This is a genomic window from Variovorax dokdonensis (assembly GCF_030316895.1).
Lineage (GTDB): Bacteria > Pseudomonadota > Gammaproteobacteria > Burkholderiales > Burkholderiaceae_C > Variovorax > Variovorax dokdonensis.
Genome location: NZ_JASZYV010000002.1, coordinates 1 through 228,316, shown reverse-complemented (window position 1 = coordinate 228,316; position 228,316 = coordinate 1). Strand labels below are relative to the sequence as shown.

The following is a 228,316-nucleotide window of genomic DNA, read 5'->3' as shown; positions in this document are numbered from 1 at the left end:
TCGCAATGCACCAAGGCCACATGCGTGATGCTGGGATCGGCGGCCAGCGCGCGATCCACATCGGAGGGCGAGACTTGCTGATCCTCGGTGTAGTCGATGGTCGTGACCTTGCGGCCCAGCGTGCGGCAGATGCGCGCCAGGCGTTGGCAGTAGGCGCCGTTGCTGGGCACCAGCACATGACCATCGCGCGGCACCACGGTGCCCACGGCGGCCTCCACCGAGAAGGTGCCGCTGCCTTGCATCGGCACGCATTCGTGCGTCTCGGCGGCGTTGGCGATGTCCAGCAGGCGCTGGCGCAGGCGGGTGGTGATCTCGTTGAAGTCGCCATCCCACGAACCCCAGTCGCGCAGCATGGCCTGGCGGGTGCGGCTGGATGTGGTGAGGGGGCCGGGGGTCAGCAGGATGGGCGGGTTGGGGGCTTGGCTCATGGCATCTCCGGGATCGAGGAATGATGGATGGCGAGAAAGGGTTCAGGTGCGGGCCAGCGTGCGCCAGGCCTGGGTGCGCGCCAGCAGCACGCGGGTGAGCAACGCATAGGCCATGCACACCGCGATGGAGGTCAGCACGATCAGCGTGGCCAGGGCGGCTGCCGGCCCGATGTCGCCGGCGTCGTCCAACTGCATGATCGCGACCGACGCCAGGATGGTGTCTGGCGTGTAGAGAAAGATGGCGCACGACAGGCTGGCCATCGACACGACGAAGAAGTAGCGGCCGATGTCCAGGATGGCGGGCAGGCACACCGGCACCGTCACTCTCAGGAAGGTCTTGAACTGCGGGACCTTCAGCGATGCCGAGACCGCCTCGAACTCGTTGTCGATCTGCTTGAGCGCGGTGATGGCTGTGAGATGGCTGGAGGTGTAGTAGTGCACCACCATGGAGATGATCAGGATCGCCATGGTCTGGTACATGAAGTTCAGCGGATTGGCCGGATGGTTGAAGAACATCACGTAGCCCAGGCCCAGCACCAGGCCGGGAACGGCCATGGACAACATCGCCATCAGGTGCAGCGTGCGCCCGAGCATGCCGATGCTTCGCGTCTTCTCGATGAGGTAGGCGCCGACGAACACGATCAGCGATCCGGCCACGGCGGTGGCAAAGGCCACGATCAGGCTATTGGTGTACGCCGCCGCCATGTCGCTTTCGACCAGCACGAAGTGGTAGTGCTTGAGCGTGAAGCTCAGGTCGTACGGCCAGAGCGAAATCACCGAAGTGAAGATGGCCATGCCGACCGTGGCCAGCAGCAGCACACAGACGACCACGCAGAACAAGGTGAGAAGGCCGTCGGTCAGCTTGCGCCGCGGCGCCACGTAGGGCACCGAGCGCGCGCTCAGCTGCGCCTTGATCTTGCGGCGCACCACGTAGTCGATGCAGAAAGAGACGACGGAGGGCACGAGCAGCAGCAGCCCAACGACGGCGCCGATGGAGAAGTTGTACTGCCCCACCACCTGCTTGAAGACGTCGACCGACAGCACGTTGAAATTGCCGCCGATGACCTTTGGTGCGCCGAAGTCGCTCACGACATAGGTGAACACCACGGTGGCGGCACTGATGAGGCCGTATTTGCACGAAGGCAGCGTGATGGTCATGAACTGGCGGCCCGGCGATGTGCGCAGCGCCAGCGCTGCCTCGTACAGCCTTCCGTCGGCAAGCGCCAGCGAGGTGGTGAGGATCATCAACGCATGCGGGAAGGTGTTGTAGACCTCCGCCATGATGATGCCGATGGGGCCGTAGATCGACGCCCCGCCCAGCATGAACTTGAGCACGCCCTGATTGCCGAACCACTGCACGAACGAAATGGCCGACAGCAGCGAGGGCGCGAGCAGGGGAATCAGCGCGATCAGGCGAAAGACGGCCTTCAGCGGCGCAGGAATGCGGCTGCGCGTGAGCGCGTAGGCGAAGACGAAGGCCAGCGGCAATGAAATGGCCACCACGGCGGTGGCCACCCACACCGAGTTCCACACCGAGCGCAGCAGGCTGGGCGTGCTGAAGTAGGCGATGAAGTGGCTCAGGCCGACGAAGCGGCCCTGCTTGTCCTGCACCGCATGCACGAGGATGGTGAACAGGGGCGCGGCCAGGAAGATCGCCAGCATGGCCACGACGGCCAGCAGCATGAGCCTGGCGATCAGCTCGTCGCGGCTCCAGCGCATGCGCAAGGGCGTGGCGGCGACGTGCATCGCTGGCATGGGGCGGGTCAGTGTGTTCATGCTTGCGGGGCGCGTGCCGGAAATGCGCGGATGCGATTAGCCCGCAAAGCGATGTCGATGGTGTTGCCCTCGCGGATGTCCAGGTCGTGCAACTGGTTGAGCGAGAAGTGCAGGCCCAGCGTCTGGCCGCGCAGCGCATCGGCGGTGACTTCGGCGATGCAAAGCCCGCCCAGGAACTCCACCCGAGTCACCAGCGCCTTGAGGCGGTTGGCGGTGTTCTCGTCCAGGTGCTCCACCGCACGGTCTTCGGGGCGCAGATACAGGTTGACCGCGTCGCCGGGCTCGAACGCGGCGCTGCAGGCATCGCACTGCAGTTCCATGTCGCCCACGCGAAAGCGCTGGTCGCCCATGGCCACCGACTGCAGCACATTGACCTTGCCGACGAAGTCCGCCACGAAGGGCGTGGCCGGGCGTTCGTAGATGTCCATGGGCGAGCCCACCTGCTCGATCACGCCGTGGTTCATCACGACGATGCGGTCGGCCATGGACAGGGCTTCTTCCTGGTCATGCGTGACCATGATGGTGGTGATGCCCACCTGCTTTTGCAGGCGCCGGATCTCGCCGCGCAGGCGGATCCGCTCCAGCGCATCCAGCGCGGAAAGCGGCTCGTCCAACAGGAGCAGGCCCGGCCGCGTGGCGAGCGCGCGCGCCAGTGCCACGCGCTGCTGCTGTCCGCCGGACAACTGGCTCGGGTACTTGGCGCCCGAACTGGGCAGTCCGACCAGGCGCAGCAGCTCGTCGACCCGGCCCTTGATGTCGGCACGCCTCGCACGGCTGTTGACCAGGCCGTAGCCCACGTTCTCGGCGATGGTCAGGTTGGGGAAAAGCGCGTACGACTGGAACACGATGCCGTAGTCGCGCTGATTGGGAGGCAGCCGCGAGACGTCCTTGCCGTTCTGGATGATCTGTCCCGAGGTCTGCGTCTCCAGTCCGGCAATGATGCGCAGCAGCGTCGTCTTGCCGCAGCCCGAGGGCCCCAGGAAGCAGAGCATCTCCCCGGCATTGACGCGCAGATGCACGTCCCGCAGCGCGCTGAAGGACTCGAAGTCCTTGCGGACGCCGACGATCTCCAGCGCGGCCGGAACCCTGGCTGGCGCGGCTCCGGCAGACGGAGAAGATGGCTTGGCAACGGTCGTTTCCATGATGGGCTCTCTTCGATGACGGGCGAAGTGGCCTGCGGCCACTCACGAGGCGCGGGAGATGAGCGCGCGCCGGTCGCACGCGCACGGGCAGCTCAGGGCTTGGGCTCGGCCTTGCCGTCGTAGCGCTTGCCCCACTCGGCCAGGATGCGCTCGCGGTTCTTGGCAGCCCACTCCAGATCGTTCTTGGCGAGCAGCTTCTCGTAGTTGTCCGGAATGCCTTCGAGCTTGGAGGCGACGCCGGGGTAGGCCACCACCGCCCACCAGTTGGCGGTGATGACGTTGGCCTCCTTGCTGGCCATCCAGTCGGCGAAGCGCTTGGCCTGCGCCGGCTTGGTGGTGGTCTTCATGACGCTGGTGGCCTCGATGTCCCAGCCCAGGCCTTCCTTGGGAAACACGATGTCGACCGGGGCGCCGGATTTCTTGACCTGATGGGCGCGGAACTCGAACGAGATCCCGATCGGGAACTCGCCGGTGGCCGCTTGCTTGCAGGGCTTGGAGCCGGAGTGCACGTACTGGGCAATGTTCTGGTGCAGCGCGTCCATGTATTTCCAGCCCTCGTCCTCGCCCCACATCTGCAGCCAGGACGACACGTCCAGGAAGCCCGTTCCGCTGGAGGCCGGATGCGGCATCGAGATGGCGCCCTTGTAGACGGGCTTGGCAAGGTCCTTCCAGCTCTCCGGCTTCGGGATCCCGCGCTTTTCGGCCTCCACCCGGTTGAAGCAGATCGCGGCCGCCCAGACGTCCATGCCCACCCATGAAGGAGGCTCGGCGCTGTCCGAATAGGCCCGGTTGAGTTGCTTGAAGCCCTTGGGCTCGTACGGCATGAGCATGCCTTCCTGCTTCAAGAGCGCCAGGCTGCTGGCGGCCAGGCCGGCCACCACGTCCGCTTGCGGGTTGGCCTTTTCGGCCAGCAACTTGGCCGTGACGATCCCGGTGGAGTCACGCACCCAGCGCACCTCGATGTCGGGATTGGCCTTTTCGAACCCGTCCTTGTAGAGCTTCATGGCGTCGGTTTCGAGCGCCGTGTAGACCTGGAGAGGTGTCTTTTGCGCGAAAGCGCTCGTGGCCGCAAGGCCGAGCACAGCAAGACAGAGGGAAAGCCCGAATCGGGCGGCGCGGGAGGAAGTCTTCATGCGAATAGCTCCTGGTGCAGGCTGTCACGTGGGGTGGGCCGAAGCGCTGGTCAAAGTGCTTCTGGACAAAAATGTAGATCGTCGTATGTCGAATGTCAACTGTTGACAGTTTGCAATTGCGCTGAAAGAATCGCCCCCATGCCCAACACCACTCCCACCTCGGCCCTGGCCTTCCTGCAATCCAGCTCGCTGCCGATGGTCATGCAGGAAGAGATCGAGCGGCTCATCATGACCGGCGAGTTGCCGGTGGGAAGCCGGGTCAACGAAAGCGAGCTGGCGGCGCGCTTCAACACCAGCCGGGGCCCCATCCGCGAGGCGCTTCGCGCACTCGAAGAAGCGGGCCTCGTGCGCAACGAAAAGAACCGCGGCGTGTTCGTTCGCGAGATTTCGTTCGAGGAAGCCGACGAGATCTACGAACTGCGCGAGGCGCTGGAAGAAGTCATCGGCCGGCGCGTGGCCGTGGCCATGACCCCGGACGCGATCGAGCGCCTTCGCGCCATGGTCGAGGCGATGCGCAGCGCCGGCAAGGTCAAGGACCTGGAGCAATACGCGCAGCTCAACCTGCAGTTCCACGACACGCTTCTGGATACGGCCGGAAGCCGCAAGCTCACCGAGACCTACAAGCGGCTGGTGAAGGAGCTGCACCTGTTTCGCATGCGGGCGCTCGACAGCGGCGGCGGCCTGGAAGTGTCGGCGGGCGAGCACAGCGCCATCGTCGATGCGATTGCCAGCGGCGATCCCGAAAAGGCCGGGCTGGCGCTGCGGCGCCACGTCGCCGGAAGCCGCGAACGCATGCACAAAGCCTTTGGCCGGCCCGATGCCGGCACCGCCAATCAAACCGTGGACTCCACGACCGAAGGAAAGACCCGATGACGACTGAAAAGCTGGAAGTCAATGCTCGCAGCTATCGCTGGATGGCTGCGCCCGTGGTGGTGGTGTGCGTCGACGGCTGCGAGCCGGCCTACCTGGATGCCGCCGTGGCCGCCGGCGTGGCGCCCTACCTGAAGCGCATGCGCGAGCAAGGTGCCGATCTGCTGGCCGATTGCGTGGTGCCCTCGTTCACCAACCCCAACAACCTGTCCATCGTCACCGGCGCGCCGCCGGCGGTGCACGGCATCTGCGGCAACTACTTCTTCGATCGCGAGCGCGGCGAGGAAGTGATGATGAACGACCCCCGGTACCTGCGTGCCGGTACCGTGCTGGCCGCCTTCTCCGACGCGGGCGCCAAGGTGGCCGTGGTCACCGCCAAGGACAAGCTGCGCAAGCTGCTGGGCCACAAGATGAAAGGCATCTGCTTTTCGTCCGAGAAGTCCGATCAGGTCACGCAGGAAGAAAACGGCATCGAGGACGTGCTCGGATTGGTCGGCATGCCGGTGCCCGACGTCTACAGCGCCGAACTGTCCGAATTCGTCTTTGCCGCGGGCGTGAAGCTGATGCAGACGCGGCGGCCCGACCTGATGTACCTGTCCACCACCGACTACGTGCAGCACAAGGCGGCACCGGGCAGCGCCCAGGCCAATGCCTTCTACGCCATGATGGACGGGTACCTGGCGCAGCTCGACGAGATGGGCGCCACGATCGTGCTGACGGCCGACCACGGCATGAACGACAAGCACGACGCGCAGGGCGCACCCCAGGTGATCTACCTGCAGGACCTGCTGGACGGCTGGTACGGCCCAGGCACGGCCCGCGTCATCCTGCCGATCACCGACCCGTACGTGGTGCACCACGGCGCGCTCGGCTCCTTTGCCACCATCTACGCGCCCGACGAAGCCAGCGTGCCCGGTTGGATCGATCGGCTCAAGGGCGTTGCCGGCATGGAGTCGGTCCTCTCGCGGGCCGAAGCGGCCCAGCGCTTCGAGCTGCCGCCCGACCGCATCGGCGACATCGTGGTGGTGAGCGAGAAGAACACGGTGGTGGGCACCTCCGCCAGCCGCCACGACCTGTCGGGGCTGGACGCACCGCTGCGCTCCCACGGCGGCGTGTCCGAGCAGCGCGTGCCTCTGATCTGCAACCGGCCCGTGGCAGGCATCGCCGCCGGACGCCGGCTGCGCAACTTCGACGCACTGGACATCGCCCTCAATCACGCCAAGGTGGCCGTTGCCGCCTGAACCCCCAGGGAGACCGCTCGCATGAACGAAATCAGCCTGAGCCCCGGCAAGATCCATCGCGAAGCGCTGCGCATTGCCGGCGAGCGCGTGCACAGCGACCGCGTGATCGAGGTGACCTACCCCTACACGGGCGAAGTCATCGCCACCGTGCCCAAGGCCTCGCTCGACGACGTCCGCCGGGCCTATCGCGTGGCGCGCGCCCACAAGTCCAAGCTCACGCGCTACGAGCGCTACAAGATCCTGATGCGTGCCGGCGAGATCATCGCGTCGCGGCTGGACGAGATCTCGCGCGTCATCACCTTCGAAGCCGGCCTGTCGCGCAAGGACTCGCTGTACGAGGTGGGCCGCGCGTCGGACGTGCTGCTGTTCGCCGCCAACCAGGCGCTGGTGGACGACGGCCAGATCTTTTCGTGCGACCTGACCCACCACGGCAAGAGCCGCAAGGTCTACACCTTGCGAGAGCCGCTGCAAGGCGTCATCACCGCGATCACGCCGTTCAATCATCCGCTCAACCAGGTCATCCACAAGGTGGCCCCGGCGGTGGCCACGAACAACCGCATGGTGCTCAAGCCGAGCGAGAAGACGCCGCTGTCGGCCTTCCTGCTGGCCGACATCCTGTACGAGGCCGGGCTGCCGCCCCCGATGCTGTCGGTGATCACGGGCGATCCCCGGGAGATTGCCGACGAGATGCTGACCAGCCCGGACGTGGACCTGGTCACCTTCACCGGCGGCGTGGCCATCGGCAAATACATTGCCGCCAAGGCGGTCTACAAGCGACAGGTGCTCGAGCTCGGGGGCAACGATCCGATCATCGTGATGGAAGACGCCGACATCGAAGAAGCCGCGACGCTCGCGGCCAGCGGCTCGTACAAGAACTCCGGCCAGCGCTGCACCGCCATCAAGCGGATGCTGGTGCACGAGAGCGTGGCGGATCGCTTCGTCGACCTGCTGGTGCAGAAGACGCTGAGCATCAAGCACGGCGACCCGATGGACCCGGCCACCGACGTGGGAACGGTCATCGACGAAGAAGCCGCGCGCCATTTCGAAAGCGTCGTGAACGATGCGATTGCCGGCGGCGCAAGGCTCTTGCACGGCAACGTGCGCAAGGGCGCCCTGTATTCGCCCACCGTGCTCGACCGCGTCGATCCCGAGATGACGGTCGTCAAGGAAGAAACCTTCGGCCCCGTGTCGCCGGTGATCCGCTTCCGCGACATCGACGAAGCCATCCGCATCTCGAATGGCACGGCCTTCGGCCTGTCGTCCTCGGTGTGCACCAACCGGCTGGACTACATCACGCGCCTGGTCAGCGAGCTGAACGTGGGCAGCGTCAATGTTCGCGAGGTGCCCGGCTACCGCCTGGAGCTCACGCCCTTCGGCGGCATCAAGGACTCCGGCCTCGGCTACAAGGAAGGCGTCATGGAAGCCATGAAGAGCTTCACCAACACGAAGACCTACTCACTGCCCTGGTAAGCCCCATGAGCCTCACCCTTCCAGACATTGTTGAACTCCTCGAAACCAGGGGCCACGAGCAGTACGACGGCGAACCCGTGACCCAGCTCGAGCACGCCCTGCAATCGGCACACCTGGCCGAACAGGAAGGCGCCAGCAGTGCGCTCATCAGCGCGGCGCTGCTTCACGACATCGGCCACCTGTTGCACGACTTCGGCGACACGCCTTCCATGAAGGGCCTGGACGACGTGCACCAGTACCGATGCCTGCCCTTCCTGCGTGGCCTGTTCGGTGCGGCCACGTTGGAGCCGATCCGGCTGCACGTCGACGCCAAGCGATTCCTCTGTGCCCGCGAGCCGGCCTATCACGATGCGCTCTCCGTGGATTCGAAGCGCAGCCTGCAGTTGCAAGGCGGCGTGTTCGATGCGGCCCAGGCCAGCGACTTCGAAGCCAAGCCCTTCGCACTGGACGCGGTGCGGCTGCGTCGCTGGGACGACACGGCGAAGATGGCCGGCATGGCGGTACCCGGCCTTGCGCATTTCGCGCGGCACCTTGGCCTGGCCGCCCGCGAGCACCATCTGGCGCGCCAAGCCGGCTGAGCGGTCATGCGTCCATTCTGGATCGAGCAGGCGTTGTTTGACGGCGGCGAGCTTGCGCCCGCACTGCAAGGCGACACGCAGGCCGACGTGTGCATCATCGGCGGCGGCTTCACGGGCTTGTGGACGGCCATTCAGGCCAAGCAGCAGTCGCCCGAGCTGGACATCGTCATCCTCGAAAGCGACCTTTGCGGTGCCGGCGCCAGCGGGCGCAACGGTGGCTGCCTGCTGACCTGGTCGGCCAAGTACTTCACCTTGGAGCGCCTGTTCGGCGAGGCGGAGGCCGTGCGCATGGTCAAGGCCTCGGAAGACGCCGTGGGCCACATCGCCGCCTTCTGCAAGGCCCATGGCATCGATGCCGAACTGCGCATGGACGGCACGCTCTACACCGCGACGTCGCAAGCGCAGATCGGCACCATGGCGCCCGTGATGCGGGCGCTGGAAGCGCGCGGCATCCACTCGTACCGCGATTTGCCGGCCGACGAAGTCGCTCGCCGCTCCGGCTCCGCCCGCAACCTGGCTGGCGTGTACTCGCCGCATGCGGCCACGGTGCATCCGGGCAAGCTGGTGCGCGGCCTGAGGCGGGTTGCCCTGGAGATGGGCATTCGCATCCACGAGCGAACGCCGATGGTCGACTTTGTCCCGGGGCCGCCCGCGCAGGTGCGCACGCCAGCGGGCAGCGTGCGTGCGCGCAAGCTCGTGCTCGCCATGAACGCTTGGATGGCCAGCGCCTTTCCGCAGTTCGAGCGCAGCATCGCCATCGTCTCCAGCGACATGGTCATCACCGAACGCTGCCCCGACCTGCTGCGCCAAAGCGGCCTGGTCGACGGCGTCTCGGTGCTCGACTCGCGCACCTTCGTCTACTACTACCGCAGCACCGCCGATGGCCGCCTCATGCTGGGCAAGGGGGGAAACACCTTCGCCTGGCGCGGACGCGTGGCACCGATCTTCGACCAGCGCTCGCCCTACGAAGAGCAGTTGACGCATGCGCTGCGCGATTTCTTCCCGGCGCTGGCGAACACGCCCATCACCGCCAGCTGGAACGGCCCGTCAGACCGATCGGTGACCGGCTTTCCGTTCTTCGGCCGCTACGAAGGGCAGCCCCACATCTACTACGGCTTCGGGTACTCCGGCAATGGCGTCGGGCCGAGCTACATGGGCGGCCAGATTCTCTCGTCCCTGCTGCTCGATCTCGACAACGCCTGGACGCGCAGTCCCATTGTCCGGGGGCCGCTGGGCCAGTTCCCGCCCGAGCCCATGCGCTACGTCGGCTCGATCGTGGTTCGCAACGCGATCCGGCGAAAGGAGCAGGCGGAGGACGATGGCCGCAGACCGTGGATGGTCGACCGCATGCTGAGCAAGCTTGCGAACGCGGCCGGCAAGTCCGACAAGGGCTGAGGCCGCACCGAGGCGCGGCGCCTCAGTCCAGGCTGATGTTGCCGCGCTTGACCAACTCGCCGTAGACCTTCGACTTGGCCTGCGCCTGGGCGCGGATCTCTTGCGGCGACCAGGCCAGCGGCTCGAAGGCGAAGGTGTCGAAGCGCGAGCGGATCTCGGGGTCGGCAATGACCTTGGCCACGTCCGCGTTGATCTTTGCAGCCAGCGCCGGCGGCAGGCCCTTGGGCGCGAGCAGCGAGACGAAGGAGTTCACTTCCAGGTCCGCCGGCCCGCCCGCCTCCGCCATGGTGGGCACGTCGGGCATCTGCGGCACGCGCTGTCTGGTGGCCACCGCGATGTACTTGAGCTTGCCTGCCTTGTAGATGCCCTGGCTCGACGGAATGCTGGCGAAGGCCCAGTCCACCTCACCGGTGCCGACGTTCGCGTAGAGCTGCGACACCTCGCGGAAGGGCACGTGGTTCATCTGCACGCCGGCCAACGCGTCGAGCTGTTGTCCACCCAGGTGGCCGGGACTGCCCACGCCCCACGAGCCGTAGTTGACCTGCCCCGGCTTGGCCTTGGCCGCAGCGATCAGGTCGCTCATGCTGTTCCACTTGGACTGGCTACTCACCGCCACGAAAAAGGGCGTGCGGAACAACGGCGCCACCGGATCGAAATGGTCCAGCGTGTTGAAGTTCTTCGACTTGTACAGGTGCGGCAGCGCGGCGATGTGCTCGCTGTCCAGCTGGAGCAGGGTGTAGCCGTCAGGCGTGGCGCGGCGCGCCTGCTCGATGGCAATGAAGCCGCCGCCGCCGGGCTTGTTGTCGATGGTCACGGGCTGCCCCCAGAGGCGGCCGAGCTTCTCGCCCACCATCCGAAGCACGGCATCCGGCCCGCTGCCGGCCGCAAAGGGCGTGACGACGTTGACGGCGCGCGTCGGATAGGCCGGCGCCGCCTGCTGGGCGAAGGCGGCAAGCGGCAGTGCGAGGCCGAGGGCGGCCAGCAGGGTCGAGCGACGAATCAAGGTATGTCTCCGGTCGTTGGTTGGAATGGATGCCGTGCTCAGTCGGGATCGACCTGCACGCGATGCTGGTGCAGCGCCTCGAAGATGGGCGCGTCGCAAAAGCGGAACAGGTCCAGGCTCTGCGTGCCGGCCGCCGCCTGCAAGCGCAACGGCTGCCACGACGGCACCACGAACAGATCGCCGCGCGACACGGCCCACTGCCGCTCGCCCACCTGCACGCTGCCTTCGCCATCGAACACCTGCCACACGGACGAGCCCACTTCGCGCGTGCTGCGCGTGCGGGCACCGGCGCGCACCCTGTGCATCTCGGCGCGGATGGTGGGCAGCACGTCGCGCCCGGTGGCGGGGTTGGTGTAGCGCACCGCCGCATGGCCGGGGCTGAGCGTGGCGCCCTGCCCGGCGGCATGGCCTTCTTCTTCCAATGCGAGCTGATCGCCAAGCGCACGATCGGTGTCGGCCCAGCGATAGGCCAATAGCGGCGTGGCCTGCGGCGCGTCGGGCTGCGACAGGGGCCGAAGCCCCGGATGCCCCCAGAGCCGCTCGGAGACCGAGCGCTCGGGCGTGCCGCGCTCGGCCTGATCAATGGCGTTGCGCCCGTGCTCGAAGAACTGCGACTCGGTGTAGTAGGCGAAGGGAATGTCCAGCCCGTCGATCCAGGCCATCGGCTCGGTGGCTGCGTTGTGATGGGCATGCATGTTCCAGCCGGCCTGCGGAAGGAAGTCACCGCGCGACATGCGCACCGCGTCGCCGTTGACCACGGTCCACACGCCCTCGCCTTCCACCACGAAGCGGAAGGCATGCTGCGAATGCCGATGCTCGGGCGCGTCTTCGCCCGGCATCAGGTACTGGATCGCGGCCCAGAGGGTGGGCGTGGCGTAGGGCCGCCCGCCCAGCGCGGGATTGGCCAGCGCGATGGCCCGGCGTTCGCCTCCGCGGCCCACCGGCACGATGCGGCCGGCCTCGGCCGCCAGATCCTTCAGACGCGACCATCGCCACAGGTGTGCAGCCGCCTGGCTGCGCGGATGCGACGGCATCAGGCCGCCGATCTCGGTCCACAGCGGCACCAGCATCTCGCTTTCGAAGGCGCGATAGAGTTGCTCCAGCGCGGGCGTGGGCTCGGGCTGCCCCGGACCGGCCACGGCCTTCAGGCGAACGGGCGACGGCACGGCATCGACAACGGCAGTGGTGGCATTCATGGCGGTGTCCTTGGGCTTGTCTCTGTGGTTCACGTGCCGCTTGTGCGCGCGGCTTTCACATCATTGCGCGGGGCCGATGGCCAGCGAAATCTCGCCCACGCCCTGCACATGGCCATCGATGCGGTCGCCCGCCTTGACCGCACCGACACCTTCGGGCGTGCCGGTGAAGATCAGGTCGCCCGGCTGCAGGTGATAGAACTTCGACAGGTCTTCGATCAGCTCGGCGATATTCCAGATCAGGCGCGACAAGTCGGACTTCTGCCGGGTCTCACCATTCACCGACAGCGCCAATTCGCCCTCGGTCAGCAGCTTGCCGGGCATCGGCACGATCTCCGACACCACGGACGACTGCTCCACGTCCTTGCCCAGGTCCCAGGGTCGGCCCTTGTCGCGCGCGGCCAGTTGCAGATCGCGACGCGTCGTGTCCAGGCCGCAGGCATAGCCGAACACCAGGCGATGCGCATCGGCCCGGCGGACCTCGAAGCCGGGCTCGCCGATGGCCAGCACCAGCTCCATCTCGAACTGGAAGTCCTGCGTGGCCGGCGGATAGGCGACGGTGGCGCCGGACTCGACCAGCGTGGTGATGCTCTTGGTGAAATAGAACGGCGACTCGGCGGCCTTGTCCACCGGGCGCCCCATTTCCACCGCATGCGCGTGGTAGTTGCGGCCGACGAAGAAAAGGCGGTTGACGGGCAGGCGTTCGGTCTTGCCACGAACGGGCAGCGAAGCCACGGCGGGCGGGGTCCAGAGATAGGCAGGCATGCCGGGAGTGTCTTTGGCCGCCACTATTGGATCAAGCGCCGTAGCTGCATACTTCGTATCGTGTTTTTCGATAGTTGGTGCGCTCATGGCCAAGCTGGATCTGGAGTGGTTGAAGGTGTTCGATGCGGTGTATGCCACCGCCAGCGTCAGCAAGGCGGCCGATCAGCTCGGCATGGCGCAGGCCGCGGCCAGCACGGCCCTGAACAAGCTGCGCACGCACTTCGGCGACCGCCTGTTCGAGCGCACTGCCATCGGCATGCAGCCTACGCCCTACGCGCAGAAGATCCAGCCGCGCCTGCGCGAGGCGCTCGGTCATCTCGAGCTGGCATTGGCCGGGCGCGAAGCCTTCGAGCCGGCGCGCGCGACGCGGCGGTTCCGCATCTGTCTGACCGACATCAGCGAAGTGGTACTGCTGCCGCGGCTGCTTGCGCATCTGCAGCTGAACGCACCGGGCGTGCAGATCGAGACCGAGATCGTCTCGGCCTCCAGTGCGCGGCGGCTCGAAGACGGCGAGGTCGATCTGGCGGTAGGCTTCATGCCGCAGCTTGATGCGGGCTTCTATGGGCAGACGCTGTTCCGCCAGAACTTCGTCTGCCTGGTGGCCAAGGACCATCCGCGCATCGGCCTCAAGCTCAGCAAGAAGGGTTTCGCCGCCGAGTCGCATGCAACGGTGGCCTCATCGGGCACCGGCCACGCCATCGTCGACAAGACCATCGCGAAGGCCGGCGTGACGCGCAAGGTGGCGGTGCGGCTGTCCAGCTTCCTGGGCGTGGCGCGGATCGTGGCGCAGACCGAACTGGTGGTGATCGTGCCGCGCATCCTGGGCGAGGTGCTGGCCACTCAGGAGCCGGTGAAGCTGGTGGAGCCACCCTTCGCGCTGCCGCACTATGCCGTCAAGCAGCACTGGCATGCGCGCTTTCATGCGGACGACGGGAACATCTGGCTGCGCAGGACGATGGCGCAGCTGTTCGGCGGGCGGTCGCCGGCAGCCTGAACAGGCTGCGCCGCGCCGCCCTCTCGATGCAAGTTCTGCGAAGCGGGGCTATCCGCCCGCGTCCACGCACTTGAAGCTGGCCGCCTTCTCGATGTCGCCGCTGCCCGAATAGCGCGCCACCTGCGGATAGGGGCACAGCGGGCGCGTGCGGTCGGCGGCCCAGGCCGCGGGCAGGTCGGCGTTGACGCCGCCGGCGTTGCCCGTGCCCCGTGCGCTGGCAGTGACTGAAGCCGGCGCCTTGCCCTGCTCCACCCACGCCACCAGCGGCTCGAGCATGTCGAACTGGTCGGTGGCCGGGCCGCCGGAGCAGTGGTTCATGCCGGGCACCGCGAAGTAGCGGGCGAAGTTGGACGCGTCATCGTCGTTGGCCGCGCGCAGTTCGTCGTACCAGCGCTGCGTGTCGTCGCTCGAGAAGATCGGGTCGCTGGTGCCGTGGTAGACCACCATCTTGGCGCCGCGCATCTTCAGGGTCGACAGGTTGGCGGCATCCGGCGGCGTCATGAAGGACATGGCGCTCTCGGTGTACGTGGCATCGGTGGCATTGACCTTGGCCAGCATGGTGTCCACGTTGCCGGTCAAGGTGAAGTTGGGTCCGTTGAACGTGGCCGGATCTTCCGGCGGCACCTGCCAGATCAGCCCCACCGCGCCCGAATCCAGGTTGAGCGAATTGTTGAACTTCCAGCCCGCCCAGCCGCTGGTGGCCAGGCCCGCGTCGAACGGAAAGCTCGAATAGATGCGCTTGCCGGTGCTGGTCGTCGCGCCGTCGAAGAGTTGCTGGATGGACGTCTTCTGCGCGGGGCTCAGGCAGGTGCCGTCGCGCGCGCCGGTGCACGTGGGCACGTCGCGGTCGAGCTTGAACGCCACGCGGCAGGCCTGCGTGTCGTTGACCATGCCGTCGGCCACACCGTCGAGCGCGTCGCACTTGGCGAGCACGGCGTCCGAGACGAGCTTGCGCTCCGGCTGCGTGAAGCCGTCGGCCGGCACGTTGGGCGTGGGCGACAGCGCCACGTAGGTCTGGGCGCCCTTAATGTTCGCGATGGCCGCCAGCGGCAGACGGAAGCCCGGATCGCCCACCAGGAAGCCGTCGTACTGGTCGGCGTACCGCGCGGCGGCGACCATGGTGTGGCGTCCGCCGTTGGAGCAGCCGCCGATGTAGGAGCGGTCCGGACCCTTGCCGTAGGCCACCTGGATCGCCTTCTTGGCCATGGGCGTGAGCTTGCCCACCGCCTGGTAGCCGTAGTCCAGCCGTGCCTGCGGATCGATGCCGAAGAAGGGCCCCATGCTGCCGGCGTGCCCGGCGTCGGAGCTGATGACCGCAAAGCCTTTCAGCAGCGCGTTCGAAAGAGGACCGCCACCGCCGACACCACCGGTGGCCGTGACCACGCTGCCGTCGATGCCGCCATTGGCCTGATAGAAGAAACGCCCGTTCCATTGAATCGGCAGCCGCATCTCGAAGCCGATGGCGTAGCTCTTGCCATCGATCGGGCCGGTGCGCGGCAGCATGCGGCCGGTGACCTTGCAGTGCGCTGGCACCGACGTGCCTGCAACGGTCAGGACGCCCGCATCCACCTGCTCGCTGGCGGTGATGGTGGTGTCCGGAACCACGATGCTGGAGGCCAACGCGGCGCAGGTGCCGATCAGCGGTGCGGGCTGGGCTGCTGCCAGCTGGGGCAAAGGCTCGGGGCCGCCGGCATCGCCGCCATCAGCGCTCCCCGAGCCCGGGGGAGGCGTGCTGCCGCCATTGTTGCCACCGGCGGGAGGCACGGTCGAATTGCTTCCGCCGCAGGCCGTCGCCAGCGCCACCACCAGTGCGCTCAGGGCGACCAAACCGGTGCCTTGTGGGAATTTCATGTTCAGTCTCCTAGTCATCCTCTTTCGGGAATGATTAAGTTACTGAACTATTTTCCTGATTGATCTTGGAATAAACCCTTGTAGGACTGGGATGCAACAAAGTGCATCGTGTGAATTAACTCGGGCGGGGAACGGGCTTGGGCACAATCGCGCGATGGTCCATCGAAGAAGCAGCTCCGACTTTGAAAAGACGCCCGCCGGGAGGCTGGACGAGGCGCGCCTGAAGCGGGTGCTCGGCTACCAGCTGGCGCAGGCGACGATCGTGACGGACAGCATTTTTCGGCGCGTGGTGGAGCAGCCGCTGGCGCTGCGCCCCGTCGAGTACACGGTGCTCACGCTGGTCGCCGAGAACCCGGGCAGCTCGCTGGCGCGCATTGCGCGGGCCTTGTCGGTCACGCCGCCGCACATCACGGCCGTGGTCGACCGGCTCGAAGCACGCGCCCTGCTGGCACGCACCACGAGCGACAGCGACCGCCGATCGCAGGTGCTTTCGGTGACGCCGGAAGGCTCGGTGCTGGTCCGCCAGGCCACCGACCAGATCCTTGCGACGGAAAACGCCGCGCTCGCGCTCAGCCCTGGCGAGCAGGCGATCCTGGCCGAGCTGCTGCACAAGGTGGCGTGCGCACGCGCCAACGCCTCCGACGCTGCCAGCGCCAAGGGCACGCTCGCATAATCGGCACCCCACTTTCATCGCGGCGCGCCGACGCGCATCCCTGCCCATGACCTCCGCCATCACCCTGCGCTTCCTGGCCGAACCCAGCACCGTCAACTTCGGAGGCAAGGTGCACGGCGGTACCGTCATGAAGTGGATCGACGAAGCGGGCTATGCCTGCGCGACGGCCTGGGCCAAGCGCTACTGCGTCACCGTCTTCATCGGCAGCATCCGCTTCCATCATCCGATCATGATCGGCGACCTGGTGGAGGTGGAAGCCCGTCTTCTCTACACCGGCAGCTCCAGCATGAACATCGCCGTGGAAGTGCGCAGCGGCGACATCAAGGGCGGCGAACTGACCAAGACGGCCGAATGCCTGATCGTGTTCGTCTCGGTCGATTCGCATGGGCGTCCGATGCAGGTCACGCCGTTCGCGCCGACAACGGCAGAGGGCAAGGCCGAAGCCGAGCGCGCGCGTTCGCGGCTGGACGCCGCGAAGGCCAAGGATCGCTGAGCGACCCTCGCGCACGCCTCTTTAACAAAGGGGCAACCATTCGCCGATCCCCGCGCTTCGGGACGTGACAATCACGGACCAGATCAAGAAGCACAGGGAGAAAAACAGATGCGCCACTGGTTGATCGGCGAGGCCCAAGCCTCGTCGGTTTCGGCACGCCGCCACATCGTCAACCGCCGCCATTCGGCATCGCACGTTCGCGCATTCGGAGGCGAATCGTGAAGAAGCGCCGACCCATCATGCCGCTTTCGGCCGAACTCGTCTTCGTGCTGGTCTGCACGTCGATCACGTTCCTGCTCGTGACCGACGATCGCCCATGGCAACGACACAAGCAGGAAGAGAAGCCGCCGATTTCTTTGGAGCAGGCCAACGCCACAGACAACACTCAGCTCGATTGCCGGCGCTAGCGGCATCTGGCGCTTTCCTTCGCCGCTGCGCGAACACGACCTACATCCGAAACGGTGCACCCTGGCCCATGCTCGAAGAGCCGCCGGGGAGCGCCCTTCATGACACCCAAGACAGCCTTCGAGCTTTGCCGCAAATCGGTCAACGCATGGATCGATGACTTCGCGCCCAGCATGGGCGCGGCCATCGCCTACTACACGATGTTTTCGCTGGCGCCCTTGCTGGTGATCGTGATCGCCGTCGCGGGCGCAGTGTTCGGCCGCGAGGCCGTGCAGGGCGAAATTGCCGAGCAGTTGACGGGGCTGATCGGAAGGGATGGCGCGCTGGCCGTGCAGGGGCTGGTGCGCTCGGCCAGCGAACCGGACCGCGGCCTGATTGCGGGAATCATCAGCGGCGTGGTTCTGCTCGTCGGTGCGACCACCGTGTTCGCGGAGTTGCAGTCGGCGCTCGACCGCATCTGGCATGTGCCGGAGCGCGACAAGCCTTCTGGCGTGTGGGCCGTGCTGCGCGCCCGCGTGCTGTCCTTCGGCCTGATCCTCGCCCTGGCCTTCCTGCTGATGGTGTCGCTGGTCGTGAGCGCGGTGGTCGCCGCATTCGGCACCTGGGCGGGCGCCTTGATGCCGGGCGCGACCGTGTTGCTGCAGGCGCTGAACCTGGCGATCTCCGTCGGCATGACCACGGTGCTCTTCGCCATGATCTACAAGTTCATGCCCACCACGCCCATCGGATGGCGCGACGTGTGGGTGGGCGCAGGTGTGACCGCCGTTCTGTTCGAAGTCGGCAAGACGCTCATCAGCCTTTACCTGGGCATGAGCAGCGTCACCGAGTCCTATGCCGCGGCCGGCTCGCTGGTGGTGGTGCTGGCGTGGGTCTACTACGCGGCGCAGGTGTTCCTGCTGGGCGCGGAGTTCACCAAGGTGCATGCGGATGCCAACGGCAGCCGGTCCGGCAAGAAGGCCATGGTGGCCACCGACGTGCAGGCCGCCGAGGCTAAGGAAGGGACGGATCGCGTCGATGGCCCCGGCGTGTTGCCGGTGGCCGTGGCGCGATCGGCCGCCTCTTCAGCCATCACGCACGACGTCGACGCGCCGGCGACGGACGATGCCAAGCTGGCCGACAAGGCGCAGCGCGATGTCGATCGGCGGGTCGCGCGCGAGGTCAACCGCCTGACGCATCAGGTGGTGATGCTGGCCGCGCTGGCGGTCGCCAACTTTGCCCTGCAGCGTTGGACACGCAACGCGAGCCGGACCCGAAGCGAGCGCCGCAAAGCCTTGAAGAACCTGCACGCCGCGAACGCGGCCGACGGCCGCGGGCGCTGAGGGCGCCTAGCCGCAGGGCAGGTCGGGCGGGAACGAGACCGTGAAGGTGGTTCCCTCGTCGGCCGTGGACGACACGGTCACTTCCCCGCCGTGAGCGCGTGCAATCTCACGCACGATGTACAGGCCAAGACCCACACTGCGCAACTCCCCGACACCCTGCTCGCCGCGCGTCATCGGCTCGAACAAGGACATGATCTTTTCCTCCGGGATGGCGTCTCCATGGTTGTGGACGGACACCTGGATCAGCCCATCGACACAGTTCGACTCCACGGTCACCTCGCCGTCGGCATCGCCGTAAGCCAGCGCGTTGGCCACGAGGTTCCCGACCAGTTGCGCCAGCCGGTCCGCATCTGCCTTGCAATGGCCTTCGATCCTCTTGCGATGGACGATGCGACGCGCGGGAAATGCGAGCGAGAGCTCGTCGACGACGCTCGCCACGACCTTGTGAACATCGATGGACTCGCGCGAAACGCTCAGGCCGGGGCCCACGCGCGCCATGGTGAAGTCGAGCAGTTCCTCGATCAGCCTTTGCGCGCGCTCGGCCGAATCCGACACATGGCCCAGCACGCGGATCTTGCCCGGCTCCAGTTCGCTGCGCGCCAGGAGCTTGGTGCCCATCAGGATGGCCGAGAGCGGGTTGCGCAGGTCGTGGCTCACGATGCCCACCATCTGCTCTGCGAATAACGCCCGGTCTTCGGCCGAGGAGCGCTGCCGCGTGACCTCGGTGATGTCGCGCAAGACACCGACGAAGGCCGCGAGCACACCCCCTTCACTGAAGAAGCTGTGGCCGGACGCGAACACGACGCGCTGAACCCCGTCGACGCCATTGATCCGGATGGTCCAGCTGACGACTTCACCGGGTGGCGTCAGCGCGCGGGCCAGCGCCTCTTCCTCGATGGCCCGGTCGGGGGGTGCGGTGGCCGCCACGAACATCGCCTCGGTGATCTTCTGGGGTGTCTTGAAGCCCAGCAGCCTGGCCACGTGCTCTTCGTAGCGACGCTCGTTGGTGGAGGGATCGACGTCCCACAGATACAGCGCGCCGACTTCGATGGCCTGGCGCAGGCGAGCTTGCGCGACCTCCAACGCCGTCTGGGCGTTCTTCTCCTTCAGGGCCAGTTCATCCGCTCGCTTGCGTGCGCCCAGAAGCTCCCGTTCGTACTTGTTGCGCTCTTCCGCCACCACCATCGACACCTGGTCGTAGGCACCCCCATCGCCAACGTGGCGAATGGCGTTCAGCAACATGGGGATGGTGTGCCCGCCCTTGTGGCGCACGTCGAACTTCACCTCTGCGAGCGAGCCCTGCATCTGCAGCGTCGGCAGCCAGTGCGTCTGGTGAAAGATCCGCCCGCCCATGGTGAACAGGTCTTGAAGGCGCTTGCGACCGACGAGGTCTTCGGGCTGCATGCCGACCCATGCGCAGAAGGTCCGGTTGACCTTGAGGAAGAGCCCGGTCGTGTCGGTCAGCGCCAGGCCACAGGGGGCCTGGTCATACAGTTGATCTACGCCGGGCAGCGCAGGGTCGAGGCCGGACATGCCTTCAATGCCCGATGGACCGCAGGAACTCGTCCATGGCGTCGGCACTGGCGCTGGGCGCGCTCAGGTGCGGGCAATGGCCCACGTTTTCCACCACGCGAAGCATGCTGCTGGGCCAGGTCCGGTGAAGGTATTCGCCGACCGTGCGCGGCGCGATCAGGTCGTCGCTCGACTGGACGATGAGCGCCGGCGCATGCATGGCGGGCAGGTCCGCCCGGTTGTCCGACAGGAACGTGACGCGCGCGAAGTGCTTGGCGATGTCGGGGTCGGTGCGGCAGAAGGTGCTCGTCAGCTCCGCCGCAAGCTCCGGCTGCGAGGGCGCCCCCATGATCGCGGGCGCCATGCTACTCGCCCAGCCCAGGTAGTTGGACTCGAGCGTATCGAGCAGGGAATCGATGTCTTCCCGGGTGAACCCGCCGATGTAGTCGCCATCGTTGATGTAGCAGGGCGAGGGGCCGACCATGATGTGGCCGGCGAACATGTCGGGCGCGCGGATGCCGGCGAGCGTGCCGATCATCGCGCTGACGGAATGGCCGACGTGGATGACGGGGCCCGTGGCGAACTCGTCGACGATTTCCAGGAGGTCGGCCGCGTAGCCGTGCAGCGAGTCGTACTTCTTCCAGTCGTAGGCGGCGAGGTCGGAGGCGCCGCTGCCCACGAGATCCAGGGTGACGCACCTGAAGCGTTCGCCGTACTTGGGCGCCAGGAAGCGCCACATGTTCTGGTCGCAGCCGAAGCCGTGCGAGAACACCAGGGTTGCCGGACCGTCGCCCACGACGTTGACTCGGTTGCGTTGCGCGACGCTCATGCCAGCTTGCTCCGTGGCGGTCGCTCGGCGAGCGTCCTCAGGGCATTATTCCATCTCGCGCCATCCTGAGTGCTCGCGACTTGCGAATGCCCTGCCCGGGCGGACCCGGGGCGCTGTCAGGCCAGCACCGTCGCGCTCGCCTCGCCGAAGCCGATGCGCACCGCGCCGTCGCGCTGGCACCAGCCGCGCAGCGCGAGCGTGTCGCCGTCTTCCAGGAAGGTGCGCTTCTCGCCGTTCGGCAGCTCGATCGCCTGCTTGCCGCCCAAGGTCAGCTCCATGAGCGAACCGGCCGCATCGAGCGTGGGGCCGGACAAGGTGCCCGAGCCCAGCAAGTCGCCCGGCTGCAGGTTGCAGCCATTGACGGTGTGATGCGCGAGCAGTTGGGCCGCCGTCCAGTAGGCCGCCTCAGCCACGCGGCCGTGCGTGAGGCGATGGGGCGCCTGACCTGCCGCGCGCATCTTCGCGGTCTGCAGGTACACCTCGAGCGTGATGTCGAGCTGGCCCTGCTCGCGATTCGCGGCGCCGTCCAGGTACGGCAGCGGCTGCGGGTCGCCCTCGGGGCGCGTGAACGGAGCGCGGAACGGCGCCAGAGCTTCCATCGTCACGATCCAGGGCGAGACGGTGGAGGCGAAGTTCTTGGCCAGGAAGGGCCCCAGCGGCTGGTATTCCCAGGCCTGCAGGTCGCGTGCGGACCAGTCGTTGAACAGGCCGACGCCGAACAGGTGCGCCTCGGCATCGTCGATGCCGACCGGCTCGCCCAGCTCATTGGCCTGGCCGACGTAGAAGCCCAGCTCGAGTTCGTAGTCGAGCCGCTTGCTGGGGCCGAAGCTGGGCTCGGCCGCGTCCGGCGCCTTGGTCTGACCCTTGGGTCGCTTGAAGTCCTGGCCGCTCACGATGATGGAGCTGGCACGGCCGTGGTAGCCGATGGGCACCCACTTGTAGTTGGGCATGAGCGGCTGATCGGGCCGGAACAGCTTGCCGATGGTGGTCGCATGGTGGATGCCGGTGTAGAAGTCGGTGTAGTCGCCCACGCGGCAGGGCACGGTGAACTCGCATTGCGCCTGCGGCACCAGCGCCTTCGACCAGGCGGCCTGCTGCGCGCTGCCTTCGGCCAGTCCGTTGGAAATGGTGGCGCGCAGAGCGCTGCGCTGCGAAGGCGGCGCGGCCATCAGCACGTTCATGTCGTCGGTGCTTGCGACGCCGGCTGCGCGCAGGTCGAGCACCTGGTCGCCAATGGCCACGCCGATGCGCCAGGCATCGGCGCTGCCTGCGCGTCGGAAGCGCCCGAAGGGCAGGTTCTGGATCGGAAAGTCATGGCCTGCCGCGTTGGCAGATTCGACCCAGCTCTTGCGCTTGGGGTCGTGGGTGGCGTCGATGTCGTACATGGTCGGATGTGGTGTGCGTGGTTCAGGGCTTGGTGCCGAACTGGTCCTTCAGGCCGGCCCAGCAGTCGGCGTAGTCGGCATCCAGCGGCGCGGTGTTCATCGCGTACTCGGTGGGGATGAATCGATAGCGGCTCTCGAACATGAAAGCCAGCGTGTTGTCGAGCTTCTGCGGCTTGAGGTCGGCATGGCTCGCCTTGTCGAATGCCTCTTCGTCCGGCCCGTGCGGGACCATCGCGTTGTGCAGGCTTGCGCCGCCGGGCTTGAAGCCGCCCGGCTTGGCGTCGTACTCGCCATAGACCAGCCCCATGAACTCGCTCATGATGTTGCGGTGGTACCAGGGCGGACGGAAAGTGTTTTCCATCACCAGCCACCGCGGCGGAAAGATGACGAAGTCGCAGTTGGCGGTGCCCGGTGTGTCGCTGGGCGAGGTGAGCACGGTGAAGATGGACGGGTCCGGATGGTCGAAGCTGATGGAGCCGATGGTCATGAAGTTGACCGTGTCGTATTTCACCGGCGACAGGTTGCCGTGCCATGCGACGACGTTGAAGGGCGAGTGGCTGGTCGGCGCCGACCAGAATCGGCCGCCGAATTTCTTGACGAGCTCGTAGGCCGCGTTGCCGCCCTGGTCGTCGTGTTCGTAGGCCGCGACGGGCGCCTGGAAGTCGCGCGCGTTGGCCAATCCGTTCGAGCCGATGGGGCCCAGTTCCGGCAGTCGGAAATGCGCGCCGTAGTTCTCGCACAGGTAGCCGCGCGAAGCGCCGTCCGGCAGCGCCACCTTGAACACCACGCCGCGGGGTACCAGTGCGATCTCTCCGGGCTTGACTTCGAGCACGCCCATTTCGCTGGTGATGACCACGCGCCCCTGCTGCGGCACGAAGAGCATCTCGCCATCGGCATTGACGAACGCACGCCGCTCCATCGAGCGGCCCGCCAGGTACACATGCGCCGCCACCCCGGCCTGCGCGTCCGCATCGCCGTTGGCGGCCAGCGTGTGGATGCCGTCGATGAAGTCGATGTCGGCCACGTCGGCGGGCAACGCCATGGGATGCCAGCGCAGCGGCTCGGGCGAGACGGCCATGGCGCGGTCGCCGCCGGTCTGCCAATGGCCGCCAGCGCGATAGGGCTGGTAGCGGCCCGCCACGACCGAGGGGCGGCGGCGGTACAACCAGCTGCGGCGGTTCTCGTGGCGCGGCGCGGTGAAGGCGGTGCCAGAGATCAACTCCGGATACAGGTCGAAGGGCGCGCGCTGCGGGCTGTTGCGGCCGCGCGGCAATGCGCCGGCCACGGCCTCGGTGGCGTACTCGTTGCCGAAACCGCTCTGATATTGGCGCTCGTCGGTATGGGAAGAACTCATGGCTTGGCTCCGGATTCGGAAGAGGAGGAAGGCTTGGCTGCAGGCATGGCCTCGCGCGCGGCGATCAACGCTTCGCGCAGCACGGGCATGCTGCCGATGTGATTGGCCAGCAGCAGAACGAGTCGCGCATTGAGCGCGTGGCTTTGATCGGAGCTCAGGCCTTGGTGGGTCTCGATCAGCGCCTCGTAGAAGTCGTCCGGCGCACCCAGGTTGAGCTGGGTGATGAGCTGAGGCGCGGCGGTGGTTGAAGTGGCTGTCATGGGCGTGGGCGTTGGCGTTTCTGTCATGCCGCGACGGTGGCGGCTTGTGCGGATGGCGCATGCGCCAGCGCACGGGCGAACGCGGCCTGCAGCGCGGCCGGGGCGGGAAGCCGGCGCCAGCGCGCGCTGACGTGCTGGTCGGGCCGCAGCAGGTACGTGGTGCCGCCCGTCGCGTCGTAGCGCGCTGCGGCCACGGCATGCGCCGCATCGAACGGCAGGCGCACGACGTTGATCTTCTGCGAAAGCGCCGGCGGCAGCGAGACGGGCGCATCGCCGAAGACAAGCAGGTTGAAGCGATGCGGGTCCAGCGCGCCAAGGAGCCAGCGATCCTGCGGCAGCGGCGCATCCGGCGCCACGGCGCCGGGGACCGCCGATCCACGGAAGGGCTCCTCGTCCGGCGTGGACAGCGGCGAGTCCGCCAGCACCGTCGCGGTCGACAGTCGCCCGCTGTTGACCAGCGAACGCGCGAAAGGATGGTGCGGCGACAGCGCGAGCACGGCATCGCGGAACAACCGGCTCACCTCGCTCTTGGGCGTGATGAAGTCGGTGGCGCGGGTCGAATGGCGGATGTTCTCGTCGGCGGCGTATTCGCGTTCGCTGGCGTAGGTGTCGAGCAGCGCCTCCGGCGCTTCGCTTTGCAGCACGGCGGCCAACTTCCAGGCGAGGTTCTCGGCGTCCTGTACGCCCGAGTTGGCGCCGCGCGCGCCGAAGGGCGACACGCCGTGCGCGCTGTCGCCGGCGAAGAGCACGCGGCCATGCCGGAAGCTGTGCATGCGCTGGCAGGCGAAGGTGTAGACGCTGGCCCAGCCGATCTGGAAATCCAGCCCCGCCTTGCCGATGCTGTCGAGCATGGCGCGCACGCGCGGAATGATGCGCTCGTGCTGGCGCTCCAGTTGCGGATCGGCGTCCCAACCCAGCTGGAAGTCGACGCGCCACATGCCGGCCGCCTGCTTGTGCAGCAGAACGCTCTGGCCGGGATGGAAGGGCGGATCGAACCAGAAGCGACGCTCGGGCGGCATGGCGCCTGCGCCGCCGTCGGTGCCGTCCGCGTCCATCGTGATGTCGGCGATGAGAAAGCGATCTCGAAAGACGCGGCCTTCAGCCTGCAGGCCCATCAGGCCGCGCAGCGTGGAGCGCGAGCCGTCGCAGGCGCACAGGTAATCGGCGCGCAATGCGTGCGTGCCCGAAGGCGTCTCGACCGACAGCGTCACGCCGTCCGCATCCGGCGCCACGCCCACCACCTTGTGCTGCCAGCGGATCTCCAGGCCGGGCAAGCGTGCCGCCTGTTCGGCCAGCATGCCTTCGACGTAGTACTGCTGCAGGTTGATGAAGGCAGGACGGTGATGGCCGCTTTCGGGAAGCAGGTCGAATCGATAGACCTCGTCCGCGCCGAAGTACACGCGCCCCACATTCCACGACACGCCCATGTCCACCATCGGCTGTGCACAGCCGATGCGGTCGAGCACTTCGAGCGTGCGCTTGGCGAAGCAGATGGCGCGCGAGCCGGCCGACAGTTGCTGTCCTGCCTCCAGCACCACCACCGGCACCTTCTTGCGCGCCAGATCGATCGCCAGCGCCAGGCCGACGGGGCCCGCTCCCACGACGATCACCGGATGCCGGGCCGCCTGCGCCGCATCCTCGTCCGCATGCCTTTCGTAGTCGAAACGCAGCGCCTGATAGTCCAGATCCGGCTCGGCACGCACCAAGTCCGGCAAATCACGAAGCTTCATGGAACACGTCTCCATCGTTTTTCCACGGCCCGGCACGAAGGGCTCGGGCCTCTCGCAGCCCCACCCGCGCAGCAGGAGGGGCGGGCGAAGCACGCAGTGCGCAGCCTGGGGCGATCAGCCCTCCAGGCTCTTCCACATCTCGACGTCCCGCTCGGCCGTCCAGACGCGCGGATCGGGATGACGCGTGGCCTCGTCGTAGGCGCGGCTCACGTCGAAGGGCATGCAGTGATCGAAGATCACCCAGTGGCCGTACTTGGGCTTGAGCTTTTCATACGCCTCCTTGTAGACCGTGCCCAGGTCCTTGCCCGCCCTGGCGCTGTCGGCCACGGCGGCATGCAGGTCGACGATGAAGTCGCGCGTGCCCTTCAAGCCCTGGGCCACTTCGGCGGGCGTGTTCAGCGCCGCGCCACGGCCGGGCACCAGCGCCACGGGCTCCATGGCGGCGATGTTGTCCAGCGTCTTGGGCCACTCCTGGAAGTACGCGTCGCCGGCATAGGGCGTGGCGTCGAACTCCACCAGGTCGCCGGAGAAAAGGATCTTCTGCTGCGGCAGCCAGGCCACCGTGTCGCCCTTGGTGTGCCCGCGGCCCAGCTGGATCAGTTGCACTTCGAGCTTGCCCAACCAGATGGACATCTTTCCCTGGAAGGTCATGGTCGGCCAGGTCAGGCCCGGCGGCACGGACTCGACCGACTGGAACAGGCGCGGGAAGCGGCCGATTTCGCTGGCCTTGTCCTGCTCGCCGCGCTCGACGATCAGGTCGTAGGTGTCGCGGCTGGCAATGATGTGCTCGGGCTTGTAGCCGGATGCGCCCAGGACGCGCACCGCGTGGTAGTGGCTCAGCACCACGAACTTGATGGGCTTGTCGGTCACCTCGCGGATGCGCCGGATCACGTCCTGCGCCATGACCGGCGTGGCCTGGGTGTCGATCACCATCACCGCGTCGTCGCCGATGATGACGCCGGTGTTCGGGTCGCCTTCGGCCGTGTAGGCATAGGCGTTGTCCGAAAGCTTGGTGAAGCTCACCTTCTTGGCTTCGAGGTCGGCTTGGCTGGCAAAGGCTTTCTTGGCGGGCTGGCTCACGCTTGTCTCCTTGTTGGGTCGTGGTGGCGGGTTGGCGTTTGACTAAACAGAATGCATTTGTCGAAAGCGAACGGGACGCAGTTTAGGCCCGAAATCAGTTAATGTCTAATCCCTTTGGTATTGGCGAACATCACAACGTGGGCTTGGCACTTGGCAATGGGCAACACAACGAAAAGCGGCAAGGCGGCCGACCCCGGCACCCCTACTGACCAGGAACTCGCGACCGATGCACGCGGGGCCGCCCAGCGTGGCATCCAGAGCATCGAGGTCGGCGGGCAACTGCTGCGCGCGCTGGTGCACCATGGGCGCTCGCTCGCCCTCAAGGACCTGGCGCGCGAGGCCGACATGACGGCAGCCAAGGCGCACCCGTATCTGGTCAGTTTCGGTCGTCTCGGCCTGATCGAGCAAGACCCCGGCAATGGCCATTACCAGCTTGGGCCCTTGGCCTTGCAACTGGGACTGATCAGCCTGCAGCAGGCGAACCCGGTGCAGGTGGCAGGGTCGTTGGCGGCGCAACTGGCGCAGACCATCGGCCAGACGGTGGCCATCGTGGTGTGGGGTGCGCGGGGCGCGACCATTGTTCAGATTGCCGAATCGCCGACGCCGGTGCACGTGAACATGCGGCACGGCACGGTGTTCTCGCTGACGGAGACGGCATCGGGCAAGCTGTTCGGCGCGTTTCGCGATCCTGCCGAGGTGCAGCACCTGCTGGAAGACGAGCGCATGCGTGCGCAGCGGCGCCGGCAGGACGCGGCGAGCAGCCAAGGCGACGGCGCCACCGGCGCCATGCCCAACCCGCTGGGCATGCCTGCCGTACGCCCGCTGCCAAGCTGGGAGGCCTTCTCGGCGCAACTGGAAGAAGTGCGCCAGCGTGGCCTGTCGCGCTCGCAGGGCGAGGTCATTCCCGGCGTCAACGCGATGGCCGCGCCGGTGTTCAATCACGCGGGCGAGATGGTGCTGGCTCTCACGGCCATCGGCCCGGCGGGCGTGTTCGACATCGATTGGGACGGCCCGGTGGCGCAAGCCATGCGCGATTGCGCGCGGGCGATTTCCCAGCGGCTTGGCGCGCGGTGAAACGCGGCCAATACCGCCGACGCGCATGGGGTGCAACCCCGTAGGCATTGACGATACGCTTGCCTAGACTGACCGTTTTTGAAGCCTTTCCTTCAGGAGACAAGAATGTTCAGCCGCCGCCCCCTGTTCTCCCTTTCCCTCCTGGCCGCCGCGGCAGCGGCCCTGGCCCCGATCGCTGTCCACGCCCAGGCCGCTGCCTGGCCGACCAAGACGATCCGCGTCCTGGTGGGCTCGCCGCCGGGCGGGCCCTCGGACATCACTTCGCGCCTGTTTGCCGAGCAGCTACAAAAGCGCACCGGGCAGGCGGTGGTCGTCGAGAACAAGCCCGGCGCCGGCAACAACCTGGCGGCAGGCGTGGTCGCTCAATCCGAGCCGGACGGCTACACGCTGGTCGTCAGCCCCGACACGGTGGTCACCACCAACCCGCTCGTATATCGCAACATGCCCTTCGATGCCAAGAAGGACCTGTTGAATGTCTCGATCCTCGCCAGCTTCACGCAGCTGCTGGTGTGCAACCCCAAGGTCAAGGCCGATACGGTGCCCGAACTCGTGGCGCTGACCAAGACGCAGCCGATGACCTACGCCTCGGGCGGACCGGCAGTACCCGGCCACTTGGCCGCAGAGATGTTCCTTCAGAAGACCGGCGCGCGCATGCAGCACATTCCGTACAAGGGCCCTGCCCCAGCCACCACGGCCGTGCTGGCTGGCGAGGTGGATTGCGGCTTCCTGGCCACGCCCACGGTCATGCCGCAGGTGCAGGCCGGTCGCCTGAAGGCGCTGGCGGTGTCGTCGGCCGAGCCGTCGGAGCTGGCCCCGCAGGTGCCGCCGCTGGCCAAGGCGCTCAACCAGAAGGACTTGGACATCAGCTTCAAGCTCGTGCTGCAAGCTCGTCGCGGCACGCCGGCGCCGGTGGTGGCCGCGCTCGAGCAGCATGCCGCGGCCATCATGGCCATGCCCGAGATCCAGGCGCGCCTGCGCAATGTCGACCTGAAGGCCGTCGGCAGCACCAGCGCCCAGGCCGAGCGCACCATGCAGCAGGAAATCGCACGCTGGGCACCGGTGGTGAGCCAGCTGGGCCTGAAGATGGATTGAACCGGCTCAGGCCGGTTTCATGAAGCCGACATCGCGCGCGTAGCTGTGCGACACACCGCCGATGTCGATGCCGCCAGCGCCGAAGTTGCTGAGGTTGGGCAGGATCTCCAGCAGTTGCGCGTCGTTCAGCCCGAACCACTTGCCCATGGTCGCGCCGTACTGGTCCACCGACGTGGTGGGGATGAGGCGGCCCTGGCCCACATGGCCGTCGTAGCCTTCCAGGCCGCTCTTGTTTTCAACGCTGACGGGCGGCGGCGCGCCGTAGATGGCCCCGCCCTTGACCGCGCCACCCGCGATGAAGTGATGGCCGCCCCAGCCGTGGTCGGTGCCGTCGCCGTTGGAGCTGAGCGTGCGCCCGAAGTCCGACGCGGTGAAGGTGGTCACCTTGCCGGCCACGTCCGCCGGCAGCATCTTCGTGTGGAAGTCCGAGATGGCCTGCGACAGCTGCTGCAAGAGCGGCCCCTGGCGCGCGATGAGGTTGTCGTGCAGGTCGAAGCCGCCCAGCGAGACGAAGAACACCTGCCGCCTGGCACCGAGGCTGGTGCGGCCTCGAATGAGCCGCGCGACCATGCCCAGCTGTCGATGCAGGCCGGTGTCCGGATAGTCGCCGCTGGCACCGAAGGTGAAGGACGTCCCGATGGCGCCGTTGACTTGCCCTTCTGCGTTGACCGCACGCTGCATCACCTTGACGTATTCATCTTCCAGCGTGTGTGCGCTGCGCTTCTGCGTGAGCTGCGCCATCGCCTGCCTCACTGTCTCGGAGCCGAACACGCTGCCCGTCCCGCTGGCGCTTTCGACCTTCACGGCGCCCGCCGTTGCCACCTGGTATTGCAGCGCGCTGGTGCCCGACAGAAAGACGGCATTGCCCGCCACCGAAATGCAGGTGAACAATGAACCGGCGTTGTTGTTCAACATGACGTCGGCGATCTTGCCCCCCCAGCCGACGATGGCCCCCTCGGGCGATGAACTCTGCCACGTCGACTGCTGGTCGTTGTGCGAAAAAAGATTGGACGGCACCGGGTACAGCGTCTTGTTGCTGTGCTCGTACAGCGAACGGTTGAGCGGCACGATGAGCGGCCCCACGTTGAGTTGCACGGCCAGTGTGCCGGCGTCGAACATCGCCTTCATCGCCGTCATCGACGGATGCAGCGCGTATTGCCGCCCGGCCGGCAGCGCCTCTGCGGGGTCGAGCTGCGTCGCTGCCAGCGCCCTGCGGGCAATGGCGATGCCGCCAGTCCCTCGCCGACTTCGGATGGCGGCGTATCGCGCATGGCTGGCTTGGTCGTAGGTGACCACGGTGTTGGCGTAGTCACAGCCGCCACCAAGAAAGACGCACACGAGCGCCTTGTAGTCGCTGGCGTTCTGCGCGGCCGCTTCGCCCATCACGGACAAGATCGACGCGAAAGGCATGGCCGAACCGGCCATCGCGAGCGCGCCGCTTCGGCGCAGGAAGGCGCGGCGGGTATGGCCCTGGGGGTCGATCACGTGCATCGCGTGCTTCCTCTTATTTCTGAACCAGGTATTCGGGGCAACCCATGACCAACAGAATGCCGGCGAAGATGCGGTTGTCGCGATTGCTTTCTCCACTGGCCGCCTCCGGCGTGCCCAGCGCGGTCTTGATGACGTTGACCGTGGCGGTGGAAAGTTGCCCCGCGCACAGCAGCAGGTTCAGACGATCGACCAGTGCCGAGGCGTCCAGCGCCAGCCTGCGCTCCGCGCCATAGTCGGGCATGAGATCGCCGGCGGCCAGGCCGTCCGAGATGACCGCCTGCATCCGGTTGACGTAGGTGCAGACGCTGGCTTCGCTCACCAGCTGGAACTCGGGCGCCACCATGCGGTTGACGGCGATGGCGGTGGAAGGCGGGACGAAGCCCGGCCGGAAGAAGTTGAAGACTGAGGGCGAGCGCAGCGGGCTTTGCCCGAGGTTGGTGATCGCGGAGGTGTCGCCCACCTTCCAGGTGTCGGTGGCAGAGCCGACCTTGAAGGTGCGCGCCCATTGCACCAGGCGCAGCATCGGTTCGCGCAGGCGCCCGAAGTTGGGGTCTGACAGGCCAGCCGGCGCGCGCGCCTCGTTGTCCAACAGCACGGCGGCAAACACGCTGCGCATGTCGCCACGCACGCCAGCGCCGTTGTCGGCGAACACGGTCGCCACGCGGCCCACGTAGCCCGGGCTGGGATTGCTGGTCACCAGCCGTTGGATCAACTGGCGGCCGATGAAGGGGCCGACGTTCGGATGGTTGAACAAGGTGTCGAGCGCGATCCTGAGCGCCGTCTTGCCGTCGGTGCCCGCCGGCACCGACGCGCCCAGGAAGTTGGCCGCCAGCGTGGAATGGCGCGTCGGCATCAGCCTCATGGGGCGCGTTGTCCAGCCGTTGCTCACGCCGCGCCTGCCGGAGGCCGGCGCCGCGAAGGCGTTCATCTCCGACGGATCGATGTCCAGCTCGTAACCGGTGAAGACGCGCGCAAGCTGACTCACATCGTCCTGCGAATAAGTCGGCAGTGGGCGCCCATCGGCGCTGCGTCGTGGTTGGCCGTTCGGCTCCAGTTGCACCAGGCCGATGGTCATCAGCTGCATGACCTCGCGCGCGTAGTTCTCGTCGGGTTGACGGCCGTCGTCGTCCTCCTTCTGGTTGCCCCGGGTATTGAGGTACATGCCCATCGCCGGGTTGAGCGTGATGGCTTCGAGCAGGTCACGGAAGTTGCCGCTCGCGCCATCCACCAGCGTGTCCCAGTACTGGGCCATGGCGAACTCTGGCCATGAAGCATTGATGTCGTTGGCCGAGACCACGAAGATCTCCGACAGCGCCAATGCCAGTCGCTTGCGCAGGCTGTCGGGCGACGCCATGAGCTGTTGCCAGACCATGTTGTCGACCCCGATTTCAGGCGTCTTCAGGCCTTTGCTCGCCAGCCATGCCCAGCCGCCTTGCGTGGGCGCGGCATCGAACTGCGACGCCAGCCACGGCAGGTAGCCCTGGTTGCGCACGGCGGCGATCTGCGCGTCGTCGGCCCATCCCTGCGCGTGGATCAGAAAGCGCGCGGCCTCGACGTCGCTCTTGGCCGCGGCGTAGGCGTAACCGCGTCCGGTCGGCGAGTTCGCCAAGGGCGCGAGTGAGCCTGCCGAGTTTGTCGTCCGGGCGGTCGTTGCTTGCGGGGATGCGGCGGCATCACCACCGCCACCGCACGCAGGGAGAAGGCCTGCCGACATCGCCAAAGCGATCGATGTCGAGGGACGGTGAGGACCGGACGAGCTCGGCACAGGCGCCGAGTCCAGGATGACGACCTTCGCACCCGTCGGGCGGACGAATCCGCCCATGGGCGCTGCTGGCGCGTTGTGTCCCGCGCCCTGTTCGACCCGCTTCATTGCACTCCCTTTTTTTTCTTGGACGCAGAGCGTCAAGACATGGGGGAGGAGCAAGCGGCGTGCCCAAACGTCATACGCGTTCCGGCACCTGCAAGTGTTGACTATGGTTCTCGCTGGCGATGTGCGTTGTGACTTTTTTGTCTTCTCTTCGGACGCGCCGTGTCAGGCCGGCTTCATGAATCCGACATCGCGCGGGTAGCTGTGCGACACACCGCCGATGTCGATGCTGCCCGCGCCGAAGTTGCTCAGGTTGGGCAGGATCTCCAGCAGTTGCGCGTCGTTCAGCCCGAACCACTTGCCCATGGTCGCGCCGTACTGGTCCACCGACGTGGTGGGAATGAGGCGGCCCTGGCCCACATGGCCGTCGTAGCCTTCCAGGCCGCTCTTGTTCTCCACGCTCACCGGCGGCGGCGCGCCGTAGATGGCCCCGCCCTTGACCGCGCCACCCGCGATGAAGTGGTGGCTGCCCCAGCCGTGGTCGGTGCCGTCGCCGTTGGAGCTGAGCGTGCGCCCGAAGTCCGAAGCGGTGAAGGTGGTCACCTTGCCAGCCACGTCCGCCGGCAGCATCTTCGTGTGGAAGTCCGAGATGGACTGCGACAGCTGCTGCAAGAGCGGCCCCTGGCGCGCGATGAGGTTGTCGTGCAGGTCGAAGCCGCCCAGCGAGACGAAGAACACCTGCCGCCTGGCACCGAGGCTGGTGCGGCCTCGAATGAGCCGCGCAACCATGCCCAGCTGTCGATGCAGGCCAGTGTCCGGATAGTCGCCGCTGGCACCGAAGGTGAAGGGCGTCCCGATGGCGCCGTTGACTTGCCCTTCCGCGTTCACTGCCCGCGTGGTGACGACGCCGTATTCGTTCTCCAGCGTATGCGCGCGCGTCTTCTGCGTGAGCAGAGACATGGCCTCGCGGACCTTGGTGGAACCGAACACGCTGCCGGTGCCACTCATGCTGTTGATCTTCACCGCGCCGCCGGTGCCCACCTGGTACTGCAGCGCGTGGTCGCCCGAAAGAAACACCGCATTGCCCGCTACCGAGATGCAGGTGAACAGCGAATTGGTGTTGCCGCCCAGGACAATGTCGCCGATGTTGCCGCCCCAGCCGACGGTCGAGCCTTCGGGGCGGGAGCTTTGCCACGTCGATTGCTGATCGTTGTGCGAGAACAGCTTGGGCGGCACCGGGTAGAGCTTCTTGTTGCCGTTGTTGTAGAGCGCGCGGTTGAGTGGAATGACCAGCGGCCCGACGTTGAGCTGCACGGCGGCGGTTCCGGCGTCGAACATCGCCTTCATCGCCGTCATCGACGGATGCAGCGCATATTGCCGGCCGTCGGGCAGCGCGGTGGACGGCGTGAGCGCGGTGGCGGCCAGCGCGTCCTTGGCGATGGCGATGCCGCCCGACGCCTGTGCAACCCGGATCGCGGTGTATTTGGCGTGGCTCGCATCGTCGTAGGTGATCACGGTGTTGCCGTAGTCGCAGCCACCGAACAGGAAGACGCACACCAGCGCCTTGTAGTCGTCGCCGGGCGCGCTCTGGGCCGCGGCTTCGCCCATCGCGGCCAGTGTCATGGCGAAGGGCATGGCGGAGCCGGCCATGGCGAGTGCGCCGCTGCGGCGCAGGAAGGCGCGGCGGGTATGGCCCTGGGGGTCGATCACGTGCATCGCGTGCTTCCTCTTATTTCTGAACCAGGTACTCGGGGCATCCCATCACCAGCAGGATGGCGGCGTAGATGCGGTTGTTTCGGCTGCTCTCGCTGCTACTGGCCGTGAGCGCGGGTGTGCCCAGGGCGTTCTTGATGACGCCCAGCGAATCCGCCGACAACTGCCCGGCGCACAACAACAGGTTGAGCCGGTCCACGAGCGCCGATGCGTCCAGCACCAGTGCCTTCTCGGCGCTGTAGTCGGCCAGCACGTCCTTGCTCGCGAAACCGTTGGGGATCACGTTCTGCATGAAGTTGAGGTAGCTGCCCACGCTGGTCTCGTTCACCAGCTGGAACTCGGGCGCCACCATCCCGTTGCCGGCGATGGCGGTCGACGGCGGCACGTAGCCGGGCCGGAAGAAGTTGAAGACCGAAGGCGATCGCAAGGGGCTCTGGCCCAGGCTGCTCGTGTTGCTGGAGGTGTCGCCCACCTTCCAGGTGTCGGTGGCGGAACCGACCTTGAAGGTGCGCGCCCATTGCACCAGGCGCAGCATCGGTTCGCGCAGGCGCCCGAAGTTGGGGTCTGACAGGCCAGCCGGCGCGCGCGCCTCGTTGTCCAGCAGCACGGCGGCAAACACGCTGCGCATGTCGCCACGCACGCCGGCGCCGTTGTCGGCGAACACGGTCGCCACCCGGCCCACGTAGCCCGGGCTGGGGTTGCTGGTCACCAGCCGTTGGATCAACTGGCGGCCGATGAAGGGGCCGACGTTCGGATGGTTGAACAAGGTGTCGAGCGCGATCCTGAGCGCCGTCTTGCCGTCGGTGCCCGCCGGCACCGAAGCGCCCAAAAAGTTGGCCGCCAGCGTGGAATGGCGCGCCGCGAACAGCGCCATCGGCCGGGTGGTCCAGCCGTTGCCATCCACGGCCGTGGTGGAACCGGACGGCATGAACGCCCCCTTGTCCCCGGCCTGGATGTCCAGGTCGTAGCCCGTGAAGACACGGGCGAGGTTGGTCACGTCGTCCTGGGTGTAGCTTTCGAGTGGCGTGCCGTCGGCAGCGCGTCGAGGCTGGCCGTTGGCCTCGAGTTGCACCAGGCCGATCGTCATCAGCTGCATGACCTCGCGCGCGTAGTTCTCGTCCGGCTGGCGGCCCTTGTTGTCCTCCTTCTGGTTGCCCTTGGTGTTGAGGTACATGCCCATCGCCGGGTTGAGGCTGATGGCTTCGAGCAGGTCGCGGAAGTTGCTGCTCGCGCCGGCCACCAGCGTGTCCCAGTACTGAGCCATGGCGAACTCCGGCCAGTACGAGCCCACGTCGTTGGCCGAGACCACGAAGATCTCCGACAACGCCAGGGCCAGCCGCTTGCGCAGGCTGTCTGGCGAGGCCATGAGCTGCTGCCAGATCATGTTGTTGACGCCGGTGTCGGCCGCCTTCAGGCCCTTGCCTGCCAGCCACGACCAGCCGCCCTGCGTCGGCGCGGCATCGAACTGCGACGCCAGCCACGGCAGGTAGCCCTGGTTGCGCACGACGGCGATCTGCGCCTCGTCGGCCCAACCCTGCGCCTGGATCAGGAAGCGGGCGGCCTCGACGTCGCTTTTGGCGGCGGTGTACGCATAGCCGCTGCCGGTGGGCGAATTCCCCAAGGCGGCGAGGGAGCCGGCCGAGTCCGTCGTGCCGGTGCTCGCGCCGGGGGATGCGCCGCCATCACCACCGCCTCCGCCTCCGCAGGCGGCCAGTAGCGCGCTGACCGCCAGGGCAGCGGCAGGCGCGCGCAACGTCGCATCGGGCGCGGTCTCCACCGCGTCCTGGGTCTCCTGGTCCATGTGCGTCCTTCTCCTCGGCGCCGTGCGCCGGTCGGGACGTCAGGAGGCAAGCGGCGTGCCCACGCGCAGCCGCAACGCTCTGATTAACCAAGTGATGACCAAGGTACTCAAGGACAACAAAGTTTGTGACTTTTTTTGTCCTTCATCCCTTCATCGGAGCAAAGACGTGACAGCCTGTGTCGCTCTGCCGGCCGCCAGGTGGGCGGCGCAAGGACATGGCGTGTCAGCTCGGGAGGCCGATCAGGCGGTCTTGGCCGCTTCCAGCAGGTCGCGGGTGCGGATGGCTTCGCGGCGCGCGGCGGCTTCGTAGTCGCTGCCGTCGGATGCGTAGAGGATGGCGCGCGACGAACTCACGACGATGGGCGCGTCGGGCCGCCAGCCGGCCTTGACGGTTGCAACCGCGTCGCCGCCCTGTGCACCGACGCCGGGGATCAGCAGTGGCGCCGTCGGCGCGAGTTGGCGGACCCGCTCGATCTCGGCCGGGTAGGTCGCCCCCACCACCAGCCCCAGCTGGCCGTTGAGGTTCCAGGGCCCCTGAACCAGCTTCGCGACGTGCTCGTACAGCAGGGGCTGCCCGTCCACGCTCGCCAGGCGCTGGGCCTGCAGGTCGTCACCGCCGGGGTTGCTGGTGCGGCACAGCAGGAACGCGCCCTTGCCTTCGTACTTGAGGTAGGGCGCGACCGAGTCGTAGCCCATGAAGGGCGACAGCGTGACGGCGTCGGCACCGTAGCGCTCGAAGGCTTCGACCGCGTACTGCTGGGCCGTGGAGCCGATGTCGCCACGCTTGGCATCCAGGATGACCGGCACGTGCGGCGCGTTGCGATGCATGTGCTGGATCAGGTGCTCCAGCTGCGTCTCGGCCCGGTGCGCCGCGAAGTAGGCGATCTGCGGCTTGAAGGCGATGGCCAGGTCGGCGGTGGCGTCGACGATGCGTGCGCAGAAGTCGTAGATGCGGCTGGCATCGCCCTTGAGGCCGGCCGGAAAACGCGAAGGCTCGGGGTCGAGGCCAACACACAACAGCGAACGGTTTTGCTGGGCCGCGCCGTGCAGCTGGTCAAGAAAATTCATGGGGCCCGATTGTAGGTGGCGCTCAGTGGCAACCCTGATGGGCCGGGAATGGCGGCAGCGCTCAGCCCGGCGCGCTCAGCCTGGGAAACGAGCGGCCGCCAGGCACAGGTCGGCCCAGGCCTTCGCCTTGGCGGACGCGTTCTTCAGCAGGAAGGCTGGGTGGTAGCTCGCCACGACTTGCGCGGTGCCCGAATCGTCCAGCGGCTGCGCCTGTCCGCGCAGCTTGCCGATCGGCCCTTCGCGTTGCAGCAGGGCCTGGGCCGCGAGCGGACCGAGGGCCAGCACCATGCGCGGCGCCAGCGGGCGCACCTCGGCGCCGTAGACCTCGTTCCAGTCGCGGGGCATGCCGTCACCCGACTGGGCGGCGCCGCGATGCAGGCGCACCAGGTGGACCGGCACCGTGCCAGCGTGCAGTTGAAGGGCACGCAGCATGGCTTCGAGCAGGCGGCCCTCGTCGCCGGACAAGGCGTCGTCGGCATGCCGGCCCAGGGCATCCGGCGCCATGTCGGCCACCACCAGCCATCCGCCGGTGCCTTGCGCGCTGCCCAGCAGATGGCGGGGCGAATCGGCCAGCAAGGCCTGGGCGCCGGGCATGAGCACGGTCGCCGGGCGCGGCGTGGCCGCTGTCGGTTGTGTGTGCGCCGGTTTGGCCGGCTGGGGCGCAGGCGCCCTTTCGGCCAACGGGGCGGCGACGTCCGCGCGCTCTGCAAGGGCCGCTTCCACAAGCGCGGCCAGAGGCATGTCGGGCGCCGGCGCCGAAGAAACGGTGGGCTGCGCCGTCGAGTCCGCATCGGCCGGCTCCGTCTGCCGCGCCGTGCGGGCCGCGATGCGCTGCAGGTCGGCCATCCAGTCCAGGCGCACGCCCATGGCGTCCAGCATGGCCAACTGCCGCGCATCGAGCGCGAACAGGCGCGGCTTTGCGGCGCCGTCGATCACATCCTGCTCCTGCGTCACTTCAGGCCACCCCAGGCGCTCTCGCGCTCGTCGAGCCGCAGGCTCATGACGATGGCGTCTTCGCGGTTCTGTCCGAAGGCAGGGTAGTAGCCCTTTCGGAGCCCGACCTGGCGAAAGCCCTGGCGTTTGTAGATGTCCAGAGCGCGCTGGTTGCTCTGGCGCACTTCGAGCCAGAGCCACATGGCCCCCTGCCCGCGCGACCATCCGCGAAGCGCGGCGAGCATCAGCGGCGCCCAGCCCTGTCGCTGGTATTCCGGCGCGACGGTGATGTTGAGCAGGTGCACCTCGTCCACGCCCTTCATGGCGATGAAATAGCCCAGAACCTCCGGGCCGGCGACCAGGGTCTGACAGTGATAGCCGACCGCCAGCGAGTCGGTGAAGTTGCCGCGCGACCAAGGGTGCGAATAGGCGCGCTGCTCGATGGCACAGACGGCGTCGAGCCGATCGAGCGTCATGGGCTCCAGGCGGGCTTCAAATGAATCGAGGACGGCACTCATGATGTGGATGGTGGCAGCGCCGCGGTCTTCGCGGCTTCCCGTTCGGCGGTAGTCAACGCCACTTTATCGCGGACATAGAGCGGCCAGGCCTGCGCCGGGGCCACATCCAGTCCCTGCGCCAGCAAGCCGGGCGCCAGTCGAAGGAGGGCTGATGCCGTCGGCAGCGCCTCGACCCGCGCGAGGCCGCCGGGCAATTGCGCGTCATAGGCACCGAAGGCGTTGCCGGCCAGCGTCCAGCCTTCGGCGGCCTGCACCTGCTCGGGCGAAAGCAACTGCGGATCGGCCGGCAGCGGCGCGTCGCCCTCGGGCACGCCGGTGAAGTCATAGTGCGCCGCATAGACCTGCGACATGCGCGCGTCCAATAGCGCGACCACGCGCTGCGCGCCATGGCGATGCCGGGCTTCCTCCGCCACGGCCAACAGCGTGTCGACCGGCAGCACGCGAACGCCCGCGCCGAACCCCAGGCCCTGCGCCACCGAACACGCGGTGCGCAGGCCGGTGAAGGATCCGGGGCCGCGTCCGAAGGCGATCGCGTCCAGCGATGCCAGTTCGAGCCCGGCCTCGGCCAGCAGCGACTGGATGAGCGGCAGCAGCGTCGATGACGACTGCGCGCCACCCGCGCCTTCGCGCACGATCGTCCGATCGCCGTGTTGCACGGCCACCGACAGCGTCTCGGTGCTGGTGTCGAAGGCCAGCAGGCGATGCATGGATTTGCTCATGGCCTCAGGCTCCGCCGGGCGCCGGCATGGGACGCAGTGCCGCGCGCTGAACGCCGAACAGGATGCCGGCCGTGACCAGCACCAAGCCCGCAAGAAGGTTCCAGTACAGCGGCTCGCCCAGGAAGATCACGGCACCGGCGGCCGAAAGGCCCGGCACGAGCGAGGTGATCATGGTGGACCGTACCGGGCCGAAGTACTGGATCATGCGTGTGAAGCTGATGCCCGAGATGACCACCGACCCCACGCCTTGCATCAGCATCTGAAAGACGAATTCGCCCCACGGCGCGTGGCCGAGGTTGGAACGCACGGCACCCAGCGCTGCCAGCACGCCGTAAACCGGCAGGAAGGTCAGCACCGCGAACACCGTCAGCGCGATGGTGGCGCGCACCGCGTCCAGCCCGAAGCGGCGCGCGATCACGCTGTAGCAGGCCCAGCTGAAGGCGGCGCTCATGAAGAGCAAGTCGCCTTTCCAGACGTCGCCGCCGTCGCCGAAGGCATGCAGCAGGCTGCGCCCGCCGACGATCAGGTCGCCGGCCACGATCAGCGCAAGGCCCATGGCGCGCGTGGGCGTGATGCGGTCGTGCAGGAAAACGGCTGCCAGCAGGGCGGTCCACAGCGGCAGGCTGCCGGGCATCAGCACCGACGCATGGCCGGCGGGAGCGAAGAAGAACCCCGAATACGCCAGCACCGCATAGATCACGCCGGCCAAGGCGCCGATCAGCGCCGTGATGCGCAGTGGCAAGGGCGACAGGCCGAAGAGCGAGCCGGCCGTCTGGCCCTGCGCGCGCAGGCGGCGCACGAGCCACCAGCCCCACGGCACCAGCACCACGCCGGCCCCGCAGATTCGCGCGAAGGTGAGGTCGAGCGGGGTGAGCGAACCCGAGGCGGAGGCCCGGGCGATCACGATGAAGGCCGTCCAGACCGCGACGGTGACGACGGCGGATCCGATGCCGATGGCGCGTGGGGACAGACGGGGGGCGGGCGCGGAGGGCTCGGCAAGGGGCATCGGGCGATTATCCCGGCCCGGATAATGGGCCGCATGCCCACGGCCATTTCCGCTAGCTCCCGCTTCGCAGCAAGCCGCTGCGCCTTTTCCTTCCCATCGTCGCTCCGCCCCGCCTCGGCGGCCATTGGCCAGGTGGCCGTTGGTCTGGCGCTTGTGCTGTGCGCCAGCCTGGCCTGCGCGCAGGACTCGGATGCCCATGCGCGGCAACCCATCGCCGCTTCCGCGGGCACGGGCCAGATGGTGGCGCTGCCGCCCGAAGTCGAAGCCGCGCTGGTCCAGGCCAAGGTGCCGGTCGACGCCGTGTCCTTCTTCGTGGCAGACGCCGAGGGACAGCAGGCGCCACGCCTGGCCTGGCGCAGCCAGGCGCCGATGAACCCGGCGTCGGTGATGAAGCTCATCACCACCTTCGCGGGCCTGGACATCCTGGGCCCGGCCTTCGTCTGGAAGACGCCCGTCTACATCGACGGCCAGGTGCGCAACGGCACGCTGGAGGGCAACCTCTACATCCGCGGCAGCGGCGACCCCAAGCTGGTGATCGAGCGCCTGTGGCTGCTGCTTCGCCGCGTGCAGGCCATGGGCATCACGCGCATCCGCGGCGACATCGTCCTCGACCGCAGCGCCTTCGACACCGGCGAGCCCGATCCAGGCGCCTTCGACGGGCGTCCGCTCAAGTCGTACAACGCCGGCGCCGACGCGCTCCTGGTCAACTACAAGACGGTGGTGCTGCGTTTTGCGCCCGACCCTGCCGGGCGTGTGGCCCGACTCAGCGCCGAGCCGCCGCTTTCGGGCGTGGACATTCCGGCCAGCGTGCCCTTGTCCAACAGCAAGGGCTGCGGCAACTGGCGGGCGGCGTTGCGCGCGGACTTCCAGAGCGCCCGCTTTTCCTTTGGCGGCGGCCTGCCCGCCGAATGCGGCGACGTCGCATGGCCGCTGGCCTATCCGGAGCCGGCGAGTTTTGCCGCGCGCGCGGTGGCCGGCCTGTGGAGCGAGATGGGTGGCAGCGTGGGCGGCGCGGTGCGCGACGGGCGAATTCCCCAAGGCCTTGCGCCTGCCTTCGAAACCGAATCGCCGCCACTCGCCGAGGTGGTGCGCGACATCAACAAGTACAGCAACAACGTGATGGCCGACCAGCTCTTCCTCACGCTGGGCTTGCAGCAGCGCCGTCGCGGGACCTTCGGCGCTTCGCGCGGCGTCATGCGCCAGTGGTGGAACGACCGCATGGGGACCGGCGACGGCGGGCCGCTGGTCGACAACGGTTCGGGCCTGTCGATGGAAGGCCGCGTGACGGCCGGCGGCCTCGCGCACATGCTGCAGGTGGCCTGGCGTTCACCCGTCATGTCGGAGCTGATGGCCTCGCTGCCAGTCGTCGGCGTCGACGGCACCTTGCGCCGGCGCAACCTGCGATCGGGTGCCACGGCGCACCTCAAGTCGGGCACGATGCCCGAGTACGGCGTCTCCGGCCTGGCCGGCTACGTCGATGGCAACAGCGGCCGCCGCTACGTCCTGGTCGCGCTGGCCAACCATGCCAATGCGGCGGCGGCGCGCTCCGCCTTCGATGCGCTGGTGGATTGGACAGCCACGGACAACTGAGGGACATCCGCGGTTTGCGCCGCCCGGGTGGGGGCGACAGAATGTCTCGGCGTCCATGAAGGCCGCAACAAGTCCAACAAGATGGAGACAAAATGAAGCTTCGATCCCTGGCCAGCCTGGCCCCCTTGCTGTTCCTGGCCGCGTGCGGCGGAGGCAGCGACCACGCAAGCACGGCACCCGGCACGCTCAAGGAGCCCCCGACCACGCTCGCCACGCTGACCCAGGCGCAGATCGACGCCTCGACCAAGAGCAGCGGGCTTCAGGCGTTGAGCGGTCCGGCGCAGTGCGAGGTCAAGGTCGTGGCCCTCAACTACCGCACCCTCGGGCCGAAGAACGAAGAGACCAACGCCTCGGGTGCATTGCTGCTTCCCAGCGGCCCGACCGGCAGCAACTGCAACAACCCCGCGCCGCTGATCGCCTACGCCAAGGGCACCGATGTGCAAAAGCCCCGCACGCTGGCCAATCCGCAGGATTCCGAGACCTTCCTGCTCGCGGCCATGTATGCCGCCCAAGGCTACGCGGTGGTGGCGACCGACTACCTGGGCTACGCGAAGTCGGAGTTCCCGTACCACCCTTACCTGCATGCCGACTCGGAGGCGCGATCGGTGCTCGATTCCATTCGCGCTGCACGGCTCGCGGCGCCACAGTTCGGCGCGCTGCTTTCGGGCAAGGTGATGTTCACCGGCTACTCCCAGGGCGGGCACTCGTCGATGGCTGCGCACCGCGCCGCCGAGCGCGACGCACCGGGCGAATTCAACGTCGTGGCCGGCGCGCACCTGGCAGGGCCCTACAACCTGTCGGGCTCCTTCAAGCTGACGCAGGCCATTGCCGGCTACCAGTTCTTCGTGCCCTTCCTGATCACGTCGTGGCAGAAGGTCTACGGCGACATCTACAAGGACGTCAACACCGTCTTCAAGGCGCCCTATGCCGCCGGCATCGAGAACCTGCTGCCCAGCCCCACCTTGAACTACACGACCCTGGTGACCAGCGGCGCACTGCCCGGCGGCACGCCCAACCAGGCACGCGATGCCCTGTTCCAGAGCGCGTTCCTCACGGACGTGCAGACCAATGCATCGAACCCACTGATCCTCGACGCCAAGAAGAACGATCTGTTCGGCTGGAGCCCGCGCGCAGCCACCTTGCTGTGTGGCGGCGCCGGTGATCCGACCGTGCCGCCGGCGGTCCACATGCTGCCCATGAAGGCCGACTTCGATGCGCGTGGTGTGACGACGGTCAGCGTCGTGGACGTCGATGCTCAGGTCCAGGCGCTCTACGGCCCCGGCGGCGCGGCGCCGACGGACCCCACGAGCGCGGCATTCGCCACCTACTACGGCAGCTACCACGGCAGCTACGAGCCGCCGCTGTGCCACGCACAGGCGCGCGCGCTGTTCAACAAGGTGCGATGAAGTCCGAGGGGCCGGGCTCGCTCACGGCCCCGGCCCGAATTGGTCCGGCTACGCCGCCGCGCGCTGAAGCCGATCGCGCACGCCCTCCCAGGCGTGATCGTCCGGCGGCGTCTCGACCCAGATCAGCTTGACGCCCTGGGCATCGAAATCGCGCAACACGGCGAAGAGCATCTGCGCGGCTGCCGCCGCGTCGTCCGGCATGCGCCGGCGCAGGATGTGACCGGACTGGCTCTTGAGTTCGGCGCGCGACCAGACGGCGATGTGCCGAGCATCGGCACCCAGCACATCGAGCGCGGTCTGCAGCGCCTTGGCGTCCATCAGCCGGACCTTGGCCGAAGGCGCGTAATGGGATTCGAGCGTTCCCGAGGCGCGCGGATCGGGCGAGCCCACCTCCTGCCGGGCTCGTAAGCGTTCGCCGCAGGCGGCCTCGACCTGGGCCCGGGTGATCTGGCCGGGCCGCAGGAGCACCGGAACCCCACGGCTGCAATCGACGATGGTCGATTCGATGCCCACCTGGCACGGCCCGCCGTCCAGGATCAGGAGGTCGTCGCCGAATTCGCCCTGCACGTGCGAAGCCGTGGTGGGACTGACCCGCCCGAAGCGGTTGGCACTCGGCCCCGCCAGGCCTGGCACGCCATGGGCGGCGCAGCTTTCGAGCAGCGCCTGCGCCACCGGATGCGCGGGGCATCTCAGCCCGATCGTGTCCTGCCCGCCGGCGGCTGCCGTGGCCACGCCATGCTGGCGCGTGACGATGAGTGTCAGCGGGCCGGGCCAGAAGGCCACGACCAGCTTTTGGGCAAAGTCCGGCAGCGGCTGGGCGAAGCGCTCGACCGCCTGGGCCAGTCCGGCGCCGGCCGGAAGGTGGACGATCAGCGGATGGTCGCTGGGTCGGCCCTTGGCCGCGAAGATGCCGGCCACCGCGTCGTCGTCGGCGGCGTTGGCACCCAGTCCGTACACGGTCTCCGTCGGAAAGGCCACCAGATGGCCCGCGCGCAAGGTGCGCGCCGCTTCTTCGATGGCTTGGCCCGATTGGCCGTCCAGGATCATGCGGAAGTGACCGGCGAGGGCAGGCCGAGCAATGCCGCCGCGCGCACCGCCGTGGCACGCACCTCCGCGACGCTGGCGCCGGTGATGTTCAAGTGCCCCATCTTGCGGCCGCGCCGCGCCTCCTGCTTGCCGTACAGGTGCAGATGCGTACCCGGCAGCGCCAGCACCTGGGCCCATGGCGGCTCGGTCGCTTGAGGGCCCTTGGCCAGCCACAAGTCGCCCAGCAGGTTGAGCATGATGGCCGGGCTGTGCTGGCGCGGCTCGACCAGCGGCAGGCCGGCCAGGGTGCGCACCTGCAGGTCGAACTGCGACAGCTCGCAGGCGTCGATGGTGTAGTGGCCGCTGTTGTGCGGTCGCGGGGCCATCTCGTTGACGACCAGTTCGCCATCGGCCAGCACGAAGAACTCGACGCACAGCACTCCGACGTAGTTCAGGCCGTTGGCGATGGACAAGGCCGCCTCGGCCGCGCGCTTCGCGATCTCGGGAGGCACGCATTCCTCGTGCGCCTCGGTGACGGCCAGGATGCCGTCGCGGTGGAGGTTGCGCTGCGCCCGGTAGTTCACGGCCTGGCCATCGTGGCCACGCGCGACGATGACCGAGCATTCGAAATCGAGCGTGAGCCGCTTTTCGAGCACGCACGGCACCTGGCCCGCATCCATCCAGGCAGCGCCCAGTTGGCCGCGCGATGCCACACGCTGCTGGCCTTTGCCGTCATAACCCAGCGTGGCCGTCTTGAGAATGCCGGGCAGCAGGTCGTCGGTCACCGCGGACAGTTGCTCGGCCGTCTCGATCACCGCGTAGGGCGCGCAGGCCACGCCGCACTTGACGAAGTGAGCCTTCTCGCGGATGCGGTCCTGCGCGATGGCCACTGCATCGGCCGAAGGCGCGACGGGCACGTCGCCGGCCAGAGAGGCAAGGGCGCGCGAGGGCACGTTCTCGAATTCGGTGGTGACCGCATCGGCCAGGCGGGACAGGCGCGCGAGCCCGTCGCCGTCGAGATAGTCGGTGTGCACGTGGTGATGGCTCACGCGGCCGGCCGGACTGTCGGCATCCGGGTCGAGCACCGCCGTGAAATAGCCGGACTGCTGCGCGGCATGGACGAACATGCGGCCGAGTTGGCCGCCGCCCAGGACACCCAGCGTGGCGCCTGGCAGCAGAGGAAAGTTGGCCGGAATCAAAGTGCACCTCCGCCCTGCGGCGTGAAGGGAGAAACCGCCGTCTCATCGGGCGGCGGCAACGTCATGGCGCGAGCGGCTTCGGTCTGGCGCGAGCGGAACTCGTCGAGCTGGGCACGCAGCGCCGGATTGCCCACGGCGAGCATGGCCACCGCGAACAGCGCAGCATTGGCGGCGCCCGCCGTACCGATGGCAAACGTGGCCACCGGCACGCCCTTGGGCATCTGCACGATGCTGTGCAGCGAATCCACGCCTTGAAGATGGCGGCTGGCCACCGGCACGCCGAGCACCGGCACCGTGGTCTTGGCCGCCAACATCCCGGGCAGGTGGGCGGCGCCGCCCGCACCGGCGATGATCGCGGCCAGCCCGCGACCGGCGGCAGCCTCGGCATAGTCGAACATGTCGTCCGGCATGCGGTGTGCCGACACCACCCGCGCTTCGTGGGCGATGCCGAATTGCCGCAGAATCTCGACCGCGTGACGCATCGTCTCCCAATCGGAGTTCGAACCCATCACGACGCCAACCTGAATCGCTTGCTTCATGGTCGGAATTCTACGTTTCGCCCCTGTCGGGAAAATGTGGCTTTCCACTTATTCCTGACTCCCCCAAGGGCGGCGCGCCGGAAGGCCACCCTGGGCACCTTTGGATTGAACCGATGATTGACATCACCCTCGACAATTTCCAGACCGACCTGATCGAAGGCTCGATGGACCGGCCCGTGCTGCTGGATATCTGGGCCGAATGGTGCGGCCCCTGCAAGCAGCTGGGTCCGGTGCTGGAAAAGCTGGAAGTCGAATACGCCGGCCGCTTCACGCTGGCCAAGCTCGATGCCGACAAGGTGCCGCAGATCTCCCAGCAGCTGTCGCAGATGTTCGGCGTGCGCAGCATCCCGTTTTGCGTGATGTTCGTGGGCGGCCAGCCGGTGGACGGCTTTGTGGGCGCCATCCCGGCCGAGCAGATCCGGCAGTTCCTCGACAAGCACGTGCCCGGTGCCGACGAGCTCGAGGCACAGCAGCAGGAAGAAGAGGCCAACGCCGCCCTGGCCGATGGCGATACCGAGGGCGCGCTCGAGAAGCTCCAGCACGCGGTGGCCACCGATCCGTCCAACGACGACGCCCGCTTCGACTACGTCAAGCTGCTGCTGCGCGAAGGCCGCACGGACGACGCCAAGGTGGCGTTCGCGCCGGTCATCGACCGTACGTCCCTGGTGCGCCGGTTCGATGCCTTGCAGCGCTGGATGGATGCGGTCGACTTCGCCGCCCCGCCCACGGGCGCGGCACCATCGCTGGCCGACCTGGACGCGCGCATCGCCACCAACAAGCGTGACTTCCAGGCCCGCTTCGACCGTGCCCGTCTGCTGATGGCCCAGCAGCAGTGGACGGACGCCATGGACGAGCTGCTCGAGATCCTCATGCGCGACAAGGCCTGGAGCGAAGAGCTGGCCCGCAAGACCTACATCGCGGTGCTGGAGATCATCGAGCCGCCCAAGCCGAAGGTGGCCGAAGGCCAGATCCCGCCGGACGATCCGACCGTCGCCAGCTATCGACGCCGCCTCAGCAGCGTCGTGCTCAGTTGAGCGCCGCAACGGGCAGCCGCTACCATGCCCGGATCGAACACCGACATGGAGGATCTGTCATGCGTCTGCTGCCCGAGCGCCTTGCTTCCTGCCGCGCTGCCCTGTTGCTGGCGGCCGCGGCCGTCCTTGCGGGATGTGCCACCGTGAGCCTGGACGAGCCGATCGAGTCGCACCCTTGGCGGCTCGCCAGCATCGACGGACAGGCGGTTCCGCCCGCCAGCGATGCGCGGCAGCAAGCGCAACTGGAGTTCGACGGCAACGGCCGTGTGGCCGGATCCGGGGGCTGCAACCGCCTGACGGGCAGCTATCAGCGCAACGGCACGCAGCTCAAGATCGGCCCGCTGGCCTCTACACGCATGGCCTGCGTCGACCCGACGCGCGGACAACTCGAATCGCGCTTTCTTGCCGCGCTCGAGGCGACGACCCAGTACAGCGTCGTCGGCGGCGAACTGGTGCTGATCGGCTCGCGCGGCCAGACCCTGGCCAAGCTCAGCAGCGCTTCGCGCTGAGGCTCGCGCCCGCGGCCCCGCCGGCGGCGGCGGGATTGCCGAGTCACCAGCGCGCGGGCAAATCCTGCATCAGAACGAGTTGACGCTGGACGACCTGAAGGTAGCCTCCAGACTCCAGGTCCTTGAGCAGACGGCTGACCATCTCGCGCGAACAACCGATTTCGCTGGCGATCTGCAGGTGCGTGAGTCGTTCGGCCACCACGCGGGTGCCGTCGCCTACGGGCACGGCACGGCGCTCGAGCAACGCGCGCAGGCGGCTGTAGACATCCAGCAGCGCCATGCTGCGGGCGCTTTCGGTGGCCAACCGCGCGCGCCGGATCAGGCGCTCGATGAGTCCCAGCGCAAATTCGGGGTCGGCGGCAATGTGTTGCAGGACGGTCTCGCGCGTGACGACCGAGCACACGGTCGTCTCGATGGCCTGCACGCTGGCGGAGCGCCGGCCGCCGTCGAGCGACATCTCGCCCACGTATTCGCCGGGGCCATGCAGGGCCATCGTCACCTCGCGCCCGCGCGAGTCCGAGACATAGGCACGCAGCTTGCCCGACAGCACGATGTAGATGGAATCACCGACATCGCCTTCCTCGATCAGCACCGCGTTCTTGCGGTAGCGCCGCTGGACGCCCAGTGCGGACAGACGATCGACTGGAGGGGTCAACAAGGTCAGAGGCGCCGGCGCGACCGGCGCCGGTCGGCGAGAAAGAATCGGCGGCATGCAGCGAATATAAGCGGCTAGCGCACCTCGGGCGGCAGGGCGATCTCCCAGGCACTGACCTGGGGGCCTTGCTCCCTGCCGTTCCGCGGCCGAACTGCGGCGTCTGGGCCGCCTGTCGCGTCAGTCGTTCGTCGCGATCGCCATGCCCCGGCCGGCGACGACCTGCGGCATGCGCGAGAGCCGGTGCACGATTTCCCGGACGCTGTTGCTGCCCGTCTTTTCGCGCACACTCTTGATGTGAGTGCGCACTGTAGAGACGCGCACGCCTTGCAGGCCGGCGATCTCCTCGGCCCGATGGCCGTCGCACAACTGACGCAGGACTTGCTGCTCGGCCCGCGTCAGGCGGTTGGCACGCGCAAACATCTGCATCGTGAGGGAGGCGCAGTTCTGGCGCTTGCTGCACATGATCAGAACGGCATCGATGCGGCCGCTGACCGACGGCATCGGCACGAATGCAAGGGACATCGGCTGGCCTTCACCCTCGATGTCGACGATGGCGCGCACGTCGTCGCCCGCATCGCGCAAGGCCTGGCGGATCTTGCGCTGGGCGGCGTCGTCGCTGCCGTGCAACATGCCCTCGCGATCGCAAAGGGTGCGCGCCGCCGACAGTTCTGCCTGGGCCGGCTGGTTGACGTGCAGGATTCGCCCCGTCAGGTCGACCACGATCAAGCCATGATCGATCTCATCGAGCACCCGCGCCAGCAGCATCGCCTGCCCTTCGACGGGAGCGACCATTCTTTCGATTGTTATTTCCATCACATTCTCCTCATCCATCTGTATGAGGAAGTATGGAAATTTGTTTCTAAAAAGAGTGGTGAACTATTGCCGCGAAATTTGTGACGCATTTACATCCCCCAGATGAGGGACGTGCGCCCGATCAGCCCGTCAGGCGCTCGAAGGCTTCGCGGTACTTGGCCGCGGTCTTCTCGATCACCTCGGCGGGCAGGCGCGGCGCGGGCGGTGTCTTGTCCCAGGGCTTGCCGTGCGGCCGCGCCGATTCGAGCCAATCGCGCACGAACTGCTTGTCGAAGCTCGGCGGGTTCTCGCCAGCGGCCAAGGCCTTTTCATAGCCCTCCACCGGCCAATAGCGCGAACTGTCGGGCGTCAGCACCTCGTCCATCAGCACGAGGCGGCCGGCGGCGTCCAGGCCGAACTCGAACTTGGTGTCGGCAATGATCATGCCCTTGCCTAGCGCGATGGTCGCAGCCGCTTCATACAGCGCGATGCTGATGTCGCGAATCTGGCTGGCCATGGTCGGGCCGACGATCTCGACCACCTTTTCGTAGGGAATGTTTTCGTCGTGCTCGCCGGCCTGCGCCTTGGCCGCTGGCGTGAAGATGGGGCGCGGCAGCTTGGCGGCGTTGGTGAGCCCCTCGGGCAGCGGCACGCCGCACACGGTGCGGCCTTCCTGGTATTCCTTCCAGCCGCTGCCGGCCAGATAGCCGCGCACCACGGCCTCCACCGGCACGGGCGTGAGGCGCTGGACGAGCATCGAGCGACCCTGGACCTGCGGCACCTCGGCCGGCGTAACCACGCTCTCGGGCGCTTCGCCGGTCAGATGGTTCGGGCAGATGTGGCCGAGCCGGTCGAACCACCAGAGGGCCATCTTGGTGAGGATCTCGCCTTTGCCGGGAATCGGCTCGCCCATGATCACGTCGAAGGCCGACAGGCGGTCGCTGGCCACCATGAGGATGCGATCCTGGCCGACCGCGTAGTTGTCGCGCACCTTGCCACGCGCAAGCAAGGGCAGGCTCTGGATGGAAGAGGTGTGGACGGTGGTCATGAAGGGACTCGTGTTGTCAGAAGGCTTGGCCTGGGGGGCGTCCAGGCGCGCAAGGGCGCATTGTGCGCGCGGAAAAAAGCCACCGCGAGGGTGGCTCGAGTGCTCGTGAAAGCGTGTCGACCGGGGCTTCGCCCGCTCAGACCACTTCCTGTGCCAATTCGCCCTTGGCGTATTTGGCAGCGACGATCTGCAGCGATTCGCCCTTGATCTTCGCGCCCTGGCCTTCGCAGCCGAATTCGATGTAGCGCTGCTTGCAAATCTGCTTGGCGGCTTCGCGCGCGGGCTTGAGCCATTCGCGGGCATCGAACTTCTCGGGGTTCTCGGCCAGGAACTTGCGCACCGCACCGGTCATCGCCAGGCGGATGTCGGTGTCGATGTTGATCTTGCGCACGCCGTGCTTGATGGCTTCCTGGATCTCCTCGACCGGCACGCCATAGGTCTCCTTCATGTTGCCGCCGTACTGGCGGATGATCGCCAGAAGTTCCTGCGGCACCGACGAGGAGCCGTGCATCACGAGGTGGGTGTTGGGAATGCGGCGGTGGATTTCCTTGATGCGGTCGATCGCCAGGATGTCGCCGGTGGGCTTGCGCGTGAACTTGTAGGCGCCGTGGCTGGTGCCGATGGCGATGGCCAGCGCGTCGATCTGGGTGCGCTTGACGAAGTCGGCGGCCTGCTCGGGGTCGGTCAGGAGCTGGTCGCGGGTCATGGTGGCGTCGGTGCCGTGGCCGTCTTCCTTGTCGCCCTTCATGGTTTCCAGCGAGCCCAGGCAACCCAGTTCGCCTTCAACCGTCACGCCCACCTTGTGGGCCAGATCAGCCACCTTCTTGGTGACGTCGACGTTGTAGTCGTAGCTGGCAATGGTCTTGCCGTCGGCTTCCAGCGAGCCGTCCATCATCACCGAGGAGAAGCCCAGGTTGATGGCGCCCTGGCAGACGTCGGGGCTCTGGCCGTGATCCTGGTGCATCACCAGCGGGATGTTGGGGTACATCTCGACGGCAGCCTCGATCAGATGCTTGATGAAGGGCTCGCCGGCGTACTTTCGCGCACCCGCGCTGGCCTGCAGGATGACGGGGGCGCCGGTTTCCTTGGCGGCCTCCATGACGGCCTGCACCTGCTCGAGGTTGTTGACGTTGAATGCCGGGATTCCGTAGCCATTGGCGGCGGCGTGGTCGAGCAGTTCGCGCATCGAGACGAGTGCCATGATGTTTACCTCTCGCGGGAAATTGAATGAATGTTGAAAGTGGGTGGACTGCCTCGATTCTATCGGCCGCCCCCCGCGCGCCATGTCAGAGCGGGCCGATGTCCTTGCGGACGTTCAAAGTCGTCCAGAAGCGAAACGAATGTAACGAGCGGGAACCCGTGCTTGCAGGTGCCAATCTCCTGCGGATGGCTGCCTCGTGCCGCTCTGCACCCATCTCCCGCCGCGCGCTCCTTGTACGCAGCCGTGCGGCAGGCGTGATCGCCCTCGCCGCGCTCGTCCGCCCGTCGATCGCCGCGCCGTGGATGGACGACGCAACGCTGACCGAGCCAGCGCCGCCTGCCCCGCCGGGGTTGTCTCTGGTCCAAAGCCGGCTTTGGTCACTCGCGCAGGCGGAGTTGGGGCGCCTCGGCCCTGTCATTCCCATGCGGGACGTCGTGGCCGTGGCGGACTTCGGGGCTCATTCCAGCCAGCGGCGGTTTCACCTGATCAACCTGCCCGAGCGACAGGTCAGCAGTTTTCTGGTGGCCCACGGTCGAGGTTCCGACCCGGAACACAGCGGCTTGCTCCAGTTCTTCTCCAACGAGGTCGACTCCAACGCCAGCTCCGAGGGCGCGTATCGCACGGGGGAGTTCTACGTCGGCAAGTATGGCCGATCCTTGCGCCTGGATGGATTGGACCGGAGCAACAGCAACGCGCTTGCTCGCGCCATCGTTGTTCACGCTGCCGACTATGTCAGCGAGGCTGTCGTCGCGCGCGAAGGCAAGTCGGGACTCAGCGAAGGCTGCTTCGCCTTCGACGAGGACGACGCCGAACTGATCATGCGGACCCTCGGTCAGGACCGGCTCTTGCTGTCCGGCCGATTCCTGTCCTGAGGCGCCGCAGCGCCATCAGCCCACGCGGCAGATCTTGAGCATGTTGGTGCCGCCGGGCGCGCCCATCGGTTCGCCACAGGTGATGGCGTAGACATCGCCCTTCTGCACGATGCCGCGGCGCTTCAGGTGCGCTTCGGCCTGCGCCAAGGCGGCGTCGCGGTCGTTCTCGGAATCCATCAACAGCGGGCGCACGTTGCGGTACAGCGCCATGCGCCGCTGGGTCGCCAGCCGCGACGTGAGGGCGAAAACCGGAATGTGCGCGGCATGCCGGCTCATCCACAACGCGGTGGACCCCGATTCCGTCAGCGCGACGATGGCCTTGGCGCCCAGGTGATGGGCGGTGAACAAGGCGCCCATGGCGATCGACTGGTCGATGCGCGAATAGTTCTGGCCGCTGAAATCGGTGTCGCGTTTCGTGTCTTCGGCCTGTTCGGCGGCTTCGCAGATGCGGCTCATTTCCTGCACCGTTTCGAGCGGGAACTTGCCCGAGGCGGTCTCGGCGGAGGTCATCACCGCGTCGGTTCCGTCCAGCACCGCATTGGCCACGTCGCTCACCTCGGCGCGGGTCGGCACCGGGTTGTTGATCATGGATTCCATCATCTGCGTGGCGGTGATGGAGACCTTGTCCATGTTGCGCGCCATCTGGATCATCTTCTTCTGCAGCGCGGGCACGGCCGCGTTGCCGACTTCGACCGCCAGATCGCCGCGGGCGACCATGATGCCGTCGCTGGCGGCCAGGATCTCCTCCAGCTTCGGAATCGCCTCCGCGCGCTCGATCTTGGCGATCAGGGCCGGCTTGTGGCCGTATTCGGCAGCGGCCACATTGCACAGCTGGCGCGCCATTTCCATGTCGGTGCGGTTCTTGGGAAAGCTCACCGCCACGTAGTCGGCCTGGAAGCTCATCGCGATCTTGATGTCTTCCATGTCCTTGGCCGTGAGGGCCGGCGCCGTGAGGCCACCGCCCTGCTTGTTGATGCCCTTGTTGTTCGACAGGTCGCCGCCCAGGCGCACGGTGGTGTGCACCGCGTCGCCGCGCACGGCATCGACGGTGAGGACGATCAGGCCGTCGTTGAGCAACAGCACGTCGCCCGGGACGACGTCGCGCGGCAGGTCCTTGTAGTCCAGGCCCACGGCCTGCTCGTCACCCAGTTCGGTCCGCGCGCCGTCGAGGACGAACTTGGCACCGGGTTCGAGCCGGATCTTGCCCTGGGCGAACTTGCCGACGCGGATCTTCGGGCCCTGCAGGTCGGCCATGATGGCGATCTCGCGGCCGGCGCGGCGCGAGGCTTCGCGCACCATCGCCGCACGGTCGATGTGGTCCTGCGCCGTCCCGTGGCTGAAGTTCAGGCGCATCACGCTGACCTTGTATCGGATCATCTGCTCGATCAGTTCCAGCGAACTGGTCGCCGGGCCGAGCGTGGCAACGATCTTGGTGGCGTGACGGGGAAGGCGGGGCGTGGCTGCCATGGGGGCTGTCTCCTGGACGGTGTGTTTGTGGTTATCTCACATCAAAATATAGCATTGCACGATGTGAGATTCGTGACGAATAACTGAAATTCCCCCGATGAATGAGCCAGCCGCGCGATTCGCCGCTGGCTATTTCGTCGCGCGGCGAGAGAGGATCTCGAAGGCCGGCAGGGTCTTGCCCTCCAGCACTTCGAGGAACGCGCCGCCGCCGGTGGAGATGTAGCCCACCTGTTTCTCGATGCCGTATTTGGCAATGGCAGCCAGCGTGTCGCCGCCGCCGGCGATGGAAAAAGCGCTGCTGTCGGCGATGGCGCGGGCGATGGTCTCGGTGCCCTTGGCGAAGGCGTCGAACTCGAACACCCCCACCGGACCGTTCCAGACGATGGTGCCGGCCTGGCGCAGCATGGTGGCGAGCTGTTCGGCCGTCTTGGGGCCGATGTCCAGGATGAGGTCGTCATCGGCCACGTCGGTGGCGGCCTTGACCGTGGCCGGGGCATCTGCCGCAAAGCGCTTGGCGCAGACCACGTCCACCGGAATCGGCACGGCCGCTCCGCGCGCCTTCATGGCTTCGATCACGGCCTTGGCCTGATCGACCAGGTCGGGCTCGGCCAGCGACTTTCCGATGGGCAAGCCAGCGGCCAGCATGAAGGTGTTGGCAATGCCGCCGCCGACGATGAGTTGATCGACCTTGCTGGCCAGGCTTTCCAGGATGGTGAGCTTGGTGCTGACCTTGGAGCCGGCAACGATGGCGACCAGTGGGCGCTTGGGATCGCTCAAGGCACGGCTGATGGCGTCGATCTCTGCGGCCAGCAGCGGGCCGGCGCAGGCCACCTTCGCGTATTCGGCAATGCCGTAGGTCGAGGCTTCGGCGCGGTGCGCCGTGCCGAAGGCGTCGTGCACGAAGATGTCGCACAGGCCCGCCATCTTCTTGGCCAGTTCGGGGTTGTTCTTTTTCTCGCCCTTGTTCAGGCGGCAGTTTTCCAGCAGCACCACCTTGCCGGGCTGGACGGACACACCGCCGTCAACCCAGTTCGAGACCAGCGGAACCTCCTGGCCCAGCAGTTCGCCCAGGCGAGTGGCCACCGGCGCGAGCGAATCCTCGGGCTTGAACTCGCCTTCGGTCGGGCGGCCCAGGTGCGAGGTGACCATCACGGCCGCCCCGGCATCGAGCGCCATGCGGATGCAGGGCACGGATGCGCGGATGCGGGTGTCTTCGGTGATGCGGCCGGCGTCGTCCTGCGGCACGTTCAGGTCGGCACGGATGAAGACGCGCTGCCCGGAGGCTTTGCCCTGGGCGCACAGATCGGAGAAGCGGATGACGTTCATGGTGGCGAAGGGCGCGCGGCCCGCTCGAATGGTTGGAAAGCGAAAGCGCCCATTCTAGGAAGTGGCAGCGCCGCCAAGCCCGAGCGTTGGACCATCGCCGACTGGCACACCCCGCGCAAGCCCGACGCGATCCATAAACAGGCAGCATGAATTCATCAATTAACTTCGATTGATTTATGGATCTCGGCGACGTCCAATGCCCGACATGAGCCGATCCGCCACTCCACACACCGAAGCAAACGCCGGGCCCGTGCCTGTGCTGGGGCTTCACCATTTCGCCTGGCGCTGCCGCGACGCCGAGGAAACCCGCCGCTTCTACGAAGACCTGCTGGGCCTGCCGCTGGTTCACGTCATCAAGAGCGACCACGTGCCCAGCACCGGCGAATACTGCCCTTATGTCCACATCTTCTTCCAGATGGCCGATGGCTCTTACATCGCCTTTTTCGACCTGGGCGACGACCTTGCTGCCGCGCCCTCGCCGAACACGCCCGCCTGGGTAAACCACCTCGCGCTGCGGGTGGAATCCGAGGCCGCATTGCTTGCCGCCAAGTCGCGCCTGGAAGCAGCGGGTGTGCAGGTGCTTGGCGTGACCGACCATCACATCATCCATTCCATCTACTTCTTCGACCCCAACGGCATCCGGCTCGAATTGACCACGCCGACGGTGAGCGCCGATGTGATGCAGGCTCACGCCCGCAACGCGCATGCGGACCTGGACGCCTGGAACGAGCGCAAGGCGCAACTGCGCGAGGAGGCCCGCCATGGCTGAGCCCACGCTGGAACTGGCGGTGATCGACGTCAAGCCCGGCGCGGCGATGGAAAGCCAGTCGGGGCTTCAGCTGCTGCGGCCGCGCATCTACGGCGCACGCATGTCGCCGGCCGATGGCAACCGGCGCGTGGCGGCCATCGTGATGCATCCCACCAGCAACTTCATGGGGCACTATTTGATTGCGCCGCTGGCTGCGCGCGGCATCACCTGCATGGGGCTGAATTCGCGCTACATGGGCAACGACACGGTGCTGCTGATGGAGCGCGTGATCCAGGACCTGGGCGCCGGTGTGAGGTACCTGCGCGAAGCGGGCTACGAGAAGGTGCTGCTCATCGGCAACTCGGGAGGCGCCGCGCTGGCCAGCTTCTACCAGGCGCAGGCAGAACGACTGACTGCGCATCGCTTTGCCGACGGCGACCCGACGCACCTTCACCCGGACGATCTGCCGCCCGTCGACGGCATCGCGTTGTGCGCAGCGCACCTCGGACGCTCTCGATTGCTGCGCGACTGGATCGACCCTGCCGTCACTGACGAGCACGACGTTCTCTCTTGCGACAGCGCGCTCGACATGTACGACCGCCGCCATGCGATGCCCTACGACCGGGAGTTTCTCGATCGCTTTCGCACTGCGCAGCTCGCGCGTCTGGCACGCATCGAGCAATGGGCGGTCGATCGCCTGGCGATGCTGCGGCAGATGCCAGGCGCCCCGCGCGATCAGGCCTTCGTCGTCTACCGCACCCATGCCGACCCGCGCTGCCTCGACCTGACGCTCGATCCCAACGACCGCGTGCCCGGCAGCGTCTGGGGCGATGCGCGGCAGGTCAACTACTCGTGCAATGCCATGGGCCGCACGACATCGCTCACCGCATTCTTGTCCCAATGGTCATCGCGCTCGCAAGCCGACGGGCCGACCAACCTGGCGCGCACCTCGGTGCCGGCACTGCTCTTGACCTACACAGCCGACCAGTCAACCTTCCCGAGCACGCGGGACGCATGGCTGGAAGCGGGAGGCACGCGCATCCGCAACGTGGACGTGGTGGGTGGCAACCACTATCTGGCAGGCCAGCCCGAACTCGTGACGCAGGCCGCTGACCACATCGCGGAATGGGCACACGCCCTGCGCTGAAAGCGAGTTTGCGACAACAAGACAGGAGACAAGCCATCGATGAGCGACACCCAAGAAGCATTCCGATTCGCGAAGCCCTACGAACTGCCGCATTGGCCCTTCCAGACGCCGCCCGAACTGCTGAACCCTGATGCACCCGTTGCGCGTCATCCCATCGTCATCGTCGGCGCCGGCCTCTCTGGCCTGACGCTGGCTTGCGATCTGGCGCAGCGCGGCATCAAGTCCGTGCTGCTCGACGAAGACGACACGGTGGGCGTTCGCGGCGCATCTTCGCGCGGCATCTGCTATGCGCAAAAGAGCCTGGAGATCTTCGCGCGCCTGGGCATCTACGAGCGCATCGTTGCCAAGGGCATCACCTGGTCGCTGGGGCGCACCTTCTCCGGCGACGAGGAGGTCTACAGCTTCAACCTGCAGACCGAGAGCTGCTCCGAGCAGCCGCCATTCATCAACCTGCAGCAGTTCTACGTGGAGTGGTTCCTGGTCGAGCGAATCCTCGAACTGGGTATGACCGACCTGCGCTGGAAAAGCCGCGTCGGCAAGGTCGAGCCACTTGCCGACGGAAGCGGCGTGTGCGTCGAGGTGCAGACGCCTGCGGGCAGCTACATGATCGAGGCCGAACACCTGGTGGATGCCACCGGCGCGCACAGCCCGATTCGCGAGCAACTGGGCGTCGCCTGCCATGTATCGCGCAGCACCGACCGCTGGTGCATCAGCGATGTGCGCTTCACCAAGCCCCTGCCGGTCGAGCGCTGGACCTGGGTGGACGCGCCCTTCAACGAAGGCCGTGCCGTGTGGCAGCACCTGATGGGCGATGGCGTCTGGCGCATGGACTACCAGATGCGCGAGGACTGTGATCCCGAAGAAATCAGCCGCCCCGAAGTCGCCGGCGCCCGGCTGCGTGAACAGCTGGGTCCGGATGTCGAGTTCGAATTCGTTTGGATCGGCCCCTATGGCTATCGCGACCACCTGCTGGAACGCTTTCGCGAAGGTCGCGTGCTGTTCATCGGTGACGCAGCCCATGTGGTGAGCCCGTTCGGCGCGCGCGGCGGCAACAGCGGCATTCAGGATGCGGCCAACCTGGCCTGGAAGCTTGCGCTGGTGGTCGAGGGCCGCGCGGCAGACGCGCTGCTTGATAGCTACGAAGCCGAGCGGCGGCCGACGGCCGCGCAGAATCTGCAAGTCACCAGCCGGTCGGCCCGCTTCCTGGCGCCTCGATCCGAGATGGAGCACATGCTTCGCGAAGCCGTTGTCGCGCTAGCGCCCCGGCACGCGTTCGCCAGGGCCATGGTCAACACCGGCCGCATGTCCGCGCCCAACCCCTACCCGCCTGCGCCGCTGCTGCCCGATGGTGCCGTCTCGGTACAGAACCTGCCGCTGCTGCTCGACGGCGAGGCCACCAGCATTGCACGCCTGTTGCAAGGATCGACCCACTGCCTGGGCCTGCTCGTCTCGCCCACCGCTACGCAAGCCGAAGCCTTTGGGCGCGAGGTGGCCACGAGGATGCCGATCCGCGTGCTGGCGATCAGCGGCGAAGGCCCATTGCCGACGCTGGCGCAAGACGACGTGTTGCTTCACCAATTGGGCGATCCGCCCAACGGCAGTCTGGTGCTGCTGCGACCCGACGCCTATCGTTGCGCGTGCCTGACCGACGCAACGCCGGCGAAGCTCACCACCCTGATGCGCCAGGCACTCGCCCTGCGGCCGGCGGCCGGTTGCGACGGCTGACGCCAGCTACCAGCCCAGGCCCATGTGCAGCGGCAGATACACCGCCATCCCGGCCACCATGGTGCCGAGCACGCCACGGCGCCAGAAGTAATAGGCGCAGCCGACCAGCGCGGCATAGATGCGCGCATCACGCAGCGTGTGGGCGAAGACGCCGTTGGTCATGACGATCTCGGGCAGCACCACCGCGGCGAGGGCCGCGATCGGCGCGTAGTGCAGCGCGCGGTGCGCCCAGTCCGGCAGGCCCCACGGGCGATCGAGGATGAAGAAGAAGCAGCGCGTGAGCACGGTCACGCCGGCCAGGCCCACGATGACCGCCAAGGTCCACCAGTCGATGCCGCCTTGCGTGCCGCTCATCGGTCATCCTCCGCAGCCGGATTGGGCACGAAGCCCTTCTCGATCCAGAAGCACAGCATCACAGCCACACCGATGCCCACGACGATGTTGAGCTTGAGCGGCAGCGCAAAGGCGGCCACGGCGGTCGCACCTGCGATCAGTGCCGCCATCACCCGCAGGCGCGACGTGGCCATCGAGCACAGGATGCCCACCAGGCTCAGCACGCCCGCGAAGCCCAGTCCCCAGGACTGGGGCACCAGATTGCCCAGGGCAATGCCCAGCAGGCTCATGCCCATCCAGGCGCACCACGTGACGAAGTAGCCGCCAGTCAGGTAGGCCTCCTGATTGGCGCGCTGGTCGTCGGTGCTCGGCGGCTCGGGAAAGCGCGCCGTGAACATCGCATAGCTCATGTCCGCCGTCAGGTAGCCATGAGTCATGCGGCGCCAGCGCGGCATGTGCATCAGATAGGGCCGCAGATGCAGGCTGAACACGACGAAGCGCAGGTTGACGCAAAAGCCGGTTGCCAGAACCACCCAGAAAGGCGCGCCCGCAACGATCAGGGGAATGGCCGCGAGCTGCGAGCTGCCCGCGTAGACCAGGAGCGTCATGGCCACCGACTCGAACACGCTCATGCCCGACTTGACCATGGCAACGCCGGTCATCAGCCCCCAAGCGCCAATGCCGACGGCAACCGGCGCCATGCTGTTCAGACCTTCGCGAAACGCCGGATGGCGCCGGATGGAGGACGAAAGAAACAAGGCAGGCCTCAGCGCTCGAACGCTTGCCCGGCCTTCAGCTCGAACCCGCGCAGGAAATCGCCCGCCGCGAGGCGCTTGCCGCCCGCGCGCTGAAGCTCGGTAACCAGCAACTGGCCTTGACCGGTGGCCACGCGCACGCCCTCGGCGCCGGCCGCCAGCACGGTGCCGGGAGCCGCATCGGCGTCCGCGTTCGGCAAGGGCTCGGCACGCCAGAGCTTGACGGTCTCGGCGCCGACTTGACCCGCCGCACCTGGGAAGGGGTCGAACGCCCGGACGCGTCTTGCAATGGCGTCTGCGGGCAATGCCCAATCGACGCGCGACTCGGCCTTCTCGATCTTGTTCGCGTAGCTCACACCGTCCTCCGGTTGCGGCACGGGCTTGAGGCGCCCCGCCTGCGCGTCGCTCAACGCCTGCACCACCAGCCTCGCACCCAGCTCCGCCAGCCGGTCATGCAGTTGGGCGGTCGTGTCCTGCCCGATCTCGAGCGACTCGACCAGCAGCATATCGCCCGTATCCAGGCCCGCATCCATCTGCATGATGGTGACACCGGTGAGCGAATCGCCCGCTTCGATGGCGCGGTGGATGGGCGCGGCTCCGCGCCAGCGCGGCAGCAGCGAAGCATGGATGTTCAGGCAGCCCAGCCGGGGCAGATCGAGCACCCACTGCGGCAGGATCAGGCCGTAGGCGGCGACCACCATCACGTCGGGATTGGCTGCGTTCAACGCATCCCGCGCGGCGGCAGCGTCATCCGGATACTTGCCATCCAGACGCAGGCTGCGCGGCTGGGCGACCGGCCATCCGTGCGCCAGCGCGGCCTGCTTGACCGGGGACGCCTGCAGCTTCATGCCTCGGCCCGCCGGTCTGTCGGGCTGGGTCAGGACCAGGCAGATCTCATGGCCCGCAGCGGCGATGGCTTCCAACGCGGAGCGGGCGAACTCCGGGGTGCCTGCATAGGCGACCCTCACCAGCGGAACCGATCATTGATCGTCGGATCGTCGGCACTGTGATAGCGGCGCACCACACCCTGCGGATCGATATAGATGTACAGGATGCGCGGGTTGTTGATCTGGCGATAGCGCCACGACCAGATGTTTCCGGCGAAGGAACTCACCTGGGTGACTTCGTAGGGAGGACCGTAGGTCTGCAGCACGTCCTGCCGAGTCCAGCGGTCGACCTGGATCGTCTTGTCGAAGTAGCGCTCGTCCAGCTCCTGGGTCACCGAGACCACGCGCCCGCTGGCGTCGAGGTCGACATTGGTCACCTCGCGGCCCATGGGCATGCGGGAGTACTGCAGCCGCTCGCCCGCCGCCAGAGGGAAAGACGCGGTGGGCGCGCCCAACTGCTGCAGGGCCTGCGACTTGGTCAAACCGGTCGGAAGGCGCGCCGGATCGCTGGCGCAGGCGGCCAGCAGCGCCACGACAGCTGCTGCCAAGGCAGCGCGCCAGTTCTTGGTGAAGCGCACGATTCAGGCCCTCCGCTCACGCTGCGAGTCGCGTTGCTCTTCGCGCTGCAGCTTGCTCAACTTGGTCTTGATGCGGTTGCGCTTGAGGGGCGAAAGGTATTCGACGAAGACCTTTCCCAGCAGGTGATCCAGTTCATGCTGAATGCACACGGCCAGCAGGCCTTCCGCCTCGTAGTCGCGCAGTTCGCCCTTTTCGTCCAGCGCCTTGACCTTGACCGACGTGGAACGCTCGACACCGTCATAGATGCCGGGCACCGACAGGCATCCTTCTTCGTTGATGACCGTGTCCTCGCTGGCCCAGGTGATCTCGGGGTTGATCAGCACCATCGGCTCGTCACGCTCTTCCGAAACGTCGATCACCACCACGCGCTCGTGAACGTCGATCTGTGTGGCGGCCAGGCCGATGCCGTTGGCCGCATACATGGTCTCAAGCATGTCCGAGACCAGGGTCCGGACGCGCTCATCGACTGCCTTCACCGGCTTGGCCACCGTATGAAGGCGCGGATCTGGGTAACTCAGAATGTTTCGTTTTGCCATGGATACTCGCGCTAATGTGGCTATTTTCGCCACTTCCGGCCCCTTGTGACGGATGCGCGGTCGGATAAACGTTGCCCCCTCCGGGGCTTCAGCGCAGAATCGTTGCAAATTGTGAGGATATGTACCTCGGACTCCGCCTCGTCCGGGGCAAGCACATCATTCGACCATGACTACTTTGCGTACCCCTTCGCGCCCCGGGCGCCAGAACCTGCTTGCCAGCCTGGCGGCGGTTGCAGTGCTCGGCGCCAGCGCAGCGGCCCACGCGCAATCCCAGTACCCCATCACGCCGCAGCAGCGCTCCGTGGCACAGGCGACGGCGCAAACCGGCATTCCGCTCAGCGAGTTGAGCCCCAACGCCCCCGACGAGTACACCGTCAAGCGCGGCGACACACTCTGGGACATCTCGCGCATGTTCCTTCGCAGTCCCTGGCGCTGGCCAGAACTGTGGGGCATGAACCTCAACGATATCAAGAACCCGCACCTGATCTATCCGGGTCAGGTGCTGTATCTGGAGCGCAGCAACGGCCGCGCCCGCCTGACTACTCGTGCCGGCGGCAGCGGCGGCACCATCAAGCTGACGCCGCGCACCCGCTACGACTCGGTGTCCGACCTGGCGCTGCCCACCCTCCGGCCGAGCCTGATCGAGGCCTTCCTGACTGAAGGCATCGTCATCGACAACGACACCCTGGCCGGGGCGCCACGCGTTGTGGCCGGGCGCGACGACCGCGTGCTGCTGTCGCGCGGCGATCGCATCTACGCGGCCGGCGGCGATGCGACGCAATTGATCGAGAAGCCGGGACCGATCCAGCAGTTCCGCATCTTCCGCGACGCCACGCCCATGGTTGACCCGGGCACGGGTGAAGTACTGGGCTACGAAGCGCAGTACCTGGGACGCGCCCGACTGGAGCGCAGCCAGACCACCGAAACGCAGTTGGAAGAGGGCAAGATGGTCACGAGCAACGTGCCCGCCACGCTCGACGTCGTCGCCGCTCGAGAGGAAATCCGCGCCGGCGACCGCCTGCTGCCCGAGCCGCCGCGCCAGCTGATCAATTACGTGCCGCACGCGCCGGCGACGCCGGTGGAGGGTGGACGCATCGTCTCGGTGTACGGCAACGCTGTGAAGTACGCATCGCAGAACCAGGTCGTGGCCATCAACAAGGGCATTGCCGACGGCATCGAGAGTGGCCACGTCATGGCCATCCTGAAAAATGGCGCGGTGATCACCGACCGTTCGAACGGAACCAAGGAAACGCTCAAATTGCCCAATGAGCGCATCGGATTGCTGATGGTGTTCCGAACCTTCCAAAGAGTGTCGTACGCTCTGGTCCTCGAGATCAGCGACGTGCCGCAAGCCGGTGACCTGCTGGTCAATCCGTAAGGCACTTTCTTTCGACACTCTTGGGTCCGACGCGCGACGAACTTTCCGATTGGCTTCGACTGGCACTGACCCCGGGCGTGGGGCCAGGCACTGCGCGTCGACTTCTGGCGGCCTTCGGGCTGCCGGGCGCCATCTTTTCCCAATCGCGTGCTGCCCTGCTCCAGGTGGCTTCGGCCGAGCAGGCTTCGGCACTGGCGCAGCCGCCCGAGCCGCTGGCGGCTCTGCTGGAATGCACCTGGAGCTGGCTGCAGGATGACCCCGGCGTTCGCCGCGTCGTGACGCTGGACGACGCGCACTACCCGCCCTCGCTGCTTCAAATCGCCGATCCACCCATGCTCTTGCATGTCATGGGGCCGCCGCAGTTGAGCCTTCTCCAGCTCGAACGCAGCATCGCGGTCGTCGGCAGCCGCAATCCAACTGCGCAAGGTGCCGACCATGCGAAAGCCTTTGCGCGCGCGCTGGGCGATGCGGGCTGGGCGGTCGTGTCGGGGCTCGCTCTGGGCGTTGACGGCGCAGCGCACGAAGGCGCTTTGGCGTCAGCCTCGACGTCGGTCGACCAGATCGCCACCGTCGCGGTGGTCGGAACCGGACTGGATCGGGTCTACCCCGCGCGCCACCGGGACCTCGCACATCGAATCGCCCAGCGCGGACTGCTCGTCAGCGAATTCGTGCTGGGCACACCGCCGCTGACGCCCAATTTTCCAAAGCGCAATCGCTTGATCGCAGGGCTCACGCGCGGTACGCTGGTGGTCGAGGCCGCACTGCAGTCCGGCTCGCTGATCACGGCGCGAATGGCGGTGGAGCAGGGCAAGGAGGTGTTCGCCATTCCGGGCTCGATCCATTCGCCTCAATCACGCGGCTGCCACGCATTGATCCGGCAAGGCGCCAAGCTTGTCGAATCGGTGCAGGACATCCTCGAAGAGCTCGGGACGCAAGTCGAAGTGTCGAACTCATCGGCTCATGAAACGACTCCGAAGGCCTCCGAGGACGATCCACTGCTCGTCGCCTTGGGGCACGAACCGACCGGCCTGGATGCCTTGGTGGCGCGCACCGGCTGGCCTGCTCCGCAGTTGCAGGCGCGCCTGCTTGAGCTTGAACTCGACGGCGTTGTTGCGCGCCTGCCCGGCGGGCTGTTCCAGCGCACCGGCCACGCTTGATTTCCATTGCCAAGCCGCAGTGGTCGGCTATATTGGGCTCATGTATGACGTGCTCGTTTTTGTCTACGAAAACTACTGGCACGGCGGTGCCTGTCCCGAGACCGAGCAGCTGAGCGTCAAGCTCAGTTCGAAAGGCTTCGAGGCTTCCGACATCGCAGATGCCCTGAACTGGCTCGACGGGCTTCGAATAGCCACCGCCGGCCTGCAAGGCGATTCGACAGACACCGAAGACACGCCGCGTCCTTCCGAATCCGCACTCCGCGCCTGGACGCTGCAGCCGCAATCGCCGCACGCCATGCGCGTCTACTCGTTCGAAGAGCAGGAACACCTGGGCGCCGAGGGCCTGGGCTTCCTGCGCTTTCTCGAAGACTCGCAGGTGCTGCCATCGGGCATGCGCGAGGTGATCATCGAACGCGCCATGGCGGCGCCCGAGGCGCCCCTCTCGCTGGAAGAGCTCAAGATCATCGTGCTGATGATCTACTGGAGCACCGGCATCGAGCCTGACGCCCTGGTGCTCGATGAGTTGTGCGACGACCCCGAAGGGCGCATCGCGCACTAGCACCAGCGGGCCAGGGCGCGCTCCTCAGTCCAGGAGGCGCTCGGGGTTGGCGTCGAGCTTGGCCAGCGCCTCGCGTGTGGCGCGCACCGTGAGCGTTTCTTCCTCGGCAGGCACCAGCAGGCCGGCTTGCAGATAAGAAGCCAGGCGGCCAGCCTGGATCAGGAAGCTGTTGCCCCCTGGCGAGGCGAAAAGGTGCAGCTGCTTTCGATCGCTGCGCCAGACGAATTGCACCTGCGTCACGCGGTTGTTGTGGTCCAGCATGAACCAGTTGCCGACCTGAAGCTCATGCGCCCAGGCAAGCATTTCTTCGCTGACCTTGGTGCCGGTATCGGGCACCACCTCGATCGAAGTGGCGTCCACGCCCAGCAGCAGTTCGATGCTGGCGGCATCCAGCGGCAGTTCGGTCGCACCTTCGTCGCTGAAGAAGTCCTCCAGGTTCGCCAGGCGCTTTGACATGGCATCGATCTGGGCCGACGGAATGGCGTCGGTCTTGGACATGAATGCGTCAGAGAGGGTCTCGCCGATGGTGCGGATCTGCTGCTCCTGCGGTTCGCCCTCGATGCCCATCAGGCTCATGCCCTGGCGCAGTCGTTGCAGCAAGTTGGGCAGGTCTTGAATGACGCGCGCGCGATCGGTTCGGCTTGGCTTGGCGCTGGCGGCCCAAACCAGGTCGGCCGCCGCGCGCTTGAGGGTGACGGTCTGCTGGTCTTGCGGGCCGTAACGCAGCGCGGCCATGGCCAGCACCTCGGCCCAGATCTTGAAGAGAAACTCGCGGATCTCGTCGCGCACCGGCATGTCGTTGAGCATCTTGCGAAGCTCGATGGTGTACTGGATCGCCATCGTCTCCTTCTGCTCGACCTGCTGCGCCACGCTCATCAGGCGCTGCGTGGCATCGCTCTGCGTGAGGTACTTCGACAGGAAGGCGACGAACTCGTCATACACCAGCTTGAACACGCGCTGGCCGGTCTCGGGGTACTGCTCGATGACCTGCACCACACGGCGGATTTCGTTCTCGAGGGCGCTGCCCGAAATGGCGGCCGCGTCGAAGCCCATGACGCAAGAACCCATGCGGTCGATGAGCATGCGTGCGGGGTGTTGCAGGGTGCCGAAGAATTCCGGCTCGGCAATGGCCACGCGAAGCACGGGCATCTGCAGGCGCGCAAACCACACTCGCGCGGAAAAGGGAATGCGCTCCTCGGCCAGGATGGCCTGGAACATCAGCGCGACGATTTCCACCGTGGCCTTGTCGGCCGTGGTCGGCGCCTTTTTCTTCAACTCGGCAGTTCGCCGGCGCATGTCGGCCATGCCCTGCTGGATGGCCGTCGCCTCATCCCCCACGACGTAGTGCGAAGCGGCTGCGCGGTAGGCCACCTCAGCGTCCATGATGGCCTGGACGAACACCGGCGACGCGGCACCCGGCGCCATGGCACCGCCGGCGCTTCCGCCAGCCAACATGCTCTGGGCGGCGCTACCGCCCACGAAATCGTTGCCCAGGCGCGCACTGACGAAACGCTTGAGACCGCTCAATACACCCTGCGCCCGTTGGCGCGCCACCATGAATGGCGAGCCGCCGATGACCAGCCCGCCATCCGCCGCTTCGCCATTCGCCATGCCGGCCCCACCGGCACCCGCCCAGCGCGCGCCATTGGGCGTCGCCGCGGCGCCGGCTCGCACACCGATGGCCGCGGGCGCGAAGCCGCCGGGCATCATGGGCTCTGCGGCGCCTGCCGGCCGTGCGGCAATGGCGGGTCCGACGCCCATCGGCGCGGACGAAGGCGCGCCATGAGCACGGCGAACGAGGCCCTTGAGGTCGATCTCGGGCATGACGCCCTGCGAGATCAGGAATTGGTTGGTGTTCTTGTACGCCTGCTGGATCACGTCCAGGATCTGCGCGTGGACGACGTCCTGCACCTTGGTCCACATGGCCCGGGACAGCCCTGCCGCCAGCCATTGTTCGACCAGGCTCTTGGCCAGCACTTCAGGCCGCAGCACGTCGTTGGTGGACAGCTCGTTGATGCCTTCGAGGTGCTGGATGCGCAAGCGCAGGTCGTTCAACTCGAAACTGGCCTTGTCCTGGATCACCAGCGCGAGCCGGGAGGACAGGATGTTGTTCTCGACCACCTCGTCGCCAATCAGCTCCAGGCCCGCCGAAGCGGAATTGGTCTTGTTGCCGATGGTCGCGTTGCCCAGGGCCTTGCGCCAGGCGGTACGGGCCAGATCGACCCAGCGCGACTGTTGCTCGGCAAAGGCGACCAGGTCATCGCGGTGTGCATACATGTCGCGCACGCTGCCGGTCTGGGTGGCCAGGGCGTCCAGGCGCTCGCGAATGGCCTGGGCAGTCGGCGCGATCATGCCTTCCGTCGCGGCGACGAAGCGCTCCCTCGCCTGGCGCGCAATCAGGCGGGCGGTCTCATGGGAACGCTCATTGCTCATGGATGGGATGGGGAAGGCTCGTAGCCGGCAGGCACTAGCTTGCCCGTGGCTGGCGATCCAGACAAGTCCTGAAACACTTTAGACGCCCATAACGTCGCTTCACGTCCACGCCAGCGGCCGCTCACACCACCGCGCCTGCGTTCGGGTCGTCCGGGTCGCCGTCTCGTTTGGCGGAATGCTTGACCAGGTCCTCGCGCTTGACGCCCAGCCACATGGCGATGGCCGCGGCCACGAAAGCCGACGAATAGATGCCGAAGCAGATGCCGATGGTCAGGGCCAGCGAGAAGTAGTGAAGCGTCGGGCCGCCGAAGAAGAACATCGACAGCACCACCAGCTGGGTGGAACCGTGGGTGATGATGGTGCGGCTGATGGTCGAGGTGATCGCGTTGTCGATGATCTCCACCGTGCTCATCTTTCGGTAGCGCCGGAAGTTCTCGCGGATCCGGTCGAAGATCACCACCGACTCGTTCACCGAATACCCCAGCACCGCCAGCACAGCCGCCAGCACCGCCAGCGAGAACTCCCACTGGAAGTAGGCGAAGAAGCCAAGGATGATCACCACGTCGTGCAGGTTGGCCAGCACGGTCGCGAGAGCGAACTTCCATTCGAAGCGGAAAGCCAGGTAAATCATGATGCCGACCACCACCATCCCGAGCGCTTTCAGCCCGTTGGTGGTGAGCTCGTCGCCCACCTGCGGGCCGACGAACTCGTTGCGGCGAAGCTGCACCGAAGGCTCATCGGCCTTCAGGGCCTCGACCACCTTGGTGCTCTGTTCGGACGCGCTCACGCCCTTCTGGGCCGGCAGGCGGATCAGCACGTCGCGCGACGTGCCGAAGTTCTGCACTTGCACGTCGGCATAGCCGAGCTTGCCGATGGCGCTGCGAACCTTGGACAGATCGGCCGGCTGGGAATAGGCCACCTCCATGACCGTTCCGCCGGTGAACTCCACCGACAGGTGCAGGCCTTTGGTGACCAGGAAGAAAACCGCCAGCGCGAAGGTGACGAAGGACACGATGTTCAGCACCAGCGCGTGGCGCATGAACGGGATCGTGCGGTGAATGCGGAAGAACTCCATCTCGTCGACTCCCTCTTATTTGCCAGAGGCGACCGCGGTCGCGTCGGTGGCGGGGCGCCACACGGTGCCGATCGACACGCTCTTGAGCTTCTTCTTGCGCCCGTACCAGAAGTTCACCAGCCCGCGCGAGAAGAAAACGGCTGAGAACATGGAAGTGACGATGCCGATGCAGTGCACCACCGCGAAGCCGCGCACCGGACCCGAGCCGAATGCAAGAAGGGCGATGCCGGCGATCAACGTGGTGACGTTGGAATCGAGAATCGTGCCCCAGGCCCGGTCGTAGCCAGCGTGGATGGCAGCCTGCGGTGAGGCACCGTTGCGCAGTTCCTCGCGCACACGCTCATTGATCAGCACGTTGGAGTCGATCGCCACGCCGATCGCCAGCGCCATGGCAGCGATGCCTGGCAGCGTGAGCGTGGCCTGCAGCAGCGAAAGAATTGCCACCAGCAGCAGCAGGTTGACTGCCAGCGCGATCGAGGAGAACAGGCCGAACAGCGCGTAGTAGACGCACATGAACACCATGATCGCCAGGAACCCGTAGGCCACGCTCTTGAAGCCCTTGGCGATGTTGTCGGCACCCAGGCTCGGGCCGATGGTGCTTTCCTCGATGATTTCCATCGGCGCGGCAAGCGAGCCGGCGCGCAGGAGCAGCGCGAGGTCGTTGGCTTCCTGGATCCCCATGGCGCCAGAGATCTGGAAGCGCGTGCCCAGTTCGCCGCGGATGGTGGCCACCGAGATGGCTTCGCCCTTGCCCTTTTCGAACAGGATGATGGCCATCGGCTTGCCGATGTTCTCGCGACTGACGTCACGCATCACGCGTCCGCCCTTGGCGTCGAGCGTGAGCGAGACGTTGGGCTCCTGGTTCTGCTGGTCGAAGCCGGCCTGTGCGTCGGTGAGGTTCTCACCCGTGGCCAGCACCTGCTTCTTGGCGATCACCGGGCGGCCCTGGCGATCAAGAAACTTCTCGCCACCGAAGGGGACCGGGCCGGTGCCCTGGCTGGCTGCGCGTGCCTCGGCAGTGTCATCCACCAGGCGCATCTCCAACGTCGCGGTGCGGCCCAGGATCTCCTTGGCCTTCGCCGTATCCTGCACGCCCGGCAACTGGACAACGATGCGGTCGAGGCCCTGCTGCTGGATCACCGGCTCGGCCACGCCCAGCTCGTTGATCCGGTTGTGCAGCGTGGTGATGTTCTGCTTGAGGGCCTGATCCTGCAGTCGGCGCTCGGCCTCGGGCTTGAAGGCGGCCCGGATGCGGAACTCGTTGCCGTCCTGCGACGGCGTGCCGGTCAGGTCGGGAAACTGGTCGAGCAGGATGCGCTCGGCGGCGTCTCGGCTGGCCGCGTCGCGGAAGCGCAGGTCAATGGTTTGACCGTCGCGGCTGACCGAGCTGCCGCGGATGGTCTTGTCACGCAAAGCCTGGCGCAGGTCGCCGGCGAAGGTCTCGGCCTTCTTTTCCATGGCGCCCTTCATGTCCACTTGCAGCATGAAGTGGACGCCACCACGAAGGTCCAGGCCCAGGTACATCGGATACGCATGCAGCGCCGTCAGCCATGCGGGCGAACGCGACACGAGGTTAAGCGCGACGGTATAGGCGGCATCGGCCGGGTCCGGCACCAGCGCGTGCTGGATCGCGTCGCGCGCCTTGATCTGCTCGTCGGTGCTGGAGAAACGGGCGCGGACGGAGTTGCCGTCGAGCGTCAGCTGGTCCGGCGTGAGCCCGGCGGACTTGAGCGCCGCCTCCACACGCTGCTGCGTGGCGAGATCGACCTTGACGGTCGACTTGGCGCTCGACACCTGCACGGCAGGCGCCTCGCCAAAGAAATTGGGCAGGGCATAGATCAGCCCCAAAAGCAGCACGATCACGATGATCGTGTACTTCCAGACCGGGTATCGGTTCATGATCGCACTCGACTTGCGGAACGGGCCGCCTGACGAAAAAGCGGCGCCCTGCTGGGCGCCACGTATCGGATTTACTTGACGGTGCCCTTGGGCAGCACCTGGACCACGGCGTGGCGCTGCACGCGCACTTGGACGTTGCTGGCGATTTCCAGCGTCAGAAACTGCTCGTCGATCTCGGTGATCCGGCCCAGCACGCCGCCGGCGGTGGCGACTTCGTCACCCTTGGCAAGGGCGGACAGCATGTTGCGCGTTTCTTTCTGGCGCTTCATCTGCGGGCGGATCATGATGAAGTACAGCACCACGAACATCAGCAGCAGCGGCAGCATGCTGCCCAGCGAGGACATCATGTCACCGCCGCCAGCGGGGGCGGCGGTCTGTGCAAAGGCGGTGGAAATGAACAATGGAGTCTCCAGCGTCGGTCGGTAGATGGGAGGGTGGAAGGCGACAGGCGCCTCCCGTGCAACCGAGCATTGTATGGCCCGAGCCCCTTCGCATTGCCGACGCCGCCTCCCGGCGCAAGGAGATCCCGGGCATTCAGGGAATTGCCGGGCAGCGCCGGCGATCGGGCTGCAGGTGGCCCGCCGGCGCGGGCCCGTCCGTCAAGCCGCGGCGCGCACGCCCTGAGGATCGCGCCACTTCTGCAAAAGCGCCTGCCAGCGCGTGCGTGCCGCCGCCAGGTTGCGGTCCTTCACATGGCCGTAGCCGCGAATCTGCTCGGGCAGGCTGGCGATCTCCACCGCCAGGGCGTGGTTCTCGCCATTCAGGCCACGAAGGACTTCCTCGATGCTGGCGCGGTATTCCTCGATCAGCGCGCGCTCGATCTTGCGTTCTTCGTTGCGGCCGAACACGTCGAGCGCCCCGCCGCGCAGGCCCTTGAGCCGTGCCAGCCACTTGAAGCCGGTGAGCATCGACGGACCGAACTTGCTCTTGACCAGTTCGCCCTTGGCGTTGCGCTGGGCCGTCAGCGGCGGCGCAAGGTGGTAGTTGAGCTTGAAGTCCTTGCCCATCTCGCCCTCGAACATGCCGGCCACGCGCTCCAGGAATGCCGGGTCGGCATGCAGGCGGGCGACCTCGTATTCGTCCTTGTAGGCCATCAGCTTGAACAGATAGCGCGCCACCGCCTCGGCCAGCGTGCTCTTGCCGGTGGCGGCCTGCTCGGCATCGCGCACCCGCTCGACGAACTCGCGGTATTGCTCGGCGTACTTCCTGTTCTGGTAGCCCGTCAGGAATTCCACCCGGCGCGCGACCAGGCTTTGCAGCGTCTCGCGCTTCTTGAACTCGATCACCTGGCCGGGCGAGACCAGACGCTCGAGAGACGCCGGGTCGTGCGCGGCACGGCGGCCCCATTCGAAGGCGGCCTTGTTGTTGTCGACCGCCACGGCGTTGAGCTCGATGGCGCGCATCAGCGACTCGAGCGCCAGCGGTAGCCAGCCCTTCTGCCAGGCATAGCCGAGGATCATCGGGTTGACGTAGATCGCGTCGCCCATCAGCGCGGTGGCCAGGCGGTCGGCATCGAACTGGCCGAGACCGGATTCGCCCACGGCGCGAGCCAGTTCGCTCGCGCATTGCTCCTGCGGGTTGCTCCAGTTGGCGTTGCGCACGAAGGCCGCCGTGGGCGAGCCGTGCACATTGAGCGCCACATGCGTGCGGCCCTCGCGCATGCGCGCCAGGGTTTCCGCATTGACGGCCACGAGCGGATCGCAGGCCAGCACCAGATCCGCCGCAGCAGTACCAACGCGGGTGGTGCGGATGTCGTCTTGCGAATTGCCGATCAGCACATGGCTCCACGTCGCGCCGCCCTTTTGCGCCAAGCCCGCGGCATCCTGCGTGACGATGCCCTTGCCTTCGATGTGCGCCGCCATGCCCAGCAACTGGCCGATGGTGATGACGCCGGTGCCGCCCACGCCTGCGACGACGGTGCCCCAGACCTGATGCGCGGCCAGCGCCGGCAGGGTCGGCTCGGGCAGCGGCCCCAGGCCGGCGGGGGCGGGCACCTTGGCCTTGCTCTTCTTCTTGAGCGTGCCGCCTTCCACCGTGATGAAGCTCGGGCAAAAGCCCTTGAGGCAGCTCATGTCCTTGTTGCAGCTGCTCTGGTTGATGGTGCGCTTGCGGCCGAATTCGGTCTCCAGCGGCTCCACGCTCAGGCAGTTGCTCTGCACACTGCAGTCACCGCAGCCTTCGCACACGGCTTCGTTGATGACGACGCGCACGGCGGGATCGACCATCGTGCCCCGCTTGCGGCGGCGGCGCTTCTCGGTCGCGCAGGTCTGGTCGTAGATGATGGCCGTGGTGCCTTCGATCTCGCGGAACTCGCGCTGGATGGCGTCGAGTTCGTCGCGATGGCGCACTGCCACTTCCTTGCCTTCGTAAGCGCCGGGGATCTTCACGTCCTCGTACTTCTCGGGCTCATCGGTGACCACCACCACCTTCTTCGCGCCTTCGGCATGCAGGCTCTCGGCGATCTGCAGTACCGAGTGGCCCTCTGGGCGCTCGCCCACCTGCTGCCCGCCCGTCATGGCAACGGCGTCGTTGTAGAGGATCTTGTAAGTGATGTTGACGCCCGCGGCGATGGACTGGCGGATGGCCAGCAGGCCGCTGTGGAAGTACGTGCCGTCACCCAGGTTGGCAAACACGTGCTTCTCGTTCGAGAAGGGCTGCTGGCCCACCCATGGAACGCCCTCGCCGCCCATCTGCGTGAACCCGATGGTCTGGCGATCCATCCAGGTGGCCATGAAGTGGCAGCCGATGCCGGCCATGGCGCGCGAGCCTTCGGGCACGACCGTGCTGGTGTTGTGCGGACAGCCCGAGCAGAACCAGGGCTGGCGGCCTTCGTTCACGCCGCCGACCTGCAGCGTCTGCATCGAACGCTCCTTGGCGTCCAGGATGGCCATCTGCGCATCGACGCGCGCCGCCATGTCGCTACCGGGCACGAGCACGCCGTTTTTCTTGAGCCGCTGCACGATGGCGCGGGCAATGATGGCCGGGTTCAGATCGGCGTTGGCGCGCAGCAGCGTGTTGGCGGTCGGGTTGGGCATGGACCATTCGCCGCCCGAGAAGTCGCCCTCGGGTTCGCTGAACTTGCCCAGCACGTTGGGGCGCACGTCCGCCCGCCAGTTGTAGAGCTCTTCCTTGAGCTGGTATTCGATGACCTGGCGCTTTTCCTCGACCACCAGGATTTCCTGCAGCCCGGTCGCGAAGTCGCGCGTCAGCTGCGCTTCCAGCGGCCAGACCACCGCCACCTTGTGCACCCGGATGCCCAGTTGCCGGCAGTCGGCATCGCTCAGGCCCAGGTCGAGCAGGGCCTGGCGGGTGTCGTTGTAGGCCTTGCCGCTGGCCATGATGCCGAATCGATCGTTGGGCCCCTCGATCACGTTGTGGTTGAGCCGGTTGGCGCGCACGTAGGCCAGGGCGGCATACCACTTGTAGTGCATGAGCCGGGCTTCCTGCTCCAGCGCATGGTCGGGCCAGCGGATGTGAAGACCACCCTCGGGCATCTGGAAATCGGTGGGAATGACGATCTCGACGCGCTCGGGGTCGATCATCGCGGTGGCGCTGGACTCGACGATCTCCTGGATCGTCTTCATGCCCGACCACAGTCCGGCGAAGCGGCTCATGGCGAAGGCGTGGATGCCCAGGTCCAGGATCTCCTGGACGTTGGTGGGGAAGAAGACCGGCGTGCCGCAGGCCTTGAAGATGTGATCGCTCTGGTGCGCCGCGGTCGAGCTCTTGGAGATGTGGTCGTCGCCGGCCACCGCGATCACGCCGCCCCAGGGCGTGGTGCCGGCCATGTTGGCGTGCTTGAAGACGTCGGAGCAGCGGTCCACGCCGGGACCCTTGCCGTACCAGATGCCGAACACGCCGTCGAATTTGTTGGAGCCGGGCGGCGCGAACCCCATCTGCTGCGTGCCCCAAAGTGCGGTGGCGGCCAGCTCCTCGTTCACGCCCGGCTGGAACACGATGTTCTGGGCCTTGAGGTATTTGGACGCCTTCCATAGCGCCTGGTCGTAGCCGCCAAGTGGCGAGCCGCGGTATCCGCTGACGAAGCCCGCCGTGTTCTTGCCCGCCTGCTGATCGCGCAGTCGCTGGAGCATCGGCAGTTTGACCAGCGCTTGAACGCCGCTCATAAAAGCCCGGCCATAGTCCAGGCTGTATTTGTCATCGAGCGTGACGGTCTCGAGCGCCTTGCGGATGTGCTCGGGCAGCGGTGCATTCATCGTGCGGTCTCCATTTGCAGTGGCTTTTTGCCTTGTGGGCATGGCTCGTTGGAACGCTTCCGGATTGGAAACGTTCAGCCATGATTGCACGCAAAGTGTATGCCTGCACGCGGGATAGGTGTTTGCGTTCTCGTTCTCAAATTGAGGCGTTTCAGAAAGGATCTTTCTAGAATGGCAGACAAATGGAAAGCCTTGACAAGTTCGACCTCGCCATCCTGCAAGAACTCCAAGCAGACGCACGCCTGACCAATGCGGAATTGGCGCAGCGGGTGGGCTTGTCCGCCGCCCCGTGCTGGCGGCGGGTGCGTGCGCTGGAGGCCCAGGGTTTCATCAGGGGCTACCACGCCGAGATCGACCGCCAGAAGATCGGCCTGGGCGTGCTCGCCTTCGTGCGTCTCGACGCGGACCGGGTCAACCTCGAGGCCACCCGAAAGCTGGAAGAGGCGATCCGCCAGTTGCCCGAAGTCGTGGCCTGCCACTACATCAGCGGCACCGGCACCTTCGAGCTGCAGGTGGTCGCACAGGACCTGGACAGCTTCTCCCGCTTTGCCCAGCACCACCTGATGAACCTGCCCAACGTGAAGGACCTGCACACCAGCTTCTCGCTGGGCGAGGTCAAGTCCAGCGCGTCGCTGCCGCTGGGCCACCTCAAGCCGGCGAGCGCGGCCAAGACACAGAAGCGCTGAGCAACGCACAATCGACGGCAGATGCCGCCCCCGATCACCGACGAAGAACAGACCAGCGCCGTCCGCAAACCGCCAGCACGCGTGGGCGCGCTAGAGCCGTTGCGCATTCCCGTGTTCCGCATGCTGTGGAGCACCTGGCTGATGGCCAACGTCTGCATGTGGATGAACGACGTGGCCGCCGCGTGGCTGATGACGACGCTCGACTCCTCGCCGCTTTGGGTGGCACTGGTGCAGTCGGCGTCCACCGCGCCGGTGTTCCTGCTGGGCTTGCCCAGCGGTGCGCTGGCCGACATCCTGGACCGCCGCCGTTGGCTGATGGCCACCCAATTCTGGCTCGCCTGCACCGCCATCGCCCTGTGCGCGGTGATCGCGGCCGGCGTCATCACGGCGCCGCTGCTGCTGGCGCTGACCTTTGCCAACGGCATCGGCCTGGCCCTGCGCTGGCCGGTGTTCTCGGCCATCGTGCCGGAGCTGGTGCCCCGCTCCCACCTGCCCGCGGCGCTTGGACTCAACGGCATCTCGATGAACGCCTCGCGCATCATCGGACCGCTGCTGGCGGGCTTCCTCATTGCCAGTGCCGGCAGCGTTTGGGTGTTCGCCTTCAACGCGGTGCTGTCGGTGGTCTCGGGCTTCGTGGTGATGCGCTGGCGCCGCGAACACAAGCCCAACCCGCTCGGGCGCGAACGGTTGGTGAGCGCGATGCGGGTGGGCGTGCAGTTCGTGCGGCAGTCGCCGCGCATGCGGGCGGTGCTGCTGCGCATCTCCCTGTTCTTCTTCCACTCCACGGCCCTGCTCGCGCTGCTTCCGCTGCTGGCACGCGGCCTGAAGGGTGGCGACGCCGGCACCTTCACCCTGCTGCTGGCCTCGATGGGCAGCGGCGCCATCTTTGCGGTGCTTCTGCTGCCGCGCATGCGCCAGGAGCTGGCCCGCGACCAGCTCGTCATGGGCGGCGCCGCGGCCCAGGCCGGCGCCACGGCGGTGATGGCGGTAGCGCCGAACGCCTGGGTGGCGGTGCCCGCCATGTTCATCGGCGGCATGGCCTGGATCACGACCGCCAACTCGCTGTCGGTGTCGGCCCAGCTCGCTTTGCCCGACTGGGTGCGCGCCCGGGGCATGGCCACCTACCAGATGGCCATCATGGGATCGAGCGCGCTCGGCGCCGCGATCTGGGGCCAGATCGCCACCGTCACCTCGTTGTACGCCGCGCTGTTGGCGTCGGCAATCACCGGCGTCTTGTCCATGGCGCTGGCGGTGCGCTGGGTGCGCGACCATCCGGAGGAAGACGACGTCAGCCCCGCCCAGGAAGGCTGGGCCACGCATCCCCCCGGTGCCAAGCCCGAGGAACAGGGCCGCGTCGTGATCCAGGTCGACTATCGCGTGGACCCGGCTCGCGCCGATGCCTTCCGCCGTGTGATGGACGAGACGCGTCGTGTCCGCCTGAGCCAGGGTGCGATCGAATGGACCTTGTGGCACGACATCAACGACCCTGGCCATTTCGTGGAGCACATCGTGGATGAATCCTGGACGGAGCATCTGCGACGCTTTCACCGCGCCACGGCCGCCGACATCGCGCTGCGCGAACGCCGCCTGGCCTTCCACCTCGGCGACGAGCCTCCGACGGTGACGCGCTACATCGCGCCGCGCTGAGTCGACGCAGCGCTGACGCCGATCCGGTGCAGCGCCTGCTCAGCCCGGCCAGAGGCTGCGCAACAACCCGGACAGGCTCGCGAACCGGCTGGGGTCTTCGCTTTCGTCCAGCACGCCCGCCAGGCGCGCTGCGAGTGCCGGATCCCGCCGGGCGCGCCAGAGAATGAAGTCCACCAGCCACGGGTGCTCGTTGAACCGGTTGGCCAGTGCATAGGCCGCAAAGCGCGGCCGCAACGCGTCCATCGACGCTTGATAGAGCGCCTGCGCATCCGCGCCATCGGGCCCATTCGCCCCCGCCCGTCTTGAATCGATGATCGCCTGCGCGGCCGCCATCCCGCTTTCCAGCGCCTTGCCGATACCCTCGCCGGTGAACAGGTAGGTGCTCCCCGCCGCTTCGCCGGCCACCAGCAGGCCGGGCCGGCTCCAGGCCGAGCCTTCGAGCGAACAGCGCAGCGGGGCGCCCTTGAGCTCACCCTCCAGCACGCCGTCGGCCATCAGTTCGCGCGCCGCAGGATGCACGCGCAAGAAGGTGTTCCACAGGTCGCGCAAACTGCCGCCCGACGCATCGCGGCGCCGCCGCTCGGCCCGGGAGTGCATGTAGCCGACGCCGATGTTGAACACCCCACTGCCGACCGGAAAGATCCAGCCGTAGCCGCCGCGCAGCGCACGATGCCAGACGACTTCCAGCGCGCGCTCGTGCGCGTTGCGAGCGGCGTGGCGCACGTAGCCGCGCAAGGCCATGCCGCTGGGCGCGCGGCGCATGGCGACCCCCGCAGCCTCCAACGCCGTCGCGTCGGCACCCGTAGCCAGCACGGTCCAGCGGGCATGGACCTCGACGCTGGCAGTTGCGGAGCCGAGCCGCGCCCCCGCGACCTGTTGCGAAGGCTCGACAAGCAAGGCCGTGAAACGAGCCGGCGCCAGCCAGCGCGCGCCCGACGCCAGTGCCGCCTGCCGCAGCAACTCGTCCAGCTCACGCCGACGGAGCACCGACAGGGTCGCGGGCAGTTCGATCGTCCCGCCCGAAGGCGCATGACAGGCCAGATGCGTGGCCTGGGCCGCTTGTGCCAGCACCGCATCGAGCAGGCCCAGGCGCGCCAGCGCGCGATGCGAATCGGCGATGAGCCCGTCGCCGCACACCTTGTCCCGAGGGAATTCCTGCCGGTCGCACAAGAGCACGTCGATGCCCGCGCGCGCCAGCACGCGGGCACACGCGCTGCCGGCCGGGCCGGCGCCGATCACCAGCACATCGCAGTTCAGCTGCGCGGCAGGCGTGCTCATCGCGAGGCGCGCCGCCGCTCAGCTGCGGGGCAGGTACATCGTCGCCTCCACTTCGATCCAGACGTTCTCGCCCGGGAGGTAGTTCGACACTTCCACCACCGTGCTGACCGGCGGATCGTTCGGATAGAACAGCCCGCGCACGCGGCTGTAGGCCGGATAGTGGTCGAGCCGGCGGAAGTACTGCACCAGCTTGACGACGTCTTCCATCGTGCCGCCATGCCCGGCCGCCAGTTCGCGGATGCGTTCGAGCACGAACCAGCTTTGCGCCACGATGGGCGCCTCGAACACATCGACCGACAGCTGCCCGGTGGCATAGCCCAGGCCCTGCAGTGCCACGCGGGCCGCTTCGGGCAGCTCCTCGTAGGTCGTGACCGCGCGGCGCGTGGCGGTGTCGACCGCCACCACGCCGCTCATGAAGACGAAATCGCCCACGCGCCGCGATGCGGCGTAGCGGGCCATCGGCTTGCCCATGCTCATTCGGATTCCTTCGCTGCCTCTGTGCAATCGCGCAGCCAGCCCAGGCCGTCGGAGGTGCCGCCTGGCACCGCGCCACGCGCCGGCCGGTACTCGCAACCCACCCAGCCTTGCCAGCCGCATTGCGCCGCCACCTCGTCGATCACGCTGAACAAATAGGGATGGTTCAGCTCGCCGATGTCCGGCTCATGGCGCTGCGGCACACCGGCGATCTGGAAGTGGGCGACGCGCCCGGTGGGCAGGTACTTACGGATCTTCATCGCCACGTCGCCTTCGACGATCTGGCAGTGGTAGAGGTCCATCTGCACCTTGAGGTTGTCCGCGCCGATCATGCCGATGATCTCGTGTGCGTGGTCCTGCCGGTTCAGGAAGAAGCGCGGAATGTCGCGCTGGTTGATCGGCTCGAGCAGCAGGTCGCGTCCGGCCTTCTTCGCCTCGGCCGCGGCCCAGCGCAGGTTCTCGACGTAGGTCGGTTGCACCGCCTCGCGTTCCTTGCCCTCGGGAATGAGTCCGGCCATGACGTGGATGCGCGGACAGTCCAGCGCCTGCGCATAGTCCAGCGCCTTGGCGATGCCTTCGCGGAACTCGGCCTCGCGTCCGGGCAGGCACGCCAGCCCCCGTTCGCCGCCGTCCCAGTTGCCCGGCGGCGCATTGAACAACACCTGCTGCAGGCCGTTGGCATCGAGGCGGGCGCGAATGTCGCGCGCCTCGAAGGCATAGGGGAAGAGGTATTCGACGGCCTTGAAACCGTCGCGGGCGGCGGCATCGAAGCGGTCGAGGAAATCGAGCTCCGTGTAGAGCATCGACAGGTTGGCGGCGAATCGGGGCATGGTTCTTTGACCTCGAATAAGTGAACTACCAGCGCGCGCCGAACTGGCGGCGCAATGCTTCAATCTGCGGCTCGGTCAGCGGCGCCGGCCGATGCCCGCCGGCGCGGGCGCCAGCCAGGCACCACAGCCGAGCGCTTTCTTCCAGCTCTTCCAGCGTGGCCATGGCGGCGGCCGGTGAGTCGTGCCAGACATTGGGCCCCAGCCGCTCCAGCATGACCGCGCGGATGGGCGTGCCGCGCTCGCCATAGCGCTCGATCGCCTTCGCGACGGCATCGGCGGCCTCCGCCGCGCCTGGACGCTGATAGGCGATGCGCGGCACGTGGCCCACTTTCATCACGAAGTACGGCGTGATGGCCGGCAGCAACTCGTCGTTCGTCGCATCGTCCATCGAGAGCGCGACGCAGTGGGTGGAATGCGTGTGGATCACGCAGCAGGTGTCGGCGTCGAATCGGCGGGCGCTGGCATAGATGCGCGCATGCAGCGCAAGGGTCTTGCTGGCGCGATCACCGCCGGTCTGCTGGCCTCGCGCATCGAGCCGGGCCAGGCGCGCGGGGTCCAGAAAGCCGAGACACGCATCGGTGGGCGTGATGAGAAAGCCGCCGTCTTCCAGGCGCACGCTGATGTTGCCGGCGGTGGCATGCACCAGGCCGCGCTCGAACAGGCTGCGCCCGACGCGCACGATCTCGTCGCGAGCTTGGTTCTCGGTCATGGCACGGCGGCGAAGGACTTGGTGAAAAAGTCGTCCGTTCCGAAGTTGCCGGACTTGAGCGCAATGAGCAGTCCCTCGTCGCCGGCCGCCTCGCAAGGCGCATGGCACCAAGGCACGCCGGGGTCGATCTGCGGGCCGATCTGCAGTTGCCCGATATCCAGCGCCTGCACGCAGGCCCCGGAGGTCTCGCCACCGGCCACCACCAACTGGCGCACGCCGTGCAGCGCGACGAGGCCACGCGCGATGTCGGCCAACGTGCGCTCGACCAGGGCGCCCGCCTTCTCGACGCCCAGTTGGCCCTGGATCGATTGCACCGCGCCGCTGTCGGCTGTGGAATAGATGAGCACCGGTCCGCCATCGATCAGCATCGACCCGGCCCAGGCCAGCGCTTCGGTCACCACGTCTTCGCCATTGGCGATGCGCAGCGGATCGATGGCCAACGCCGATCGACCGCTTTCGATGAAGGCGCGCACCTGCCGGTTGGTGGCCAGCGAGCAGCTGCCCGACAGCACGGCACGTCGCCCCTGCACCGACGGCAGCGCGCTCGCCGCCCCTGAAGGCGACACGCCGAAGTTGGCGGGCAGGCCGATCGCCACGCCCGAGCCTGCGGTGACCAGCGGCATGCCGGCCAGCGCCGGCCCGAGACGCAGCAAGTCTTCGTTGGACAGCGCGTCGACGATGGCAACGCCAACGCCTTGCGAACGCAGCTCGTCGAAGCGCGCCCGCACCGCATCGGCGCCCTGCGCCACGGCGCGGTAGTCGACCAGCCCGACCTTGCGCCCGGTCTGCGCCTGCATCACCCGCACCAGGTTCGGATCGGTCATGGGCGTGAGCGGGTGCTTCTCCATGCCGCTCTCGTTGAGCAAGGCATCGCCGGCGAACAGGTAGCCCTTGAACACCGTGCGCCCGTTGTCCGGGAAGGCGGGCGTGGCGATGGTGAAGTCGCAGCCGAGCGCATCCATCAGCGCCTCGGTCACCGGGCCGATGTTGCCCGCGGGCGTGCTGTCGAAGGTGGAGCAGTACTTGAAATAGATCTGCTGCGCGCCTTGGGCCTGCAGCCATCGCAGCGCCGCGATCGACTTCTCGACCGCTTCGGCGGCAGGAATGGTGCGCGACTTCAGCGCGACCACGATCGCATCGACCTCGGCGGCCACGGGTTGGTCGGGCACGCCGATCGTCTGCACCACGCGCATGCCTGCACGCACCAGGTTGTTGGCCAGATCGGTGGCGCCGGTGAAATCGTCGGCAATGCAGCCCAGTGCCAATGTCATGGCGTGTCTTCCTTCTTGGCTTTGGCGGGCGGCAGCTCGATGCCCGGAAAGATCTTGATGACGGCGCTATCGTCTTCGCGCGCGAAGCCGGCGGTCGATGCCTGCATGAACATCTGGTGTGCGGTCGACGCCAGCGGCAGCGGAAACTTGCTGGCGCGCGCCGTGTCGAGCACCAGGCCCAGGTCTTTGACGAAGATGTCGACCGCCGACAGCGGCGTGTAGTCGCCGGCCAGCACGTGAGCCATGCGGTTCTCGAACATCCAGCTGTTGCCCGCGCTGTGGGTGATGACCTCGTAAAGCGCATCTGCCGCCACGCCCTCGCGAATGCCCAGGGCCATCGCCTCGGCGGCGGCCGCGATGTGGACCCCCGCCAGCAGCTGATTGATGATCTTCACCTTGCTGCCGGCGCCGGCCTTGTCGCCGAGTCGATAGACCTTGCCCGCCATGTCGTCCAGCACGCTGCCGGCCTTGGCGTAGGCCTCGGGCCTGGCCGAAGACATCACCGTCATCTGGCCGCTCGCGGCCTTGGCGGCGCCGCCGGAGATGGGGGCGTCGATGTAGAGAAGGCCACGTTCGGCCAGGCGCTGCTCCAGCGAGATCGACCAATTGGGGTCGACCGTGGAGCACATGATGAACACGCTGCCGGGCTTCATGGCCGCCGCCGCTCCATTCGGCCCGAACAGGACTTCTTCGGTCTGCTGCGCGTTCACCACCACGCTCACGATGCAGTCGCATTGCCGGGCGACTTCGGCCGGGTTGGCGTGCGCGGTGCCGCCTTCGGCCGCGAATGCTTCGGCCGCGCCAGGGCGCGCGTCGCACACATGCAGGTCGTAGCCGGCACGCCGCAGCGTGGCGGCGATGCCGGCGCCCATGGCGCCCAGGCCGATGAGCCCCGCGCTGGTGCTTCTTGTGTTCGATCTTGTCTCCACGTCACTTCCTTCAAATCTCGTACCACGGCGCTTGGAGGCCGGGACAATGATAGGCACGGTCGGCGCTGAAAGCCGACCATTCTGAAGCAAGACGGGAGGCTGCGCCGCCACGAAGCGGGCGACGCCCCTGGAGAGGCGCAGCGCGTTCAGGCGACGCGCATCAATCGCCCAGTGCCTTGCGCGCCGCCTTCGCGATGCTGGCCGCATCCACCCCGAAGAAGCGGCGCAGGGCCGCACGCGTGTCGCTGCGCCCGAAGCCGTCGGTGCCCAGCGTCACGAAGCGACGCCCCTCGGGCAGGTGCGCCCGGACGCTCTCGGCCACGGCCCTGACGTAGTCGGTGGCGGCGATCACCGGGCCGCTCGACGACGCCAGCTGGCTCGCCACGAACGGCGTCTGCCCGGATGCCTCGCAGGCCAGGCCGTCGCGCGAGAGCTCGCTCCAGCTCGTCACGCTGAACACGTCGGAGGCGATGCCATCTTCGGCCAGCAGCCGCGCCGCCTTCAGCACCTCCGTGAAGATCGCGCCCGAGCCCATCAGCGTCACGCGCCGCGATCCCTGCCCGACGCTGCTGAAGCGATAGCACCCGCGCAAGATGTCGGCATGCGCATCGGGCGGCACATCCGGCTGCGCGTAGTTCTCGTTCATCAGCGTGATGTAGTAGAAGACGTCGCGCTGCTCGACCAGCATCTCGCGCATGCCGGCGTCGACGATCACGGCCATCTCGCCCGCGAACGCCGGGTCGTAGGCCTTGCAGTTGGGAATGGTCGCGGCCACCAGGTGGCTGCTGCCGTCCTGGTGCTGCAAGCCTTCGCCGCCCAGCGTGGTCCGGCCAGATGTAGCGCCAAGCAGAAAGCCCCGCGCACGCTGGTCGGCCGCAGCCCAGATGGCATCACCCACGCGCTGGAAGCCGAACATCGAGTAGTAGATGTAGAAGGGCAGCATGGCCAGGCCGTGCACGCTGTAGCTGGTGGCCGCAGCCGTCCAGCTCGCAATGGCGCCGGCTTCGCTGATGCCTTCTTCCAGGATCTGGCCATCGATCGCTTCGCGATAGCTCAGCACCGAGCCGATGTCTTCCGGCGCGTAGCGCTGGCCAACGCTCGAATAGATGCCCACCTGCTTGAACAGGTTGGCCATGCCGAAAGTCCGCGCTTCGTCGGCCACGATCGGCACGATGCGCGGGCCCAACTGGCCGTCTTTCATCAGGTTGCCCAGCATGCGCACGAAGGCCATCGTCGTGCTCATCTCCTTGCCGGCCGCGGCGACCGCGAACTGCGCGTAGCTGGCCAGCGCCGGCACCGGCAACGTGTCGCAGGCGGTCTCGCGGCGCGGCATGGAGCCGCCCAGCGCCTCGCGACGCTGCTTCAGGTATTGCATCTCGGCGCTGTCCGCCGCCGGCTTGTAGAACGACAGCGTCGTCGCCTGCTCGTCCGACAGTGGCAGGTTGAAGCGGTTCCGAAACGCCAGGAGTTCGCCTTCATCGAGCTTCTTCTGCGAATGCGTGGTCATGCGGCCCTGGCCTGCCGTGCCCATGCCATAGCCCTTCTTGGTGTGGGCCAGGATCACGGTCGGCTGGCCACGATGGGCGGCCGCGGCCGCATACGCCGCGTGGATCTTCACGATGTCATGGCCGCCGCGCTTGAGGCGGTCGATCTGCTCGTCCGTCATGCCTTGGGCCAGGCGTGCGAGCGCCTCGTTCTGGCCGAAGAAGTGTTCACGGTTGAAGCGGCCGTCCTTGGCGGCGAAGGTCTGCATCTGGCCGTCCACCGTGTCGGCAAAGGCACGCGTCAGCGCACCGGAGGCGTCGCGCGCGAACAGGCCGTCCCAGTCGCTGCCCCACACGAGCTTGATGACGTTCCAGCCGGCGCCGGCGAAGAGCTTTTCCAGCTCGTCGATGATGCGGCCGTTGCCGCGCACCGGACCGTCCAGGCGCTGCAGGTTGCAGTTGACCACCCAAACCAGATTGTCGAGCTTCTCGCGTGCGGCCAGGGTGAGCGCGCTCATCGATTCGGGCTCGTCCATCTCGCCGTCGCCGAACACGCCCCACACCTTGCGGCCCGAGCAGTCGAGCAGGCGGCGGTGCGACAAGTAGCGCATGAAGCGCGCGTGATAGATCGAGCTGATCGGGCCGATGCCCATCGAGCCGGTCGGGAATTGCCAGAAGTCCGGCATCAGCCAGGGATGCGGGTAGCTGCACAGGCCGCGCGCGCCATCGGCGACTTCGATCTCCTGCCGATAGTGCTGCAGGTCCTGCTCGCTCAGGCGTCCTTCGAGATAGGCGCGTGCATACACGCCCGGCGCGCTGTGCGGCTGGAAGAACACCAGGTCTCCCCGGTGCCGGTCGTCTCGCGCGCAAAAGAAGTGGTTGAAGCCCACCTCGAACAGATCGGCCGCGCTGGCATAGCTGGCGATGTGCCCACCGAGCTCGCCGTAGGCCTGGTTGGCGCGCGCCACCATCGCCAGCGCGTTCCAGCGCATCAGCGAGCCCAGGCGCTCCTCGATGGCGAGGTCGCCCGGAAAGGCGGGCTGCGCGTCGACCGCGATCGTGTTGACGTAGGGCGTGCTGAGTTCGGGCTGCCAGCCGATCTGCTGCTGGCGCGCGATGCGTGCCAGTTCGTCGAGCATGAAGCGGGCGCGCTCGGGCCCGTGCGCGTCGACCAGGGCCAGGAAGGATTCGCGCCACTCGGCGCTTTCCGCGGGGTCGGGATCGGGAAGCGGCGAGGGCGTCATGGCCATCAGGGCGCGCAGGTGCTCGGTATGCAGTGGGGCATTCATGGTGCCGCACTCTAGGCCGCGACGTCCAGAATGAGATGCCGATATGACGCGGTCGAGTGGACGCGTGCAGCATAAACTGCCGGCAATCTGCGAATCCAAGAAATTCTTACATCATGAAGCTCGACGCCATCGATCTGCGCATCCTCAAGGAACTGCAAAGCGACGGCGCCCTTTCCAACGTCGAGCTGGCGCGGCGCGTGCAACTGTCGCCCTCCCCATGCCTGGCGCGGGTGAAGGCGCTCGAGGCGGCAGGCGTGATTGACCGTTATGTGGCCATCGCCAATCCCCAGGCGCTGGGCCTCGGCCTGAACGTGTTCATTTCCATCAGCCTGACTTCGCAGAGCAAGGCGAGCCTGGCGGCCTTCGAGCAGCGCATTGGCGAGCATGAAGAAGTCATGGAGTGTTACCTCATGACAGGCGACAGCGACTACCTGATCCGTGTAGCGGTGCCCGACATCGCCGCGCTGGAGAAGTTCATCCTCGAGCAACTCACACCCATCGCGGGCATCGAGAAGATCCGCTCGAGCTTTGCGCTCAAGCAGGTCCGCTACAAGACGGCGCTGCCTTTGCCGGCGGCGCCCTGAGGGTGAGGGGCGCGACTGCTGCCCAGGCGCCAGCATTCTTGGCGCCATCGGTGGAATGCGTACCGGCTCTACGGTGCGGCAACGTCTGACAAGCAAACGCTCCCGAAACGGCGCGTTCTCAGTGGTCGTCGCTGCTAACTTCGTGATATGCGGAAAAAGGCTGGAAACCTAGTCCGGGTACAACGGAGCCCATCATGAAACGTTCAGTTATTTCTCTCCTGGCCGGGGCCATCGTCCTCGCACCACTGCTTGCGTCAGCCGACCCACACGGCAAGGGCAAGCATGGCCACCGCGAATACAAGGAAGAGTATTGGGACGGCGGCTGCAAGGTCGAACGCAAGTGGAAGAAAAACGGCGACTACAAGGAGGAGCGCAAATGCAAGGACCGTGGCCCCGCCTACTACGGCCCTGCTCCCGCTTACGTGCCTGCGCCGGTCTACGTACCCGCACCGCAACCCGGGGTCGTCATCCAGGGTACGGTGCGAGTCAACTAGGCGGACACGCAGGATGCCCGCCATGACCAGACCCGTCGTCAGAGGGTCTTGGTCAACGCCACGATGAAGCGGGCCTTGTTAGGGTTGAGCGTCTTGCCGTCCGCGCCCGTCACTTCGAACGCGCTGCCCTTGTTGGCGCCTTGCACGTACGCGCCCAGCGCCAGGCCTGCGCCGAAGTCGTACGACGCACCGAGGTTGTAGTCGTAGTAGTTGATGGCGGTGGTGTTGTCCTTGATGTCCGAGGCGAAGAAGGTGTAGCCCACCGAGGCCTTCAGCGTGAGCTTGGGCACCACCTCGTAGGCATAGCCCAGGTTCAGGTAGCCAGTATTGCGTCCCGACAGGCCCGAGCCGCCCTTGCTGCCGGCCCAGTTGAAGTAGTCGTCCGAGACCGTGTGCGAGTACTTGAGGGTAAAGCCGGCGATGCTGCCCGAGCCGTAGATTTCCCAGGTGTTGCCTTGCGTGGCGCCCGGATAGACATAGCCCAGGGTACCCACGTCCCAGTCCAGACCACCGGCCTTGAACTTGTAGCCGCCGTACACGTCCATCTCGAAGCTGTTGCCGTCCAGCCAGTTGACGCTGGAGTTCCAGTTGCCGATGTAGAAGCCGCTTTCATGCGCGTAGTCGAAGCCGCCCTGGATGGCCGGCTTGACCGAGCTGGTCTTGAAGTTGCCGTTGCTGCCCAGCACGTCCTGGTCCTGGCCACGGAACTTGTAGTTGGTCGTCAGCGTGACGTTGGCCGTGACGGGAGAGGCCTCCGAAGCCTCCGTCTGCGCCTGCGCGCTGGTCGAGACTGTCAGCATCGGAAGAAGGAGTGCACCGCCGATTGTGGCGAGGCTTGTGCGAGAAAAGTACATGCGCGATTGCGAAGTTGCAGAAGGCAGCAAGACTAGTTCGACCGTCGAAAAGGCGTCGTAAATACTGGCGCTTCAAATATCAAGAACGCGTAAAGAATGCGGGTCGGACGCGCTGGGAGGCGGCGTTGCGCGCAACGCGCTTCAAAGCGTTCTGGAAGGCCTTTGCGATCTCAGCAGCGTCGGCCGCGCGAGAGATCTGATCGCGCGACTCACGGCCTTCGAACAACGTCGCGGCGAGAGCCAGCAGCTGAAGGTGATCCTCCTGGCGCCCCGCCTTCGGAACAAGGATCACCAGAAACTGCGAGATCGGTTCGCCGTCGCTCACCTGCACGGGCGACCTCGTTCGCATGAAGACTGTCAGCGGTGACGCGATTGCGTCACTGCGCGCATGCGGAATCGCCAAGTTGTGGCCGATCGCGGTCGATCCGATCTGCTCACGTCGCCAGAGAGCACGAAAGATCGGCGCGGCATCGATGACGTGAGCACTCGAAATAGCCGCTGCAGCGATCGTCAAGGCTTGCTCTACATCCTGCGCGTCCACGTCGACCAGTATTTGCTGGGGCTGGATCCAGTTGGCGAGGCGTTCTGGGTCATGACTCATCGGAAAGTCTCCTGCGTTCACGGGGAGCTACCAATGGTGCGCGTTGACGCGACAAGACGGCATCAAGAAATGGAGGGCTGCCGTCAAAGTTCCGTAACGACAGCGCAAGCGGGTCAGGTGTGGGTCAGCTCCTTCTGAACTGCGATCCGACTGGCCGCCGCTGACGCCTGCGAGACAAAACACGGCCGCCTCGTCTCGCAGGTGATAGCACGGCGCGCCTCGTTGGAGAGACGCTTGCGGCTCATCGACCCAAGGAGTCAGAGATGAGCAATGCGCAGCAGGTCCGCGACGCGGTGCTCGCCATGCCAATGGCCCGCACGCTGCAGTTGGACTTTCGTGAGTTGGAAGCCGGGCGCTCGGAGATCCAGATGCCGGTGCTCGACGCCTTCTGTTTCCGGCCTGGCCAATTGCAAGCCACCGCCGTGTTCGCGATCGCCGACTTCGCCGCGGTGTCGGCCGCCGGCACCGTGTTGCCCGAAGGCTGGATCAACGCCACCATCGACGGAACGCTCAAGCTGGTGGCGCCGGCCCGTGGATCGCACCTGCGGGCGCGCGGCCGGGTGGTGGACGCGAGCCGGCTGCTGACGATCTGCGCGGCGGAGGTCTATGCGGTCGACGGCAACGGCGGAGAAACGCTGTGCGCCACGCTGCTGGGCACGGCGCGCAACATCGATCCAGCTCGACATTGAGTCGATCGACGATGCGCGGCCGCGCCGCCGCGCCGCCGCTTTTTTTCCCGGCTCAGGCCGTCGCGGCCTTGCCCACCAGCGAAGGCTGCATCGGGTCCGCGGTGAGGTAGCCCACGGCAGCGCCGAAGCGGTCCTTGTAGTTGGCGCGGATCAGCGGATCGAGCGTGGTCTTCACGTTCGCGGCGGTCGTGCCGATGAAGTCGCCCGGGTGCTGGAAGTTGCTCATGATGTAGGTCCAGCCATTGATCTCGTCGACGGCATGCAAGCCCGTCGATTCAGCGCCGGCGGGCGTCGACATGATGCGCGAGAGCGTCTTGGTGTCGACGTTGTAGGCCCACAGATAGTTGTTGACGTGGTTGCCGCTGTCCTCGCCGATGAACAGCGTGCGCATCTTCTCGGAGAACTTCAGGTTGTCGGGGCTGGCGATCTTGTCGACCGCGGCGGTGTTGCCGTTGGCATCGGCAGTGATGTCCTCGCCCACGATGACCATGTGGCTGGAAGCGGGCATCCATTCGCTGTCGATGGCCGCGCTGCCCGTGTCCTTGAGCCCACCCGAGAGACGGTGGCCGAGCACGCCGCCGGCCTTGAGCGTCTTGGCAAAGCCGATGTTGTTGCCGGCAGTCCAGCCCTTGCCGTTGGTGATCATCGAATCCTGGATATTGGCCAGGGCCGAATAGGCCATCTTGTCGGCGATGTTGACGGTCGTGCCTTCCATCTTGGTGAACGCCATGCTGGCGCCCACCAGAGCGGCGTAGCGGTGCGTTTCCAGGAAGGCCGCGGCCTTCTCCATGCCGGGCTTGAGCTTGATCCAGTTCTTCGCGCCACCGTAGTAGATCAGGGTGTAGCTCGCATCCATCGGGTCGGTGGTCGACAGATCGAAGATGTCCGTCGCCAACGTGGTGTTGGCCAATGCCTCGATCTCGGCGCTGGTGGCGTGGCCGAGATTGATCCAGTCGATGGCGGCAGGCGCGGCGGACGGATCGATCGACAGGCCGGGCTGGTACTTGGCCGCATACAAGGTGCCGGCGGAAAGGTCCTTTTCCTTGTCGGCGATGAAGACGAACAGGCCTCCGTTGGTGGCGTCGTCACCCATCAGCACGGTGCGGTTGTCGGGCATGACCTGAACCAGCTCGTGCGAGATGCGACCCAGGCAGTAGTGCTTGGTCACCTTGCCAGTGCCATCCGGATTGACGGTGATCTCGGGCAAGTGGCCATAGAGATAAGGCTTGGCGGCAGTCTCGCTGCCGAACACGTTCTTGCTGAAAGCCTTGAACTGCGCGCTGGCCGCGGCGGTGAAAGCATCGGGCTCGTATTCCTCGCTCGACAGGTGCGTGTTCCACGGCGACAGGCTGGCGCCGCAGGTAATCCACAGGCCGTGCGCGCTCGACATGTCGACGTTGTGGTACTTGACCAGCTCCAGCTTGCCGGTGGTCTGGTCCTGGTCCAGCGTGAGCACGGCAATGGGCGACGGCAGCTTGCCGTACATGTCGTTCAGGGCCTGGTCCGTCGAGGTGTATTCGAACTGCACCACGGCAAACACCGCCTTGCCCTTGATGCCGGCAACGGTGGGGTTGTCCAGCGCGAGCAGCGAGGTGCCGTCTGGGCAATCGGAGAAGAACTGGCGCTCCTTGCCGGGCACCGAGTTGTCCATGATCGGCTGGTTGTTGATGTCGAAGTAGCCGCCCGCCAGCACCTGGCCGCCGCTGCCGTTAGGCACCATGTCGCCGGTGATGAAGAAGGGCTTGTAGGCCAGCGCGTAGTCCTTCTTGCTGTTGTCGTCGAAGGCCACCGTCATGATCGAACCGACCGTGGTGGTCGCCATCGCGGCGGCATTGTCCAACGTCGGAGCCGCCATGTTCGAGAACGTGGTGGACACATAGTTGGGTGCGGCGGCGGGTGCCGGGGTCGGTGCCGGTGCTGGAGCGGGCGCCGGTGCCGGCGAGGGGTCGTTGCTGCCACCGCATGCGGTCAGCAGGGCTGCGCCGCCCAGCGGCAGCAGAGGTGCGGCAAACAGCTTGAGCGCCTGGCGACGCGAGGCGCGATAGGTGACGACGGTGTCGGTCATGTCGGATATTTCCAAGGATCGTGGGGTGATCGTGCGCGCGCCGCAATTGCGGCCACGCGGCACTAGCGCTGGCCACAGCCGAGCGGCGGGCCATGCGGGAACCTTAGGAAATGCACGTGACGTATCGATGAATGCGCATGACAGTCTCGTGACTCGTTGGATGAAAGACACAACGTGCCGACCGCATCGCGGGCGCATTCAACTCACTTGGGCCAAAGCACCCACAGCCGCAGCGGCTGGTCGACTGCGGCGGCGAGCTTGCCTGCCTCCGGCCCGGTGCCCGCAAAGTAGTCGGCCCGCACCGCGCCCGTGATGGCGCTGCCGGTGTCCTGCGCCACCACGAGCTTGCGCAGTTGCACCGTCGGGCCGGACGAGGCCAGCCACACAGGCGTGCCATAGGGAATGCTGTCGCGATCCACCGCGATGGATCGGCCGGCCGTGAGCGGCACGCCTTGCGCACCGCGCGGGCCGAAGGCCGCGTCCACTTCGCTCATCGGCTCCTCGCGGAAGAACACGTAGCGCGGATTGCTCCACAGCAACTGAGGCAGGCGCTGCGGATTCGCGGCCACCCAGTCCTTGGTGGCATCGGGCCACGGCGTGATGCGCGTGACGCCCTGGCTCAGCAACCACTGGTTGACGCTTCGATAGGGCTGTTCGTTGGTGCCTGCGAAAGCCATGCGCACCAGGCGCACCGTGCCGTCAGGCTCCGTGATGCGCAGGCGGCCCGAGCCCTGGATGTGCAGCATGAGCGCATCGATCGGATCGCGCATCCAAGCGATCTCGCGGCCGCGCAACGCGGACTGCGCCTGCGCCAGCGTGTCGATCTGCTGCCGGGTGAACCAGGGCCGGCCCGCCGACAAGCCGACCGGTGGCGCGTAGATCGGCACGGTATGCACCGTGTCGGGCCGCCGCGATGCGTCGTAGATGGGCTCGTAGTAGCTCGTGAGCTTGCCGGCGGCCTGGCCGTTGAGCGCCTCCACGCGATAGGGCTGCAGACGCTGCATGAGCCAGGCGCGCTGCTGCGACTCGTCGCCCAGCAACATCTGACGCACTTCGCCGCACAAGGGCGCGAAGGCTGCATTGGGACGCGTGCAGTTGGAGATCAGGGCAGTCCACGCCTCGCTCGTCGGGTCTTCGGCCAGGCCCGGCAGTTCGCTCCAGTCGACGGGCACCCATCGACTCTTCGGATGGGCGAGCGAGCCCCCGAGCGGCGGCATCGGGGCTTCAGGGCGGCTTGGGGCCGGGGCAGGAGGAGCTGTGGGCGAAACCGTGCCGCAACCCACCAGAAGGGTTGCTAGGATCACGCTCACCCAAAGCGCAAGGAGTCCTTTTTTCATGGGTCTGATTTTGCTGGAAGCGCTGGCCGCGCTTCTCGTGCTCGTACTGATCGTGTGGTGGACCATGTTCTCGGGCCGCAAGAACGGCGAGGCCGACGACGAGGCGGACGACAACGAAGGCGGCGCCAATCGTTGACTTTGGCTGACACAAGTGCCCCGCATCACCTCCCCATAATGGCCAGCCCAATTCGATCCCAGGAAGGAAACTCCATGAAGAAGTTCGTACTGTCCGTCGTGTCCAGCGGCATCCTGCTCACTGGCTGCGCCAACATGAGCGATACGCAGAAGACCACGGGCATCGGTGCTGGCGCGGGCGCGCTGGCTGGCGCGGCGATCGGCTCTCTGACCGGCGGTGACCGCGGCGCCATCGGTGCGGGTGCAGCCATTGGCGCGGTGGCAGGTGCAGCGGGCGGCTACCTGTGGTCGCAGCGCATGGAAAACCAGAAGCGACAGATGGAGCAGGCGACACAGGGAACCGGCGTGGCCGTCACCCAGACGCCCAACAACGAACTCAAGCTGAACATTCCGAGCGACGTGTCCTTCGACACCGGCCGGGCCGACATCAAGTCGAACTTCGCGCCCATCCTGGACCAGTTCGCCGCAGGTCTGCGCAACAACCCGAACGCCGAAGTCCGCATCGTCGGCCATACGGACAACACCGGCACCGATGCGATCAACGATCCGCTGTCGATCCAGCGTGCGGCCGCAACGCGCGACTACCTGGTGTCGCGCGGTGTGCCCGCCGCGGCGATCCGCATCGACGGCCGCGGCTCACGCGAGCCGGTGGCCGACAACAGCACCCCTGCAGGTCGTGCGCAGAACCGCCGCGTCGAGATCTATACCGGCGAGCGTTCTCCGGCAGCCAAGGGCTGACCGCGTTCTCTAGAGCCCTCGAAGCAGGTTGGCCAGTTCGACGGCCGACTTGACTTCCATCTTCTCGAACACGCGCGCGCGGTGGACTTCCACCGTGCGCACGCTGATCGAGAGCTGATCGGCGATCAGCTTGTTGGGCAGGCCTTCGATGACGAGGCGAGCGACCTTGTGTTCGCGTTCGGTCAGCTCTGCCATGCGCGCCGCAATGACACGTCGCTGGCTCTGATCGTCGATGACGCGTGCCGAAACGGCCAGCGCATGCTCGATGCGGTCGACCAGCGCGTTGTCCGAAAAGGGCTTCTCGCAGAAATCGAAGGCGCCTTGCTTGACCATGTCGACCGCGGTCGGGACGTCGGCGTGGCCGGTCAGGAAGATCACCGGCATGGCATCGAGCCATCCACGGGCGCGAAGGCGATCGAACAGCTCCAGCCCGCTGGTGCCGGGCATGCGCACATCCAGCAGCAGACAGCGCGGCTGCCTGGGCGCGGCGGGTTCGGCTTCGGCCGCAAGACGCGCCTCGAAATCGTCGGCCCCGGCAAAGTGTTCGCTGTGAAGACGACGCGAGCGCAGCAGCCAGGCCAGGGCCTCGCGCACGCTGGCATCGTCGTCGACGATGAAGATCAGGCCATCGATCAGGGGTTGCATGGTCAGTCGTTGGATGGCGACCCGTCGGCCGCAGGAAGGGTGAATCTGAAGATGGTGCCGCAGGGCAGGTTGGGCTCGTAGGTGAGCGCGCCGCCATGCTGCTCGACCACCGTGCGGCACAGGCTCAGGCCGAGGCCCATGCCGTCGCCCCGGGTGGTGAAGAAGGGGGTGAACAGGCGCTGCGCCACGTCTTCGTCGATGCCCACGCCGATGTCCGCCACCATGAACTCGACCCAGCGTCGGCCTTCGCCGCTGCTCGAACGGCTCGCCTGTGCGAGCAATGCGCCCAGGCGAAGCTCTCGCCGTACGATCTGTGGCGAATCCATGGCCTGCATGCCATTGCGCGCGAGGTTGAGCAGCACTTGCTCTACCAACGTCCGGTCGCACATCACCGCCGGCAGCGCCTTGGCGATGTTCAGTTCGATGCGCACGCCCAGCTTTCTGGCCTGCAACTGCACCAGCGGCAGGACGGCATCGACGAGGCTGCCCGGCCGAGTGGCTTCTCGGGCACGCTCGCGACGGCGCACGAAGTCATGCACGCTGCGGATCACGCGGCCGGCCCGTGTTGCCTGGTCCGCGATGCGGGTGAGCGCCATGCGCAAGTCATCCGAGGCGCTCTGGGCGGCGGGTTCGAGCAGATTGAGCGAGCCGGTGGCATAGCTGGAGATCGCGGCCAGCGGTTGCGTGAGTTCGTGGCTGAGCAACGACGCCATCTCGCCCACGGTGGCCAGGCGAGCGCTGGCCTGCAGGCGCTCCTGCGACGCGCGAGAAAGCTCCTCCACACGCCGCTGCTCGCTCAGGTCCACAAAGGCACTCATCCAGCCGGTCTGCACCTGCTGGGCATTGATGAGGGGCGCCTCGAAGATCAGCACGGGAAAGCGCCTGCCGTCCTTGCGCATGAAGACCGATTCGAAGCCTTCGCGCGGCGGCGCCGTCCCGGCCAGGCGCACCGCTTGTCGCTGCTCGTACTCGTGGGCCAGTTCAGTGGGCCAGTAGGGCAGTTGCCCGTGCTGGCCCATCAATTCTTCGGCCGAGAAGCCCACCATCTCGCAGAAGGCCGGGTTCACGTAGGTGATGCGGCCTTGCAGGTCGCGGGCGCGCAAACCGGTGACGACGGAGTCTTCCATTGCCTTGCGAAAGGCCAGCGATTCGGCCAGGTCGCGCTCGGCCTTCTGGCGCCGACGCGTGTCGCGCGCCAGCAGGATCAGCACAGACACCAGCGCGATCGAGATGAAGGTGACCAGCCCCGTGAGCACGTTGGGGAACAGGTCGGGTGCGGCACGCCAGCCGTCGATGCGCAGCAGCAGCCGAACACCTGGCAGCTCGATCGGTTGCAGCGCGGTGAAAACGCGCGTGCCGCTGCGGCGCGGCGCGCCCACCACCGCCAAGCGCGTGCCATCCGGCTCGACCAGAGAGACTTCCTGCCCGCGTCGCTGCGATGGCGCAACCAGTTCGCTCAGCAGGTCGCGCAGGCCATAGGCGGCCAGTACATAGCTGCCGTCGTCCATCGGGACGCAGACCTGCATCACTTCGATCCCGCCGCCATTGGCCAGCAGCGTGAATCGGCTGGGGCTGTAGGCGGCCGCTACCTGGGTGCGGGCGCCGTGGCACAGCTGGCGAATGTCGCGCAGCTCATCCGGCCGGCGGTCGAAGTTGTCGAGCACCGGCACGCGATACGGTGTGATTACGCCCTCGCGGACGGTGGCGTTGGGATTGAGCCATTCGATGCGAAGCCATTCCCGGTGCAGTCGAAGCAGTTCGCGCGCCTCATCGGCCCAGCGTTGCGGGTCGGGGGCGGCGTTCAGGGCACGTAGGCTCTGGGCATTGCGCTGCAGGCCGTTGCGCAGGTCGACCGCGGCATCGGCGACATCGCGCTCCAGCGCTTCCTGCACCTGCTGCACTTCATGGCGTCCGGCCAGCCAGACCACGGTCGAGACCAGCGCCATCACCAGAAGCGCCAGCAACGCCCAAAGGAACCAACGCTGCCACAGCGTGCGCAGCCGCCGATACGCGACGGCGGCCCGCCGCCAGAGCGGGCTGGGCAATGCGTCGTCGGGCTTGGCGAGGCTGGACATGCGGCGGTCGAACTCCCTGGCAGCGCAGCGGGGGCCTACAAGACGCGATGCGACAGTGCCGGCAGGCGTTGACGCGCACTTTGCACATGGCCGAAGTCCAGCTCGCACAAGACCACGCCTTCGCCCGTGGCCTGCTGGGCCTGGACCGTGCCCCATGGATCGGCCACCAGCGACTGACCCCAGGTACGGCGACCGTTTTCGTGCTCACCACCCTGCGCGGGCGCGACAACCCAGGCCAGGTTCTCGATGGCCCGCGCACGCAGCAGCACTTCCCAATGCGCCGAACCGGTGGTCCAGGTGAAGGCGCTGGGCACCAGCAGCAACTGCGCACCGGCACGCGACAGGGCGCGATAAAGCTCGGGAAAGCGCAGGTCGTAGCACACGCTCATGCCCACCTGCCAGGCGTGCCCGTCGCGCGAGGGCAGCTCGAACACGACCGGCTGCGTGCCCGGGGTGATGACGCGTCGCTCGTCGTAGTGCTCCCGGCCGTTGTCGAAGTAGAAGAGGTGGATCTTGTCGTAGCGCGCCACGCACTGGCCTTCGGGCGAATAGGCCAGCGAGGTGTTGAGCACGTGGCCTTCCTCGGGGCTTTCCAGCGGCAACGTCCCGCCGACGATCCACATGCCGAATTCGCGCGCAGCGTCGGCCAGGAAGCCTTGCACCATGCCGGCATCGGGCGATTCGCGAAGCTCCAGCTTGTCGGTGTCGCGCATGCCCATGGTGCAGAAATATTCGGGCAGCACGGCCAGCTCGGCGCCGCCTTCGCGCGCCTGCGCCAGCAGGTGGTGGGCCCGCGCCAGGTTGGCTTCCCGCGCCACGGCCGAGACCATCTGGATGGCTGCGACTTTCATGCTCGATCTCCTTGTGTAGGCAATGGGGTCATGGGCGATCGACCGAGGCCGGATCGCTCGCGTCGACGGAGCGGCTGGGCGCGCGCTGCACCTTGGTGATCTTCGGATCGCTCCAGGTGCCTTCGATGTCGAACTCCTGCGTCGCCGCGATGGACAGCGGCTTGCTCAACGCCAGTTGCGCCAGGAAGGTGGCCAGCCCGATGGCGGGGTTGATGGCCGTGGCCACCAGCGCCGCCGTACCCGCGCTGATTTCGGGCACCACCACCACCCGCAGGTTCTGCGTTTCCTGGGCGATGTCGGCCGAACCGTCCATCAGCACGGCCGCGTTCACGCCCTTCATCTGCAGGTTGTTGGTGGTGGCCACGCCGTGCGCCACCAGCGCATCGCCACGGATGAAGTCGAAGGCAAAGCCCTGGCTGAACACATCGCGAAAATCCAGCGTCAGGCGGCGCGGCAGTGCCTGGAGGCTCAGCACCCCCAGCAGCTTGGCGATGCCGGGCTCGGCCTTGAGAAACTGCCCCTTCTGCACGTCCACATGGAGATTGCCGTCCATGCTGGGATAGTCGAGGGAGAAAGGCGATCCGCGCCACGACACCTGCCCGCCAAGGCTGCCCTGGCCGCGCCGCAGCACGTCTTTCATGCCCAGGCGGCCGAGCAGCGCGCCGGCGTCGCGGATGTCGAACTTGAAATCCATGGTGGTCCGGCGGCCATCGGCAGCGCTGTCGCCCTCCGGTATCGCCCAAATGCCGCTTGCGTTGAAGTCGCCCTCGGGCATGGCCAGTAGCAGCTTGCTCATGCGCCACTCCCGGCGCGGCCCACCCTGGTTGACCGCCTGCACCTCGGCGCGGCCGAGCTTGCGGCCATACAGCTCGAAGTCATTCACCACGACGTCGAGCGCCGGCAAGGTGGCGGCGCGCTCGTCGAGCAGCGTCTCCACATCGCTGGCCTCGCTGCGCGCGATCCGCAGGCGGGCGAATCGCGCCATCACGCGTCCGGCCTTGGCGTGCCCGTATTCCAGGTAGCCGCTCAGCTCGTCGGCATCGACGTTGGTGCGCCACTGCGTGCCTTCCCTGCTGCCGCCCAGCACCACGTTGTGCAGGCTGTGGCCGGCCAGGCGCAGCTCGCGCGCATGCAGCGCGACGGAGTTCGGAAGGTAGGCCAGGGCCTTCTCGTCCGGCGGCTCCGAAACCCCGTCCGACGTCTTGCGAAACAGCGCCTGCCATGCGCTGATGTCGAAGGTGTCGATCTGCAGCCGGGCCATGACGCCCGAAGCGGGAATCACCAACTCCTCGTCGGCGCCGCTGCCCATCAGGATGCCGCCGTTGATCACCTTGGGCGTGTCACCCGACAGGTCGCGCAGCCAGCTGGCCGAAGCGATGCGCCCCAGGTTCACGCTCAGGCGATCTTGCAGCGGCGACGACGCGCCCTTCCCCGAGCCGCGCGCCAGCAGCTTCTTTTCGACGCGCAGGTCCAGAGGCTGGTCGGCCGCCTTGACCAGCGGCGCAGGCAACTCCAGCGCCATGCCTTGCAGGTTGCTGGCAAAGGAAAACTCGGTCGCGCCATCGCGCCATCCGAACTCGGCCTGATAGGTGCTGCTGCCGCGCATTCGGCGCCCCAGGTCGGACAACCAGGGCACGAACTGCTGGTCGCGCAGGCCCTCGGCATTCAGCTGCCCCTGAGCCTTGAAGCTCATGTCGTTCGCCTTGCCGTCGTAGCGGCCCTTGCCGTCCAGGCGAATGTCGCCACCGGCCAAGCGTGCCCGCAAGCCGCTCATGCTGAATCCGGCTTCGGTGAAGTTGAGCGTGCCGCGCGCCTGTGTGAACGCAGGCATCTGCGCCGACAGTTGCACCTCGTTGTCGACCAGCTCGACGCCGGCCTGCAACTTGGACTTGTCCATCGCCTCGAGCGGCATCTCGAGCTTGAGCCGATATTCGGCACGGCCAGTCGCCCGCACCTGCTCCAGGTAGGACTGGGCCTGACCGGCCAGGGGCGCGGCCACGCGCAGGGCCTCGGCAAGCGGTCCGGCGGCCTGCGCGTTCACATGCAGCACAGGGTCCAGGATCGACATGTCGGGGATGCTGGCATCGCCCTTGGCGACTTCGATTCCGTTCGCACCGGCCAGGCGCCCGCGCGCATTGTTGACGCGCATGCCGGCGCGCTCGAACACCAGTTCGGCGCTGGCATCGGCCAATGCCGGCCAACGCGGCGCCGAAGACGCGCCCTTGGCGCGAGCGGATTGCGAAGCCGGCGGCGGTGCGTAGTCGAAGTCGACGTCGGACACCGTGGCCGCAATGCGGAACTCGCCACGGGCCGGGTCTGTGAACGGCATGTCCCACAGGTCGCCTCGCACGCGGAAGGTGACGTTCCGCGCGTGCCCGGCCGTCACCGCCTCGCGCACATAGTCGCGCACATGCTGGCCCAGATGCAAAGGGAGATAGCGCCACACGCGCGTGCCGTCGGCGCGGCCCAGGCTGCCCTCCATGTCCAGCACGCCCGGGAAACGGCTCTTGCTGGTCGACGTGGCGGGATCGCTGGTGCGCCAGGTGGCGCGCGCCTCCCCCTGGGCATCGGCATTGGCGAATCGCAGGTTGTCCACCTGGACCTGAAGCCGTTCGCCCTCGATCTTCCACTGGGCGCGTGCAGACAGGCTGTCGATGGGAATGCGCGGCTCATCGAAGATGCCCGGAAACTCCAGCGCGCCTTGCGCAATGGCGATGGTGGCGCTGCCGCCGGCCTGGTTGGCGTCGAAGTCCACCGTCGCGCCGGCCACGCCCGGCTGGCCGTGCTCCCCTGCATGCGACGGGGCTTCGGCCGCCACGGCCAGACCGGTGGCTCGGCCTCGCATCTGGTAGCGGGTCGGCGCTTCGAGCGGGCCTTCCCAATCACCCTCGATGCGCTCGACGGTTCCCGCCGGTGCGCGGGCGGTCAGTTGCCGGTGCAGTGCGGCGCCCAGGGGCAGTCGATCGGCGATCTGGCTGAGCATCTGAAGGTCCAGGCGTTCTGCCTTCAGCCGCCCGCGAGCGGCCTTCGCGCCTCGCGCCTGCTCCATGCGCAGCGACAAGTCTCCGCCGGGCCAGCGCAGGCGGTCTTCGGTTTCGAAGGACAGGCCGGTGGTGGTCAGATCGAAGACGCCGTCGACATCTTTGTAGGCCAGGCGTCCGGAGACCGAGCGCAGTTGCAGCGGCGCGAGCTCGGGCGCCAGCGTGGCATCGACCCCGTCCAGGCCCAGGTCGAGCGTCGCGCCGACGATGCGGCCGTTCTTCACGTCGCCCCAGGCGCGCAGGGCGCCACGCCCTTCGCGCACGCGCCATTCGTCCTGCGCCACGTAGCGGCCGATGCGACTGACATCGATCTGGGGCAAGTCGGCGAACACCTGGCCATCCCACTGCTGCCAGTTGCCGCTGCGCGTGGACAGAACCGGCTGGCGAAACTGACCGCGCAGGCTGAAGCGCTGCCCCCAGCCCTCCGGCGGCGTGGCATCGAGCGCCAGCGCATGAGACCGCGCTCCGTTGCGCGCAGCGAAGCGCACGTCCGTCAGCAGCAACGGCGGTGCGTTCTTGCGGCGTTCGTCGATCCAGCGGACCGTCCCGCCTTCGATGAGCATGTCGCGCAGCGAGAAGAACCAGTCGGCCCCACGCGTGCCGCCACTGGCGTTGCGCGCCGATTCTTCGGGCATGGACAGGCCGGCCACATGCAGGCGGGACTGCGCATCCATGCGCATTTCCAACTCGGGACGCTCGACGTAGACGTGCTCGAAACCCAGGTTCCAAAGCGAGCGCGGCGAGACCGTGACCACCACCCGCGGCAGGCGCAGGGCCTCGCGCTCTTGCGGGTCGAGCAGCACGACATCACGCAGCTCGATGGTGGGGAAGAAGGCGCCGCGCCAGCCCTGTGCCTGCGCGCTCATGGTGCCGATGCGCACGGGCACCCCGATGGACCGTGTGGCTTGTGCCTCCAGGGCACCACGGTATTCGCCGATTCGCGGCACAATCCAGCCGTGTAGGACAACGACCACCAAGGCGAACACGATCCATGCAGCCGCCACCAGGCCAAGCGCCCAGCGCGCCGTCACCGCGGTGATCGAGAGCCATCGTGAAGGGGGAGACGCTGTGACATTCATTGAAGGGCGCGCGGTACAAGGAATTATGACCGCCGGCGCCCCGTCGGGTTCCTGCGAACCCGCATCGCGCAAGGCGCCGCCGCCGCTTTCCGCGTATTCCCGTTTCGTGCAGCGTTTGCGCCGGCGTTATGCCGACGAGCTGGCGCTGCTGCCCCCGGGCAATCCCGAACATCCCCACATTCAGCAGGCCTTCGACGCGCTGCGCGAGCGGGGCTTTGGCATCGGCGACAGCCTGCGCATCGTGCGCCAGCTCGTCATGGAGCGGCTGGTCACGCTCGATTGCGATCGCAAGGCCCCGTTGCAAGTGGTGACCACGGCCGTGACCCAACTGGCCGAGTTCGCGCTGGACGTTGCCTGCGTCGAAGCAGCACGCGAACTGGAGGCCGTGCACGGCGTGCCCATGTCCGAGGACGGGCGTCGGGCTCAGCTGTGGGTCATCGGCATGGGCAAGCTCGGCGCCCGCGAGCTCAACGTATCGAGCGACATCGACCTCATCTACGTCTACGACCTGGCCGGCGAGACCACGGGCAATGCCCATGGCATGAACCGGGTCTCCAACCAGGAATACTTCGCGGCCATGGTCAAGCGCATCTATGCGCTGGTGGGCGACCTGGGCGAGCATGGCCTGGTGTTCCGCGTGGACCTGGCGCTTCGGCCCAATGGCAATTCCGGCCCGCCGGTCGTCTCGCTGGACGCGCTGGAAGAATATCTTCAGGTGCAGGGCCGCGAATGGGAACGCTTCGCCTGGCTCAAGAGCCGCGTGGTGGCTCCGCGCAGCGTCATTGCCGACGGATCGGCCCAGGCATTGCGCGGCGTGGTGCTGCCCTTCGTGTTCCGGCGCTATCTCGACTACAGCGTGTTCGAGTCGCTGCGCACGCTGCATCGCCAGATCCGCGAGCAGGCCACACGCCGCAGCGCCGGGCGGCCCGAGCGGGCCAACGACGTCAAGCTGTCGCGCGGCGGTATCCGCGAGATCGAATTCATCGTGCAGTTGCTGCAAGTGGTTCGCGGCGGACAGTTTCCCGAGTTGCGCAGGCGCCCCACGCTCGACGCGCTGCAGCGCGTGGCCAGTGCCGGCCTGATGCCGCAGGCAACGGCCGACGCACTGGCGGCGGCCTACACATTCCTGCGCCAGGTGGAACACCGCATCCAGTACCTGGATGACCAGCAGACGCACATGCTGCCGGTCAGCGACGAAGACCAGCACTGGATCGCCGCCTCGATGGACTACGTCGACTGCTGCGACTTCCTCGGCCAGCTCGACACGCATCGTGAGTTGGTGGCACAGGAATTCGATCGACTGCTCGGCGGCGCAGAGGGCCAGAACGGCCAGTGCAACGGCAAGCGGTGCGGCGCCAAGTCGGCGACGCCAACGCCTCAGGAACTGGAAGAACTGCTGCCCGCCCTGCCGAATGCCTTTGCCGAGCGCGTGCGCCAATGGTGCGGCAATCCGCGCGTGACGGCCATGCGCGAGCAGGCCCAGGCCCAGCTGCGGCTGCTGGTTCGTCGCACCGGTCAATGGCTGGATTCGGAACCCGATGGCGAAGGCCAGGGCCAGGTGCGCAATCACGTCGACGCGGCGCTGCGCTGGGCCGACTGGATCGAGCCGCTGTTCCGGCGCGAGAGCTATGTCGCCCTGCTGGCGGAGCGGCCGGCGGTGCACGAGCGGTTGCTGCGCATCCTGGGTGCGGCCAAATGGCCCGCGCGCTATCTCATGCTGCACCCGGGCGTGATCGACGAACTGGCCAGCGACGCCATGCTGGCCGGACGGTTCAACGCCGCCGAATTCGAGGCTGAACTGGTGCAGCGCCGCTCCGCGCTGCGCAAGACCGGCGAGGACGACGAGGAGGCCTTGCTCAACATCCTGCGCCGCGCCCATCACGGCGAAGTGTTCCGGACCCTGGCGCGCGACACCGAGGGTCGCATCACGGTCGAGCAGGTGGCCGACGACCTCAGCGCTCTGGCAGACGCCGTGCTGCGCATGACCGCCGCCTGGTGTTGGGACCACGTGCGCAGCCGACATCGTGACCAGCCTCAGTTCGCCATCATTGGCTACGGCAAGCTGGGCGGCAAGGAACTGGGCTACGGCAGCGACCTGGACATCGTGTTCGTCTACGAGGACGAGGACGAGAACGCACCCGACATCTACGCCAGCTACGTGCGCAAGCTGATCAACTGGCTCACCATCAAGATGCGCGAGGGAGATCTGTTCGAGATCGACACCGCATTGCGGCCCAACGGCAATTCCGGCCTGCTGACCACCAGCTTCGCGGCCTACGAGAAATACCAGCTCGGCCGTGGCAGCAACACCGCCTGGACCTGGGAACACCAGGCCATGACCCGCTCCCGATTCGTGCTGGGTGCGCCCGAACTGGGCGAACGCTTCGACCGGGTGCGTGAGGCGGTGATCACCGCACCGCGCGATGTGGAAGCACTCAAGGGCGAGATCGTGGCCATGCGTGAGAAGGTGCGCGCGGCGCATCCGATCAGGCCCGGGCTCTTCGACGTCAAGCACAGCCCGGGCGGCATGGTGGACGCCGAGTTCGCAGTGCAGTTCCTGGTGCTGTCGCAGTCGGCGGCGCATCCAGAGTTGATCCCCAATGTGGGCAACATCGCATTGCTGCAGCGCGCCGAACAGGCGGGGCTGCTACCGACGGGAATCGGACAGCGCGCGGCAAGCGCGTACCGCGAATTACGCCGCGCGCAGCACCGGTTGCGCCTGGACGAGGCATCGACCCAGGTGCCCATGGACGCCTTGGCCGTCGAGCGCGACGCCATGCTCGCACTGTGGAAGGCTGTCTTTGGCTAGCGCGATCTTGATCCACATGAGGCGGCTGCTTGCCAGCGCAGCCGCGACAAGCATGGGGTCGCGCCTGGCGGGCACCGCGGCCCTTGCGCTGGGCGCCCTGCTCGCTGGCTGCGCAAGCGGCCCTCGCAACGACGGCGCCCCCGCTTCACCGCCACCGAACCTGTCGCAGGTGCCTGACGCCCAGCCTCAGGTAGAGGCGATTCGGGACAGCGGTGGCACCGCCAAGCCCTACAACGTGAATGGGCGACGGTATGTGCCCATCACCGACGACAGGCCTTTTCAGGAGCGCGGAATGGCCTCGTGGTACGGCACAGGTTTCCATGCCCAGCGAACAGCCAGCGGCGAGGCCTACGACATGTATGCCATGACGGCGGCGCACAAGACGCTGCCTCTGCCCAGCTACGTGCGGGTGCGCAATCCCGCGAACGGGCGCGAGGCCATCGTGCGCGTCAACGACCGCGGCCCCTTCGTCGATGGTCGCATCATCGACCTGAGCTACGCGGCGGCCAATCGGCTGGGTTTTCTTGCGGGCGTGGCGCCGGTGGAGATCGAGCGCATCACGAACGAGGACATCCGCACGGGCGCCTGGCGACGAAATGGTGGCACTCAGGTGGCCAGTGCGGCGCCGGTGGCGATGTCGGACGCCGCCAACAATCCACCTGTCGTGCGCGCCCCTGCCCCAACCGGCGGCGCCCGGCCGGTGATGGTCCCGGCCGCCCTGGCGGTGCCTGTCGCGGCAAATCCGGCAGAGACGTCAGCGGCGACCGGCACCACGGCCCCCACTGACATGCTGCCGCCCACCCAGGCTCGGCGCCCGCTGCAGGTGGAAGCACTGAGCCCCATGGCGCCGTTGTCAGGTCCAGCGCCCGGCGCGTCGGCGGCCAACGGCGCAGCCTTGCCAGCGGATGCCGCCAAAGCCGCACCAACGGCCAATGCCAGCCAAGCGAGCGCGAACGACTTCTGGGTTCAATTGGGCGCGTTCAGCACCCGCGACGGCGCGCTGGCCATGCAGGAGCGCATTGGCCGCGACACCGCACGGCCGATCGCTGAACTGCAAGTGTGGGAAGAAGGCGGGTTGTTCCGCCTGCAATCCGGGCCCTACGCCACCCGTGAGGAAGCAGCGCAGATACAGGCGCGTTGGCGCCTGCAGTTGGGCGGATCACCGATCCTCGTGCAACGCCGCTGACTCGGGCGCGCACAGTTGGCAGAAGGCGTCGGCCGGCGCAAATCACCAAGTGCCGGTCGGGCGCCGGTCAGGCGCCGATCAAGCGCCCTGGTAGCCGGCGTTCGGCCCAAGTGAGGCGAGAACCTCCTTGCGATACCGATTGAGTTCCTGCACCGACTTGAAGCTGCGGTCCAGAAGCAGGCTCATGTTGTGCAGGATGCGCGTGCCGACCTTGGTCTCCCAGGCCGCGTCGAACTTGATCTGCTTGTCCAGCCAGTGCTCGAGCCATTCCGGATCGGGCATGCGGCTTTGCACCGTGTCGTTGGGAAACAGCGCCTTGTTGACGTGCAGGTTGGTCGGATGGAGCGCCTGCGCGGTGCGGCGGGCGCTGGCCATGAGCACACCGACCTTGGCGAACGCGGCGCGCGCTTCGTCGCCGAACTTCTCGAGCGCACGGCGCATGTAGCGCAGATAGGCGCCGCCGTGGCGCGCCTCATCCTGGCTCAGCGTGGTGTAGATGTGCTTGATCACCGGCTCGGTATGCCACTCGGCCGCACGGCGGTACCAATGGTTGAGACGGATCTCGCCGCAGAAGTGCAGCATGAGCGTTTCGAGCGGCGGCGCGGGATCGAAATCGAAGCGCACCTCGTGAAGTTCAGCCTCGGTGGGCGCGTGCTCCGGGCTGAAGCGCTTGAGGTATTCCATCAGCACCAGCGAGTGCTTCTGCTCCTCGAAGAACCAGATCGACATGAAGGCGGAGAAGTCGCTGTCGTGGCGGTTGTCACGCAGGAACATCTCGGTGGCCGGCAGCGCCGCCCATTCGGTGATCGCGTTCATCTTGATCGTCTGCGCCTGTTCTTCCGTCAGGCGGGAAGCATCGAAAGACTGCCACGGGATGTCGCGATCCATGTCCCAGCGGACGGATTCGAGTTGTCTGAAGAGTTCTGGGTACAGCATGTCAATCTTTCGTTGGCCTTCCGGATTGTATTCGGCGGGCCTTTGCAGGCTAGGGTCGACGAGCGATGATGGGTCTTTGGCTTTCAGTGCGGAGAGAAAAAATGTACGCGCGTGCTTCCTTGTCCTCTTCTGCCTCCGGAGTGCTTTGCGCCTTGGCGGCTGCCGCTGCGCTCGGCCTGTGGCCCGGTGTGGCGACCAGTCAGACCGCCGCGACCGCTTCGGTCTCGACGAACGCGGCGTCGAGCAATTCCTGCCCGCCCCTGCTGCAAAAAAGCTTCGACCGCTTGCAGGACGAGAAGCCCCAGGCCCTGTGCCAGTATTCCGGCAAGGTACTGGTGGTGGTCAACACCGCGAGCTTTTGCGGCTTTACCCGCCAGTACCGGGGCTTGGAAGATCTCTATGCCCGCTACAAGGACAAGGGGCTGGTCGTACTGGGCTTTCCCTCCAACGACTTCTCGCAGGAAACCGGCAGCAACAAGGAAGTGGCCGAATTCTGCGAGAACACCTTCGGCGTGAAGTTCCCGATGTTCGTCAAGTCGTCAGTGCGCGGGCCGCAGGCCAATGCGCTGTTCAAGGAACTGGCGGCGCAGACGGGCACCACGCCTGGCTGGAACTTCTACAAATACGTGGTCGGCCGCGACGGCAAGATCATTGCTGCGTTTCCCAGTCGCACCGAACCGCAGGACCGCGAGTTCATTGCCCTGATCGAGAAGCAGCTGGCCCTCGCACCAGGTTGAGCCGCCCGGCAACCTGCGCGGTGACACTACGGTAGCAAATCCTTACCACCCGGCCCGGAACCCGTTCAAGGCACGCGCGTCATACTTGTTGAGCGCGGTGTCACAGTGCATCCGCCCAGTTTTCTCGCTGCAAAGCCTTCCGGGTTTCGCCCGGCTGAAATCCCGAGGTGGTTCTTCTCCTCCTCCCTCCCTCCCTCCTTCGCCAAGGGGCGCTTTGCAGTTTCTTTATTTCCCCGCCCTTGATGCACAAAAAAGCGCCTCTGAGAGGCGCTTTTTTGTTACAGCTTACGAAGGCTGAGTGTCGGCGAAGCTCGGGCGCTGCATGAGCTTGTCATAAAGCCGCGCCAAGTTGGGATGCTCTTCCTGCCAGTCGATCTGCGGGAACCTGAAGCCGACCCAGCCCAGGGCGCACCCCACGGCGATGTCCGACAAACTCAGGTGGATGCCACTGCAAAACGGCTTGTCGCCCAATCCCTTGGCCATGGCGGCAATGCCAGCCTCGACCTTGCCGCGCTGCCGGTCCATCCAGGCCTGGCTGCGCTCGCCGTCCGTGCGCTTGGGCCAGATGGCTTCCATGCGCCACAGCAGGCCGGCGTCCATGACGCCATCGGCCAGCGCTTCCCAGGTCTTGACCTCGGCGCGTTCGCGGCCCTGCGAGGGGATGAGCTTGCCCACCGGCGAGAGCGTGTCGAGGTACTCGACGATCACGCGCGAATCGAACATGGCTTCGCCGCCCTCCATCACCAGGCAGGGCACCTTGCCCAGCGGGTTGGATTCGCCGATGTGAGTCTCGTCCGACCAGACATCTTCCAGGACGAACTGGTAATCCAGGCGCTTTTCTGCCATGACGACGCGTACCTTGCGGACGTAGGGACTGGCAGTGGATCCGATCAGCTTCATGGGCAGGCAGTGTTCTCGTTGAGATCGACGTGGCGCCCCCTGTCGGAGGCCTGCGGATTCTAGGGGCGAAGGCCTTAGTGTCATTGGCCGCTTAAAATTGTGGCATGAGTCTGTCCACCGTTTCCGCCCTTTCCCCCCTCGACGGGCGCTACGCCAGCAAGCTGGCCGCGCTGCGTCCGCTGATGAGCGAACAGGGTTACATGCACCGTCGAGTCCAAGTGGAGGTGGCCTGGTTCATCGCGCTGTCCGACGCCGGCTTTGCCGAATTCAAGCCTTTGACCGGCGGCGCCCGCAAATACCTGATGGGCCTGGTCACCAATTTCTCCGAGGCCGACGCGCGCGCGATCAAGGAGATCGAGAAGACCACGAACCACGATGTCAAGGCGGTCGAGTACTGGATCAAGTCCAAGTTCGAGGCTCGCCCCGAGCTGGAATCCGCTGCCGAGTTCGTCCACTTCGCCTGCACGAGCGAAGACATCAACAACACCAGCCACGCGCTGCAGATCAAGGCCGCTCGCGAAAGCGTCATCCTGCCCGCCATCGACGGGCTGCTGGGTACGCTGCGCACCATGGCGCACGATTTCGCGAGCGTGCCGATGCTGGCCCGCACCCATGGCCAGACCGCCAGCCCGACCACGGTCGGCAAGGAGATCGCCAACGTCGCGCACCGCCTGGCGATCGCCCGGGAAAAGGTCGCCGGCGTGCAGCTGATGGGCAAGATGAACGGCGCGGTGGGCAACTACAACGCGCACCTGTCGGCGTGGCCCGACTTCGACTGGGAAGCCTTCAGTGCCAAGGTCGTCGAGACGCCCGCGCCACTCGGCCTGGGCCTGACCTTCCAGCGCTACAGCACGCAGATCGAACCGCACGACTACATGGCCGAGCTGTTCGACGCGCTGGCGCGAACCAACACCATCCTCATCGACTTCTCGCGCGATGTGTGGGGCTACATCAGCCTGGGCTATTTCAAGCAGCGCCTGAAGAAGGGCGAGATCGGCTCGTCGACGATGCCGCACAAGGTCAACCCGATCGACTTCGAGAATGCCGAAGGCAACCTGGGGCTGGCCAACGCATTGCTGCGCCACCTCAGCGAGAAGCTGCCCATCAGCCGCTGGCAGCGCGACCTGACCGACAGCACCGTGTTGCGCAATATCGGCGTCGCCTTCGGTTATGCCACCCTTGCCTATGCCAGCCTGGCAACGGGCCTGTCGAAGCTGGAGCTGAACGAGGAAGCCCTCGCGTCGGACCTCGATGCATCGTGGGAAGTGCTGGCCGAACCGATCCAGACCGTCATGCGCCGCTACGGCGTACAGGGCGCCTACGAGCAGCTCAAGGAGGCCACGCGCGGCAAGACCGTCACGGCCGAGGCCCTGCACACGCTGGTGGCCTCCCTGCCCATTCCGCAGGAAGAAAAGGACCGGCTGATCGCGCTCACGCCCGGTGGCTACACCGGCAAGGCCGCCGAGCTGGCGCGCCGACTCTGATGCGGTCCCTCAACACGGCGACCACGGTGGAGCCCGCACCGTGGCGCTGAAATCGACCGTCTTCAAGGCCAACGTGGCCGTCGCCGACATCGACAACGGCTACTACGCGGACCATGCGCTCACGCTGGCCCGCCACCCCAGCGAGACCGACGAGCGGATGATGATCCGCCTGGCTGCGCTGGCCCTCAATGCCCACAAGCTGCAATCGCTGTGCGACGGCGACGGCACGCTGGCCTTCGGCGCAGGCCTTTCCACCCCGGACGATCCGGACGTGGTGCTGCGCGACTTCACCGGTCGCATCCGCATGTGGATCGAAGTGGGGCAGGCCGACGACAAGGCGCTGTCGCGTGCCTGCGGCAAGGCCGACGAGGTGCTGATCTATCCCTATGGCCCCGCCGCCGAGGTGTGGTGGCGCGGCATCGAGGGCAAGGTCTCGCGACTGTCGAACCTGCAGGTGCTGCGCGTGCCCACCGCTTCGGCACAAGCGCTCAGTGCTTTGGCCGAACGCAGCATGCAGTTGCAGGCGACCATCCAGGAAGGCCAGTTGATGCTCAGCAACGGCTCGGGCACCGTCGACCTCGAGCCGCAGCGCTGGAAATAGGCCCAAGCCGCGCCGAATGGCGCAGGCATACAGGCGCTACGCAGGCATCATGGCGCCGCAGCGCCAGCACTCTTCGAAGCCGCCTTCGACCAGCTCTCCGCACGCCTGGCAATGCCAGCGACGCCGCGGACGATTGCGCAGCTCGCTCAGCAGGCGGTCTGCGCGGTCGAACTGCGCGTCGTCGATGAGCCAGATCTCGGGCAGGCATTGGTCGGGTGGCAGTTCGCCCGCCGCGGCAGCCAGGAACTCGCGCTGGACCGTCGCTTCGATGCCCTCGTGACGCAGCACATTCGCCCAAAGTGTGGCGATGGCGAGATTCGGCGCTTGGGCGAGGCGGCGCACCGTCAGCCTGCCTTGCCTAGTCCAGCGCGATCGCGTCGCCGCCGCGCGCGACCTGATCGGATTCGCGGGCGCGTTCTGCATAGCGATTGAAGCGCCAGGCCGTATCTTCCATCGTGATGCGTCGCCAGGTCACACGCTTTTCTGCGGGCGACATTGCCGGCCAGTCCTGCACCTCCTGAAAGCGCCGTCCGCAACCCTTGCAGATGTCATCGCCCTGGCTGGTCGAGCAGATGGCGATGCACGGCGTGTCCGGCGTCGTCTGGTACCAGGCTTCCCAGGCCTCCCAGGCTTTGGGCGGAAAGCCGAACTCGTCGACCTCGTCTTCCCGGTGAAAGACCATGAGCGCATAGACCTCGGCCAGCGCGCGGGTCTGCGGAGCCAGCGTCACGCCGTCTGGCGAGGGGCTGCGCTCGCGCCAGTAGTTGATGGCGGCCTCGATGTCGGTGATGTGTATGGCGGCCAATTGAGTCGCAATGAGTGAGCCGCATCGGTCGCGAGTCGCGAGATGCGAAGGTGGGCGCGAATGATAGTCGGCCCAAAGACCTGCGTCTGCCGCGGGTCTTGTTGCTCCGATTTCGATAGCATCGAATCGTTTGCCAGCAAGGCCTGCAGCAGCATTCTGCTTCAAATGCTGTCAAACTCCGTGCTTGCCGCATGGTTCCGGCAATGGTGTAATCGCTCGCAGAAGGGGAGTAGCTCCTGTTCGGTGCGCATGCGCCGGATGTTGTCTGGGTCGTCAATACGGGGTTTTTGCCTCCGGCCCGACTGGCACGTATTCAAACACTGCCGAGCAAGACCTTCGATCTGAAGCCTGCCGAAGGTTCGGTCGAAGTGTCCTCTTCTTGTTCAGCCCGCTTGACCGGGCCGGCAAGCAGCACACCCAAACCGCTCCAACTGCAGGATGAGTCGAAAATCCTGACATAACAAACGGAGCGTCCTGCAATGGAACTGTTCAGTACCGCGTGGTTTTCCGCGCTGCTTGCCATCATCCTGATCGACCTGGTTCTCGCTGGCGACAACGCCATCGTGATCGCCCTGGCTGCGCGCAGCCTTCCCAAGCACCTCCAGAAGAAAGCCATCGTGTGGGGCACGGTCGGCGCGATCGTGGTGCGTTCGGTCATGACCATCGGCGTGGTCTGGCTGCTCAAGGTACCGGGCCTGCTGCTCGTGGGCGGCCTGGGTCTGCTGTGGATTGCCTACAAGCTGGTGGCCAACCAGGACTCGCACGAAGAACACGGCGTCGCGGTCAGCACCTTCTGGGGCGCGATGAAGACCATCATCGTGGCCGATGCGCTGATGGGCATCGATAACGTGCTGGGCGTGGCCGGAGCTGCACACGGCTCCTTCGACCTGGTCGTCATCGGCCTGCTGATCAGCGTGCCGATCGTGGTGTTCGGCAGCCGCCTGGTGCTCAAGTTGGTGGATCGCTTCCCGGCCATCATGTACATCGGTGCCGCGGTGCTTGCCTACACGGCCGCCAAGATGATCGTGAGCGAGCCCTTCCTGGCGAACATCTTCGGCACCAAGGAAAACCCTGTCCATTTGCTGCGCTACATGGTCGAAGCCGTGTGTATCGTGCTGGTGCTGGGCCTGGCTTGGCTGGCCACGCGCAGCAAGGCGCGCAAGGCCGCCGAAAAGGACGCCTCGCCAGCTTGATGGCGGCGCTTGGCATTTCGTTCAAATTCGCCTCAACAAGGACTGCGCCATGGAAAAGACCATTCTTTACGTCGACGACGCAGCCTATGCGTGTCAGTTGCTCGCTCAACGCGCTACAAGCGGCTCATCCGCTCCAGTGCACTGGATCGTGGTGGCCTGCGCGCCGCGCATGACGCACCGCATCAGCAAGTGGGTCAGCCACAGTGCGCGCGAGAACTGGCGCGCCAAGTGGTTCGCCAAGACGATGGACCAGCTTCACCCCGCGCTGGTCGAAGGCGGGAACGAGGTCACCGCCCAATTGGCCGTGCGGCCCCTGCTCGAAACGACGCAGCAACTTCGCTTGCTGCATGGCGCGGCCGCGCAGGTGGTCGATGCCCGACGCCCCAAGGCCGGCGTTGCGCTCGAACCCGTGGCACCCGAGCAACCCAAGGGCCCTCGGCAAGGTTGGCTGGCGCCGGGCGCTGCGAGCCTCGGTGCGTTGTTCGTGCTGGCCTCCAGCCTGGGCGAATAGATTGGCGCGCTCGGGTGCTATCCTGAGCCCATGAGACTCGTCATCAAGTGGCTGCTCAGCGCGGTTGCGCTGCTGTTGGTCGCCTACATCTACAGCGGCGTTCAGGTGGTGGGCTTCGGCTCGGCCCTGATCGCCGCTGCCGTCATTGGCCTGCTCAACGCGGTGCTGCGGCCCATCCTGATCGTGCTGACGCTTCCGGTCACCATCGTCACGCTGGGCCTGTTCCTGTTCGTGATCAACGCGCTCATGTTCTGGTCGGCCTCCGGCCTGCTGGGCGGCTTTCACGTCAACGGATTCGGCGCCGCCTTGCTCGGCTCGCTCATTTATTCGGCCTTGGGCCTGTTGATCGACGCCGCTCTCGCGCCACGCGTGGCGTCTTGATTCTTCAGCGCGGCTGATCGCGCTCCTCGCGCACCTGCTGGCGCCACAGCGCGTCGATCTCGCGGGCGCGGGTATCGACGATGGACGCTTCGTAATAGTCGACGTCTCCAGGCTTGAGGTTGCGAACCAGGTCCTGCGCCGCCTTGAAGCGGTCGCGAGCGGCTGCATAGTCGAAATGCGCGGCGTTGGCCTCCGCATCCGAGCGCACGGCGCGCAGCGTGTCGTTTCCAGATTCATAGAGCTGCGAAAGCATGCGCCACGCGCCCGCGTCGCGCGGGTGCGTGGCAACCCAGTCGCGCAGCGATTGCTCCAGCGGCGCCGAGCCCTTCGCGCCCTGGCGCATCGCGACCGCCACCTGCGCGCGCAGGAAAAGCTCTGGGCGCTTGTTCGCCGATGCATCGATGAACGGCACGGCGCGCATCGGGGCGCCCGCAGACAACTCGATCTGAGCCGAGAGCAACCGGGCAAGCCTGGCCGCCGGTTCGTTGGACGCGGTAAGTTGCAGCAGCTTTGCCGCCAGTGCGCGCGCCTGCGCGACGTCCCGCAACTGCATCCTGGACATGGCAGCGGCATAGAGCATTCCGGCCTGTGCCGCCGGAGAGGCCTGGTTGAACTCGCTGCTGTTGACGGCCTCCGTCCATGAGCGCAGCTGATCGACCGCCGCACGCGCCATCACGCGCGCGCGGGCGGAGATCATGGCGTGGTCCATCTTCAGCGGCAGAACCTCGGCCTGCCCATGCGAGAGCTGGAAGCGCGACTGCATGTCCGCGATGCGCTCCGAGGTCAATGGGTGGCTGCGAAGGTAGGGGTAGGAGCCGTTGTCCGTCAGGCGCGATGCGTATTGCAGCTTCTCGAACATCGTGGCCGCGCCTTGCGGTGCGTAGCCGGCCTGCGTCATGACGCCAAAGCCCACGCGATCGGCTTCGCGCTCCATGTCCCTCGAGAAGCTCAGCTGCGAGTTCATCGCATAGGCCTGCGTGCCGACGATCAACGCCTGCCCTGCATCGCCGCTCTTGCTCTTCGCGGCGGCGATGGCGCCGAGGATCATCGCCGCCAGCATCAGCGGCGCCTGCCGCGATTGCCGCGCCAGCATGCGCGAGATGTGACGCTGCGTGATGTGCGACAACTCGTGCCCCATGACCGTGGCCAGCTCGTCGCGGCTGCCCACCACCGCGATCAGCCCCAGGTTGATGCCCATGTAGCCGCCGGGCAAGGCAAAGGCGTTGATCTCGCGATCGCGCATCAAGGCGATCTGCCAGGCAAAGCGCTCGTCCAGTTCAGGGGTGAGCTCGCCGCGCGTCCTGGCGGCCGCCAGCAGCTTCTGCCAGATGTCGTCCACGTACTCCATCAGCACCGGGTCGTCGATGTAGGAGTTGTCGCGATAGAGCTCGCGCGCAATGCTGTCGCCCAACTGACGTTCGGATGCGGCGGTCATCTCGTCGCCGCCGCTCATGCCGGGCAGTTGTGCGCTGGCCAACGGCGGCAACAGCAACTGCGCCAGCACCAGCAGGGCGACGAGGCAGCGGCGCAGGATGGGCAAAGTGCTGGGGCGAATCGATGTCGGCGGCATATTGGGAGGATGGCCCGGGCGCGCAAAAGGAAACACGCCGCCCGTATGATGGACTTTCGTGTCCAAGCTTACCCATGAGTTCCCTTACCCACTTTGATTCGCGCGGCCAGGCCCACATGGTCGACGTGGCCGACAAGCCCTCCACGCATCGCGTTGCCATTGCCACCGGCCGCATCGAGATGCAAGACGCCACCCTTGAACTGATCGATTCCGGAAGCTCCAAGAAGGGCGATGTGCTGGGCATCGCACGCATCGCCGGCATCCAGGCCGCTAAGCGCACCAGCGATCTGGTGCCCCTGTGCCACCCGCTAGCCCTGACCCGCGTGGCCGTGGAGTTCGCCACCCAGCCAGCCGACCCCGATGCCGACCAGCCCTCGCAGGTGCTTTGCATCGCCACGGTGGAAACGGTGGGGCCGACAGGCGTGGAGATGGAGGCCCTGTGCGCCGTGCAAGTGGCCCTGCTCACCGTGTACGACATGTGCAAGGCGGTCGACCGCGGGATGACCATCACGGGCGTGCGCCTGCTTGAAAAACATGGTGGCAAATCGGGCAGTTTTGTTGCGGACTAAACATCACGTATCGGCCTGACAGGTCTGCTTACAACGCTACACCGATCGGGGCGATGAACGGCCCCGGGAGATGGCTGGGCGGCGTCTATCCCCCTCTGGAAAGTGACAGTCTGATGACCTTCGTTTTCAAGAGACTGCCCACCGGCAATCGACAGGGATGCGCGCACATGGACCGGCCTGCCACACGCGCCTCGGGCGCGATGCGTTGTGCTGCGCTGCGTGGCTTTACCTTGATCGAGGTGATGGTGACGGTTGCCATCGTCGCGATCCTGGCGACCGTGGCCTATCCCAACTACACCGACTACATCCGGCGCGGCCACGTGCAGGAAGCGCCAGCCAACCTCATGACCTTCCGCGCCCGGATGGAGCAGTACTACCAGGACCATCGCAGCTACGGCTCGGGGAGCACCTGCGGCGTGGCGGTGCCGGCCTCGCCCGACGCCGAATACTTCAGCTACGCCTGCACCCTCACCAACTCGGGCCAGGCCTACACGGCCACGGCGACGGGCACGGGCGGCACGGTGGCCGGGCTTTCCTACAGCATCGACCAGAAGGGCACCCGCAGCAGCGCTTGCAGCGGTTGCGCCTGGAACTTCGGCACCGAGCCGGACATCTGGGTGCTGCGCAAGCCCTGAGGCCCCGGGGCGCTCGGCAAGGCGCGGGCACCGCCGGCTTCACGCTGGTCGAGTTGATGGTGACGATCGTGCTCATCGCCATCCTGGCGATGGTGGCCTACCCGAGCTTCTCGGGCTTTATCCAGAATGGGCAGATCCGGGCGTCGGCGGAATCGCTGATGAGCGGGCTGGCCCTGGCGCGCACCGAGTCGATACGGCGCAACATGACCGTGGCGCTGCGGCTGGAAAACACGCTGCGCGGCGAGCCGGTCTCGGGCGGCACCGATTGGACCGTGATGGCCGCCACGCCGGAAAGCCCCACCGTGCCCGACGCCAGCCAGGTGGTGCAGGTCAGGCGTGACGATTCCAGCCGCTCCACCGCCCGCGCCGGGCTGGCCGATGCGCCTAATGCAAGCACCGCCGCGGCGGGCGCGGGTTTGCCGGCGACGATCAGCTTCAGCGCCACCGGTCGCCTGAGCCTGGGTACGACGGCTCGGCAGATCGACATCACCGGGCCGACGGGATCGCGCCCGCTGCGCATCCTGCTTGGCCCGGGTGGCGACATGCGGCTGTGCGATCCGGCGTTGTCGCTGGCGGACAACCCGCAGGGGTGCGCATCATGAAGCGCAGCACGCAGCGTGGCATCATGCTGATCGAGGCACTGGTGGCCATTGCCATCTTTTCCTTCGCCATTCTGGGCGTCGTAGGGCTGCAGGCCACCGCCATCCGCGCCGTGCGCGACGCCGACTACCGCTCTAAGGCCAGCTTGCTGGCCGACCAGCTGGTGGGGCGGATGTGGCTGGACCGGTTCAACGTGCCGACCTACGCGCTCAATGCGGACGTGAGCGCCACCTGCCCGGCCGGCGGCAACAACAGCGCCAATCCCGTGGTGAACGAATGGCTCCAGGGCTTGACCGACCTGGACAACCCCGGCGCCTTGCCCGGCGCGGCGGGCCTGCGGCACAAGGTGGTGGTCAGCGCCAACAACACCGTGACGCTCACGCTGTGCTGGCAGACACCGCAGGACGAGACGCCGCACAACTTCTCGATGACCACGCAGATCCGGGGCTAGCGCCATGCCAGTCCGACACCACTCCACCCTTCGCGCGGCGCGCCAGCGCGGCCTGAGCCTGGTGGAACTGATGGTCGGACTGGTGGTGGGGCTGGTGGTGTCCCTCGTGATCTACATGGTGCTGAGCGGCAACGAGAGCCTGCGGCGCAGCACCTCCGCCGGCGCCGATGCGCAGCAGGGCGGCATGCTCAGCCTGTCGATCCTCTCGCGCGACGTGCTGGCCGCCGGATACGGCATGCCCGGCGCCGACACGATGGTGTGCGCGCGCTACTTCACCTACTTCGACGACGGCGGTGCCAACGGCCCGGTGCCGGACTTTCCCGGCGTCGCACCGGTGCGCATCACCGACGGCGGGACCGCACCCGGCGCGTCGGACCGCCTGACGGTACTGTGGGGCACGTCGATCCGCGCCAACGTGGCCGACGGCCTCCTGCAGAACGTGACCGCCGTGCCCAACGGCACCGCCGCCAAGCTTCAGCCGGCGAGCAAGGTGGGCTTGTCCGGGGTGGGCGGTTTTGTCTGGCTGACCGACGACAAGAACGACTGCGCGCTGATGCGCATCACCGCCAGCGAACCGAGCGTGCTCAGCCCGGACACGGTCGTGCTCTCGCACGACCCCGCCACCGGCACCGCTGCGGCGCCCAACTACAACCCACCGGATGGGGCCATGGGCGATCTGGCCTGGCCTTCGGACTTCAGCAGCAACCCGCGCATCCACGACGTGGGCGCGCTGCTGCAACGCACCTACTCGGTGGCCAACGGGTCGCTGGTGGCGACCGACTATTTCACCTCCAGCCGGCAGGTCGATGTGGCGAGCAACGTCGTCGCCATGAAGGCGCAATACGGCATCAGCGACGCCGGCAGTCAGGTGGTGAACCAGTGGGTCAGCGCGACGCTGGGGCCCAGCGGCAACTGGGCTTTGCCGACCACCACCGACCAGCGCCGCATCAAGGCCGTGCGGCTCGCCATCGTGGTGCGAAGCGCCCTCAAGGAAAGACCCGACCCCACTACCGGCGCCTGCAGCGTGACAAGCGTGCCGCCCATCAGCTGGCCGGACGGCCCCGACATCGACCTGAGCAACGACCCCGATTGGCGCTGCTACCGCTATCGCAGCTTCGACGCGGTCATGCCCCTGCGCAACGTTCTCTGGGCCAACCTGCAATGAACAACCGCACCCAGCGCGTCCATAGCGCCCATCGCCTCAACACGCAGCGCGGCTTCGTCGTCTATGTGGCGCTGATTGCCTTGCTGGTGCTGTCTCTGGCGGCGCTGGCCTTGCTGCGCACATCGGACACGGCCGGCGTGATCGCCGGCAACCTCGCCTTCCGCCAGGCCGCAACTGGCGCGGCCGATACCGGCGCGGAGCGCGCTTTCAGCGAGCTGCCCGCGCTGGCCAGCGCCAACGTGGACGTGCCGAACAAGTACTTCCGCTTCATGCAGAACGTGGATGCCTGGGGTGTGCCGAGCTCGATCGACTGGAGCAATGTGCCGTGCTGGTCGCCCTCTGCCCAGGAAGGGACGGTGTCTTGCACCGACTCGGCGCTCTATCGCGTGCAGTACGTGATCGACCGGCTGTGCATCGACGAGCCGTTGCCGGCAGACACCGTGACCATACTGGCGGCCAAGTGCGTGGGAGGCAAGCCGTTTTCGACGGCGGGCTCGGCGGGCAACGACCGCAGCAGCCACGCGCAGACCACCCATGTGTTCGGCGGAATCATGATGGCGCCGCCGACGCGCCCCACCATCCATTACCGAGTGACGGTGCGCGTGCAGGGCCCGCGCAACACCAGCAGCCTGGTGCAGACGGTGGTCGAGGTGCCGTTCGGCTGAAGGGACGCACGACATGCATCGCTTCGCCTTCACCCTTGCTCGTGCTGCACGTCGGCATGCCCGCGCCGGCATCCTCGCGTGCTGCGCGCTGGGTGCGCTGGTGCCGATGGCGCACGGCGCGTCGACCGACCTGTCGGACGTGCCGCTGTCGGTGCAAAGCGGCGTCAAGCCGAACGTGCTGTTCATCCTGGACAACTCGCAGAGCATGGAGTGGGGCTCGATCACCGGCACCGATGCCGCCCGCGAATACGACAACCGGCGGCGTGCCTATTACTCGCCCACCTTCAACCGCCTGTACTACAACCCGGCCATCACCTATCGGCCGCCGGTTCGATACGATGCCAGCGCGCCTGGCTTCACGCGGCCGATGGCCGCGGCCAATCCATACGCCGCGCCAACGGACCCGTTCATCGGCGGCCGGACGGTCGATCTGACGCGAATTTGCTGGGGCTCGGGTTCGCCGCCCGCCCTGCCGCGTTCGAGCAGCACCTTCGGCGCCAGCTTCACCTGCGCCGACAACCCGGACCTGTTTCGCGACACCCCGTACGAGCGCTTCGCCTTCTACTTCCAGTGGACAGGCAGCGGCACCGAAGACGGCAGCAGCAGCCAGGACAACGACAGCAACTACACCGAGGTGCTGATCGATGCCGACTTCGCCACCTACCCCAAGGCCGCGACGCGGACGGACTGCCTGGGCGCGAGCGTGTGCACCTACACCGAAGAACTGCAGAACTTTGCCAACTGGTTCAGCTACTACCGTACCCGGCTGCAGACAGCCAAGACATCGCTGGGGCTGGCCTTTGCCAGCCTGGACGACAAGCTGCGCGTGGGCTTTGCCACCATCAACGACAACCTCGGCCGGGAGAACAACAACGGCAGCTTTTTCGTGGCACTGGACGACTTCGGCAGCACGCAGAAGCAGCGCTGGTTCAACCAGCTCTACGGCATCGAACCCAGGGGCGGCACACCTCTGGTGGAGGCGCTGGACCGCGCCGGGCGCTACTACCGAAGCGGCCGCATGGCCGGAACGCCCGGCGGTGCGCGCAGCCAGACGGTGCCGCTGTCGTGCACGCCCAACTACGCCATCCTGTCGACCGACGGCTACTGGACGTCGAACGACGTGAGCGTGGGCAACACCGACGACACGGTGCCGCCACTGCCCGCCGATGTCTACAACGACCCCGACACCGGCCTGGTGCGCAACGACCCCGTATCCGGCACGCCACTGGTCGCGGGCGAGCGCTTTCCCGCGCCCTTCTACGGCGGCAGCGGCAGCAGCAACACCTTGGCCGACGTGGCCATGCGTCATTGGATCAGCGACATGACCGGCGACTCGGCCGGCAAGGTGCAGGCCAACCGGTCGGACCCTGCCACCTGGCAGCACATGACGACCTACACCATCGGCCTGGGCGCGAGCGGCACGTTGAGCACGCCGCCCACCGGCAGCGATGGCTGGCCCTTGCCGCGAGAAAGCGACCCGACCGCCATCGACGACCTTTGGCATGCCGCGTTGAACGGGCACGGCGAATACTTCAACTCGCCCGACCCGGAGCGGCTGCGCACGGCCCTCGGCTCGATCCTGAACGACATCGTCAACCGCAGCGGGTCTGCATCGGCCGTGGCGGTGAGCAACCCGAATGTCCAGTCGGGTGACAACGTGGCCTTTACGTCCACCTTCAACTCAGGCGCCTGGTATGGCGACCTGCAAGCCTTTGCCATCGACACGAGCACGGGCGTGCTGTCTGCCACGCCGCTCTGGTCGGCGCAGCCGGGCCTGGATGCCAAGCCCTTCGGCAGCCGACTGGTGGCCAGCTACGACGGCGCGCAAGGCGTTCCCTTCACCGCCGCCGGGCTCGGCGCCCAAGCCGACCGGCTCGCGTCGCCCTCCAGCCCGCCGGGGCCCGGCGACGCCTCGGCGGTGATGGCCTACCTGCGCGGCGACCGCAGCCGCGAAGGCGACGGCAGCAACCCCGCCCAACCCTATCGGCAGCGGCTGCACGTGCTGGGCGACATCGTCAATGCCGAGGCTTCGTACGTGTCGGCGCCCCGCGCCAGCTACACCGACAACGGCTACTCGGCTTACAAGGGTGGCCCGGCGGCCACGAGGACCAAGGTGGTCTACCAGGGCGCCAACGACGGCATGCTCCACGCCTTCAACGCCGACACCGGCGAAGAGATGTGGGCCTACGTGCCCGGGGCCCTGCTGCGCGAGCCGCTGTCGGCCAGCGAGTCCGGCACCAGTGCATTGGTGGGCCTGAGCCAGCAGTCGCTGTTCCAGCATCGTTATTTCGTCGATGCGACACCCACGGCCACCGACGTGGACCTGTCCAACACCAGCCAATACCGGCCGGTGCCGCCCGCCCCGCAATGGGCTACCGTGCTGGTCGGCGGCCTGGGCAAAGGCGGGCGCGGTTACTACGCGCTGAACGTGACTGCCCCCTCGGCCACCACCGATGCCGAGGTGGCGGCCAAGGCGATGTGGGAATTTCCGAACGCAGCCACCGATGCCACCACGCGCAGCAACATCGGCTACACCTATGGCAGCCCCATCACCATCAAGACGCGGGCCGCCGGCTGGGTGACGCTGGTCACCTCGGGCTACAACAACGGCAGCAGCACCGGCGGCGACGGACGAGGGCGCTTGTTCGTGCTCGACACCGCCACCGGCGCGGTGATCCGAACGTTGACCACCGCTGCCGGATCGAGCAGCACGCCGAGCGGTCTGGCACGCATCAGCGCCTACCTGCTCAGCCCCGGCACGGACGACACGGTCGACGCCGTCTACGGCGGCGACCTACTGGGCAACATGTGGCGCTTCGACCTTTCGGGCGACACCTCCAGCAGCTGGTCGGTGGCTCTGCTGGCCACCTTGGTGGATGCCCAAGGCAATCCGCAGCCCGTGACCGAAGCGCCCGAACTCGGCGTGGTGAGCGGCAAGCGGATGGTCTTTGTCGGCACCGGGCGCTACCTGGGGGCATCGGACATTCCCGGCAACCCGAGCGCCAACGCCAATGCGACCCAGCGCCAATCCTTCTACGGCCTGGTGGACGACAGATCGGCGGCGCCCACCATCCTTCCGCTGCGCAGCCAACTGGTGGCGCAAAGCGCCACGCCGTCGAACAACGGCGAGATCAACCTCAGCTCAAACCCGGTCAACCTGGCCGTCAAGCGCGGCTGGGTGCTGGACCTCGCGCCCGCGCCCAGCGGCGAACGCTCCACCACCAACCCCGTCTTGTTCGCCGGCATCCTGTCGTTCACCACCAACACGCCGGCCAGCGACCCTTGCTCGCCAGGCGGAAGCTCGAACCTCTACTTCCTGGACTACAGCACAGGCGGCGCGCAAGGCGACCTGGTCAGCCGCTTTGTCGGCAACGTGCTTTCCAGCCGGGTGCAACCCGTCGGCCTGCCCGGCGGCGGGGCCAAAATCCTCGTGCGAACCTCCGACGGCGGCACGCGCACCTTCAATGTGGCGGCGCCGAATTCGACGACGCCGACGCGGGTGATGTGGCGCGAAGTGGTGCGGGAGTAACGCGCGCCGCCAAAGCGAAGGGCGCGTCCGTGTAGAGGTGCACGGATGCGGGCTCCGTGAGAGGCGCTGAACGTTCGCGATAGGGCCACGAATATTCACAATCTGAACCCGAAGCAGCCTCCATCGGATTTCAGATTGTTCCGCCCACGCCTTTCCCGCAAATGCCATCAGCTGGCAAACCGCACCCAACCCGCCGCCAATGGCGGCTTTTCTTTGTTGGAAGTGATGATGGTGATGGTCGTGGTGGGCATCCTCGGCACCTTCGCGCTGCCCGCCTACTCGGACTACCAGCGTCAAGCCCAGTTGCCCGAGGCCTTCAATGGCCTGGCCGAGTTCAGGCTGCGGATGGAGCACTACTTTCAGGACAACAACCGCTTCGGCAATTCCGCCGGCAATGCTTGCGCGGACGATCCTTCCGCCGCGGCCTGGAATGACTTCGCGCCGCGTGGCGCACATTCTTTCAACTACCGCTGCACCGTGCAGGCCGACCAGGCGGGCTACGTCATCGTCGCCTCCGGCAAGGCTGGCAGTGCCGTTGCCGGGTACACCTTCACGATCGACCATTTGGCCCGGCACGGGACCTTGCAGTTCAGGGGCCAGGCGGTCAATGAGAGTTGCTGGCTGACGTCACAAGCCAGCTGCTGAGGCACGCCTCCAGCCGACAGGGATAGCTGCCCGAAGTGGGCAACCGCAAACATAGCGCGCGTTCAAGCGTGCAAAAGTGCTCATTTGCCGCCAAGGATTGGGAAATGTCTCCGATGAGCGGGGAAATTTCGCCGATGGGCGGCGCCCGGGTTTCGTCACATTCGGTGACACTTATCCAAACTCGAAACGACAAACCGTCGTATCGCTATGTTCGTCAAACCATTTGGCCACATGTGCACTAAAAAACCGACGCCAAACCTTACCCGCTCCGGCGTGAATGGCTTCACCTTGATTGAACTGATGATCGTGGTCGCAGTCATTGCGATCCTCGCGGCTATCGCGGTGCCAAGCTACAACGACTACATCCGCCGCGGCCAAGTCGCCGAAGCGTTTGGTGAACTGGCCAGCTATCGCTCGAAGATGGAGCAGTACTACCAGGACAACAGGAACTACGGGAGCGCTGCGGCTTGTGCCAATGATCCAACCGCCAACAGCTGGAACGGCTTTGCGGCAACCGATCATTTCACCTTCGGCTGCCAAACTGGTACCGCCACCGGCGACACGACGCAGCAGAGCTTCACGATCACGGCCACCGGAAGCAGCGGACAAGCGGTTGGTCACGTTTACACCATCAACGAGCTGGGAAAGCGCACAACGACCAAATTCAAAGGGTCGACGGTGAGTGCGCAGTGCTGGCTAGTGAAAAGCGCATCGTGCTGAACAACAAGCGTCATTCAGGGGCGCCGCAAGGCGGTCAGCGCGGCTTCACGGTCGTCGAAATCGTTGTGACACTGGCGGTGCTCGGTATCCTCATGTTCGCCGCCATGCCAATGATCGGCAATTGGATGGCGAACGCACGAATTCGCAGCGCTACCCAGTCTTTGCAGAATGGTCTGGAAACCGCCCGCAACGAAGCCGTTCGCCGCAATGAAAGCGTCACCTTCTGGATGATCGATTTGACCGATCCCAGCGCTCTCGGCGACGGCTGCACGCTTTCGTCCACCAGCCCCTCTTGGATCGTCAGCATCAACGCGCCTACAGGCCACTGCGGAGATGATCCATCTACGACTTCATCCCCTCGCATCGTTCAGGGGCGGGCGGCCGGCGCAGACGCAACCAGCCAACTTGCCGTCAAGGCATTGCAAGTGGACGGTGAAAAGTCTGCTAACTCCATCACCTTCAATGGTTTCGGTAGGCCTGTGGATCCAGCCTCGCTGGCTCGAATTGACGTGACCGGCGTCTCCGAAAGCACGAACTACGTTGCGCTACGTCTGATGGTAAGCAACGCAGGGCAAGTTCGCATGTGTGACCCGCGAGTGACCACAGCGGGCGATCCTCGGCTTTGCTAGGCGAGGAGATCTCCATGAACTCAACTAAGCGCTTGAATCGTCCACTTCGCTCTTCCCGAGACAGTCGCGGTATTGCGCTGATCGAAGTGCTGGTGGCGCTTCTGGTCTTCATGCTCGGGGTGCTCGGCCTGATTGGTTTGCAGACCTCAATGACCAAGGCCGAGACCGACTCGAAGTTTCGCGCCGATGCGGCTTATCTGGCCAACGAAGGCGTCGCAAGGCTTTGGGCAGATCGCGTCAACATGGCCGCCTATGACGGTGATTCATGCGAAGGGGTGACGCGTTGCCAAGAGTGGCGCAATCGCACTTCAAGTGTTCTTCCCAACGGCACTGCCACCATGGCGATCGATGCAGCGACCGGCGACGTGGCTGTGACGATTGAATGGAAGGTGCCAAGCGGCGACACCCACCGATACGTCACTCACACCACGGTTGCCAGAAACACGGACTAGCATGCGCAACATCTATCGCACTAACCTGCGGCTCGCTTATGGTGGGTTCACGCTGATCGAGTTGATGGTCGGCCTTGTGCTCGGCATGGTCACCGTCTTGCTGATCTCACAAGTGCTTGCCGTATCCGAGGGCAAATCCCGGACGGTCGCGTCGGGTAGTAGCGCACAAGTCAACGGCGCCTTGGCAATGTTCACGCTTCAACGGGACATTCAACATGCTGGCTACGGCGCGATATCCAGCCCTGATGCCACGGGCTGCAGTGTCAAGGCGAAGTACGGCGCAAGTGGAGCGCAGATCACTTTTCCCCTCGTGCCCGTCGCCATCGACAACGGCGCGGACGGAGCCGCGGACGCCATCACCATCCTCCAAGCCAACACGACTGGCTCTTCGGCACCGATTCCGGTCACCTCCAACCACGCTGCTTCCGACTCTTCATTCTTTGTGGAGAGCTCTCTGGGTGTCCAGGCCGGTGATCTGATGATCGTCGTTCCGCCAAGTCTTCTTTGGGAGACCGACAGCGCAAATTGGTGGTGCACGATGTTCTCGGCCACCGACGACTCGACAACACCGCTCAGCAAGACACGAATTCCGCAGGCTGCTGGAAACTGGAATCAGAGTTCGATCATGCCCGCGGGGCAGTATGTCGGTAGTTCGCTGGCCACGCAGCCGCGGAGCTACCTCCTCAACATGGGAAATATGGTTCTGCGGACCTACTCCATCAATGCGGGAAGCAATCTTCAGATGACTGAGCGATCTACCGCCGATGGCAGCGTCGGCGCAGGTCAAGAACTCTTCTCTAACGTCGTCAATCTCCAAGCTCTCTACGGAAAAGACACCGATGGCGACGGTGTGGTCGACGCCTTCAACGACACAACACCAACGACGAACGCCGAATGGCAGCAGGTCGTCGCAGTGCGCATTGCCATAGTCGCTCGAAGCACCCAATTCGAGAAAGAAGAAGTAACGCAAAGTGCGCCTGCGTGGGACGTCGGGACCGCCGCCACCGTGAGTGGACCGACAACCTACGACTGCAACGGATCCAAGTGCATCGCGCTCACGGTGATCGGTGACGCCGACTGGAAGCACTATCGATACAAGGTATACGACACCATCGTGCCATTGCGCAATGTGCTTTGGAACTCATAGCTCTTCTATGTTGAATTCCCATACTCCATTTGAACGCCACCGCGCAGGCGCTCGGCAGCGGGGCGTTTCCCTGCTGTTCGCGTTGATCACGCTCGTCGCCTTGCTGCTTTCTACTCTCGCACTTGTACGAACGGTCGACACCGGTGCGCTGGTTCTCGGAAACATCGGGTTCAAACAGGACGCCACTGCGGCAGCTGACCAAGCGACTCGCGAGGCCATCGATTGGCTGACCGCCAATGCGGCAAGCCTCAATCTGGACGTAAGTGCAAGCGGGTACTACGCATCAAACCAGCAATACGACTACGTTGCCGGCGAGCTGAATGATTCGAGCAAGGACGACATTCTTCTCGGCCCACTCGACGTCACTGGAAATCAAGCTGCCTCGTCATCTACGCGGCAATTGGTCAATTGGGATGGCGATTCGTGCGCCAGTGCGTCTTCGGGTTCTTTTGCAAAGTGCACGCTGACGCCTGCATCTACAGCTGCAAAGATCAATGGAAACGAGGCCAAGTTCATCATCTTTAGGCTGTGCTCCAAGCCTGGCGACTTCACGATCAACCCAACCGTGGTTTGCTCTCGGCCTCTGTCCGGTACCAGTGGCAAGGCAACCAAGCGCGGTGAGCTCAACTACGTCGACAACGCTCGACTTACTGGCACGTCCAGCCCCTTCTTCCGAATTGTTGTCCGCGTCAAGGGCGCTCGCAACACCACCAGCTTCACCGAAACAATCGTTCACTTCTGACGAAGGAAGCGTTCCTAATGACGAACACAAGAATTCGCCCACAGTTCCGGTCGGCATCGCAATCTTTATTCGCGATTGGGGTTTCGGCGCTCCTCGTAGTCTTCGCCGGCGCGTTGATGCAGCCTGCGTACGGCCAGAGTACTGATCTGGCCAGTGAACCGCTTGCTACGAGGCCTACGGTGCAAGCCAAACCGAACCTGATGTTCATCTTGGACAACTCGGGCTCGATGAATTGGAGCTACATGCCGGACGACTTGGGTGTTTCGTCAGGCACGAGCGACCAAGCCTACCTGAACTGGTACGGCTATTACTCGCCGCAATGCAACGGCGTCGCGTTTGACCCGAATGGAAGCTACCCGCCTCCTTTGGACGCGTCTGGCGCCTCTTACGCCAACATCAATGTGAAGTCTGCGCCCCCTGATGGCTACACGCCAAACAGCGGCACAAAAAAGGACCTGACTCAGAACTTCTACTTCATCTACACCGGCTCGGAGACGCCGATGAGCTGGAGCTACAAGAGCGGCGACGTAGACACCGATTCCGACTTCTACAAGGAGTGCAGCACTAAGGTGGCGCCAGGAAATTCGAGCACCTACGATCCGTCTGCATCTGCGGCAAGCAATGGGAAGTTCACCAGAGTAGACGTCAGCGCCCAATCGGCCGCGGTGCAGCAGAAGTATGCAAACTGGTATTCGTACTATCGCAAGCGCTACCTCTTGATGCGCTCGGCCATGGGCCACGCCGTGAAGGCACTCGATGCCAGCTATCGCGTGGGCTTTACCACAATCAACGACAACGGCGACACGAACACTCGTGTGACTGACGATGGTACGAACCTCACCTTCCGTGACGTCAAGGACTTCGACGGCACTCAGAAGACAAAGTTCTACTCCAGCCTTTACTCAGCGGCGCCCAATGGGAGCACGCCGCTTCGAGCAGCGCTTTCGCGGGTCGGCACGTACTACGCCAAGCTGGGATCGGGCCAGACTTACGATCCGATGCAGTACTCCTGCCAGCGAAACTACGCGCTGCTTTCCACAGACGGCTATTGGAACTCGGGCAGTGGCTACAAGCTGAACGGTCAGGCCGTTGGCAACCAGGACGGCACGCTTGATCGCCCCATGCGCGACAGCTCCATCACGACGGCCACTACCACCACGGTCTATAGCTCGCCTTCTCCTATCACGCGCCACCGGAACAGCAACACGCAGACGCGAACGCGCACGTGGACGCGCACTGTGGTAACCGTTTCGACCACACCCAAGCCAAACAACCCGAACAAGGGCAAGTACGCCGTCACCACAGTGACGCAGCGCTATACACAGACGCAGACGCAAAGGTTTTCTACGCCGCAGACGACGACGGCAACCTTCACGCGGACCTCGGTCTCGATTGACGGTGCAACGCCGACCGTCACGGACGGCCCGGTCACTTATGGGTCTTGGCAGAACGGAACCACGGACACGATTTTGACAGATACGGGCGACGCGGACAGTGCCAGCAGCTATCAGACCATCAGTACCGGAACAACCTACCAAAACGCAGTGGGAACGGGCGTGCCAACGTACTCCAACCCTAGCCCGGCTTCCTGGGGCGGCTGGAGTCCCAGCAGTCCGACCTATACAAACACGTCGCCTGACCCGGGCGACCTTGGCTTGTACGTGGCAGGCACTCCTTCGACCAACACTGTCGGAAGCGGAGGTAGTTCGAACACTCTCGCCGACGTCGCGCAGTACTACTACAACACCGACCTGCGCACGAGCGGGAACGGGAATTGCACGTCCGATAGCTCAGGCGGCAATCAAGACGTTTGCGACAACATCGTGCGCGCTGCGGGCTCCGACTCGGCCAACTGGCAGCATCTGAATACCTTCACCGTCGGCCTCGGTGTGAGCGGCACATTGCCTTATACCCGCGACTATCTCGCACCATCGGACACCTATCGCAAACTCACTACTGGCGAGCTCAAGTGGCCGACACCCTCCAGCGGCGGCCAAGATGCCATGACTGTTGACGATCTCTGGCACGCTGCGGTCAACGGTCGTGGGCGCTACTACTCGGCTCAGAATGCAAATGCGCTGAGCGACGCGATCAACGGTGTGATCAATGACGTCCAGGCAACCAACGGCTCTGCATCGGCAGCGTCCACCAGCGCGCTGGAACTTGTTGCGGGCGACAACAACTACGTGTACCAGGCAAGCTATACAACGCAGACCTGGACGGGTGACTTGCTGGCCTTCAAGCTGACCCCTGAAGACGGCACGATCGCGACCAACTACTCCTGGTCGGCACAGGCAAAGCTCAGTTCAAAGGCGCCCGCCCAGCGCAATATTTACTTCAGGGGTAGCGCGGGAACACTGCAGCCGTTCGTTTATCCAAACCTCAGTTCGACTCAGCAGGGATACTTCAGCAATATCTGCTCGCAAGTCCCCGTGGCCTCACAGTGTGCAAGCTTGACGCAGGACGAAGTCGCCTTAGCCAATAGCGGCTCCGAGTTGGTGAACTACCTGCGCGGCGATCGCACGAGAGAGAGCGCAAGCACCGGTGCAAGCAAAGCCCTGTACCGCCAACGGTCCAGTGTTCTAGGCGACATCATCAATGGCGCACCGGTCCACGTTGGCAAGCCGCCATTTGCATACTCGGACAACGGCTACGCGAGCTTTGCCTCGAGCAACGCAACACGTAAGCCTGTGGTCTATGTAGGCGCCAACGACGGCATGCTTCACGCTTTCTCTGCAAGCGGGGACGACGGTGGTACGGAACTGTGGGCGTACGTGCCTGGCCAAGTGATGGCGAACATGTACAAGTTGGCCAACAGCAACTACGCGACGGGGCATCAATACTTTGTCGACGGCGCCCCCGTGATGGGCGATGTACAGGTCAACGGCGTGTGGAAGACCATCGTCGTTGGCGGGTTCAACTCCGGTGGGCGCGGCTATTACGCACTTGACATCACTGATCCCGAGAATCCGGTATCGCTTTGGGAATTCACCGACACGAACATGGGACTGTCGTTCGGCAACCCGGTGATCACCAAGAAGAAGGACGGCACGTGGGTTGTTGCCTTTGCATCGGGCTACAACAACGGGGCCGATTCCAATGGTGACGGTCGAGGCCACCTCTACGTCTTGAACGCGTATACGGGCGCACGACTGTTTGACATTGCCACGAGCGAAGGAAGTTCGACCAGTCCCAGCGGCATGGCGAAGATCAATGCCTGGATCGACAGCCCGACAGACAACACCACTAAGCGCTTCTACGGTGGCGACCTCAAGGGCAATCTGTGGCGCTTTGACATCGACAACCTTGTCGCGCCCAATCGTGCCGCGATGAAGTTGGCGAACTTTGCTGTCAATGGAACGCCTCAGCCGATTTCAACTAAGCCCGAGACCATTGAGGTGGATGGCAAGCCTGGAGTTGTCGTGGCGACCGGCCGATATCTTGGCGTGAGCGATATCTCTGACACCACTCAGCAGAGCATCTACGCAGTGAAAGACACCCTGACGACGACGGGATGGGGCGATGTTCGCCAAGATGCCACCAACTTCGTCGTTCAGACATTCTCCGACTACAAGGGAGATTCGACGAAGGTCGCGCTGACGAACAAGGCGGTCGATTGGAAGACCAAAGGCGGCTGGTATGTCGACCTGCCGCATCAGTCTGAGCGTGTTTCAACTGCAATGGCGCTGCAATACAGCACGCTGGTTGTGGCATCCGCGATTCCAAGCGGCGATGCCTGTGACTCAGGTGGCGCGTCTTGGCTGTACTACTTGAACGTGACCAACGGCGGTGTTGTCCAGAACAATCCGTCTGGCGTCTTGTGGCGGGCAAAGCAGCTGATCGTCGGCATGAGCTGGATCAAAGACACCAACGGCAACGTGCGACTGATCATCCAGAACAGCAATGGCGATAAGGACCAAGTCACGCCGCCCACAGTGCCGCCGACGGGTGGCGGTAGTGCGCATCGAACCTCTTGGCGTGAGTTGGTGAACTGAACGGAAAAGTACGCGAGCCAGCGTGTGCGCCCGGCCAACCTCGCCTTAATTGAAGCCCTGCCGACGGCAAGAATTCCATCAATGAGCAAGGGCGACTTCATCCAAGAAGCTGAGCCGGGTAGTAGGCGCCGACACGGGCAGGGCATGAATCAGCGGGCACCGGCCGAGTGCTGAGCCCCTGGAACATCGCTCGCCAAACTTGCGATGGCCCTGGCCTAAACGCCAACCTGAGTTCACTAGCGGCGGCGTGAGGCCACACCGAAACAGCGGCCTCGATGATTGGCTTTGTCCAGCTGGCGATCACACGCCGCAGGCGGCGAAGCATGCGGGGTGTCGCGGACTCCTTCGCTTCTGTTCCGCTACACGTTGTAGATAAGGGCGCACCTCTCGCGTAGTATGAGTTTGGGCTGTTGGCTAGCCTTGATGGTTACTTGGGTTGAAGGCTCTCTATGCGGGCTATTGAAAGTGCCCACGTGGCGCGTGGCGAATGTTCGTCAACCTCTCGTTGATGGGCGCAAGCAGGGCCCGCCAATCCTGAACCTCAAGCTCTACCCTGACGCCCTGACGACATTGGTACAGAACTGCGCCAGCCAGCCCCTCTGAGCTTCCAGGTGCGAAGAGAAGATTTGGGTACTTCGCGAGCAGCGTGCCGATTGCGCCCACGTTGGCAGCCACGACTGGCAAGCGGCAGGCAAGCATCTCATAGGCCTTCTGTGGAAAACAGTAGCGGCCGAATGGTGTGTCCAATACTGAAATCACCCCTACGTCCAGAGCGTTGAAGAGCGTGGCCACCTCCGAATGGCCGAGTTGACCCAGGTAGTGCACGCGGTCACCAGTGGGCAGGGGGCAGGACGGATCCAAAGGTCCCGCCAAAACAAGGTGGATGTGGTCGTGCTTCGACAACGAGCGACTCCACGCCTCATAGAGCGGCTCGACCCCCTTCTCGCGATGAAGGCCCCCAGCAGTGCCAACTAGCGTGGCATCGGGTGGCAGGCCTAGCGCCCTGCGTGCAGCGCCGCGGTCCATTGGGCAGAAGATCTGCAGGTCCACGCTGCTGGGCATCGGCACCACTTCCCCGCGCGGCGGATAGTTGGCAAGCACGTATTCGCGCAGTGGTTCACTCGTGGTTATGACCAGATCGGCTCGGCGAACGCCCCGGCGAAGCGCGCCAACGAAGCCCGGAATGCGCGCCTGGCCAAAACCCTCGAAATTGTCGTAGAGATCCGCCACATAGGCGCAGCCCAGATGGCCGGCCAGCCAACTACCGATGGCGACGTGCGGAATGTCCGAGGCACCGATCAGCACGTCAGGCGCAAATTCTTGCAACTGGCGCAGCAGCCGTGACGGATAGGTGAGCAGCGGCGGCAGAAACCACGGGCGGATGGGCTGGGATCGCCAACGCAGCCGACCTACGCCGCCATCGTGTTCCCAGGAACCTGCTTCCGTCCCTTGGTAGTCAAGACACCACGCAGACACGTCGTGACCAAGATGTGCAAGTTGCCTCGGAATCTCGTAGAGACGCGCATAGCGGTCGAGAATCACGTCTTTGCCCATGTAGCGCCGCTTGCAGATAAAAGCAACGCGCAAGTTTTCGTGAGTCAACGGTGGCTCTCTACGAGACGCCCCGCAACGGCCAACGCGGCCGCCACAACTTGATCCATGTTGTAGTAGCGGTATTCGGCCAAGCGGCCCACGAATGTCACGTTCGGCTCGGCTTCAGCCAAGGCTTGGTAACGCTTGAAGAGCGCCTCATTGCCGTCGCTGGGAATTGGGTAGTACGGATCGCCCTCCGCTTGCGGATACTCGCGCACGATCGACGAGCCGGCGCACTGCTGCCCAGTCAGATGCTTGAATTCGGTGATGCGCGTGAATGCGTGATCGTTCGGATAGTTCACCGTCCCCACAGGCTGAAATTGGGCCACACCTGGCAGGTGCTCATGCTCGAAGCGCAGCGACCGGTACGGCAAACGTCCGTGGCAATAGCCGAAATACGCATCGATTGGTCCTGTGTAGACCAAGTGGTCGAACACCTCTTGGCTCCGGACGTGCGCAAAATCGATGCCGACCTCCACATGGATGTTTGGATGGTCAAGAATGGCTTCGAACATCTTTGTATAGCCATTAATTGGCATCGCCTGAAACTTGTCGGTGAAATAGCGATCATCGGCGTTGGCCCGGACGGGAATACGCGCGGCTACTCCGGCCTTGAGTTGCGAAGGTTCCAGTCCCCATTGTTTACGCGTGTAGTTGAGAAAGAACTTCTCATACAGATCGCGCCCCACGCTATTGAGCACCACATCTTCGCTATTGAGCACCGGCTCGCGCGGCTCGCGCACACGCTCGAAGTAGGCTGCCGCGCCAGCCTCATCAAGATCCAGCCCGTAGAGCCGGTTGAGTGTGTCGCGATTGATTGGGAACGGGTAGAGCTTGCCATCCACCACACCTAGCACGCGATGCTCGTAGGGACGCCACTCGGTGAAACGAGAGAGGTAGTTCCACACGCGTTCGCTATTGGTGTGAAAGATGTGGGGGCCGTAGTTGTGGATGAGCACACCCTGCGGGTCCGTCTCGTCGAAGGCATTTCCGGCTACGTGCGTGCGCTTATCGATGACACGGACGTGTTGGCCGGCTTCGGCCAGTTCGCGTGCGACGACGCTGCCTGCAAAGCCTGCGCCGACGACCAGCGCCTTCCTGGGAATCACTTGATTTTCCATAGTTCGTGCCGCTTGCCGTCGATACCTAGCAATCCGTCTATGAAGCCGGCGAAGAACGCCTTGAATTGAGCCAGCTTGCGAGGCTCTTTCAACAGCGCAGCAACCAGTCGCACAAACGATCCTGGAATAGTCTGGCTATAGAGTTTGATGCCGTAATACCTGCGGGCGATGAAGATCCGATTGCGGGTGTCGTAGTAGCGTTTCCAAGGCGGCAAACTGAGATAGGCCACGCGCATGCCGAGGAACCTGAACTCGCTCAGTTCTGTGCGCGGATGTTCGATACGGCTATTCCCCGCGATGACGATATCGCTGCCAGCGTGGCGGGCGCGAACGCAGTACTCAACATCATCGGCGGCGATGAAGAACCCGGCATCTGGATAGCCAATCTTGTCGACTAGGCTACGGTGGATGAGAAAGCCTAGCAGCGGGATGGAGTCGACACGGGCGGCGGCAGGCACATCCTTCGCAAAATGAACCACGTTCCCTTGATCAAGTAGTGTGGTGGACCATGATGTGTTTATGCCGTTCACAGCCAGCGAGCCATAGACATTCTCAGGCGCTACCGCGACCTTAAGCAGTTCATCGAGCGCCGTGGGGTGCGGACAAGCATCGTCATCCATCATCCACGTCCATTCGGCACCACTGGCGACGGCCTGCCTCAAGCCCTCAGCAAAGCCTCCAGCCCCACCAGTGTTTTCGGAAAGATGGACGACCTTTAACCAATCTGCCCGCTCGGCGGCCAGAGCGTCAAGATACTCGCGCGTAGCGTCGCTCGACGCATTGTTCACCACCAAAATGGTCGCCGGCGACCAGGTTTGGGCCTGCAATGAGGCGATGCATTCCCGCAATAGAGAAATGCGGTTGTAGGTGACGACAACGGCTGTAACGGCGCTCGACTTCATTCGCCACCGATCCCGGCTATGCTGACAGCAGCTTGCAGCACTTTCTTCACCACCCAACTCTCCGCGCTCTGCCACCACGTACGATGCGACTGGCATGAAACGGCAGGCGCTCGAATACTCGCTTGGCAAACTCTCGTATTACCCAAGGTTCCTGCATGAAAATACGCCCGGCCCGCAGAAGATGGCCAGAGCGCAAGGGGGAAAGAAAGGTCTGGTAGCGCTCGAGCCGGCGTATGCAAAGAATCTTCGCTTCAACGGCCGCAGTGGCGGACAAATCATGCGCGAACAAATCTTTGCCCTCCTCAAATACCTCCCGAAAAATTCGAAATCTATCCGAGTTTTTCGTACTCAATGAGCCTGGAGTCATGCGATAAAGATACAGCGGACGAGGTACGTAGCGGACAACAGAGCCATTCGCAAAGAAAGAGAATAAAAAGACAACGTCCTCGCCATTCAATTTTTCTCCATGACTGGCCTTCAGTTTCATTGCCAGTTCGCGACGAAAAAATGGCTTGATCAGTTGCCGATCTTCCTGGAGAAATTGCTCGAACTTCAGGATGCGTACGTCGGCTCCCGATGGCTGGAAATGCCGTTCATCCCAAACCACACGCCACGGAGCCAATCCTGAAGGTGTGTCGTGGCAATCCATGACCGCGTCTGCAACGAGATCGTCCGGATGCTCCCTCGCCACGGGCAGCAGTGTTTCGAGGCGTCGCGGTAGATATTGATCGTCCGCGTCCAAGAACGTCACCCAAGTGCCTCGGGCGCAGTCGATGGCGCGATCGCGGGACGGGCCGGGGCCTCTATTCGCCCCCCCTCTGAGCAACTTGATGCGCGGATCTACAAAGCTCTCGACCACCTGGGTGGTGTCATCGGTCGATCCGTCGTCGCAGATCAGCAACTCGAAGCTTGTGCATGTCTGAGCCAGTACGGAGCGAATGGCATCCCCGATGGTGCGCTGTGCGTTGTACGCGGCCATCACGATGGAAACCGAAACGTCGGAAACTTCCTGGGTAATCATTGGCATTCGATGCCACTCATCTTTGAAGATAGGGCTTCACGGCTGCGGCCAGAAGTAGGATTACCTGGTATATCGGCCTCCTCCAGAAGATTCCAATCTTCCAGTTGACGGCAATACACTCAAAAATCATGCGCGCCCTATTCGTATTTCCGGAGCTAATTCCTCCGCGTAGAAATTTTGCAACGACCTGATCAATTTTGCAGCCTCGACCAGCAATCAACTCTCGAAGAAGAAGTTCATTGTCGGCGGCTATCTTTAGCTTCTCATCGAATCTGAAGCCATCGGTAAAAATCTGAGCGCGGTGCAAAACACCTTGATGACAGGGAAGTACAGGCCGGCCGATGACCCAAGGCCCGTCAAGCCCCTCCCACCTCTCGTTCCTAACTTTGAGAACAAGATTGTCTTGATTGCCGACCTCGTGAACGTCTCCGTAGACGAGGGTTTTGGAAGCATCCACATGGGGCAGATATTCGGACAAGATCTGAAGCGTATCGCTTGCAAACAACTCGTCACCGGCTCCGAGAAATAGAACCCAATCACCCGAGATTCGGGCAATCCCCTTATTTAGAGCGTTGTAAATCCCGGCGTCTGGTTCAGAAGTAAAAGCTGCGGCAAACTCCGGGTGATATTCTTTGAACAACTTTTTGGTCCCGTCACTCGATGCGCCGTCGACGACGATCCATTCAAAATCCCTGTACGACTGCTTTGCAATGGAGCGAGCGGTCCGAAGCAGTTCATTTGCGGCATTGTAGGATGCGGTAACTATGGAGAATTTCACGGCACTGGCGCTTGGACCTGAAATCAAAAAATTGGCACTTTTGGTCACGCTCGCGCGGCAGAACCAAGCTTAGCTGGAACGTGCATGGTCAATGCTCTCCAACAGAGTGCGGCCACTTGCGATTCGCCGGGCCACGCCACTCTGATGCAGGGATTTGGCATCCCGTGCCGGACGGTGGGGTTGATTCAAGGCCTCAATCATGTGACTGGCCAATTCGGCCGAGTCCCCGGCTGAAAAGAATGCCACCAGCGACTCGTCCAATTCGCGATTGACCTCGATATCAGAGACTAGGCAGGGCACCCCCAGCGAAACGGCATCATAAACAGCCCCACCGCCCGGGCCCCCTTCGAATAGTGTGGGTTGAAGAAGTGCGATCGAGGAAGTCATGAGTTCGATCTGATCGGACTTGGGAATCATTCCGAGCACGTGAACTCGCTCCGCAATGTTGTGGTCATGCAGAAACTTCTTGAGTGCGGGGAAGTGATTCGGGTCGCGATAGTCATCCGTGGGGCCTGTGCAGACAAGATGAATGTCCGGATGCCGATCCGCAATGGCAGCAAATGCGGCGAATGCGGTTCCATGGTCCTTGTGCTTCCAGAATTGATTGGCAATCAGGAAGTAACGACGGTGAATTCCGTAGCGGGCCTGCACGCCCGTGGAAGGCTCAAGCCAAGCAGCTTGCGGCGCCGCGCTGAATGGCAAAGTGAATATTCTTGCCTTGCTGCCGGGATGAAATCGCTCGATGTCTCTGGCGGCAGCTCGCGAATTGACGATGACGGTCCTTGCACGCATGAGCATGGCCGAGAAGTGCGCATCGCGTGACCGGCATTCCTCCTTAGAAAAGAGCTGAGGCAAGTAGCGGTGCTGGAAGTCAGCGATGTATCCGACCCAGGGAAACGGGAAGTCGGCTGGCAGCGGATTGTGGGCCGGCATCAGTACGTCAAGTGACAGCTCGCGGGCTAGGCGGGCAAGTGCGTAGCGATCCGGAGCGACGCGGTGGATCGTGACTGCGCCACCAACGCTGCCCGCCAGTTCGTCGATATGACTAGCCGCCGGCCGTCGGACCTGCGGCTGCCGATCCTTTCGCATGAGTCCTCGATACAGGCGCACCAGGGGGGGGCGAAGCTGCCCATCCGGCACCAGCAGGTGCAACTCCAGATCAGGTCGAGCTTGATGCAGACTCGCCATCACCACCCGCAGGAAGTCGATGCCGCCGCCCCAATCGACGAAGGCGTGGCCCAGAATGCCGACTCGCATCATGTTCTTGGTCTCGCCGGCACGCCAGTCAAGACGGTCCCTTCGACATCGCACGATCTCGTCAACACGGCGCCCGCCCCCAGCATGCAGCGGGAAGCGATCTGCAACTTTTCCAGCACCTGGCTTCCTGTTCCCGCCAAAACTTCGCTGTCGATCTGGACGTTTCCCGACACGTTGCAGCTTGGATTGAACACGTTGTACGAACCGATGCGCGCGTCGTGGGCTACCGTGACGTTCAAGTTGAAAAGATTGAAGTCGCCGATCTCGATATCACAGGTCATGACGCAACCCGCAGCCACTGCGTTGCCGATGCCCAAACGTACCCAATCGGGATCGACAAGCGCTTTGGGATGAATCAGATTTGGAAAGCGCAGATGCGAATATTGCGTGAGTGCCTGCGCTACGCGCTTTCTGGCGGTTGGTGCCCCGATGCCGATTGCGACGTCGATCGATTCGGCTGCTGCAATCAATAGCTCATCGGTACCTACAACCACACCGAAAGGCAACTTTCTGCCAATCTCTTTCCTGTCCTGACTGATATACGCGATCTCGTCCCAGAGCGGCGTGACGCGGCAGATCGCGTCGGCCAACTGCGCTGTTTCCTTGGCAAGGCCACTCGTGGCAACGATATACAAGCGATGCGGCATATGCACTAGTCGTAATAGCTGGAAAGCGCTGCAGCAATACGTTCGAACTCCGCATCACCCAACGCCGGCCAGCTCGGAAGATTGATCCCACGCCACGACAGATCCTCCGCGACTTCATGGCGACGGTAGCTGCGCGCATACGGAGGCATTGTGTGCACCGGATAGAACAGCGGGCGGGTTTCGATGCCTGCTTCCTTCAGATGCGCCCGCAGCGGGCCGCGATGCTCCGGACTCTCTACCAGCACGGACACCATCCAGTAGCTGTGAACGCTGTCCGGCGCTTCCGCATGCATCTCGAGCGGGAATTTCTTGAGCATTGCAGCGTAGCGGGCCGCCAAGGCCCGTTTGCGCTCAATGAACTCGTCCGCACGCTCCAACTGTGCCAGACCGATGGCCGCCGCCACGTTCGTCATGCGGTAGTTGTAGCCAACAAGGTCATGCCAGTATTCACGGTAGGCGGCCAGCCCCTGTCCGCGAAAGCGGCGGCAGCGGTCATACAGCGTCTTGTCGTTGGTGACAACCATCCCACCTTCGCCGGTGGTGATGGTCTTGTTGCCGTAGAAGCTGAAGGTGGCGATATCGCCGAATGTGCCGACGTGTTGACCCTGAAAGGTTGAGCCGAAAGCCTCAGCGCAATCTTCGACCACAAACAGTCTGTGCTGCCGGGCAATTTCGCCAAGCGCAGACATGTCGCAAGGCTGTCCATACAAATGGACCACCATGATCGCTCGGGTTCGCTCGGTGATGCAGCGGCGAACGTCCTCCGGGTCGATTTGCCAAGTGTCTTTCCGGGAATCGACGAACACTGGCGTGGCGCCCGTGTAGGTGATGGCATTCGCGGAAGCGATGTAAGTCAGCGTGGGAACAATGACCTCGTCGCCGGGACCAATACCCAAGGCAACGAGCGCCAGATGGAGCGCCACGGTGCCATTGCAGACCGTTACTGCGTGGTGGCTGCCCACACGATCTGCGAAGGCTTCCTCGAAGGCGCCGACGAAGCGACCTTGACCACCTGAGATCCAGGACGAGTCTATGCACTCATTGACATAGGCTTTCACGTTGCCGCCCAGGTCGGGCTGGTACACAGGGATGAATGGCTGCGTCGAACTGCCCTCCTCCGGCGATGCGGGCCGGACTGAGGCGGACTTCTTAGCGACGTATTCCGACTGTTCTGCTTTCAAGGATGCCTCCAACAAGTATGCCCATGCGAAGCGGGTTTGATCAGCGCGACGGCTCGATGGGTTCTGCCCCATCTGGATAGTCGAGTGATGAATCGCCGAGACGCACTGCAGCCTGCACGGCGGCGCCTCGGCCCTGACCCAACATCACCACTTGGCGACAGTCGCGCAGGCTCGATTCCTTGTGCGCGATAACGATGATTGTCTTGCTGCCCGACAAGCTACGGATGGCTTCATTCAGCGCCTCTTCGGTTTGCGCGTCCAGTGCGCTGGTTGCTTCGTCGAAGAACAACACCGGCGGATCACGATAAAGTGCCCTTGCGATTCCGATGCGTTGGCGCTGCCCGCCGGAGAGACGTATCCCACGTTCACCCAGGGGGGTGAGATAGCCCTGCGCCAGGTCGCCGGCGATCATGTCGTGAATCTGTGCGGCCCTTGCCGCCCGCTCCACTGCCCCCATATCAATGGCCTGGCGCGCGACGCCGAAAGCAATGTTTTCCGCCACAGTGGCGTCGGCCAGATAGATGTGCTGCGGCACGTAGCCGATGGCGCGTTGCCATGCGCCCACGTTTGTTGCGTCAATCACAGCGCCGTCCACTTTAAGCACGCCTAGCTGCGGGCGTTGCAGACCAAGCATCAGGTCCATGAGCGTGCTCTTGCCAGCGCCGCTGGGCCCGGCGATGCCCACCGTCGTATTGGCGGGAATGGTGAGGCTGAAGGAACTGAAGATCGGCTTTTCAGGCGAATTTGGATAGGCGTAGGAAATACGCTCTAGCTCGATGCAGTGCCGGGGCACCACGACCTTCCCACCGGGAGCAGGATCGTCTACCTCGATCAATTGCAGATCGCGATGGATGCTGTTCAACGGAGCGGCAGAAAAGCGCAAACGCGCCATTCCGCGGTACATGATCTGCACTGCCGGCAGCAGACGGTAGGCAGCAAAACCGTAAAGGCCCAAGGCAGGCAATACGTGGGCGATGTCGCCGGATCGCCAGAGCAGTACCAGGGAAATCGCGATCAGGCCGGTGTACCCGACGGCCTCGACGATGTACAGCGGTGATTGGCTCAGAGTCTCTGCAGTGGCCGAATGGCGCGAGAGCTCCCGCGAAGCATGGGAGAAGCGTTGAAGGTAGGCGTCGGTGGCATGGGTGATCTTTACGTCCTTGATGCCGCCAAGTACCTCACTGCAGGCTTGGAAGCGGTTCGCGTCGGCAGCCTGACGCGCTGCCCCGATGTGGACCAAGCGCCGACGCACAAGCACATAGATCGCGCCATACAACAGCCCCACAGTGGCCACGATGCACAGTGCCATCCACGGGTCGTAGACGAACACCATAACGATGATCGCCAAGGCTACGACGCCTTGTGCAATCAGCATGGATAAGGGCTGCAGCAGCTCAAAAACGAGCTGATCAACTTCCGACAGTACGTTCTTGGTCAGCTCTGATGAATTGCGGGTGAGAAAGAATTCATAGGGTTGGCGCAGATAAGTGGATAGAAGCCGCACGGCCAGAGACCGCCGCAACATGTGGACAAAGCGGCCCACCAAATGAAATGTGAGGGTTTTGAATGCGGAGGACGCAATCACGACGGCCATGGTGATCAATCCCAGCACCGTGATAAAGGATGCCTCGTCAGCAAAGTTCAGTGCCTTGAACGCCTCGCCAAGCCATCGGTTCTCGTGGACGATGGCTGGCCGTGCCAATACCGAAAGAAAAGGCATGATGGAAAGCACGCCGGCCGTCTCTGCCATCGCCATGAGGATGATGAGCAGCAGCATCCACAGGGCCTTGCGCTGCTCAGCTGCGGAGAAGAGCGCCCAAACTTTTTTCAAGGTGTCAGGCATTGATGTCGAGATGCGTTGCCGGGCAACTGACTCATGGTGCTGAATCGGTCAGAGAAAGCTGGTGACGAAAGAGATTGGCTGACTGAGCGTCAGGCGGCGACGACATTGAGGGCATCTCCCCTGATGCGCCCTCGCGTATCGACGATGAGCTGAGCGTGCTCTTGCAGGAGCGCATAGTCGAATCCGTCGTGATCCGTTGCCAATACCACGCAGTCATAGCTGACTAACGTTTGTGCATTCAACGGCACCGACTGCAGATCGAAATGGTAGTTGCGCTTGCGCGGAAACACCGGCACGTGCGGGTCACTGTAGTCAATATGTGCCTCTTTGGCCTGCAAAAGGTCCATGACTTCAACGGCGGGTGATTCGCGCGTGTCGTCGATGTTCTTCTTGTAGGCCAGACCGAGCACGAGGATGCGGCTGCCCTTGACGGCCTTGCCTCGATCATTGAGCGCGTCGGCCACTTTGCCCACAACCCAGTGGGGCATAAAGTGGTTGATCTCACCGGCCAGTTCGATGAAGCGCGTGTTCACGCCGTATTCGCGGGCCTTCCAGGTCAGGTAAAACGGGTCGATGGGGATGCAATGACCACCCAGGCCGGGACCGGGCTTGTAGGGTACAAATCCGAAGGGCTTGGTGGCGGCAGCATCGATCACTTCGTGGATGTTGATGCCCATCTTGTCGGCCACGATCTTCATCTCGTTGACCAGACCGATATTGACGGCCCGATGGATGTTTTCGAGCAGCTTGGTCATCTCGGCGGCGCGCGGCGAGCTGACGGGCACCATGGTGTCGATGGCGCGCCGGTATAAGCCGGTTCCCAGCGCGAGGCAGCTCGGGGTCATGCCGCCGATGACCTTGGGAATGTCCTTCGTGCCGTAGTGAGGATTGCCGGGGTCTTCCCGCTCCGGACTGAAGACGAGGGCGCAGTTCTGGCCAGGAACGAGTCCGCGCGCCCGCAGGCGCGGAGCCAACACTTCTTCCGTCGTTCCGGGCCACGTGGTGCTTTCTAGGCTCAGCAGCTGGCCTTCGCGCATGTGGGGCAGCATGGCCTCGACGGTGTTGATGATGAAGCTGAGGTCCGGTTGACGGTGCTGGTCAAGCGGCGTCGGGACGCAAATGACAAGCGCATCGGCTTCGGAAGTACGGGCGAAGTTACCGGTCGCCTCGAAGCCCTGAGCGAGGGCTTGGCCAATCAATTCTGTCGTCAGCCGCTCGATGTAGCTCTGTCCGCTGTTGAGCTTTTCGATCTTGGCTCCGTCTATGTCAAAGCCGATGACCTTCACCCCTACTTCGGCAAAGCGCAAGGCCAACGGCAATCCGACGTAGCCGAGACCGTAAATCCCGACGACGGCTTGGCCATTCTTTATACGGGAGGCGAGTTGAAGCAGGGCGGTCATTCAGATCTCGTGTTCAAGGCTTACCGGCAAGAGATGGTGCCAGTGGTGGTCGAATTTCTGGGGCGCTGCCAGATCGCTCGCAAGTGAGCGCCTTTGAATCCCCGGGATTGCGCCCAGGCAGTTGAGACGCTCATCGCCGGAGGCCCCCAGAGCACGCTTGAGCCAGCACATCGCCATAGCGCCGTTCGACCTGGCTCCAGTCCAGTAGATCATGAGCGCGGCTGCGCACGCGGGCCGCAGTTGCTTGGGCCTCATCGGGCGCTCGAAGCACTCCAACAATGCGCAGGGCGAGCGCTTGGGCGTCTGTCGGGTCAACGGTAATCACCGGCGTATCCTCCCCAAGTATGTCCTCGAGGCCTTGCACATAGCCTGCGACCACTGGGCAACCACAACCAACTGCCTCCATCAGCGCCACCGGCAGCCCCTCCTGGTCGCCGGTGGCAGCAGTCACAAATGGAGCCACGAAGACCGATGCCCGCTGATACAGCGCCGGCAGTTTCGCTTGGGGAACGGCCCCGAGGAATCGAACGGCGTGCGCCACGTCCCGCTTCCCAGCCAAGGCTTTCAACGGGCCTTCGTCCGGACCAAATCCGGCGATGGTCAAGGTCGCGTGCGGGAACTCCTGAAGAACGAGCGGCATTGCATCGATGAGATGGCGCAAGCCCTTCTTCTCAACCAAACGACCGACGAAAAGCAGCTCATTCCCGTCGCGAACCGACTTCGCGGGAACGAATCGTTCGGCCAAGTCGACGCCCATCGGTAGGACGTTCACTGCGTGCGCCGGGACGCCCATTTGTACAACCAATTTCCGCATGGCTGAACTCACCACTGTAATCGCGGCCGCGCGCTTGAGCACCCATTTCTTAAGGGTGACGACAGGCTTCGCACGAAGAGCGTAGAGGTCAGCTCCGTGCGATGTCACAACGTAAGGAATCGGCCGGCGAAGGATAAGTTGCAACGCAGCCGCGATGGCGCCTTGGGGAATCAGCCAGTGCGCATGTAGCACCGTGATCGGGCGCTGGCGGGCAATTCGCCAAGCGTGCCAAGCCTGCATCACCACGAACCCTGGGACAAGGGCCAGCATCCATCGGTGTCGCCGGAGATTGCCCACGATCCCGCCGTCGTTCACCAGTCGCTCCCAACAGCTGGGAGCGTAGCGATACCTATGCACCTCCACGCCATCCAGATCTTCTTGATGCAATGCACCTGGAGCATGGGGGCAGACAACTATCACTTCGAACCGCGAGGCCAACCTGCGGCAAAGCTCATGCACGAAGCCAGGCTCGGGATCGTCGCGCCAGCGTGGATAGGTCGAGGCGAGAACCAGAAGACGAGGCCGATCCGTCGACACGACTACCCGCTCAGTCACTGACTCGCCCTGCAGCCGCCCGCGCACGGTTGGATCTGCCTAACCAAAGGGCGTTATGTCCCTTCTGCATCGCGGTACATCAATGCTGTGATCTGCTCTGAAACAAGCCCGATCAGGAAAACTATTACGGACGCGCTGAACAGCAGAACGCTCATGTTTGTGAAGCGGTGAATCGTGAAATAGGTGTAGGCGTAGTAGGCCAACCCTGTGAAGAAAAATGACGCAGCAATTGGCGCGAACAATTTGAGTGGCGAGTAAAGCGTTCCGATCTTGAAAATGATCAACAGGAAGCGAACACCGTCGCGCCAGATCCTCACGTGGCTGGTCGTGCCTTTTTGCCTCTGCTGTACGTTGATCGACTCGTACGCCACCGGATAACCCGCCCGAAAGAAGGCCATCGTGCAAGTTGTCGGATAGGAGAAGCCATTTGGAAGCAGGTGGAGAAACTCCATGAACTTCTTGCGCCGCACCACGCGAAAGCCTGATGTCAGGTCTTTTACGGGATGCCCTACCATCCACGAGGCAAGCCGGTTGTAAAAGGCATTCGCCAGACCTCGGTGGCGACTGGCTTGTCCTTCGGAATTTCGAGCGCCGACCACCATTTCGTAACCTTCCGAGAGGCGCTTGACGAGACGCGCAACATCCTGTGCTCGGTGTTGACCATCGCCGTCCATGAAGACAACCCACTCCCGCGTAGCTGCGCGAACACCAGATTTAATTGCCGCTCCATTCCCAGCGCCGTAAGGTCGGCGTTGAACGTGTGCTCCCAACGTACGAGCCAGTTCACTCGATCCGTCGGTCGAACCATCGTCAGAGAGAATGATCTCGGCCCCCGGCAATTGGTCAAGCAATTCCGGGAGCAGAGTTGCCAAACCCACGGCCTCGTTTCGAGCAGGAATCACAACGCTCACGCTTGCAAAATTGAGCCGTTGATCAGAAGAAATATCTCTGCAGATATCTGCGTCAGAATGATCCATCGGTTTATGAATTTTCCCCAAGACTTTTCCCCATTCATTCAGCCTGCGCATGCCGCATTGCTTCTCGTTCGACTTCAATTTGACGTCGATAGATTCCGAGGATATCCATTGCTTGTGCCTTTTCCAACTCGATCATTCCTTGACCGAACTTGCTCTGAAAGGCCAAACATTGTGCGTACATGATGCGAGTGGGCGCACTGTCCACGAGATCAATGGATTGGCGTATGAGCATCTCGCCGGTAGCCATGTCTCCCAATTTGTTGATGTAATACTGAGCCTGCAGTTTGATTAGTTCTGCGCGGTCACCGATGCGCAGCGACCGATTTTGAAGAGGAGCAGTGAGTAGTTGAAGTACCAGAGAATCAGGCATCCGACACGTCATTTCGACTTGGCACGCCACGACCGAGGCCAACGTTGAGTTGGTGACGTTGTGATAGGGCCAAGTCTTCAGTCCGTGCAGCACCTTCTCCGCTAAAGCCGCATCTGGCTCAATGCGCCGAAAGTAAGCCAACTGCATTCTCGCAATGAAGGGCAGGACACCAGGCAAGTAGGACTGTGTGGCCTTGGCTAGGGCTTCGTCTGCGAGAACGCCAAAGCGATCGTCTCCACTTTGGCTACGCAAAACCATATAGACACGTGCTAGATCGTAGTTGGCACGCGGCGATCGAGGGTGGTTGCCCGCTTCAAGCGCAATCCAGTCGACTGGATCCGACCATTGCAAAGCCCTTACGTAGGTCACGAATCCAAGGATACCCACGTAGCCCGCAAACAGGAGCACAAGAAGGCGTCTAGAACGAACCTCTCCAGCTCGACGGACCGCTAGTGGAACGATCACGAGCAATCCAATGGTCGCAAAATAGTTGCGATGTTCGTAGACCAACTCCAGTGGAAAGATCGTGGACTCGAGTGCATGCGCAATTAAAAACCACCCCCAACCGAAGATTAGCTCGGGGAAGCGCTTTCGAAATACCCAGCACGCAAGGGTAATGGCAGCCAAAACTACCATCGATAGGGCAGTAGAAGGAGGATCCCATAGTCCATGCGAAATTTCCACGTCGTCGTGGTAGAGGGAAAGTTCGGAATTTCTGGGCAACACAAACATGCGCAGGTAGAAAAGCAGTACCCGCGTCTCTGTCATCCCCCGTTCAATTAGAGTGAAGTCTCGATTTGCAAACGCGCCAGGGCCCAGCATTTGCGGCAACTTAAAAATCATCAAGTAAATGGCCGTGACAACTACCGCCGCCAGCGCACAACGCGACACATCGACGCCGAACAACTGTGCCATTCGACCGTTTACGCGGAACCTAAAGACCCAAGTCTCGATCCACAAGATGAGTGGCGCGAACAAAAGGCCACTCTCTTTGCTCAGGACAGACAGCGTCAGGCCTACGAGTACGATCGCCCCCATAGTGATGGCATATGCCAGCGGACGCCGAACTTCGGTTCGTGCAAAGGTCCTAGCGCGATATGAGGTGTAGGCAAGGACAGCAACAAACCCGAAGAATGCAGACAGACTCGTCATCCGCTGCACCACGTACAAGACGCCGGTTAAATTGAGCGGATGCAGCACCCAAAGGGCTGCCACAAGGCAGCCAGCACTTTGATCTAGCCAACCCGGCGTCAGGGTCACGGCAATTGCCTGTCGCTCGCGCAGGACTAAGAACAGGCGTTGCGTTAGCGCGCCTACGAGGACTGCGTTCGCCAGGTGGATCATTAGATTCGTCAGTTTGAAAGCAAACGGATCGAACCCGGAAAAATAGTAGTTAAGCGCAAATGTCAGGAGAGATACCGGTCGGCCTAAAGGACCGGCGTGGCCAGACCACGCCGCAGCCCAACCTTCCGACCAACTTAGATCGCGAATTCGTAGCGAGCCGTTTTGAAGAATGTTGACGTCGTCATCAAAGACGAAGGTCCCCGAAAGGCCAGGCCAATAGCAGGCGGCAGCAATGGCCAAGAGGAGCAGCCATCCTCCTGCTTGGGTCAAGGACACTTGTCCACGAACCGCCGTGGGTTGGCCGTTTGTGAAGACTTGAGACATGGATGCGCTTGCCGGTGAAATGAAAAGAGGCACTCGAGGTGCCTCTTTATTCTGTGCAACTAAGCGTCTGTTACGGACGGCATTCCGACGGCAGGTACTTCGTCGGCATGCTATTGCCACCACGGCAGGTCCACTTGACCGAGCCAGCAGACGCGCTGGACGGCGTCAAAGTCACTGTCTTGCTACCCGTGTCGACCAGCGAAGTGTAGGTAATCGTAATGACGCCGCCAGTTCCAACTTCGACGCCGCTAACGGCATTGCCAGCGATGGATGCAGCAGCGGGAAGGCCGGCCTTCGTGTTGTCATCTGGCCACTCACTCTTGGAGGCAAAGTACTCGCCAACACCAGCCTTGGCAGCAGCAGCCAGACCCAGACCTTCCGAAACGCGCGCACGCTTCGTGTAATCCTGATAAGCCGGCAGCGCCACAGCAGCCAAGATACCGATGATCGCCACAACGATCATCAGTTCGATAAGGGTGAAGCCCTTCTGCACGTTGCGTGCGATAGAACGACGGTTCATTTCTCTAACTCCTGGGTTGGTTCAAATCTTTAAATCAAGCCCGGGAGCGCCCCGGAGCCGAACCTGTAACCGCAGCATCTGTGCCAACCCCTTTTCGTCTCGCTTCTCGGCGTTTTCCCGAGACTTTGTTCACGAACGAGTTACAGGCACTGACAATTTCTGTTGCCGCGCAGCATCAGCCGCCTGACATTTCTTGTCACTCCGCAAGAAATGTCTACCCTCAGAGGACGAGAACGTCATCCGCGGCCAGCCAGCGGATGTCGTGGTGGCTCACCTGGCCGCCGATCTGGCTCATGATCTCGGCCGTTTCGGCCGGCTTGGTGTGGGTGATGTAGATCGGGTAGCGCTTGTCGGCACCGATCAGGCCCAGCTCTTCGACGAGGGTGGCGGGCGAGAGGTGGCGGCTGCGCTCGGCCAGGGCTTGCTCGCGGTTGCTGAAGGCGGTTTCGATGACGAGGGCGCCCACGTCCAGTTGATTCACCCGCTGCCAGAAGCTCTGGTTGCGCTCGGTGTCGCCGCTGAACACCCATTGCCTTCCGCCCTCGGCGCAGCCAATGGCAAAGCCGCAGGCCGGCACGGTATGGAATGCGGGCAGCACTTCGATGACCTTGGGTCGCTGGGTGCCCAGGGTCAGCACTTGGCCCATGTCGATTTCGTGAAAGCTCACGAATGGCGCATCGCGGCTGGGGATGGCGGCAAAGTCCGGCCAGATGATGTTGTTGAAGACGTGTGTGCGCAGCGCCGCGATGGTTTCAGGCAACGCATGCACGCGCAGGGGTTTGGTGCGGCGGTTGGCCACCGCGTCGATCATCAGCGGCAGGGCGGTGATGTGGTCGAGATGCGAGTGCGTGAGCAACACGTCGTCGATCTCGCTCATTTCCCACAGGTTGAGATCGCCAACGCCGGTGCCCGCGTCCACCAGCAGGTCGCGGTCAACCAGGAAGGAGGTGGTCCGGCAGTCCTTGGCAATGGCACCGGAGCACCCCAATACACGCACCTGCATCTGTGGCAAAGCCTCGTTTTAAGGCTAACGTTCTCGTTGGTTGGGATGTTCTTGAAGCGGCCCGAACGTTTTCACGGCGCAGGCTCAGCGGAGGCTAATCGCTACGTGTGGAGGCGGTAAAGGACTTTTTTCGCATCTTTTTCCCACGGCAGGAAAAGATGTTTCCTAATCACTTCATGCAGCTGGGCCGGTTGACAGACGCCCAGCCTTTCCCGCGCCGTGGCTCGAGCCCAACGGGGTGCAGATGGTCACGCTCTGCTGGCGGCCGCGAACCTGCACGCGGTCGAGATTCAAATCCACGGCTGCGTTGCATGGTCTGCTCGCTGGCAACGATGGCCACGCCATAGGCGGGGCCCAGGCTTTCCAGCCGGGCGGCCAGATTGACCGCGTCGCCCACCACCGTGTAGCTGCGCCGCACCAACGAGCCCATGTCACCCACGCTCATCACGCCGGTGTTGAGGCCGATGCCAACGTTGACTTCCGTGTCTTGGTCGGCAATGCGCAGGTGCTTGACGGCCTCGGCCATTTCCAGCGCTGCGGCCACGGCCGACGTGGCGTGGTCGTCACTGGGCACGGGAGCACCCCAGAAGGCCATCACGCAGTCGCCCATGTACTTGTCGACCGTGCCGCCGTGGCGGCTGATGATCTCGGTCAGCCGGCTGAACAACTCGTTCAGGAAGCTCTGCAACGCCACCGGCGGCAGTTGCTCCGATATGCGCGTAAAGCCGCGCATGTCGCAGAACATGACGGTGAGTTCCTTGCTCTCTGCGCGCATGCTGTAGTTGCGCGGGCTTTCTAGCATCTTTTCGACCAGCGGGCGCGGTACATAGGTACCGAACAGATTGGCCAGGCCCCGGCGGGCTCGTGCTTCCACCAAATATCCCCACCCCATGTTCGCGCCGAAGGCGAGCAGCATGGTGACGAGCGCAGAGGCCAAAGGCAGGACCAGCCCCTGGGCCAGGAAGAGCCAGGTGTTGAACGCGATCACCGCCAGGAACACGAGCAGGAAGAACATCGATGCGCGCAACAAGGGCAGCGCCGACATGACGAAGGCCAGCAGCAGCCCCGCGACGAGCAGCACCGCCAGTTCGAACCCGCGGGCGTAGTCCGGCAAGGAGACAAACCGCCGATCCAGCAAGGCGGAGATGACGTTGGCGTGCACCTCGACGCCCGGAAAAGTGGCGCTCATGGGCGTGGCGCGCAGGTCCTGCAAGCCGGGAGCGGTGGTGCCGACCAAGACGATCTTGCCGCTCAAGTCACCGGGCCGCAGCCCGCCAGAAAGCACGTCGATGGCCGAGACATACTGGAACGAGCCGCCCGTGGCCCCGCCAGCGCCGCGATAGGGCACCAGCATGCGGCTGATCTGATCCACCGGCACCGTGGTCGCAGTAGGCCCGCTGCCCAGCACCAGCGCCTGCAGCGGCGGGGCCTTGTCGTTCGTGGGGGCGAAGCGGGGCGTAATCTGCTCGGTGGCCGTGGCGAGGCGGTAGACCGCCAGCCCCAGCGATTCGTAATACCCGTCCTGGCCATGCTCGCCACCGAAGTAGGCCAGTAATGGCGCCAATCGCAGCAGTCCGTCGCTGCGCGAACTGATGTATGCGTTGATGAACCCTGCCGCGCTGGCCGCCACCGCCAGCGGGGCGATGTTGCCGCCAAAGCCGTTCCACTGCGTGGCGTAGATGCGCCCGGCGGGAAAGTCCGTCGACTTGAGCTGCGGCTGCGGCAAGGTGCCCTTGGTGAGCGGCGTTCCGCTTTGCGTCAGGTAGTAGCCAAGCGCGACGCGGTGGTGATGCATGGCGCGAGCAAAGTTGCCGTCGTTGTCGAGCGCGGGCGTCAGGCTCTCCAGTTGGGCTTTCAGCGCGGCGTTGTCGCTCAGCGGGCCATCGGCCAGTTCGCGAAGGCTGTTCAGGCCCGAGCTTCGGTCCTCTTCAGGGAACACCATGTCGAAGCCGAGCGCGGCCGCCTTTTGCCGGTCCATCAGTTCGTGCGTCAGCCGCGCCATGGTGTCGCGCCCCCATGGCCATTGGCCGACGGCCTGCAGGCTCATGTCGTCGATGTCGACGATGACGATTCGGGGGTCGAAGGTATGCGGTGCCGTCAGGCGCAGGCGCCAGTCGTAGATGCCGAAGTCCAGGCTGTCGAGCATGGGCCGGCTCGGTGCCACGACGAACGCCGCCATGGCCGCCACCGGCAGCAGCGTTACCAGGATGCGCGCCCAGTGCCTCTTCAGCAGGGCGGCCATGCAAGCGCCTGGTTAGCTGAAGACGAACTGCATTCGCGTGCCGCCAAGCTCCAGCATGTCGCCATCCTGCAGCGCGACGGCGTCGGCGCCAAGGGGCTCGCCGTTGAGCAGGGTGTCGCCATCGATGGGCGCCACCACGTAGCCCTGCAGCCGGCGGGTGACGGCAGCCACGGCCAGCCCGGGCTTGCCGATGGTCGTGACGACCTTGGAGAGCGCCACTTCGCGCCCGGCACCGGCGCCGGACAAGACGCGCAGCGTCGCCGCGCCTGCGTTGCCGCCCAGCGGCATCTGCGCTGTCGGCGCGACAGAAAGAGGAACGCTGTCAGATGGCGAGCCATTCGGGGCGCCAGCGCCGGCGACGGTGCCAGCCACTTCGCCATCGCCCACGCCGCCTCGTGCGAGGAAGCGGATCTTGTACTTGCCCACCTCCACCAGATCCTGGTGCGCCAGCATCTGCTTCTTGACGGGGCTGCCGTTGATGTACGTGCCGTTCGTGCTGTGGAGGTCTTCGATGTAGACATCGCCGCCGATCATATGGAGCACGGCATGCTCGCCGCTCACGGCAAGATTGTCGATCACCACGTCGTTGTAGGGGCGCCGCCCGAGCGTCGTCCGCTCCTTGGAAAGCCTGACCTCCTTGATAACGACCCCATCAATAGACACGATCAGTTTCGGCATGGCCTGCTCCTCGGTCGAACTCGCTCTTGTGTTTGTTATGCAACGGAATCGGTCGAATTTGCGCGCGCAAGGACGACGGAAATGTTGTCACGGCCGCCATTGTCGTTTGCAAGTGAAACCAAAAGTGTTGCTTTATGAGAAAGATCGATATCTTGTAACAAAACCGTGAAAATGTCCTCCGCCGAAACCATCTCGCTGAGGCCATCCGAGCACAGGAGATAGAGGTCCCCCGGCTGGGTGTCGAACTCTTTCATCTCCAGCAAGACCTGTCGCTCAATGCCAACAGCCCGGGTGACCAGGTTCCGGATCGGCGAATGCAAGGCCTGCTCCGGCGTGAGCACGCCGGCATCCAATTGCTCCTGCAGCAGCGAGTGATCGTGCGTGAGTTGTTCGAGAGTCTGGCCGCGAAGGCGGTAGCAGCGCGAATCGCCAATATGACCGACGACGACCTTCTTGGGGCCGAAGACTGCTGCAACCAGCGTCGTGCCCATGCCTTGGAGTTGCGAATTCGCGACGCTGGCCTCCAGAACGGCCAGGTTGGCTTCGTCCACCCCCGCCTGCAAGGCCCTGCGCACGCCCCGAGTGCTGGCCTCAGGGCCCGCATGCGCCAGCCACCGGCCGATACTGGCCTGCAGCAGGGCAATGGTCATGCCGCTGGCGACTTCGCCGCCGTTGTAGCCACCCATGCCGTCGGCAAGGATGGCCAAGCCCAATGGCGCGTCGAACGAGACGGCATCTTCGTTGTTGGCCCGCACCCGTCCCGGGTCGGTGAGCGCCACAAAATCCCAGGACGACACAGATTGCGAATGTTGATAAACAGTGAATCGACGAGCTTGCCACAGAACAAGCCCGCGCCAAGTAGGCCGCGCGCGGCAAACGTCACGGTGCGTCGCGCGTTCTTGCCTTGAAGAGGTGGCCAAGGAGCAAGACGGCTGCCGCGCCGGCCGCCGCCGCCGCATGACGCAGCCAGGGTTGGCGGCTCGTCAGATCCTGCAGGACCACGTCGTTCGCGATGGTCTGGCCAGCGACCCAGCCGATCAGCGCCGCCCCCACGGTGATGATGATGGGCAGGCGTTCCATCAGTCGGATCATCAAGCGACTGCCGAAGATGACGAGCGGAATGCCGATGGCCAGGCCGAGCGCCAGCAGCACCATGTCGCCCTGCGCAGCCGCCGCCACGGCGATCACGTTGTCCAGACTCATCACCAGATCGGCCAGCAAGATGGTGCGAATGGCGGCGCCCAGGCCCGATGGTTCCGGGCCCTCCCCTTCGCCCTCCTGCTCGTCGCCCAGAAGCTGCACGCCAATCCATAGCAGCAGCGCGCCGCCAATGATCTGCAGGAAGGGCAGCGTCAGCAGTTCGACCGCCAGCATTGTCAGGACGATGCGCAGCACCACCGCCGCCGCGGAGCCGAAGACGATGGCCCGCATCTGCTGCGCGGCTGGCAAAGACCGCGCCGCCAGTGCGATGACGACAGCGTTGTCGCCCGACAGCAGGATGTTGATCCAGACGATCTCGACCAAGGCGATCCAGAAGTCGGCGTCTTGCGCTAAGTCCATCGTTTCACCCCAAGCTGCTCCTGCGCAGCCAAAAAGAAAAAGCGCTCGCCACCTTTCAGTTGCGAGCGCTTGCTTTCGAAATTGCCGCGCAGTGCGGAACTTCGAGGCCTCCCGGCCTTACAGGCGAGACTTGAGCAGCTTGCCCAGTTCGGAGAAGTTGCGCGTGACGGTGAAGCCGCACTCTTCCATGATGGCGAGCTTGGCGTCTGCCGTGTCAGCGCCACCGGAGATCAGCGCGCCGGCGTGACCCATGCGCTTGCCCGGAGGCGCGGTGACGCCAGCGATGAAGCCGACCACCGGCTTCTTCATGTTTTCCTTGCACCAACGAGCGGCTTCAGCCTCGTCCGGGCCGCCGATCTCGCCGATCATGATCACGGCGTCGGTGTCGGGATCGTCGTTGAAAGCCTTCATGACGTCGATGTGCTTGAGGCCGTTGATCGGGTCGCCGCCAATGCCCACCGCCGACGATTGGCCCAGGCCGATCTCGGTCAGTTGCGCAACGGCTTCGTACGTCAGCGTGCCCGAGCGCGAGACGACGCCGATGCGTCCCTTGCGGTGGATGTGGCCGGGCATGATGCCGATCTTGATCTCGTCAGGCGTGATCAGGCCGGGGCAGTTGGGGCCCAGCAGCAGCGTCTTCTTGCCGCCCTTGGCTTCCTTGGCCTTCATCTTGTTGCGCACTTCGAGCATGTCGCGAACCGGAATGCCTTCGGTGATGCAGATGGCCATGTCGAGGTCGGCTTCCACAGCCTCCCAGATGGCGGCAGCGGCGCCCGGAGGCGGCACGTAGATCACCGACACGGTGGCGCCGGTCTGCTGGGCGGCTTCCTTCACCGAACCGTAGATCGGGATGTTGAAGATCGACTCGCCCGCCTTCTTGGGGTTCACGCCCGCGACGAAGCAGTTCTTGCCGTTGGCGTATTCCTGGCACTTCTCGGTGTGGAATTGGCCGGTTTTGCCGGTGATCCCTTGCGTGATGACCTTGGTGTCCTTGTTGATGTAGATCGACATGACTATTCCTTACTTGACGGCCGCAACCACTTTTTGAGCCGCTTCGGCCATCGTGTCCGCGCTGATGATCGGCAGGCCGGATTCGGCCAACATCTTCTTGCCCAGTTCTTCGTTGGTGCCCTTCATGCGCACCACCAGCGGCACGGAAAGGTTCACCGCCTTGCACGCGGCGATCACGCCGGTGGCGATGGTGTCGCACTTCATGATGCCGCCGAAGATGTTGACCAGGATGCCCTGGACATTCTTGTTCTTGAGCATGATCTTGAAGGCTTCGGTCACCTTCTCGGGGGTGGCTCCGCCGCCCACGTCGAGGAAGTTGGCCGGCTCGCCGCCGAACAGCTTGATGGTGTCCATCGTCGCCATGGCCAGCCCTGCGCCGTTGACCAGGCAGCCGATGTTGCCGTCCAGCGAGATGTAGGCCAGGTCGAACTTGCTGGCTTCGACTTCAGCCGGGTCTTCTTCGTCCAGATCGCGCATGGCGACGATCTCGGGATGGCGGAACAGCGCGTTGGAGTCGAAGTTGAACTTGGCGTCCAGGGCGATGATGTTGCCCTTGCTGTCGCGGTTGAGCGGGTTGATCTCGACCAGCGAGGCGTCCGTGTCCATGTAGCACTTGTAGAGCTTGCCGCACAGGTCGACAAACTGCGCTTCGGAATCGGCAGGCAGGCTGATGCCCTTGGCCAGTTCCTTGCCCAGCGCTTCGGTGAAGCCGACCAGCGGGTCCACGTACACGGTGATGATCTTCTCGGGCGTGGAGTGGGCCACTTCCTCGATGTCCATGCCGCCTTCGCTCGACGCGATGAAGGCCACCTTCTGCGTGGCGCGGTCGGTCACGAGCGAGAGGTAGTACTCCTTCTGGATGTCTGCGCCTTCTTCGATGTACAGGCGACGCACCTTCTGGCCTTCGGGGCCGGTCTGGTGGGTCTTGAGCTGCATGCCCAGGATCTGCGAAGACAGTTCCTTGACCAGGTCGACGCTCTTGGCAACCTTGACGCCGCCGCCCTTGCCGCGCCCACCTGCGTGGATCTGGGCCTTGACGACCCAGACAGGGCCTCCGAGCTTCTGGGCGGCCTCGACCGCCTCCTGAACCGTGAACGCCGGAATGCCGCGAGGTACGGGCACGCCGAATTTGGCAAGAATTTCCTTGCCTTGGTATTCGTGAATCTTCATGAGGGAACTCTCTCGGGCGGAGGTTGAACAGAAGCTGGATTGCTGCCGTTGCCCGCCGGCCACTGCGCAAATTCGGCACGGTCGAAGGACAATCCGTTAACTGTATCATGCTGCGTTGCACCAACCGGGTGCGCCGGCATTCGGTATTTACGTAGGCACTGGGTGCCAAAAACGGGGGAAAAAGCGCATGGCCAAGGTCTTCATCGATGGCGAGGCAGGCACCACCGGCCTGCAGATCCGTGAGCGGCTAGAGAAGATGCCGCAGGTCGAACTTGTCAGCATCGCCCCCGAGCGTCGCAAGGACGTCGATGCCAAGCGCGAGCTGATGGCTGGCGTCGACTTGGTGGTGCTCTGCCTGCACGACGACGCGGCCAGGGAATCGGTGGCGCTCATCGATGCGCTGCCCGGTCGCAAGCCCAAGATCATCGACGCCTCGACGGCGCACCGCGTCGCACCGGGCTGGGTGTACGGGTTTCCGGAACTGGTCGAGGGGCATGCCGCCCTGGTGGCCTCGGCGTCGCGCGTTGCCAATCCGGGCTGCTACGCCACGGGCGCGATCGCGCTGGTTCGACCACTCGTGGACGCTGGCGTATTGCCCCCCGATACGCCGATCAGCTTGCCATCGGTAAGCGGCTATTCGGGCGGCGGCCGCACCATGATCGAGGCCTACGAGAAGAACGAGGCCCCGGCTTACGAAACCTACGCGCTTGGCCTCAAGCACAAGCACATTCCCGAGATCATGAAATACACGGGCCTCGCCACGCGGCCCGTGTTCATTCCTTCAGTGGGCAATTTCCGCCAGGGTATGCTGGTCAACCTGCCCCTGCACCTCGATCAACTGCCCGGCAAACCGCGGGCTGCCGACATCCAGGACGTGCTGGCCACGCACTACGCGCGCAGCAACACGCCTGAGCAGTTCGTGAAAGTGCTTCCACCCACTGAGGACGGCAAGCTCGATCCGCTCGGCCTGAACGACACCAACGTGCTGGAAATCCGCGTCTTCCCGAACGAAGACCACAGACATGCCGTCGTGATCGCCCGCCTGGACAACCTGGGCAAGGGCGCCAGCGGCGCGGCGGTGCAAAACCTCAAGCTGATGCTGGGGCTTTGAGCTTCCTGAAGCCGCGCGCCGGATGACCGCGGAACTCCTGCTCCATCTGGGAGCGCTCGGGAAAAGCGTGTTCCTGGTGGCAGCCACCTTGCTGCCCATCATCAATCCGCCCAGTACCGCGACCATCTTTCTGTCGCTGACCGAGGGCGCCAACGCCGCCACCCGCGAAGAGTTGGCGCGCCGCATCGCCAAGAACGTTTTCCTGTTGATGCTGGGCTGCACGCTCGTGGGCTCCTACGTGCTCGATTTCTTCGGCATCTCGCTGAACATCGTTCGCGTGGGCGGCGGCCTCCTGGTCATCCAGACCGGCTGGAAATTGCTGGGCGCCGAACGCAGCGATTCGCCGCGCGCCGCCAAGCTCGCCGAGGGCTACACCGCCGACATGGTGCGCAGCACCGCCTTCTATCCGCTCTCGTTCCCGATCACCTGCGGACCCGGATCGCTGGCCGCGACAATCACCGTGGGCGCCACTCTGGCCGATCCCTCATGGACCTTGGCACTGGCACGCACGACCGGATCGGTGATCGGACTGGGCCTGGTGGCGGTGGTGATCCTGCTTTGCTATCGCTACGCCGAGAATCTGCTGCGCCCGTTGGGAGAGACCGGCACCATCATCTTCTTGCGACTGTCGGCGTTCATCCTGTTGTGCCTGGGCATCCAGATCTTCTGGGACGGTGCCAGCCCATTGCTGTCGGCGGCGATTGCCGAGGGCTACCGGCTGCGCTGATCACTCATCTGGCGGCGACTCGTCAAAGTGGTCGCCAACGTCGCTTCGAAGCACCTTGGATGCGACGGCGCCCGAGAATCCGCGCGCCATCAGAAAGCGCACCTGACGCGCGCGTTCCTTGGCATCGGCCGGCGGCGCACCGAAGCGACGGCGCCACAAGGCCAGCGCACGTTCGACCTCGGTGTTCTGCAGACTCGCCACGGCTTCGGCGATGGCTTCGGGCGCCACGCCCTTGGCCTGAAGTTCCTGCCGGATCCGCAGCGCGCCCGATCGTGATGCGCGCTGATGAAGCACCGAAGCCACGACGCGTGGCTCGCTGATGAAATTGTTGGCGGCCAGTTCATCGAGTGCCTTGGCCAGCGTGCCGGGCTCCTCTTCGTGCCTGGCCAGCTTGCGCTCGAGCTCCGCGCGCGAATGCTCGCGCTGGCTCAGAAGGCGCAGCGCGCGACCCTTGAGGGAAGGTGCGTCGAATGCCATGTGGAATGCTCGCGCGGCCCCGAAGGGCCGACACCCGGCCCGGCTGGCTTACTCAGTCTTGTCGGCCTTGTCGGCTTTCTCGGCCTTGGTCTTCTTCGGCTTGTCGGTGCTGGCGTCGACATCGCCGGCGAGCAGGGGAATGCCCAGCGATTCGCGCACCTTGTTCTCGATCTCGCGCGCCAGTTCCACGTTCTCACGCAGGAACTCCCGGGCGTTATCGCGACCCTGGCCGATCTTCTCGCCGTTGTAGGCATACCAGGCACCGGACTTCTCGATGATGCGGGCGTTCACACCCATGTCGATGATTTCGCCCTCGCGCGAGATGCCCTCGCCGAACAGGATGTCGAACTCGGCCGTCTTGAAGGGGGGGCTGACCTTGTTCTTGACCACCTTGACCTTGGTCTCGTTGCCGATGGCCTCGTCGCCCTTCTTGATGGTGCCGATGCGGCGGATGTCCAGGCGCACCGACGAATAGAACTTGAGCGCATTGCCGCCGGTGGTGGTCTCGGGCGAGCCGAACATCACGCCGATCTTCATGCGGATCTGGTTGATGAAGATGACCATGCAATTGGTCTTCTTGATGGTCGCAGTGAGCTTGCGAAGCGCCTGGCTCATCAGGCGGGCCTGCAGGCCGGGCAGCGCATCGCCCATCTCGCCCTCGATTTCGGCCTTGGGAGTGAGCGCGGCGACCGAGTCGACCACGATCAGGTCGACGGCACCCGAGCGCACCAGCGAATCGACGATTTCCAGGGCCTGCTCTCCGGTGTCGGGCTGGCTGATGAGCAGGTCGGCCAGGTTGACACCCAGCTTTTGCGCGTACTGCACATCCAGCGCATGTTCGGCGTCGACGAAAGCGCAGGTGCCGGCCTGACGCTGCATTTCGGCGATCACCTGAAGCGTGAGCGTGGTCTTGCCGGACGATTCCGGGCCGTAGATCTCGACCACACGGCCGCGCGGCAAACCACCGACGCCCAGGGCGATGTCCAGCCCCAGCGAGCCTGTGGAGACCACCTGCACATCGGACAGGGCTTCGCCCTCGCCCAGGCGCATGATCGTGCCCTTGCCGAACTGCTTCTCGATCTGGGCCAGCGCGGCCTGCAGGGCCTTGGCCTTTTCAGTATTGGCACCGGCGATGCTTGCGCCCTTGACGACTGCGTCCATGTGGAAAACTCCTTGAAGATCAATAGGTTGTTGTGTCTCGCGGCCTGGCCTGTTTCAAATTACAGGCTGGATGCTTGAACAGTAGTGTACGAGCCGATAGATTCTTGAGAAGCTGTTTTTTGGTCAGTTTGCTTTACCATTTGGTCGGATGGATTCAACGACCGAACACCGTGACGATCCCTGGCGTCAGACCCACCTAGGGCGACTGCTGGGACATGCCGTACGCCGCTTCGACGAACGTGTGCTCACACTCATGGCACATGACATCGACGTGCCTCTGGCGTTGTCCAACCTCGCCGCGCGCCAGCAGGTGAGCGCGGCGCACATCCACGTCACCCGGCACCTCTCGCTTTCCGGATCGCGCCTGACCGATCTGGCACAGAACGCCGGCATGAGCAAACAGGCGATGGGTGCGCTGGTCGATCAATGCGAGGCCTGGGGCCTGGTCACGCGCGAAGCCGATCCGCTCGACGCGCGTGCGCGCCAGGTGCGCTTCACCGCCGATGGGCTGGCTTGGCTGGAAGCCTTCAGGCGCGCCGTGGCACAAGCCGAGAAAGAGTTTCGCGACAGCGTGGGCGACGACATCGCCACCGTGCTAACCATTGGCCTGGAAGCCTATGCACAAGCCTAGAATTTCCACCGCAGGGATGCGAGAACAGCGGCTGCGACAGGTGCACCACGAAGCACATGATCGCGCCGCACACGACCAGAGACGGACCGCGTGCGCATATTGATAGCCGAAGACGACCAGGTGCTCGCCGATGCACTGCTGCGCAGCCTGCGCACCTCGGGCGCCGCCGTGGACCATGTGGCCACGGGGACGCAAGCCGACACGGCGCTGATGACCAACAGCGAGTTCGATTTGCTCATCCTCGACCTGGGACTGCCGGGAATGCATGGCCTCGACATCCTCAAGCGCCTGCGCGCACGCGGCCTTCAGATGCCGGTGCTGGTGCTCACCGCCGCCGACAGCGTGGAAGAGCGCGTCAAGGGCCTGGACTACGGCGCCGACGACTACATGGCCAAACCTTTTTCGCTGCAGGAGCTCGAGGCGCGCGTGAGAGCGCTGACGCGCCGCGGCATGGGCGCGACCAGCAACGCGATCCGGCACGGCCCGCTGGTCTACGACCAGGCCGGGCGCGTCGCCACCATCGACGGCAAGATGATCGAGCTGTCCGCGCGTGAGCTGGGCCTGCTCGAGGTGCTGCTCCAGCGTGCCGGTCGGCTGGTCAGCAAGGATCAGTTGGTGGAGCGATTGTGCGAATGGGGCGAGGAAGTGAGCCTCAATGCGATCGAGGTCTACATCCATCGCCTTCGCAAGAAGATCGAGAAAGGCCCCATCCGCATCGCAACGGTCAGGGGCCTTGGGTACTGCCTGGAGAAGATTTCCTCCTAGCAGCCCGTGATGTCAGCGTTGACGATCGAGTGCAACCATGAATCGGGCGTGTCCTTCGGTGTTGACCAAGCCCACAAGCACACGGAAATAGCCGTTCGAGTTGTACTTCCCTGCCGGCACCAGCCCGATGAATGCGCTTCCCTTGAAGGGTGCCTTGTCAATCAGGCAAGCGGGCTGATCGCCGGTGGCGGCGTTCACCCCTTTCAGCTCGAGCGAATAGAGGTTTTTCTTCGTGCCCGGCTCGCGCTGCACCAAGGCGCCGCTCAGCTCGCAAACGCCGTAGTTCGTGCCAGTGGTCTTGCCCTTGAGGGCGCCCGTCGCATCCACGGTGAACGACATGCCGTCCGCATCCCGCACGCCCCACGATCCAGCCACGCTCGACTGGTCGACCGCCAATGCGTTTTCGTAGGTGTATTTGATGGGGCCCCAGACGTTCGAAACTCCGCCTTCGAAGTTGTAGCGCCCGGACATCGAGCTCTTCGTTTCGAAAGTGCCCGAGCCGATCAATGAATCGAGGGTTGTGCCGTCCTCCGTGCCTACGGACTCAGACTTGAACGTCCAGGCCTGTCCCCGAACGTCCAGCGCACCCCAGAACCACGACTTGCCACGCTGCGACAGAACGCTGTTGTCGGGCCCGATGAAAGCCAACTGCACCGTGTCACCGAAGTCTCTGATGTAGATCCCTTCGTAGCCATTGCCAACGGCCGCGGTTGAGCCCGCTTGCGGCTCGCTGAGCGAGGGCATGGGCTCGCTGCCCGCCACGGCGGCATATTTGGGGTCGTCGGTTTGCGTGGCGCTCGGGGCTTTGGGTGTCGACGCGTTGTTGTTGGTCGAAACCGTCGAGGGCACGCTTCGTGCGGTCGTGGTCGAGGTCGTTCCGCCGCCCCCTCCCCCGCCGCAAGCCGTCAGCACGATGGCCGCGACGGCGCCCGTCAAGACACTAAGAGGAAATGCGCGGCCACGCGGCGGCACGCCGAATGCAGAATTCATGATTGTTAACTCCCTGGGTTTTGTTATCGGGTTGCGTTTGACCCGCGGCGAAGATAGCCCAGGAGGTCGACAAAGATTCAAAGACGATTCGGCAACTGCGTTCGGAATCGGCCGTGAATGTCACGCGCCGCGCAAACTTTGAGGACTACTTCACTTGAGACTCTTCCAGCACGGCCAGCGCTCTCTGTTTGGCGAGATCCTCGACTGGATGCTCACCCCCTTGCTCTTGCTGGTGCCCGTGAGCATCGGCATGACCTGGCTGGTGGCGCAGGGCATCGCCAACCGGCCATTCGACCGGACGCTGCAGTTCAACGCGCAGACCCTGGCCAGGCTGGTGAGCTACCAGGACGGACTGATGCAGTTCCGTCTTCCACAAGCGGCCAGCGAATTTCTTCGCGCCGACGATACAGACCATGTCTATTACCAGGTGCTCGGCGCGGACGGGCAATTGCTCGGAGGCGATGCAGACCTGCCCAAGGCGCTCGACGAGGCGGACAACCCGGGTGACGTGGTCCTGCGCGACGACACCATGCGCGGCCAGACAGTGCGGGTGGCCGCCACATGGGTGACTTTCAATGGCGTGGACGGCGCCCCGCTGCGTGTGCAGATCCAGGTTGCGGAAACACGCGAAAAGCAGCGCGTGCTGGCCGCAGAGATCATCAAGGGCGTGCTGTTGCCGCAGTTCGCCATCCTGCCTCTGGCCATCCTTCTGATCTGGCTCGCGTTGGTGCGGGGCATCAAGCCGCTCTCGGAACTGGAAGACCGCATCCGCGAGCGCAGGCCGGACGACTTGAGCCCACTCGACGACAGTCAGGTGCCGGTGGAAGTGGCGCCGCTGGTGATGTCGGTCAACGGACTGCTGACCAAGCTGAAGGAAACGCTTGCCACGCAAAAGCGCTTCCTGGCAGACGCGGCGCACCAACTCAAGACGCCACTGGCTGGGCTGCGGATGCAGGCCGATCTGGCATTGCGCGACGGCGCGAACGAAGACGAGCTCAAGCAGTCGCTCAAGCACATCGGCCGCTCCAGCATCCGGGCCACGCACACGGTCAACCAACTGCTCTCTCTTGCGCGGGCAGAAGGTGGCATCGGAGCGCTGGCGCCCATGCCGTGCGACTTGGCGCGCCTGGCCATCGAGGTGGTGCGAGAAGCCGTGCCTCGCGCGCTCGACAGGAGAATCGACCTGGGCTACGACGGCGTTCAGCCCGGCGTGCCCGGCGCGCAACTGCAAGGGCACCCGACGCTGCTCAAGGAACTGGTGCGCAATCTGCTGGACAACGCCATTGCGTACACGCCATCTTCTGCCGATCAACCCGGCGTGATCACCGTGCGCGTATTGGCCGACCCGTTCGGCAAGGTGTTGCTGCTGCAGGTCGAAGACAACGGCGCGGGCATTGCCGGGCCGGATCGCGAGTTGATCTTCGAGCCCTTCTACCGCGTGCTGGGCAACGAGGCCGACGGCTCAGGGCTTGGGCTGCCCATCGTTCGCGAGATCGCTGCGCGGCACGACGCGCAAGTGAGCCTCGAAGACGCGCATCCCGGTCGCCAGCCGCCGGGGGCGCGCTTCACGGTGCGCTTCGAGCTGGAGCGGAGCCGCTAGGCGATTCAGAGGGCGCGGGGCTGGCCTTTGCGTCGTTGCGAATCACCAGCGCCTGCGGCCGGATCTGTTGGGACATCCGTTGCGGCTCGCGCTCAGCGAGCGACGCCGGCGCAAAGCCGAACGCGGCCAGGCCGCCGTGCGACCACGCGAAATAGATGCCGTTGGCCAGTACGAGGACGAGAAGAAGAAGGCGCATCAGAGTCTTTTCAAGAGAAGTTGGCCCGACTCTCGCTCGGCCGCACACTCACTTCGGCGCTGGTGATGGCCTGCACCCCGTCGCCGGTGCGAACGCGCAGTTCGCCGCCCGGCCCGACGCCCTCGCAGCGGCCCGTCCGTCCGTCGCTCAACGCGACTTCGTGACCACGCAAGGCATCGCGTCTTGCAAAGCGTTCTGCCAGCGGACCGAAGCCGGCCTCGGCGAACTCCAGCACGGACCTGAGCAACGGCGCTGCCAAGCTCAGCAGGACTTCGGGCGCAGTTGCCTGGGGCTGCCATTCGTGAACGCAAGCCGGAGGCGTGCGCATGCCGTCACCCGGCCGCTTGGCGATGTTGATGCCCGCGCCGATGACGACGTGCCGCTCCCGCGCATTGCCCTGTCCGCCCTGCGCGGACGATGCGGTCTCGACCAGGATGCCCCCAAGCTTCCGGCCTTCGACCCAGAGATCATTGGGCCATTTGAGCGACACGCTGGCGCGGCCATCCGGATCCAGGCAATCGGCCAGCGCAACGCCGACCGCCAGAGACAGGCCGGACCACTCTTTGGGTGCCAGCGGCAGCCCCAGCGAAAAGGTGAGCGATGCGGGATCGGCCGCGCCGATGGCGCTTTGCCAGGAGCGCCCCATGCGCCCCCTGCCGGCGGTCTGGCGATCGGCCACCAGGAGCACAGGCCCGGCGACGCCCGAACGGGCGCGCCGCATCAACTCGGTGTTGGTCGAATCGACTTCGGCCAGATGCTCCGCGCGGCAACCCGGGAGCACCGAAGCCAGTTGCGCCTCGAGTTCAGCCATGGGCCAGTCGGCGGCGGACATGCGAAATCAGTCCTTCTTCTTGGCCGACTTCTTCTTGTCCTTCGCCTTTGCCTTGGCCTTTGCCCTGGCCTTCTTTTTCTTCTTCTTTTTCTTCTTGTCCTCGTCCTCGTCCTCGCGCGGCGAAAGCAGGGTGCCACGGCAAGCCTCTGCCCCGCACCAGCAGGGGAATTCGGCCAACAGTTCGGGCGTGTACTCTTCGTCGTCGATGATCAGGCCGTAGTCATAGTTCAATTCTTCCCCGGCGGCGATGTCGCGCAGGGCCTTGATGAAAATACGCCCGTCCTGCTCGTCGGCTTCGCAATTGGGATCGCACGAGTGGTTGATCCACTTCGCGATGTTTCCCTTGACCCCGCCATCGATGACGTTGTCGTTGTCGATGTGGAAGTAGAACGTGTGATTGGGTTGGGATGGATCGTGCGGATGGCGGCGCAGGGCCTCGGGCCAGTCGATCACTTCGCCCTTGTATTCGATCAGCGTTTCGCCGGCGGCCAGGTCTTGGGCAGCGAACACGCCGTTGCCGTGGACGGGCGAGCGTCGCATCTGGATTCGGCGACTGCTGTTCGGGGTGGATTTGGATGCCATCGGCGAAGTCTGGTAGTTTGAATAAAAGGCCCGCGCGCGCGTACATGCATGTGCGCACGCGTGCGTGACCGACTGATTGTAGAGAGAGCACACATGACAAAGACATTGGTGATTGCGGAAAAGCCGTCGGTGGCACAGGACATCGTGCGCGCCCTCACGCCGGTGGCAGGCAAGTTCGACAAGCACGACGAGCATTTCGAGAACGACACGTACGTGGTGACCAGCGCCGTCGGCCACCTGGTGGAGATCCAGGCGCCAGAGGAGTTCGACGTCAAGCGCGGCAAGTGGAGCTTTGCCAACCTGCCGGTGATTCCGCCGCGCTTCGACCTCAAGCCGGTCGAGAAGACCAAGACGCGCCTGAACGCCGTCGTGCGGCAGGCCAAGCGCAAGGACGTCACGGCCCTTGTCAACGCCTGCGACGCGGGCCGCGAAGGCGAACTGATCTTCCGGTTGATCGAGCAATACGCAGGCGGCAGCAAGCCCTTGGGCAAGCCGGTGCAGCGCCTTTGGCTGCAGTCGATGACCCCGCAGGCAATCCGCGATGGCTTCGAAAGCCTGCGCACCGAGCGGCAGATGCAGGGGCTGGCCGATGCAGCCCGCTCGCGCTCCGAGGCGGACTGGCTGGTGGGCATCAACGGCACGCGCGCCATGACCGCCTTCAATTCGCGCGACGGCGGTTTCTTCCTGACCACCGTGGGTCGCGTGCAGACGCCCACGCTGTCCGTGGTGGTCGAACGTGAAGAGCAGATCCGCAAGTTCGTCAGCCGCGACTATTGGGAGGTGCACGCGACCTTCCAGGCCGAAGCCGGGCAGTACCCCGGCAAGTGGTTCGATCCGGCTTGGAAGAAGGGCAACGCCCCCTTGCTGCCCAACGGCGAGGCCGACCCCGAACAGCGGGCCGACCGCATCTGGAACGAGCGCGACGCACTGGCCGTGGCCGAAGCCGCACGTGGACAGCCCGCGACCGTCACCGAGGAAAGCAAGCCCACCACGCAGGCCAGCCCGATGCTGTTCGACCTGACCTCGCTGCAGCGCGAGGCCAACGGCCGCTTCGGCTTTTCAGCCAAGACCACGCTGGCGCTGGCGCAATCGCTCTACGAGCGGCACAAGGCGCTGACCTATCCGCGGACGGACTCTCGCGCACTGCCCGAGGACTATCTGCCGGTGGTCAAGCAGACCATGGAGATGCTGGCCGGCAGCAGCATGAGTCACCTGGCGCCCTTCGCGAAGCAGGCCGTCGCCGGCAACTACGTGAGGCCGAACAAGCGCATCTTCGACAACGCGAAGGTGTCGGACCACTTCGCCATCATCCCGACATTGCAGGCGCCCAGCGGCCTATCCGACGCTGAGCAGAAGCTCTACGACTTCGTGGTGCGGCGCTTCATGTCCGTCTTCTTCCCGAGCGCCGAATTCCAGGTCACCACCCGCGTCAGCACCGTGACGCGCGAAGGCCGCGACTACGCCTTCCGCTCCGACGGCAAGGTGCTGGTCAAGCCGGGCTGGATGGCCATCTACGGCAAGGAGGCCGTGAGCGAAGACGACGAGAAGGACGGCAAGAACCTGGTCCCGGTGAGGCACGGCGAGCAGGTGCACACCGAGTCGGCCGACGTCAAGGGCCTCAAGACGAGGCCACCGGCACGCTATTCGGAAGCGACCCTGCTGGGCGCCATGGAAGGCGCCGGCAAGCTGATCAACGACGACGAATTGCGCGAAGCGATGCAGGAAAAGGGCCTGGGCACCCCAGCCACTCGCGCCGCAATCATCGAAGGTCTATTGGCCGAGAAGTACATGCTGCGCGAAGGACGGGAACTCATCCCCACCGCCAAGGCCTTTCAGCTCATGACGCTGCTGCGCGGGCTGGGCGTGGAAGAACTGTCGAAGGCCGAGCTCACCGGGGAATGGGAATACAAGCTTTCGCAGATGGAGCATGGCAAGCTCAGCCGCGATGAGTTCATGCGCGAGATCGCCGAGATGACGCGCCACATCGTCCAGAAGGCCAAGGAATACGACCGCGATTCCGTGCCCGGCGACTACGCCACCTTGCAAACGCCCTGCCCCAATTGCGGCGGCGTGGTGCGCGAGAACTATCGCCGTTTCGCCTGCACGGGCAAGGCCGGACAGGAGCCATGCGGCTTCTCATTCGGCAAATCGCCGGCAGGGCGCACCTTCGAGGTGGCCGAGGCCGAAGCGCTGCTGCGCGACAAGCACATCGGCCCCCTGGAAGGCTTTCGCTCCAAGGCGGGTTGGCCGTTCGTGTCGGAGATCGTCCTTCGCTTCGACGAGGAAGCGCACAACTACAAGCTGGAGTTCGACTTTGGCGACGAGAAGGATCCGGCCGAGACAGGCGAGATGGTCGACTTCGCCGGCCAGACCGCGCTCGGGCCTTGCCCCAAGTGCGGCGGCAAGGTTTTCGAGTGGGGCAGCAACTACCTGTGCGAGAAGTCGGTCCCCACGGCCGCACAACCCGTTCCAAGCTGCGACTTCAAGACCGGCAAGGTGGTGCTGTCGCAACCGGTGTCGACCGAACAGGTGCAGAAGTTGCTGAGCACCGGAAAGACCGACTTGCTCGACAAGTTCGTGTCGATGCGCACCCGACGTTCGTTCAAGGCTTTCCTCGTCTGGAACCCGGAAGAAGGCAAGGTGACCTTCGAGTTCGAACCGCGAGCCTCCAAGTTCCCCCCGCGAAAGGGCGCTCCGGCACGTCCTGCCGCCGCCGCGAAGAAAGCGCCGGCGGCCAAGAAGGCACCTGCGGCGAAGAAGACGGCGGCTGCGAAAGCGCCGCGCAAGACGAGTACCGCCTCGAGATTGCAGCCCGACGCGACCTTGGCGGCCGTGATCGGCAACGAGCCCGTCGCACGCACCGAAGTGATCAAGAAGCTGTGGGACTACATCAAGGCCAACGGACTGCAGGATGCGGTCGACAAGCGCAAGATCAACGCCGACGACAAGCTCCGCCCCGTGTTCGGCAAGGATCAGGTCAGCATGTTTGAATTGGCCGGTGTGGTCGGCAAGCACTTGGGATGATCGCGCCATGACTGCCAAGCTTCCCGCTCCCACCTATGCTGACGTGGTGGCCGCCGCCGGCCGCATCGACGGCCATGCGCATCGCACGCCCAGCCTGACCTCGCGCCTGCTCGATGACGAAACCGGCGCTCGGTTCTTCTTCAAGTGCGAGAACTTCCAGCGCATGGGTGCCTTCAAGTTCCGCGGCGCCTTCAACGCCCTGTCGTGCTTCGACGCGGCGCAGCGAAAGGCCGGCGTGGTGGCCTTCTCGTCGGGCAATCACGCGCAAGCCATTGCGTTGTCGGCCCAGTTGCTGGGCATGCCGGCCACCATCGTGATGCCCAACGACGCGCCGGCGATCAAGGTCGCAGCCACCAAGGGCTACGGCGCCGAGGTGGTCCACTACGACCGGTACACCGAAGATCGCGAGGCCATCGGCAAGCGCCTCGCGCAGGAGCGCGGCCTGACGCTCATCCCGCCCTACGACCATCCGCACGTGATCGCTGGCCAGGGCACGGCAGCGATGGAATTGATCGAGCAATGCGGACCGCTGGACGCCCTCTTCGTCTGCCTGGGCGGCGGTGGGCTCCTGTCGGGCAGTGCGCTGGCGGCGCGGGCGCTGGCACCCGATTGCAAGATCTTCGGCGTCGAGCCCGAAGCGGGCAACGACGGCCAGCGCTCCTTTCGCGAGGGCCGCATCGTGCACATCGATACGCCGCGCACCATCGCCGACGGCGCACAAACGCAGCACCTGGGCGACTACACCTTCGACATCATCCGGCGCGACGTGGACGACATCCACACGGCCAGCGACGCCGAGCTGGTGGAAGCCATGCGCTTCTTCGCCGAGCGCATGAAGATGATCGTGGAGCCAACCGGCTGCCTCGCGTTCGCCGCGGCGCGCCGCCTGGCACCGCAATGGGCCGGCAAACGCATCGGGGTGATCGTCAGCGGCGGAAACGTTGACTTGAAGCGGTTCTGCGAACTGGTGGGCTGAGCCGGCTCGCGCGCGCCGTCAGTGGCGCAACAGCGCCTGCCGCAGCAGCCGCGAGGCGCGATCGCGCACCTTGCCGGGCAGCCCGCGCGGATGCGGCCGGCGCTGGCTGCGCGCCATGAGACACGCATTCAGGAAGTCATGCAGGATGGCCGTGTCGTCCATCGTGTGGACGGGGCCGTTGCCCTGATGGAATTCCGGGTGCCACTGGGTGGCCGCAATGTAGCCGCGGCCGCCCTCGCCCGGCCGACGCCTGATGGCTTCGGGCACGTGGTCCGGATAGCTCCAGGCCTCCACATCGAATCCCGGCGCCAGGTGTTTGATGCCTTGGTGGTGGATGCTGTTGACCCGGGCGTGCGTTACGCCCGGATAAAGCTTGGACAGACGCGTTCCCTCGACCACTTCGATGTCGTGGAAATTCTGGTCGTAGCTGATCGGATCCCGGTGCTGCAGTGCGTTGGGATGCTGGGTTTCGATGTCCTGGTACAGCGTGCCGCCGAAGGCGACGTTGATCAGTTGCAGCCCCCGGCAGACGCCGAATACCGGTTTGCCGGCCTGTTCGAAGGCTTCGACCACCGCCAGGTCGTACAGGTCGCGCACCCGGTCGCCCATCCAGGCGTCGCGCAAGGGCACTTCGCCATAGGTGCCCGGCCAAACATCGGCGCCGCCATGCATGACCACGCCGTCGAGCCACTCCGCGTAGTGCGCCAGGCTGGTGTCGCCGCGGGCTGTCTCACCGGTCGGACACGGCACCATGACCACCAGAGCGCCGGCTGACATGAGCCAATGCGCGATCGACTGCTCGACGTATTGCAAGGTCTTGTTGGTGAACAGCGAGCGCGACGGGTCGGCATGCTGGAAACAGGCCGACAAACCGATCTTCAGACGGCTGGCAACGCTTTGAGTCATCCCTGGCGGGGCGCCTGAGGTGGCAGGCGCCAGTTGGTCAATCCAAATTTGATTGTGGCGCGTTTCGGTGGACGTTTGCTGTAAGCAAGTGCCTTGCACCCTAGGGAAGCTCTCCTGATTTCGTGATTTGAGCAACGCAGCGGTCACACGATTCAGCCAAGATCGCGGGGTCGTTCCCGACCTGGCAACGAGGCAAACTTTGTGTTGATCGGTTATTATTGAGGGTTCGCTCGATCGCGGTCCGCACTTGAAGCAATTGCCTTTGGGTGCACGGCCTGCTCGCAGTGTCCTCGAACACTCACTCGGGTTCGGGCGGTTCGCCACCTCCAAATGCTGGCAATCCGCATGCGCCCCGCGCCTGGTTTCGGCTGCGGTGAGGATTTTTGCAAAGGGATTGAATGCCAAAGGAAGAACTGATCGAAATGAGCGGTTCGGTGACCGAAGTACTGCCGGACTCGCGCTACCGCGTGACGCTGGACAACGGCCACCAGTTGATTGCCTACAGCGGCGGCAAGATGCGCAAGCACCACATCCGCATCCTGGCCGGCGACAAGGTGTCGCTGGAACTGTCGCCTTACGACCTGACCAAGGGTCGCATCACCTTCCGCCACCTGGAGCGTCGCGCCCCGGGCACCGGCCCAGGCCCCTCATCCGGCGGCAGCCATAACCGTCGCTGAGCCACGGCAGGCGCTCGCCGCCATCTGAAGGCGTGAAGAACACCGTTCGCGCCGGCGACGCTCCCCGCTCTTTCGCGCCCGCCTGGGTGATGTTGCTGGCGCTGTGCAGCGCCTTCGCCCTGAGCCAATCCTTCCGCACGGTGGCCGCCATCCTGGCGCCGCCGCTGCAGGCGCAATTCCATCTCTCCGCCCAGCAACTCGGCTTGTTCGCGGGCGCTTTCCATTTCGCGTTCGGTGCCCTGCAGTTCTTCATGGGCATGGGAATCGACGTCCACGGTCTGCGCCGCACGGTGCTGGTGGCGTTTCCCTTGGCCATCGCCGGGGCGGTTCTGTCGGCGATGGCTCAGAGCTTTCCAGTTCTGGTCATGGGCCAGGTGCTGATCGGCATCGGATGCGCGCCGGCGTTCCTGGTGTGCACGGTGTTCATCGCCCGTCACTTTCCCCCAGAACAGTTTGCGTCGGTATCAGGCCTGACGATGGGCTTGGGCTCGGTGGGCATGCTGCTCACCGGAACGCCGCTGGCGTGGCTGGTGGACACCACCTCCTGGCGGGCCGGCTTCGTCGCTTTGGCGCTGTGCTCGCTGGCCGCCTGGTTGTTGATGGCCTGGAAGGTGCGGGAACCGGCCATCACCCTGGCGCCGGCACCTTCGATGTGGGCGGCGCTCAAGAGCTATGGCGCGCTCTTCGCCCTGCCGCACACGCTGGGCATCCTTGCGTTGGCGTCCGTCACGTACGCCGCCTTCATCTCGCTTCGTGGACTTTGGCTTGGGCCCCTGCTGGTGGAGCGGCATGGCTTTTCGCTGGTCGAAAGCGGCAACATCGCGCTTGTCGTGTCCATCGTCGGATTGGTCGGGCCGCCTCTGTTCGGGCGCTACGACCCGGGACCGGCAAGCCGCAGGCGATGGATCGTCGCCTTCACGCTGTGCGTGGCTGCCGGCTTTCTGCTGATGGCGCTCGCGCCAACCGCCACGATCGACGTGGCCGTCATGCTCGTCGTGGGCGTGTTGTCGGGCTACATCGTCCTGCAGTACGCCGACACCAAGGCGGCCTATCCGGCCGAGATGGCGGGTCGCGCGCTGGCCCTTTTCACCATGGCGATGTTCCTGGGCGTAGCGGTGATGCAGTGGCTGACCGGCGCGGTCGCATCGTTGGCGAAGGCGCATGGGCTCGATCCCTTTGTCGCCGTGCTGCTGACCATCGCCGGCCTGCTCGGCGCCGGGGCGGCAGCATTTGCCTGGCTGCCGCGGCCACCCCGGGCGGCCGACGGCGCGAGCACATTCAGGTCACGGGCCTAGGCTTAGGCGTCGTCGCTGATAGTCGGTTCTAGCTGCCCTGCCGCCGCGCCAAGGGAAATGGGCGGCTCCAGAAGCGCGAGCCCGCCTCGCCGAAGCGCCATGGCCGGTCGGCCGCCTTGCTGATGCCGATTCGCGGCCCGACCACCAACTCCAGGGGCGCAGCAGGATCGGCGGCCACCAGTTCGAATGGCGCTGAATCCAGGCGCTTGCCGTTGAAGCCGCCATCCACCCCCAGCGCCTCGCCCACGCGCCCGGGCCCGGCGCACAGCAGGCGAGGATCAGCCAGGCCGCGACGGCGACGCATGACGGGCAATCCGGCCGTCGGCTCGACGGCCCGGATCAGCACCCCCGCCCCATGGCCCTCTTCGCGACACACGAAGTTCAGGCACCAGTGAATGCCGTAGGAGCGATAGACATAGGCTCTGCCGGGCGGACCGAACATCGCCGCATTGCGGGAGGTCGGCCCGACGAACGCATGCGAAGCCGGGTCGTCCCGGTCATAGGCTTCGGTTTCGACGATGCGGCCACCTACGCCGTCGATCAGCAGCGTGACGCCGATCAGTTGCCGCGCCACCTCGAAGGCGTCAGCGCCAAAGTCGATGCCTGCGATCAGATCGCCGGACTCCCCAGGATGGGCGATTGACGTCATTAATACTTATTTCCTAGCATTGTTGGCTTCACTGATCCAGGCCATCACCATGCCATTGCCTCCGTTTCACGCAAGCGAGCCCCTCCAATGACCCGCGCTCGCAACTGGCTGCGAAGAGCTGGCATCGCGGTCGCCGTTCTGCTCATCCTCGTCGCCATTGCCTTGTTCGCAGGCGCTCAAATGAGCGAGCATCGACGCCAGCGCCTGGTTGAGCTGCCATCCATACAAGCCGTCGCGTATCGCACCGATGCAGCCAGCGTGGCGCGCGGGCAGTACCTTTTCGCGTCGCGCGGCTGTGTCGACTGCCACGGCGAGAAGGGCAACGGACGCATGTTCGTCGACGACGGCAAGGGTCTGCGCATCGCCGGACCGCACATTGCGCCAGGGCCGGGCAGCGTCACAGCGGCCTACGCACCCATCGACTGGGTGCGCGCCATCCGCCACGGCGTCAATCGCGATGGCCGCCCCTTGATGGTCATGCCCAGCGAAGACTACAACCGGTTCACCGACGACGACCTGGCGTCGCTGGTCGCGTACATCCGCCAGATGCCGCCAGCCGAAGGCGGGCCCGCGGTGGTCGACTTCCCGCTTCCCGTGCGCGTGGCCTACGGTTTCGGCGTGATGAAGGATGCGGCGGCCAAGATCGACCACTCGCTGCCGCCACAGATGCCGGTGCCGGACAGCGACATGCTCGCGCGGGGCGCCTACGTGGCCAACATGTGCCAGGGCTGCCATGGCGCCAAGCTGCAAGGCGGCAAGATCCCCGGGGGCCCGCCGGATTGGCCGGCCGCCCCCCGCTTGACGTCTGGAGAGGGCTCGGTCATGCCGAACTACGCCAGCGCGGAAGACTTCGGCCGCATGTTCAAGACCGGCCGCCGCGCAGACGGCAGCGCCATCCAGGTCATGCCCTTCGGCTCGCTCTCTCAAATGAACGACAAGGACGTGCACGACCTCTACGCCTACCTGCGCAGCCTCGCGGGGAAGGTGCCCGGCTGACGCGGCCAGCGGCGCTGCGAGACAATGCCGCCATGCAAATCACCAAAGACTCCGTCGTCACCCTGAGCTACAAGGTGAGCGACGCCAACGGCAAGCTGATCGAGCAGAGCCAGAACCCCATGACCTACTTGCACGGCGGTTACGAAAACACCCTGCCCAAGATCGAGGAAGCCCTGGACGGCAAGACAGTGGGCTACGCCACCACGCTGTCGCTGGCGCCCGAGGATGCCTTCGGCGTGCGCGACGAGGCACTGGTCCGGACCATCCCCAAGTCAGAGTTTCCGCCGGGCGTGAAGGTTGGCGGCCAGCTTCAGGGCACCAACGACGAGGGCCAGCCGCAGATCTTCTACGTGAAGAAGATCAAGGGCAACGAGGTGCATCTGGACGGCAATCATCCCTGGGCCGGCATGTCGCTGCGCTTCGCGCTCAAGGTGACGGGCGTGCGTGCGGCCTCCGCGGAGGAGATCGCTCACCGCCACGTCCATGGCGAGCACGGCCATCACCACTGATCCGCACATGTCCGCCTCTGCCGTGTTGAAAGCGCAGCCGCTGGGCTTTCCCTGGCCGACGATCGACCCGTTCCTGTTCTGCGTGCATCACGATGACGCCTATCCGCGCGCCAACGCGCAGATGGGGCCCGACGCCAAGCTCGAAGGGCGCGCCATCGGCCAGGACTTCAGCCGCAAGGATGGCTGGAGCATGTACCACGGCGAGGTGGTGCCCGGCTTTCCCGCGCATCCGCACCGCGGCTTCGAGACCGTGACCATCGTGCGCCAAGGCCTGATCGACCATTCCGATTCACTCGGCGCGGCCGCGCGTTTTGGAGGTGGCGACGTCCAATGGCTGACCGCAGGCGGCGGCGTCGTCCATTCGGAGATGTTCCCGCTGCTGCGCACCGACGCGGACAATCCGCTGGAACTGTTCCAGATCTGGCTGAACCTGCCTGCGGCCAGCAAGATGGCGCCTGCGCACTTCACCATGTTCTGGTCGGAGCGGATCCCGCGCGAGCGCATGCTCGATGCCCATGGGCGCCAGATCGAAGTGGCCTGCATCGCAGGCACATTGCGTGGCGACCACCCGCTCGTGCCGCTGGCGCCACCCCCCGATTCATGGGCAGCGCGCATCGAGGCCGACGTGGCCATCTGGACCTTGCGCCTCTCGCCCGGCGCGCGTTGGACATTGCCCGCCGCGCTTGGCCGGGAGGCAAAGCGGATGCTCTACTTTTTCAAGGGCCAGGCGCTGCTCATCGCCGGCGAGAAATTGGGCAGCCATGCCGCGGTGGAGCTCGACGCGAATGCGGCCGTCGAGTTGGTCAACAGTGGCGACACCGTGGCCGAGTGCCTGCTGTTGCAGGGTCGTCCGATCGGCGAGCCGATTGCCCAGTACGGCCCGTTCGTCATGAACACGCAGCAAGAGATCATGCAGGCCATGACGGACTACCGGCGCACCCAGTTCGGTGGTTGGCCGTGGCCCGACGCCGCGCCGGTCCATGGACGCGAAACGGCGCGATTCGCGCGCCATCCGGATGGTCGCGAGGAACGCCCTTCCGCAGCGAACGAATCATGAGCCGAAACCTCGACACGACCGATCCCGGACAACTGCTCGATGCCGGCGCATCCACCTGCGCTCGCGCCGTGAACGAAGGCCGTGTCAGCGCAGCGGCACTTTGCGAGACCGCCATCGGCCGCATCGAGGCACGCGACGGGGCCATCAACGCCGTGGTGTTGCGCGACTTCGGTCGCGCCCGCGAGCAAGCGAAGGGCGTCGATGCCGCGCGTTCGCGCGGCGAACGTCTGCCGCTGGCGGGCGTGCCAATGACGGTCAAGGAAAGCTTCAACATGGCCGGCCTGCCCACGTCCTGGGGCCTGCCGCCGTTTCGAGACTTCATGCCGGAGCGCGATGCCACGGCGGTGGAGCGACTGAAAGCCGCCGGCGCCGTCATCCTCGGCAAGAGCAACGTGCCCACCGCGCTGGCGGACTGGCAAAGCGCCAACGCCATTCATGGCCGCACCGTCAACCCCCACGACCCAGCCCGCACGCCCGGTGGATCATCTGGCGGAGGCGCCGCTGCGCTCGCCGCTGGAATGGTGGCGCTGGAACTAGGTTCCGACCTGTACGGATCGATCCGCGTGCCGGCGCATTTCTGCGGCGTCTACGGACACAAGCCCAGCGTTGGCGTGCTGCCCTCGCGTGGCCAGGACTTTCCCGGCACCGATCTCGAGCCGGGCGACCGGCCCGGCGTGATCGGGCCACTCGCGCGATGCGCCGAAGACCTCGACCTCGCGCTCGATGTGCTGGCCGGCCCCGAGATGCCCGACGCCGCCGCCTGGCAGTTGCAATTGGTGGCGCCGCGCCATGCCCGCCTGCGCGACTTCCGCGTGCTGGTGCTCGCCGAGCATCCGGCCGCCGAATGCGCCACCGAGATGCGCCAGGCGCTCGACAACGTCGCAGCACGACTGCAGGACGCCGGCGCTGCCGTGGCCCGCAAGAGCGATCTGCTGCCCGACCTGCAGTCGCTCAGCAAGGACTACGGCACGCTCGTCAACACGGTGCTGTCGGTCGCCCAACCTGGCGGCAGCACGACGCTGAGCGCGCATGACTGGATTCGCCTGATGGGTCGGCGCGATGCCCTGCGCGTGCAGTGGCGGGCTTTCTTTGACGAGTTCGACGCGCTGCTTTGCCCGCCTTTCGGCTGCGCTGCCTTTGCGCACCAGGACGCCGCCGACTGGAACGAGCGCAGCCTGAAGATCGACGGCCGCGACACCCGCTTCGGCGCGCAAGGCGCGTGGTCGACCATGGCTTCGCATGCTGGGCTGCCGGCCACGGTGGCGCCGCTGACCAAAGACGCGGCCGGCCTCCCCTTGGGCGTGCAGATCATCGGGCCCTATCTGGAAGACCGCACCACCGTCGCGCTCGCGCGCCTGTTGGCGACAGCCTGATCGGCCAGGCGGGTTTAGGCTCGGACCTCATTCATCTCGAACACCTTTTCGGAGACCACGCCACATGATCCACGTCATCGCCGTCATCACCGCCAAGCCTGGCCAGCGCGCCGCCGTGCTCGAAGCCTTTCAGGCCAACGTGCCGGCCGTCCTGGCGGAAGACGGCTGCATCGAATACCAGGCCGTCGTCGACGCCAAGGGTCTTCCGCCGTCCAAAGGCTCGATCGGCGAAGACACCTTCATGGTGGTCGAAAAGTGGGCCTCGTTGGCCGCACTGCAGGCGCACGGTGCCTCGGCCCATATGCAAGCCTATGCGGCCAAGACGAAGGACATGCTGGCTAGCCGCATGATCCACGTGCTGGAACCCGCCTGAGTCGGCAGCGTCCCCGCGGCGATCGCGCGGGCAACAAAAAAGCGCGCCAAAGGGCGCGCTTTTTCTTTTGAGGCGAACCAGCTTACTTGCTGACCACGCGAACCATCTCGAGGCACTTGTTCGAGTAGCCCCATTCGTTGTCGTACCAGCTCACGAGCTTGACGAAGGTGCCGTCCAGCGCGATGCCGGCTTCGGCGTCGAAGATCGAGGTGCGCGGGTCGCCGCGGAAGTCGGTGGCGACCACCTTGTCCTCGGTGTAGCCCAGCACGCCCTTCATGGCGCCCTCGGATTGCGACTTCATCTCGGCGCAAATGTCCTTGTAGCTGGCTTCCTTGACCAGTTCCACCGTCAGGTCGACCACCGACACGTCGGAGGTCGGCACGCGGAAGGACATGCCGGTCAGCTTCTTGTTCAGCTCGGGAATCACCACGCCCACTGCCTTGGCGGCGCCGGTGCTGCTGGGGATGATGTTCTCGAGGATGCCGCGGCCGCCGCGCCAGTCCTTGTTGCTCGGGCCGTCGACGGTCTTCTGGGTGGCGGTGGCGGCATGCACCGTGGTCATCAGGCCGCGCTTGATGCCCCACTTGTCGTTGAGAACCTTGGCCAGCGGTGCCAGGCAGTTGGTGGTGCAGGAGGCGTTGGAGATGATCGCCTCGCCCTTGTAGGTCTTGTCGTTGACGCCGAAGACGAACATGGGCGTGTCGTCCTTGCTCGGCGCGGACATGATCACCTTCTTGGCGCCGGCATCGATGTGCTTCTGCGCGCCTTCCTTGGTCAGGAAGATACCGGTGGATTCGATCACCACGTCGGCACCGACCTCGCCCCACTTGAGCTCTGCGGGATCCTTCACAGCCGTCAGGCGGATCGCCTTGCCGTTGACGATCAGGTTGTTGCCTTCGACGCTCACCTCACCCTTGAAGCGGCCGTGCACCGAGTCGTACTGGAGCATGTAGGCCAGGTAGTCGGGCTCCAGCAGGTCGTTGATGGCGACGACTTCGATGTCGCTCTTGAAGTTCTGCACCGCGGCGCGAAACACCATGCGTCCGATGCGGCCGAAGCCGTTGATCCCGATCTTGATAGCCATGTGGAGCTCCTGATGGATGAATGAAACAAGGAAATGAGGTGGGTCGGACCGCGTTCAGCGGCGGCGCAGCGCCGCTTCGACGGTGGCCGCCACGTTGTCCGCGGTAAAGCCGAAATGCTTGAACAGCACACCGGCGGGCGCCGATTCGCCGTAGGTGTCGATGCCGACGACTGCGGCGACGCCGTATTTCCACCAGCCGTCGGTGGCGCCCATTTCAACGGCGACACGGGGCAGGCCGGCCGGCAGCACACGCTTCTTGTAGGCCAGGTCCTGGCGGTCGAAGGTCGTCGTCGATGGCATCGAGACCACGCGCACGGCGATCTTCCTGGTGGCCAGCTGTTCCTGGGCTGCCAGCGCCAGTTGCACCTCGGAGCCGGTGGCGATGATGACGGCCTGCGCCTTCTTCTTCAGGCCCACGCGCTCGGGCTCGGCCAGCACGTACGCGCCCTTGTTGATGTCGCTCAGGTCGGCCTTGGGCGAATAGGGCAGGTTCTGGCGCGACAGCAGCAGCGCCGTGGGGCGCGTTGCGTTCTGCAGGGCCACGGCCCAGGCCACGGTGGTTTCTGCGGTGTCGGCTGGGCGCCAGACGTCCAGATTGGGAATCAGGCGCAGGCTGGCCGCATGCTCGATCGACTGGTGCGTCGGACCGTCTTCGCCGAGCCCGATCGAGTCATGGGTGAACACGTGCACCACGCGTTGCTTCATCAGCGCGGCCATGCGGATGGCGTTGCGGCTGTAGTCGCTGAACGTGAGGAAGGTGCCGCCGTAGGGGATGTAGCCGCCGTGAAGCGCCACGCCGTTCATGATGGCGGCCATGCCGAATTCGCGCACGCCGTAGTTGATGTGGCGCCCGGGCAGGCCGTCCGGGTTCTGTTCGTTGCCTTCGCTGCGCAATACCTCGCCTTGGCTGCCGAAGCGCAGCGCGGGCGTGCTCTTGGTGTTGGTCAGGTTGGAGCCGGTGAGGTCGGCGCTGCCGCCGAGCAACTCGGGCAACGCGGCGGTGAAGGCTTCCAGCGCGATCTGCGATGCCTTGCGGCTGGCCACCGTCTCTGCCTTGGTGTGCGCGGCGACGACTGCGTCGAGAACGGTCTGGTGAAAACTCCGGGGAAGCTCGCCCTTCATCCGGCGCGTGAATTCCGCAGCCAGATCGGGGAAGGCCTCTGCGTAGGCGTCGAACTTCTGATTCCAGGCGGCCTCGACTTCGGCGCCGGATGCCTTGGCGTCCCATGCGTCGTAGACGGCCTGGGGAAGCTCGAAGGCCGCGTGCGACCAGTTCAGCGCGCTGCGGGTCAGCCCGATCTCTTCGGCTCCCAGAGGCTCGCCGTGCGCCTTGGCGGTGTTGGCACGGTTGGGGCTGCCCTTGCCGATCTGCGTCTTGCAGATGATCAGCGTGGGCCGCTCATCCTGCTTCTTGGCCTCGGCGATGGCGCGCGAGACTTCAGGCACGTCGTGGCCGTCGATGGGACCGATCACGTTCCAGCCATAGGCCTTGAAGCGCTCGGCCGTGTTGTCGATGAACCAGGGCTTGACCGGGCCGTCGATCGAGATGCCGTTGTCGTCGTACAGGGCAATCAGCTTGCCCAGCTTCCAGGCGCCGGCCAGCGCGCACGCCTCGTGGCTGATGCCTTCCATCAGGCAGCCGTCGCCCAGGAAGGCGTAGGTGTGGTGATCGACGATGCTGTGGCCGTCGCGGTTGAACTCGCTGGCCAGCAGTTTCTCGGCCAAAGCGAAGCCCACGGCGTTGGTGATGCCCTGGCCGAGCGGGCCGGTGGTGGTTTCGACGCCGGGCGTGATACCGACTTCGGGATGCCCAGCCGTCTTGCTGTGCAGTTGGCGGAAGCGCTTGAGCTCGTCGATGGGCAAGTCGTAGCCGGCCAGATGCAGCACGGCGTAGATGAGCATCGAGGCGTGGCCGTTGGACAGCACGAAGCGGTCGCGATCGAACCAGTGCGGATTGGTGGGGTTGTGACGCAGATGTTCGCCCCACAGAGCGACGGCCATGTCGGCCATGCCCATCGGTGCGCCGGGATGCCCGGAGTTGGCGAGTTGAACTGCGTCCATCGCCAGCGCGCGGATCGCGTTGGCCATCAAGGCTTGTTGGGCCATGGGTGTGGCTTTCTGGGGAATTCTGGGGGAGAACCCGCAATTTTAGCGGGCGCGGCCGGCTGCTAGAGTCGACCCCATGCATGGCCTGCACCTGACTGCCGATTTGCACGACTGCCGCTGCGCCGATCAATGGCTGATCGACGCCGGCTCGCTGAAGTCCGTTTGCCACAAAGCTGCCATCGCAGCCGGGCTGCAACCGGTGGGCGAGCTCACGCATTCTTTCCCATCCAGGGGGCATGGGCCGGGCGGAGTGACCGCAGCAGTTCTGCTCGCCGAATCCCACCTTTGCCTTCACACATGGCCCGAATTGAGGGCCGTGACCTTGGATGTGTATGTCTGCAATGTCGACGGCAATCGCTCTGGTGCGGCGCATTCGCTCCTGGAAGGATTGATCTCGCTGTTCCAGCCTGGCCGGCGCGAACTGCACTCGTTGGTGCGTGGCGCGTTGCGCGCCGAGGAACTGCCAGTGCCAGCTCTGGCGGGCGCTGCGTCTTGAGCCAGTCGATGGCCCAGGCGATGGTGCTGGCCGCTGGCCGCGGCGAGCGCATGCGCCCGTTGACCGACGCCACGCCCAAGCCGCTTCTCGAAGTGCAGGGCAAGCCGCTCATGCAATGGCCGCTCGAAGCGCTGGCGCGTGGCGGCATTTCGCGCGTGCTCATCAACACCGCATGGTTGGAGGCGCAGATCCCGGCGCACTTCGGGCGGCAACTGACGCTTCCGGATGAAGGTTGCACGGTGGCGCTTTCGTATTCGCTGGAGGGCCGTGACTTCGGCGGCGCGCTCGAGACCGCCGGCGGCATCGTGCGCGCACTGCCGCAACTGGCGCCAGTGTTCTGGGTTTGCGCCGGCGATGTCTTTGCGCCGCAGTTCCGGTTCACTCAGGAGGCCATGGCACGCTTCGAGCGCAGTGGGCGATTGGCGCACCTTTGGCTGGTGCCCAATCCGCCGCACAACCCGAAGGGCGATTTCGGCATCGGACCGGCCGGCGATGCGCTGGCTGATGCGGACGAACGATTCACCTTCTCCACCATCGCGCTGTACCGCGCCGAGTTGTTCGCAAAGCCGTATTGCGACATCGAGGCGGGCAATCCGGGGGGCGCGAAGGCGGCGCTGGGGCCGCTGCTGCGTGCAGCGATGCGATCCGGATGCGTGAGTGCCGAGTTGTACCGAGGGCCCTGGACCGACGTCGGAACGCCCGAGCGTCTGGCGCAGTTGCAAGTCTGAAGGAAAAGAAAACGGCCCGCCTGGGCGAGCCGCTCTTGTTGCTTCGGTCGAGTCCGTTCAGGGCACGTTGGCACCGGTGAGCTGGAATACCTTGCCCGGCACGTCGAAGCTACCGCCGTACTCGAACGGGCCACCGCCAATCATCCCGCAACCAGCCTCCGGCTGGCAGGAGGTCCCCGGGTTGCTGCGGAAGATCACCGGCCCCCATCGGTAGTTCGAAACCCGCTTGCCCGCATAGTCGGCAACGGTCAGCACGAACGACTCGGTGCCGTGGTTGTCGTTGTCCTCGGCCCAGATGGGATCCTTCAGGCGCGAGTCCTGCAGCGTGCGGATGACGCTGCCGCTGTTGCCACTGAACTGCACCCACTGAATCTTGTTGTCGCCGCGAGAAACCACGATCAGGTCGCCTGCGTTGTCGTGCTTGACATAGGCCAGCGAGGTCGGATTCTTGCCCACGGCCATCGATCCCCTGAGCGCGATGTCGGCGGGCGAGGCCGAGCCATTGCCCGCATAGTTGCCCAGGCTGAAGATCTGCAGGGTGCCGTCTTCCGTCGCAATCCAGGCGCGCTGCGCGCCCGCGATCGACGCCTTCACCGCGGTCGGGCGCTTGCCGAGATCCACGGTCTTGATCAGAGTCGGCCTTTGCGACGACACCTCCGAGAACGGGAAGGGCCACTGGTTCGCGGCCTGGCCCAGCGTCAACGTCCGGTCGAAGTTGGCGCGCGTGCCGAAGTACATCGACTGGTAGTAGTCGAACAACGGCTTCAGATTGATGAAAGCCGCCTTGCCTTCGGATTTGGAAACCACCACCGCAACGCCGCCATGAGGATAGGCACCAGCGTTGCAGCCACCGTCCATGAAGGTCTGACGGTTGGTCTCATTCGACAGCAGCACGTCGCGATACAGCACGAAGCTCGACCGATTGCAGTTGGCAGGGTCCGAGCCCGTCGGGAGGTAAAGCCGCTGATAGGACTCGAAGTCGACATTCGTCGTGGCCGATATCTCGGTCGGTGCATTCATGCCGGGCAGGTCGACGTAGCCCAGGAGCTTCATGAATCCGAAGGCGCCCATGTTGGGCAGGCCGGGATGCTGCAGTGGCCAATCCATGTGCAGCAGCTCGCTGCCGGCCAGCGCGATCACCGCCACCTGCCCCTTGAGGTTCTTCGTATCCCACACCGTTACCAGCGCGAACTCACCCGCGTTTGTCACGGCCACCGCCGTCGGCACCTTGTCTGCATCCAGCTTGATCTCGCTGCGCGCCTCCGTCGTCGTGTTGCTGCCGAAGACGCCGATCGTGCCGTTGGCAAAGGCGATCACCGTCTGGGAACAGACATACCCGTAGCAACGGCCCAGCGCCGCTGGCGCCCCTGCGTTGTAGTACTCGTTGGCGCCTGCCGGTGCCACGGCCACGGCCGGGGGGAAGGTCCAGCTCGGCTGCGGCGCGTACGAGAAGGTGTTGTTGCGCTGCGCCAGCAGTTCGAGGGTGCCGATGCCAGCGTACTGGCCCGAATTGTCCGGCGCGAAGGCGTATTGGCCCATGTTGCTGGAAAAGTCGCCCGCGTCGTCGCTGTACGGACCGCCGACTTGCCAGGTCACCTGGCTTTCGTACGGTGAATAGGCGGGATAAGCCGTGCTGTTGGCTTGCGCGACCGTGGTCGCCACGCCGACCGCCGAGGGCGATCCGTAGCGGTAAAGAATGCCCGCGTCTTGAGCGATCTTCTGTGCCGTGTCACGATAGGTCGTGGCCGTCACGTTGCCCGAGCTGTCGACGATGTCCGGCGCCGAAGCATTGGCGCCGGCACTGCTGGTTGCATTGGCGCCGGTTGTGCCCGTAGTGCCGGTCGTGCCGGCCACTGCAACGCCACTACCGGTCGCCGCGCCATTGGCGGAGCCGCCGCCGCCACCACCGCCGCAGCCGGCGACGCCGAGCACGGCCAAGGCCAGCAAACTCAGGCCCTTATGTGCAAAACTAGACAAAAAACATCTCCTAAATAGTGAGACGGTTTTTACGTGCAAGCCTTCTTGTCGGGCAATGAGTCTTGCAATTGTTTCCTGGGACCCTGCTGTGCCTGTTGGCACCAATCCACAAGCGTATCTAATGGTGACATCATGATCAAAAATCACCAAGCCTCCCGCCGTTCGCGCCTGGCCGCCCAGCTTGGCAAGGATGGGGTGGCCATCGTTCCGACGGCGCCCGAGCGCCAGCGCAACCGTGACAGCGACTTCCAGTACCGGCACGACAGCTACTTCTTCTACCTGACGGGGTTTTCCGAGCCCAATGCCTGGCTGGTGCTCGACGGCCGCGGAAAGTCGACGCTTTTTTGCGCCCCCAAGGATCTGGAGCGCGAGATCTGGGACGGCTACCGGCTCGGCCCCGATGCGGCGCCGGGCGCGCTTGGCGTCGATGAAGCGCACTCGGTGGACGAGCTCGAATCACTCATGCCTCGCCTCCTGGAGAACCGGTCGGTGGTGTGGTACCCCTTCGCCACCCACAAGGGACTGGAGACGCGCATCGACAAGTGGCTGTCGTCCGTGCGCGCCCGGGTCCGGTTCGGCGCGCTGTGCCCGGACGAGCAGCGAGACCTGTGCGGGCCGCTAGACGAGATGCGCCTGGTCAAGGACGCGTATGAGCAGGACGTGATGCGCAAGGCGTCGGCGATCAGCGCCCGGGCGCACGTCCGCGCCATGCAGACGTCGGCCCGCATGCTGCGCCAAGGCCAGGACGTGCGCGAATTCCACCTCGATGCCGAACTGCTGCACGAATTTCGCATGGGGGGCTCCCAGTACCCGGCCTATGGCTCGATCGTTGCCGCCGGCGCCAATGCCTGCGTGCTGCACTACCGGGCGGATGCGGCCCCGGTGCGGGACGGCGAACTGGTGCTCATCGACGCCGGCTGCGAACTGGACGGCTACGCCAGCGACATCACACGCACCTTCCCGGCCAATGGCCGCTTCACCGGGCCGCAGCGCGAGCTGTACGACCTGGTGCTCGCGAGCCAGGACGCCGCGGTGGCCGCCACGCGAGCAGGCGCGCGCTTCAACGACCCGCACGAAGCCACCGTCAAGGTGCTGGCGCAAGGCCTTCTCGACCTGAAGATCCTCGATGCCGACAAGGTCGGTTCCGCGCAGGACGTGATCGAGCAACGCGCCTATTTCCCGTTCTACATGCATCGCACCGGCCACTGGCTGGGCATGGACGTGCACGACTGCGGCAGCTACGTGGAGCCCGACGAAGTCGGCCGGACCAGCGAACGGCGCGATCCGCTCTCGGGCGAGCTCATCACCAACCGGCCCAGCCGCATCCTGCGTCCCGGCATGGTGCTGACCATTGAACCAGGCCTGTACGTGCGGCCAACCGAAGGCGTGCCCGAAGGCTTCTGGAACCTCGGCATCCGCATCGAGGACGATGCCATCGTGACCGAACAGGGTTGCGAGCTCATCACACGCGGTGTGCCCGTCAAGGCCGACGAGATCGAAGCGTTGATGCGCGACTGATCGCGCCACTGCGGCGGCTCAAGCTCAAACTTGCGCCGCCCAATGTCCGCGGCAGAAGGCCTCTTCGAAGATCGAATAGCCCGACCAGTCGGCGTGGGCGAATGCCAGACTGCCGTGCGTGATGCGCCGGCGGCCGGCGCCAAGCCGTTCGAGCAGGCCGGGCGTCGGAATGGCCATCGCATGACCGTAGCGCGTGATTTCGATGCGCGTGGCCACGTCGCGCAGGTCGGGATGTGCTGCCTGCAGTTCGCTCAGCAAGTCATCGCGCCAGCCAGTCCAAGGTCGCTCCAACAGGCGCTGGCGGCCGTCGCCGCCATCGTGCCGGCTCGGCCCCAGCGGGCGATACCAGCTGATCACCGTGGCGCGCGGCGTCGGGTCCAGGCGCTGATGGCCGGCGTCCACATAGCCTAGGCCAGCCGTGCCGTAGACGACGTTGTCCCAGCTTGGCGCAGCGCCGTGTGAGCGGTCCGCCAAAGGGGCGCGCAGATGGATGTTCGCCACCAGCCAGGGCGCGTGACCCATCGCGGTAGCGGCCTGGCGCAACAGTTCGGGCGGGCTCTCGACGACACGCGCGGCGACAAAGACGGGCAGGGCGACGACGCAGCGCTCGGCCTGCCAGCGCACGGTCTGGCGCGTCTTGACGTCGAAGGCATCGACTTCGACGCCTGAACGGGTGTCGGCGATGCGCAGCACGACTTGTCCGGTACGCAAGCGTTCGCCCAGTGGCTCTGCCAGGCGGCGTGCGAGCCAGCCATTGCCCTCGGCCCACGTCAGCACCGCATCTTGCTCGGCCTCGTCCGACGCGGCACTGGCGCTGCCTGGAGCATGGAAGCCATGCCGGCTGGCGAAGTAGTGAATGCCTGCCCAGGCCGACACCACGCTGCTGCCGGCGCCATAGTCGTCGCGACAACAGTAGTCGAGGTACCAACGCAGGTGCGGATCGTCCAGGCCCTGCTCGGACAGCCAGTCGTCGAAGGAGCGGGCATCCAGCGCCAATTGATCGGCCGAGGGCAGGGCGCTGCCCACCGGAATGACGAACCGGGCGCGCCGACGCCAGGTCTCGACCAACTGCTCGAAGCGGCGGTATTGCTCCAGCGTGGCGGCCTCCACACCTTCGCGCGGCAACAAACCGTCCTGCCAGTGGCCGCGGAAGAACAAGCGCTCCTGCGGGCTGTGGCACAGGTGGCGCTCGTCGTAGCGCCAGCGCCCGGCCACCCGCCGGCGCAGGCCGAGTTCCTCAAGCAGGTCCTGGACTTCCGGTGCATCGTCACCGGGCACGGGCAGGTAGTGGGCGCCCAACGGGCACGGTAGGCCGTTGACCGCGCCGCCTCGGCTGTTGCCGCCCGGGCTGTCTTCCATCTCCAGCAGCGCAAAGTCTTCGACGCCGGACAGGCGCAACGCGCGTGCCGCGGCCAGGCCGGCCACGCCGCCGCCGGCGATCACGACCCGCGTGCGCGCATGACGCACGGAGCCGCCGGGCAATGCCAGCGCGCCATCGCGCCACGCATGACCGCGTGCCACGTCGATGCCGCGAAACCCGCCCGAGATCGAATCGTTCGACTGCTCGCACCCCGCGAGCGTGATCGCGCCCAGGCCCGCCGTCGTGCCCAGAAAGCGGCGACGGTCGATCATTGCCGGCCCCACTCCTGCTCATAGGTCGAGACCAGCGCCTGGTTGGACAGCCGGTTGACGGCCGCGGGAACACGGCTCATGTCGAGCGGGAACTCGAACATCTGCGGCAGGCCTTCGGGCGAAAGGAAGCGCATTCCGTTCGGCAGGGCATCGGGCATGCGCCAGGGCCTGTGGCTGGCCAGCACGAAGCCCCACTCGCCAAAGCTCGGCACATGCGCGTGATAGGGCGTCGCACGCAGCCCGGTCGATTCGATGGTCTCCACCACGGTCCAGAAGCTCTTGCGTGCCACCAGCGGCGACGTGGTCTGCACCACCGCATACCCGCTGGCGGCCAGGCGCTTGTCGAGCAGGCCATAGAAGGAGTTGGTGTAGAGCTTGCCGATGGCGAAGTTGGTGGGATCGGGAAAGTCCACCACGATCACGTCGAACGTGTCTTCGCCCTCCTGCAGCCAGCGGAAGGCGTCGGTATTGACGATCTTCACCTTGGGCGACGACAACGAATGTCCGTTCAACGCGGCCAGCGTCTCATGTGCGGAAAACAGCTGCGTCATGTTCGGATCGAGCTCGACCAGCGTCACGTTTTGGACCGAGGGATATTTCAGGACCTCGCGCACCGCCATGCCGTCGCCGCCGCCCAGCACCGCCACCCGCTTGGGCGCACCATGCGCGGCCATGGCGGGATGGACCAGCGCTTCGTGATACCGGTACTCGTCGCGCTCTGCGAACTGCAGGTTTCCGTTCAGGTAGAGCCGGTGTCCGCCACGCCCGCGCGTGACGACGATGCGCTGATACGGTGAGCTGGCGGCAAAGACCACCGGATCCTGGTAGAGGTGGTCTTCGGCCAGGCTGCTGACGCGGTCGGCAAAGACCAGCCCTGCGCCAAGCATCAGGAGCGTGAGCACACATGCCGCCACATGGGCCGCCAGGCGACGCAGCTCATGCCTGAACAGCCACAGTGCCCACAAGGCGACGGCAGCATTCATCCAGCCGAAGAGCAGGCCGGTTCGGATCATCCCAAGCTGCGGCACCAGCAACAGCGGGAAGGCAATCGAAACCGCCAGCGCGCCCAGGTAGTCGAAGGTCAGCACCTGCGACACCAGATCCTTGAGCTGCACGTGCCTGCGCAGGATCCGCATGACCAAGGGAATCTCCAGCCCGACCAGCGTGCCCACCACGAGCACCAGGCCGTACAGCAGCATTCGGAATGCACCGGGCAGCCAGGCGTGAGCCAGGTACAGCGCGACCGGCATCAGGCCGCCGACGCAGGCCACCAGCAGTTCGATGCGCAGGAAGTGCGCGGGCAGTTGCCGGTCCAGGAAGCGCGACAGCCACGAGCCCACGCCCATGGCGAACAGGTAGGTGCCGATCACGGTGCTGAACTGGAGCACGGAATCGCCCAGCAGGTAGGAGCTGAGCGACGCGGCCACCAGCTCGTAGATTAACCCGCAGGCGGCGATGACGAAGACGCTGGCGAGCAGCGCTACCTCCATCGGCCCCGGCTTGCGAGACGCGGGCGATGCGGCGATGGATGCGGAAGAATCAGCCAAGTGGGAACGAAGCGAAGTGCGCGGCGCAGGAGCGCGGCGCACGAGAGGAGCGCATGGTCAATGAATGGCCGCTGCAACGATGATGGAAATGCCCAGGCACATCGCCGCCACCACGATGGCCAACGCCATGTTGCGGCGCTCCACGATCTCGCCCCAAAGGTCGTAGGGCGTGAGCTTGTCGATGACGAGAAAGCTGAGCCAGAACACGATCACGCCGATCAGCGCGTAGACGAGGGAGCCGAGCACGACCGCCGGCTTGAGCCATTCAATTCCCATGATGCAGACCTCCTGTGATGGATGAAATCATTTGTGGCTGCCGCCGCTGGAATACCCGCCGTAGGATCCGCCGGCACTGCGGCCAGAGTAGCCGGACGAAGTCCCGCCGCTGCACGTACTGAGGATGATGAGCACGATCAAAAGCAGGAAAAGGATGAGGATGATCGTGCCGCAGCCGATGCGTGGTGCCGAACTCAACGGCGCAGCGTCCGCGCGCTTGAATAGCGCCTTGCGCGCATCCAGGCCGAATGCGGAGGCCACCTGAGCGCTGTCGATGCGCTTGCCGCTCGACCAGGTGATTTCCTTGCCGCTCTTCTCCATCGACAGCAGCGCGGGGCCGTTGGCGAAGTCGCGGTTGAAGCTGGTCTGGCCTCGCTCGACCTTCCAGTAGAACTCGCCCGCCACGTAGGTGGTCGTGGCCTCGTAGGCATATTGCAGGGCATAGCGATTGCCCAGGTAGGTGGCGGCTTTGCCGTCGGAAGCCAGGCGGGGCGCGCCGGTGGTGGGTGCGACCATGCTCCAGCCATCTTCGGCATCGACCAGAAAACTGAAACCGCCCATGCGGTTGTAGAGCAGGTACTCGCTCCAGCCGAACTGCTCGTCGTCGCCCGGTGCCTGTCCCATGCGGTGCTGGAAGCCCAGCACTTGCCAAGTGCCGCCTTGCAGGCTGCCAGTCGCCCCCAGCGGGATCAACGGCTGCACCGGTTCGTCCTGCAACGCGTGGCGAAGTTCGCCGCCGATGCCGCGAGAAAGATCGATCAGACTGCCGCAGCTGGCGCAGGTGATGGATTTGCTGTCGGCCAAGAGGGGCGTGACCGCCGCGCCGCAATGGGGGCAGCTGAAGCTGCGCGCCTTGTCTTCGCGGACCGACCCGTCGCGCAACCCGCTGAGCTGCAGCTGGTCGAGACGCACGGCGCGGCCCAGCCAAGCGCCCGGCGGTCGGGTGTCGTACTCCAGGCTCAACACGTCTTGGCCGTCACCGCGCAGTTCCACCACCGTGAACGGCTGGCCCAGTGCCGGCAGCCGCGGCAACTCGCCCTGGGCCGAGACCAGCATCACCTCCTGCACGGACGTGACGGTGAAGCTGCGCCCCTCGAACGCCGTCGCCAGGCCCAGCCGCAGTTGCTCGGCCGAAGGCGCTTCGCGCGTCAACTCGAAGGGCAGCGAAAAGACGAAGGTCCCGTTGTCCTCCGACAGCGTGCCGCTACGCCCGTCATCCAATGCAGCGATCCACTCCGTCCAGGTGCCGCCTTCGTAGCGATACTGCAACCGGCCGATCAGCGTGAAGCCCTGCCCTTCGTAGCGACCGCTGGCGAACAGCTGCAACGGGCTGAAGTCGTCGAACAGCTCGGCCATCTTGCCGATGCGTGCCAACGTGTCGCCCTGCCGGACTACCGTACTCTGGCAGTAAGGGCAGACCGCATGCGTGGATTGGGCGCTGCGAAATTCGACGGGCGCGCCGCAGCCCGGGCAGGGGGCCGTGTAGGCGCGCTGCGGCCCGGCGGCGCCCTCAGCCATGCGCTGCGCACGCCACGAGGCCGCAGTGCTCGATGACGGCCTTGATCACACCAGCTTCTTGAGCAGCTCGGCCTTCTTGGTGTCGAATTCTTCCTGCGTCAGGATGCCTTTCGACTTGAGCTCGCCCAGCTTTTCGAGCGTGGCCATCACATCGGCGGGGCTGACGGTTGCCTGCGTGGCGGCGGCGGGCGCAGACCCTGCGGCACCCTGGTTGCCCTGCAGACCTTGCGCCAGGTTCTGCGCGAGCACCTGGCCCAGAGCCACGCCGGCACCCAGGCCCATCGCGTCGCCGGCGATGCCGCTGCCGCCCTGGGCGCCTTCGGCCATCTTCGGAATGGCCTGCGCCGTCTGGTATTGCATGAAGCGACCCATGTCGTTGCCGACCATGCCCATGCCGATCTTCTGGTCCAGCACCTTCTGCAACTCTTCGGGCAGGGAAAGGTTCTGCACCGTCATGCTTTCCAGCTTGAGGCCGAGCTTGTCGAATTCCGGCGCGAGCTGCGCGGTCATGGCCTGGGCGAACTGGATCTGATTGGCCGCCAGGTCGAGGAACGGAACGCCGCTGGCCGCGATGGCGTTGCTGATGTTCTGCAGCACCAGGCCGCGCGATTGGCCATCGAGGTCTTCGACGCCGTACTCCTCGCGGGTGCCGGAGATCTCGGTGTGGAAGCGCTTCACGTCGGCCACGCGATAGGCGTAGTTGCCGAATGCGCGCAGTCGAACGGCACCGAATTCCTTGTCGCGGATGGTGATCGGCTGCGGCGTTCCCCATTTGCGATCGACCTGCTGGCGGGTGCTGAAGAAGTAGACGTCGCTCTTGAAGGGGGACTCGAAAAGCTTGTCCCAGTTCTTCAGGTAAGTGAGAACCGGCAGCGTCTGCGTGGTCAGCTTGTACATGCCCGGGCCGAACACGTCGGCCACCTGGCCCTCGTTCACGAACAGCGCGATCTGCGATTCGCGAACGGTGAGCGAAGCGCCGTTCTGGATCTCCATCTCCTGCATCGGGAAGCGCCAGGCGAGCGTGCCATCACCCGACTCGGTCCACTGGATGATGTCGATGAACTGCTTCTTGATGAAATCCATCAGCGCCATGGCTCTTCTCCTGTGAATGCCGTTGTCCGTCTGCCGCATCGCGTCCGCGCCGGCGATATTGCCATAGCCTGCGCCCTTGAGGCGCCCGATCCGGCACGGGTCTACAATCAGCGCCCCTTAGCCAGCACGCGATACAACGATAGCCGTGGCAAGTGCGCCATCTGCCTTGGCGTTCTGGGAAGCGACGGCTGCAGGAGTCAACTTATCCATGTCCAGTTCGACCAACGGCACGCCGGCCGGCTCTGCCTCGCCCTCCGCAAGCGCTGAAGACAAGCGCGCCCAACTGCGCCGCGCGGCACTCGAATATCACGAGTTTCCCGTGCCCGGCAAGATTGCCATCGTCCCGACCAAGCAGGTGATCAACCAGCGTGACCTTGCGCTGGCCTATTCGCCAGGCGTCGCCGCGCCTTGCGAAGAGATCGTCAAGGACCCGGTCAACGCTTTCAAGTACACGGCGCGCGGCAACCTGGTGGCCGTCATCACCAACGGCACGGCAGTGCTGGGCCTGGGCGATATCGGCCCGTTGGCTGCCAAGCCTGTGATGGAAGGCAAGGGCGTCCTGTTCAAGAAGTTCGCTGGCGTCGACGTGTTCGACATCGAGATCGACGAGAAGGACCCCGCCAAGCTGGTGGACGTGATCGCCGCGCTGGCACCGACGTTCGGGGCCATCAACCTCGAAGACATCAAGGCGCCCGACTGCTTCTATGTCGAGCGTGAATTGCGCAAGCGGCTGAACATCCCCGTCTTCCACGACGACCAGCACGGCACCGCGATCACCGTGGCGGCCGCCATGGTCAATGGCCTGAAGGTGGTGGGCAAGAACATCTCCGAGGTGAAGCTGGTCACCTCCGGTGCCGGCGCCGCCGCGCTGGCGTGTCTGAACCTGCTGCTCAAGGTCGGCCTCAAGCGCGAGAACGTGTTCGTCACCGATCTGGCAGGCGTGGTCTACGAAGGCCGCACCGAATTGATGGATGAGGACAAGGCCCAGTACGCGCAGAAGACCTCCGCGCGCAAGCTTGCCGAAGTCATCGAGGGCGCAGACGTGTTCCTGGGCCTCTCGGCCGGCGGTGTGCTCAAGCCAGAAATGGTGCAGCGCATGGCCGCGCGTCCGGTTATCTTCGCCCTGGCCAATCCGAACCCCGAGATCACACCGGAAGATGCCCGCGCGGTACGAGACGACGTGGTCATGGCCACCGGCCGCACCGACTATCCGAATCAGGTCAACAACGTCCTGTGCTTTCCCTACATCTTCCGCGGCGCGCTCGACTCGGGCGCGACCACCATCACCGATGAGATGGAAATCGCCGCGGTGCATGCGATTGCCGAACTGGCACAGGCCGAGCAGAGTGAGCGCGTTGCCGCCGCCTATGTGGGCGAGTCGCTCAGCTTCGGGCCGGAATACCTGATCCCGAAGCCCTTCGATCCGCGCCTGATGATCAAGATCGCCCCGGCCGTCGCCAAGGCCGCGGCCGACAGCGGCGTGGCCTTGCGCCCGATCCAGGACATGGACGCCTACCGCGACAAGCTGCAAAGCTTCGTCTACGCGTCGGGCACCACCATGAAGCCGATCTTCGACGCCGCCCGACGCGCGCCCCGCAAGCGCGTGGCCTATTGCGAAGGCGAAGAGGAGCGCGTGCTGCGCGCCGCGCAGATCGTGGTCGACGAAGGCGTCGCCCGGCCGACCTTGATCGGCCGGCCGTCGATCATTGCCCAGCGCATCGAGAAGTTCGGCCTGCGCCTGAAGCAGGACGTCGACTATGACGTGGTCAACACCGACTTCGACCACCGCTATCGCGACTTCTGGCAGACCTACCACCGGATGACCGAGCGCAAGGGCATCACGGTGCAGGTGGCCAAGATCGAGATGCGCCGACGTCTCACGCTGATCGGCGCGATGCTGCTCCACAAGGGCGACGTCGACGGCATGATCTGCGGCACGTGGGGCACCACGGCGCTCCACCTGCGCTACATCGACCAGGTGATCGGCAAGCGCCCCGGCGGTTGCGCCAGCACACCGCAGGACGTGCCGATCTACGCCTGCATGAACGGCCTGGTCCTGCCCGGCCGCCAGGTCTTCCTGGTAGACACCCATGTCAACTACGATCCGACCCCGGTCGAGTTGGCCGAGATCACCACCATGGCGGCCGAGGAAATGATGCGATTCGGCATCAAGCCCAAGGCGGCCTTGCTGTCGCACTCCAATTTCGGGACCAGCGACCACCCTAGCGCCGCCAAGATGCGCAAGGTGCTCGAGTTGCTGCACGAGCAGGCTCCATGGCTGGAAGTCGACGGCGAAATGCACGGCGACGTCGCCCTCGACGGCAAGCAGCGCGACGAGGTCATGCCGCACAGCGCGCTCGCCGGCGACGCCAACCTGCTGGTGTTCCCCAACATCGACGCCGCCAACATCTCCTACAACCTCCTCAAGACGGCGGCGGGCGGCAACATCGCCATTGGCCCGGTCCTGCTTGGTGCGGCCAAGCCGGTGCACATCCTGACGGCCAGTGCGACGGTCCGGCGCATCGTCAACATGACGGCGCTGACGGTGGCGGACGCGAACGTCGATCGTTAAACACTGTTGACGCTAGCGAGCGCCAACTTAACGAGCCATCTGCGACCTGGGGGCCTGCTCAACAATTGAGCAGGCCCTTGCTATTTGCACGCAATTCGTGCACACTGGCGGGCTTGAATTTGCGGGTTAACCCTTAAGGGAATGGCGGAGAAAAGGCTTCTTCGACCAGCTGCCCCCGCTTCCTAAATAGCGTTGTCCATCGTGGCACTTGTCTGCCTCAAGTCGTCTGTTGCGAAGATCGCCATCACCGGATTGGCATTCGCGACATTGGTGGCAGGAGGCTCGCAGGCGCTGGCGCGCGAATGGAGCGGCAGTACTGGCGTCCAGGCCGATCGCGCGACCACCATCGCGCTGTCCGAATTGCCACCCGAGGGGCGTCGAACCTATGAAGCCATTTTCGATGGCGGTCCGTTCCGGTACGACAAGGACGGCAGCGTGTTCGGCAATCGAGAACGCCTGCTGCCGCGCGAGCCGCGTGGCCACTATCGTGAATATACGGTCGACACACCTGGCTCGCGTGATCGCGGGGCGCGTCGCATCGTGTGCGGTGGCAAGCGAAAAGCACCGCAAGCATGCTGGTACACGGCGGATCACTATGCGAGCTTTCGTCGCATCGTGCCGCACCCCGAGCATTGAGATGACAGGTTATGGAGACCAGCGGCGCGCCAGACGCGCCTGACGTTTATGTTGACGACTATGGAAAGACCAGTGGAGACGAACGTATCCCTTCGGGGCGTGCGACCCAACATCGTGCAGTCGATCCGCGCATTTCGCGTGAGCGATCTGCAGGAAGTGGCACACGCCAGTGGCCAGCACTTCCTCTATGCCAACCTGAGCAGCGCACAGAGCAAGCAGGACGTGCTTGACCTGATCGCCCAGCAGTTCATGTTCCCGGCGCACTTCGGCAAGAATTTCGATGCGCTGTATGACTGCATGACCGACCCGCTTCACAAATCGGGTCCGCAGCCCGGCTTCGTGGTCGTTCTGGAGCACATTCCCGCCAACGCCAAGTTCGACAAGGAAGCGCGCGAGCAACTGCTCGACATCTTCCGCGACGCCTCCGACTACTGGGGTGATCGCAAGATTCCATTCCGCTGCTTCTATTCTTTTCTGTAGCCCGTTCTGCACCAGCCGGCCAAGCAGAACGGGCGAACGAGGCCCAGGGAACCGCTGTTCCCGAACCGACGGAAGCGATCGCAGTCGACGAACTGTCGGCTGAAAAGATGCCCACGGACAAACTGCTCGACGTGTCGCCTCTGGCACTGCGCATGAGCAGCCCGTTCAACGCGGGTTACTGGATGGCTGCTGCTTAAGGCAACCTTCCTACGCTTCCCCCCGAAAGAAAGCCCGTCCTGCAAGACGGGCTTTTTTTCTTTGGCGAGTGTGTGGCGAGGGCCGCCAGCCATGCAGCCCGTCGCTCAACCACCGTCTGGCACGGCAGCCGCCCTCACGGTCTGCGCAAGGGCGACGTATTCGGCAACCGGCACCTCTTCGGCCCGGCGCTGTGTGTCGAACTGCCCGCCGAAACCCGCATCGTCCAGCCACCGGCCCAGCGTGTGACGCAGCAGTTTGCGGCGCTGGCTGAATGCAACCTGGACGATCTTCTCAAGCTGAGCGAAGTCGACCACCGCCGGTGAAGCGCGCGGCACCATGCGTACGACCGCGCTGTCCACCCGTGGCGGGGGATCGAAACTTTCGGGTGGAACGAACAGTACGTCTTCCATCTCGTAGCGCCACTGCAGCATGACGCTCAGGCGCCCGTAATCGGCGGTGGCTGGCTGCGCCAGCATCCGGTCGATCACCTCTTTTTGCAGCATGAAATGCTGATCGGCAATGACGTCGGCGCTGTCCAGAAGGTGAAAAAGGATCGGCGTGGAAATGTTGTAGGGCAGGTTGCCAACCACCCGCAAACCGCCGCGATCATTGCCCGCCGCAAGTTCGGCCGCGAGGGCGCGGAAATCCACCTTGAGCACGTCCGACTCGATGACCGACAGTTGGGCATGTGCGCGAAGGCGCTGTGCGAGGTCGCGATCGAGTTCGATCACCGACAAGCGGCCCAGGCGCTCGACCAGCGGCTGGGTGAGCGCTGCCAGTCCGGGACCGATTTCCACCATCGGATCGCCCGGCTTCGGCGCGATGGCGCGCACGATGGCATCGATGATCGCGCCGTCGGACAGGAAATGCTGGCCGAAACGCTTGCGAGGAATGTGCTTCATCCGGGGAACCAGGAGCCGCGCGCGTTCAGCTTTGCGGTGGCTGGCGGTACTCCACGTAGGCGCGAGCCCGCACCTCCTGGCTCCAGGTCTCGTAGGCTTCCTCCAGGCGCTTTTCGCGAAGTGCGGCCCGGGCGGCATCGCGTTGCTCGGCCTGCGACAGCTTGGCCTCACGCCGGTCTTCGACCTGGATCAGGTGGACGCCGAAACGGCTGACCACCGGATCGCTGACCTGGCCCTTCGCAAGTCGATTCATCGCGTCCTCGAATTCCGGAACGAACAAGCCCGGGCGCGACCAGCCGAGTTCGCCCCCGTCCCTGGCGCTGCCGTCTTGCGAGTTGTCACGCGCCAGGCCTTCGAAGGTCGCCGTACCGGCTTCGATGCGCCGCTTGAAGTCGCCCAAGGTCGCGACGGCCTGCGCCGTACTGCGCTTGTCGTCCACGCGCAGGAGGATGTGCCGCACCTTGGTCTGGGTGATGGTCGCACCGTCCCCGAGCTTGGCCTTGGAGACGACCTTCAGGACGTGAAAGCCGGCGCTGGAGCGCACCGGCCCGGCAACCCCACCAACCTGGGTGGCTGCCACGGCGTTGGTAAAGAGCGCGGGGTAGCGATCCGCGGCCCGCAGGCCCATCGCCCCGCCGTTGGCCTTGTCGGGTGAATCGGAGAATTCACGCGCCAGCGCCCCGAAGTCTTCGCCTGCGCGGGCGCGCCGGGCGATGTCCTGCGCCTTTTGCTCGGCCTTGGCCACCCGATCCGCGCTCGCGTTTTCCGGCAGCGCCACAAGCACCTGCGCCAAGTTGATCTCTTCTGGGGCAGCCGCGCCGCCTGCCTTGTCGCGTTGTTCCTGCAGGTATTGGTCGACCTCCAGGTCGGTGACCCGCACCTTCGGCTCGACCTCGCGCTCGCGCAGGCGAAGCAGGAGGAGTTGCGAGCGAACGTCCTGGCGGAAGGCTTCCATGGAATCGCCCGACGCCTCGAGCTGGCGCCGCATTTCCGCCACCGAGATCTGGTTTTGGCGGGCCACGTTCTCGACCGCCTGATCGACGGCAAGGTCGTCGATCTTGATACCCGCTTCCCGGGCCGTCTGCAATTGCGCCTTCTCGGTAATGATGCGCTCCAAGGCCAGCCGGTTGAGCTCAGCCGCCGGAATGCGCTGCACCTCGGCGCCGCCCTGGCGAACAACGCGCTCGATCCGGTTCTGCACTTCGGAGTTCGTGATCGGCTCGGAGTTGACCAGCGCCACGATGTACTGGGCAACCCGCTGGGTACCGGGCGCCACCGCCGTCGGAGCAGGGGTGGGCGACGGTGCCCGCAGCTGCGGCGGCCGTGCGCGCATGAAATCGGTAATGCCCTGCGCATTGGCGCTGCCTGCCAGGATGGCCAATGCGGCCAATGCCGTGATGCGAAGGGGGCTTGGGGAGGTTCGGAGATGGCTCATAGCTGGCCTTCGGTCAATTTCAGTCGTACTGGGTGAAGCGGCTCGGGCTTGGATAGTCCTGCCGCAGTGGCGTGTAGCCCCGGATGTTCTGCCGCAGGCTGCGCAGCGGGCTGGTGCCGACGGCCGCGAAGCCGACAAATTCCAGCTGGAACATCAGCCGCGTATTGGCGGTCGCCTGACCGGTGGTCAGGCGCTCCAGCACCACCCGACCGATCCAGCAGCAGGCATCGTATTCCAAACCGACGATACCGTCGGTCAGCTTGTTGTCGTCGAGACTGTAATTGAGACGGCCGACGGCATACCAGCGGTTGCCGCCCTCGCCGCGTCCTGGACCGAGGTCCTTGCCTGAGTCACCCCACAGGTCGTTGAGCGGCCATTGCCAGGAGACGTCGACCGAGCGGTTGCCATCGTTGGCATAGACGGTCGAATCCTGCTGGTAGCGATAGGCAGCCGAGAGGTAGCGATAGGGACCCGGGCTGTAGCGCGCGCCCAGCGTGGTCCGACTGGACTCGCGCGTGTCCGGGTTGTATTGGACGGTGCCGTCCGTCGACCACTTGGGCGTCCAGTTGACCTGCGCACCCAGCAGGATGTCGCTGAGCCGGTCGGTGATGGGCGCCTGGCCCGGCAGCGTCACTTGTTGATCCCTGAAGCGAATGCGCTGGGCGACGCCTAGGCGAACCGCCTCCGCGCCGGTGTCCGGATCGATCAGGCGCGAAGTCAGGCCCACGGTGGCCATATTGTTGTCCGCGATCCGGTCGTAGCCTGAGTACACGTTCTCGGTGTAGACGGTGGCGAAGTTGAAGTCGTTCTGCGCCGAGTCGTACACCGGCAGGTTGCTCTGGTCCTTGAACGGCGTGTAGGTGTAGAAGGCCCGCGGCTCCAGCGTCTGAGTGAACCGGCGGCCAAAGAAACTGGTGTCGCGCTCGAAGATCAAGCCGCTGTCGAGGCTGAAGGTGGGCAGAACGCGCGTGGCGCTGGTGGCGCCGTAGTAAGACTCGTCGAACTGGTAGGCGGTGCCGTTGAGCATCACCTTCGGAATGACGAAAGTGCCGGGCGTCAGGAACGGCCGGCTCAGACTCAGGACGCCGAACATGCGCTCGCCATCGGGCTGGTCGGGCAGCCCGGGGTAGAGCAGACGCTGCAAGGCGGGATCACCGCGAAAGCGCGTGTAGTCCGCGTTGAAGCTGAAGTCGAAACCGCCAGGCAGCGCAAACTTGTCGTAGTTGGCCGTGAGTTGCGGCACGCGGTCGTACGGCGGCACGATGATCGAGTCGGCCGCCTGCAGCGTCTGGTAGGACAGGGCACTGACCTTGCCGTACCAGTCGCCACGCGCCCAGTTCAGCGTGGCGTCGGACGACAGGAGGCGCTGCGTGGGCGACGGCGTGTGCGAGAAGTCGCTCCAGTAGTCGTTGTCGCTCACGCGATTGATGTTGATGCTCGCGCCCAGGCTGTCCAGCCCCAGCCACTTGGCATCGAACGTCTGCTGATGCCTGGCCCAGACACCCCAGCGGTCCATGTTGCGCAGTTGATCCTCGGGCATGTAGTCGACCCGCGCCTCGCCGCTGTAGGTGCTTTCGAGGTATCGGAACTCGGTGCCCAGGTTGATGCCGCGCTTGCTCATGATGGTGGGCGTCACGGTGGCATCGCGATTGGGCGCGATATTCCAGTAGTACGGCATGTTCAGCTCGAAGCCGTTGGTGTTGTCCAACCCGATGATGGGTGGCAGCCAACCGCTCTTGCGTGCACCTGACAGGGGGAAGCTGATCGACGGCAGGGGCGGCGTGGTCACGCCCATGAAGGTCATGCGCGCGTCCTTGGCGACGCCGATGTCTTCCTCCTTGTCGGTCTGGATCGATGCCGCGTTGAGCACCCAGTCGGGCGTCCACCCCGGGAAGTCCTCCCGGCGGCAGGTGGTGTAACTGGCGTTGTGCGCGATCGCCACGTTCTGGTCGACGAAATCCACCCGCGATGCTTCGCCGTGGCCGCCGTTGATCAGAAAGCGATAGCGGACGTTGTCGAAGAAGCCCTGGTAGGTTTCGAGCTTGAGCTGCAGCGCCGGCCCCTCGTAGACGTTGCCGGCCAGATTGACACGCACGTTGCCGGTGGCGCGGGCGGTGTCGGTCGGCTGGTAGTACTCGAGCCGGTCGGCATGGATGACCGTATCGCCCCTGCGCACCACCGCGTTGCCTTCGACCACGGTTCCCAGGTCGGGCTGGCCGCTGATCTTGTCGCCCGTGATGAAGCTGGGCAGCAGCCCCCGCAGGCCTCTTGGGACATCCTCGGCGAGCTGGGGCGTCGAGCGCAACTGCAGCGGGCCGGTGAGCGGGTCGGTGGGATCGGTCTGCGGCGACTGCGCAGCGGCCCAGGGTGCGTGCAGCAACGCTGCCGACAGCAGGGCCAGCGGAATGGGCGGGCCTGACCGGCGCCGGTTGGCACGGGTCGATTCAGGCATTCGTTGACGGAGTGACAGAGTCAGGAAGTGTGACAGGCAACATCGCGGCGATGGCTCTGGGGGCTTTGGGCAGAGCTTTCTGGAAAGCTTTTGAAACTTGGGGCCGGCATGAGTCCCTTGTGAATGCCCGGCGCAGCCGCCACCGGACTCATTTGTAGAATCGATTATCCATGACAGATTCCCCGACTCCAGAGGCCGGCGCAAATGCCCAGGCGCCCGGCGCCATTGCCTGGAACGACGCGGCCCGCGAACGAGCCTTTTCAGAGTGGCTGGCGCGCGTCGCCCCGGCCCACCAACTGATCGCGTCCTCGGTCCGGCCGGCGTCGGCGGACGCGAGCTTTCGCCGCTACTTCCGGATCGATGCGGCGCAGGGTTCGCGCATCATCATGGACGCGCCGACGGACAAGGAAGACAGCGCCCCCTTCGTCAAGGTCGCCGCACTGATGGCCAAGGCCGGCGTGAAGGCGCCCCAGGTGCTGAACTGGGACGCGCCGCAGGGATTCATGCTGCTCGACGACCTGGGCAGCCAGACCCTGCTCGACGTGCTCGATCCGGCACAACCTCAGGCCGCACTGCCAGCGTTCGAAGACGCCACGGACGCGCTGATCGCATGGCAACTGGCGTCCGAGCCGAACGTGCTCCCGAACTACGACGAGGCCTTGCTGCGCCGGGAACTGGCACTGTTCCCTGACTGGTATCTGGCTCGGCACCGTGGCGTCGCGGTGGAGGGCAAGCTGGCTCAGACGCTCGCGTCGACCTTCGATGCCGTGGTGCGTACCAACCTCGCCTCCCCAAGCGTCTTCGTGCATCGCGACTTCATGCCGCGCAACTTGATGGTGGATCCCGCCGGCGGCCGGTTGGGGGTGCTCGACTTCCAGGACGCGGTGTATGGCCCCATCACTTACGACATCGCCTGCCTCACGCGCGATGCGTTTCTCAGCTGGGACGAAGAATTTGTGCTCGACGTCACGGTCCGCTATTGGCAAAAGGCGCGCAAGGCCGGGCTGCCGGTCGACGATGACTTCGGCATGTTCTACCGGGCCGTCGAATGGATGGGCTTGCAGCGCCATCTGAAGGTGGCCGGCATCTTTGCCCGCCTGACACTGCGCGACGGCAAGCCGCGCTACCTGGCCGACACGCCGCGCTTCATCGGCTACATCCGGGCTACGGCCAGCCGCTACCGCGAGTTGACGCCGCTGCTGCGCCTGGTGGACGAAGTCGAGGGCATCCACCAGCAAAGCGGCTACGCCTTCGGACGCGTCTAGCGTCCAGGCCTACGCGCCCTCCAGCCATGCCACGCTTTCATGTTCCCGAGCCACTGCGCACGGGCGATACGCTGTCCTTGCCGCCGGGCGCCGCGCGTCATGTGCAAGTGCTGCGCCTCCAGCCGGGTGCGGTGATCACCCTGTTCAGTGGCCAAGGCGGTGAACACACTGCCACCGTGCAACGCATGGGGCGCAGCGAAGTCGTTGTCGAGGTCGCCGACCACGACCCCGTCGAGCGCGAAGCATCGCGCGCGGTTCACCTGGCGCTGGGCATGCCCGCCAACGAGCGCATGGACTGGCTGATCGAGAAAGCCACCGAACTTGGCGTGGCCAGCATCCAGCCCCTGCAGACCGCGCACGGCGTCCTGCGGCTGTCTGGCGAACGCGCGCAGAAGAAGCGCGCGCACTGGGAGGCCATCGCGGCCTCCGCATGCGAGCAGTGCGGGCGCAATCGTGTGCCGCTGATCCATCCCGTGCAGGACTTTGGCGCCTGGCTGCCGACTGCGTCGTCAAGCGGCAAAGAGACTGCTCGCATGCTGCTCAGCCTGGCGCCCGAAAGTCGGCCGCTCGCCAATCTGGCTGCAGCGCTGCCGGCTAGTACGGCCGGCTGGATGCTCAGTGGCCCGGAAGGTGGCCTATCCCGCGACGAAGAGGCCCGCGCGCTGGAAGCCGGGTTTGCGCCCGTCAGCCTGGGACCGCGCGTGCTTCGGGCGGAAAGCGCAGCATTGGCGGCCCTCGTACTGCTGACAAATCCAACTGCAGGCTAGGGCGCCTGGCCGGTCGGGCGAGCGTGTCGCGCTTCGTCACGCTTGGGCATGACCGGGGCAGCCAAACGCGCGCACAATCGTGCGCCGTCAGCGTCAGCAGTGGCCCCAAAAAAGGCGCCCGCGACGCTCCATTCACCAGGGAACCAGGAGCACACCATGGGACTACTCGATTCGATCTTGAGCCAGGCGCTCAGCGCCAACGGCCAGCAGCCGCAGCAATCGGGCAATGGCGGGCTCGAAGGCCTTGGCTCTCTTGCCGGACTGGGCAGCCTTGACGCCATGCTGGGCGGATCGCGCGGAGGCGCTGGCGCAGCGCCTGAGGGCATGGGATCAGGTGGCCTGGCCGATGTCCTGGGCGGCCTGCTCGCCAACGACGGGCAGGCAGGCGGACTGGGTGGGCTCGTTTCCAAGTTCGAGCAGGCCGGCCTGGGCGACGTGATCGGCTCCTGGGTCGGCAATGGCGAGAATCAACAGATCACCCCCGACCAGATGCACGGAGCCCTGGGGAGCGACACCATCAACAGCATGGCCTCTCGCCTGGGCATCAATGCACAGACTCTGCTTCCTCTGCTGGCGAGCCTGCTGCCGGTGTTGATCAACCAGTTCACGCCGCAAGGCCGCGTGCCCGATCGCGGCCTGGGCAACCAGGACGATCTGCTGGCCTCGCTGGGCAGCCTGTTCAATCGCGGCTGACGCGATGCGTCTGCAGGCGACGTTCATCGCGGGAAGGGTGGCGCCCGCGTGAATCGCAACCTCTGGCTCCTGACGCTATGCCAGGGGCTGTTCCTGACGAACAACGTCAGCTTCATTGCCATCAACGGGCTGGTGGGGCTATCGCTCGCGCCGCAAGCCTGGCTGGCCACCTTGCCGGTGATGAGCTACGTGGTGGGCGGCGCGCTTTCCACCGGCCTGGTCGCGCGCACCCAGCGTCGCTTGGGTCGGCGCGTTTCCTTCCAGCTCGGCCTGCTGGTGGCGTTCCTGTCGGCACTGGCTTGCGCGGCCGCCGTGCTGGTGCAGTCGTTCTGGCTGCTCTGCGCGGCAACGCTGGTCGCGGGCTACTACAGCGCCAACGGCACGCTCTACCGCTTTGCCGCGGCTGAATTGTCGGCAACGCATTGGCGAGAGAAGGCGGTGTCGCTGGTGATGGCCGGCGGACTGATCGGGGCGGTGATCGGCCCCAACCTGGCCGCGCAGACCCGCCAATGGTTTGCCACGCCGTACCTTGGGGTTTACGTCGCGCTGGCGGGCGTTGCCCTGCTGTCGGCGCTGCTCATGCGTTTCATCGATTTTCCGCATCCCGGCGGCAAGCACGGCCAGGGCAGCGGCCGACCTCTGTCGGAGATCGTGCGACAGCCGGTCTTCATCGTCGCGGCAGGCGCTGGCGCGCTGGGCTATGGCGTGATGAACCTATTGATGGCAGCCACGCCGCTGGCCATGCAGGTGTGCAGCCTGCCCTTCGATGACGTGGCGCTGGTGCTCGAATGGCACGTCATCGGAATGTTCGCGCCGGGTTTCTTCACCGGTCACCTGATTCGACGCTTCGGTGCACTTCCAGTCATGGCCACTGGATTGCTGCTCAACGGCGTTTGCATCGCGGTGGCACTCAGCGGCGTGGATCTGCATCACTTCGTCATCGCCTTGTTTGCGCTGGGCGTGGGATGGAACTTCCTTTTCACAGGAAGCACGACGCTGTCGCTATCGGCCTACGCGCCCGAAGAAAAGGACCGTGCGCAGGGCGCCTTGAACTTCTTCGTGTTCGCGACGCTGGCCCTGACGTCGCTGGCCTCCGGCGTCCTGGTGACCACCCAAGGTTGGCAGTGGCTCAACATGGGCTCGCTGTTGCCCGTGGCAATGATCGCCGGGCTTCTGCTGTGGCTGGTACGCGTGCGTCGCCTGCGCCCGCAGGGCGCCTGAGCGTCTCGCACGCTCGCGCTCGAAGGTTCAGGCCACGCGCGAGCGGCCAAGCTCCGACGCCGCGGCCGCTGCGGGAAGCTGCGCCTCCAGCCAGGCGTGCAGTTCATCGAACACGGCTTGCGCCTCGACTTCGTTGAAAATTTCGTGGAAGTAGCCGGCAAACTCGCGCGTCACCACGCTTGCGCTTGGCGCAGCGGCTCGGGCGAACTCTTCGCTCCCCTGGGGCATCACCAGACGATCGGCGCCTGCGTAGAGCAGCAGGGTGGGCACGGACCACTGTGGCGCGGCGGCCATGACTTGCTCGCCGTGGGTCGCCAGAAAGTGCGCCAGCCGTGCGCAGATCCGGTCATGGTTGAGCGGGTCGCTCCGGTAAGCCTGAACGACTGCGCGATCGTGCGACAGATCGTCGGCATTCAGACCGTTGCCGACGCGAAAGGCGGGAGCTAGGCGCAGCATCACGGCGATCAGCCGCTTCTGCAAGGTGCTCATCGCAGGGCGCAAGGCGGGAGACGACAGGACGAGCGCGTCCACCGGCCGCACGCGGCGCGCCACGAATTCGGCTGCGACCAGGCCGCCCATGCTGTGACCGAGAAGGACGATCGGCAGCCCGGGATTCATGCGCCGGGTCTCGTCCAGCACGAGCGCGAGGTCTTCCAGCAGGCGTAGCGGATGGGGCAGCCCACCCCTTGGGCCGCTGGATTCGCCATGTCCGTAGTGGTCATGCGCCTGCGCCGCAAATCCCCACCCGTTGAGCTTGCGGGCCACGTGCTCGTAGCGACCGGCGTGTTCGCCCAGGCCGTGACACAGGTGCACGAGCGCGCGTGGCGCACCCGGCGTGTCTGGCCATTGGCGCAATGCCAGCGTCTCGCCGTCGCGGCTGGCAAGCGCAGCGCGGCGCATGTCAGGCGGCTGCGGCCTTCTCGCTGGCATGTGCTGCCGGCAGGGCCGCAATGACTTCGGCCACGGCGGCAGTCAGTTTCTTGGCATAGGGCACATGCAGGAACTCGTTGGGGCCGTGCGCGTTGCTCTTGGGACCCAGCACGCCGCAGACCATCATCTGTGCCTTGGGGAAGCCGGCGCTGAGCATGTTCATCAGCGGGATCGTGCCGCCCTGGCCGATGAACCCACAAGGCGCGCCGAAGTGCGCCTGCGAGGCTGCGTCGAGCGCGCGCCCGAACCACGGCGCCGTCTGCGGCGCGTTCCAGCCGGTCGCTGCGCCGCTGGGCTGGAAGGTCACCTTGGCCTGGTAGGGCGCGTTGTCCTCGAGCAGGGTCTTGAGTTGCGCAACGGCCTGGGCCGCATCCACCAGCGGCGGCAGGCGCAACGACAGCTGAAAGGCCGTGTACGGACGCAGCACGTTGCCGGCATCGGCCAGTGCCGGAAAGCCTTCGGCGCCCGTGACGCTCAGCGTCGGCTTCCAGGTCCGGTTGATGAGGGCCTCGATCGGGTCGGTGGTCACCGGCAACGCAAAGCTGGTCGAGCCATCGCAATCGAAGTGCACCCAAGGGTAGCGCTTGTAGACCTCGTCGCCGAGGATCTGCGCCGTCACTCGGGCCTGCGCCACGCGCTCTTCCGGCACCTGGCAATGGAAGCTTTCAGGAAGCAGGCGCCCTGAACGGCTGTCCTCCAGACGGTCGAGCACCTGGCGCATGATGCGGAAGCTCGAAGGCACCAGGCCCGAGGCATCGCCCGAGTGCACGCCTTCGGTGAGCACCTCGACCTTGAGCGTGCCGCCGGCCAAGCCGCGCAACGAGGTGGTCAGCCAGAGCTGGTCGTAGTTGCCGGCGCCCGAATCCAGGCAGATGACCAGGCCCACGTCACCCAGTCGCGGTCGCAGCGCATCGACATAGGGCAGCAGGTCGGGCGAACCGGATTCCTCGCAGGTCTCGATCAAGCCCACGATGCGCGGGTGCGCATGGCCCTGTGCCTTCAGTGCCTTGACGGCCGCCAGGCTTGCGTAGACCGCATAACCGTCGTCGGCGCCGCCGCGGCCATAGAGCAAGCCGTTTTCGTACTTGGGCGTCCACGGGCCGAGGTCGTTGCGCCAGCCATTGAACTCGGGCTGCTTGTCGAGGTGGCCGTACATGAGCACGGTTTCGCGCATGTCGGTGCCTTGCGCCGGCACCTCGAAGAAGAGCACCGGCGTTCGGCCCTCGAGGCGCACGACCTCCAGCTTCAACCCTTCGACCTTCTGCTGCTCCACCCACTGCGCGGCGTTGCGGATCACCGTCTCCAGATGGCCGTGAGCCGCCCAGTCCTTATCGAATCCGGGCGACTTGGCAGGAATCTCGATGTAGCTGGTCAGCTGCTGCAGGATGTCTTCGTCCCACTGGCGGCTGACGTCGGTGAGGGCGCGGTCGGCATCCAGCAGGCCGGCCGGTATTTCGCGGTGAAGTGGTGCGTTCATGGGGTGACCTTCGAACAGGCGTGTGGAACTCGAGGAAATGGCATTTTGCGCCGGAAGCGGGCTGCGCGTAGAGTGCGCTGCTTCGTGGAGATCTTCCGATGAGCAAGACAGGCGTTCACGTCGGCGTGGGTGGCTGGACCTTCGAGCCATGGCGCGACAGTTTCTACCCCAAGGGCCTGGCGCATGCGCGCGAACTCGCTTATGCCAGCCGGCACCTGTCTGCCATCGAGATCAACGGCACCTACTACAGCAGCTTCAAGCCCGAGCACTTCCGCAAGTGGGCGGCAGAAGCGCCCGATGGATTCGTCTTCTCGCTCAAGGCTTCCCGCTTCGCCACCAACCGCAAGCTGCTGGCCACCGCCGGCGATTCGATCCGACGCTTCGTCGACAGCGGTCCGACCGAGATGGGCGACAAGCTCGGGCCGATCGTTTGGCAGTTCATGCCCACGAAGCAGTTCGATGCCGAGGACTTCGAGGCGTTTCTGACGTTGTTGCCGGCCAAGGAGGGCAGCCACGTGCTGCGCCATGTCATGGACGTGCGCCATCCCAGCTTCATCACGCCCGAGTATCAGGCGCTGGCCAAGAAATTCGGCGTTTCCACCGTCTTCACCGATTCCGACAAATATCCATCGTTCGATGACCCGGAAGGGCCCGTCGCGTACGTGCGCCTGATGCGCAGCGACGCTTCCGTCGCGACCGGCTACCCGCCCAAGGACATCGCGCAGTGGGCGGAACGCGCCAAGAGCCTGGCGGCCAAGCGCGACACCTTCGTCTACTTCATCAACGGCGCAAAAGAAAAGGCACCCGCTGCTGCGAGTGCCTTGCTGGACCGTTTGGGCTGGAAGCCCGCGGCCGATGCATGACGCGCACTACCCGCCCAGACGGCAGGTGCGATGCGCGAGCGCCTCAGGCCGCGGCCTGAAGCGCCGGTTTGGCGCTGGGGGCCTTGTCGTCCGACTTGGTGTCAGCGGACGATGCAGGCGACGCGCCAACGCTGATCTCACCGGACAACTGGCCGCCTTCCTCGATGACCACCTTGCCGTAGCGGATCTTGCCGCTGACCTTGCCGGTGGCGTGGATGACCAACTTCTCGCGCACGGTCAGGTTGCCATCGAAAACGCCGCGGATCTCGGCAATGTCGATGCCCGCCGAACCCTTGAAGGCGCCGGTCTCGGCGATCTGCATGACGCGCGAATCCATGGTGGCCTCGACCAGGCCTTCAACCACGAGCGTGTCGCAATCGGTGATCTCGACACCCTTGAGCTTGATGTTGGGACCGACGGTGAGCTTGGCGCCGCCTTCCTTGGGCGCGCTGACGGCAGCATTGCTGACCATGGGCGGAACGGATGCAGTAGGGCCGGTGTTGCCGCTGCCGACGGGCGTGCCGGAAAGATTGGTGCCTGAACCCATCAGAGGAGCGGGACGGGAAGTGAGCGGCTCGGGCTCGCGATCACGGCGGCCGAAGAAGGGGGACTGAGATGCCACTGTTTTAACTCCTGCAGAAACAGGCATCCTAGGAGCGCACAGGCGCAACATCCGACTTCATTACGCAAGAGGAGTAACCAAATGGCGCGAAGGTGAAGCCAGAGACAAACTTTTTACTGAAGTTCAATTTCCTTTCGAGGCGGATCGGGGTGCGCCGTTTTCGTCGTCAACCCATACCGCACGCCCCTGTGTGATGTCCTGCAGGCGCCCCACCAACGCGCTTTCCCGGCCGAGATCGACTTCGAAGCGAAGATGCACGAGCGTTTCGTGTCGCACTTCGCTCATCGTGGCGCCGAACGCGGCCAGTTCGCGACGGACGGCACCTTCAGCTGCGTAAGGCACGGCGCAAGCGAGGAACGTGCGACGCACGCGTTCGATCAGCATGGCGTCGGTCAAGGCCGTAGAAACGGCTTCTGTATAGGCCCGCACAAGGCCCCCGGCGCCGAGCTTCACCCCGCCGAAGTAGCGGACCACGGTTGCCAGGACGCCATCGAGCTCGCGGTGCCGCAAGACTTCGAGCATCGGTCGCCCTGCCTTGCCCCCGGGTTCGCCATCATCATTCGCCGCCGACTGCCCACCGGCCATGAGTGCCCAGCAAACGTGCGCCGCGGCCGGATGCTCGGCGCGCAGTGCTGCCACCACGCTCAGCGCCGCAGCCCGGTCGTCCACGGGCTGGACACAGCCGATGAAACGGCTCTTCTTGATCAGCAGGTCGCTGTGAACCGGCGCGCTCAGGCTGAAGGCCATGTCATGCGTCGCATGCGCGCGATAGCTGCGGTGCGCCGCGGGCGCTAGGCGCTTCGCTCGATGCGAAACACAGCGGTGCCCGCACGCGCATTGGGCAGCCAGCGCACTTCGCGGTCGTCTTGCAAGCCGAAAGATTCAAGGACGCGCAGGCGGTTCTTGTGGGCCAGCGCTTCGAAGTCCTTGTACGTGCCCACGCGGATGTTGGGCGTGTCGTACCACTGGTAAGGCAGGCGACGTGTCACCGGCATGCGGCCGCGGACGATGTTGACCCGGTTCGGCCAGTGCGCGAAGTTCGGGAACGCGATGATGCCCATCCGCCCGACGCGAACCGTTTCGCGCAACATCACTTCGGCATTGCGCAGGTGTTGCAGGGTATCGATCTGCAGCACCACATCGAACGAAGCGTCCTGAAACAGCGCCAGACCTTCTTCCAGGTTCAGCTGGATCACGTCGACGCCGCGGCGCACGCACTTGAGCACATTGCCGTCGGCGATTTCGACACCGTAGCCTGTGCAGCCGCGCTCGCGTTGCAGCAGGTCGAGCAGGGCGCCGTCGCCGCAACCGAGGTCGAGCACGCGCGAGCCATGCGGCACCATCTGCGCTATACGGCGCTGCGTCGTCTCGTCGCTCATTGCATCAACTCCTTGGCGATGCCCTCGAAATACGCCCGGACGACGCCAAGGTAGCGGACATCGTCGAGCAGGAAGGCGTCGTGACCATGAGGCGCGTCGATTTCCGCGTAGCTCACGCGCCGTCGGTTGTCGAGCAGTGCATGAACGATCTCGCGGCTTCGCTTGGGCGAGAAGCGCCAGTCGGTGGAGAAGCTGACGATCAGGAAAGCCGCCTGGGCCGCAGCCAGTGCGGCCGACAACTTGCCGCCGAATGCTCGGGCCGGATCGAAGTAGTCCAGCGCACGGGTGATGAGCAGGTAGGTATTGGCGTCGAAGTACTCGCTGAACTTGTCGCCCTGATGGCGCAGGTAGCTTTCGATCTGGAATTCGACGTCCTGCGTCGAGTACCGGTAGGCATCGCCCTCGGCGGCGGCGTGACGCAGTTCGCGGCCGAACTTCTCGTTCATCACGTCGTCGCTCAGATAGGTGATGTGGCCGATCATGCGAGCGATGCGCAGCCCGCGTTTGGGCAATACCCCATGTTCGTAGAAATGGCCGCCGTGAAAGTCCGGGTCGGTGACGATGGCGCGGCGCGCCACCTCGTTGAAGGCGATGTTTTCGGCAGTGAGGTTGGGAGCGCTGGCCACGACCACCGCGTGCCGTACGCGGTCGGGATACTGCAAGGTCCAGGACAAGGCCTGCATGCCGCCCAGGCTGCCGCCCATCACCGCGGCCAGCTTGTCGATGCCGAGCGCGTCGAGCAGGCGCGCCTGCGCATCGACCCAATCCTCGACCGTGACCACCGGAAAATCCGCGCCCCAGACGCGGCCGGTCTCGGGATTGACATGCATGGGGCCGGTGGAGCCGAAGCACGAACCCAGGTTGTTGATGCCGATGACGAAGAAGCGGTCGGTGTCGACCGGCTTGCCGGGGCCGATCATGTTGTCCCACCAGCCTTCCGACTTGGGCTGGCCGGCGTAGACGCCTGCCACATGGTGTGACGCATTGAGGGCATGGCACACCAGAACGGCGTTGTCGCGCCGTTCGTTCAGCGTGCCATACGTTTCATAGGTGAGCGAGTAGGCAGGCAGGCTCGAACCGCTGCGCATGGGCAACGGCTCGTCGAACGACATGGTCTGGGGCGTGACTTCGAGGGACATCGGCAACAAAAAACCCGGCCTCGCCAAAAACGAGCCGGGTTGGGCGTCCGTCTTTAGCTGAATTTATCAAGCGCCCGCAAGCTGGAGCAAATCGGCGCGCGTCGAGTATAGCCAGACCATCGAATCTCACGGGCGGCTGGGCCCCAGCGCGGCGGATCATCAAACTTGATGAAGAGGTTGTGGATGTCCCAAAGGGCTTCGAGCTGTAACAGTTTCCCTATTCCTGCCTTGCTTTGCGTGGTGAGCAAGCACCAACTTATACTTTTTTTTATCCTACAGCGAAGGGCCGGGCAATTTTCTACTTGCTTTTTCAACAGATCACACATAATGCTCGCAGCCTTTCCAAGGCCTTTCGCATCTGGAATTGGATTGGCAAGTTGGTGATCGGACAGTTTCGCGGGGCTCTGCAACTTCTCTAATGCAAGTCACGCTCTCGGGACTCCATCGCTAGTTTTGATATGTTTTGAGGAGTCCCTTGATGGGCAACAAACTGTACGTCGGCAACCTGCCTTATTCGGTGCGCGACGGTGATCTGGAACAAGCATTCGGCCAATTCGGGTCGGTCACCAGTGCCAAGGTCATGATGGAACGCGAGACGGGCCGTTCGAAGGGTTTCGGTTTCGTGGAAATGGGCAGCGATGCCGAGGCGCAAGCCGCCATCAACGGCATGAATGGCCAGCCTCTGGGCGGTCGCAGTGTTGTCGTCAATGAGGCTCGCCCTATGGAACCACGTCCCCCCCGTAGCGGTGGTGGCGGCGGCTACGGCGGTGGTGGCGGCGGCGGCTACGGCGGCGGCGGCGGTGGCGGCCGCAGTGGCGGTTACGGTGGCGGTGGTGGCGGCGGCTACGGTGGCGGCGGCGGCGGCGGTGGCCGCGGCGACGGCGGCTTCCGCAGCCCGTACGGCACCGGCCCGCGCAGCGGTGGTGGCGGCGGCGGCGGTGGCCGCGGCGGCTACGGTGGCGGCAACAACAGCGGCTACTGATCATCTTGGTTCGAAGCGGCATTGCCGCTTCGGAAAGACCACAAAAAGGGCTCCACATGGAGCCCTTTTTGCCGTGCGTCCTGCTGATTGGCAAAGACGACCTTTGGAACGCGCCGCGTCCCCACGCCGGTCCGTTGATCAGCGCTCCGACAGGCGCCGCTTGCGGCCGCGACCTTGCACGGCACGGTCGAACAGACCGTTCGGAACGATGCGAAGCAGCTTGGCGACCACACCCATCTGCCAGGGAATGACCCGGTAGCTGCTTCCTGCCTCGATGACCCGATACGCGCGCTCGGCGAATTCCGAGGGCTGAAGCAGGAACGGCATGCCGTAGCGATTGCCCTCGGTGAGAGGCGTTGCCACGTAGCCAGGGCAGATGGTGACCACCTTGATGCCACTGCCGTGCAGTTCCGTTCGCAGGCTTTCACAGTAACTGATGACGCCTGCCTTGCTGGCGCAATAGGCGCCATGCCCGGGGAGCCCCCGAATGCCCGCCACGCTGCCGATGCCCACCAGCCGCCCGCTGCCGCGAGCGCGCATCGCGGCAACGAAGGGGTGGAAGGTGGCTGCCAGCCCCAAGTTATTGATGGCGAAGATCTGCGCCATCACATCCAGATCAGCCCGCTCCGCAGTGTCCATGCCGATGCTGATGCCGGCGTTGGCGATGATGCAATCCGGCAATCCCTGGCGCTCGATGCACGCGTGACCAGCCGCGATGATGCTGTCGGCCTGCGCAACGTCGGCGCCATACACCTGAGCGCGCTCGGGACCCAGTCCCGCCGAGCGGATCCAAGCCTCGACTTCGCCCGTCCGGCGCGCACTCAAGGCAAGCCGCCAGCCCGCCTGGGCATACCGGGCCGCCAGCGCCTGGCCGATACCGCTGGACGCGCCGGTGATGAACACCAGTGGCGCATGGTTGTTATCGGTGGTGCTCACTGCGCGGCGCCCCCTCGGGGCGCCGGCGGGTGGATGAGGCCGCGCACGCGACCCTTCAGATTGGCAACGCCGGTGATCTTGTCGTAGTCCATCGAATCCGCCGTGAAGGTATCTGCGCCTCGGATGAGCGTCACCGGCTTGTTGGACGTCACGCGCTCCTGGTCCGTAAAGGCCCAAAGAAATTCACTGCGGAACTCCATGCGGGGTTGAAGCTTGCCGTCGGGATCGCGCGCCGGGTCGCGCACGACCACAGCGTCACCAAAGAGCTGGATCTCGCTGCCATCCGCGTTGGATAGCCCCCGGTTGGCCGACGCGTGAGTGACCAAGCCCGTCGGCGAAATGCTGCGCAAGCGCACCTGGTCGACTTCGAGCGTGTCTGTGTCGGGATAGTGGCGCCCCTCCGTTCCACGAAGTTCACTGCGCAGATCGCCATTGGGCATGAAGCGCTTGACCACGAAGTCCTGCATGAAATAGTCGGGCTCGTGCGCAGGCGCGACTGCGGTGCCGGGCTGAGAGATCTTGGGCGCCGTGCGAACCAGCCAGTAGGTGCCCAGGGCAAGCACGGCGGCAAGCACGACCGGCAGGTAGATCGTGAGCCGGTCCAGCGCAATGCGCAACCAGTTCGGCAGCGCGATCAAGCGGTGCGCCCCCGCGCCTCGTCGAGCATGCGGCGGTAATGCCCGCCTGCGGTGAGCAGCAGATCGCAGAATTCCCGTGCAGCACCTTCTCCACCGCGGGCGTGCGTGACGTGATGGGCGATGGCGCGCACCTCCACATGCGCATTGGGCGGCGCGACCGCCAATGCAACGCGCTCCAGCACGGGCAGGTCGGGCCAGTCGTCGCCCATCGCGGCGGCTTGCGACCATTCAAGACCGAGTTCGCCCAACATGGCCTGTGCCGCGGGGAGCTTGTCTTCTGTGCCGTAGCGCACGTGTTGCACCCCCAACGCCTCAAGCCGGGCGCGCAGGGGCTTGGAATCGCGGCCCGTGATCACCGCCGGGACGATGCCCGCGTTGCGAATCAGCTTCAGGCCCAGGCCGTCGAGGATCGAGAAGCGCTTGAGGGTCTCGCCCGCTTCGGTGAAGTAGATGCCGCCATCGGTGAGCACCCCGTCGACATCGAAGAAGGCAACGCGTACGCCCTGGGCTGCCAGCAGCACTTCGGCAGAAAAGGGCGCCGCCGCCACTGTTGGTTTGCCGCCCATCAGATGACCTTTGCGCGCAGCAAGTCGTGCGTATTCAGTGCGCCAGTCACACGCCCATCGGAATCGGTGACGAAAAGCCGCGTGATGCCGTGCTGTTCCATCAGTTCGGCCGCTTCGACCGCCAGGGCTTCGGCCCGGATGGTGCGGGGTCCGCGATGCATCACGTCTTCGGCGCGGGCGCTGCGCAAGTCGGTGCCGGCTTCGATCAATCGGCGCAGGTCGCCATCGGTGAAGATGCCACTGGCCCGGCCGTCCGACTCGAGGATGACGGCAGCGCCGAACCCCCCCACGCTCATGGACTTCATCAGATCGCTGACGGAGGCTTGCGGCGTCGACCGCGGCACGCTGTCTCCGCTTCGCATGACATCGCTCACGTGCGTGAGCAGCTTGCGCCCCAACGCGCCGCCTGGATGCGAGCGGGCGAAATCCTCGGCGCCGAAGCCGCGCGCGTCGAGCAAGGCGACGGCCAGCGCATCGCCCAGCGCCATCTGCGCGGTCGTGCTTGCAGTCGGGGCCAGGTTGAGCGGACAGGCCTCTTTTTCGACGCCGGCGTCCAGCACGACGTCGGCATGCTTGGCCAGGGTGGAGTCCGGGCGGCCCGTCATGGCGATCAGGGGGACGCCCTGGCGCTTGACCACCGGAAGGATGGTGGTCAGTTCCTCGACCTCGCCGCTGTTGGAAATGGCGAGCACCAGGTCGACCGCCTTGATCATGCCCAAGTCGCCATGGCTTGCCTCGGCCGGGTGCACGAACATCGCCGGTGTTCCGGTGGAGGCCAGGGTGGCGGCAATCTTGCGGCCGACGTGGCCGCTCTTGCCCATGCCCATGACCACGACGCGCCCGCGCACGCCCAGGATCGCGCGCACGGCCTGCACGAAGTTGGCGCCGACGCGCTGCTTGAGACCGAGCACGGCCTGCGCCTCGATGTCGAAGGTGTCGCGAGCCCGATCCAGCATGGCATCTGGGTCGAAGTCGGGAACGGTGGAGGGCGTCGGGGTGCTCATCGGCGCGATTTTAGGCGCGCGACCGGGCGGGCACCTGCCGTCATCGACATCGCAGTGGCGTCGAATAGGATCGGGCATGTCTTCCCTCGAGCTCACGCTGCTGTTCCTGCTGGCCGCAGTGGGCGGCGTGGTGGCCTTCCGCTCGATGAAGTTGCCGCCGATGCTCGGCTACCTCGTGGCCGGCGTGATCATCGGCCCCCACGCACTGGCCTTGACGCAAGATTCCGACGGCGTTCGCCACCTTGGCGAATTCGGCGTGGTCTTCCTGATGTTCGTCATCGGCCTGGAGTTCAGCCTGCCCAAGCTGCGAGCAATGCGTCGCCACGTGTTCGGGCTCGGTGTGCTGCAGGTGGTGTTGACGATGGTGCTGGCAACCGGCGGTGCCTTGATGCTGGCCAGGCTGCTGCCGTCGCATTGGCGCTTTTCCTGGCAGACGGCCCTGGCCCTGTCGAGCGCCCTGGCCATGAGCAGTACCGCGATCGTGGTCAAGCTGATGGCCGAACGCCTCGAACTGGACAGCCAGCACGGAAAGCGCGTGATGGGCGTGCTCCTGTTCCAGGACCTGGCCGTTGTGCCGCTGCTCGTGCTCATTCCTGCACTCGGCTCGCCGCCCGATCAATTGCTGATGGCGCTGGGCGTGGCCATGCTCAAGGCCGTGGCGCTCGTGACCTTGCTCTTGTATGGCGGGCCGCGGCTGATGCGCTGGTGGCTGACCTTGGTGGCGCGTCGACGCAGCGAAGAGCTGTTCATGCTCAACCTGCTTCTGATCACCCTGGGCCTCGGCTGGCTGACGGAAAAAGCAGGGTTGAGCCTTGCGCTGGGCGCCTTCATCGCCGGCATGCTCGTGTCGGAAACGGAATTCAAGCATCAGGTGGAAACCGACATCCGTCCGTTCCACGACCTTCTGCTGGGCCTGTTCTTCATCTCCATCGGCATGTCGCTCGACTGGCACATCGTGCTCGAGCGATGGCGCCTGGTCGCCGTACTTCTGCTGCTGCCCATCGCATTCAAGCTGGGGCTGGTCATGCTCCTTGCGCGGGTGCTGGGGGCAACCGCCGGCGTTTCGCTGCGCACCGCGCTGTACCTGGCACAGGCAGGCGAGTTCGGCTTCGTGCTGCTCACGCTGGCCAACCAGCGCGCGCTGGTCCCGCCCTGGCTGATCAACCCGGTGCTGGCGTCGATGGTGCTGTCGATGCTGGCCACGCCCTTCATCATCCTGTACAGCAACGCCATCGTTCGCAAACTGGTGGCCAGCGACTGGCTGCAGCAGTCGCTGCAGATGACCACCATTGCCCGTCAGACGATGAACACGGCCCGACACGTCATCATCTGCGGATATGGCCGCTGCGGGCAGAACCTGGCCCGGATGCTCGAGCGCGAGGGCATCCCCTACATGGCGCTCGACCTCGACCCCGACCGGGTGCGACAGGCCTCCGCCGCAGGCGATTCGGTCGTGTTCGGAGACGCTGCACGCCTTCAGGCACTGATGGCCGCCGGTCTTGCGCGGGCGAGTGCGGTGGTCGTCACCTACCTCGACGTGGCCGGTGCGTTGAAGGTGCTCAACAATGCGCGAACGCATGCTCCCCAGGTGCCGGTGATCGTGCGCACGCAGGACGATCACGACCTGGAAAAGCTGCAGGCGGCGGGGGCCACCGAGGTGGTGCCGGAGTCCATCGAGGGTTCGCTGATGCTAGCCAGCCACGCACTGGCGCTGGTTGGCGTTCCGATGCGGCGCGTCATCCGGGTCGTTCAGGACCAGCGCGACGCACGCTACGACCTACTGCGTGGCTACTTCCACGGCTCCGACGACGATCACGGGGACGAAGCTGATTACGAGCGCTTCGACAGTGTCGTCCTCGATGACGGCGCCAGGGTGATAGGCAGCGACATCGCCGCCCTGTGCCTGGACGAATTGAACGTGCGCATCGTCACGCTTCGGCGCCGCGGGGGCCAACGCTGCGAGATTTCGGACCAGACCGTCCTGGCCGCGGGCGACGTGCTGGTGTTGTCCGGCAAACCCGGGCCCTTGGCGGATGCGATCGAGCGGCTGCAGATGCAGGCCTGAGCCCTTTGAATCGACTGCGTGCGCGCAAGGCGCCCAGACCGCCTAGTTCACCAACTGTGGGTTGCGCTTTTCTTCTTCCAGCCGCTGCTGTTCGCGCACGGCCTGGCACTGCGGGTGCGCTTTCTGCTCTGGCCGGGCACATTGGGCAACGAGGCAGCGGGACTTGGCGACGAAGTTGAGTCCTGCACAGGCTTCCTGCGGCGCCGGCGGTGCCGGGGGCGCCGGCGCCACCACCGGTGGCGGACTCGCCTGAACGGGTTCGGGTGCGGGTGCGGGCTTGCGGGCCATGGGCTTGCGCGTGGGCTTCGGCTTGACGTCCGCCGCTGAGTCCGGCCCTGGCTTGCTCGAATTCATGGTGGCCGCCGCGTCACCCGTTGGCGGGGGCGAAACGGGCACCTCCACCAGAGCTTCAGCGGGCGCGGGCGGCGCCAACTTTGCTGCCTGCTGAGTGGTTCCCTGTGACATCTCCTGCGCAGAAACCAAGGGCACCGTCGGGGCCTCGCTCACCACCTCGCTTCGATGCGACATGGCGAACCAGGCCACAGCAACCGCGAAGAGCGCCGCCCCTGCGGCGGGAATGATCAGGAGCCGTCGACTTCTACTGCTGCCGCCTCCCCCTGTCGGGTCAGATTCCGGTGGGGCAGCTGGCGCATATGGCGCCTGTGCCGTGGCGCCTGCATGGCCGCGCGCACTCCGATCCGGGTCGCTGGCCCCCAGCCCCGCCGTTGCGCCCATCAGCGCCAGGGATTCATCGCCGACGGCCAAAGTCGCCGCTTCGCCGACGGGCCATGACTGTGCAATCTTGCGTCCGCAACCCTTGCAGAACTTCGCCCCGTCCCGGTTGGCAGTCTGGCAAAGCTCGCAAAGCAAGGCCATATTGTTTTGTTCCCGCGCCGGCTTGGACGACTCAGGTGACCGCGACGCGCTTGGGCTTGTTCACCATGCGCTTGGCAATAACCGCGCCCAGCGCCAGCGCCACTTCCAGGGCCAGCGCCGGTTGGCGGTTCGACATTTCGGAAAAACGGATGGGCGTCAACCGCCAGAGCCGGCTCGCACCGGTTGCGATCACATTGGCGGATCGGGGGAGGTGCGAAAAGAAGGCGCCTTCACCCACCACGGATCCGGCGTTGAGGATGGCCAGTTGCATCTTGCCGCTCGATCCGATGACATGGACGCTGAGTGCGCCGCTCTCGACAAAGTAGACCGACCGGTCCTGCGACCCCTCGTCGAGCAGGATTTGCCCTGCCGGCAAGTCGAGCGGCTGCAGGTAGGTGCCGAGCATCTCCCATTGCTGTGCGTTCAGCGCTGGCGCGAACGCGTCGTAGCTGGTGTTCTGGGAGATGGCGCGACAGAGTTCCTGAGTGGATAAGGACATGGCGTGGCAGCTCCTGCGAAACGAAGCTCAAGCAAGTATCAACCGATTTCACCAAGTGAGTGCACAAAGTGCAACACTTGCAACATGATTGTGCTACTTGCCGATGCAAAAGCGCGAAAAGATCACGCCGAGCAGGTCGTCCGAGCCAAATTCGCCGGTGATTTCATTCAGGGCGTTCTGGGACAGCCTCAGCTCTTCCGCCAGAAGTTCGAGCATGGGCATGGGCGCCGCCAATTGACCTGCTGCGATGGCCAGATGCTCGCCGACGCGCACCAGCGCCTGCACGTGGCGAGCGCGCGCAAGGTAGACGCCTTCAGGCAGCGCCTCCCAGCCGGCGATTTCGAGTAAGCGCTGGCGCAGCCCCTCCAACCCTTCGCCCGATCGCGCCGACAAGGTAATGCCGTCGCGTGCGCTCCCCTCAAGTTGGGGCGGCGCCGCATCGGACTTGTTCCAGACGTTGAGCACCGGCACGCTGCCGGGCAAGGTGCCGCGGATGCGTTGCAGCAAGGCTTGGTCTTCGTGGGCATAGCCGGGCGTGTCGGCCCGCGTCAGATCGTGGAGAAACAGGATCGCGTCTGCGCTCTCGATCTGGCCCCAGGCGCGTTCGATCCCGATGCGCTCGACTTCGTCGTTGCTGTCGCGAAGCCCGGCCGTGTCCGCCACGTGGACGGGCACACCATGGATCTGGATGGTCTGCGCGACCACATCCCGGGTGGTGCCGGGCACGTTGCTGACGATGGCGAGTTCGGCGCCCGCCAGTGCATTGAGCAATGAACTCTTGCCCGCATTGGGCTGGCCCGCGATCACGACCTTGATGCCCTCGCGCAGCAACGCCCCCTGGCGCGCGCGTGCCTGCACCTCGCCAAGGCGTTCACGCAGGCTGTTCAATTGCCCGCTGGCGTCTGCCTTTTGCAGGAAGTCGATCTCCTCTTCGGGGAAGTCCAGCGTCGCTTCGACCAACATGCGCAGATGGATCAACGCGTCGCGCAGGGCGTGGATCTCGCGTGAGAACTCTCCCGACAAGGAGCGACTTGCGCTGCGCGCGGCAGCCTCGGTGCTGGCATCGATCAGGTCAGCGATGGCCTCGGCTTGCGCGAGATCGAGCTTGCCGTTGAGAAAGGCCCGCTGGCTGAACTCGCCCGGTTGGGCGACGCGAAGTCCCGGCAGGCGCGCTCGCCCGGTGGCTTCGTCAATGTGGGCGGCCGCTTCGAGGCAGCGCGCCAGCAGCAGTTGAAGCAGCACGGGGCCGCCGTGTGCCTGCAGCTCGAGCACGTCTTCGCCGGTGAAGGAGTTTGGCGTGGGGAAGTGAATGGCAATGCCCCGGTCCAGCGCATCGCCGTGTTCGTCCAGGAAGGGCAGATAGGTGGCCTCGCGCGGGCGCAAGTCACGACCGCACAGCGCCCGCACCAGCGGTGCAAGCTGCGGGCCCGACACGCGGACGATGCCCACGCCGCCACGCCCAGGCGCGGTGGCAATCGCAGCGATCGGATCGGTGTTGCGAGCAAGCATGTCGGGATTGTGTTCCAGCAGTTTCCAGCAAAAAGGGCCGCTTGCGCGGCCCTGATCGGTTTGGGGCGGTGCTTGCCCCTACTTCGCCTTGGAAGGAATGACGCCCAGGCGCTTGTTGATCACGTACTGCTGCAGGATCGACAGCACGTTGTTGGTGATCCAGTAGAGCACCAGGCCCGCGGGGAAGAAGATGAACATCACCGAGAAGGCCAGCGGCATGATCCACATCAGGCGAGCCTGCATCGGATCGGGCGGCGTGGGGTTGAGCCAGGTCTGGATCAGAGACGTTGCAGTCATCACCACCGGCAGGATGAACCACGGATCGGGCGCCGACAAGTCGTGGATCCAGCCGATCCAGGGCGCGTGGCGCATCTCGACCGAGGACAGCAGCACCCAGTAAAGCGCGATGAACACCGGGATCTGGATCACGATGGGCAGGCAGCCTCCCATCGGATTGACCTTTTCCTCGCGGTAGATGCGCATCATCTCCTGCTGCATCTCCTGCGGCTTGTCTTTCAGCCGTTCGCGCATTTCCATGATGCGCGGATTGATGGCCTTCATCTTGGCCATGCTGCCGTAGGCCTTGGCATTGAGCCAGTAGAAGGCGGCCTTCAGGAGCACCACCAGGGCCACGATTGCCCAGCCCCAGTTGCCCAGGAAGTTGTGCAGCTTCACCAGCAGCCAGTACAGCGGCTTGGAGATGATGGCGAAGATGCCGTAGTCCTTCACCAGTTCGAGCCCGGGGGCCAGCGCCTCGAGCTTCTTCTCCTCTTGCGGCCCTGCGAACAGATTGCTGTTGAGCGTGGCCGTGGCGCCCGGCGCCAGTTGGGGAAGGTTCACCACCTCGGCGGCGGAGAACTGGTTGTTGCCCAGATCTCGCACTCGGAACTCGCGGCGCAGGCCTTCGTTGCCGGGCAGGTTGAGCAGCCACGCGGACGCAAAGTAGTGCTGCACCATCGCGACCCAGCCATCGGTGGCAGGCGGCGGCACTTCACCCTTGCCTTTGGCGATGTCCGAGAACGCAACCTTGTGGAACTTCTTCTCTTCGGTGTAGAAGGCCGGGCCGGTAAAGGTGTTGGCACCGAACATCGTCGTGCCAGGCACCGTGCCATGCCGGACGAACTGCATGTAGACCTGCACGTCGCGCGGCTGGTCGCTCACGTTGACGACCTGGTGCTTGACCTGCACGACGTAGTCGCCGCGCTTGAAGACGTAGGTCTTGATGTACTTGACGCCACCCTCGGGCTGCGATTCGAACGAGACCTCCAGCGTGTCCTGTCCGTCGGCAAGGACACGCGGCCCGGGCTTGACCGACATCGGGGTCAGGTGCGTAGGCAGCCGAGCGCCACCGGTGGCCGTGTTGAGCAAGCCGGTCTGCGCGACATAGCGCGTCGCGGGCGAGTCGTCTTCCATCAGCAGAACCGGCTTGACCTCGTTCATCGGAACGGGTTGGCCGATCAGCTTCTTGAACCATTCGATCAAGCCATGGTTGTTGGTCTGATCCAGAAATTGAGGCAATTCGAGCCGCGACAGCGTGCCACCCTGGCCGTCGATGATCGCGGTGAACACATCGGTCTTGATCTCGACCTGCTGGCCGACCGGCGCCGCGCTGGCGGCCTGCCCCGGAACGCCAGCCTCGGTTCCAGCCGCAGGCGTGGGCACCGAATTGCCGCCGTTGGCCGATGCGCCAGCCGAGGGCGCCACCGGCTTGCCAGCGGCGTCGTGCGCTTTCTGGGACGCAGATGGCAGGAAGGTCGGCACGCGGCCGTTGTAGACCTGCCATTGGTCCCACAGCAAGACCAGCGAGAAACCAAAGATCACCCAGAGGATGGTTCGGCGGATGTCGTTCATGGAGAAGGCTTCTTGTCGTTCGAGAGAAGAGGGGAGAACAAGCCAGGCGCGGCCGAAGGGACAGGATCGTGCCCACCGTCGCACCAGGGTTGGCAACGAGCCAGGCGTCGCAAGGTCAGATAGCTGCCGCGTGCCGCGCCATGCGTCTGCAGGGCAGCAATGGCGTAGACGGAGCAAGTGGGTTCGAATCGGCAGGCCGAGCCTAGCCACGGACTGAGTATCAGCCGATATCCCCGCACCAGCGCGATGAGGGCTCGCGCCGCCCATCCGGAGCGCGCCGCAGAAAAGGCCGGTGCAGCACGTTCGCTCATTTGGCGCGCTCGAAGAGGCGCTGGAGTTCTTCGCGCACTGCCAACTTGAGCGCGGGGGAACTTGCGCTGGGGAACCGAGCCTTGTCGAAAGCGGCACGCAAGCGGACCAAAAAGGCGGCCTGCTGCGCGCCGAGCTCTGCGCCGGCGCTCACCTGATAGATCTGCCGCTTGATGGCATTGCGAGTGACGGCGCGCCGTGCCCACCGTTTGGGCACCATGGCGCCAAGCCAAGGCCCCTCGCCGTCGAACAGCGGAGCTGGGTGACGACCCGGCTCTGACGGGCGCGACGAATCCGCCGGGTCGATGACACGGCGGTGCAATGCGAAGTGAGAGGTGCGCGCCACCGTAGTTCCTGCAAGGACGGCCTGGAATTGCGCGCGCGTCTTCATCCGCAACATGGGACGTGACGCGACAGGCTGGCCATCATCGAAACCGGCGACAGCCAGGATCGAGGCGTCGGGCGGGGCGAGAACCCGGTTCTGGCCGTCAGACGGCCAGGCGCTTGCGGCCCTTGGCGCGGCGAGCGTTGATGACGGCGCGGCCGCCACGGGTCTTCATGCGGACCAGAAAGCCATGGGTGCGGGCGCGACGGGTCTTGGAAGCTTGGTAAGTACGTTTCATGATGAAGAATTTCCTGTTTGTCTTGGCGTAGTGGCCAGACGCCCGCCAATTCCTGCCTAAATGCCTGAGGGTGAAAGCCTGGCGGTTCTGGCCGGCCAAGGCGTTTCCACTTTCCTTCCCCCCATCTTTGCCATTCCGGCAATCGTTGCGATGCCAGAACACATATGCGTGGCGCTCACGCGCCGACCCGCGCGAGTGCTAAATCCGCGCGCCACTGAGGGAAACCCGGCATTATCGCAAACATTTCGCCCAAGCACAATTTGGCGGGCTGACCCACCCCTTTGACACACCACTTGCGGACGACAAAAAGGGGTGTGGATAAGGTCTTGAGAAGTTAGAATGGCGAGCTTGCCTGCAGGGCATCTATCCACACTTTCCATAACGACAATGCCCGACGGACAAACCGTGCGCCCCTTCATCCATGTCCAGTGACGGCATCGGTCAAAGCCTTTGGCAAGCCTGCGTCGATCAGCTCGCGCAAGAGTTGTCGGAGCAGCAGTTCAACACCTGGATCAAGCCGCTGACCGCACAGGTCGCGGACGATCTTTCGCGCGTCACGGTCTTCGTCGCAAACCGCTTCAAGCTCGACTGGATCCGGGCTCAGTACGCCGGCAAGATCGCCGCCATGGCCGAGAAGCTCAATGGCCAGCCCGTCGCCATTGAGTTAGCGCTTGCTCCGCGCGAAGCACCCGTCCGTATTGCCCCTGTGGCTGTGGTTCCAGACACCGACGTTCCCCGCGACGTGGTCGGCCTCGGCGAGGAACCGCCCGCATCGGGCTTCAAGAGCCGGCTCAATGCGAGCCTGACCTTCGACACGCTGGTCGAGGGCACCGCCAACCGCATGGCGCGCGCAGCGGCCATGCACGTGGCCGGCATGCCGGGACATCTGTACAACCCGCTGTTCATCTATGGCGGCGTCGGCCTGGGCAAGACTCACCTGATGCATGCGGTAGGCAACCGGCTGCAGGTCGATCGGCCGGACGCCAAGGTTCTCTACATCCACGCCGAGCAGTTCGTCTCGGATGTGGTCAAAGCCTATCAGCGCAAGACCTTCGATGAATTCAAGGAGCGCTACCACTCGCTCGACCTGCTCCTGATCGACGACGTCCAGTTCTTCGCCAACAAGGACCGTACGCAGGAAGAGTTCTTCAACGCCTTCGAAGCGCTGCTGGCCAAGAAGAGTCACATCGTGATGACGAGCGACACCTACCCCAAGGGACTGTCGGACATTCACGAGCGACTGGTATCTCGCTTCGATTCGGGTCTGACGGTGGCCATCGAGCCCCCCGAACTCGAGATGCGCGTGGCCATCCTGATCAACAAGGCGCGGGTCGAAGGCGCCGAGATGCCGGAAGAAGTGGCCTTCTTCGTTGCCAAGAACGTGCGCTCCAACGTGCGCGAACTCGAAGGCGCGCTGCGCAAGATCCTGGCCTACTCGCGTTTCAACCAGAAAGAGATCTCCATCGTCCTGGCACGCGAGGCGCTACGCGATCTGCTTTCCATTCAGAACCGGCAGATCTCCGTCGAGAACATCCAGAAGACGGTGGCCGACTACTACAAGATCAAGGTCGCCGACATGTACAGCAAGAAGCGCCCGGCCTCTATTGCCCGGCCGCGTCAGATTGCCATGTACCTGGCCAAGGAGCTGACCCAGAAGAGTCTGCCCGAGATCGGCGAGCTCTTCGGCGGCCGCGACCACACCACGGTCTTGCATGCGGTACGCAAGATTTCTGGCGAGCGCCAGCAATTGTCCGAGCTCAACCAGCAGCTGCACGTGCTCGAGCAGACGTTGAAAGGCTGAGCCAGCGTCCATGCGCCCGCCTTGCCACCATCGCGACACCCGGCTCGTCCATCATGTCGACGTCGCCGCAGCGTCGGTTTCAGGCGCGAAGCTTGCGGTGAATGGGGCTCCAGTTCCGGAAAGCAATAAAGAAGAGAAGAGGTAGACACATGATCGTTTTGAAGGCAACTCAAGACAAAGTCCTCGCGGCGCTCCAGTCGGTCGCCGGCATCGTCGAGCGTCGACACACACTGCCGATCCTGGCCAACGTCCTGATCCGCAAGGCGGGCGGGCAGATCCAGCTGACGACCAGCGATCTTGAGATCCAGATTCGCACCACGGCCGAGCTTGGCGGGGACGATGGCGCCTTCACCACCACCATCGGCGCGCGCAAGCTGGTGGACATCCTGCGGTCCATGCCGGCTGACCAGACGGTGAGCCTGGAATCGAACCAGAGCAAGCTGGTGCTCAAGGGCGGAAAGAGCCGCTTCACGCTGCAGAGCCTGCCGGCCGAAGACTTCCCGCTGGTTCAGGAGTCGGCCAACTTCGGCCCGTCGTTCAGCGTGCCGCAAAAGACGCTCAAGAACCTGCTTTCGCAAGTCTCCTTTGCCATGGCGGTTCACGACATCCGCTACTACCTCAACGGCATCCTGTTCGTGGCCGAGGGCAAGCAACTGTCGCTGGTCGCCACCGACGGTCACCGCCTGGCCTTCGCCAATGCCACGCTCGACGTCGAAGTGCCGCGCCAGGAAGTGATCCTGCCGCGCAAGACCGTGCTTGAACTGCAGCGCCTGCTGTCGGATGCAGAAGGCTCGATCGAGATGCAGTTCGCCAGCAACCAGGCGCGCTTCAACTTCGGCGGCATGGAGTTCGTCACCAAGCTGGTCGAAGGCAAGTTCCCCGACTACAACCGCGTGATTCCCAAGGGCCACAAGAACAGCGTCACGCTGGGTCGCACCGCGCTGCTCGCTGCGCTCAACCGCACGGCCATCCTGACTTCCGACAAGTTCAAGGGCGTTCGCCTGAACATCGAACCCGGCACGCTGCGCATCGCCTCGAGCAACGCCGAGCAGGAAGAAGCGCAGGATGAACTCGACATCGACTATGGCGGCGACGCCATCGAGATCGGCTTCAACGTCAGCTACCTGATCGAGGCCCTGGGCAACATGAGCCAGGACATGGTGCGCATCGACCTGCAGGACTCCAACAGTTCGGCCCTGGTCACCATTCCGGACAACAACGACTTCAAGTACGTCGTGATGCCGATGCGGATCTGATCCGCGAAGAGACAACACCCCGCGCCGGCCCATGTCGCCGGCTGCACCTGTGGAGCCACTTGGCCCCACCCAATGCAAGAGTTTGAGGAAATCTGATGAGCACCGAAGAAGTGAAACCGGACGCACCGCGAGCCGATGGGGACGGCAGCGCGCAACCCGCCAACGCAAGCCCCGAGCAGGCCTTGCCACCTTCGGCCGACACCTACGGCGAAGGCTCGATCACGATCCTCGAAGGCCTCGAAGCGGTGCGCAAGCGCCCTGGCATGTACATCGGCGACACCTCCGACGGCACCGGCTTGCACCACCTCGTCTTCGAGGTGGTCGACAATTCCATCGACGAGGCGCTGGCCGGCTTTTGCGATGACATCGTCGTCACCATCCACACCGACAACTCCGTCTCGGTGGTCGACAACGGCCGCGGCATTCCCACCGGCGTCAAGATGGACGACAAGCACGAGCCCAAGCGCTCGGCTGCCGAAATCGCCCTGACCGAACTGCATGCCGGCGGCAAGTTCAACCAGAACAGCTACAAGGTGTCGGGTGGCCTGCACGGCGTGGGCGTGTCTTGCGTCAATGCGCTGTCCAAGATGCTTCGCCTGACGGTGCGCCGCGAAGGCAAGGTCCACACGCTGGAGTTCAGCCGCGGCCTGGTGCAGAACCGCATCATCGAAGAGCAGGGCGGAACGCCCGTCTCGCCGATGAAGATCACCGGTGAGACCGAGAAGCGCGGCACCGAAGTGCACTTTCTTCCCGACACCGAGATCTTCAAGGAAAACAACGACTTCCACTACGAGATCCTGAGCAAGCGACTGCGTGAGCTCTCGTTCCTGAACAACGGCGTTCGCATCCGCCTGGTCGACGAGCGCACCGGCAAGGAAGACGACTTCTCGGGCGCCGGCGGCGTCAAGGGCTTCGTGGAGTTCATCAACAAAGGCAAGACCGTCCTGCACCCGAACCCGTTCTACGCGGCGGGCGAGCGCGCAGCCGACACCTACGGTGGCATTCCCGGCACGCACATCGGCGTCGAAGTGGCGATGCAGTGGAACTCGGGCTACAACGAGCAGGTGCTTTGCTTCACCAACAACATCCCGCAGCGTGACGGCGGCACCCACCTCACCGGCCTGCGCGCCGCGATGACGCGGGTGATCAACAAATACATCGAAGAGAACGACCTGGCCAAGAAGGCGAAGGTGGAAGTCACCGGCGACGACATGCGCGAGGGCCTGTGCTGCGTTCTCAGTGTCAAGGTGCCCGAACCCAAGTTCTCCAGCCAGACGAAGGACAAGCTGGTCTCCAGCGAAGTGCGCGCACCGGTGGAAGACATCGTCGGCCGCCTTCTGTCCGACTACCTGCAAGAACGCCCGAGCGACGCCAAGATCATCTGCGGCAAGATCGTCGAAGCGGCCCGCGCCCGCGAAGCCGCGCGCAAGGCACGCGAGATGACGCGCCGCAAGGGCGTGCTCGACGGCATGGGCCTGCCCGGCAAGCTCGCCGACTGCCAGGAAAAGGATCCATCGCTGTGCGAGGTCTACCTGGTGGAGGGCGACTCCGCCGGCGGCTCGGCCAAGCAAGGGCGCGACCGAAAGTTCCAGGCAATCTTGCCGCTGCGCGGAAAGATCCTGAACGTCGAGAAGGCGCGCTACGAAAAGCTGCTGACCAGCAACGAAATCCTGACGATGATCACGGCGCTGGGCACCGGCATCGGCCGTGCAGGCGAAAGTGCTGGCAATGGCGGCGGCGCGGACGACTTCGACGTCAGCAAGCTGCGCTACCACCGCATCATCATCATGACCGACGCCGACGTGGACGGCGCGCACATCCGCACGCTGCTGCTCACGTTCTTCTATCGCCAGATGCCCGAACTGGTGGAGCGCGGCCACATCTACATCGCCCAGCCGCCGCTGTACAAGGTCAAGGTGGGCAAGGAAGAGCAATACCTCAAGGACGGTGCGGCGCTCGACGCCTTCCTGCTCAAGGTCGCGCTCAAGGATGCGAGCATCAGCACCGGCGGCGACAAACCCACCGTGATCGAAGGCGATACTCTGGCGGAGCTGGCGCGCAAGCACCAGTTGGCCGAGGCTGTCATCGATCGCCTGGGCGTCTTCATGGACGCAGAGGCATTGCGCGCCATCGCAGACGGCGTTGCGCTCGACCTGGACACCACGCCCGCGGCCGAGGCATCGGCAGTCGCGCTGCAGGCAAAGCTGCGCGAGATCAGCAGCACCGGCATTCCGGCCGAGGTGGCCAGCGAATTCGACGTACGCACCGACAAGCCGATCCTGCGCGTGAGCCGCCGGCACCACGGCAACATCAAGAGCAGCGTGCTCACGCAGGACTTCGTGCATGGCGCCGACTACGCGGCCCTGGCCGAGGCGGCCAGCACGTTCCGCAACCTGCTGAGCGAAGGCGCCCTGGTTCGCCGCGGCGAAGGCGAACGCGCCAAGGAAGAGCGTGTGAGCGACTTCCGTTCCGCCATGCGCTGGCTGCTGGCCCAGGCTGAATCGGCCACCTCACGCCAGCGCTATAAGGGGCTGGGCGAGATGAACCCGGCGCAGCTGTGGGAAACGACGATGGACCCGAACGTGCGCCGCCTGCTGCGCGTACAGATCGACGACGCCATCGAAGCCGACCACGTCTTCACGATGCTGATGGGCGATGAGGTGGAACCGCGCCGGGAGTTCATCGAGGCCAACGCGCTTCGGGCTGCGAATATCGACGTCTGATCGATTTGTAGGCGGCAGCAAAGTCTGGCCGCTTTAGAACCAAAGATTGGCCGCCCCCTATGTCTGACTCCTGCGTTGACAAGGGAGGCGCCCAGTTCTAGTCGTCGTAAGCGGGGATCGTGCGGCTTCGAGCGACGTGCCCGGCACAATCCTTTTCGCTCGCGAGTACAGGCATCACGAGCACGCGCATCTCACGGGGCAAAGGAACCGCAACAAGCGGGTAAAGCAAGTACCCGCCGCAGGCCAGCCCTGCGGCCGTTGCAGACCGTGCGTTCGCGAGGGCTGCGAGTTTCTGTCCTCAAACCATCCTTGTCTTGAGTTCGCCTTTCGCGCAAGCAGTCGCCCTTGCAATGACTGGCCAAGCAATCGGGCACGAGTTGCTTTCGCTCATCCACACCGTAGCTGACCACCATGGAGTACGGGGTCAGCGATGCGGGCATAGGCGTTGCGGAGCCCAACGACCGTAACGGGCCCATTGAATCGACTACTACTTTGTCCGGGCAGGCGCGAACCTAGAGTATTTCTCCACGGTACAGTGAGCCCAAAAGTGAAGGCTGCTTTGAAGCTGCCTCAAACGCTGCCCCGAGGCCCGTCGGCGCCACGCGGGTGCGGCCGAATCCGGCCAACTGCGGTCATCCGACGTGCGGCAGAATCGCGCCCCAGCCCGCATCACGAGGAGAAAGCGATGCTGATTGTTCTTGGTGGACTGCCGGGCACCGGCAAGACCACCATAGCGCGCAAATTGGTCGCTCGGTTGCCTGCTGCATATCTGCGCATCGATACCATTGAGCAAGCGCTGATGAAAGCAGGCGAATTGGACGAGGCGGGGGCCTCTCGGCTACGTTTTGGCCTACGAGCTGGCGAAATCCAACCTTGCGCTCGGAACCACTGTCATCGCCGATTGCGTCAATCCGCTAGCGGTCACCCGAAAGCATGGCGGGATGTGGCGTCGAGCGCATCGAAGGAATTGCTTGAGGTTGAGGTTGTGTGCTCGGACGCCGCGGAGCACCGCCGGCGCGTCGAGAGCCGGAAGGCCGAAATTCCGGAAGGCAGACTGCCGAACTGGGACGAGGTTCTGCGGCGCGAGTACGAGACCTGGACGTCCCAACGCCTAGTCATAGATTCGGCGCTTATCCCTGCGAGCGAGGCCGCGAACCTGATTTTTGAAAGCTCGCGTGTTCGGCCCCTCGCGGCGTGAGCAGCGGCAGAATCCGGCCAGGAGCGGTCGCCTGCCATCCCCGCAATCAAAAGGAGCAAACGTGGTCTTCCTCGCAATCACCCCCACCGGTCTGACGGAGGCGTTGCGTCTTGCAGCGGATTCGGGACGTTCGGTCTGGTGCGGCTCGGATGCCATCACAGAGGAAGACTACGGCGCTCGAAAGGAGAAAGGCCTGTCACGCTTCATCTACCCGCTGGGAGCGCGTGACCCGCTCATCTTGGAGGGCGCGCTCGATACCATCGACCAGCACCATCCCGGTGAGGTCGTTTGGGTTGAAGCAGCTACTCCCGCGGAGTGACCGTTCTCTCCCCAGACAGCCGCCACCGGCCATGAACAGACGTCGCCATCGCCGTCTCGATGGCGGCACATCCTCAAGTGTGGTGAGTGCGCACCAGAAGCCAGGCTGCGAGAATTCCTGGCCATACGGGCTGTCAGATGAACCGCTTCGTCACCATCACTACATCCAACATTACGGACTTCGCAGGCGTCTACCAGGAAGTCTTTAACTCCCCGCCTTGGAGCGATGGCTGGTCGCGTGACGCCGTCTTGGAGCGCCTCGAATCATTCGCCGAATTTCCTTCGTTCCTCGGATGGGGGCTCATTCGAGAGGGAAGTCCCGTTGGATTTGCGCTGGGGTGGGGCGAGCGCTGGGTGAATGGATGGACATTCCAATTGAAAGAGATGTGCATTACCCAACAATTCCAATCCAAAGGTCTCGGCCGGGCGTTGTTGGAAACGGCCACTAGTGAACTGCGTGGCCGAGGATTTCGAAGCATCAATCTAGTCACAGGCAGGTCTTCTCCAGCGGCCGCGTTCTACGAGCACGTGGGCTTTGGCGAGCAAGGACTGGTGAGCTTGCACAGAGACCTTTGATTTCTTTGTCGAGCAGTCACTGCTACGCCGTCCTGCCGGGGGCATTCCGTCAGAATCCGGCCACGTGCGGAAGTTCGTGCAACTACGCCACTAGGCACACATTGGTGCGTGCGGGCTAACCGAACGGTGCCAGGACCATGATGAAAACGCACTGGATTCGACCCCGCTCGCTGGCATCCGCATGACCGGCCCTGGTGCCACAGCGGCGACCCAGGCGATGTCAAAGGCAAGGTGGCTTCCGCTCGCTTGGTACGGTATGGGCCTCTTGTCGCTGGTTGTGAGTTTCCAGCTCGAATTCGCCCTTTCCACTCCAACTGAACTTGCCGCTGGACTTGGAAGCATCGGAATCGCGTTGTTCACATCCTTCTCAAGAGCCTGGTTGGACGCACTGGGGGCACAGCTAACGGCGACTAAGCGCAAAGCGATTTTGCTGATGATGCCAATCCTCTTGGCCTCGATGTGCTGGGCGAACCTATATGTTGCGTTGTTCGCGCTTCATATTGCGCTCGCGGAGCCCGGACAGATTGTCGTGACGCTGTCGACAAAGAGTGAGGCGAGTCCATATCGAAAATCTTGGACTACCTGCAAACAGTACGTGCGTTTCCGTGAACTCGCCGGGTATCCAGGAGGGAGGTTCTGTCTGCCCCGTCAGACATACGAAAAGGTGCAAGGCGGTGAGAAATTTCCAGCGCGCAGTTTGGTGTCGCCGTTGGGATACTCAATCGAACGCGTGGAGTTCCCAGCATAGACTCTCAAGTCGAAGTCCAGTCAGAGCGCATGGCGACTGTCGCGAGCGAAGGTCTGGTTTCCTGAGGTCGCTACTTCAGCAATGCGCCCGTTGCAGACATCCCACCTTCTCGAAAGCGGACCTTCGTTCAATGTCTGGAACGGAGCTTCAGGTACAGCCGCTTTGGGCACTGATCGGTCGTTTGACACAACGCAGCGGACCGACTCCTTTGTGCCCAATGCGGGCCTTGAGCTCCCCGGGAAGCGGGCGTTCAATGTGACCTTTGTTAGGGCACCTCGGTCCCCTGACAAATCGACGCGATCCTCGGTGTCAGTCTGCGCTAAGGCAGCTGGATGCCCGCATCCCTTGCGATGCCCTCGCGGGCCTAGCAAGGGCCACCCACCGCCAGCCGCCGTCGCGCACGCCCCGGACGAAGCCCGGGCCCGCCGAGAATCCAATGCCGTACATGAACATGAGAAACAGCAGGGATTTGGCGGTGTCGGACACGGGCACGTGCCAGAAGTTGCCGATCAGAACCCCCGCCAGCAAGGACCCCGTGACGGGCCCGAAGCCCACGCCTCCGATCTTGAACTTGCCAAGCCAA

General features: G+C 65.1%; 205 protein-coding genes and 1 pseudogene (1 of these 206 cut by a window edge). 85 read left to right on the top strand and 121 right to left on the bottom strand.

What is annotated here, in order from left to right; genetic code table 11:
- The 4 genes from QTH91_RS09640 to QTH91_RS09625 all read right to left on the bottom strand — a co-directional run.
- Positions 1-428, bottom strand: partial view of a 2-aminoethylphosphonate--pyruvate transaminase gene (locus QTH91_RS09640; protein WP_286659861.1) — the 5' end (the start) only. Its footprint begins 718 nt before the window's first position; the window shows 428 of its 1,146 coding nt (coding positions 1-428); the start codon lies at positions 426-428; the stop codon falls past the left edge of the window.
- Between the two features lie 42 nt (positions 429-470).
- The gene (locus QTH91_RS09635; RefSeq protein ID WP_286659860.1) at positions 471-2,204 is read right to left on the bottom strand and encodes a putative 2-aminoethylphosphonate ABC transporter permease subunit; all 1,734 of its coding nucleotides are present in this window, start codon (positions 2,202-2,204) and stop codon (positions 471-473) included.
- Complete coding sequence (locus tag QTH91_RS09630) at positions 2,201-3,346, bottom strand: putative 2-aminoethylphosphonate ABC transporter ATP-binding protein (protein WP_286659859.1); 1,146 nt, start codon at positions 3,344-3,346, stop codon at positions 2,201-2,203. The genes QTH91_RS09635 and QTH91_RS09630 overlap by 4 nt, the downstream gene beginning before the upstream one ends.
- A 92-nt stretch (positions 3,347-3,438) precedes the next feature.
- Positions 3,439-4,479, bottom strand: coding sequence for a putative 2-aminoethylphosphonate ABC transporter substrate-binding protein (locus tag QTH91_RS09625; RefSeq protein WP_286659858.1), 1,041 nt, complete (start codon positions 4,477-4,479; stop codon positions 3,439-3,441).
- Positions 4,480-4,617: 138 nt separating this feature from the next.
- Between QTH91_RS09625 and QTH91_RS09620 the strand changes: the two genes are divergently transcribed.
- From QTH91_RS09620 to QTH91_RS09600, 5 genes are read left to right on the top strand one after another with little or no spacing between them, the layout of a single operon-like run.
- Positions 4,618-5,352 (top strand): phosphonate utilization associated transcriptional regulator, encoded by a 735-nt coding sequence (locus tag QTH91_RS09620; protein ID WP_286659857.1) that lies wholly within the window; start codon positions 4,618-4,620, stop codon positions 5,350-5,352.
- Positions 5,349-6,590, top strand: coding sequence for a phosphonoacetate hydrolase (gene phnA / locus QTH91_RS09615; RefSeq protein ID WP_286659856.1), 1,242 nt, complete (start codon positions 5,349-5,351; stop codon positions 6,588-6,590). The genes QTH91_RS09620 and phnA overlap by 4 nt, the downstream gene beginning before the upstream one ends.
- Positions 6,591-6,611: 21 nt before the next feature.
- Positions 6,612-8,060, top strand: a complete 1,449-nt coding sequence (phnY, locus tag QTH91_RS09610) for a phosphonoacetaldehyde dehydrogenase (protein ID WP_286659855.1) — start codon at positions 6,612-6,614, stop codon at positions 8,058-8,060.
- A gap of 5 nt (positions 8,061-8,065) precedes the next feature.
- Positions 8,066-8,638, top strand: a complete 573-nt coding sequence (locus QTH91_RS09605; protein WP_286659854.1) for a phosphonate degradation HD-domain oxygenase — start codon at positions 8,066-8,068, stop codon at positions 8,636-8,638.
- 6 nt (positions 8,639-8,644) lie between these two features.
- Positions 8,645-10,033 (top strand): FAD-dependent oxidoreductase, encoded by a 1,389-nt coding sequence (locus QTH91_RS09600; protein WP_286659853.1) that lies wholly within the window; start codon positions 8,645-8,647, stop codon positions 10,031-10,033.
- A 22-nt stretch (positions 10,034-10,055) separates the two neighbouring features.
- On the opposite strand, the gene QTH91_RS09595 is transcribed toward QTH91_RS09600, so the two are convergent.
- Genes QTH91_RS09595 through QTH91_RS09585 form a run of 3 tightly spaced genes read right to left on the bottom strand, consistent with a single transcriptional unit; the run spans position 10,056 to position 12,994 of the window.
- The gene (locus tag QTH91_RS09595; RefSeq protein WP_390367612.1) at positions 10,056-11,036 is read right to left on the bottom strand and encodes a Bug family tripartite tricarboxylate transporter substrate binding protein; all 981 of its coding nucleotides are present in this window, start codon (positions 11,034-11,036) and stop codon (positions 10,056-10,058) included.
- Between the two features lie 38 nt (positions 11,037-11,074).
- On the bottom strand, positions 11,075-12,232 hold the full coding sequence (locus tag QTH91_RS09590) for a cupin domain-containing protein (RefSeq protein WP_286659852.1): 1,158 nt from the start codon (positions 12,230-12,232) through the stop codon (positions 11,075-11,077).
- Positions 12,233-12,292: 60 nt separating this feature from the next.
- Entirely contained in the window at positions 12,293-12,994 is a 702-nt protein-coding gene (locus QTH91_RS09585; protein ID WP_286659851.1) for a fumarylacetoacetate hydrolase family protein, read from the bottom strand.
- Between the two features lie 85 nt (positions 12,995-13,079).
- Between QTH91_RS09585 and QTH91_RS09580 the strand changes: the two genes are divergently transcribed.
- Positions 13,080-13,988 carry a LysR family transcriptional regulator gene (locus QTH91_RS09580; RefSeq protein ID WP_286659850.1) on the top strand — a complete coding sequence of 303 codons (909 nt, stop codon included), beginning with the start codon at positions 13,080-13,082 and terminating at the stop codon, positions 13,986-13,988.
- 48 nt (positions 13,989-14,036) lie between these two features.
- Here the strand turns inward: QTH91_RS09580 and QTH91_RS09575 are convergent, their stop codons facing one another.
- Positions 14,037-15,839: a tannase/feruloyl esterase family alpha/beta hydrolase gene (locus QTH91_RS09575; protein WP_286659849.1), complete on the bottom strand. Its 1,803-nt coding sequence runs from the start codon at positions 15,837-15,839 to the stop codon at positions 14,037-14,039.
- A gap of 154 nt (positions 15,840-15,993) precedes the next feature.
- Here QTH91_RS09575 and QTH91_RS09570 point away from each other — a divergent pair, with 154 nt between their 5' ends.
- The 4 genes from QTH91_RS09570 (at position 15,994) to QTH91_RS09555 (ending at position 18,729) form a co-directional block, all read left to right on the top strand.
- Positions 15,994-16,512: a MarR family winged helix-turn-helix transcriptional regulator gene (locus tag QTH91_RS09570; RefSeq protein ID WP_286659848.1), complete on the top strand. Its 519-nt coding sequence runs from the start codon at positions 15,994-15,996 to the stop codon at positions 16,510-16,512.
- 46 nt (positions 16,513-16,558) lie between these two features.
- Positions 16,559-17,005 (top strand): acyl-CoA thioesterase, encoded by a 447-nt coding sequence (locus tag QTH91_RS09565; protein WP_286659847.1) that lies wholly within the window; start codon positions 16,559-16,561, stop codon positions 17,003-17,005.
- A 218-nt stretch (positions 17,006-17,223) separates the two neighbouring features.
- On the top strand, positions 17,224-17,412 hold the full coding sequence (locus tag QTH91_RS09560; RefSeq protein ID WP_286659846.1) for a hypothetical protein: 189 nt from the start codon (positions 17,224-17,226) through the stop codon (positions 17,410-17,412).
- Between the two features lie 99 nt (positions 17,413-17,511).
- The gene (locus QTH91_RS09555) at positions 17,512-18,729 is read left to right on the top strand and encodes a YihY/virulence factor BrkB family protein (RefSeq protein ID WP_286659845.1); all 1,218 of its coding nucleotides are present in this window, start codon (positions 17,512-17,514) and stop codon (positions 18,727-18,729) included.
- 6 nt (positions 18,730-18,735) lie between these two features.
- Here QTH91_RS09555 and QTH91_RS09550 read toward each other — a convergent pair whose 3' ends face one another.
- The 7 genes from QTH91_RS09550 to QTH91_RS09520 all read right to left on the bottom strand — a co-directional run bounded on the left by QTH91_RS09550 (position 18,736) and on the right by QTH91_RS09520 (position 26,879).
- Positions 18,736-20,262 carry a sensor histidine kinase gene (locus QTH91_RS09550; protein ID WP_286659844.1) on the bottom strand — a complete coding sequence of 509 codons (1,527 nt, stop codon included), beginning with the start codon at positions 20,260-20,262 and terminating at the stop codon, positions 18,736-18,738.
- A 4-nt stretch (positions 20,263-20,266) separates the two neighbouring features.
- Complete coding sequence (locus tag QTH91_RS09545; RefSeq protein WP_286659843.1) at positions 20,267-21,070, bottom strand: alpha/beta fold hydrolase; 804 nt, start codon at positions 21,068-21,070, stop codon at positions 20,267-20,269.
- Between the two features lie 116 nt (positions 21,071-21,186).
- Positions 21,187-22,455, bottom strand: a complete 1,269-nt coding sequence (gene fahA, locus QTH91_RS09540; protein ID WP_286659842.1) for a fumarylacetoacetase — start codon at positions 22,453-22,455, stop codon at positions 21,187-21,189.
- A gap of 22 nt (positions 22,456-22,477) precedes the next feature.
- Positions 22,478-23,809 carry a homogentisate 1,2-dioxygenase gene (gene hmgA / locus QTH91_RS09535; protein WP_286659841.1) on the bottom strand — a complete coding sequence of 444 codons (1,332 nt, stop codon included), beginning with the start codon at positions 23,807-23,809 and terminating at the stop codon, positions 22,478-22,480.
- The gene (locus QTH91_RS09530) at positions 23,806-24,069 is read right to left on the bottom strand and encodes a DUF2783 domain-containing protein (protein WP_286659840.1); all 264 of its coding nucleotides are present in this window, start codon (positions 24,067-24,069) and stop codon (positions 23,806-23,808) included. Before QTH91_RS09530 ends, hmgA begins: the two co-directional genes overlap by 4 nt.
- Positions 24,070-24,092: 23 nt before the next feature.
- Positions 24,093-25,799, bottom strand: coding sequence for an FAD-dependent oxidoreductase (locus tag QTH91_RS09525; protein ID WP_286659839.1), 1,707 nt, complete (start codon positions 25,797-25,799; stop codon positions 24,093-24,095).
- A 114-nt stretch (positions 25,800-25,913) separates the two neighbouring features.
- On the bottom strand, positions 25,914-26,879 hold the full coding sequence (locus tag QTH91_RS09520; protein ID WP_286659838.1) for an MBL fold metallo-hydrolase: 966 nt from the start codon (positions 26,877-26,879) through the stop codon (positions 25,914-25,916).
- 156 nt (positions 26,880-27,035) lie between these two features.
- On the opposite strand from QTH91_RS09520, the gene QTH91_RS09515 reads away from it, so the two are divergent.
- On the top strand, positions 27,036-27,953 hold the full coding sequence (locus QTH91_RS09515) for an IclR family transcriptional regulator (protein WP_286659837.1): 918 nt from the start codon (positions 27,036-27,038) through the stop codon (positions 27,951-27,953).
- 105 nt (positions 27,954-28,058) lie between these two features.
- Complete coding sequence (locus tag QTH91_RS09510) at positions 28,059-29,045, top strand: Bug family tripartite tricarboxylate transporter substrate binding protein (protein WP_286659836.1); 987 nt, start codon at positions 28,059-28,061, stop codon at positions 29,043-29,045.
- Positions 29,046-29,051: 6 nt separating this feature from the next.
- On the opposite strand, the gene QTH91_RS09505 is transcribed toward QTH91_RS09510, so the two are convergent.
- The 9 genes from QTH91_RS09505 to QTH91_RS09465 all read right to left on the bottom strand — a co-directional run bounded on the left by QTH91_RS09505 (position 29,052) and on the right by QTH91_RS09465 (position 40,101).
- A complete protein-coding gene (locus tag QTH91_RS09505; RefSeq protein ID WP_286659835.1) occupies positions 29,052-30,536 on the bottom strand; it encodes a DUF1501 domain-containing protein in 1,485 nt (494 codons plus the stop codon).
- 13 nt (positions 30,537-30,549) lie between these two features.
- Positions 30,550-32,145 (bottom strand): DUF1800 domain-containing protein, encoded by a 1,596-nt coding sequence (locus QTH91_RS09500; protein ID WP_286659834.1) that lies wholly within the window; start codon positions 32,143-32,145, stop codon positions 30,550-30,552.
- Between the two features lie 423 nt (positions 32,146-32,568).
- A complete protein-coding gene (locus tag QTH91_RS09495) occupies positions 32,569-34,059 on the bottom strand; it encodes a DUF1501 domain-containing protein (RefSeq protein ID WP_286659833.1) in 1,491 nt (496 codons plus the stop codon).
- Positions 34,060-34,072: 13 nt separating this feature from the next.
- A complete protein-coding gene (locus QTH91_RS09490) occupies positions 34,073-35,857 on the bottom strand; it encodes a DUF1800 domain-containing protein (RefSeq protein WP_286659832.1) in 1,785 nt (594 codons plus the stop codon).
- 240 nt (positions 35,858-36,097) lie between these two features.
- The gene (gene pyrF, locus QTH91_RS09485; RefSeq protein ID WP_286659831.1) at positions 36,098-36,925 is read right to left on the bottom strand and encodes an orotidine-5'-phosphate decarboxylase; all 828 of its coding nucleotides are present in this window, start codon (positions 36,923-36,925) and stop codon (positions 36,098-36,100) included.
- A gap of 75 nt (positions 36,926-37,000) precedes the next feature.
- Positions 37,001-37,879, bottom strand: coding sequence for a uracil-DNA glycosylase family protein (locus QTH91_RS09480; RefSeq protein ID WP_286659830.1), 879 nt, complete (start codon positions 37,877-37,879; stop codon positions 37,001-37,003).
- Positions 37,876-38,376 carry a ribosomal protein S18-alanine N-acetyltransferase gene (gene rimI / locus QTH91_RS09475; protein WP_286659829.1) on the bottom strand — a complete coding sequence of 167 codons (501 nt, stop codon included), beginning with the start codon at positions 38,374-38,376 and terminating at the stop codon, positions 37,876-37,878. The genes QTH91_RS09480 and rimI overlap by 4 nt, the downstream gene beginning before the upstream one ends.
- Positions 38,373-39,095, bottom strand: a complete 723-nt coding sequence (gene tsaB, locus QTH91_RS09470) for a tRNA (adenosine(37)-N6)-threonylcarbamoyltransferase complex dimerization subunit type 1 TsaB (protein WP_286659828.1) — start codon at positions 39,093-39,095, stop codon at positions 38,373-38,375. Before tsaB ends, rimI begins: the two co-directional genes overlap by 4 nt.
- 4 nt (positions 39,096-39,099) lie before the next feature.
- Positions 39,100-40,101 carry a DMT family transporter gene (locus tag QTH91_RS09465; RefSeq protein ID WP_286659827.1) on the bottom strand — a complete coding sequence of 334 codons (1,002 nt, stop codon included), beginning with the start codon at positions 40,099-40,101 and terminating at the stop codon, positions 39,100-39,102.
- A gap of 33 nt (positions 40,102-40,134) precedes the next feature.
- On the opposite strand from QTH91_RS09465, the gene dacB reads away from it, so the two are divergent.
- Together dacB and QTH91_RS09455 are read left to right on the top strand one after the other, a co-directional pair.
- Complete coding sequence (dacB, locus tag QTH91_RS09460; RefSeq protein ID WP_286659826.1) at positions 40,135-41,691, top strand: D-alanyl-D-alanine carboxypeptidase/D-alanyl-D-alanine endopeptidase; 1,557 nt, start codon at positions 40,135-40,137, stop codon at positions 41,689-41,691.
- A 92-nt stretch (positions 41,692-41,783) separates the two neighbouring features.
- On the top strand, positions 41,784-43,097 hold the full coding sequence (locus tag QTH91_RS09455) for a lipase family protein (protein WP_286659825.1): 1,314 nt from the start codon (positions 41,784-41,786) through the stop codon (positions 43,095-43,097).
- 48 nt (positions 43,098-43,145) lie between these two features.
- Here QTH91_RS09455 and QTH91_RS09450 read toward each other — a convergent pair whose 3' ends face one another.
- From QTH91_RS09450 to purE, 3 genes are read right to left on the bottom strand one after another with little or no spacing between them, the layout of a single operon-like run.
- A complete protein-coding gene (locus QTH91_RS09450; protein ID WP_286659824.1) occupies positions 43,146-44,144 on the bottom strand; it encodes an L-threonylcarbamoyladenylate synthase in 999 nt (332 codons plus the stop codon).
- Entirely contained in the window at positions 44,141-45,322 is a 1,182-nt protein-coding gene (locus QTH91_RS09445; protein WP_286659823.1) for a 5-(carboxyamino)imidazole ribonucleotide synthase, read from the bottom strand. Before QTH91_RS09445 ends, QTH91_RS09450 begins: the two co-directional genes overlap by 4 nt.
- Complete coding sequence (gene purE, locus QTH91_RS09440) at positions 45,319-45,861, bottom strand: 5-(carboxyamino)imidazole ribonucleotide mutase (protein WP_286659822.1); 543 nt, start codon at positions 45,859-45,861, stop codon at positions 45,319-45,321. The genes QTH91_RS09445 and purE overlap by 4 nt, the downstream gene beginning before the upstream one ends.
- Before the next feature lie 113 nt (positions 45,862-45,974).
- Between purE and QTH91_RS09435 the strand changes: the two genes are divergently transcribed.
- Both QTH91_RS09435 and QTH91_RS09430 read left to right on the top strand, forming a co-directional pair.
- Positions 45,975-46,895: a tetratricopeptide repeat protein gene (locus QTH91_RS09435; RefSeq protein ID WP_286659821.1), complete on the top strand. Its 921-nt coding sequence runs from the start codon at positions 45,975-45,977 to the stop codon at positions 46,893-46,895.
- Between the two features lie 59 nt (positions 46,896-46,954).
- Entirely contained in the window at positions 46,955-47,404 is a 450-nt protein-coding gene (locus tag QTH91_RS09430) for an META domain-containing protein (protein WP_286659820.1), read from the top strand.
- 43 nt (positions 47,405-47,447) lie between these two features.
- On the opposite strand, the gene QTH91_RS09425 is transcribed toward QTH91_RS09430, so the two are convergent.
- The 4 genes from QTH91_RS09425 to fba all read right to left on the bottom strand — a co-directional run bounded on the left by QTH91_RS09425 (position 47,448) and on the right by fba (position 51,100).
- A complete protein-coding gene (locus tag QTH91_RS09425) occupies positions 47,448-48,062 on the bottom strand; it encodes a Crp/Fnr family transcriptional regulator (RefSeq protein WP_286659819.1) in 615 nt (204 codons plus the stop codon).
- A gap of 174 nt (positions 48,063-48,236) precedes the next feature.
- On the bottom strand, positions 48,237-48,851 hold the full coding sequence (locus QTH91_RS09420) for a helix-turn-helix transcriptional regulator (RefSeq protein WP_286659818.1): 615 nt from the start codon (positions 48,849-48,851) through the stop codon (positions 48,237-48,239).
- Positions 48,852-48,993: 142 nt separating this feature from the next.
- Complete coding sequence (locus tag QTH91_RS09415) at positions 48,994-49,899, bottom strand: phosphoribosylaminoimidazolesuccinocarboxamide synthase (protein ID WP_286659817.1); 906 nt, start codon at positions 49,897-49,899, stop codon at positions 48,994-48,996.
- Positions 49,900-50,035: 136 nt separating this feature from the next.
- Complete coding sequence (gene fba, locus QTH91_RS09410) at positions 50,036-51,100, bottom strand: class II fructose-bisphosphate aldolase (protein ID WP_286659816.1); 1,065 nt, start codon at positions 51,098-51,100, stop codon at positions 50,036-50,038.
- A 254-nt stretch (positions 51,101-51,354) separates the two neighbouring features.
- Here fba and QTH91_RS09405 point away from each other — a divergent pair, with 254 nt between their 5' ends.
- Positions 51,355-51,972, top strand: a complete 618-nt coding sequence (locus tag QTH91_RS09405) for a murein L,D-transpeptidase catalytic domain-containing protein (RefSeq protein ID WP_286659815.1) — start codon at positions 51,355-51,357, stop codon at positions 51,970-51,972.
- A 15-nt stretch (positions 51,973-51,987) separates the two neighbouring features.
- On the opposite strand, the gene pyk is transcribed toward QTH91_RS09405, so the two are convergent.
- A complete protein-coding gene (gene pyk, locus QTH91_RS09400) occupies positions 51,988-53,439 on the bottom strand; it encodes a pyruvate kinase (protein ID WP_286659814.1) in 1,452 nt (483 codons plus the stop codon).
- 129 nt (positions 53,440-53,568) lie between these two features.
- On the bottom strand, positions 53,569-54,765 hold the full coding sequence (locus QTH91_RS09395) for a phosphoglycerate kinase (RefSeq protein ID WP_286659813.1): 1,197 nt from the start codon (positions 54,763-54,765) through the stop codon (positions 53,569-53,571).
- A 205-nt stretch (positions 54,766-54,970) separates the two neighbouring features.
- On the opposite strand from QTH91_RS09395, the gene QTH91_RS09390 reads away from it, so the two are divergent.
- The 3 genes from QTH91_RS09390 to QTH91_RS09380 are packed head-to-tail and all read left to right on the top strand — an operon-like array spanning position 54,971 to position 58,385.
- Positions 54,971-55,534 (top strand): VOC family protein, encoded by a 564-nt coding sequence (locus tag QTH91_RS09390; protein ID WP_286659812.1) that lies wholly within the window; start codon positions 54,971-54,973, stop codon positions 55,532-55,534.
- Positions 55,527-56,660 carry an alpha/beta hydrolase family protein gene (locus QTH91_RS09385; protein WP_286659811.1) on the top strand — a complete coding sequence of 378 codons (1,134 nt, stop codon included), beginning with the start codon at positions 55,527-55,529 and terminating at the stop codon, positions 56,658-56,660. Before QTH91_RS09390 ends, QTH91_RS09385 begins: the two co-directional genes overlap by 8 nt.
- Positions 56,661-56,699: 39 nt before the next feature.
- Positions 56,700-58,385, top strand: coding sequence for an FAD-dependent oxidoreductase (locus QTH91_RS09380; RefSeq protein ID WP_286659810.1), 1,686 nt, complete (start codon positions 56,700-56,702; stop codon positions 58,383-58,385).
- 6 nt (positions 58,386-58,391) lie between these two features.
- Here the strand turns inward: QTH91_RS09380 and QTH91_RS09375 are convergent, their stop codons facing one another.
- From QTH91_RS09375 to def, 5 genes are read right to left on the bottom strand one after another with little or no spacing between them, the layout of a single operon-like run.
- The gene (locus tag QTH91_RS09375; RefSeq protein WP_286659809.1) at positions 58,392-58,739 is read right to left on the bottom strand and encodes an AzlD domain-containing protein; all 348 of its coding nucleotides are present in this window, start codon (positions 58,737-58,739) and stop codon (positions 58,392-58,394) included.
- Entirely contained in the window at positions 58,736-59,476 is a 741-nt protein-coding gene (locus QTH91_RS09370) for an AzlC family ABC transporter permease (RefSeq protein WP_286659808.1), read from the bottom strand. The genes QTH91_RS09375 and QTH91_RS09370 overlap by 4 nt, the downstream gene beginning before the upstream one ends.
- An 8-nt stretch (positions 59,477-59,484) precedes the next feature.
- Positions 59,485-60,441, bottom strand: a complete 957-nt coding sequence (gene fmt / locus QTH91_RS09365; RefSeq protein ID WP_286659807.1) for a methionyl-tRNA formyltransferase — start codon at positions 60,439-60,441, stop codon at positions 59,485-59,487.
- The gene (locus QTH91_RS09360; protein ID WP_286659806.1) at positions 60,438-60,938 is read right to left on the bottom strand and encodes a hypothetical protein; all 501 of its coding nucleotides are present in this window, start codon (positions 60,936-60,938) and stop codon (positions 60,438-60,440) included. The genes fmt and QTH91_RS09360 overlap by 4 nt, the downstream gene beginning before the upstream one ends.
- 3 nt (positions 60,939-60,941) lie before the next feature.
- A complete protein-coding gene (gene def / locus QTH91_RS09355) occupies positions 60,942-61,475 on the bottom strand; it encodes a peptide deformylase (protein WP_286659805.1) in 534 nt (177 codons plus the stop codon).
- Between the two features lie 166 nt (positions 61,476-61,641).
- Between def and QTH91_RS09350 the strand changes: the two genes are divergently transcribed.
- The 3 genes from QTH91_RS09350 to QTH91_RS09340 are packed head-to-tail and all read left to right on the top strand — an operon-like array spanning position 61,642 to position 64,569.
- Positions 61,642-62,853 (top strand): LysM peptidoglycan-binding domain-containing protein, encoded by a 1,212-nt coding sequence (locus QTH91_RS09350; RefSeq protein ID WP_286659804.1) that lies wholly within the window; start codon positions 61,642-61,644, stop codon positions 62,851-62,853.
- A 20-nt stretch (positions 62,854-62,873) separates the two neighbouring features.
- A complete protein-coding gene (dprA, locus tag QTH91_RS09345; RefSeq protein WP_286659803.1) occupies positions 62,874-64,010 on the top strand; it encodes a DNA-processing protein DprA in 1,137 nt (378 codons plus the stop codon).
- 40 nt (positions 64,011-64,050) lie between these two features.
- Entirely contained in the window at positions 64,051-64,569 is a 519-nt protein-coding gene (locus tag QTH91_RS09340) for a Smg family protein (RefSeq protein ID WP_286659802.1), read from the top strand.
- A gap of 24 nt (positions 64,570-64,593) precedes the next feature.
- On the opposite strand, the gene QTH91_RS09335 is transcribed toward QTH91_RS09340, so the two are convergent.
- The 5 genes from QTH91_RS09335 to QTH91_RS09315 form a co-directional block, all read right to left on the bottom strand.
- The gene (locus tag QTH91_RS09335) at positions 64,594-67,002 is read right to left on the bottom strand and encodes a DUF1631 family protein (RefSeq protein ID WP_286659801.1); all 2,409 of its coding nucleotides are present in this window, start codon (positions 67,000-67,002) and stop codon (positions 64,594-64,596) included.
- A 121-nt stretch (positions 67,003-67,123) separates the two neighbouring features.
- The gene (gene secF, locus QTH91_RS09330; protein ID WP_286659800.1) at positions 67,124-68,077 is read right to left on the bottom strand and encodes a protein translocase subunit SecF; all 954 of its coding nucleotides are present in this window, start codon (positions 68,075-68,077) and stop codon (positions 67,124-67,126) included.
- A 15-nt stretch (positions 68,078-68,092) separates the two neighbouring features.
- Complete coding sequence (secD, locus tag QTH91_RS09325; RefSeq protein WP_286659799.1) at positions 68,093-69,976, bottom strand: protein translocase subunit SecD; 1,884 nt, start codon at positions 69,974-69,976, stop codon at positions 68,093-68,095.
- A 71-nt stretch (positions 69,977-70,047) separates the two neighbouring features.
- Entirely contained in the window at positions 70,048-70,377 is a 330-nt protein-coding gene (gene yajC / locus QTH91_RS09320) for a preprotein translocase subunit YajC (protein ID WP_286659798.1), read from the bottom strand.
- A gap of 198 nt (positions 70,378-70,575) precedes the next feature.
- Entirely contained in the window at positions 70,576-74,190 is a 3,615-nt protein-coding gene (locus QTH91_RS09315) for an indolepyruvate ferredoxin oxidoreductase family protein (protein WP_286659797.1), read from the bottom strand.
- Positions 74,191-74,372: 182 nt separating this feature from the next.
- Between QTH91_RS09315 and QTH91_RS09310 the strand changes: the two genes are divergently transcribed.
- Both QTH91_RS09310 and QTH91_RS09305 read left to right on the top strand, forming a co-directional pair.
- Positions 74,373-74,876, top strand: coding sequence for an Lrp/AsnC family transcriptional regulator (locus QTH91_RS09310; RefSeq protein WP_286659796.1), 504 nt, complete (start codon positions 74,373-74,375; stop codon positions 74,874-74,876).
- Between the two features lie 21 nt (positions 74,877-74,897).
- Positions 74,898-76,523 (top strand): MFS transporter, encoded by a 1,626-nt coding sequence (locus tag QTH91_RS09305; RefSeq protein ID WP_390367575.1) that lies wholly within the window; start codon positions 74,898-74,900, stop codon positions 76,521-76,523.
- 39 nt (positions 76,524-76,562) lie between these two features.
- On the opposite strand, the gene QTH91_RS09300 is transcribed toward QTH91_RS09305, so the two are convergent.
- From QTH91_RS09300 to mdeB, 7 genes are all read right to left on the bottom strand, one after another.
- Complete coding sequence (locus tag QTH91_RS09300) at positions 76,563-77,801, bottom strand: NAD(P)/FAD-dependent oxidoreductase (protein ID WP_286659795.1); 1,239 nt, start codon at positions 77,799-77,801, stop codon at positions 76,563-76,565.
- Between the two features lie 18 nt (positions 77,802-77,819).
- Entirely contained in the window at positions 77,820-78,278 is a 459-nt protein-coding gene (locus tag QTH91_RS09295; protein WP_286659794.1) for a RidA family protein, read from the bottom strand.
- Complete coding sequence (gene otnI / locus QTH91_RS09290) at positions 78,275-79,105, bottom strand: 2-oxo-tetronate isomerase (RefSeq protein WP_286659793.1); 831 nt, start codon at positions 79,103-79,105, stop codon at positions 78,275-78,277. The genes QTH91_RS09295 and otnI overlap by 4 nt, the downstream gene beginning before the upstream one ends.
- Before the next feature lie 25 nt (positions 79,106-79,130).
- On the bottom strand, positions 79,131-79,814 hold the full coding sequence (locus tag QTH91_RS09285) for a class II aldolase/adducin family protein (RefSeq protein WP_286659792.1): 684 nt from the start codon (positions 79,812-79,814) through the stop codon (positions 79,131-79,133).
- Positions 79,811-81,085: a 3-oxo-tetronate kinase gene (gene otnK, locus QTH91_RS09280; protein WP_286659791.1), complete on the bottom strand. Its 1,275-nt coding sequence runs from the start codon at positions 81,083-81,085 to the stop codon at positions 79,811-79,813. Before otnK ends, QTH91_RS09285 begins: the two co-directional genes overlap by 4 nt.
- The gene (gene ltnD, locus QTH91_RS09275) at positions 81,082-82,014 is read right to left on the bottom strand and encodes an L-threonate dehydrogenase (protein ID WP_286659790.1); all 933 of its coding nucleotides are present in this window, start codon (positions 82,012-82,014) and stop codon (positions 81,082-81,084) included. Before ltnD ends, otnK begins: the two co-directional genes overlap by 4 nt.
- 160 nt (positions 82,015-82,174) lie before the next feature.
- Positions 82,175-84,748, bottom strand: a complete 2,574-nt coding sequence (mdeB, locus tag QTH91_RS09270; RefSeq protein ID WP_390367947.1) for an alpha-ketoglutarate dehydrogenase — start codon at positions 84,746-84,748, stop codon at positions 82,175-82,177.
- A gap of 152 nt (positions 84,749-84,900) precedes the next feature.
- Here mdeB and QTH91_RS09265 point away from each other — a divergent pair, with 152 nt between their 5' ends.
- Both QTH91_RS09265 and QTH91_RS09260 read left to right on the top strand, forming a co-directional pair.
- Positions 84,901-85,371: an Lrp/AsnC family transcriptional regulator gene (locus tag QTH91_RS09265; protein ID WP_286659788.1), complete on the top strand. Its 471-nt coding sequence runs from the start codon at positions 84,901-84,903 to the stop codon at positions 85,369-85,371.
- Between the two features lie 194 nt (positions 85,372-85,565).
- The gene (locus tag QTH91_RS09260) at positions 85,566-85,865 is read left to right on the top strand and encodes a hypothetical protein (RefSeq protein WP_286659787.1); all 300 of its coding nucleotides are present in this window, start codon (positions 85,566-85,568) and stop codon (positions 85,863-85,865) included.
- 38 nt (positions 85,866-85,903) lie between these two features.
- Here the strand turns inward: QTH91_RS09260 and QTH91_RS09255 are convergent, their stop codons facing one another.
- Entirely contained in the window at positions 85,904-86,665 is a 762-nt protein-coding gene (locus QTH91_RS09255) for a TorF family putative porin (RefSeq protein WP_286659786.1), read from the bottom strand.
- 133 nt (positions 86,666-86,798) lie between these two features.
- A complete protein-coding gene (locus QTH91_RS09250; RefSeq protein WP_286659785.1) occupies positions 86,799-87,320 on the bottom strand; it encodes a PTS sugar transporter subunit IIA in 522 nt (173 codons plus the stop codon).
- A gap of 263 nt (positions 87,321-87,583) precedes the next feature.
- On the opposite strand from QTH91_RS09250, the gene QTH91_RS09245 reads away from it, so the two are divergent.
- The gene (locus tag QTH91_RS09245) at positions 87,584-88,009 is read left to right on the top strand and encodes a PaaI family thioesterase (protein ID WP_286659784.1); all 426 of its coding nucleotides are present in this window, start codon (positions 87,584-87,586) and stop codon (positions 88,007-88,009) included.
- Positions 88,010-88,061: 52 nt separating this feature from the next.
- Here QTH91_RS09245 and QTH91_RS09240 read toward each other — a convergent pair whose 3' ends face one another.
- Positions 88,062-90,074 (bottom strand): PhoX family protein, encoded by a 2,013-nt coding sequence (locus tag QTH91_RS09240; RefSeq protein WP_286659783.1) that lies wholly within the window; start codon positions 90,072-90,074, stop codon positions 88,062-88,064.
- A gap of 203 nt (positions 90,075-90,277) precedes the next feature.
- Positions 90,278-91,411, bottom strand: coding sequence for a murein transglycosylase A (mltA, locus tag QTH91_RS09235; protein ID WP_286659782.1), 1,134 nt, complete (start codon positions 91,409-91,411; stop codon positions 90,278-90,280).
- On the opposite strand from mltA, the gene QTH91_RS09230 reads away from it, so the two are divergent.
- Both QTH91_RS09230 and QTH91_RS09225 read left to right on the top strand, forming a co-directional pair.
- Positions 91,410-91,547: a hypothetical protein gene (locus tag QTH91_RS09230; RefSeq protein ID WP_286659781.1), complete on the top strand. Its 138-nt coding sequence runs from the start codon at positions 91,410-91,412 to the stop codon at positions 91,545-91,547. The genes mltA and QTH91_RS09230 overlap by 2 nt on opposite strands.
- Before the next feature lie 74 nt (positions 91,548-91,621).
- Complete coding sequence (locus QTH91_RS09225) at positions 91,622-92,284, top strand: YiaD family glycine zipper/OmpA-like lipoprotein (protein ID WP_286659780.1); 663 nt, start codon at positions 91,622-91,624, stop codon at positions 92,282-92,284.
- A gap of 9 nt (positions 92,285-92,293) precedes the next feature.
- Here the strand turns inward: QTH91_RS09225 and QTH91_RS09220 are convergent, their stop codons facing one another.
- The 4 genes from QTH91_RS09220 to QTH91_RS09205 are packed head-to-tail and all read right to left on the bottom strand — an operon-like array spanning position 92,294 to position 99,975.
- Positions 92,294-92,929: a response regulator transcription factor gene (locus QTH91_RS09220; protein WP_286659779.1), complete on the bottom strand. Its 636-nt coding sequence runs from the start codon at positions 92,927-92,929 to the stop codon at positions 92,294-92,296.
- A 2-nt stretch (positions 92,930-92,931) separates the two neighbouring features.
- The gene (locus QTH91_RS09215) at positions 92,932-95,004 is read right to left on the bottom strand and encodes a PAS domain S-box protein (protein WP_286659778.1); all 2,073 of its coding nucleotides are present in this window, start codon (positions 95,002-95,004) and stop codon (positions 92,932-92,934) included.
- Positions 95,005-95,039: 35 nt separating this feature from the next.
- Positions 95,040-95,855, bottom strand: coding sequence for a carbon-nitrogen hydrolase family protein (locus tag QTH91_RS09210; protein WP_286659777.1), 816 nt, complete (start codon positions 95,853-95,855; stop codon positions 95,040-95,042).
- Positions 95,856-95,883: 28 nt separating this feature from the next.
- Positions 95,884-99,975 carry a YhdP family protein gene (locus tag QTH91_RS09205; protein ID WP_286659776.1) on the bottom strand — a complete coding sequence of 1,364 codons (4,092 nt, stop codon included), beginning with the start codon at positions 99,973-99,975 and terminating at the stop codon, positions 95,884-95,886.
- A gap of 25 nt (positions 99,976-100,000) precedes the next feature.
- Between QTH91_RS09205 and glnE the strand changes: the two genes are divergently transcribed.
- Positions 100,001-102,784 carry a bifunctional [glutamate--ammonia ligase]-adenylyl-L-tyrosine phosphorylase/[glutamate--ammonia-ligase] adenylyltransferase gene (gene glnE, locus QTH91_RS09200; protein ID WP_286659775.1) on the top strand — a complete coding sequence of 928 codons (2,784 nt, stop codon included), beginning with the start codon at positions 100,001-100,003 and terminating at the stop codon, positions 102,782-102,784.
- 16 nt (positions 102,785-102,800) lie between these two features.
- A complete protein-coding gene (locus QTH91_RS09195; protein ID WP_286659774.1) occupies positions 102,801-103,970 on the top strand; it encodes a septal ring lytic transglycosylase RlpA family protein in 1,170 nt (389 codons plus the stop codon).
- 78 nt (positions 103,971-104,048) lie between these two features.
- Here QTH91_RS09195 and QTH91_RS09190 read toward each other — a convergent pair whose 3' ends face one another.
- The gene (locus QTH91_RS09190; protein WP_286659773.1) at positions 104,049-104,906 is read right to left on the bottom strand and encodes a ferritin family protein; all 858 of its coding nucleotides are present in this window, start codon (positions 104,904-104,906) and stop codon (positions 104,049-104,051) included.
- A gap of 101 nt (positions 104,907-105,007) precedes the next feature.
- Between QTH91_RS09190 and QTH91_RS09185 the strand changes: the two genes are divergently transcribed.
- Positions 105,008-105,643, top strand: a complete 636-nt coding sequence (locus QTH91_RS09185; RefSeq protein ID WP_390367557.1) for a glutathione peroxidase — start codon at positions 105,008-105,010, stop codon at positions 105,641-105,643.
- Between the two features lie 285 nt (positions 105,644-105,928).
- Here QTH91_RS09185 and QTH91_RS09180 read toward each other — a convergent pair whose 3' ends face one another.
- Positions 105,929-106,543, bottom strand: coding sequence for a glutathione S-transferase N-terminal domain-containing protein (locus tag QTH91_RS09180; protein ID WP_286659772.1), 615 nt, complete (start codon positions 106,541-106,543; stop codon positions 105,929-105,931).
- 104 nt (positions 106,544-106,647) lie between these two features.
- Between QTH91_RS09180 and purB the strand changes: the two genes are divergently transcribed.
- Positions 106,648-108,027 carry an adenylosuccinate lyase gene (purB, locus tag QTH91_RS09175; protein WP_286659771.1) on the top strand — a complete coding sequence of 460 codons (1,380 nt, stop codon included), beginning with the start codon at positions 106,648-106,650 and terminating at the stop codon, positions 108,025-108,027.
- Positions 108,028-108,067: 40 nt separating this feature from the next.
- On the top strand, positions 108,068-108,628 hold the full coding sequence (locus QTH91_RS09170; protein WP_286659770.1) for a YaeQ family protein: 561 nt from the start codon (positions 108,068-108,070) through the stop codon (positions 108,626-108,628).
- 36 nt (positions 108,629-108,664) lie between these two features.
- Here QTH91_RS09170 and QTH91_RS09165 read toward each other — a convergent pair whose 3' ends face one another.
- Both QTH91_RS09165 and QTH91_RS09160 read right to left on the bottom strand, forming a co-directional pair.
- On the bottom strand, positions 108,665-108,970 hold the full coding sequence (locus QTH91_RS09165) for a putative signal transducing protein (RefSeq protein ID WP_286659769.1): 306 nt from the start codon (positions 108,968-108,970) through the stop codon (positions 108,665-108,667).
- 16 nt (positions 108,971-108,986) lie between these two features.
- On the bottom strand, positions 108,987-109,433 hold the full coding sequence (locus tag QTH91_RS09160; RefSeq protein ID WP_286659768.1) for a DUF3717 domain-containing protein: 447 nt from the start codon (positions 109,431-109,433) through the stop codon (positions 108,987-108,989).
- A gap of 479 nt (positions 109,434-109,912) precedes the next feature.
- Between QTH91_RS09160 and QTH91_RS09155 the strand changes: the two genes are divergently transcribed.
- From QTH91_RS09155 to QTH91_RS09145, 3 genes are read left to right on the top strand one after another with little or no spacing between them, the layout of a single operon-like run.
- Positions 109,913-110,626 carry a TerC family protein gene (locus QTH91_RS09155; protein ID WP_286659767.1) on the top strand — a complete coding sequence of 238 codons (714 nt, stop codon included), beginning with the start codon at positions 109,913-109,915 and terminating at the stop codon, positions 110,624-110,626.
- A 49-nt stretch (positions 110,627-110,675) separates the two neighbouring features.
- Positions 110,676-111,137 (top strand): hypothetical protein, encoded by a 462-nt coding sequence (locus QTH91_RS09150; RefSeq protein WP_286659766.1) that lies wholly within the window; start codon positions 110,676-110,678, stop codon positions 111,135-111,137.
- Between the two features lie 30 nt (positions 111,138-111,167).
- Entirely contained in the window at positions 111,168-111,518 is a 351-nt protein-coding gene (locus QTH91_RS09145) for a phage holin family protein (protein WP_286659765.1), read from the top strand.
- A gap of 4 nt (positions 111,519-111,522) precedes the next feature.
- Here QTH91_RS09145 and QTH91_RS09140 read toward each other — a convergent pair whose 3' ends face one another.
- Complete coding sequence (locus QTH91_RS09140; RefSeq protein ID WP_286659764.1) at positions 111,523-113,088, bottom strand: M48 family metalloprotease; 1,566 nt, start codon at positions 113,086-113,088, stop codon at positions 111,523-111,525.
- A gap of 74 nt (positions 113,089-113,162) precedes the next feature.
- On the opposite strand from QTH91_RS09140, the gene moaC reads away from it, so the two are divergent.
- From moaC to QTH91_RS09070, 14 genes are all read left to right on the top strand, one after another.
- Positions 113,163-113,657, top strand: coding sequence for a cyclic pyranopterin monophosphate synthase MoaC (gene moaC, locus QTH91_RS09135; protein WP_286659763.1), 495 nt, complete (start codon positions 113,163-113,165; stop codon positions 113,655-113,657).
- Positions 113,658-113,824: 167 nt separating this feature from the next.
- A complete protein-coding gene (locus QTH91_RS09130) occupies positions 113,825-114,292 on the top strand; it encodes a type IV pilin protein (RefSeq protein ID WP_286659762.1) in 468 nt (155 codons plus the stop codon).
- The gene (locus QTH91_RS09125; RefSeq protein WP_286659761.1) at positions 114,229-114,894 is read left to right on the top strand and encodes a GspH/FimT family pseudopilin; all 666 of its coding nucleotides are present in this window, start codon (positions 114,229-114,231) and stop codon (positions 114,892-114,894) included. Before QTH91_RS09130 ends, QTH91_RS09125 begins: the two co-directional genes overlap by 64 nt.
- Positions 114,891-115,343, top strand: coding sequence for a type IV pilus modification PilV family protein (locus QTH91_RS09120; protein ID WP_286659760.1), 453 nt, complete (start codon positions 114,891-114,893; stop codon positions 115,341-115,343). Before QTH91_RS09125 ends, QTH91_RS09120 begins: the two co-directional genes overlap by 4 nt.
- Positions 115,344-115,347: 4 nt before the next feature.
- Positions 115,348-116,508 (top strand): PilW family protein, encoded by a 1,161-nt coding sequence (locus QTH91_RS09115; protein WP_286659759.1) that lies wholly within the window; start codon positions 115,348-115,350, stop codon positions 116,506-116,508.
- Entirely contained in the window at positions 116,505-117,173 is a 669-nt protein-coding gene (locus QTH91_RS09110; RefSeq protein ID WP_286659758.1) for a hypothetical protein, read from the top strand. The genes QTH91_RS09115 and QTH91_RS09110 overlap by 4 nt, the downstream gene beginning before the upstream one ends.
- A gap of 13 nt (positions 117,174-117,186) precedes the next feature.
- Positions 117,187-120,702 (top strand): pilus assembly protein, encoded by a 3,516-nt coding sequence (locus tag QTH91_RS09105; RefSeq protein ID WP_286659757.1) that lies wholly within the window; start codon positions 117,187-117,189, stop codon positions 120,700-120,702.
- A gap of 135 nt (positions 120,703-120,837) precedes the next feature.
- Positions 120,838-121,347: a type IV pilin protein gene (locus tag QTH91_RS09100; RefSeq protein ID WP_368389460.1), complete on the top strand. Its 510-nt coding sequence runs from the start codon at positions 120,838-120,840 to the stop codon at positions 121,345-121,347.
- 207 nt (positions 121,348-121,554) lie between these two features.
- On the top strand, positions 121,555-122,067 hold the full coding sequence (locus QTH91_RS09095; protein ID WP_286659756.1) for a type IV pilin protein: 513 nt from the start codon (positions 121,555-121,557) through the stop codon (positions 122,065-122,067).
- A complete protein-coding gene (locus tag QTH91_RS09090; RefSeq protein WP_286659755.1) occupies positions 122,061-122,696 on the top strand; it encodes a GspH/FimT family pseudopilin in 636 nt (211 codons plus the stop codon). The genes QTH91_RS09095 and QTH91_RS09090 overlap by 7 nt, the downstream gene beginning before the upstream one ends.
- 14 nt (positions 122,697-122,710) lie before the next feature.
- Positions 122,711-123,148, top strand: coding sequence for a type IV pilus modification PilV family protein (locus QTH91_RS09085; protein WP_286659754.1), 438 nt, complete (start codon positions 122,711-122,713; stop codon positions 123,146-123,148).
- A gap of 1 nt (position 123,149) precedes the next feature.
- On the top strand, positions 123,150-124,295 hold the full coding sequence (locus tag QTH91_RS09080) for a PilW family protein (RefSeq protein ID WP_286659753.1): 1,146 nt from the start codon (positions 123,150-123,152) through the stop codon (positions 124,293-124,295).
- Positions 124,296-124,302: 7 nt separating this feature from the next.
- Positions 124,303-125,037: a pilus assembly protein PilX gene (locus QTH91_RS09075; protein WP_286659752.1), complete on the top strand. Its 735-nt coding sequence runs from the start codon at positions 124,303-124,305 to the stop codon at positions 125,035-125,037.
- Between the two features lie 17 nt (positions 125,038-125,054).
- Positions 125,055-129,032, top strand: coding sequence for a pilus assembly protein (locus QTH91_RS09070; protein ID WP_286659751.1), 3,978 nt, complete (start codon positions 125,055-125,057; stop codon positions 129,030-129,032).
- A gap of 456 nt (positions 129,033-129,488) precedes the next feature.
- Here the strand turns inward: QTH91_RS09070 and QTH91_RS09065 are convergent, their stop codons facing one another.
- The 21 genes and pseudogenes from QTH91_RS09065 to sucC form a co-directional block, all read right to left on the bottom strand.
- Positions 129,489-130,634, bottom strand: a complete 1,146-nt coding sequence (locus QTH91_RS09065; protein ID WP_286659750.1) for a glycosyltransferase family 4 protein — start codon at positions 130,632-130,634, stop codon at positions 129,489-129,491.
- Complete coding sequence (gene glf / locus QTH91_RS09060; protein ID WP_286660623.1) at positions 130,631-131,866, bottom strand: UDP-galactopyranose mutase; 1,236 nt, start codon at positions 131,864-131,866, stop codon at positions 130,631-130,633. The genes QTH91_RS09065 and glf overlap by 4 nt, the downstream gene beginning before the upstream one ends.
- 149 nt (positions 131,867-132,015) lie before the next feature.
- Positions 132,016-132,648 (bottom strand): annotated as a pseudogene (locus tag QTH91_RS09055) (glycosyltransferase family 2 protein); the annotation flags it as partial.
- A 46-nt stretch (positions 132,649-132,694) separates the two neighbouring features.
- Positions 132,695-133,669 (bottom strand): glycosyltransferase family 2 protein, encoded by a 975-nt coding sequence (locus QTH91_RS09050; RefSeq protein ID WP_286659749.1) that lies wholly within the window; start codon positions 133,667-133,669, stop codon positions 132,695-132,697.
- Between the two features lie 16 nt (positions 133,670-133,685).
- A complete protein-coding gene (locus QTH91_RS09045; protein ID WP_286659748.1) occupies positions 133,686-134,447 on the bottom strand; it encodes a glycosyltransferase family 2 protein in 762 nt (253 codons plus the stop codon).
- A 69-nt stretch (positions 134,448-134,516) separates the two neighbouring features.
- Positions 134,517-135,707, bottom strand: a complete 1,191-nt coding sequence (locus QTH91_RS09040) for a glycosyltransferase family 4 protein (RefSeq protein WP_286659747.1) — start codon at positions 135,705-135,707, stop codon at positions 134,517-134,519.
- Positions 135,704-136,351, bottom strand: a complete 648-nt coding sequence (locus tag QTH91_RS09035) for a PglD-related sugar-binding protein (protein WP_286659746.1) — start codon at positions 136,349-136,351, stop codon at positions 135,704-135,706. The genes QTH91_RS09040 and QTH91_RS09035 overlap by 4 nt, the downstream gene beginning before the upstream one ends.
- A gap of 5 nt (positions 136,352-136,356) precedes the next feature.
- A complete protein-coding gene (locus QTH91_RS09030; protein ID WP_286659745.1) occupies positions 136,357-137,532 on the bottom strand; it encodes a DegT/DnrJ/EryC1/StrS family aminotransferase in 1,176 nt (391 codons plus the stop codon).
- 40 nt (positions 137,533-137,572) lie between these two features.
- Entirely contained in the window at positions 137,573-139,375 is a 1,803-nt protein-coding gene (locus tag QTH91_RS09025; RefSeq protein WP_286659744.1) for an ABC transporter ATP-binding protein, read from the bottom strand.
- Positions 139,376-139,464: 89 nt separating this feature from the next.
- Positions 139,465-140,775 (bottom strand): nucleotide sugar dehydrogenase, encoded by a 1,311-nt coding sequence (locus tag QTH91_RS09020; RefSeq protein WP_286659743.1) that lies wholly within the window; start codon positions 140,773-140,775, stop codon positions 139,465-139,467.
- A gap of 130 nt (positions 140,776-140,905) precedes the next feature.
- Complete coding sequence (locus QTH91_RS09015; RefSeq protein ID WP_286659742.1) at positions 140,906-142,126, bottom strand: glycosyltransferase; 1,221 nt, start codon at positions 142,124-142,126, stop codon at positions 140,906-140,908.
- A 71-nt stretch (positions 142,127-142,197) separates the two neighbouring features.
- Positions 142,198-143,172, bottom strand: a complete 975-nt coding sequence (locus tag QTH91_RS09010) for a glycosyltransferase family 2 protein (RefSeq protein ID WP_286659741.1) — start codon at positions 143,170-143,172, stop codon at positions 142,198-142,200.
- Entirely contained in the window at positions 143,156-145,159 is a 2,004-nt protein-coding gene (locus QTH91_RS09005) for a hypothetical protein (RefSeq protein ID WP_286659740.1), read from the bottom strand. The genes QTH91_RS09010 and QTH91_RS09005 overlap by 17 nt, the downstream gene beginning before the upstream one ends.
- 70 nt (positions 145,160-145,229) lie before the next feature.
- Positions 145,230-145,679, bottom strand: a complete 450-nt coding sequence (locus tag QTH91_RS09000; protein WP_286659739.1) for a pilin — start codon at positions 145,677-145,679, stop codon at positions 145,230-145,232.
- 220 nt (positions 145,680-145,899) lie between these two features.
- On the bottom strand, positions 145,900-146,682 hold the full coding sequence (locus QTH91_RS08995) for a 3',5'-cyclic-nucleotide phosphodiesterase (RefSeq protein WP_286659738.1): 783 nt from the start codon (positions 146,680-146,682) through the stop codon (positions 145,900-145,902).
- Between the two features lie 169 nt (positions 146,683-146,851).
- Complete coding sequence (locus QTH91_RS08990; RefSeq protein WP_286659737.1) at positions 146,852-148,924, bottom strand: CHASE2 domain-containing protein; 2,073 nt, start codon at positions 148,922-148,924, stop codon at positions 146,852-146,854.
- A gap of 12 nt (positions 148,925-148,936) precedes the next feature.
- Positions 148,937-149,602 (bottom strand): FHA domain-containing protein, encoded by a 666-nt coding sequence (locus tag QTH91_RS08985; protein WP_286659736.1) that lies wholly within the window; start codon positions 149,600-149,602, stop codon positions 148,937-148,939.
- A gap of 35 nt (positions 149,603-149,637) precedes the next feature.
- On the bottom strand, positions 149,638-150,399 hold the full coding sequence (locus QTH91_RS08980) for a Stp1/IreP family PP2C-type Ser/Thr phosphatase (RefSeq protein ID WP_286659735.1): 762 nt from the start codon (positions 150,397-150,399) through the stop codon (positions 149,638-149,640).
- Positions 150,400-150,481: 82 nt separating this feature from the next.
- Complete coding sequence (locus QTH91_RS08975; protein ID WP_286659734.1) at positions 150,482-151,162, bottom strand: TerC family protein; 681 nt, start codon at positions 151,160-151,162, stop codon at positions 150,482-150,484.
- A gap of 117 nt (positions 151,163-151,279) precedes the next feature.
- Entirely contained in the window at positions 151,280-152,173 is an 894-nt protein-coding gene (gene sucD, locus QTH91_RS08970) for a succinate--CoA ligase subunit alpha (RefSeq protein WP_286659733.1), read from the bottom strand.
- 9 nt (positions 152,174-152,182) lie between these two features.
- A complete protein-coding gene (gene sucC / locus QTH91_RS08965; protein WP_286659732.1) occupies positions 152,183-153,343 on the bottom strand; it encodes an ADP-forming succinate--CoA ligase subunit beta in 1,161 nt (386 codons plus the stop codon).
- Positions 153,344-153,530: 187 nt separating this feature from the next.
- Between sucC and argC the strand changes: the two genes are divergently transcribed.
- A complete protein-coding gene (argC, locus tag QTH91_RS08960) occupies positions 153,531-154,454 on the top strand; it encodes an N-acetyl-gamma-glutamyl-phosphate reductase (protein ID WP_286659731.1) in 924 nt (307 codons plus the stop codon).
- A 22-nt stretch (positions 154,455-154,476) separates the two neighbouring features.
- On the top strand, positions 154,477-155,181 hold the full coding sequence (locus QTH91_RS08955; RefSeq protein ID WP_286659730.1) for a MarC family protein: 705 nt from the start codon (positions 154,477-154,479) through the stop codon (positions 155,179-155,181).
- Here the strand turns inward: QTH91_RS08955 and recX are convergent, their stop codons facing one another.
- Complete coding sequence (recX, locus tag QTH91_RS08950) at positions 155,182-155,658, bottom strand: recombination regulator RecX (RefSeq protein WP_286659729.1); 477 nt, start codon at positions 155,656-155,658, stop codon at positions 155,182-155,184.
- Between the two features lie 48 nt (positions 155,659-155,706).
- Positions 155,707-156,819 carry a recombinase RecA gene (gene recA / locus QTH91_RS08945; protein WP_286659728.1) on the bottom strand — a complete coding sequence of 371 codons (1,113 nt, stop codon included), beginning with the start codon at positions 156,817-156,819 and terminating at the stop codon, positions 155,707-155,709.
- Between the two features lie 148 nt (positions 156,820-156,967).
- Between recA and QTH91_RS08940 the strand changes: the two genes are divergently transcribed.
- Positions 156,968-157,450: a MarR family winged helix-turn-helix transcriptional regulator gene (locus tag QTH91_RS08940; RefSeq protein WP_286659727.1), complete on the top strand. Its 483-nt coding sequence runs from the start codon at positions 156,968-156,970 to the stop codon at positions 157,448-157,450.
- A gap of 90 nt (positions 157,451-157,540) precedes the next feature.
- A complete protein-coding gene (locus QTH91_RS08935; protein WP_286659726.1) occupies positions 157,541-158,215 on the top strand; it encodes a response regulator in 675 nt (224 codons plus the stop codon).
- A gap of 12 nt (positions 158,216-158,227) precedes the next feature.
- Here the strand turns inward: QTH91_RS08935 and QTH91_RS08930 are convergent, their stop codons facing one another.
- On the bottom strand, positions 158,228-159,205 hold the full coding sequence (locus QTH91_RS08930) for a hypothetical protein (RefSeq protein ID WP_286659725.1): 978 nt from the start codon (positions 159,203-159,205) through the stop codon (positions 158,228-158,230).
- A gap of 154 nt (positions 159,206-159,359) precedes the next feature.
- Between QTH91_RS08930 and QTH91_RS08925 the strand changes: the two genes are divergently transcribed.
- Positions 159,360-160,805, top strand: coding sequence for a sensor histidine kinase N-terminal domain-containing protein (locus QTH91_RS08925; protein WP_286659724.1), 1,446 nt, complete (start codon positions 159,360-159,362; stop codon positions 160,803-160,805).
- On the opposite strand, the gene QTH91_RS08920 is transcribed toward QTH91_RS08925, so the two are convergent.
- Genes QTH91_RS08920 through QTH91_RS08910 form a run of 3 tightly spaced genes read right to left on the bottom strand, consistent with a single transcriptional unit; the run spans position 160,771 to position 162,415 of the window.
- Entirely contained in the window at positions 160,771-161,001 is a 231-nt protein-coding gene (locus QTH91_RS08920) for a sporulation protein (protein WP_286659723.1), read from the bottom strand. The genes QTH91_RS08925 and QTH91_RS08920 overlap by 35 nt on opposite strands.
- Before the next feature lie 10 nt (positions 161,002-161,011).
- Positions 161,012-161,833 carry a biotin--[acetyl-CoA-carboxylase] ligase gene (locus QTH91_RS08915; RefSeq protein WP_286659722.1) on the bottom strand — a complete coding sequence of 274 codons (822 nt, stop codon included), beginning with the start codon at positions 161,831-161,833 and terminating at the stop codon, positions 161,012-161,014.
- Between the two features lie 6 nt (positions 161,834-161,839).
- Positions 161,840-162,415, bottom strand: a complete 576-nt coding sequence (locus QTH91_RS08910) for an SET domain-containing protein (protein WP_286659721.1) — start codon at positions 162,413-162,415, stop codon at positions 161,840-161,842.
- A 93-nt stretch (positions 162,416-162,508) separates the two neighbouring features.
- Here QTH91_RS08910 and QTH91_RS08905 point away from each other — a divergent pair, with 93 nt between their 5' ends.
- Together QTH91_RS08905 and QTH91_RS08900 are read left to right on the top strand one after the other, a co-directional pair.
- Positions 162,509-165,439, top strand: a complete 2,931-nt coding sequence (locus QTH91_RS08905; protein ID WP_286659720.1) for a DNA topoisomerase III — start codon at positions 162,509-162,511, stop codon at positions 165,437-165,439.
- 7 nt (positions 165,440-165,446) lie between these two features.
- Positions 165,447-166,415: a threo-3-hydroxy-L-aspartate ammonia-lyase gene (locus tag QTH91_RS08900; RefSeq protein ID WP_286659719.1), complete on the top strand. Its 969-nt coding sequence runs from the start codon at positions 165,447-165,449 to the stop codon at positions 166,413-166,415.
- 18 nt (positions 166,416-166,433) lie between these two features.
- On the opposite strand, the gene QTH91_RS08895 is transcribed toward QTH91_RS08900, so the two are convergent.
- On the bottom strand, positions 166,434-167,321 hold the full coding sequence (locus QTH91_RS08895) for a gamma-glutamyl-gamma-aminobutyrate hydrolase family protein (protein ID WP_286659718.1): 888 nt from the start codon (positions 167,319-167,321) through the stop codon (positions 166,434-166,436).
- 398 nt (positions 167,322-167,719) lie between these two features.
- Between QTH91_RS08895 and infA the strand changes: the two genes are divergently transcribed.
- Together infA and QTH91_RS08885 are read left to right on the top strand one after the other, a co-directional pair.
- A complete protein-coding gene (infA, locus tag QTH91_RS08890) occupies positions 167,720-167,998 on the top strand; it encodes a translation initiation factor IF-1 (RefSeq protein WP_286659717.1) in 279 nt (92 codons plus the stop codon).
- 89 nt (positions 167,999-168,087) lie between these two features.
- Positions 168,088-169,293: an MFS transporter gene (locus QTH91_RS08885; protein ID WP_286660622.1), complete on the top strand. Its 1,206-nt coding sequence runs from the start codon at positions 168,088-168,090 to the stop codon at positions 169,291-169,293.
- A gap of 28 nt (positions 169,294-169,321) precedes the next feature.
- On the opposite strand, the gene QTH91_RS08880 is transcribed toward QTH91_RS08885, so the two are convergent.
- Positions 169,322-169,942 carry a DNA-3-methyladenine glycosylase gene (locus tag QTH91_RS08880; protein WP_286659716.1) on the bottom strand — a complete coding sequence of 207 codons (621 nt, stop codon included), beginning with the start codon at positions 169,940-169,942 and terminating at the stop codon, positions 169,322-169,324.
- A gap of 87 nt (positions 169,943-170,029) precedes the next feature.
- Here QTH91_RS08880 and QTH91_RS08875 point away from each other — a divergent pair, with 87 nt between their 5' ends.
- The 5 genes from QTH91_RS08875 (at position 170,030) to QTH91_RS08855 (ending at position 174,250) form a co-directional block, all read left to right on the top strand.
- A complete protein-coding gene (locus QTH91_RS08875; RefSeq protein WP_286659715.1) occupies positions 170,030-170,938 on the top strand; it encodes a c-type cytochrome in 909 nt (302 codons plus the stop codon).
- Between the two features lie 32 nt (positions 170,939-170,970).
- Positions 170,971-171,447, top strand: a complete 477-nt coding sequence (locus QTH91_RS08870; protein ID WP_286659714.1) for an FKBP-type peptidyl-prolyl cis-trans isomerase — start codon at positions 170,971-170,973, stop codon at positions 171,445-171,447.
- Positions 171,448-171,454: 7 nt separating this feature from the next.
- Positions 171,455-172,504, top strand: a complete 1,050-nt coding sequence (locus QTH91_RS08865) for a pirin family protein (protein ID WP_286659713.1) — start codon at positions 171,455-171,457, stop codon at positions 172,502-172,504.
- Positions 172,501-173,877 carry an amidase family protein gene (locus tag QTH91_RS08860; RefSeq protein ID WP_286659712.1) on the top strand — a complete coding sequence of 459 codons (1,377 nt, stop codon included), beginning with the start codon at positions 172,501-172,503 and terminating at the stop codon, positions 173,875-173,877. The genes QTH91_RS08865 and QTH91_RS08860 overlap by 4 nt, the downstream gene beginning before the upstream one ends.
- A gap of 64 nt (positions 173,878-173,941) precedes the next feature.
- Complete coding sequence (locus QTH91_RS08855; RefSeq protein ID WP_286659711.1) at positions 173,942-174,250, top strand: putative quinol monooxygenase; 309 nt, start codon at positions 173,942-173,944, stop codon at positions 174,248-174,250.
- Between the two features lie 82 nt (positions 174,251-174,332).
- On the opposite strand, the gene gap is transcribed toward QTH91_RS08855, so the two are convergent.
- Together gap and tkt are read right to left on the bottom strand one after the other, a co-directional pair.
- Positions 174,333-175,334: a type I glyceraldehyde-3-phosphate dehydrogenase gene (gap, locus tag QTH91_RS08850; protein ID WP_286659710.1), complete on the bottom strand. Its 1,002-nt coding sequence runs from the start codon at positions 175,332-175,334 to the stop codon at positions 174,333-174,335.
- A 54-nt stretch (positions 175,335-175,388) separates the two neighbouring features.
- A complete protein-coding gene (gene tkt / locus QTH91_RS08845) occupies positions 175,389-177,440 on the bottom strand; it encodes a transketolase (protein ID WP_286659709.1) in 2,052 nt (683 codons plus the stop codon).
- 76 nt (positions 177,441-177,516) lie between these two features.
- Between tkt and QTH91_RS08840 the strand changes: the two genes are divergently transcribed.
- Positions 177,517-177,936: an S-adenosylmethionine decarboxylase family protein gene (locus tag QTH91_RS08840; RefSeq protein WP_286659708.1), complete on the top strand. Its 420-nt coding sequence runs from the start codon at positions 177,517-177,519 to the stop codon at positions 177,934-177,936.
- A gap of 20 nt (positions 177,937-177,956) precedes the next feature.
- Positions 177,957-178,664 carry a nucleotidyltransferase family protein gene (locus QTH91_RS08835; RefSeq protein WP_286660621.1) on the top strand — a complete coding sequence of 236 codons (708 nt, stop codon included), beginning with the start codon at positions 177,957-177,959 and terminating at the stop codon, positions 178,662-178,664.
- 57 nt (positions 178,665-178,721) lie between these two features.
- On the opposite strand, the gene QTH91_RS08830 is transcribed toward QTH91_RS08835, so the two are convergent.
- Positions 178,722-180,641 (bottom strand): YncE family protein, encoded by a 1,920-nt coding sequence (locus QTH91_RS08830; RefSeq protein ID WP_286659707.1) that lies wholly within the window; start codon positions 180,639-180,641, stop codon positions 178,722-178,724.
- Between the two features lie 132 nt (positions 180,642-180,773).
- On the opposite strand from QTH91_RS08830, the gene QTH91_RS08825 reads away from it, so the two are divergent.
- Positions 180,774-182,159 carry an aminopeptidase P N-terminal domain-containing protein gene (locus QTH91_RS08825; RefSeq protein WP_286659706.1) on the top strand — a complete coding sequence of 462 codons (1,386 nt, stop codon included), beginning with the start codon at positions 180,774-180,776 and terminating at the stop codon, positions 182,157-182,159.
- Positions 182,160-182,183: 24 nt separating this feature from the next.
- Here the strand turns inward: QTH91_RS08825 and QTH91_RS08820 are convergent, their stop codons facing one another.
- The 5 genes from QTH91_RS08820 to QTH91_RS08800 form a co-directional block, all read right to left on the bottom strand.
- The gene (locus QTH91_RS08820) at positions 182,184-183,791 is read right to left on the bottom strand and encodes an FAD-dependent oxidoreductase (RefSeq protein ID WP_286659705.1); all 1,608 of its coding nucleotides are present in this window, start codon (positions 183,789-183,791) and stop codon (positions 182,184-182,186) included.
- Positions 183,788-185,281 (bottom strand): polyamine aminopropyltransferase, encoded by a 1,494-nt coding sequence (locus tag QTH91_RS08815; protein ID WP_390367942.1) that lies wholly within the window; start codon positions 185,279-185,281, stop codon positions 183,788-183,790. Before QTH91_RS08815 ends, QTH91_RS08820 begins: the two co-directional genes overlap by 4 nt.
- Before the next feature lie 114 nt (positions 185,282-185,395).
- Positions 185,396-185,614 carry a DUF350 domain-containing protein gene (locus QTH91_RS08810; RefSeq protein WP_286659703.1) on the bottom strand — a complete coding sequence of 73 codons (219 nt, stop codon included), beginning with the start codon at positions 185,612-185,614 and terminating at the stop codon, positions 185,396-185,398.
- A gap of 27 nt (positions 185,615-185,641) precedes the next feature.
- The gene (locus QTH91_RS08805) at positions 185,642-187,132 is read right to left on the bottom strand and encodes a DUF4178 domain-containing protein (protein WP_286659702.1); all 1,491 of its coding nucleotides are present in this window, start codon (positions 187,130-187,132) and stop codon (positions 185,642-185,644) included.
- Positions 187,133-187,177: 45 nt separating this feature from the next.
- On the bottom strand, positions 187,178-188,224 hold the full coding sequence (locus QTH91_RS08800; RefSeq protein ID WP_286659701.1) for an SPFH domain-containing protein: 1,047 nt from the start codon (positions 188,222-188,224) through the stop codon (positions 187,178-187,180).
- 208 nt (positions 188,225-188,432) lie between these two features.
- Here QTH91_RS08800 and QTH91_RS08795 point away from each other — a divergent pair, with 208 nt between their 5' ends.
- The 3 genes from QTH91_RS08795 (at position 188,433) to QTH91_RS08785 (ending at position 191,912) form a co-directional block, all read left to right on the top strand.
- Complete coding sequence (locus QTH91_RS08795) at positions 188,433-190,796, top strand: NADP-dependent malic enzyme (protein WP_286659700.1); 2,364 nt, start codon at positions 188,433-188,435, stop codon at positions 190,794-190,796.
- A 198-nt stretch (positions 190,797-190,994) separates the two neighbouring features.
- Positions 190,995-191,432 (top strand): guanyl-specific ribonuclease, encoded by a 438-nt coding sequence (locus tag QTH91_RS08790; RefSeq protein WP_390367940.1) that lies wholly within the window; start codon positions 190,995-190,997, stop codon positions 191,430-191,432.
- A 60-nt stretch (positions 191,433-191,492) separates the two neighbouring features.
- A complete protein-coding gene (locus QTH91_RS08785) occupies positions 191,493-191,912 on the top strand; it encodes a barstar family protein (RefSeq protein ID WP_324814122.1) in 420 nt (139 codons plus the stop codon).
- 302 nt (positions 191,913-192,214) lie between these two features.
- Here the strand turns inward: QTH91_RS08785 and rsmA are convergent, their stop codons facing one another.
- The 3 genes from rsmA to QTH91_RS08770 are packed head-to-tail and all read right to left on the bottom strand — an operon-like array spanning position 192,215 to position 196,899.
- Positions 192,215-193,012, bottom strand: a complete 798-nt coding sequence (rsmA, locus tag QTH91_RS08780; RefSeq protein WP_286659698.1) for a 16S rRNA (adenine(1518)-N(6)/adenine(1519)-N(6))-dimethyltransferase RsmA — start codon at positions 193,010-193,012, stop codon at positions 192,215-192,217.
- A gap of 25 nt (positions 193,013-193,037) precedes the next feature.
- A complete protein-coding gene (locus QTH91_RS08775; RefSeq protein ID WP_286659697.1) occupies positions 193,038-194,447 on the bottom strand; it encodes a peptidylprolyl isomerase in 1,410 nt (469 codons plus the stop codon).
- 19 nt (positions 194,448-194,466) lie between these two features.
- On the bottom strand, positions 194,467-196,899 hold the full coding sequence (locus tag QTH91_RS08770; protein ID WP_286659696.1) for an LPS-assembly protein LptD: 2,433 nt from the start codon (positions 196,897-196,899) through the stop codon (positions 194,467-194,469).
- Between the two features lie 170 nt (positions 196,900-197,069).
- Here QTH91_RS08770 and QTH91_RS08765 point away from each other — a divergent pair, with 170 nt between their 5' ends.
- From QTH91_RS08765 to QTH91_RS08750, 4 genes are all read left to right on the top strand, one after another.
- A complete protein-coding gene (locus tag QTH91_RS08765; protein ID WP_286659695.1) occupies positions 197,070-198,164 on the top strand; it encodes an aminoglycoside phosphotransferase family protein in 1,095 nt (364 codons plus the stop codon).
- A gap of 26 nt (positions 198,165-198,190) precedes the next feature.
- Positions 198,191-198,931 (top strand): 16S rRNA (uracil(1498)-N(3))-methyltransferase, encoded by a 741-nt coding sequence (locus QTH91_RS08760; RefSeq protein ID WP_286659694.1) that lies wholly within the window; start codon positions 198,191-198,193, stop codon positions 198,929-198,931.
- Positions 198,932-199,087: 156 nt separating this feature from the next.
- Entirely contained in the window at positions 199,088-199,624 is a 537-nt protein-coding gene (locus QTH91_RS08755; RefSeq protein ID WP_286659693.1) for a YidB family protein, read from the top strand.
- 48 nt (positions 199,625-199,672) lie between these two features.
- A complete protein-coding gene (locus QTH91_RS08750; RefSeq protein ID WP_286659692.1) occupies positions 199,673-200,845 on the top strand; it encodes an MFS transporter in 1,173 nt (390 codons plus the stop codon).
- 27 nt (positions 200,846-200,872) lie between these two features.
- On the opposite strand, the gene QTH91_RS08745 is transcribed toward QTH91_RS08750, so the two are convergent.
- Positions 200,873-201,745, bottom strand: coding sequence for an alpha/beta hydrolase (locus QTH91_RS08745; protein ID WP_286659691.1), 873 nt, complete (start codon positions 201,743-201,745; stop codon positions 200,873-200,875).
- 1 nt (position 201,746) lies between these two features.
- A complete protein-coding gene (locus QTH91_RS08740; protein WP_286659690.1) occupies positions 201,747-203,252 on the bottom strand; it encodes a M20 family metallopeptidase in 1,506 nt (501 codons plus the stop codon).
- 98 nt (positions 203,253-203,350) lie between these two features.
- On the opposite strand from QTH91_RS08740, the gene QTH91_RS08735 reads away from it, so the two are divergent.
- Positions 203,351-204,115, top strand: coding sequence for a DUF72 domain-containing protein (locus QTH91_RS08735; RefSeq protein WP_286659689.1), 765 nt, complete (start codon positions 203,351-203,353; stop codon positions 204,113-204,115).
- A 43-nt stretch (positions 204,116-204,158) separates the two neighbouring features.
- On the opposite strand, the gene QTH91_RS08730 is transcribed toward QTH91_RS08735, so the two are convergent.
- The 4 genes from QTH91_RS08730 to metX all read right to left on the bottom strand — a co-directional run bounded on the left by QTH91_RS08730 (position 204,159) and on the right by metX (position 207,255).
- A complete protein-coding gene (locus tag QTH91_RS08730) occupies positions 204,159-204,737 on the bottom strand; it encodes a bactofilin family protein (RefSeq protein WP_286659688.1) in 579 nt (192 codons plus the stop codon).
- Between the two features lie 123 nt (positions 204,738-204,860).
- Complete coding sequence (locus QTH91_RS08725; RefSeq protein ID WP_286659687.1) at positions 204,861-205,484, bottom strand: IMPACT family protein; 624 nt, start codon at positions 205,482-205,484, stop codon at positions 204,861-204,863.
- A 44-nt stretch (positions 205,485-205,528) separates the two neighbouring features.
- On the bottom strand, positions 205,529-206,116 hold the full coding sequence (gene metW / locus QTH91_RS08720; RefSeq protein ID WP_286659686.1) for a methionine biosynthesis protein MetW: 588 nt from the start codon (positions 206,114-206,116) through the stop codon (positions 205,529-205,531).
- A complete protein-coding gene (metX, locus tag QTH91_RS08715) occupies positions 206,113-207,255 on the bottom strand; it encodes a homoserine O-succinyltransferase MetX (protein WP_286659685.1) in 1,143 nt (380 codons plus the stop codon). Before metX ends, metW begins: the two co-directional genes overlap by 4 nt.
- 478 nt (positions 207,256-207,733) lie before the next feature.
- Here metX and rbp point away from each other — a divergent pair, with 478 nt between their 5' ends.
- Positions 207,734-208,237 carry an RNA-binding regulator gene (rbp, locus tag QTH91_RS08710; protein WP_286659684.1) on the top strand — a complete coding sequence of 168 codons (504 nt, stop codon included), beginning with the start codon at positions 207,734-207,736 and terminating at the stop codon, positions 208,235-208,237.
- A gap of 138 nt (positions 208,238-208,375) precedes the next feature.
- Here the strand turns inward: rbp and QTH91_RS08705 are convergent, their stop codons facing one another.
- From QTH91_RS08705 to QTH91_RS08690, 4 genes are read right to left on the bottom strand one after another with little or no spacing between them, the layout of a single operon-like run.
- Positions 208,376-209,173: an SDR family oxidoreductase gene (locus tag QTH91_RS08705; protein WP_286659683.1), complete on the bottom strand. Its 798-nt coding sequence runs from the start codon at positions 209,171-209,173 to the stop codon at positions 208,376-208,378.
- Positions 209,170-209,811: an LPS export ABC transporter periplasmic protein LptC gene (lptC, locus tag QTH91_RS08700; protein ID WP_390367500.1), complete on the bottom strand. Its 642-nt coding sequence runs from the start codon at positions 209,809-209,811 to the stop codon at positions 209,170-209,172. The genes QTH91_RS08705 and lptC overlap by 4 nt, the downstream gene beginning before the upstream one ends.
- Entirely contained in the window at positions 209,808-210,377 is a 570-nt protein-coding gene (locus QTH91_RS08695) for a KdsC family phosphatase (protein WP_286659682.1), read from the bottom strand. Before QTH91_RS08695 ends, lptC begins: the two co-directional genes overlap by 4 nt.
- The gene (locus QTH91_RS08690; protein ID WP_286659681.1) at positions 210,377-211,381 is read right to left on the bottom strand and encodes a KpsF/GutQ family sugar-phosphate isomerase; all 1,005 of its coding nucleotides are present in this window, start codon (positions 211,379-211,381) and stop codon (positions 210,377-210,379) included. Before QTH91_RS08690 ends, QTH91_RS08695 begins: the two co-directional genes overlap by 1 nt.
- A gap of 76 nt (positions 211,382-211,457) precedes the next feature.
- Between QTH91_RS08690 and QTH91_RS08685 the strand changes: the two genes are divergently transcribed.
- Positions 211,458-213,446, top strand: coding sequence for a monovalent cation:proton antiporter family protein (locus tag QTH91_RS08685; protein WP_286659680.1), 1,989 nt, complete (start codon positions 211,458-211,460; stop codon positions 213,444-213,446).
- Between the two features lie 42 nt (positions 213,447-213,488).
- Here QTH91_RS08685 and QTH91_RS08680 read toward each other — a convergent pair whose 3' ends face one another.
- From QTH91_RS08680 to rpmH, 7 genes are all read right to left on the bottom strand, one after another.
- Positions 213,489-213,800, bottom strand: a complete 312-nt coding sequence (locus tag QTH91_RS08680; protein WP_286659679.1) for a hypothetical protein — start codon at positions 213,798-213,800, stop codon at positions 213,489-213,491.
- A gap of 553 nt (positions 213,801-214,353) precedes the next feature.
- Entirely contained in the window at positions 214,354-214,821 is a 468-nt protein-coding gene (locus QTH91_RS08675; protein WP_286659678.1) for a Crp/Fnr family transcriptional regulator, read from the bottom strand.
- Between the two features lie 93 nt (positions 214,822-214,914).
- Entirely contained in the window at positions 214,915-216,330 is a 1,416-nt protein-coding gene (gene mnmE, locus QTH91_RS08670; protein ID WP_286659677.1) for a tRNA uridine-5-carboxymethylaminomethyl(34) synthesis GTPase MnmE, read from the bottom strand.
- A gap of 78 nt (positions 216,331-216,408) precedes the next feature.
- Positions 216,409-218,181 carry a membrane protein insertase YidC gene (yidC, locus tag QTH91_RS08665; RefSeq protein ID WP_286659676.1) on the bottom strand — a complete coding sequence of 591 codons (1,773 nt, stop codon included), beginning with the start codon at positions 218,179-218,181 and terminating at the stop codon, positions 216,409-216,411.
- Positions 218,178-218,492 carry a membrane protein insertion efficiency factor YidD gene (yidD, locus tag QTH91_RS08660; RefSeq protein WP_286659675.1) on the bottom strand — a complete coding sequence of 105 codons (315 nt, stop codon included), beginning with the start codon at positions 218,490-218,492 and terminating at the stop codon, positions 218,178-218,180. The genes yidC and yidD overlap by 4 nt, the downstream gene beginning before the upstream one ends.
- Positions 218,489-218,890, bottom strand: coding sequence for a ribonuclease P protein component (locus tag QTH91_RS08655; protein WP_286660618.1), 402 nt, complete (start codon positions 218,888-218,890; stop codon positions 218,489-218,491). Before QTH91_RS08655 ends, yidD begins: the two co-directional genes overlap by 4 nt.
- 88 nt (positions 218,891-218,978) lie before the next feature.
- Positions 218,979-219,113, bottom strand: a complete 135-nt coding sequence (gene rpmH, locus QTH91_RS08650; protein WP_047486751.1) for a 50S ribosomal protein L34 — start codon at positions 219,111-219,113, stop codon at positions 218,979-218,981.
- Between the two features lie 421 nt (positions 219,114-219,534).
- Here rpmH and dnaA point away from each other — a divergent pair, with 421 nt between their 5' ends.
- The 6 genes from dnaA to QTH91_RS08620 all read left to right on the top strand — a co-directional run bounded on the left by dnaA (position 219,535) and on the right by QTH91_RS08620 (position 226,985).
- Positions 219,535-220,914: a chromosomal replication initiator protein DnaA gene (gene dnaA / locus QTH91_RS08645; RefSeq protein ID WP_286659674.1), complete on the top strand. Its 1,380-nt coding sequence runs from the start codon at positions 219,535-219,537 to the stop codon at positions 220,912-220,914.
- A gap of 149 nt (positions 220,915-221,063) precedes the next feature.
- Positions 221,064-222,170, top strand: coding sequence for a DNA polymerase III subunit beta (dnaN, locus tag QTH91_RS08640; protein WP_286659673.1), 1,107 nt, complete (start codon positions 221,064-221,066; stop codon positions 222,168-222,170).
- 95 nt (positions 222,171-222,265) lie between these two features.
- Positions 222,266-224,893, top strand: coding sequence for a DNA topoisomerase (ATP-hydrolyzing) subunit B (gene gyrB / locus QTH91_RS08635; RefSeq protein ID WP_286659672.1), 2,628 nt, complete (start codon positions 222,266-222,268; stop codon positions 224,891-224,893).
- Positions 224,894-225,578: 685 nt separating this feature from the next.
- Complete coding sequence (locus QTH91_RS08630; protein WP_286659671.1) at positions 225,579-226,091, top strand: P-loop nucleotide/nucleoside kinase family protein; 513 nt, start codon at positions 225,579-225,581, stop codon at positions 226,089-226,091.
- A gap of 61 nt (positions 226,092-226,152) precedes the next feature.
- A complete protein-coding gene (locus QTH91_RS08625) occupies positions 226,153-226,410 on the top strand; it encodes a hypothetical protein (protein ID WP_286659670.1) in 258 nt (85 codons plus the stop codon).
- A 137-nt stretch (positions 226,411-226,547) separates the two neighbouring features.
- On the top strand, positions 226,548-226,985 hold the full coding sequence (locus QTH91_RS08620; protein ID WP_286659669.1) for a GNAT family N-acetyltransferase: 438 nt from the start codon (positions 226,548-226,550) through the stop codon (positions 226,983-226,985).
- A gap of 1,057 nt (positions 226,986-228,042) precedes the next feature.
- Here QTH91_RS08620 and QTH91_RS08615 read toward each other — a convergent pair.
- A partial coding sequence (locus tag QTH91_RS08615; protein ID WP_497032802.1) for an aspartate-alanine antiporter-like transporter occupies positions 228,043-228,316 on the bottom strand: 274 nt, incomplete at its 5' end.

Coding starts and splice junctions, on each gene's coding strand:
- QTH91_RS09635 (WP_286659860.1), bottom strand. CDS start 2,204: ATGAACACACTGACCCGCCCCATGCCAGCGATGCACGTCGCCGCCACG.
- QTH91_RS08725 (WP_286659687.1), bottom strand. CDS start 205,484: ATGGCCTTCAGCCTGAGCGCGCCGGTTCACAGCGACCTGCTGATCAAG.
- QTH91_RS08955 (WP_286659730.1), top strand. CDS start 154,477: ATGACCGCGGAACTCCTGCTCCATCTGGGAGCGCTCGGGAAAAGCGTG.
- QTH91_RS08735 (WP_286659689.1), top strand. CDS start 203,351: ATGAGCAAGACAGGCGTTCACGTCGGCGTGGGTGGCTGGACCTTCGAG.
- QTH91_RS08985 (WP_286659736.1), bottom strand. CDS start 149,602: ATGCCGAAACTGATCGTGTCTATTGATGGGGTCGTTATCAAGGAGGTC.
- metX (WP_286659685.1), bottom strand. CDS start 207,255: ATGTCCCTCGAAGTCACGCCCCAGACCATGTCGTTCGACGAGCCGTTG.
- QTH91_RS09515 (WP_286659837.1), top strand. CDS start 27,036: ATGGGCAACACAACGAAAAGCGGCAAGGCGGCCGACCCCGGCACCCCT.
- QTH91_RS09220 (WP_286659779.1), bottom strand. CDS start 92,929: ATGCAACCCCTGATCGATGGCCTGATCTTCATCGTCGACGACGATGCC.
- QTH91_RS09340 (WP_286659802.1), top strand. CDS start 64,051: ATGTATGACGTGCTCGTTTTTGTCTACGAAAACTACTGGCACGGCGGT.
- QTH91_RS09110 (WP_286659758.1), top strand. CDS start 116,505: ATGAACAACCGCACCCAGCGCGTCCATAGCGCCCATCGCCTCAACACG.
- QTH91_RS08795 (WP_286659700.1), top strand. CDS start 188,433: ATGTCCAGTTCGACCAACGGCACGCCGGCCGGCTCTGCCTCGCCCTCC.
- QTH91_RS08755 (WP_286659693.1), top strand. CDS start 199,088: ATGGGACTACTCGATTCGATCTTGAGCCAGGCGCTCAGCGCCAACGGC.
- secD (WP_286659799.1), bottom strand. CDS start 69,976: ATGAACCGATACCCGGTCTGGAAGTACACGATCATCGTGATCGTGCTG.
- QTH91_RS09140 (WP_286659764.1), bottom strand. CDS start 113,088: ATGCCGCCGACATCGATTCGCCCCAGCACTTTGCCCATCCTGCGCCGC.
- QTH91_RS09380 (WP_286659810.1), top strand. CDS start 56,700: ATGAGCGACACCCAAGAAGCATTCCGATTCGCGAAGCCCTACGAACTG.
- QTH91_RS09605 (WP_286659854.1), top strand. CDS start 8,066: ATGAGCCTCACCCTTCCAGACATTGTTGAACTCCTCGAAACCAGGGGC.
- QTH91_RS09155 (WP_286659767.1), top strand. CDS start 109,913: ATGGAACTGTTCAGTACCGCGTGGTTTTCCGCGCTGCTTGCCATCATC.
- pyk (WP_286659814.1), bottom strand. CDS start 53,439: ATGGCAGCCACGCCCCGCCTTCCCCGTCACGCCACCAAGATCGTTGCC.
- QTH91_RS08765 (WP_286659695.1), top strand. CDS start 197,070: ATGACAGATTCCCCGACTCCAGAGGCCGGCGCAAATGCCCAGGCGCCC.
- QTH91_RS08820 (WP_286659705.1), bottom strand. CDS start 183,791: ATGATCGACCGTCGCCGCTTTCTGGGCACGACGGCGGGCCTGGGCGCG.
- QTH91_RS09000 (WP_286659739.1), bottom strand. CDS start 145,679: ATGAACCGTCGTTCTATCGCACGCAACGTGCAGAAGGGCTTCACCCTT.
- QTH91_RS09105 (WP_286659757.1), top strand. CDS start 117,187: ATGCATCGCTTCGCCTTCACCCTTGCTCGTGCTGCACGTCGGCATGCC.
- QTH91_RS09545 (WP_286659843.1), bottom strand. CDS start 21,070: ATGAGCGTCGCGCAACGCAACCGAGTCAACGTCGTGGGCGACGGTCCG.
- QTH91_RS08870 (WP_286659714.1), top strand. CDS start 170,971: ATGCAAATCACCAAAGACTCCGTCGTCACCCTGAGCTACAAGGTGAGC.
- purB (WP_286659771.1), top strand. CDS start 106,648: ATGAGTCTGTCCACCGTTTCCGCCCTTTCCCCCCTCGACGGGCGCTAC.
- QTH91_RS08920 (WP_286659723.1), bottom strand. CDS start 161,001: ATGCGCCTTCTTCTTCTCGTCCTCGTACTGGCCAACGGCATCTATTTC.
- def (WP_286659805.1), bottom strand. CDS start 61,475: ATGGCAAAACGAAACATTCTGAGTTACCCAGATCCGCGCCTTCATACG.
- phnY (WP_286659855.1), top strand. CDS start 6,612: ATGAACGAAATCAGCCTGAGCCCCGGCAAGATCCATCGCGAAGCGCTG.
- QTH91_RS09215 (WP_286659778.1), bottom strand. CDS start 95,004: ATGTCCAGCCTCGCCAAGCCCGACGACGCATTGCCCAGCCCGCTCTGG.
- QTH91_RS09195 (WP_286659774.1), top strand. CDS start 102,801: ATGAGGCGGCTGCTTGCCAGCGCAGCCGCGACAAGCATGGGGTCGCGC.
- QTH91_RS09255 (WP_286659786.1), bottom strand. CDS start 86,665: ATGCTGACAGTCTCGACCAGCGCGCAGGCGCAGACGGAGGCTTCGGAG.
- pyrF (WP_286659831.1), bottom strand. CDS start 36,925: ATGAATTTTCTTGACCAGCTGCACGGCGCGGCCCAGCAAAACCGTTCG.
- QTH91_RS09050 (WP_286659749.1), bottom strand. CDS start 133,669: ATGATTACCCAGGAAGTTTCCGACGTTTCGGTTTCCATCGTGATGGCC.
- QTH91_RS09335 (WP_286659801.1), bottom strand. CDS start 67,002: ATGAGCAATGAGCGTTCCCATGAGACCGCCCGCCTGATTGCGCGCCAG.
- yidC (WP_286659676.1), bottom strand. CDS start 218,181: ATGAACGACATCCGCCGAACCATCCTCTGGGTGATCTTTGGTTTCTCG.
- QTH91_RS08940 (WP_286659727.1), top strand. CDS start 156,968: ATGGATTCAACGACCGAACACCGTGACGATCCCTGGCGTCAGACCCAC.
- metW (WP_286659686.1), bottom strand. CDS start 206,116: ATGAGCGACGAGACGACGCAGCGCCGTATAGCGCAGATGGTGCCGCAT.
- QTH91_RS08915 (WP_286659722.1), bottom strand. CDS start 161,833: ATGTCCGCCGCCGACTGGCCCATGGCTGAACTCGAGGCGCAACTGGCT.
- recX (WP_286659729.1), bottom strand. CDS start 155,658: ATGGCATTCGACGCACCTTCCCTCAAGGGTCGCGCGCTGCGCCTTCTG.
- sucC (WP_286659732.1), bottom strand. CDS start 153,343: ATGAAGATTCACGAATACCAAGGCAAGGAAATTCTTGCCAAATTCGGC.
- otnK (WP_286659791.1), bottom strand. CDS start 81,085: ATGACATTGGCACTGGGCTGCATTGCCGACGATTTCACCGGCGCCACC.
- QTH91_RS09315 (WP_286659797.1), bottom strand. CDS start 74,190: ATGAATGCACCGCTGCCCGAGCACATCCGCAAGGCGCTCGAGACCGTC.
- QTH91_RS09570 (WP_286659848.1), top strand. CDS start 15,994: ATGGTCCATCGAAGAAGCAGCTCCGACTTTGAAAAGACGCCCGCCGGG.
- QTH91_RS08745 (WP_286659691.1), bottom strand. CDS start 201,745: ATGCGCCGCGCTGCGCTTGCCAGCCGCGACGGCGAGACGCTGGCATTG.
- QTH91_RS08770 (WP_286659696.1), bottom strand. CDS start 196,899: ATGCCTGAATCGACCCGTGCCAACCGGCGCCGGTCAGGCCCGCCCATT.
- QTH91_RS09455 (WP_286659825.1), top strand. CDS start 41,784: ATGAAGCTTCGATCCCTGGCCAGCCTGGCCCCCTTGCTGTTCCTGGCC.
- infA (WP_286659717.1), top strand. CDS start 167,720: ATGCCAAAGGAAGAACTGATCGAAATGAGCGGTTCGGTGACCGAAGTA.
- QTH91_RS08775 (WP_286659697.1), bottom strand. CDS start 194,447: ATGAGCCATCTCCGAACCTCCCCAAGCCCCCTTCGCATCACGGCATTG.
- QTH91_RS09555 (WP_286659845.1), top strand. CDS start 17,512: ATGACACCCAAGACAGCCTTCGAGCTTTGCCGCAAATCGGTCAACGCA.
- QTH91_RS09230 (WP_286659781.1), top strand. CDS start 91,410: ATGGGTCTGATTTTGCTGGAAGCGCTGGCCGCGCTTCTCGTGCTCGTA.
- QTH91_RS09505 (WP_286659835.1), bottom strand. CDS start 30,536: ATGCACGTGATCGACCCCCAGGGCCATACCCGCCGCGCCTTCCTGCGC.
- QTH91_RS08690 (WP_286659681.1), bottom strand. CDS start 211,381: ATGAGCACCCCGACGCCCTCCACCGTTCCCGACTTCGACCCAGATGCC.
- glnE (WP_286659775.1), top strand. CDS start 100,001: ATGACCGCCGGCGCCCCGTCGGGTTCCTGCGAACCCGCATCGCGCAAG.
- gyrB (WP_286659672.1), top strand. CDS start 222,266: ATGAGCACCGAAGAAGTGAAACCGGACGCACCGCGAGCCGATGGGGAC.
- QTH91_RS08760 (WP_286659694.1), top strand. CDS start 198,191: ATGCCACGCTTTCATGTTCCCGAGCCACTGCGCACGGGCGATACGCTG.
- argC (WP_286659731.1), top strand. CDS start 153,531: ATGGCCAAGGTCTTCATCGATGGCGAGGCAGGCACCACCGGCCTGCAG.
- recA (WP_286659728.1), bottom strand. CDS start 156,819: ATGGACGCAGTCGTCAAGGGCGCAAGCATCGCCGGTGCCAATACTGAA.
- QTH91_RS09565 (WP_286659847.1), top strand. CDS start 16,559: ATGACCTCCGCCATCACCCTGCGCTTCCTGGCCGAACCCAGCACCGTC.
- QTH91_RS09580 (WP_286659850.1), top strand. CDS start 13,080: ATGGCCAAGCTGGATCTGGAGTGGTTGAAGGTGTTCGATGCGGTGTAT.
- QTH91_RS09525 (WP_286659839.1), bottom strand. CDS start 25,799: ATGAAGCTTCGTGATTTGCCGGACTTGGTGCGTGCCGAGCCGGATCTG.
- QTH91_RS09225 (WP_286659780.1), top strand. CDS start 91,622: ATGAAGAAGTTCGTACTGTCCGTCGTGTCCAGCGGCATCCTGCTCACT.
- rsmA (WP_286659698.1), bottom strand. CDS start 193,012: ATGAAGCACATTCCTCGCAAGCGTTTCGGCCAGCATTTCCTGTCCGAC.
- QTH91_RS09375 (WP_286659809.1), bottom strand. CDS start 58,739: ATGAGCGGCACGCAAGGCGGCATCGACTGGTGGACCTTGGCGGTCATC.
- QTH91_RS09300 (WP_286659795.1), bottom strand. CDS start 77,801: ATGAGCACGCCTGCCGCGCAGCTGAACTGCGATGTGCTGGTGATCGGC.
- QTH91_RS09590 (WP_286659852.1), bottom strand. CDS start 12,232: ATGAATGCCACCACTGCCGTTGTCGATGCCGTGCCGTCGCCCGTTCGC.
- QTH91_RS08865 (WP_286659713.1), top strand. CDS start 171,455: ATGTCCGCCTCTGCCGTGTTGAAAGCGCAGCCGCTGGGCTTTCCCTGG.
- mdeB (WP_390367947.1), bottom strand. CDS start 84,748: ATGGCCATGACGCCCTCGCCGCTTCCCGATCCCGACCCCGCGGAAAGC.
- QTH91_RS09430 (WP_286659820.1), top strand. CDS start 46,955: ATGCGTCTGCTGCCCGAGCGCCTTGCTTCCTGCCGCGCTGCCCTGTTG.
- QTH91_RS09035 (WP_286659746.1), bottom strand. CDS start 136,351: ATGCCGCATCGCTTGTATATCGTTGCCACGAGTGGCCTTGCCAAGGAA.
- phnA (WP_286659856.1), top strand. CDS start 5,349: ATGACGACTGAAAAGCTGGAAGTCAATGCTCGCAGCTATCGCTGGATG.
- QTH91_RS09310 (WP_286659796.1), top strand. CDS start 74,373: ATGGAAAGCCTTGACAAGTTCGACCTCGCCATCCTGCAAGAACTCCAA.
- dnaN (WP_286659673.1), top strand. CDS start 221,064: ATGATCGTTTTGAAGGCAACTCAAGACAAAGTCCTCGCGGCGCTCCAG.
- QTH91_RS09305 (WP_390367575.1), top strand. CDS start 74,898: ATGCCGCCCCCGATCACCGACGAAGAACAGACCAGCGCCGTCCGCAAA.
- purE (WP_286659822.1), bottom strand. CDS start 45,861: ATGAAGCAAGCGATTCAGGTTGGCGTCGTGATGGGTTCGAACTCCGAT.
- QTH91_RS09005 (WP_286659740.1), bottom strand. CDS start 145,159: ATGTCTCAAGTCTTCACAAACGGCCAACCCACGGCGGTTCGTGGACAA.
- QTH91_RS09600 (WP_286659853.1), top strand. CDS start 8,645: ATGCGTCCATTCTGGATCGAGCAGGCGTTGTTTGACGGCGGCGAGCTT.
- QTH91_RS09095 (WP_286659756.1), top strand. CDS start 121,555: ATGTTCGTCAAACCATTTGGCCACATGTGCACTAAAAAACCGACGCCA.
- QTH91_RS09630 (WP_286659859.1), bottom strand. CDS start 3,346: ATGGAAACGACCGTTGCCAAGCCATCTTCTCCGTCTGCCGGAGCCGCG.
- QTH91_RS08990 (WP_286659737.1), bottom strand. CDS start 148,924: ATGGCCGCCCTGCTGAAGAGGCACTGGGCGCGCATCCTGGTAACGCTG.
- QTH91_RS08975 (WP_286659734.1), bottom strand. CDS start 151,162: ATGGACTTAGCGCAAGACGCCGACTTCTGGATCGCCTTGGTCGAGATC.
- rpmH (WP_047486751.1), bottom strand. CDS start 219,113: ATGAAACGTACTTACCAAGCTTCCAAGACCCGTCGCGCCCGCACCCAT.
- QTH91_RS09020 (WP_286659743.1), bottom strand. CDS start 140,775: ATGACCGCCCTGCTTCAACTCGCCTCCCGTATAAAGAATGGCCAAGCC.
- hmgA (WP_286659841.1), bottom strand. CDS start 23,809: ATGAGTTCTTCCCATACCGACGAGCGCCAATATCAGAGCGGTTTCGGC.
- QTH91_RS08930 (WP_286659725.1), bottom strand. CDS start 159,205: ATGAATTCTGCATTCGGCGTGCCGCCGCGTGGCCGCGCATTTCCTCTT.
- dnaA (WP_286659674.1), top strand. CDS start 219,535: ATGTCCAGTGACGGCATCGGTCAAAGCCTTTGGCAAGCCTGCGTCGAT.
- tsaB (WP_286659828.1), bottom strand. CDS start 39,095: ATGAGCAAATCCATGCATCGCCTGCTGGCCTTCGACACCAGCACCGAG.
- QTH91_RS09145 (WP_286659765.1), top strand. CDS start 111,168: ATGAGACTCGTCATCAAGTGGCTGCTCAGCGCGGTTGCGCTGCTGTTG.
- QTH91_RS09120 (WP_286659760.1), top strand. CDS start 114,891: ATGAAGCGCAGCACGCAGCGTGGCATCATGCTGATCGAGGCACTGGTG.
- QTH91_RS09420 (WP_286659818.1), bottom strand. CDS start 48,851: ATGGTCGCTCCCGTCGAAGGGCAGGCGATGCTGCTGGCGCGGGTGCTC.
- QTH91_RS09415 (WP_286659817.1), bottom strand. CDS start 49,899: ATGACCACCGTCCACACCTCTTCCATCCAGAGCCTGCCCTTGCTTGCG.
- QTH91_RS09265 (WP_286659788.1), top strand. CDS start 84,901: ATGAAGCTCGACGCCATCGATCTGCGCATCCTCAAGGAACTGCAAAGC.
- QTH91_RS09150 (WP_286659766.1), top strand. CDS start 110,676: ATGGAAAAGACCATTCTTTACGTCGACGACGCAGCCTATGCGTGTCAG.
- QTH91_RS09240 (WP_286659783.1), bottom strand. CDS start 90,074: ATGACCGACACCGTCGTCACCTATCGCGCCTCGCGTCGCCAGGCGCTC.
- QTH91_RS09080 (WP_286659753.1), top strand. CDS start 123,150: ATGCGCAACATCTATCGCACTAACCTGCGGCTCGCTTATGGTGGGTTC.
- QTH91_RS08860 (WP_286659712.1), top strand. CDS start 172,501: ATGAGCCGAAACCTCGACACGACCGATCCCGGACAACTGCTCGATGCC.
- QTH91_RS09180 (WP_286659772.1), bottom strand. CDS start 106,543: ATGAAGCTGATCGGATCCACTGCCAGTCCCTACGTCCGCAAGGTACGC.
- QTH91_RS09250 (WP_286659785.1), bottom strand. CDS start 87,320: ATGAGTCATGACCCAGAACGCCTCGCCAACTGGATCCAGCCCCAGCAA.
- QTH91_RS08885 (WP_286660622.1), top strand. CDS start 168,088: ATGTTGCTGGCGCTGTGCAGCGCCTTCGCCCTGAGCCAATCCTTCCGC.
- QTH91_RS09245 (WP_286659784.1), top strand. CDS start 87,584: ATGAGCAATGCGCAGCAGGTCCGCGACGCGGTGCTCGCCATGCCAATG.
- QTH91_RS08995 (WP_286659738.1), bottom strand. CDS start 146,682: ATGCAGGTGCGTGTATTGGGGTGCTCCGGTGCCATTGCCAAGGACTGC.
- dacB (WP_286659826.1), top strand. CDS start 40,135: ATGCCCACGGCCATTTCCGCTAGCTCCCGCTTCGCAGCAAGCCGCTGC.
- QTH91_RS09435 (WP_286659821.1), top strand. CDS start 45,975: ATGATTGACATCACCCTCGACAATTTCCAGACCGACCTGATCGAAGGC.
- QTH91_RS08825 (WP_286659706.1), top strand. CDS start 180,774: ATGATCAAAAATCACCAAGCCTCCCGCCGTTCGCGCCTGGCCGCCCAG.
- QTH91_RS09190 (WP_286659773.1), bottom strand. CDS start 104,906: ATGCTGTACCCAGAACTCTTCAGACAACTCGAATCCGTCCGCTGGGAC.
- QTH91_RS09040 (WP_286659747.1), bottom strand. CDS start 135,707: ATGATGCGAGTCGGCATTCTGGGCCACGCCTTCGTCGATTGGGGCGGC.
- QTH91_RS08655 (WP_286660618.1), bottom strand. CDS start 218,890: ATGTTGCGGATGAAGACGCGCGCGCAATTCCAGGCCGTCCTTGCAGGA.
- QTH91_RS09385 (WP_286659811.1), top strand. CDS start 55,527: ATGGCTGAGCCCACGCTGGAACTGGCGGTGATCGACGTCAAGCCCGGC.
- QTH91_RS09025 (WP_286659744.1), bottom strand. CDS start 139,375: ATGCCTGACACCTTGAAAAAAGTTTGGGCGCTCTTCTCCGCAGCTGAG.
- QTH91_RS09285 (WP_286659792.1), bottom strand. CDS start 79,814: ATGACCGAGAACCAAGCTCGCGACGAGATCGTGCGCGTCGGGCGCAGC.
- QTH91_RS09295 (WP_286659794.1), bottom strand. CDS start 78,278: ATGAGCATGGGCAAGCCGATGGCCCGCTACGCCGCATCGCGGCGCGTG.
- QTH91_RS09390 (WP_286659812.1), top strand. CDS start 54,971: ATGAGCCGATCCGCCACTCCACACACCGAAGCAAACGCCGGGCCCGTG.
- fahA (WP_286659842.1), bottom strand. CDS start 22,455: ATGTACGACATCGACGCCACCCACGACCCCAAGCGCAAGAGCTGGGTC.
- QTH91_RS09010 (WP_286659741.1), bottom strand. CDS start 143,172: ATGCGCAGGCTGAATGAATGGGGAAAAGTCTTGGGGAAAATTCATAAA.
- QTH91_RS08675 (WP_286659678.1), bottom strand. CDS start 214,821: ATGTCCTTATCCACTCAGGAACTCTGTCGCGCCATCTCCCAGAACACC.
- QTH91_RS08810 (WP_286659703.1), bottom strand. CDS start 185,614: ATGGGAATTGAATGGCTCAAGCCGGCGGTCGTGCTCGGCTCCCTCGTC.
- QTH91_RS08840 (WP_286659708.1), top strand. CDS start 177,517: ATGCATGGCCTGCACCTGACTGCCGATTTGCACGACTGCCGCTGCGCC.
- QTH91_RS09450 (WP_286659824.1), bottom strand. CDS start 44,144: ATGATCCTGGACGGCCAATCGGGCCAAGCCATCGAAGAAGCGGCGCGC.
- mltA (WP_286659782.1), bottom strand. CDS start 91,411: ATGAAAAAAGGACTCCTTGCGCTTTGGGTGAGCGTGATCCTAGCAACC.
- gap (WP_286659710.1), bottom strand. CDS start 175,334: ATGGCTATCAAGATCGGGATCAACGGCTTCGGCCGCATCGGACGCATG.
- QTH91_RS09585 (WP_286659851.1), bottom strand. CDS start 12,994: ATGCCTGCCTATCTCTGGACCCCGCCCGCCGTGGCTTCGCTGCCCGTT.
- QTH91_RS08800 (WP_286659701.1), bottom strand. CDS start 188,224: ATGGCGCTGATGGATTTCATCAAGAAGCAGTTCATCGACATCATCCAG.
- QTH91_RS08785 (WP_324814122.1), top strand. CDS start 191,493: ATGGAAAGACCAGTGGAGACGAACGTATCCCTTCGGGGCGTGCGACCC.
- QTH91_RS08805 (WP_286659702.1), bottom strand. CDS start 187,132: ATGGCTGAGGGCGCCGCCGGGCCGCAGCGCGCCTACACGGCCCCCTGC.
- QTH91_RS08880 (WP_286659716.1), bottom strand. CDS start 169,942: ATGACGTCAATCGCCCATCCTGGGGAGTCCGGCGATCTGATCGCAGGC.
- QTH91_RS09260 (WP_286659787.1), top strand. CDS start 85,566: ATGAAACGTTCAGTTATTTCTCTCCTGGCCGGGGCCATCGTCCTCGCA.
- rbp (WP_286659684.1), top strand. CDS start 207,734: ATGGGCAACAAACTGTACGTCGGCAACCTGCCTTATTCGGTGCGCGAC.
- QTH91_RS08685 (WP_286659680.1), top strand. CDS start 211,458: ATGTCTTCCCTCGAGCTCACGCTGCTGTTCCTGCTGGCCGCAGTGGGC.
- QTH91_RS09465 (WP_286659827.1), bottom strand. CDS start 40,101: ATGCCCCTTGCCGAGCCCTCCGCGCCCGCCCCCCGTCTGTCCCCACGC.
- QTH91_RS08900 (WP_286659719.1), top strand. CDS start 165,447: ATGACTGCCAAGCTTCCCGCTCCCACCTATGCTGACGTGGTGGCCGCC.
- QTH91_RS08855 (WP_286659711.1), top strand. CDS start 173,942: ATGATCCACGTCATCGCCGTCATCACCGCCAAGCCTGGCCAGCGCGCC.
- rimI (WP_286659829.1), bottom strand. CDS start 38,376: ATGAGTGCCGTCCTCGATTCATTTGAAGCCCGCCTGGAGCCCATGACG.
- QTH91_RS08875 (WP_286659715.1), top strand. CDS start 170,030: ATGACCCGCGCTCGCAACTGGCTGCGAAGAGCTGGCATCGCGGTCGCC.
- QTH91_RS09085 (WP_286659754.1), top strand. CDS start 122,711: ATGAACTCAACTAAGCGCTTGAATCGTCCACTTCGCTCTTCCCGAGAC.
- yidD (WP_286659675.1), bottom strand. CDS start 218,492: ATGAGCGAACGTGCTGCACCGGCCTTTTCTGCGGCGCGCTCCGGATGG.
- QTH91_RS09625 (WP_286659858.1), bottom strand. CDS start 4,479: ATGAAGACTTCCTCCCGCGCCGCCCGATTCGGGCTTTCCCTCTGTCTT.
- QTH91_RS08905 (WP_286659720.1), top strand. CDS start 162,509: ATGACAAAGACATTGGTGATTGCGGAAAAGCCGTCGGTGGCACAGGAC.
- QTH91_RS08680 (WP_286659679.1), bottom strand. CDS start 213,800: ATGAATTCGAGCAAGCCAGGGCCGGACTCAGCGGCGGACGTCAAGCCG.
- QTH91_RS08815 (WP_390367942.1), bottom strand. CDS start 185,281: ATGGAGGTAGCGCTGCTCGCCAGCGTCTTCGTCATCGCCGCCTGCGGG.
- tkt (WP_286659709.1), bottom strand. CDS start 177,440: ATGGCCCAACAAGCCTTGATGGCCAACGCGATCCGCGCGCTGGCGATG.
- QTH91_RS09070 (WP_286659751.1), top strand. CDS start 125,055: ATGACGAACACAAGAATTCGCCCACAGTTCCGGTCGGCATCGCAATCT.
- otnI (WP_286659793.1), bottom strand. CDS start 79,105: ATGCCCCGATTCGCCGCCAACCTGTCGATGCTCTACACGGAGCTCGAT.
- QTH91_RS09620 (WP_286659857.1), top strand. CDS start 4,618: ATGCCCAACACCACTCCCACCTCGGCCCTGGCCTTCCTGCAATCCAGC.
- QTH91_RS08835 (WP_286660621.1), top strand. CDS start 177,957: ATGGTGCTGGCCGCTGGCCGCGGCGAGCGCATGCGCCCGTTGACCGAC.
- QTH91_RS09490 (WP_286659832.1), bottom strand. CDS start 35,857: ATGGACCAGGAGACCCAGGACGCGGTGGAGACCGCGCCCGATGCGACG.
- QTH91_RS09210 (WP_286659777.1), bottom strand. CDS start 95,855: ATGAAAGTCGCAGCCATCCAGATGGTCTCGGCCGTGGCGCGGGAAGCC.
- QTH91_RS09185 (WP_390367557.1), top strand. CDS start 105,008: ATGTACGCGCGTGCTTCCTTGTCCTCTTCTGCCTCCGGAGTGCTTTGC.
- fba (WP_286659816.1), bottom strand. CDS start 51,100: ATGGCACTCGTCTCGATGCGCGAACTGCTCGACCACGCCGCCGCCAAT.
- QTH91_RS09575 (WP_286659849.1), bottom strand. CDS start 15,839: ATGAAATTCCCACAAGGCACCGGTTTGGTCGCCCTGAGCGCACTGGTG.
- QTH91_RS09075 (WP_286659752.1), top strand. CDS start 124,303: ATGTTGAATTCCCATACTCCATTTGAACGCCACCGCGCAGGCGCTCGG.
- QTH91_RS09115 (WP_286659759.1), top strand. CDS start 115,348: ATGCCAGTCCGACACCACTCCACCCTTCGCGCGGCGCGCCAGCGCGGC.
- QTH91_RS09350 (WP_286659804.1), top strand. CDS start 61,642: ATGACTACTTTGCGTACCCCTTCGCGCCCCGGGCGCCAGAACCTGCTT.
- QTH91_RS09550 (WP_286659844.1), bottom strand. CDS start 20,262: ATGTCCGGCCTCGACCCTGCGCTGCCCGGCGTAGATCAACTGTATGAC.
- sucD (WP_286659733.1), bottom strand. CDS start 152,173: ATGTCGATCTACATCAACAAGGACACCAAGGTCATCACGCAAGGGATC.
- QTH91_RS08740 (WP_286659690.1), bottom strand. CDS start 203,252: ATGAACGCACCACTTCACCGCGAAATACCGGCCGGCCTGCTGGATGCC.
- QTH91_RS09205 (WP_286659776.1), bottom strand. CDS start 99,975: ATGAATGTCACAGCGTCTCCCCCTTCACGATGGCTCTCGATCACCGCG.
- QTH91_RS09530 (WP_286659840.1), bottom strand. CDS start 24,069: ATGACAGCCACTTCAACCACCGCCGCGCCTCAGCTCATCACCCAGCTC.
- QTH91_RS09495 (WP_286659833.1), bottom strand. CDS start 34,059: ATGCACGTGATCGACCCCCAGGGCCATACCCGCCGCGCCTTCCTGCGC.
- mnmE (WP_286659677.1), bottom strand. CDS start 216,330: ATGCTTGCTCGCAACACCGATCCGATCGCTGCGATTGCCACCGCGCCT.
- moaC (WP_286659763.1), top strand. CDS start 113,163: ATGAGTTCCCTTACCCACTTTGATTCGCGCGGCCAGGCCCACATGGTC.
- QTH91_RS09130 (WP_286659762.1), top strand. CDS start 113,825: ATGGACCGGCCTGCCACACGCGCCTCGGGCGCGATGCGTTGTGCTGCG.
- QTH91_RS09395 (WP_286659813.1), bottom strand. CDS start 54,765: ATGAACGTCATCCGCTTCTCCGATCTGTGCGCCCAGGGCAAAGCCTCC.
- QTH91_RS08895 (WP_286659718.1), bottom strand. CDS start 167,321: ATGACTCAAAGCGTTGCCAGCCGTCTGAAGATCGGTTTGTCGGCCTGT.
- QTH91_RS09510 (WP_286659836.1), top strand. CDS start 28,059: ATGTTCAGCCGCCGCCCCCTGTTCTCCCTTTCCCTCCTGGCCGCCGCG.
- QTH91_RS08630 (WP_286659671.1), top strand. CDS start 225,579: ATGCTGATTGTTCTTGGTGGACTGCCGGGCACCGGCAAGACCACCATA.
- QTH91_RS08620 (WP_286659669.1), top strand. CDS start 226,548: ATGAACCGCTTCGTCACCATCACTACATCCAACATTACGGACTTCGCA.
- QTH91_RS08910 (WP_286659721.1), bottom strand. CDS start 162,415: ATGGCATCCAAATCCACCCCGAACAGCAGTCGCCGAATCCAGATGCGA.
- QTH91_RS08695 (WP_286659682.1), bottom strand. CDS start 210,377: ATGGGCGGCAAACCAACAGTGGCGGCGGCGCCCTTTTCTGCCGAAGTG.
- secF (WP_286659800.1), bottom strand. CDS start 68,077: ATGGAGTTCTTCCGCATTCACCGCACGATCCCGTTCATGCGCCACGCG.